This is a genomic window from Thermosphaera sp. (genome assembly GCA_038827615.1).
Taxonomy (GTDB): Archaea; Thermoproteota; Thermoprotei_A; order Sulfolobales; family Desulfurococcaceae; genus Thermosphaera.
Window position 1 is genome coordinate 395,333 of the sequence record JAWBNK010000001.1, and the last position, 230,686, is coordinate 626,018.

231 protein-coding genes and 1 tRNA gene (2 of these 232 cut by a window edge) are annotated in these 230,686 nt (G+C 42.4%); 118 read left to right on the forward strand and 114 right to left on the reverse strand.

Features of this window, described 5'->3' with window-relative positions; all coding sequences use genetic code 11:
* Window positions 1-74 carry the final stretch of a hypothetical protein gene (locus QXH45_02340; GenBank protein ID MEM2078079.1) on the forward strand. It extends 904 nt beyond the left edge of the window, so 74 of the gene's 978 nt are visible here — the last part of the coding sequence; its start codon lies off the left edge, out of view; it ends in the stop codon at window positions 72-74.
* Window positions 75-253: 179 nt separating this feature from the next.
* Entirely contained in the window at window positions 254-1,618 is a 1,365-nt protein-coding gene (locus QXH45_02345; GenBank protein ID MEM2078080.1) for an acetate--CoA ligase, read from the forward strand.
* A gap of 29 nt (window positions 1,619-1,647) precedes the next feature.
* On the opposite strand, the gene metG (QXH45_02350) is transcribed toward QXH45_02345, so the two are convergent.
* The gene (metG, locus tag QXH45_02350; GenBank protein ID MEM2078081.1) at window positions 1,648-1,977 is read right to left on the reverse strand and encodes a methionine--tRNA ligase subunit beta; all 330 of its coding nucleotides are present in this window, start codon (window positions 1,975-1,977) and stop codon (window positions 1,648-1,650) included.
* A 55-nt stretch (window positions 1,978-2,032) separates the two neighbouring features.
* Here metG (QXH45_02350) and QXH45_02355 point away from each other — a divergent pair, with 55 nt between their 5' ends.
* The gene (locus QXH45_02355) at window positions 2,033-3,175 is read left to right on the forward strand and encodes a THUMP domain-containing protein (GenBank protein MEM2078082.1); all 1,143 of its coding nucleotides are present in this window, start codon (window positions 2,033-2,035) and stop codon (window positions 3,173-3,175) included.
* A gap of 11 nt (window positions 3,176-3,186) precedes the next feature.
* On the opposite strand, the gene QXH45_02360 is transcribed toward QXH45_02355, so the two are convergent.
* Window positions 3,187-3,885: a hypothetical protein gene (locus QXH45_02360; protein ID MEM2078083.1), complete on the reverse strand. Its 699-nt coding sequence runs from the start codon at window positions 3,883-3,885 to the stop codon at window positions 3,187-3,189.
* Between the two features lie 58 nt (window positions 3,886-3,943).
* Here QXH45_02360 and QXH45_02365 point away from each other — a divergent pair, with 58 nt between their 5' ends.
* Window positions 3,944-4,768 carry a D-aminoacyl-tRNA deacylase gene (locus tag QXH45_02365; GenBank protein ID MEM2078084.1) on the forward strand — a complete coding sequence of 275 codons (825 nt, stop codon included), beginning with the start codon at window positions 3,944-3,946 and terminating at the stop codon, window positions 4,766-4,768.
* Window positions 4,769-4,772: 4 nt separating this feature from the next.
* Here the strand turns inward: QXH45_02365 and QXH45_02370 are convergent, their stop codons facing one another.
* The 5 genes from QXH45_02370 to QXH45_02390 all read right to left on the reverse strand — a co-directional run bounded on the left by QXH45_02370 (window position 4,773) and on the right by QXH45_02390 (window position 8,921).
* Window positions 4,773-5,825 (reverse strand): hypothetical protein, encoded by a 1,053-nt coding sequence (locus tag QXH45_02370; GenBank protein ID MEM2078085.1) that lies wholly within the window; start codon window positions 5,823-5,825, stop codon window positions 4,773-4,775.
* 127 nt (window positions 5,826-5,952) lie between these two features.
* Window positions 5,953-6,483 carry a YkgJ family cysteine cluster protein gene (locus QXH45_02375; protein MEM2078086.1) on the reverse strand — a complete coding sequence of 177 codons (531 nt, stop codon included), beginning with the start codon at window positions 6,481-6,483 and terminating at the stop codon, window positions 5,953-5,955.
* A 5-nt stretch (window positions 6,484-6,488) separates the two neighbouring features.
* Window positions 6,489-6,626: a hypothetical protein gene (locus QXH45_02380; protein ID MEM2078087.1), complete on the reverse strand. Its 138-nt coding sequence runs from the start codon at window positions 6,624-6,626 to the stop codon at window positions 6,489-6,491.
* A gap of 37 nt (window positions 6,627-6,663) precedes the next feature.
* Window positions 6,664-8,175, reverse strand: a complete 1,512-nt coding sequence (locus tag QXH45_02385) for an NAD(P)H-hydrate dehydratase (protein MEM2078088.1) — start codon at window positions 8,173-8,175, stop codon at window positions 6,664-6,666.
* Between the two features lie 77 nt (window positions 8,176-8,252).
* Entirely contained in the window at window positions 8,253-8,921 is a 669-nt protein-coding gene (locus tag QXH45_02390; GenBank protein ID MEM2078089.1) for a hypothetical protein, read from the reverse strand.
* Window positions 8,922-8,969: 48 nt separating this feature from the next.
* On the opposite strand from QXH45_02390, the gene QXH45_02395 reads away from it, so the two are divergent.
* The 4 genes from QXH45_02395 (at window position 8,970) to QXH45_02410 (ending at window position 13,092) form a co-directional block, all read left to right on the forward strand.
* Entirely contained in the window at window positions 8,970-10,172 is a 1,203-nt protein-coding gene (locus QXH45_02395) for a hypothetical protein (protein ID MEM2078090.1), read from the forward strand.
* Window positions 10,173-10,252: 80 nt separating this feature from the next.
* Window positions 10,253-11,212, forward strand: coding sequence for a MarR family transcriptional regulator (locus QXH45_02400; GenBank protein ID MEM2078091.1), 960 nt, complete (start codon window positions 10,253-10,255; stop codon window positions 11,210-11,212).
* Window positions 11,205-11,729, forward strand: coding sequence for a hypothetical protein (locus tag QXH45_02405; protein ID MEM2078092.1), 525 nt, complete (start codon window positions 11,205-11,207; stop codon window positions 11,727-11,729). Before QXH45_02400 ends, QXH45_02405 begins: the two co-directional genes overlap by 8 nt.
* 199 nt (window positions 11,730-11,928) lie before the next feature.
* On the forward strand, window positions 11,929-13,092 hold the full coding sequence (locus QXH45_02410) for a hypothetical protein (protein MEM2078093.1): 1,164 nt from the start codon (window positions 11,929-11,931) through the stop codon (window positions 13,090-13,092).
* Here the strand turns inward: QXH45_02410 and QXH45_02415 are convergent.
* On the reverse strand, window positions 12,997-14,199 hold the full coding sequence (locus tag QXH45_02415; protein MEM2078094.1) for a hypothetical protein: 1,203 nt from the start codon (window positions 14,197-14,199) through the stop codon (window positions 12,997-12,999). The two genes, QXH45_02410 and QXH45_02415, sit on opposite strands and share 96 nt — an antisense overlap.
* 60 nt (window positions 14,200-14,259) lie before the next feature.
* Here QXH45_02415 and QXH45_02420 point away from each other — a divergent pair, with 60 nt between their 5' ends.
* The 5 genes from QXH45_02420 to QXH45_02440 all read left to right on the forward strand — a co-directional run bounded on the left by QXH45_02420 (window position 14,260) and on the right by QXH45_02440 (window position 16,527).
* Complete coding sequence (locus QXH45_02420) at window positions 14,260-14,616, forward strand: GNAT family N-acetyltransferase (protein MEM2078095.1); 357 nt, start codon at window positions 14,260-14,262, stop codon at window positions 14,614-14,616.
* Between the two features lie 11 nt (window positions 14,617-14,627).
* Window positions 14,628-14,897, forward strand: a complete 270-nt coding sequence (locus QXH45_02425) for a MoaD family protein (protein MEM2078096.1) — start codon at window positions 14,628-14,630, stop codon at window positions 14,895-14,897.
* A gap of 38 nt (window positions 14,898-14,935) precedes the next feature.
* Window positions 14,936-15,035: transfer RNA gene (locus QXH45_02430), tRNA-Thr, on the forward strand.
* Between the two features lie 68 nt (window positions 15,036-15,103).
* The gene (locus tag QXH45_02435; protein ID MEM2078097.1) at window positions 15,104-15,913 is read left to right on the forward strand and encodes an aldo/keto reductase; all 810 of its coding nucleotides are present in this window, start codon (window positions 15,104-15,106) and stop codon (window positions 15,911-15,913) included.
* A gap of 56 nt (window positions 15,914-15,969) precedes the next feature.
* Window positions 15,970-16,527: an Lrp/AsnC family transcriptional regulator gene (locus QXH45_02440; protein MEM2078098.1), complete on the forward strand. Its 558-nt coding sequence runs from the start codon at window positions 15,970-15,972 to the stop codon at window positions 16,525-16,527.
* Window positions 16,528-16,769: 242 nt separating this feature from the next.
* On the opposite strand, the gene QXH45_02445 is transcribed toward QXH45_02440, so the two are convergent.
* From QXH45_02445 to aspS, 4 genes are read right to left on the reverse strand one after another with little or no spacing between them, the layout of a single operon-like run.
* The gene (locus QXH45_02445) at window positions 16,770-17,459 is read right to left on the reverse strand and encodes an adenylate kinase (GenBank protein ID MEM2078099.1); all 690 of its coding nucleotides are present in this window, start codon (window positions 17,457-17,459) and stop codon (window positions 16,770-16,772) included.
* 52 nt (window positions 17,460-17,511) lie between these two features.
* Entirely contained in the window at window positions 17,512-18,657 is a 1,146-nt protein-coding gene (locus QXH45_02450; protein MEM2078100.1) for a myo-inositol-1-phosphate synthase, read from the reverse strand.
* Between the two features lie 9 nt (window positions 18,658-18,666).
* Window positions 18,667-18,987 (reverse strand): PadR family transcriptional regulator, encoded by a 321-nt coding sequence (locus QXH45_02455; GenBank protein ID MEM2078101.1) that lies wholly within the window; start codon window positions 18,985-18,987, stop codon window positions 18,667-18,669.
* 46 nt (window positions 18,988-19,033) lie between these two features.
* Window positions 19,034-20,287, reverse strand: a complete 1,254-nt coding sequence (gene aspS / locus QXH45_02460; GenBank protein MEM2078102.1) for an aspartate--tRNA(Asn) ligase — start codon at window positions 20,285-20,287, stop codon at window positions 19,034-19,036.
* A gap of 542 nt (window positions 20,288-20,829) precedes the next feature.
* Between aspS and QXH45_02465 the strand changes: the two genes are divergently transcribed.
* From QXH45_02465 to QXH45_02480, 4 genes are all read left to right on the forward strand, one after another.
* Window positions 20,830-21,597, forward strand: a complete 768-nt coding sequence (locus QXH45_02465) for a hypothetical protein (GenBank protein MEM2078103.1) — start codon at window positions 20,830-20,832, stop codon at window positions 21,595-21,597.
* Between the two features lie 40 nt (window positions 21,598-21,637).
* Window positions 21,638-24,388 carry an ABC transporter substrate-binding protein gene (locus tag QXH45_02470; protein MEM2078104.1) on the forward strand — a complete coding sequence of 917 codons (2,751 nt, stop codon included), beginning with the start codon at window positions 21,638-21,640 and terminating at the stop codon, window positions 24,386-24,388.
* Between the two features lie 88 nt (window positions 24,389-24,476).
* Complete coding sequence (locus tag QXH45_02475; GenBank protein MEM2078105.1) at window positions 24,477-25,580, forward strand: ABC transporter permease; 1,104 nt, start codon at window positions 24,477-24,479, stop codon at window positions 25,578-25,580.
* An 11-nt stretch (window positions 25,581-25,591) separates the two neighbouring features.
* Entirely contained in the window at window positions 25,592-27,520 is a 1,929-nt protein-coding gene (locus tag QXH45_02480; protein ID MEM2078106.1) for an ABC transporter permease, read from the forward strand.
* Here QXH45_02480 and QXH45_02485 read toward each other — a convergent pair.
* Window positions 27,517-28,584 (reverse strand): radical SAM protein, encoded by a 1,068-nt coding sequence (locus QXH45_02485; GenBank protein MEM2078107.1) that lies wholly within the window; start codon window positions 28,582-28,584, stop codon window positions 27,517-27,519. The two genes, QXH45_02480 and QXH45_02485, sit on opposite strands and share 4 nt — an antisense overlap.
* An 87-nt stretch (window positions 28,585-28,671) precedes the next feature.
* Between QXH45_02485 and QXH45_02490 the strand changes: the two genes are divergently transcribed.
* The 5 genes from QXH45_02490 to QXH45_02510 are packed head-to-tail and all read left to right on the forward strand — an operon-like array spanning window position 28,672 to window position 33,122.
* Window positions 28,672-29,637: an ABC transporter ATP-binding protein gene (locus QXH45_02490; GenBank protein MEM2078108.1), complete on the forward strand. Its 966-nt coding sequence runs from the start codon at window positions 28,672-28,674 to the stop codon at window positions 29,635-29,637.
* A gap of 5 nt (window positions 29,638-29,642) precedes the next feature.
* Entirely contained in the window at window positions 29,643-30,761 is a 1,119-nt protein-coding gene (locus tag QXH45_02495; protein ID MEM2078109.1) for an ABC transporter ATP-binding protein, read from the forward strand.
* Between the two features lie 58 nt (window positions 30,762-30,819).
* The gene (locus tag QXH45_02500) at window positions 30,820-31,881 is read left to right on the forward strand and encodes a hydroxymethylglutaryl-CoA synthase (protein ID MEM2078110.1); all 1,062 of its coding nucleotides are present in this window, start codon (window positions 30,820-30,822) and stop codon (window positions 31,879-31,881) included.
* Window positions 31,882-31,888: 7 nt separating this feature from the next.
* Window positions 31,889-32,308 carry a Zn-ribbon domain-containing OB-fold protein gene (locus QXH45_02505; protein MEM2078111.1) on the forward strand — a complete coding sequence of 140 codons (420 nt, stop codon included), beginning with the start codon at window positions 31,889-31,891 and terminating at the stop codon, window positions 32,306-32,308.
* Entirely contained in the window at window positions 32,298-33,122 is an 825-nt protein-coding gene (locus tag QXH45_02510) for a hypothetical protein (protein ID MEM2078112.1), read from the forward strand. Before QXH45_02505 ends, QXH45_02510 begins: the two co-directional genes overlap by 11 nt.
* On the opposite strand, the gene QXH45_02515 is transcribed toward QXH45_02510, so the two are convergent.
* A complete protein-coding gene (locus QXH45_02515; GenBank protein MEM2078113.1) occupies window positions 33,065-34,660 on the reverse strand; it encodes a radical SAM protein in 1,596 nt (531 codons plus the stop codon). The genes QXH45_02510 and QXH45_02515 overlap by 58 nt on opposite strands.
* A 60-nt stretch (window positions 34,661-34,720) precedes the next feature.
* On the opposite strand from QXH45_02515, the gene QXH45_02520 reads away from it, so the two are divergent.
* Window positions 34,721-35,941 carry a PLP-dependent aminotransferase family protein gene (locus tag QXH45_02520; GenBank protein MEM2078114.1) on the forward strand — a complete coding sequence of 407 codons (1,221 nt, stop codon included), beginning with the start codon at window positions 34,721-34,723 and terminating at the stop codon, window positions 35,939-35,941.
* On the opposite strand, the gene QXH45_02525 is transcribed toward QXH45_02520, so the two are convergent.
* The gene (locus tag QXH45_02525) at window positions 35,915-36,814 is read right to left on the reverse strand and encodes a hypothetical protein (GenBank protein MEM2078115.1); all 900 of its coding nucleotides are present in this window, start codon (window positions 36,812-36,814) and stop codon (window positions 35,915-35,917) included. The two genes, QXH45_02520 and QXH45_02525, sit on opposite strands and share 27 nt — an antisense overlap.
* Window positions 36,815-36,898: 84 nt before the next feature.
* On the opposite strand from QXH45_02525, the gene QXH45_02530 reads away from it, so the two are divergent.
* Genes QXH45_02530 through QXH45_02545 form a run of 4 tightly spaced genes read left to right on the forward strand, consistent with a single transcriptional unit; the run spans window position 36,899 to window position 38,694 of the window.
* A complete protein-coding gene (locus QXH45_02530; GenBank protein ID MEM2078116.1) occupies window positions 36,899-37,276 on the forward strand; it encodes a helix-turn-helix transcriptional regulator in 378 nt (125 codons plus the stop codon).
* A 4-nt stretch (window positions 37,277-37,280) separates the two neighbouring features.
* Complete coding sequence (locus QXH45_02535; protein ID MEM2078117.1) at window positions 37,281-37,679, forward strand: hypothetical protein; 399 nt, start codon at window positions 37,281-37,283, stop codon at window positions 37,677-37,679.
* On the forward strand, window positions 37,669-37,935 hold the full coding sequence (locus QXH45_02540; GenBank protein MEM2078118.1) for a hypothetical protein: 267 nt from the start codon (window positions 37,669-37,671) through the stop codon (window positions 37,933-37,935). The genes QXH45_02535 and QXH45_02540 overlap by 11 nt, the downstream gene beginning before the upstream one ends.
* Window positions 37,936-38,694 carry a DUF2192 domain-containing protein gene (locus tag QXH45_02545; GenBank protein MEM2078119.1) on the forward strand — a complete coding sequence of 253 codons (759 nt, stop codon included), beginning with the start codon at window positions 37,936-37,938 and terminating at the stop codon, window positions 38,692-38,694.
* Here the strand turns inward: QXH45_02545 and QXH45_02550 are convergent.
* Window positions 38,660-41,332 (reverse strand): ATP-dependent helicase, encoded by a 2,673-nt coding sequence (locus QXH45_02550; protein MEM2078120.1) that lies wholly within the window; start codon window positions 41,330-41,332, stop codon window positions 38,660-38,662. The genes QXH45_02545 and QXH45_02550 overlap by 35 nt on opposite strands.
* Before the next feature lie 51 nt (window positions 41,333-41,383).
* Window positions 41,384-42,799 (reverse strand): glycosyltransferase family 2 protein, encoded by a 1,416-nt coding sequence (locus QXH45_02555; protein MEM2078121.1) that lies wholly within the window; start codon window positions 42,797-42,799, stop codon window positions 41,384-41,386.
* Between the two features lie 62 nt (window positions 42,800-42,861).
* On the opposite strand from QXH45_02555, the gene QXH45_02560 reads away from it, so the two are divergent.
* Together QXH45_02560 and QXH45_02565 are read left to right on the forward strand one after the other, a co-directional pair.
* Window positions 42,862-43,503, forward strand: a complete 642-nt coding sequence (locus QXH45_02560) for an MBL fold metallo-hydrolase (GenBank protein ID MEM2078122.1) — start codon at window positions 42,862-42,864, stop codon at window positions 43,501-43,503.
* A 249-nt stretch (window positions 43,504-43,752) separates the two neighbouring features.
* Window positions 43,753-44,640 (forward strand): PfkB family carbohydrate kinase, encoded by an 888-nt coding sequence (locus tag QXH45_02565; protein MEM2078123.1) that lies wholly within the window; start codon window positions 43,753-43,755, stop codon window positions 44,638-44,640.
* A 209-nt stretch (window positions 44,641-44,849) separates the two neighbouring features.
* On the opposite strand, the gene QXH45_02570 is transcribed toward QXH45_02565, so the two are convergent.
* The 6 genes from QXH45_02570 to QXH45_02595 all read right to left on the reverse strand — a co-directional run bounded on the left by QXH45_02570 (window position 44,850) and on the right by QXH45_02595 (window position 49,421).
* The gene (locus tag QXH45_02570) at window positions 44,850-45,248 is read right to left on the reverse strand and encodes a thioredoxin family protein (protein MEM2078124.1); all 399 of its coding nucleotides are present in this window, start codon (window positions 45,246-45,248) and stop codon (window positions 44,850-44,852) included.
* Between the two features lie 46 nt (window positions 45,249-45,294).
* Entirely contained in the window at window positions 45,295-46,677 is a 1,383-nt protein-coding gene (gene serS / locus QXH45_02575; protein ID MEM2078125.1) for a serine--tRNA ligase, read from the reverse strand.
* A 67-nt stretch (window positions 46,678-46,744) separates the two neighbouring features.
* The gene (locus QXH45_02580) at window positions 46,745-47,107 is read right to left on the reverse strand and encodes a metal-sulfur cluster assembly factor (protein ID MEM2078126.1); all 363 of its coding nucleotides are present in this window, start codon (window positions 47,105-47,107) and stop codon (window positions 46,745-46,747) included.
* Window positions 47,108-47,135: 28 nt separating this feature from the next.
* Window positions 47,136-47,456, reverse strand: coding sequence for a hypothetical protein (locus QXH45_02585; protein MEM2078127.1), 321 nt, complete (start codon window positions 47,454-47,456; stop codon window positions 47,136-47,138).
* Between the two features lie 19 nt (window positions 47,457-47,475).
* Complete coding sequence (locus QXH45_02590) at window positions 47,476-48,477, reverse strand: ribose 1,5-bisphosphate isomerase (protein ID MEM2078128.1); 1,002 nt, start codon at window positions 48,475-48,477, stop codon at window positions 47,476-47,478.
* Window positions 48,474-49,421, reverse strand: coding sequence for an initiation factor 2B (locus tag QXH45_02595; protein ID MEM2078129.1), 948 nt, complete (start codon window positions 49,419-49,421; stop codon window positions 48,474-48,476). Before QXH45_02595 ends, QXH45_02590 begins: the two co-directional genes overlap by 4 nt.
* Window positions 49,422-49,536: 115 nt before the next feature.
* Between QXH45_02595 and QXH45_02600 the strand changes: the two genes are divergently transcribed.
* The gene (locus QXH45_02600) at window positions 49,537-51,228 is read left to right on the forward strand and encodes a hypothetical protein (protein MEM2078130.1); all 1,692 of its coding nucleotides are present in this window, start codon (window positions 49,537-49,539) and stop codon (window positions 51,226-51,228) included.
* 466 nt (window positions 51,229-51,694) lie between these two features.
* Here the strand turns inward: QXH45_02600 and rpiA are convergent, their stop codons facing one another.
* From rpiA to QXH45_02615, 3 genes are all read right to left on the reverse strand, one after another.
* Window positions 51,695-52,414 carry a ribose 5-phosphate isomerase A gene (gene rpiA, locus QXH45_02605; GenBank protein MEM2078131.1) on the reverse strand — a complete coding sequence of 240 codons (720 nt, stop codon included), beginning with the start codon at window positions 52,412-52,414 and terminating at the stop codon, window positions 51,695-51,697.
* A complete protein-coding gene (locus QXH45_02610) occupies window positions 52,411-52,947 on the reverse strand; it encodes a macro domain-containing protein (GenBank protein ID MEM2078132.1) in 537 nt (178 codons plus the stop codon). Before QXH45_02610 ends, rpiA begins: the two co-directional genes overlap by 4 nt.
* A 62-nt stretch (window positions 52,948-53,009) precedes the next feature.
* Window positions 53,010-54,044 carry a transglutaminase-like domain-containing protein gene (locus tag QXH45_02615; protein ID MEM2078133.1) on the reverse strand — a complete coding sequence of 345 codons (1,035 nt, stop codon included), beginning with the start codon at window positions 54,042-54,044 and terminating at the stop codon, window positions 53,010-53,012.
* An 86-nt stretch (window positions 54,045-54,130) separates the two neighbouring features.
* On the opposite strand from QXH45_02615, the gene QXH45_02620 reads away from it, so the two are divergent.
* Window positions 54,131-54,979 (forward strand): M55 family metallopeptidase, encoded by an 849-nt coding sequence (locus QXH45_02620; protein ID MEM2078134.1) that lies wholly within the window; start codon window positions 54,131-54,133, stop codon window positions 54,977-54,979.
* Between the two features lie 11 nt (window positions 54,980-54,990).
* On the opposite strand, the gene QXH45_02625 is transcribed toward QXH45_02620, so the two are convergent.
* The 4 genes from QXH45_02625 to QXH45_02640 form a co-directional block, all read right to left on the reverse strand.
* On the reverse strand, window positions 54,991-55,542 hold the full coding sequence (locus QXH45_02625) for an HD domain-containing protein (protein ID MEM2078135.1): 552 nt from the start codon (window positions 55,540-55,542) through the stop codon (window positions 54,991-54,993).
* 50 nt (window positions 55,543-55,592) lie between these two features.
* Window positions 55,593-56,789 carry a pyridoxal phosphate-dependent aminotransferase gene (locus QXH45_02630; GenBank protein ID MEM2078136.1) on the reverse strand — a complete coding sequence of 399 codons (1,197 nt, stop codon included), beginning with the start codon at window positions 56,787-56,789 and terminating at the stop codon, window positions 55,593-55,595.
* 71 nt (window positions 56,790-56,860) lie between these two features.
* Window positions 56,861-58,204: a tRNA(Ile)(2)-agmatinylcytidine synthase gene (locus tag QXH45_02635; protein MEM2078137.1), complete on the reverse strand. Its 1,344-nt coding sequence runs from the start codon at window positions 58,202-58,204 to the stop codon at window positions 56,861-56,863.
* On the reverse strand, window positions 58,201-59,199 hold the full coding sequence (locus tag QXH45_02640) for a deoxyhypusine synthase (GenBank protein MEM2078138.1): 999 nt from the start codon (window positions 59,197-59,199) through the stop codon (window positions 58,201-58,203). Before QXH45_02640 ends, QXH45_02635 begins: the two co-directional genes overlap by 4 nt.
* A gap of 64 nt (window positions 59,200-59,263) precedes the next feature.
* Here QXH45_02640 and QXH45_02645 point away from each other — a divergent pair, with 64 nt between their 5' ends.
* The 3 genes from QXH45_02645 to QXH45_02655 all read left to right on the forward strand — a co-directional run bounded on the left by QXH45_02645 (window position 59,264) and on the right by QXH45_02655 (window position 61,981).
* On the forward strand, window positions 59,264-59,929 hold the full coding sequence (locus QXH45_02645) for a hypothetical protein (GenBank protein MEM2078139.1): 666 nt from the start codon (window positions 59,264-59,266) through the stop codon (window positions 59,927-59,929).
* A gap of 71 nt (window positions 59,930-60,000) precedes the next feature.
* On the forward strand, window positions 60,001-60,741 hold the full coding sequence (locus QXH45_02650; GenBank protein ID MEM2078140.1) for a DNA polymerase sliding clamp: 741 nt from the start codon (window positions 60,001-60,003) through the stop codon (window positions 60,739-60,741).
* Between the two features lie 100 nt (window positions 60,742-60,841).
* Entirely contained in the window at window positions 60,842-61,981 is a 1,140-nt protein-coding gene (locus QXH45_02655) for a PhoH family protein (protein ID MEM2078141.1), read from the forward strand.
* Between the two features lie 13 nt (window positions 61,982-61,994).
* Here QXH45_02655 and QXH45_02660 read toward each other — a convergent pair whose 3' ends face one another.
* The 4 genes from QXH45_02660 to rimI form a co-directional block, all read right to left on the reverse strand.
* Window positions 61,995-62,855 (reverse strand): class I SAM-dependent methyltransferase family protein, encoded by an 861-nt coding sequence (locus tag QXH45_02660; protein MEM2078142.1) that lies wholly within the window; start codon window positions 62,853-62,855, stop codon window positions 61,995-61,997.
* A complete protein-coding gene (locus QXH45_02665; protein ID MEM2078143.1) occupies window positions 62,842-63,516 on the reverse strand; it encodes an endonuclease III in 675 nt (224 codons plus the stop codon). The genes QXH45_02660 and QXH45_02665 overlap by 14 nt, the downstream gene beginning before the upstream one ends.
* Before the next feature lie 30 nt (window positions 63,517-63,546).
* Window positions 63,547-64,845, reverse strand: coding sequence for an asparagine--tRNA ligase (gene asnS / locus QXH45_02670; GenBank protein ID MEM2078144.1), 1,299 nt, complete (start codon window positions 64,843-64,845; stop codon window positions 63,547-63,549).
* A 231-nt stretch (window positions 64,846-65,076) separates the two neighbouring features.
* Complete coding sequence (gene rimI, locus QXH45_02675) at window positions 65,077-65,637, reverse strand: ribosomal protein S18-alanine N-acetyltransferase (GenBank protein ID MEM2078145.1); 561 nt, start codon at window positions 65,635-65,637, stop codon at window positions 65,077-65,079.
* 71 nt (window positions 65,638-65,708) lie between these two features.
* On the opposite strand from rimI, the gene coaBC reads away from it, so the two are divergent.
* Window positions 65,709-66,929 (forward strand): bifunctional phosphopantothenoylcysteine decarboxylase/phosphopantothenate--cysteine ligase CoaBC, encoded by a 1,221-nt coding sequence (coaBC, locus tag QXH45_02680; GenBank protein ID MEM2078146.1) that lies wholly within the window; start codon window positions 65,709-65,711, stop codon window positions 66,927-66,929.
* Here coaBC and QXH45_02685 read toward each other — a convergent pair.
* Genes QXH45_02685 through apgM form a run of 4 tightly spaced genes read right to left on the reverse strand, consistent with a single transcriptional unit; the run spans window position 66,920 to window position 70,757 of the window.
* Window positions 66,920-67,840 (reverse strand): hypothetical protein, encoded by a 921-nt coding sequence (locus tag QXH45_02685; protein ID MEM2078147.1) that lies wholly within the window; start codon window positions 67,838-67,840, stop codon window positions 66,920-66,922. The genes coaBC and QXH45_02685 overlap by 10 nt on opposite strands.
* A gap of 10 nt (window positions 67,841-67,850) precedes the next feature.
* Window positions 67,851-68,627 (reverse strand): 4-phosphopantoate--beta-alanine ligase, encoded by a 777-nt coding sequence (locus QXH45_02690; protein MEM2078148.1) that lies wholly within the window; start codon window positions 68,625-68,627, stop codon window positions 67,851-67,853.
* Entirely contained in the window at window positions 68,611-69,450 is an 840-nt protein-coding gene (locus QXH45_02695; GenBank protein ID MEM2078149.1) for a kinase, read from the reverse strand. Before QXH45_02695 ends, QXH45_02690 begins: the two co-directional genes overlap by 17 nt.
* Window positions 69,451-69,455: 5 nt before the next feature.
* Window positions 69,456-70,757, reverse strand: coding sequence for a 2,3-bisphosphoglycerate-independent phosphoglycerate mutase (gene apgM / locus QXH45_02700; GenBank protein MEM2078150.1), 1,302 nt, complete (start codon window positions 70,755-70,757; stop codon window positions 69,456-69,458).
* A gap of 79 nt (window positions 70,758-70,836) precedes the next feature.
* On the opposite strand from apgM, the gene QXH45_02705 reads away from it, so the two are divergent.
* Together QXH45_02705 and QXH45_02710 are read left to right on the forward strand one after the other, a co-directional pair.
* The gene (locus QXH45_02705) at window positions 70,837-71,574 is read left to right on the forward strand and encodes an ABC transporter ATP-binding protein (GenBank protein ID MEM2078151.1); all 738 of its coding nucleotides are present in this window, start codon (window positions 70,837-70,839) and stop codon (window positions 71,572-71,574) included.
* Entirely contained in the window at window positions 71,571-72,839 is a 1,269-nt protein-coding gene (locus tag QXH45_02710; protein ID MEM2078152.1) for an ABC transporter permease, read from the forward strand. The genes QXH45_02705 and QXH45_02710 overlap by 4 nt, the downstream gene beginning before the upstream one ends.
* A 1-nt stretch (window position 72,840) precedes the next feature.
* On the opposite strand, the gene panB is transcribed toward QXH45_02710, so the two are convergent.
* From panB to QXH45_02730, 4 genes are read right to left on the reverse strand one after another with little or no spacing between them, the layout of a single operon-like run.
* Window positions 72,841-73,650: a 3-methyl-2-oxobutanoate hydroxymethyltransferase gene (gene panB, locus QXH45_02715; protein ID MEM2078153.1), complete on the reverse strand. Its 810-nt coding sequence runs from the start codon at window positions 73,648-73,650 to the stop codon at window positions 72,841-72,843.
* Window positions 73,640-74,563 (reverse strand): 2-dehydropantoate 2-reductase, encoded by a 924-nt coding sequence (locus tag QXH45_02720; protein ID MEM2078154.1) that lies wholly within the window; start codon window positions 74,561-74,563, stop codon window positions 73,640-73,642. Before QXH45_02720 ends, panB begins: the two co-directional genes overlap by 11 nt.
* A gap of 5 nt (window positions 74,564-74,568) precedes the next feature.
* Window positions 74,569-75,435 carry a thiamine-phosphate synthase family protein gene (locus QXH45_02725; GenBank protein ID MEM2078155.1) on the reverse strand — a complete coding sequence of 289 codons (867 nt, stop codon included), beginning with the start codon at window positions 75,433-75,435 and terminating at the stop codon, window positions 74,569-74,571.
* The gene (locus QXH45_02730) at window positions 75,410-76,087 is read right to left on the reverse strand and encodes a hypothetical protein (protein MEM2078156.1); all 678 of its coding nucleotides are present in this window, start codon (window positions 76,085-76,087) and stop codon (window positions 75,410-75,412) included. The genes QXH45_02725 and QXH45_02730 overlap by 26 nt, the downstream gene beginning before the upstream one ends.
* Window positions 76,088-76,138: 51 nt before the next feature.
* Here QXH45_02730 and QXH45_02735 point away from each other — a divergent pair, with 51 nt between their 5' ends.
* The 9 genes from QXH45_02735 (at window position 76,139) to QXH45_02775 (ending at window position 88,225) form a co-directional block, all read left to right on the forward strand.
* Window positions 76,139-76,909, forward strand: coding sequence for an ABC transporter ATP-binding protein (locus QXH45_02735; protein MEM2078157.1), 771 nt, complete (start codon window positions 76,139-76,141; stop codon window positions 76,907-76,909).
* Window positions 76,909-78,186, forward strand: a complete 1,278-nt coding sequence (locus tag QXH45_02740) for an ABC transporter permease (GenBank protein MEM2078158.1) — start codon at window positions 76,909-76,911, stop codon at window positions 78,184-78,186. Before QXH45_02735 ends, QXH45_02740 begins: the two co-directional genes overlap by 1 nt.
* A gap of 66 nt (window positions 78,187-78,252) precedes the next feature.
* Window positions 78,253-78,762 (forward strand): MarR family transcriptional regulator, encoded by a 510-nt coding sequence (locus tag QXH45_02745; protein MEM2078159.1) that lies wholly within the window; start codon window positions 78,253-78,255, stop codon window positions 78,760-78,762.
* A gap of 6 nt (window positions 78,763-78,768) precedes the next feature.
* The gene (locus tag QXH45_02750; protein MEM2078160.1) at window positions 78,769-80,199 is read left to right on the forward strand and encodes an alpha-amylase; all 1,431 of its coding nucleotides are present in this window, start codon (window positions 78,769-78,771) and stop codon (window positions 80,197-80,199) included.
* 60 nt (window positions 80,200-80,259) lie between these two features.
* Window positions 80,260-81,792, forward strand: a complete 1,533-nt coding sequence (locus QXH45_02755; protein MEM2078161.1) for a glycoside hydrolase family 57 protein — start codon at window positions 80,260-80,262, stop codon at window positions 81,790-81,792.
* An 83-nt stretch (window positions 81,793-81,875) separates the two neighbouring features.
* Window positions 81,876-83,726, forward strand: coding sequence for an alpha-amylase/4-alpha-glucanotransferase domain-containing protein (locus tag QXH45_02760; GenBank protein ID MEM2078162.1), 1,851 nt, complete (start codon window positions 81,876-81,878; stop codon window positions 83,724-83,726).
* Window positions 83,727-83,737: 11 nt separating this feature from the next.
* The gene (locus QXH45_02765; protein ID MEM2078163.1) at window positions 83,738-85,252 is read left to right on the forward strand and encodes a glycosyltransferase; all 1,515 of its coding nucleotides are present in this window, start codon (window positions 83,738-83,740) and stop codon (window positions 85,250-85,252) included.
* 55 nt (window positions 85,253-85,307) lie between these two features.
* Window positions 85,308-87,194: a glycoside hydrolase family 57 protein gene (locus tag QXH45_02770; protein ID MEM2078164.1), complete on the forward strand. Its 1,887-nt coding sequence runs from the start codon at window positions 85,308-85,310 to the stop codon at window positions 87,192-87,194.
* A gap of 89 nt (window positions 87,195-87,283) precedes the next feature.
* A complete protein-coding gene (locus QXH45_02775; protein MEM2078165.1) occupies window positions 87,284-88,225 on the forward strand; it encodes a phosphohydrolase in 942 nt (313 codons plus the stop codon).
* Window positions 88,226-88,235: 10 nt separating this feature from the next.
* On the opposite strand, the gene QXH45_02780 is transcribed toward QXH45_02775, so the two are convergent.
* Complete coding sequence (locus QXH45_02780; protein MEM2078166.1) at window positions 88,236-88,925, reverse strand: hypothetical protein; 690 nt, start codon at window positions 88,923-88,925, stop codon at window positions 88,236-88,238.
* Window positions 88,926-89,005: 80 nt separating this feature from the next.
* Here QXH45_02780 and QXH45_02785 point away from each other — a divergent pair, with 80 nt between their 5' ends.
* On the forward strand, window positions 89,006-89,584 hold the full coding sequence (locus tag QXH45_02785) for a hypothetical protein (protein MEM2078167.1): 579 nt from the start codon (window positions 89,006-89,008) through the stop codon (window positions 89,582-89,584).
* On the opposite strand, the gene QXH45_02790 is transcribed toward QXH45_02785, so the two are convergent.
* From QXH45_02790 to hypE, 16 genes are read right to left on the reverse strand one after another with little or no spacing between them, the layout of a single operon-like run.
* Window positions 89,585-90,571 carry a complex I subunit 1 family protein gene (locus QXH45_02790; protein ID MEM2078168.1) on the reverse strand — a complete coding sequence of 329 codons (987 nt, stop codon included), beginning with the start codon at window positions 90,569-90,571 and terminating at the stop codon, window positions 89,585-89,587.
* Window positions 90,571-90,936: a sodium:proton antiporter gene (locus QXH45_02795; GenBank protein ID MEM2078169.1), complete on the reverse strand. Its 366-nt coding sequence runs from the start codon at window positions 90,934-90,936 to the stop codon at window positions 90,571-90,573. The genes QXH45_02790 and QXH45_02795 overlap by 1 nt, the downstream gene beginning before the upstream one ends.
* A complete protein-coding gene (locus tag QXH45_02800) occupies window positions 90,933-92,555 on the reverse strand; it encodes a proton-conducting transporter membrane subunit (protein ID MEM2078170.1) in 1,623 nt (540 codons plus the stop codon). The genes QXH45_02795 and QXH45_02800 overlap by 4 nt, the downstream gene beginning before the upstream one ends.
* Before the next feature lie 10 nt (window positions 92,556-92,565).
* On the reverse strand, window positions 92,566-93,069 hold the full coding sequence (locus QXH45_02805) for a Na+/H+ antiporter subunit E (GenBank protein MEM2078171.1): 504 nt from the start codon (window positions 93,067-93,069) through the stop codon (window positions 92,566-92,568).
* Window positions 93,070-93,075: 6 nt separating this feature from the next.
* Window positions 93,076-93,495, reverse strand: a complete 420-nt coding sequence (locus QXH45_02810) for a sodium:proton antiporter (GenBank protein ID MEM2078172.1) — start codon at window positions 93,493-93,495, stop codon at window positions 93,076-93,078.
* The gene (locus tag QXH45_02815) at window positions 93,492-94,280 is read right to left on the reverse strand and encodes a Na(+)/H(+) antiporter subunit B (GenBank protein ID MEM2078173.1); all 789 of its coding nucleotides are present in this window, start codon (window positions 94,278-94,280) and stop codon (window positions 93,492-93,494) included. Before QXH45_02815 ends, QXH45_02810 begins: the two co-directional genes overlap by 4 nt.
* Window positions 94,264-94,539, reverse strand: coding sequence for a hydrogenase subunit MbhD domain-containing protein (locus QXH45_02820; protein ID MEM2078174.1), 276 nt, complete (start codon window positions 94,537-94,539; stop codon window positions 94,264-94,266). The genes QXH45_02815 and QXH45_02820 overlap by 17 nt, the downstream gene beginning before the upstream one ends.
* Window positions 94,536-94,910, reverse strand: a complete 375-nt coding sequence (gene mnhG, locus QXH45_02825; GenBank protein ID MEM2078175.1) for a monovalent cation/H(+) antiporter subunit G — start codon at window positions 94,908-94,910, stop codon at window positions 94,536-94,538. Before mnhG ends, QXH45_02820 begins: the two co-directional genes overlap by 4 nt.
* A 2-nt stretch (window positions 94,911-94,912) precedes the next feature.
* Window positions 94,913-95,188 (reverse strand): MrpF/PhaF family protein, encoded by a 276-nt coding sequence (locus tag QXH45_02830; GenBank protein MEM2078176.1) that lies wholly within the window; start codon window positions 95,186-95,188, stop codon window positions 94,913-94,915.
* A 4-nt stretch (window positions 95,189-95,192) separates the two neighbouring features.
* Window positions 95,193-95,588, reverse strand: a complete 396-nt coding sequence (locus QXH45_02835; GenBank protein MEM2078177.1) for a 4Fe-4S binding protein — start codon at window positions 95,586-95,588, stop codon at window positions 95,193-95,195.
* The gene (locus tag QXH45_02840) at window positions 95,585-96,781 is read right to left on the reverse strand and encodes a nickel-dependent hydrogenase large subunit (GenBank protein ID MEM2078178.1); all 1,197 of its coding nucleotides are present in this window, start codon (window positions 96,779-96,781) and stop codon (window positions 95,585-95,587) included. Before QXH45_02840 ends, QXH45_02835 begins: the two co-directional genes overlap by 4 nt.
* A gap of 2 nt (window positions 96,782-96,783) precedes the next feature.
* Window positions 96,784-97,233: an NADH-quinone oxidoreductase subunit C gene (locus QXH45_02845; protein MEM2078179.1), complete on the reverse strand. Its 450-nt coding sequence runs from the start codon at window positions 97,231-97,233 to the stop codon at window positions 96,784-96,786.
* Complete coding sequence (locus QXH45_02850) at window positions 97,230-97,694, reverse strand: NADH-quinone oxidoreductase subunit B family protein (protein MEM2078180.1); 465 nt, start codon at window positions 97,692-97,694, stop codon at window positions 97,230-97,232. The genes QXH45_02845 and QXH45_02850 overlap by 4 nt, the downstream gene beginning before the upstream one ends.
* Before the next feature lie 59 nt (window positions 97,695-97,753).
* Window positions 97,754-100,060, reverse strand: coding sequence for a carbamoyltransferase HypF (gene hypF, locus QXH45_02855; GenBank protein MEM2078181.1), 2,307 nt, complete (start codon window positions 100,058-100,060; stop codon window positions 97,754-97,756).
* Window positions 100,061-100,069: 9 nt separating this feature from the next.
* Complete coding sequence (locus QXH45_02860) at window positions 100,070-100,315, reverse strand: HypC/HybG/HupF family hydrogenase formation chaperone (protein MEM2078182.1); 246 nt, start codon at window positions 100,313-100,315, stop codon at window positions 100,070-100,072.
* A 10-nt stretch (window positions 100,316-100,325) separates the two neighbouring features.
* Complete coding sequence (gene hypE, locus QXH45_02865) at window positions 100,326-101,360, reverse strand: hydrogenase expression/formation protein HypE (protein MEM2078183.1); 1,035 nt, start codon at window positions 101,358-101,360, stop codon at window positions 100,326-100,328.
* 111 nt (window positions 101,361-101,471) lie between these two features.
* Here hypE and QXH45_02870 point away from each other — a divergent pair, with 111 nt between their 5' ends.
* From QXH45_02870 to QXH45_02885, 4 genes are read left to right on the forward strand one after another with little or no spacing between them, the layout of a single operon-like run.
* A complete protein-coding gene (locus QXH45_02870; protein MEM2078184.1) occupies window positions 101,472-102,932 on the forward strand; it encodes an FAD-dependent oxidoreductase in 1,461 nt (486 codons plus the stop codon).
* A 2-nt stretch (window positions 102,933-102,934) separates the two neighbouring features.
* Window positions 102,935-103,420 carry a 4Fe-4S binding protein gene (locus QXH45_02875; protein ID MEM2078185.1) on the forward strand — a complete coding sequence of 162 codons (486 nt, stop codon included), beginning with the start codon at window positions 102,935-102,937 and terminating at the stop codon, window positions 103,418-103,420.
* Window positions 103,421-103,708, forward strand: a complete 288-nt coding sequence (locus tag QXH45_02880) for a (2Fe-2S)-binding protein (GenBank protein MEM2078186.1) — start codon at window positions 103,421-103,423, stop codon at window positions 103,706-103,708.
* Window positions 103,698-104,831: an FAD-binding oxidoreductase gene (locus QXH45_02885; GenBank protein MEM2078187.1), complete on the forward strand. Its 1,134-nt coding sequence runs from the start codon at window positions 103,698-103,700 to the stop codon at window positions 104,829-104,831. The genes QXH45_02880 and QXH45_02885 overlap by 11 nt, the downstream gene beginning before the upstream one ends.
* A gap of 2 nt (window positions 104,832-104,833) precedes the next feature.
* Here the strand turns inward: QXH45_02885 and QXH45_02890 are convergent, their stop codons facing one another.
* The 9 genes from QXH45_02890 to QXH45_02930 all read right to left on the reverse strand — a co-directional run bounded on the left by QXH45_02890 (window position 104,834) and on the right by QXH45_02930 (window position 111,679).
* On the reverse strand, window positions 104,834-105,292 hold the full coding sequence (locus QXH45_02890) for a molybdenum cofactor biosynthesis protein MoaE (GenBank protein ID MEM2078188.1): 459 nt from the start codon (window positions 105,290-105,292) through the stop codon (window positions 104,834-104,836).
* 1 nt (window position 105,293) lies between these two features.
* Window positions 105,294-105,527 (reverse strand): MoaD/ThiS family protein, encoded by a 234-nt coding sequence (locus tag QXH45_02895; GenBank protein MEM2078189.1) that lies wholly within the window; start codon window positions 105,525-105,527, stop codon window positions 105,294-105,296.
* Window positions 105,528-105,539: 12 nt separating this feature from the next.
* Window positions 105,540-105,974: a cyclic pyranopterin monophosphate synthase MoaC gene (moaC, locus tag QXH45_02900; GenBank protein ID MEM2078190.1), complete on the reverse strand. Its 435-nt coding sequence runs from the start codon at window positions 105,972-105,974 to the stop codon at window positions 105,540-105,542.
* Window positions 105,975-105,990: 16 nt separating this feature from the next.
* Window positions 105,991-106,923 (reverse strand): GTP 3',8-cyclase MoaA, encoded by a 933-nt coding sequence (gene moaA / locus QXH45_02905; GenBank protein ID MEM2078191.1) that lies wholly within the window; start codon window positions 106,921-106,923, stop codon window positions 105,991-105,993.
* Window positions 106,913-108,031 (reverse strand): ATP-binding cassette domain-containing protein, encoded by a 1,119-nt coding sequence (locus QXH45_02910; GenBank protein ID MEM2078192.1) that lies wholly within the window; start codon window positions 108,029-108,031, stop codon window positions 106,913-106,915. The genes moaA and QXH45_02910 overlap by 11 nt, the downstream gene beginning before the upstream one ends.
* 15 nt (window positions 108,032-108,046) lie before the next feature.
* On the reverse strand, window positions 108,047-108,808 hold the full coding sequence (locus QXH45_02915; GenBank protein MEM2078193.1) for an ABC transporter permease subunit: 762 nt from the start codon (window positions 108,806-108,808) through the stop codon (window positions 108,047-108,049).
* Window positions 108,801-109,676, reverse strand: a complete 876-nt coding sequence (locus QXH45_02920) for a substrate-binding domain-containing protein (protein MEM2078194.1) — start codon at window positions 109,674-109,676, stop codon at window positions 108,801-108,803. Before QXH45_02920 ends, QXH45_02915 begins: the two co-directional genes overlap by 8 nt.
* A 9-nt stretch (window positions 109,677-109,685) precedes the next feature.
* Window positions 109,686-110,684 (reverse strand): molybdopterin-binding protein, encoded by a 999-nt coding sequence (locus QXH45_02925; GenBank protein MEM2078195.1) that lies wholly within the window; start codon window positions 110,682-110,684, stop codon window positions 109,686-109,688.
* Window positions 110,685-110,776: 92 nt separating this feature from the next.
* Window positions 110,777-111,679, reverse strand: a complete 903-nt coding sequence (locus QXH45_02930) for a hypothetical protein (GenBank protein ID MEM2078196.1) — start codon at window positions 111,677-111,679, stop codon at window positions 110,777-110,779.
* Window positions 111,680-111,814: 135 nt separating this feature from the next.
* On the opposite strand from QXH45_02930, the gene QXH45_02935 reads away from it, so the two are divergent.
* On the forward strand, window positions 111,815-112,189 hold the full coding sequence (locus QXH45_02935) for a transcriptional regulator (protein ID MEM2078197.1): 375 nt from the start codon (window positions 111,815-111,817) through the stop codon (window positions 112,187-112,189).
* Here the strand turns inward: QXH45_02935 and QXH45_02940 are convergent.
* The gene (locus QXH45_02940) at window positions 112,182-112,553 is read right to left on the reverse strand and encodes an MGMT family protein (GenBank protein MEM2078198.1); all 372 of its coding nucleotides are present in this window, start codon (window positions 112,551-112,553) and stop codon (window positions 112,182-112,184) included. The two genes, QXH45_02935 and QXH45_02940, sit on opposite strands and share 8 nt — an antisense overlap.
* Before the next feature lie 53 nt (window positions 112,554-112,606).
* Here QXH45_02940 and QXH45_02945 point away from each other — a divergent pair, with 53 nt between their 5' ends.
* The 6 genes from QXH45_02945 (at window position 112,607) to QXH45_02970 (ending at window position 118,011) form a co-directional block, all read left to right on the forward strand.
* A complete protein-coding gene (locus QXH45_02945; protein MEM2078199.1) occupies window positions 112,607-113,089 on the forward strand; it encodes a molybdopterin-binding protein in 483 nt (160 codons plus the stop codon).
* Window positions 113,070-113,792 (forward strand): HAD family hydrolase, encoded by a 723-nt coding sequence (locus QXH45_02950; GenBank protein MEM2078200.1) that lies wholly within the window; start codon window positions 113,070-113,072, stop codon window positions 113,790-113,792. The genes QXH45_02945 and QXH45_02950 overlap by 20 nt, the downstream gene beginning before the upstream one ends.
* Window positions 113,793-113,802: 10 nt before the next feature.
* A complete protein-coding gene (locus tag QXH45_02955) occupies window positions 113,803-115,233 on the forward strand; it encodes an MATE family efflux transporter (GenBank protein ID MEM2078201.1) in 1,431 nt (476 codons plus the stop codon).
* Window positions 115,234-115,295: 62 nt separating this feature from the next.
* Window positions 115,296-116,486 carry a DUF1464 family protein gene (locus QXH45_02960; GenBank protein MEM2078202.1) on the forward strand — a complete coding sequence of 397 codons (1,191 nt, stop codon included), beginning with the start codon at window positions 115,296-115,298 and terminating at the stop codon, window positions 116,484-116,486.
* Complete coding sequence (locus QXH45_02965) at window positions 116,483-117,097, forward strand: DUF447 family protein (GenBank protein ID MEM2078203.1); 615 nt, start codon at window positions 116,483-116,485, stop codon at window positions 117,095-117,097. The genes QXH45_02960 and QXH45_02965 overlap by 4 nt, the downstream gene beginning before the upstream one ends.
* Window positions 117,082-118,011, forward strand: coding sequence for a GHMP kinase (locus QXH45_02970; GenBank protein ID MEM2078204.1), 930 nt, complete (start codon window positions 117,082-117,084; stop codon window positions 118,009-118,011). Before QXH45_02965 ends, QXH45_02970 begins: the two co-directional genes overlap by 16 nt.
* An 11-nt stretch (window positions 118,012-118,022) precedes the next feature.
* Here the strand turns inward: QXH45_02970 and QXH45_02975 are convergent, their stop codons facing one another.
* The 9 genes from QXH45_02975 to QXH45_03015 form a co-directional block, all read right to left on the reverse strand.
* Window positions 118,023-119,510, reverse strand: coding sequence for a gamma-glutamyltransferase (locus QXH45_02975; protein ID MEM2078205.1), 1,488 nt, complete (start codon window positions 119,508-119,510; stop codon window positions 118,023-118,025).
* A gap of 28 nt (window positions 119,511-119,538) precedes the next feature.
* Window positions 119,539-120,717 carry a CaiB/BaiF CoA-transferase family protein gene (locus tag QXH45_02980; GenBank protein MEM2078206.1) on the reverse strand — a complete coding sequence of 393 codons (1,179 nt, stop codon included), beginning with the start codon at window positions 120,715-120,717 and terminating at the stop codon, window positions 119,539-119,541.
* A 34-nt stretch (window positions 120,718-120,751) separates the two neighbouring features.
* Window positions 120,752-121,534: an RAD55 family ATPase gene (locus QXH45_02985; GenBank protein MEM2078207.1), complete on the reverse strand. Its 783-nt coding sequence runs from the start codon at window positions 121,532-121,534 to the stop codon at window positions 120,752-120,754.
* A gap of 89 nt (window positions 121,535-121,623) precedes the next feature.
* Complete coding sequence (locus QXH45_02990) at window positions 121,624-123,165, reverse strand: dihydropteroate synthase-like protein (protein MEM2078208.1); 1,542 nt, start codon at window positions 123,163-123,165, stop codon at window positions 121,624-121,626.
* A gap of 2 nt (window positions 123,166-123,167) precedes the next feature.
* Complete coding sequence (locus QXH45_02995) at window positions 123,168-123,884, reverse strand: flavoprotein (protein ID MEM2078209.1); 717 nt, start codon at window positions 123,882-123,884, stop codon at window positions 123,168-123,170.
* A 3-nt stretch (window positions 123,885-123,887) separates the two neighbouring features.
* Window positions 123,888-124,274, reverse strand: coding sequence for a dihydroneopterin aldolase family protein (locus QXH45_03000; protein ID MEM2078210.1), 387 nt, complete (start codon window positions 124,272-124,274; stop codon window positions 123,888-123,890).
* A complete protein-coding gene (locus QXH45_03005; GenBank protein MEM2078211.1) occupies window positions 124,264-125,004 on the reverse strand; it encodes a 6-hydroxymethylpterin diphosphokinase MptE-like protein in 741 nt (246 codons plus the stop codon). The genes QXH45_03000 and QXH45_03005 overlap by 11 nt, the downstream gene beginning before the upstream one ends.
* Entirely contained in the window at window positions 125,001-125,864 is an 864-nt protein-coding gene (locus QXH45_03010) for a GTP cyclohydrolase, FolE2/MptA family (GenBank protein MEM2078212.1), read from the reverse strand. Before QXH45_03010 ends, QXH45_03005 begins: the two co-directional genes overlap by 4 nt.
* Window positions 125,861-126,403, reverse strand: coding sequence for a hypothetical protein (locus tag QXH45_03015; GenBank protein ID MEM2078213.1), 543 nt, complete (start codon window positions 126,401-126,403; stop codon window positions 125,861-125,863). Before QXH45_03015 ends, QXH45_03010 begins: the two co-directional genes overlap by 4 nt.
* A 126-nt stretch (window positions 126,404-126,529) precedes the next feature.
* Here QXH45_03015 and QXH45_03020 point away from each other — a divergent pair, with 126 nt between their 5' ends.
* The 3 genes from QXH45_03020 to QXH45_03030 are packed head-to-tail and all read left to right on the forward strand — an operon-like array spanning window position 126,530 to window position 127,632.
* Complete coding sequence (locus QXH45_03020) at window positions 126,530-126,901, forward strand: class II SORL domain-containing protein (protein MEM2078214.1); 372 nt, start codon at window positions 126,530-126,532, stop codon at window positions 126,899-126,901.
* Window position 126,902: 1 nt separating this feature from the next.
* Window positions 126,903-127,202, forward strand: a complete 300-nt coding sequence (locus QXH45_03025; GenBank protein ID MEM2078215.1) for a hypothetical protein — start codon at window positions 126,903-126,905, stop codon at window positions 127,200-127,202.
* Complete coding sequence (locus QXH45_03030; GenBank protein ID MEM2078216.1) at window positions 127,192-127,632, forward strand: Lrp/AsnC family transcriptional regulator; 441 nt, start codon at window positions 127,192-127,194, stop codon at window positions 127,630-127,632. The genes QXH45_03025 and QXH45_03030 overlap by 11 nt, the downstream gene beginning before the upstream one ends.
* Window positions 127,633-128,480: 848 nt before the next feature.
* Here QXH45_03030 and QXH45_03035 read toward each other — a convergent pair.
* The 3 genes from QXH45_03035 to QXH45_03045 all read right to left on the reverse strand — a co-directional run bounded on the left by QXH45_03035 (window position 128,481) and on the right by QXH45_03045 (window position 131,367).
* Window positions 128,481-129,716: an FprA family A-type flavoprotein gene (locus QXH45_03035; GenBank protein MEM2078217.1), complete on the reverse strand. Its 1,236-nt coding sequence runs from the start codon at window positions 129,714-129,716 to the stop codon at window positions 128,481-128,483.
* A 58-nt stretch (window positions 129,717-129,774) separates the two neighbouring features.
* Window positions 129,775-130,476: a peroxiredoxin gene (locus QXH45_03040; GenBank protein ID MEM2078218.1), complete on the reverse strand. Its 702-nt coding sequence runs from the start codon at window positions 130,474-130,476 to the stop codon at window positions 129,775-129,777.
* 159 nt (window positions 130,477-130,635) lie between these two features.
* Window positions 130,636-131,367, reverse strand: a complete 732-nt coding sequence (locus QXH45_03045; GenBank protein MEM2078219.1) for a hemerythrin family protein — start codon at window positions 131,365-131,367, stop codon at window positions 130,636-130,638.
* Between the two features lie 192 nt (window positions 131,368-131,559).
* On the opposite strand from QXH45_03045, the gene QXH45_03050 reads away from it, so the two are divergent.
* From QXH45_03050 to QXH45_03075, 6 genes are all read left to right on the forward strand, one after another.
* Window positions 131,560-133,158 carry an HD domain-containing protein gene (locus QXH45_03050; protein ID MEM2078220.1) on the forward strand — a complete coding sequence of 533 codons (1,599 nt, stop codon included), beginning with the start codon at window positions 131,560-131,562 and terminating at the stop codon, window positions 133,156-133,158.
* A gap of 49 nt (window positions 133,159-133,207) precedes the next feature.
* A complete protein-coding gene (locus tag QXH45_03055; protein ID MEM2078221.1) occupies window positions 133,208-133,711 on the forward strand; it encodes a small multi-drug export protein in 504 nt (167 codons plus the stop codon).
* 70 nt (window positions 133,712-133,781) lie between these two features.
* Window positions 133,782-134,594: a class I fructose-bisphosphate aldolase gene (fba, locus tag QXH45_03060; GenBank protein ID MEM2078222.1), complete on the forward strand. Its 813-nt coding sequence runs from the start codon at window positions 133,782-133,784 to the stop codon at window positions 134,592-134,594.
* Between the two features lie 17 nt (window positions 134,595-134,611).
* Complete coding sequence (locus QXH45_03065; GenBank protein ID MEM2078223.1) at window positions 134,612-135,535, forward strand: carbohydrate kinase family protein; 924 nt, start codon at window positions 134,612-134,614, stop codon at window positions 135,533-135,535.
* Window positions 135,536-135,573: 38 nt separating this feature from the next.
* The gene (locus tag QXH45_03070) at window positions 135,574-136,842 is read left to right on the forward strand and encodes a threonine synthase (protein MEM2078224.1); all 1,269 of its coding nucleotides are present in this window, start codon (window positions 135,574-135,576) and stop codon (window positions 136,840-136,842) included.
* A gap of 73 nt (window positions 136,843-136,915) precedes the next feature.
* Window positions 136,916-137,560, forward strand: a complete 645-nt coding sequence (locus tag QXH45_03075) for a class I SAM-dependent methyltransferase (GenBank protein MEM2078225.1) — start codon at window positions 136,916-136,918, stop codon at window positions 137,558-137,560.
* 2 nt (window positions 137,561-137,562) lie between these two features.
* Here the strand turns inward: QXH45_03075 and QXH45_03080 are convergent, their stop codons facing one another.
* The 3 genes from QXH45_03080 to QXH45_03090 all read right to left on the reverse strand — a co-directional run bounded on the left by QXH45_03080 (window position 137,563) and on the right by QXH45_03090 (window position 141,944).
* Window positions 137,563-137,952, reverse strand: coding sequence for a cytidine deaminase (locus QXH45_03080; protein ID MEM2078226.1), 390 nt, complete (start codon window positions 137,950-137,952; stop codon window positions 137,563-137,565).
* Complete coding sequence (gene ileS / locus QXH45_03085; protein MEM2078227.1) at window positions 137,949-141,122, reverse strand: isoleucine--tRNA ligase; 3,174 nt, start codon at window positions 141,120-141,122, stop codon at window positions 137,949-137,951. The genes QXH45_03080 and ileS overlap by 4 nt, the downstream gene beginning before the upstream one ends.
* 63 nt (window positions 141,123-141,185) lie before the next feature.
* Window positions 141,186-141,944: a polyprenol monophosphomannose synthase gene (locus QXH45_03090; GenBank protein MEM2078228.1), complete on the reverse strand. Its 759-nt coding sequence runs from the start codon at window positions 141,942-141,944 to the stop codon at window positions 141,186-141,188.
* 124 nt (window positions 141,945-142,068) lie between these two features.
* Between QXH45_03090 and QXH45_03095 the strand changes: the two genes are divergently transcribed.
* From QXH45_03095 to QXH45_03110, 4 genes are all read left to right on the forward strand, one after another.
* On the forward strand, window positions 142,069-143,445 hold the full coding sequence (locus QXH45_03095; protein MEM2078229.1) for a BMP family ABC transporter substrate-binding protein: 1,377 nt from the start codon (window positions 142,069-142,071) through the stop codon (window positions 143,443-143,445).
* Between the two features lie 89 nt (window positions 143,446-143,534).
* Entirely contained in the window at window positions 143,535-145,040 is a 1,506-nt protein-coding gene (locus tag QXH45_03100) for an ATP-binding cassette domain-containing protein (protein ID MEM2078230.1), read from the forward strand.
* Between the two features lies 1 nt (window position 145,041).
* Entirely contained in the window at window positions 145,042-146,211 is a 1,170-nt protein-coding gene (locus QXH45_03105) for an ABC transporter permease (GenBank protein MEM2078231.1), read from the forward strand.
* On the forward strand, window positions 146,208-147,110 hold the full coding sequence (locus QXH45_03110) for a ribose ABC transporter permease (GenBank protein MEM2078232.1): 903 nt from the start codon (window positions 146,208-146,210) through the stop codon (window positions 147,108-147,110). Before QXH45_03105 ends, QXH45_03110 begins: the two co-directional genes overlap by 4 nt.
* 55 nt (window positions 147,111-147,165) lie before the next feature.
* On the opposite strand, the gene lysS is transcribed toward QXH45_03110, so the two are convergent.
* Complete coding sequence (lysS, locus tag QXH45_03115) at window positions 147,166-148,797, reverse strand: lysine--tRNA ligase (GenBank protein MEM2078233.1); 1,632 nt, start codon at window positions 148,795-148,797, stop codon at window positions 147,166-147,168.
* Window positions 148,798-149,019: 222 nt separating this feature from the next.
* Between lysS and QXH45_03120 the strand changes: the two genes are divergently transcribed.
* The 5 genes from QXH45_03120 to QXH45_03140 are packed head-to-tail and all read left to right on the forward strand — an operon-like array spanning window position 149,020 to window position 156,143.
* A complete protein-coding gene (locus QXH45_03120) occupies window positions 149,020-150,042 on the forward strand; it encodes an MFS transporter (protein MEM2078234.1) in 1,023 nt (340 codons plus the stop codon).
* A gap of 55 nt (window positions 150,043-150,097) precedes the next feature.
* On the forward strand, window positions 150,098-153,004 hold the full coding sequence (gene leuS, locus QXH45_03125) for a leucine--tRNA ligase (protein MEM2078235.1): 2,907 nt from the start codon (window positions 150,098-150,100) through the stop codon (window positions 153,002-153,004).
* A 51-nt stretch (window positions 153,005-153,055) separates the two neighbouring features.
* The gene (locus QXH45_03130; GenBank protein ID MEM2078236.1) at window positions 153,056-154,138 is read left to right on the forward strand and encodes a SufD family Fe-S cluster assembly protein; all 1,083 of its coding nucleotides are present in this window, start codon (window positions 153,056-153,058) and stop codon (window positions 154,136-154,138) included.
* Between the two features lie 37 nt (window positions 154,139-154,175).
* Complete coding sequence (locus QXH45_03135) at window positions 154,176-155,504, forward strand: dihydroorotase family protein (protein MEM2078237.1); 1,329 nt, start codon at window positions 154,176-154,178, stop codon at window positions 155,502-155,504.
* Window positions 155,505-155,519: 15 nt separating this feature from the next.
* Window positions 155,520-156,143: a MarC family protein gene (locus QXH45_03140; GenBank protein MEM2078238.1), complete on the forward strand. Its 624-nt coding sequence runs from the start codon at window positions 155,520-155,522 to the stop codon at window positions 156,141-156,143.
* Window positions 156,144-156,148: 5 nt separating this feature from the next.
* On the opposite strand, the gene QXH45_03145 is transcribed toward QXH45_03140, so the two are convergent.
* Window positions 156,149-156,940, reverse strand: a complete 792-nt coding sequence (locus tag QXH45_03145) for a cation transporter (protein MEM2078239.1) — start codon at window positions 156,938-156,940, stop codon at window positions 156,149-156,151.
* A 193-nt stretch (window positions 156,941-157,133) separates the two neighbouring features.
* Here QXH45_03145 and QXH45_03150 point away from each other — a divergent pair, with 193 nt between their 5' ends.
* From QXH45_03150 to QXH45_03175, 6 genes are all read left to right on the forward strand, one after another.
* Window positions 157,134-157,373, forward strand: coding sequence for a ferredoxin (locus QXH45_03150; protein MEM2078240.1), 240 nt, complete (start codon window positions 157,134-157,136; stop codon window positions 157,371-157,373).
* A gap of 37 nt (window positions 157,374-157,410) precedes the next feature.
* A complete protein-coding gene (locus QXH45_03155; protein MEM2078241.1) occupies window positions 157,411-158,661 on the forward strand; it encodes a M20 family metallopeptidase in 1,251 nt (416 codons plus the stop codon).
* A gap of 68 nt (window positions 158,662-158,729) precedes the next feature.
* Complete coding sequence (locus QXH45_03160; GenBank protein ID MEM2078242.1) at window positions 158,730-159,365, forward strand: hypothetical protein; 636 nt, start codon at window positions 158,730-158,732, stop codon at window positions 159,363-159,365.
* 18 nt (window positions 159,366-159,383) lie between these two features.
* Window positions 159,384-160,898, forward strand: coding sequence for a biotin carboxylase N-terminal domain-containing protein (locus tag QXH45_03165; GenBank protein MEM2078243.1), 1,515 nt, complete (start codon window positions 159,384-159,386; stop codon window positions 160,896-160,898).
* Between the two features lie 122 nt (window positions 160,899-161,020).
* Window positions 161,021-163,513 (forward strand): phosphoenolpyruvate synthase, encoded by a 2,493-nt coding sequence (gene ppsA, locus QXH45_03170; GenBank protein MEM2078244.1) that lies wholly within the window; start codon window positions 161,021-161,023, stop codon window positions 163,511-163,513.
* Between the two features lie 73 nt (window positions 163,514-163,586).
* Window positions 163,587-164,918: a cyclic 2,3-diphosphoglycerate synthase gene (locus tag QXH45_03175; GenBank protein ID MEM2078245.1), complete on the forward strand. Its 1,332-nt coding sequence runs from the start codon at window positions 163,587-163,589 to the stop codon at window positions 164,916-164,918.
* On the opposite strand, the gene QXH45_03180 is transcribed toward QXH45_03175, so the two are convergent.
* Window positions 164,915-166,495, reverse strand: coding sequence for a metallophosphoesterase (locus QXH45_03180; protein ID MEM2078246.1), 1,581 nt, complete (start codon window positions 166,493-166,495; stop codon window positions 164,915-164,917). The genes QXH45_03175 and QXH45_03180 overlap by 4 nt on opposite strands.
* An 88-nt stretch (window positions 166,496-166,583) precedes the next feature.
* Here QXH45_03180 and QXH45_03185 point away from each other — a divergent pair, with 88 nt between their 5' ends.
* On the forward strand, window positions 166,584-168,146 hold the full coding sequence (locus QXH45_03185) for a PINc/VapC family ATPase (GenBank protein MEM2078247.1): 1,563 nt from the start codon (window positions 166,584-166,586) through the stop codon (window positions 168,144-168,146).
* A 202-nt stretch (window positions 168,147-168,348) separates the two neighbouring features.
* Here QXH45_03185 and QXH45_03190 read toward each other — a convergent pair whose 3' ends face one another.
* The 8 genes from QXH45_03190 to hjc form a co-directional block, all read right to left on the reverse strand.
* Window positions 168,349-168,993 carry a class II aldolase/adducin family protein gene (locus QXH45_03190; protein MEM2078248.1) on the reverse strand — a complete coding sequence of 215 codons (645 nt, stop codon included), beginning with the start codon at window positions 168,991-168,993 and terminating at the stop codon, window positions 168,349-168,351.
* A 138-nt stretch (window positions 168,994-169,131) separates the two neighbouring features.
* The gene (locus QXH45_03195) at window positions 169,132-169,608 is read right to left on the reverse strand and encodes a ferritin-like domain-containing protein (GenBank protein ID MEM2078249.1); all 477 of its coding nucleotides are present in this window, start codon (window positions 169,606-169,608) and stop codon (window positions 169,132-169,134) included.
* Between the two features lie 623 nt (window positions 169,609-170,231).
* Window positions 170,232-171,473: a dicarboxylate/amino acid:cation symporter gene (locus tag QXH45_03200; GenBank protein ID MEM2078250.1), complete on the reverse strand. Its 1,242-nt coding sequence runs from the start codon at window positions 171,471-171,473 to the stop codon at window positions 170,232-170,234.
* Window positions 171,474-171,650: 177 nt separating this feature from the next.
* The gene (locus tag QXH45_03205; protein ID MEM2078251.1) at window positions 171,651-172,586 is read right to left on the reverse strand and encodes a trypsin-like peptidase domain-containing protein; all 936 of its coding nucleotides are present in this window, start codon (window positions 172,584-172,586) and stop codon (window positions 171,651-171,653) included.
* A gap of 122 nt (window positions 172,587-172,708) precedes the next feature.
* On the reverse strand, window positions 172,709-173,008 hold the full coding sequence (locus QXH45_03210) for an MTH1187 family thiamine-binding protein (protein ID MEM2078252.1): 300 nt from the start codon (window positions 173,006-173,008) through the stop codon (window positions 172,709-172,711).
* Window positions 173,009-173,056: 48 nt separating this feature from the next.
* A complete protein-coding gene (locus QXH45_03215) occupies window positions 173,057-173,893 on the reverse strand; it encodes an alpha/beta hydrolase (GenBank protein ID MEM2078253.1) in 837 nt (278 codons plus the stop codon).
* A gap of 396 nt (window positions 173,894-174,289) precedes the next feature.
* A complete protein-coding gene (locus QXH45_03220) occupies window positions 174,290-175,207 on the reverse strand; it encodes an NAD-dependent epimerase/dehydratase family protein (GenBank protein MEM2078254.1) in 918 nt (305 codons plus the stop codon).
* Window positions 175,208-175,372: 165 nt separating this feature from the next.
* Window positions 175,373-175,798, reverse strand: coding sequence for a Holliday junction resolvase Hjc (gene hjc / locus QXH45_03225; protein MEM2078255.1), 426 nt, complete (start codon window positions 175,796-175,798; stop codon window positions 175,373-175,375).
* Between the two features lie 73 nt (window positions 175,799-175,871).
* Here hjc and QXH45_03230 point away from each other — a divergent pair, with 73 nt between their 5' ends.
* The 5 genes from QXH45_03230 (at window position 175,872) to QXH45_03250 (ending at window position 185,325) form a co-directional block, all read left to right on the forward strand.
* The gene (locus QXH45_03230; protein MEM2078256.1) at window positions 175,872-178,106 is read left to right on the forward strand and encodes a metallophosphoesterase; all 2,235 of its coding nucleotides are present in this window, start codon (window positions 175,872-175,874) and stop codon (window positions 178,104-178,106) included.
* A gap of 65 nt (window positions 178,107-178,171) precedes the next feature.
* Window positions 178,172-180,112: a glucodextranase DOMON-like domain-containing protein gene (locus QXH45_03235; protein ID MEM2078257.1), complete on the forward strand. Its 1,941-nt coding sequence runs from the start codon at window positions 178,172-178,174 to the stop codon at window positions 180,110-180,112.
* An 86-nt stretch (window positions 180,113-180,198) separates the two neighbouring features.
* Window positions 180,199-181,908 (forward strand): ABC transporter substrate-binding protein, encoded by a 1,710-nt coding sequence (locus QXH45_03240; protein ID MEM2078258.1) that lies wholly within the window; start codon window positions 180,199-180,201, stop codon window positions 181,906-181,908.
* A 29-nt stretch (window positions 181,909-181,937) separates the two neighbouring features.
* Entirely contained in the window at window positions 181,938-184,229 is a 2,292-nt protein-coding gene (locus QXH45_03245) for an iron ABC transporter permease (GenBank protein ID MEM2078259.1), read from the forward strand.
* Window positions 184,230-184,239: 10 nt separating this feature from the next.
* A complete protein-coding gene (locus QXH45_03250; protein ID MEM2078260.1) occupies window positions 184,240-185,325 on the forward strand; it encodes an ABC transporter ATP-binding protein in 1,086 nt (361 codons plus the stop codon).
* A 10-nt stretch (window positions 185,326-185,335) separates the two neighbouring features.
* Here the strand turns inward: QXH45_03250 and QXH45_03255 are convergent, their stop codons facing one another.
* The 3 genes from QXH45_03255 to QXH45_03265 all read right to left on the reverse strand — a co-directional run bounded on the left by QXH45_03255 (window position 185,336) and on the right by QXH45_03265 (window position 187,030).
* Window positions 185,336-185,920 (reverse strand): YfcE family phosphodiesterase, encoded by a 585-nt coding sequence (locus tag QXH45_03255; GenBank protein ID MEM2078261.1) that lies wholly within the window; start codon window positions 185,918-185,920, stop codon window positions 185,336-185,338.
* A gap of 84 nt (window positions 185,921-186,004) precedes the next feature.
* A complete protein-coding gene (locus QXH45_03260; GenBank protein ID MEM2078262.1) occupies window positions 186,005-186,739 on the reverse strand; it encodes a serine/threonine protein kinase in 735 nt (244 codons plus the stop codon).
* Between the two features lie 6 nt (window positions 186,740-186,745).
* Complete coding sequence (locus QXH45_03265; GenBank protein ID MEM2078263.1) at window positions 186,746-187,030, reverse strand: DUF211 domain-containing protein; 285 nt, start codon at window positions 187,028-187,030, stop codon at window positions 186,746-186,748.
* Between the two features lie 294 nt (window positions 187,031-187,324).
* Between QXH45_03265 and QXH45_03270 the strand changes: the two genes are divergently transcribed.
* Window positions 187,325-187,627 carry a hypothetical protein gene (locus tag QXH45_03270; GenBank protein ID MEM2078264.1) on the forward strand — a complete coding sequence of 101 codons (303 nt, stop codon included), beginning with the start codon at window positions 187,325-187,327 and terminating at the stop codon, window positions 187,625-187,627.
* Here the strand turns inward: QXH45_03270 and QXH45_03275 are convergent.
* Window positions 187,624-188,001 carry a transcriptional regulator gene (locus QXH45_03275; protein MEM2078265.1) on the reverse strand — a complete coding sequence of 126 codons (378 nt, stop codon included), beginning with the start codon at window positions 187,999-188,001 and terminating at the stop codon, window positions 187,624-187,626. The genes QXH45_03270 and QXH45_03275 overlap by 4 nt on opposite strands.
* A gap of 245 nt (window positions 188,002-188,246) precedes the next feature.
* Here QXH45_03275 and QXH45_03280 point away from each other — a divergent pair, with 245 nt between their 5' ends.
* From QXH45_03280 to QXH45_03295, 4 genes are read left to right on the forward strand one after another with little or no spacing between them, the layout of a single operon-like run.
* Window positions 188,247-188,894 carry a DUF47 family protein gene (locus QXH45_03280; protein ID MEM2078266.1) on the forward strand — a complete coding sequence of 216 codons (648 nt, stop codon included), beginning with the start codon at window positions 188,247-188,249 and terminating at the stop codon, window positions 188,892-188,894.
* A gap of 11 nt (window positions 188,895-188,905) precedes the next feature.
* Window positions 188,906-189,523: a nucleotidyltransferase family protein gene (locus QXH45_03285; GenBank protein MEM2078267.1), complete on the forward strand. Its 618-nt coding sequence runs from the start codon at window positions 188,906-188,908 to the stop codon at window positions 189,521-189,523.
* 3 nt (window positions 189,524-189,526) lie between these two features.
* Window positions 189,527-190,639 (forward strand): hydrogenase formation protein HypD, encoded by a 1,113-nt coding sequence (hypD, locus tag QXH45_03290; GenBank protein MEM2078268.1) that lies wholly within the window; start codon window positions 189,527-189,529, stop codon window positions 190,637-190,639.
* A gap of 17 nt (window positions 190,640-190,656) precedes the next feature.
* Window positions 190,657-192,213, forward strand: a complete 1,557-nt coding sequence (locus tag QXH45_03295; protein MEM2078269.1) for a radical SAM protein — start codon at window positions 190,657-190,659, stop codon at window positions 192,211-192,213.
* Window positions 192,214-192,219: 6 nt separating this feature from the next.
* Here QXH45_03295 and QXH45_03300 read toward each other — a convergent pair whose 3' ends face one another.
* Window positions 192,220-193,986, reverse strand: coding sequence for a decarboxylase (locus tag QXH45_03300; protein ID MEM2078270.1), 1,767 nt, complete (start codon window positions 193,984-193,986; stop codon window positions 192,220-192,222).
* Window positions 193,987-194,090: 104 nt separating this feature from the next.
* Between QXH45_03300 and QXH45_03305 the strand changes: the two genes are divergently transcribed.
* A complete protein-coding gene (locus QXH45_03305) occupies window positions 194,091-194,813 on the forward strand; it encodes a DUF357 domain-containing protein (protein MEM2078271.1) in 723 nt (240 codons plus the stop codon).
* Here QXH45_03305 and QXH45_03310 read toward each other — a convergent pair.
* The gene (locus QXH45_03310) at window positions 194,786-195,517 is read right to left on the reverse strand and encodes a flavodoxin family protein (GenBank protein ID MEM2078272.1); all 732 of its coding nucleotides are present in this window, start codon (window positions 195,515-195,517) and stop codon (window positions 194,786-194,788) included. The two genes, QXH45_03305 and QXH45_03310, sit on opposite strands and share 28 nt — an antisense overlap.
* Window positions 195,518-195,683: 166 nt before the next feature.
* Here QXH45_03310 and twy1 point away from each other — a divergent pair, with 166 nt between their 5' ends.
* Complete coding sequence (gene twy1 / locus QXH45_03315) at window positions 195,684-196,772, forward strand: 4-demethylwyosine synthase TYW1 (GenBank protein ID MEM2078273.1); 1,089 nt, start codon at window positions 195,684-195,686, stop codon at window positions 196,770-196,772.
* On the opposite strand, the gene QXH45_03320 is transcribed toward twy1, so the two are convergent.
* Both QXH45_03320 and QXH45_03325 read right to left on the reverse strand, forming a co-directional pair.
* Window positions 196,751-197,530: a nuclease gene (locus QXH45_03320; protein MEM2078274.1), complete on the reverse strand. Its 780-nt coding sequence runs from the start codon at window positions 197,528-197,530 to the stop codon at window positions 196,751-196,753. The genes twy1 and QXH45_03320 overlap by 22 nt on opposite strands.
* Window positions 197,517-198,257 (reverse strand): hypothetical protein, encoded by a 741-nt coding sequence (locus QXH45_03325; GenBank protein MEM2078275.1) that lies wholly within the window; start codon window positions 198,255-198,257, stop codon window positions 197,517-197,519. The genes QXH45_03320 and QXH45_03325 overlap by 14 nt, the downstream gene beginning before the upstream one ends.
* A gap of 133 nt (window positions 198,258-198,390) precedes the next feature.
* Here QXH45_03325 and QXH45_03330 point away from each other — a divergent pair, with 133 nt between their 5' ends.
* Both QXH45_03330 and QXH45_03335 read left to right on the forward strand, forming a co-directional pair.
* Window positions 198,391-199,113, forward strand: a complete 723-nt coding sequence (locus tag QXH45_03330) for a thioredoxin family protein (GenBank protein MEM2078276.1) — start codon at window positions 198,391-198,393, stop codon at window positions 199,111-199,113.
* A gap of 15 nt (window positions 199,114-199,128) precedes the next feature.
* Window positions 199,129-199,503, forward strand: coding sequence for a metal-dependent transcriptional regulator (locus tag QXH45_03335; protein MEM2078277.1), 375 nt, complete (start codon window positions 199,129-199,131; stop codon window positions 199,501-199,503).
* On the opposite strand, the gene QXH45_03340 is transcribed toward QXH45_03335, so the two are convergent.
* Both QXH45_03340 and QXH45_03345 read right to left on the reverse strand, forming a co-directional pair.
* On the reverse strand, window positions 199,504-200,268 hold the full coding sequence (locus QXH45_03340; protein ID MEM2078278.1) for a hypothetical protein: 765 nt from the start codon (window positions 200,266-200,268) through the stop codon (window positions 199,504-199,506).
* Window positions 200,252-200,683 (reverse strand): CopG family ribbon-helix-helix protein, encoded by a 432-nt coding sequence (locus QXH45_03345; GenBank protein ID MEM2078279.1) that lies wholly within the window; start codon window positions 200,681-200,683, stop codon window positions 200,252-200,254. Before QXH45_03345 ends, QXH45_03340 begins: the two co-directional genes overlap by 17 nt.
* Window positions 200,684-200,877: 194 nt before the next feature.
* On the opposite strand from QXH45_03345, the gene QXH45_03350 reads away from it, so the two are divergent.
* The 7 genes from QXH45_03350 (at window position 200,878) to QXH45_03380 (ending at window position 207,696) form a co-directional block, all read left to right on the forward strand.
* Entirely contained in the window at window positions 200,878-201,135 is a 258-nt protein-coding gene (locus QXH45_03350; GenBank protein ID MEM2078280.1) for a hypothetical protein, read from the forward strand.
* A 72-nt stretch (window positions 201,136-201,207) separates the two neighbouring features.
* The gene (locus QXH45_03355; GenBank protein ID MEM2078281.1) at window positions 201,208-202,821 is read left to right on the forward strand and encodes a hypothetical protein; all 1,614 of its coding nucleotides are present in this window, start codon (window positions 201,208-201,210) and stop codon (window positions 202,819-202,821) included.
* Between the two features lie 93 nt (window positions 202,822-202,914).
* A complete protein-coding gene (locus QXH45_03360; protein ID MEM2078282.1) occupies window positions 202,915-203,271 on the forward strand; it encodes a MarR family transcriptional regulator in 357 nt (118 codons plus the stop codon).
* A gap of 3 nt (window positions 203,272-203,274) precedes the next feature.
* On the forward strand, window positions 203,275-203,631 hold the full coding sequence (locus QXH45_03365; GenBank protein ID MEM2078283.1) for a hypothetical protein: 357 nt from the start codon (window positions 203,275-203,277) through the stop codon (window positions 203,629-203,631).
* Window positions 203,621-205,138 carry a radical SAM protein gene (locus tag QXH45_03370; GenBank protein ID MEM2078284.1) on the forward strand — a complete coding sequence of 506 codons (1,518 nt, stop codon included), beginning with the start codon at window positions 203,621-203,623 and terminating at the stop codon, window positions 205,136-205,138. Before QXH45_03365 ends, QXH45_03370 begins: the two co-directional genes overlap by 11 nt.
* A 59-nt stretch (window positions 205,139-205,197) precedes the next feature.
* On the forward strand, window positions 205,198-206,709 hold the full coding sequence (gene metG / locus QXH45_03375; protein MEM2078285.1) for a methionine--tRNA ligase: 1,512 nt from the start codon (window positions 205,198-205,200) through the stop codon (window positions 206,707-206,709).
* A gap of 12 nt (window positions 206,710-206,721) precedes the next feature.
* Window positions 206,722-207,696: an ROK family protein gene (locus tag QXH45_03380; GenBank protein MEM2078286.1), complete on the forward strand. Its 975-nt coding sequence runs from the start codon at window positions 206,722-206,724 to the stop codon at window positions 207,694-207,696.
* Here QXH45_03380 and QXH45_03385 read toward each other — a convergent pair.
* A complete protein-coding gene (locus QXH45_03385; protein MEM2078287.1) occupies window positions 207,693-209,015 on the reverse strand; it encodes a hypothetical protein in 1,323 nt (440 codons plus the stop codon). The genes QXH45_03380 and QXH45_03385 overlap by 4 nt on opposite strands.
* Before the next feature lie 57 nt (window positions 209,016-209,072).
* Between QXH45_03385 and QXH45_03390 the strand changes: the two genes are divergently transcribed.
* From QXH45_03390 to QXH45_03410, 5 genes are all read left to right on the forward strand, one after another.
* On the forward strand, window positions 209,073-210,044 hold the full coding sequence (locus tag QXH45_03390; protein ID MEM2078288.1) for an isoaspartyl peptidase/L-asparaginase: 972 nt from the start codon (window positions 209,073-209,075) through the stop codon (window positions 210,042-210,044).
* A gap of 14 nt (window positions 210,045-210,058) precedes the next feature.
* Entirely contained in the window at window positions 210,059-210,628 is a 570-nt protein-coding gene (locus QXH45_03395; GenBank protein ID MEM2078289.1) for an HAD family hydrolase, read from the forward strand.
* Window positions 210,629-210,682: 54 nt separating this feature from the next.
* Window positions 210,683-211,240, forward strand: coding sequence for a chromate transporter (locus QXH45_03400; protein MEM2078290.1), 558 nt, complete (start codon window positions 210,683-210,685; stop codon window positions 211,238-211,240).
* Window positions 211,241-211,356: 116 nt separating this feature from the next.
* Window positions 211,357-212,796, forward strand: a complete 1,440-nt coding sequence (locus QXH45_03405; protein ID MEM2078291.1) for a TldD/PmbA family protein — start codon at window positions 211,357-211,359, stop codon at window positions 212,794-212,796.
* Window positions 212,796-214,127 (forward strand): TldD/PmbA family protein, encoded by a 1,332-nt coding sequence (locus QXH45_03410; GenBank protein MEM2078292.1) that lies wholly within the window; start codon window positions 212,796-212,798, stop codon window positions 214,125-214,127. The genes QXH45_03405 and QXH45_03410 overlap by 1 nt, the downstream gene beginning before the upstream one ends.
* On the opposite strand, the gene QXH45_03415 is transcribed toward QXH45_03410, so the two are convergent.
* Window positions 214,108-214,614, reverse strand: coding sequence for a magnesium-dependent phosphatase-1 (locus tag QXH45_03415; protein MEM2078293.1), 507 nt, complete (start codon window positions 214,612-214,614; stop codon window positions 214,108-214,110). The genes QXH45_03410 and QXH45_03415 overlap by 20 nt on opposite strands.
* Window positions 214,615-214,638: 24 nt before the next feature.
* Window positions 214,639-214,872: a hypothetical protein gene (locus QXH45_03420; GenBank protein ID MEM2078294.1), complete on the reverse strand. Its 234-nt coding sequence runs from the start codon at window positions 214,870-214,872 to the stop codon at window positions 214,639-214,641.
* A 188-nt stretch (window positions 214,873-215,060) separates the two neighbouring features.
* Between QXH45_03420 and QXH45_03425 the strand changes: the two genes are divergently transcribed.
* Together QXH45_03425 and QXH45_03430 are read left to right on the forward strand one after the other, a co-directional pair.
* Entirely contained in the window at window positions 215,061-215,486 is a 426-nt protein-coding gene (locus tag QXH45_03425) for an OsmC family protein (protein MEM2078295.1), read from the forward strand.
* Between the two features lie 45 nt (window positions 215,487-215,531).
* Window positions 215,532-216,239, forward strand: a complete 708-nt coding sequence (locus QXH45_03430) for a DUF2258 domain-containing protein (GenBank protein ID MEM2078296.1) — start codon at window positions 215,532-215,534, stop codon at window positions 216,237-216,239.
* A gap of 150 nt (window positions 216,240-216,389) precedes the next feature.
* Here the strand turns inward: QXH45_03430 and QXH45_03435 are convergent, their stop codons facing one another.
* Window positions 216,390-218,288 (reverse strand): DNA polymerase domain-containing protein, encoded by a 1,899-nt coding sequence (locus tag QXH45_03435; GenBank protein ID MEM2078297.1) that lies wholly within the window; start codon window positions 218,286-218,288, stop codon window positions 216,390-216,392.
* Between the two features lie 63 nt (window positions 218,289-218,351).
* On the reverse strand, window positions 218,352-218,582 hold the full coding sequence (locus tag QXH45_03440; GenBank protein MEM2078298.1) for a hypothetical protein: 231 nt from the start codon (window positions 218,580-218,582) through the stop codon (window positions 218,352-218,354).
* A gap of 136 nt (window positions 218,583-218,718) precedes the next feature.
* Between QXH45_03440 and QXH45_03445 the strand changes: the two genes are divergently transcribed.
* The 3 genes from QXH45_03445 to QXH45_03455 all read left to right on the forward strand — a co-directional run bounded on the left by QXH45_03445 (window position 218,719) and on the right by QXH45_03455 (window position 221,750).
* Window positions 218,719-219,369, forward strand: coding sequence for a hypothetical protein (locus tag QXH45_03445; protein ID MEM2078299.1), 651 nt, complete (start codon window positions 218,719-218,721; stop codon window positions 219,367-219,369).
* 93 nt (window positions 219,370-219,462) lie between these two features.
* The gene (locus tag QXH45_03450; GenBank protein ID MEM2078300.1) at window positions 219,463-220,563 is read left to right on the forward strand and encodes a glycosyltransferase family 2 protein; all 1,101 of its coding nucleotides are present in this window, start codon (window positions 219,463-219,465) and stop codon (window positions 220,561-220,563) included.
* Window positions 220,564-220,583: 20 nt separating this feature from the next.
* On the forward strand, window positions 220,584-221,750 hold the full coding sequence (locus QXH45_03455; protein MEM2078301.1) for an iron-containing alcohol dehydrogenase: 1,167 nt from the start codon (window positions 220,584-220,586) through the stop codon (window positions 221,748-221,750).
* Window positions 221,751-221,752: 2 nt separating this feature from the next.
* Here the strand turns inward: QXH45_03455 and QXH45_03460 are convergent, their stop codons facing one another.
* On the reverse strand, window positions 221,753-223,192 hold the full coding sequence (locus QXH45_03460) for a tRNA uridine(34) 5-carboxymethylaminomethyl modification radical SAM/GNAT enzyme Elp3 (GenBank protein MEM2078302.1): 1,440 nt from the start codon (window positions 223,190-223,192) through the stop codon (window positions 221,753-221,755).
* A gap of 82 nt (window positions 223,193-223,274) precedes the next feature.
* On the opposite strand from QXH45_03460, the gene QXH45_03465 reads away from it, so the two are divergent.
* Window positions 223,275-224,492, forward strand: coding sequence for a molybdopterin molybdotransferase MoeA (locus tag QXH45_03465; protein MEM2078303.1), 1,218 nt, complete (start codon window positions 223,275-223,277; stop codon window positions 224,490-224,492).
* Here QXH45_03465 and QXH45_03470 read toward each other — a convergent pair.
* Complete coding sequence (locus QXH45_03470; GenBank protein MEM2078304.1) at window positions 224,473-226,098, reverse strand: oligosaccharide flippase family protein; 1,626 nt, start codon at window positions 226,096-226,098, stop codon at window positions 224,473-224,475. The two genes, QXH45_03465 and QXH45_03470, sit on opposite strands and share 20 nt — an antisense overlap.
* A gap of 89 nt (window positions 226,099-226,187) precedes the next feature.
* Between QXH45_03470 and QXH45_03475 the strand changes: the two genes are divergently transcribed.
* From QXH45_03475 to QXH45_03485, 3 genes are all read left to right on the forward strand, one after another.
* Window positions 226,188-227,186, forward strand: coding sequence for a thiamine-phosphate kinase (locus QXH45_03475; GenBank protein MEM2078305.1), 999 nt, complete (start codon window positions 226,188-226,190; stop codon window positions 227,184-227,186).
* Entirely contained in the window at window positions 227,187-228,095 is a 909-nt protein-coding gene (locus QXH45_03480; GenBank protein ID MEM2078306.1) for a dual specificity protein phosphatase family protein, read from the forward strand.
* Window positions 228,096-228,169: 74 nt separating this feature from the next.
* Window positions 228,170-229,354 carry a hypothetical protein gene (locus QXH45_03485; protein MEM2078307.1) on the forward strand — a complete coding sequence of 395 codons (1,185 nt, stop codon included), beginning with the start codon at window positions 228,170-228,172 and terminating at the stop codon, window positions 229,352-229,354.
* A 9-nt stretch (window positions 229,355-229,363) separates the two neighbouring features.
* Here the strand turns inward: QXH45_03485 and QXH45_03490 are convergent, their stop codons facing one another.
* Together QXH45_03490 and QXH45_03495 are read right to left on the reverse strand one after the other, a co-directional pair.
* Complete coding sequence (locus tag QXH45_03490; protein ID MEM2078308.1) at window positions 229,364-229,999, reverse strand: mechanosensitive ion channel; 636 nt, start codon at window positions 229,997-229,999, stop codon at window positions 229,364-229,366.
* 159 nt (window positions 230,000-230,158) lie between these two features.
* Window positions 230,159-230,686, reverse strand: partial view of a VTT domain-containing protein gene (locus QXH45_03495; GenBank protein MEM2078309.1) — the 3' portion only. Its footprint extends 162 nt past the window's final position; 528 of the gene's 690 nt are visible here — the last part of the coding sequence; the start codon falls outside the window, past its right edge; its stop codon occupies window positions 230,159-230,161.

Below are 230,686 nucleotides of genomic sequence, written 5' to 3' on the forward strand. Positions count from 1 at the left end.
GTAGTAGCGTGACTGAGTCTTGCAGAATCTTGGTCGGAGGAGTTGAGGAGAAAGGATTCATTGAACCTGAATAACGATTTAATACCTTTGTTTCTTAATGGCTCCAAGGTTGTTTGGAGTGGCCGGCTTTGATCATTACATTATACTGATATTTAATGAATAAGTGGGCAGAAAGGTTTACACATGTTGATTTACCATGTGCAATAATTTATATATGAGGACATAAATACGACAGCATGGTGAGGTGCTTATCATGGTGAAAGCTCTCTTCGAGCCTAAGAGCATAGCGGTGGTCGGTGCGAGCAGGTCGCCCGGCAAGATCGGTCACGTTGTCCTCAAGAATATACTATACTATGGATATTCCGGGAAGATCTATCCAGTAAATCCCAATGCAGATGAGATCTTAGGTTTGAAGGCGTATCCCTCAATCTCAAGCATACCAGACGAGGTTGACGTGGCAGTAATAACCGTTCCTGCTCAGGAAGTTCCCCCGATCATTGAAGAGTGCGGTAGGAAAGGGGTTAAGGTAGCAGTCGTGATTACGGCAGGATTCTCGGAAGTTGGAAACGTTGAGATGGAGGAAAAAATGGTTGAAACAGCTCGAAAATATGGTATGAGGATTTTAGGTCCAAACATCTTCGGCTACGCATATACTCCATTGAATATCAACGCGACATTCGGGCCTCTGGAACTCTCGAGAGGAAATATTGCTTTTATAACTCAGAGCGGGGCTTTAGGGATAGCCTTAATGGGCTGGACGATAATGAACGAAATAGGATTGTCGGCTCTTGTAAGCATTGGAAACATGTCTGATTTAGACGTCATAGAGCTTTCAGAGTACTTAGCAGAAGATCCTAATACAAGAGTTATTACTATTTATCTTGAAGGATTGAAGCCTGGATACGGTAGGGAGTTTGTCGAGAGAATGTCAAAGGTTACAAGGAAGAAGCCTGTTATAGTGATAAAAGCGGGGAGGACTCAAAGAGGTGCTTCGGCTGCGGCCAGCCACACTGGAAGCCTAGCTGGAAGCGATTCTTTATATGAGGCCGCATTCAAACAAGCTGGAATAATTAGAACATACACTGTGGAGGACATGTTTGATGTTGCTCGCGCGTTCGCCTTACAACCATTGCCGAGAGGCGATCGAACGTTAATAATTACTAACGGAGGAGGTGTAGGAGTCCTAGCCACGGATGCTGCAGAGCTCAATAATGTCAGACTCATAGATCCTTCGCCAAGCTTGAAGGAGAAGCTAAAGGCCTCTATGCCTTGGTTCGGTAGCCCGAAGAATCCTGTAGATTTGACGGGGCAGGCAAATGCGGATAACTATCTACAAGCGCTTAGAACAGCGCTCGAGTCGGATGAAGTCGATAACATAGTCTTACTTTATTGTAGGACAGCCATATTGGATCCGAGGGAGCTGGCAAAGGCTATAATTCAATTCTACAAGGAATCAGGGGCCTCCAAGCCCATCGTCGCCGGATTCGTGGGCGGCGAAGATACTTATGAAGCAATAAGGTTGCTGAACCGTAATGGGATACCTGCTTACGCTGCACCGGAGAGGGCAGTGTATGCATTGTCGAGGATGATATGGTACGGTAAATACCTCAGTAAGTAATATAGATTATGATTGTTAAAAGAAAAATCCTACATTAACCTGCTTCCTGCTGGAACAGTTTTTTCAACGGTGGCTAAGACAGGTGGGTCTGTATCTGTTGCCAGAAGCATGCCCCTGCTCTCCAGCCCCATCATTTTCTTCGGCTTAAGGTTTGCTACTATGATTACGTTTTTTCCAATGAAGTATTCAGGGGCGTACCATTTCCCGAGTCCCGCTATGATTTGCCTCTCTCCGAGGGGTCCAAGATCGACAACCAACCTGATCAGCTTCTCGCTCCCTGGCACCCTCTCTGCGGTCTTCACTACCCCGACTCTCAACTCAACCCGTGAGAACTCGTCAATTCCAATCTCCTGGGTCATGGTATCACCTTAATACTTGGTTTGATTAATCATAAAACAAACGGGCATGGTATATATGTTTAACGCTATAATGATAAGGCCCGGAGAGTACATGGTTAGAGCTCATACTAGAAGTGCACACTTGTCCCGATTGAAAGAAAGCATTATCAGGGGGCTTAAGAGACATGGTCTAAGCGCACGGGTCAGAGTCGTCAGCAATGTAAGAGTAGTCTTAGAGGATCTTTCCTCACCGGTCGACGAGTTCGTAAAAGTTCTAAATTTCACTCCAGGAATTTCTTCGTTTAGTCCTGTTGTAAGAATTGGAGGCAACTTTTCTAATCTTGTCGAGACAATCGTTGACATAATAAAGGCTAATCATGCAAGGAGATTCAAGATTGAAGTCCAAGGAGATTTTCGCTCTAAGAAAGATTTTACGGCTCTATTATCAAAGGCCGTTGCAGACGCGTCGGGATGTATGATCGACTTGGCCGAGCCAGACTTAACTATTGGAGTGGACATACGAAAGACAGAGACATACGTCTTCACAAGAGTATACAAGGGGATTGGCGGGCTTCCATATGGAAGCCAAGGATGTGGAGTAGTGCTTTTCTCGGGAGGCGTGGATTCAGCAGTTGCGGCGCTACTAGCTTTGAAAAGAGGATTAGCTTTGATACCCGTATTTATCGACATGACGCCTTACTGGAGCGTGAAGGCTCGTGAGAGGGCGCTCGAGGGTTTGAGCCTACTGGCCTCTAAGACTCCTTGGGATGAGCTCAAGATTTACATTGTCAGAGACGCCTGGAAGTTGTTAAAGCTATTCAACATACCAGACAAGTATAGGTGTTTGGCGTGCAAGATCAACATGTATAGGATAGCAGGGTTGATCGCTGAAAAGGAAAATTGTAACTTTATAGTGACGGGCGAGTCCTTAGGGCAAGTGGCCAGTCAAACATCCAGTAATCTGAGAACCCTGGACTCTCTCGCGCCTGCGCCAGTTCTTAGGCCATTAATCTTTACTGATAAGGAAGAAATAATTGGCAAGGCTAGAGAGTTCGGCTTTTCATCCCTTTCACGAGAAGTGGGAGGGTGCAGTCTTAAGCCAAGCAACCCCGCAACCAGCTCTGATGAAAGCGTTGTCCTACTTCTACAAAAGTTCCTAATGGAGACGGAAAAGGAGGCATCGGCCATCGTGTCTGGGTCGGAAATCGTTTACATGTAATAGTTTCAACCTTAACGCCTTCCGCTAAGCTCGAGAAATAATTGCAAAGGGGGTTTGCTCGCAGCCATTAAGTTCAAGGCCTCAACGCTTCCCACTATATCAGGATCTTTCTCGATCGGCAAGACTTGTTTCAATGAATAATACAGTTCATTCAGCCTCTTCTTTCCCTCCATCAATATTTTATTAAACTCCTCTACGAGAAGAATCAACTTCTCATTGTTCACGACAACTTCGTCCTTTGTCTTCAATAATTGTGATACCCAAATGCCTGTCGCCAACTCAATTATGACTCCTTTGGTTTTACTGACGTGTAAAATTCCACTGTGCTTGTACCCCAATTCCCTTGCTGTTTTTAAAATTTTTAAACCAAGACCCGGCTCCAGTGTTGACAAATGGATTATAGGACCTGTCACGATGAACCAAAGCTTCCTCAATACTTTACCATGATATACTCTCAATACTTCATCAGGTGTTATTAGCGTGTGTTTTTTGAATAATATCTCTGTATCCCCTCGGCTCCATGGAAATTCGCCCTCTATTAACGTGATCCTACCGCTACAGCTGCTCATGCTGTAGATTTTAGAATCCAAGTTCAGCAATAAGAGTAGCGGAAGGAGATCTTTATCCAAGTAACCTATTTCCAAATCCTCTAGCATTCTGTTCCAAAAAGCTAATTTTCTCTTTCTCCACGTGACCGTGTTTATTTTCATGTTATTACCAATATTAATAAAACGTAATGGATTAATAACTGCATTCAGGTGTATATGAATGTATGGTCTAGTATACAGCGTTAACGATCCAGCAGGGCTCGGGATCGCGAGGATCTTGAAACAATATTTGTCGCTTGAAAAGGGGAGTGTTTGTAGAAATGCAGAGGAATGTTTTATTGGTTCAAACCTTGTGCTAGCGGGCTTTAAGGAAGACGTGATTTACTTCGATTTCTTGGATGAGAGAATGCCTAATGATGTCTCCATTTATATAGTTCTTTCAAGACACTCAAGCGAAGCAGGCGTTAAGAGCTACACTGTTCATCATACAGGTAATTTCGGCGATGAGGCTTTATACGGGGGGCGTCCCAGAGAACTGGGGGTTTCGTCCCCGAAGACCTCGTGGCTCCTCCTGAGACAGCTTTATAAAAACCGGGAGTTTTTCAAGCGGTTGGACTACGAGGTAAGCTACGAGGCGACACATCACGGGCCCACATCAGTGTCAAAACCAATAGTTTTCATCGAGATAGGAAGCACTGCGCAAGAATGGAACGAGATCCTAAACCATCAGGTTGTTGCATCATCCATAAAATCATTCCTTTTGGAAACCAACGCTCACGAATGTGAGCCCTACATAGGGGTTGGCGGCGGACATTACCCGAGAAAACATACCGAGATTGCTTTGAGGGATAAGATATGTTTTGGACACATAATACCCAAGTACGCGCTCCAATATTTATCATTGGAAATCCTGGATCAAATGATAGGGAGAAGTGATTGCGAGTTAAGAGGAGTTGTCGTGGAGAAGAAGGGGACACGGGCGGAGCATAGAGCTTTGGTAGAAGAATTTGGAAAGGCAAGGGGGTTAAAGCTCGTTTATGTTTAATCTCTCATTGGAACCTACTTGCAGTAATATTTAAGTCTTGGAACCACGTTTTAGTCAGCTTTCGCCATACAATTCTAAGCACGAACTGGTTTAATGCTTCCGGGGATTTCAAGAGTATTCTCTTGTGTAACTCGGAACCTGGAGGTAGTGTCTTGGTTTCTTTTTCAACATAGATTGTTTGGCCTTTGTGAAGGACTGTGTAAACTAAGCTGTCAGGAGAGGATTCGCCCGTATTTTTCAATGTGAACTCCAACTCTATTTTCTCATGATCTATCTTAACATTCTCAATTGTAGCTTCTAAAACAGGAGTTTTCATCACGCTTATATAACTAATTACGCTAGATAACAATACATATCTACTCTTCAAGCCTTTAGCGCCATCTTCAACAGCAAGGTATATCGATTCTTTTTCATTCGCTGTCAAATCGTATTCTTCGAAACTGTTGTGAAGGGAAAGGCGAATAGGTTTCTCGCCGACGAGAAGCACTGGTGTAACCTCTTTCGATGATGAGCCGTAAATTATCTTTATATTCGAGAAGCTCCGTGCATCAGCGTCTTTAATCTTGATTTTTTCACCTGGTTTGATCCTTGCTAGACCCGATCTATAGTTTAATTCGACCACACCATCCTCTGATTCGTAAATGGTCAATAGCATGATATTTTTAATCGAAAATGGGGAACCCCCTTCATGTTTTAATGTGATGTTAACCCAGTTTTTGCCCATGGACTCGTCCACATTTAGTATGCTTGTTATATCGAAAACGAATTTGAATAATCTAGTCGAGTCAACCTCTGCAGTGAACATCGGTTTGAACTCCTTTGTTACATTAATCCCATTGACTTTAACCTTCCAATCTATCTTATTATCAGGGGATTCAACTATCATCTCCAATATTCCTAGTTGAATTGGGGTAAAATTTCGGTTAGGAAGTCCTATCGGAATGGTTACCTTCTGAGCAGAACCCCCTCCCAAACTTATCTCTGAATTCCTGAAATCAATGTGTAGGTCTCCCCTGAACGATTTATTTATCATTATTGGTACTCCTTCTTCGCTCATCAAACTCCCCGTTTCAAAATTATTATTTGGGGTAAGGATATTAAATAAGGGATGAGGAAGCCCTGCCGCGAGAGATAGTAGATGATCAACAAGAACCCCTGGCTGACCACTACCCCTTCCACGTATTCTATAATTGAGACTCTTTACAGACAGTATCCACGACTTCCTCGAGCGCCCTTATGGGTTCATAGCCCTTTTCGAATATGAGATTAAATAACATGTTATAATGTTTTGAAACTTCTTCAGAGTATTTTCTTAAATCATCCCATGGAGGATTAACAGGTTCTCCCTTCCCCACTCCTGGACAAATGCTTGAAAGGTATACTTTATCCAGTATATTGGGGCCGTAAGGGATGAAGGGGAAAAGCCTACATCTCATTGGCCTGGCCGGATAGATACTGCATGAGGGAAGTCTATTGGTTTTAACTAAAAACGCGCATTTATTCCTATCGCCTCTCAAAAATGGTATTGGGATATGATCGGCTACGAGAGCATTTATGTATTTACCAACCAACTGCCGCCATTCGACATTCAGGTACTTAGCTATCCTACAAATATCGTAGGATGTTAATGTCACATTCGGTCCACTGTTACAGCAAACCCCGCTTCTCTGGCATTGAAAGAGCACTTTTTCTCCTTGTTTGACTTCCCTGCTCAACTCAACTACCCGCAGATGCCTTTAAGAGGGCATCTCGAACATTTAGAACCTGTAAGTTCGTAATATATTTCCTCTCCTTCATCATCGAGGATGATCCCAGGCACAAAGACCTCTTTTTTCTTCCCTTTATCTTCTTTGTTCAATATCCCATCCTCAATTATAACAATGTTTTAACGCTTTTTAACCATATACTTGTTTATGAATCTCGAGTGATTTATTCTTCACTAACGGGATAGTCTTTAGGATATTTGAGGCAGTGACGCTCTTATTGTTTCTAAGAAGGTAGTCACCTGCCAAACCATTCAAGTAAGCACCTATGCAAGCAGAGTGGAAGAGATTTTTCACCTGAGGTATTAGTCCGGCTACAAGCCCCGTTAACACGTCCCCAGTGCCTCCCACAGCCATGTATGGGTTACCGGTTTTATTGAAGCGTACGGTTTTCCCATCACTTATAATGTCTACTGGTGCTTTAAGCAATACGATAGCGTTGAGTTTCTCGGCTACATCCTTGACTGCCTTGGAATCAGATATAACATCATCGCCAACCGGTATCCCGGAAAGAGCTCTAAACTCTCCTCTGTGGGGTGTTAAAACAGCGTTTCCGTTGAAATCCGTAATGCCGAGCTTAATCACTTTCAGAGCATCAGCGTCAACAACCAGCGGGATCTTTAATTCTATGAGTTTCGGAATCAGGGCTTGCAAAGCCTCTAGAGTTTCATCCCTGCTCCCAAGCCCTGGTCCAATAGCTATGCTGTGTGGTTTCAACTCTTCAACGTATTTCACAATGGTGGGAAGAGAAGATGGGGTGAGGAATTCGCCATCGTACGATAAGGTTATTATATCCGGCGAGAAACTCGCTACAATGTTCCTTATCTCCCTTGGAACGATCAAGAATGACAGATCTACACCGGCTTCTAGAGAGGCTCGAGCCGTCAAGTAAGCTGCACCTACATATTTTGAGCTTCCGGCGATTATTACCACCCTGCCTGACGAACCCTTATGTGCTTCTCTGGGACGCTTGGGGATTCTATATAAAACATCACCAGGCCCAACGTACTCTTTTGCCTCTCTAGGAATTCCGATGTCTGCGATGATTACTTCTCCCGTATAATTCGGATTCCGGGTCAGGCCCGGCTTTAAGTCGTGGAAGGTGATAGTGAAGTTTGCCTTGAAAGCAACTCCGTGGACTTCGCCTGTGTCAGGATCGAGACCGGATGGAGTGTCCACGGCTACTTTTAGAGACGCATTGGCATTGTTAGCTTTTTCGATAATAGTTTTTACAGGATCGCGTAAAACACCTTTAACTCCAGTACCTAAAATCGCATCTATGATGACGTCCCCATCTTCTAGGACTTTCAACTCCTCGAAACCCCGAATCTTCACGCTTTCGATTTTCTTAATAATTTTGAAGTTGAGCAGGGTGTCTGGATGCTCGATCTCTGATGGGGGGAATGCCAGAAGAACCTCAACCGGGTAACCTTTCGATGATAAATATCGTGCCGCTACCAGCCCGTCCCCGCCGTTGCCTCCTTTACCAACCATCACTACTATGGAGGAACCTATCCTTCCTTTTAACTTTGAATCAACGAAGTCAGCCACTCTGCTTCCAGCGGCTTCCATCAACAAAGTTGTCGAAACTCCTAGAGCCGCAGAATTTGTTTCAAGGATCTTCATCTCTAGGGTCGTAATCATTACACCACCATATTTACTATTATGGTTAAATAATGTAAAATACGTGAGCATTCAAAAACGGTGAGGAGGGGTATTGGTTAAATTTTAACTACGTGTCTTAACGGAGTGTTCTCCGGGACAACTTTTAAAAGAGTTTCATCCATGATATTCTCGGTTGAAACGAAGAGTTCTCCCCTCGATGTTGAGATAACGCAAGAATTTCCTTCTAGTCGACCAATAGCCTTACATGATTCATGCATAAGCTGGGTAAGCCCTTCTCTGATTGAGAGCATGAAAGCGCTCCAATACTCTAATCCTGCGTCCTTCAACTCTGTATTTCTAGATGACCTGATGTAGAAGTGGAAGACATCAGTGTTCACGGGCTCCATATTCAGCAAGAGAATCTGATTGTCATACTTTAAAAACAAACTTAGCCCTCCGTAAATTATAGAGTAAGCAAGCACTTTATCGAGCGGATCGGCGTCACTGATTCCACCTCTTACTATCATGGAGCAGACCCTAAAGATTTCAGATGGTTTCATTTCTAAAGGGATATTATGGAAAGCAATCCAGCTTTCTCCCCTCCTTAGGAAGTTAACTCTGTAGTTTGCGAGGGGGAGAACGATGAAGCCGGGATTGTTCGCAACGCTGGTTTTTCCCATTAAAACTGGTGTTGGACAGCTATAAAGTTCATCGTAAATCCACAACCCACTCCACCGAGATGATCGTTTCAACGGGGCGGAACGATCTTCGATTGAAATTATCAATTAGCCCTTATTTAAAACAAACGATATAACAAGGGTTGGTGAAGATGCATGAAACGGGTTCAATCAATATCCGTGTTCGCATTAGTAATCGTATTAGCATCAATCATATCACCAGCAGTATCGCTTGCAGAGGAGATATCGAGCGGGGATGAAAAATATGTTGGGGACGTTGTCGTCGGCGGGGAGTATTACGGGCTGTACAAGATGGGAATCAGCTTTAGCGAAGCCTTAGACCTCGCCTACACTATTAGAAACCTGACTTACGAACTCCTTCAATGGGAGATGAGCAAAGGGATTCAAGCGGCCAATGTCAGTTTGATCAGAGGAGACGTCTTCCTAGCCAAGGCTTTAGAGCTAAGCCAGAACAATACTGAAAGAGCAACAGTGTTCGCCATCGTCGCGGCTATTCACTATAGTCACGCCCCGGCCTTCGCAAACCCGGTGCTTGCCAAGGTGATACCGCCTACGCTGGATGAGAATGGTAATATTACTGTAGCAACCGTTGAAGCAGTGCTTGGTGTAGCCGGTGAGTTAAAACAGCTGCTACTAGCGGAGATCGAAGAAGTGGAGAACTGGAACCTAACGTTGCCGGCTCTAGTAAGCTTCCACATCGAGAGAGGGGACAACCTGACCAATAAGGCGCAGGAATTAATTGAAACAGACATCACCGAGGCATTCAGACACGCTGTTGCCGGCTATAGAGCATACGTGAGGGCCTACGCAGTGCTAGTCAAGGGTGTTTTTGCTCAGAAAGTAAGGCTCGCCACAGCTGATGACGAAGACATTACTCCAAGGCTAATAGCCCCAAGGAGTCTTAGACTACAGCTCGACATCGCTACTCAGAGACTGCCGGCTGAAATCAGGGAGAGGGTTAGAGCCAAGATAGAGGCAGGAGAGATAAGGAACTTCAGGGAACTTGCCCAGTATTTGAGAGAGGAGGCTATTCAGTTAAGGATGAGGTATAGGAAGGCACAGGTCGATGCAGTGGCGAGAATCCTAACAGACTTTGCTATTAAACTAGAGCTTAGACACCCAATTGTAATGAGGGCTTGGAGGAACGCCAACAACATTACCAATATTACACAGTTATATCAATACTGCTACCAGCTAGTCGAGAGAATATCTAATGAGACTAATACCACTGGGCTTCAACTACTCTATATGAGTCTGTATCAGTTCCAGCTACAGCTTAGCTTAAACATTAGGGAAATGTTTGAAAATGAACTTGTGAGAGTGAAAATGGGATATTAGTTTTTTAAAAATCCCATCATTTCATATATCATTTTTGGTTGTGTTTTATGCGATTGTTTTTGAAAACTATCATCTTTACCGTGGTGCTCGTTTCCGTTTTCGGAAATTGTATTATAACTCACGGAGAAGTAAGCTATGGGATTTCTCTTACCTTAATTTATGATGTTACGCTAAACAGCGGCATCATGGAGTTAAAGCTCGAAATTCGGGATGCGGCGGCCCCAACTCTATTTGAAATACCATTATACTTTCTAGGGGAGGAAGCGACGTTCAGCGTGATAAACCTCTCGTACACTCCTCTTGAAGGATACGTCATATATGAATATAATGAATCAACAAGAATCTTGGAGATCATGGCGTCAAATATTTCAAGTTTTTCGGCGTGGATTCTCGTTGAAAACATGTTAGAGGAATACGCGCCTGGGGTGTACGGATTTTTCCTAGACTTGAATAATTTCTCCAACGCCGGGGCAACCAGCCTGAGCATGTATTTCTATGGGAATTACGACGTTATTGTCGAAAACCTGTCCGGCGGGTCTTACGGGGGCAATGTATTCTTTTCCAGCCCCTTCACTCTTCTCCAGATCGAGAGACCCGGGGCCTACTTTGTCTTACTCAAAGTTAAGCTCGAAGAAAACACCACAACCATGCCAATTCAGCAGCACGAGGGATTCTTCCCCATTCTGCTTCTCATAGCCACTTTGTTGGTAGGCGGGTCGGCAGGGGTGGTATTCGTTCTATGGCGGAGAAACTACAGTATTAGACTCGAAACAGTGTCCGCTCGAGACATATTGAGCGACGAGGTAGTGAGAGATATAATCCTAGCCCTGGGCAGGGCTGGTGAAAAAGGTCTTCAGCAATCAGAGCTGGTCAATATCACGGGTAGGCCGAAATCGAGCATTAGTAGGAGAATAAAAAGGCTTGAAGACGAAGGCCTAGTCGATGTTGTGAGGGCCGGTAAATACAATTACCTCAAGCTGACGGATAAGGGCTTTGAAACATATCGTAAAATAGCTTCCAGGGAGAAAAGAAATGAGTGAACCCGTTCCAGTCTATGCTAACGGTTTTTTCATTGTGCAAGAAGACGGCATATTCAATGAAATAATTCTTTACGAGTACTATGATCCCAGTCAATATTATGCTTCCATAGTTGAGAACGATGAGAGACTTGAAGAAGAGATAGAATTGCTCACTCGGAATATGCAATTCTACTTAGACTTAGAGAAGGTGATGGTTAACGGGGTGGAATCTCCCCCAGTGGTTTTGAATGTAAGTATCGGTTTCAGGGGTTCTTCTACTCGACCCTACGTTACGTTCTTAATATCTTTTAAAGGGAAATTAGTGAGAGGATTCAACACTTATGAAAACTACTATGATAAAGAGGTAGCAGAGTACGATTATGAAGTAGTATGGCTTTTCCCGGTTCGAGCAAGGGTTATTGAAGCCGACTTAGGGTTTCCCTATTTGGTTGAAGGAGGGGGAAGAGTTCTGAGATTTGGGGTTAGGAAAGGCTCTCAAATACGAGGCTATGAAAAGATTGTCTTCGAACTCGTTTAAAGTTACTGTTATAATCTCGTAGAGATATATCATGAATTCGGCGGGGTTGATGCGTGGGGACCTCCCATGAGGGAGGGTTCCTGAATAATGATGTGGGGCCAAAGCGCTGAACCCGCCTCATAGGTTAGAAGGGTGCAATGATGATTACGCCATCGGAAGAGCCTCGTGATTGGACTCGATCATGCTGAGGAGGATGAAATTGAATGGTGGCTCTCTCTACTGGAAATACCCTTTCCTGGTTGGTTTAGAGGACGTTTTAAATTCTCCATACACAGTCCTACCTGGTTTAATCGGATCTCCCGAGAGTCCGTTTTATGAAAAAATCCTTACATATTTCAAATCCATAATCGAGAATATGTCACTACCGAGTGATGACGTATATCAGGACTTTTATTCTGAAGTAATTGTGTTTTATTCTCTTGGCTTAATTTCCAGGGTGATCGATAGTACCCAATTGATGAACAGAGTTGCCGTGGCGTATTCTAAAAGAGCTGGCACGTTTCTTAGAACAGAGGAGGACGACACTTTAGTGGAGGTTGCACGGAGGATTGGAATCCGCGTTCAGAAACCCTTGCAGATTCAGCTAATACCTCGCGTAAAAGAGGATAGATCTGGAAGGAAACAATTAGAATTGGATCATTATTCGTATGGATTACCATTGTTAGACTTCGTTAAGCTCGTAGTAGGGAGGCTGGAACAGGATTCATCATATAACCTAGCTAGTCAAATCGTTCACGAAGGATTGGTGTTAATAGACCGTAGGAGGCTAGTGAGGCTTGTTGAAGAGGGATGTTATATCCACATACTCACCACTTATAAGAGCCTACCAACACTTTCCGATGACAAATTACGCGAGATCAAAAGATTGATCGAAGAATTGCAAAACATTTTTGAAACCGCTAAATGGTGGAGAAAAAGCATTATTCCCAGGCAAGCTTCAACTGAGGAGATTACAGTGGTAATCGAAGACGCGTTTCCCCCGTGTATTAAGAAAATCATGAATACTGTTAAGTCGGGCGGAAACCCTAGTCATGAGGAGAGATTCAATCTTGCGACATTCTTGCTAAATATAGGATATTCCCCCGATGACGTGATAGCGTTATTGAGGAGCACGGCCGATTTCAACGAGAAGATAGCAAGGTACCAAGTTGAGCATTTAGCCGGGATGAGAGGAAGTAAACGCAAATATAAACCCTATAATTGCGATAAAATGAAATCTGTTGGGATGTGTCCTATTTCAGGCTATTGTGAGGGTGGCAAACACCCGTTATCTGTTTACACCCATAATGCTAAGCTTCTGGAAAAATCTTCGAAGAAGGCGCATGAGATTGAGAGACCGCGATCTCCACCCGACTCTGAATAACTTGTCCACCGCTACATAGGCAAGGTATGATGCAACCCCGTTGAATACCAGCGTTGTAGCAATATAATCAATTGAAGGGGGAACGTATCTTGGGTTAACTCCCTTTTCCGGGAAACCCGGTTTAAAAACCTTTGAAAGGTTCTTGTTGAACGTGAATATAAGGTCAGAACACATAGAAGGAGCCTTGGAGTAGTAAATGGTTGACCCAATACTTAGATAAGTATTCATCTCGATGTTTAGGGATTCGATGTTTACTTCTTCAGGAGTATTGATTACTGCGAAGCATGTTTTTGGTTTACTAAACTTCACAAGCAACGTGTTGTTTCCTTCTATGGCGACATTTAGTATTTCTGAATCGCCTGTAAACGGGTGTATGATGACCAAACTTCCGCTTACACCAATGTCATCAACCAGGAAATCGTAGACATCGCGTGAAAGTATTCTTCTAAACACTCCTCTAGGATTCTCAAGGTAGACTACCGAGTGAAGAACAAGTGAATCGCCTCCATCGACTTGTATCTGTTCTTCGAAACTTACTAGAACCGGCACCCTGGTCAAAGGCTCAATGTAAAGATTCCAAATCTGATCACGGCTTTCGTTGAACATTATTATTTTCATTTGAAATACGTAATGAGCGGTGTCTACATCCATCCTAGTGAAACCTTGAAGGTTATATGTTGAGGGATACTTAGCTATATCGAAGGTCCCGTTTCTAAGCAGAAGCACATATGGCTCGCTGGAACAATCGGTCTCCATAAGGAATGGTGTTGAAGGGGGTTGAAATGATTGGTTTTCTGGTTGAATAGTAATTGAGATGGAGCTAACGTTTAAAATCGAAGAGCACGCGACCCGATTAAGACTTGGAAAATTGATCGAGAGATTAACAAAAACTTCGTATTCATACGTGACAGCAACGGATTCGATATTTTCCTCCCCGACCACCTCCTCCGCGCCTTTCCCATATCCCGTAATACTAGTGTATCCTTTGAAACTCAGCAAGAGAATCTCGTTTTTTGACTCCACATCTTCCTGAGCAGTTATATGAGCAACGTGGAAAACTATTAAGCAGATGAGTGCTAGGACTAGTCCGATTCTCATCGCGATCACTCATAAACATTTAGAATTATAACGGAAAAATGTTAATAAGTCTAAAAGAAGGTGGCACCCATGGAAGTTGAAATGGGACATACATCCACGGTAGTATTCGCCAAGATAAAAGGTAGTGAGGAGAAAGCTTTTTTAAGATACCAGATTGAGAACGGCTCGATGATTCTAGTTGAGACGTACACTCCGCCCGAATATCGGGGTCAGGGGATCGCAAGGCGTCTGGTCGAATATGCGGTTAATCTGGCGAAGGACAGGGGCCTAACGATCATTCCCGTGTGTAGCTATGCGGTATACTTCTTCATGAAGAATAAAGATTTCAGGGGGGTTCTGCATCCGCAATATCGAAATCTGACGGATGATGAGTGGAGTAAATTAATGGAAGAGGCACTTTCCCGGGAAAAATCAAAGCCACGGTAAGGTCTATCGAGATGCGGAGGATAAGAGTAAAATACCTTCTCTGGCTGGCGGAAAAGGCAGGGACAGCAGGCGAAGAATTGGTCTTGAATGATGGGAGTCTCAGAGAATTGTTGGAGCTGATTAAAAAAGTGCGTCCGGGTCTTTCGAAATACATGGAGGATATATTGAATGGGGTTTCCGAATTAATTCTTTTAGTAAATCATAATCCCCCAGCCAGCTTAGAGGTGCATCTCAAGGATGGTGATGAAGTAGTGATCATGCCACCAGTCTCCGGAGGGTAAGGTTAAAAATCTCCAAAGCATTTCTAAAGAAATATTGAGCCGCCGTAGCTCAGCCCGGTGGAGCGCCGGCCTTGTAAGCTTTTGTGTTAGGCCCGTCGAGAAAGCCGGTGGTCGCGGGTTCAAATCCCGCCGGCGGCTTATGAACGAATTCGTTTTGTAAAGAGTTTTATAGTGTTTCATAACATAATTTATTATGGTTACACCTCATGGCAAACCTGAGTGGTCGAAAATTTATAGGTTCAGATACCGTATCTCCTATCGGACTGGGCACCTATGGGATAAAAAACTATTCGAAAGCTTTTGAAGCATACATTTACGGATTGACCAACGGTATCGATAATTTGGATACAGCCGAAATGTATGATATGGGTAGAGCCGAGGAGTTTGTCGGAGAGTTACTAAAGAATGTCGGAAGAGAAGGCGTCTTTATTACAACTAAGATGCTTCCAAACAGGCTGGATGACAAGGAGAAAATTATTCGTGCAGCACAAGATAGTCTGAGGAGATTGGGAGTGAGCTACGCTGATCTATTTCTGATTCATTGGCCTAATGAGAGATTAACAATAACTACTCAAGTTCAGAATTTCGAAGTTCTAGTTGAAAAAGGATTGTCTAGGTATATAGGCGTGAGCAATTTCAATCTTGCACAGTTAAGGGAGGCTATATATGCAACCAGAAGGACTTCCATAGTGGCGGCTCAAGTCCACTATAGCGTGCTGAATAGAAGGGAGGTTGAAGAAGAGTTGCTACCTTTTGCTCAAGAGCACAAGCTCGCTATTCAAGCTTACACCCCGATCGAGAGGGGATCCGTTAAAGATAATCCATGTATCAAGACAGTGAGCGAGAAGATCGGGAGAACGCCGATTCAAGTTGCTTTGAATTATTTAATCCTTCAGCCAAATGTAATCGCTATACCTAAAGCTGAAAGAATCGAGCATGTGAAAGAGTTGCTGGGCACGCTGGGGTGGCGGATCCCGGAGCCACACTTTGATTATTTGAAGAGATGTCTCGGATGAAAAAGTATGTTCTTTTTATATGAATATAAGAGTCTCTTACCTTTCAATTCAATTAGATGGTGATAATCATATTGGATGATGTTGAATTACAACTGACTAAAATACTAATGAAAAATCCGAGAGTAAGCATATTGAGAATCTCAAATCTTCTTGGCTTGAACTATATCTCCTTGAGGGAAAGGCTTAGAAAGCTCCAGAGGAACGGTTTAATAGATTTTAAGCTTGCTGTATCACCACTACTAGTAGGCGATGTAGCAGGAGTAGTAAGGATTAAGAACAAGGACGTAAGCAAGGTTATAGAGAAAGCCTTGAAGTGCAATAGAGTGATATCTGCTATAATGTTGAATGGCGAAGAAGCATTACTAATAACTTACGGTAGGAGTAAAGACGACATCGCATTCTTAGTGTCCTATCTAACCTCTGAGACGAGCGACGTTGTTGAAGTAAACATCGATTATGGTAGAATTCCGCATGGAGAGAAAATAGCGTTAAAGAATCCTGAGCCGAGGTGTGCTCAGAGAAGTGAAGCTCCCATAAAGTGTAATGAATGCATCCCTGTACTGAGGGGAAGAAATAGAAACTCTAACCTTGGGGAAAACAATATTGCTGTCTAATATCTTCAAGGAATTTTAAAACTGCTTCTTCTCGTCCAGATCTTCTGATTTTTTTAATAGTTCTTCTTAGAGATGGGGTAGAATCTATGATGTTTTTCATTATTTTCTCAAAAAGTTTTCTTCCTTCGCTGTTGAGGAAATCATTGTGGAAAAATTCTATGTGATTAGCTAGAAAAAGATCAATAAGATTGCAGAGTGTTTTGATACTAGAAATACACTGTTTTTTTAAGATGGAGTCTTCATCACGCATACTGTAAATCTTCTCTGCATGGCTTTAACTTTAGGACTCCGTTTTCCCGCAGAACTTTCTCAAGCAATGGAACGACGAACGATATGCCGCCCTCACCGTTTATCTCGATAAGCTTCCTTCTCTCCTTGTAATAATCTAGTATCGGCGTGAATGTTTGATAAAACACCCTGTAGCGATTTCTAACGACCTCGGGCTCATCATCAGGCCTCCTAACCAGTTTTGAACCATCTACATCGCACAGCCCGTTGTTTTTCGGCTTCGGCTCGAAATATATGTTGTAAACTCTTCCGCACACTGGACATATAACCCTGCCGGACAATCTTCGCACAGCAACTTCCTCGGAGACCATGACGTGAATAACGGCATCAACCGGGATGACTTTTTCAAGCGCTATGGCCTGGTTTAAAGTTCTGGGGAAACCATCAAGGATGAACCCTTTCTCAACATCCTTCTCGCGAAGTCTATTCTTCACTATCTCGATCACGATCTCATCCGGCACCAGTTCTCCACGATCCATGTATTGTTTAGCGATCAGTCCGAGGTCGGTGCCCTTGCGAATTTCTTCTCTAAAAATATCTCCGGTGCTGATGTGAGGAATACAGTACTTGTCTCGTAGATACTGGGCATATGTCCCTTTTCCAGCTCCCGGGGCTCCTATCATGATTATCTTCAAAACGACCACCACTAGAGTACAATGTTCCTGGTTTTGATTTTAGGAATAAGATAGTTAAAAATCACATCCTAGGGTCTTTGACTCCGGCCCATTCAAGCAGTTTCATGTAGGCATGGTACTTTGAAACCGCTTTCGCACCGGGGGGACCCGGTCTCTTCATGTAGAAAGCATTCACCTCGTAAACCGTTCCATACAACTCCCTATCAAGAGAGATTTTTCCCAACCTGACCAAGTCCACTAACAGTCCCGCGAGAGCTGGAGAATCGTTTATCCTCATGATAATGTATAATTCATCTTTGAATTCCCCAAAGCTTAAGTATTCAATTATCATTGCTACGAACTTCTTATCGCCTAATGGCTCGAGATAACCCGTTGGTCGGATATAGTTTGGTGTTTCATATCCAAGAATATCCTCCACGATACTACTTTTCGTCTTCTTTTTCATTACGTTTCTCTCCGGTAGATTCAATGCTAGGAAGTCCGTGTTTCCCCCAATATTGAACTGGGCGATATCGAGAACGCGCCTGTTTCTCTCATATAAGTGCTCCAAGAGGTCGGCAGTTATGGGAGTTGCCCCTGTTGAACCATCGTCTCCGAAAACTACTCCTTTGTTCTCTCGATAAAAGCTTATGAATGCTGGGTCGTTTGCGATCGGGGAGGGAATAGCATTGATGAAAACCGCCGGCTTCACTTCTTTTGAGTACAGACCGACCGCGTACGCGTATGCCTGGGAAGCTGTGAGGTCTCCTTCCCTAACCCTTTTTTCAAGGCTTTCTACTCTCCCAATTGGTTCAACAGGCTCTGTTGTCATGACATTTATGAAAACATCTATCTTCAACGACTTCCACTCTTCGACTAAGTCGCGTATCGCCTCTAGTAGCTCCTTATCTTCCTCCCTACCCCTTGCCTTTATCGGCAAGCCCTTGAGACTGTTTAAGTGAATTCCTCTCCTTATCATTACGTCTCTAAGACTTCCCGGGATATTATTGCTCGGGTAATCCCTCAAGGCTATCTCGTATATTGACCTCCCTATTTTCGACTCGTCAACATCGTAGGATGCAACAATATCGATCTCAGAGTATTTGTATGGAAGCCAGTTCCTAAGTGGCACCCCGTGATCCGGAATCTCATTGCTCTTGAGTTTTTCTAACCCAACGGCGAAGTGTGTCGCAACAAGTCCCTGACCAATTATTGCGACTTTGATCATGATGTCACCTCAAATTTTAAGCTTTGAAACTATCTCCTCGAGAAAAACCACTCCTTGGCTGAAGGAATCTATACCCTTGCTCGTTGGCTCGTAGAAAGTCTCGTCTTTCACACTTCTCTTAGCAAGCAAGCCCTCTCTATGCATTCGATATACTACCGTGTAAACTGTTACCGCTGGAGGGTTGATTCCAAACCTCTCTCTAAGCCTAACTTTTACATCGTATGCTTTCAGCGGCTTTTTCTCATCTATTAAAATCTTTATAATGTAGAGCCACAGGTTCTCGATCGTCAGCTTTTTCTTGAGCCTTGAAAGAGCCTTTGAATCGCTCAACATATCACCAAATATTGCATATTTGTAGTGACAAATATAAAGGTTGTTAAGGGAGAAGCCTCGTGCGATCCCTCACGAACAGGATCGCCTCTCTCACATTATCCAGTTTGAGCATTTTCATCAGCAAACGTTCAACTCCTAGGCCGAATCCGCCATGTGGAGGAATACCATATTTGAACGCTTCTAGGTAGAATTCAAAGTCCTCCGGTTTTAACCCCTTAAGAGTCAGTGCTTCAATGAGCTTGTCGTATCGATGTTCTCTCTGACCGCCGCTAGCTATCTCCAACCCCTCATAATCGAGGTCAAACTTTCTAGTGTAAACCCCATCCTCCTCCCTCATGTAGTAAAACCCTGTCGCACTCCAAGGAAAACCTACTATGAAGTAAAGGGGATATCCTTTTTCCGACATTATCTCGCCCAACTTTTTTTCGGCGTGGTCTGGGAGGTCTTCGGCCTCCGAAACCTCTATCCCCTCGCTGACGAGGATGTCGACTACTTCTTTGAATTTTAATTTTTTAAATGGAGGAGTTATCCTATCTAGATTGACTCCCAGGGTATCCAGGTCTTGTTGATTATTCTTTACAACATAATTTACTATGTACGATACGAGGTTTTCAAGCGTTTCCATCACGTCTTCTACTCCGTGGATAAATCCCTGCTCAACGTCTATACCCCATGACTCGTTTAAATGTCGTGGAGTGTTGAACTTTTCAGCTCTAAAATAAGGAGTGATCTCGTATACTCGGGGATAAGCATTCATCAATATTTGCTTGTACAGCTGAGGGCTTTGACTCAGATATGCCTGATACTCGAAGTATTCGACCTTAAACAAAGTGGCCCCTCCTTCCGCCCCTGCTGCAACTATCTTAGGTGTTTGAATTTCGTGGAATTCATTCGACCTCAAATATTCCCGCGCAGCGTGAAGCACGGACTCCCTTATGTTGAAGATTGCTTTCTCCAGCGGATTCCTGAGGAGGAGCCACCGATACTTGATCCGAGTGTCTAGGAGCGAAGGTACTTTTCCGGATGTATCTACAGGAAGGGGAGCTACGGGTTTTGAATACACGGTTAGTTTCGAAGCAATATATTCGGTGCCTCTTTTACTTCTCTGCTCTGGAGCAACCTCTCCCTCAAAGCACATTGCCGCGCCCACTTCTAGCGTTTTTGCAATAGAGTAGAGTTCCGGCTCTCTTTCTTCTTTTAAAACCAACACATGGGGTTTTGTATTGGAGCTTGTGACTTCTAGTATGATTATCTTGCCGATATCCTTTTTTCTTAAAACCCAGCCGCATATTCGCATATCCTTCCCCGGCTCAGTTTAATTTAACAAACCCGAGATTTTTAAACAGCTATTATACCTAACCGACCCTCTACAATCAGTATTTAATAGGTGGAAGGTTTCAACATTCAGGGGATTTCAGCAGAGGCAATTACGAAAAGTGGTCCCAAATTGACGACATTTAAAGGCAATATCTTGAGGACCCTGTGCATTGAGAAATCGCATAAAAATTTCGCATATCAAACTTATTAAGTCGAAGATTAACATATATAAGTGGGCTAAATGCCTACACCCTGCTCACCAGACACCCGGTCTAGTTGGATCAGCTGAAAGGTCCGGCAAAACCGGGTGCCCAAGGGCAGGGTGGCGAGGGGCGTCTCGGGGCGAGTCTGGAGGGACGTCCGTAGGCAGGCCATGCAACTATTATTTTTATTCTCGGACTTCATTTCCTAATTGGTAAACAATAAATTAACCAGGGAGACTCAGACATGAAAAAGACTAAATCTTTTAAGCAATGCTTGGTGAGGTCGAAGAAAAACCTCACCCTATCCTTCGGGGCTATCATGATAGTTATTATCTTATTGTATAATATTCCTCCCATTCAAGTTGGTGATTATTCTATCACGATAAGCATATCTCCTTCGGATTATATCATAAGATTCAAAATTGTGAACATCACGGTTTTTACATCACCACCTAATGACAGCCTCAGCATTAAACTGATTATCAGAGGACTGCTCAACGCAACCATAGCTACTATTCCATTAATTTATGGGCAATTCTTCTACGATCTCAACCTTGTATATGAAGCTTCAGTAGCCAATTTCTCGTTTTCCCCTAATATCGATGTTATGTTGGATTTAGGGATTCCGGGATATCATCCAGCCATAACGACATACGCTTATCACACAAGAGAGGGTTATTGGGAGCTGAGATTTCAATCTCCAGGTTATCTCGACGCGTACGCCGAACTCTACCTTTTGCAAAAGGACCCAAGCATCAGCGTTCAAAATAATGGAGATTTAACAGGGCTGTTAATAATTACAGCGAAGTCTGATAATCACACCATAGTTAAGAGTGCTCAAGTTTCTCCTCGAGAAGAAATTAGACTGCTTTTAGAGGGCTACTACTTGAGAACCGATATGAATGCGAGGCTCTGCTACCTTAGAGCGGTTGTTTGCTTTAATTATAGTGAGAATCGCTTGTTTTTTGTATTAAGAGATAATTTATTATTGGTATTGACCCCGCTACTGTTGGCTGAAGTCATTCATCTGCTTCGCACTTGTAAAAGTGGAGGACGGGGCTCCGTTAAAAGAACTAAAAAGATTTAAATATTAATCACCAATAACAATATATCGGTTGGTGTAACCTATGAGGAAGTTAATATTAGCCTTAATAATCCCAATACTAGTAATATCAATGTTATATATTCCTACACCAGCTCAGGCGGAAGTTGTGAAAGGTCCGGCAAGCGACAAGGTTATAATGAAAAGAGTTCCAATCGACCAAGTACCTGATGCTATTAGAAACAAGGATATCGATTTATACATCTACAGTTTAAGACCAGCGCAAGCTGAGGCGTTGAAGGGTATTGAGGGAGTCGTCTTCTATCAAGCTCCATCGGGATTGATTGATATTATCTTGAACCCTGCTCCTGTCGCAGTAGAGGTTCTTCCTGGGACCCTGGATGCTATCGCGGCGGCGGCGAGAATAGGTGTACCCAAAGATGCTGTAGTTGGGTTGAAGACCAATGGAACACACACTTTCGTGTACTTAGGTGCTAAGCCAGGAGTGGGCGTTAACCCATTTGCATTCAAAGAAGTCAGATTCGCCATGAACTACCTGGTTGATAGAGAGACTGCGGCATTCACTATCTTGAAGGGTTATGCAGTACCCATGTACACGTTCCTAAGCCAGTTTGACCCTGACTACTCAATTATTGCTGATATTATCGCTATGAACGAGTTCAGATACGACCCATCGTATGCTGATCAATTAATTACTCAAGTTCTTCAGCGCGTTGGTGCTGCCAAGTCTGGAGGCAAATGGCTCTATGATGATCAACCAATTTCGTTGAAATTCATCATTCGTATTGAAGACGAGAGATACGACATAGGTAACATGATTGCAACCGATCTCGAATTACTAGGTTTTGACGTTCAAAGAATACCCATGAGATTTGCCGACGCAATTGCAACGTTGTATGGAACCGACCCGGCCGAGTTCCAGTGGCACATGTACACTGAGGGCTGGGGTAAGAGCGGCATTGACAAATACGATGCTGGAACGATAGCTCAATTCTGTGCCCCTTGGGTAGGTTATATGCCGGGGTGGCAGGAACCGACATTCTGGAACTATGAGCACCCCGAGATAGACGATATTACATTGAAGATCTACCAATCTCAATACAAGAGCAAGGCAGAGAGAGATGAGCTATATAGAAATGGTACTCGACTCTGCATTGAAGAGTCAATAAGAGTCTGGGTTGTTACACGACTTGATACATGGGTCGCATGGGACTATGTTAAAGGATTGACCAGAGATCTTGGAGCTGGATTGAGAGGTATATGGAACCTGCGTGAAGCCTACGTCGAGGGAAGGGCTGACAAGACGTTGAGAGTTGGACACCTATGGGTATGGACGTCCACCAGTGAGTGGAACATTTGGGGAGGATTTACTGATGTATACAGTGTAGACTGGGAGAGAGTCACGTATGATCCTTCTGTATGGAACCACCCGTTCAATGGTTTGCCAATACCGTTTAGGTCTAACTACGTAGTAATAACTGCAGGACCGGAGGGTAATATGACAGTTCCAACTACCGCGAAAATATTTGACGCCAATACGGACTCCTGGGTAAACGTACCTGAGGGAACCACGGCAGTCAGTAAAGTAGTCTTCGACTTGAGCAAATACCTCGACGCGAAATGGCACAACGGCATCCAGATCAAGATGGCTGATATAATTGGATACATAGCAATGATATATGACTTAGTGTATGATCCGTACTATAAGACTTTAGAGTCACGCATAGTCTCCAACACTCAGCCGTGGCTCGACACCGTCAAGGGATGGGAGTTCGACGCTGTTAATAAGAGAATGACGGTGTATGTTGATTACTGGCACTTCGACGAAAACTACATTGCAAGCTGGGCAACAGTGACTCCTATAAATCCATTGGAGATACACGTTGCAACTTTCGAGCTGGCGTTAGACAAGAGAAATGAGACAAACCTCGTTCTCTACAGAAGATCGGGATACCAGACCTTCAGCTTGGTATACCCGGACCATGTAACTCTCGTAAAGAACACTCTTCAAACCTACAGCAACAATGCAGCCGTCCTCGCCAAGGCCAACAAATATGCTGACGGATTATTAACAATGGATGAGTGGAACCAGAGGATCCAAGCAGATCTGAACTGGATTAACACTTACAACTTAGCATGGATCAGCAACGGACCATTCATGCTGACGAAGATGGACACGGTGGCCAACGAGGGAGAGATGACTGCATATAGAGACCCAACATATCCGTTTAAGCCAGGAGACTGGTATTTCGGATCACCAACGCCTTCGGCAGTTAGATCTGTCTCAATAGTATCAGACATACCTAACAAGATAATACCCGGTAGAAGTACCATTGTAAACATCGAGGTATCCGGTATTCCACCATTATATGTCAAGTATATGTTGAGGGATCCATCTGGCCAAATATTAGCATTCGCAGATGCGGCCAAGATAGACGACTTCAACTTCAGAATCACTTTAGAACCCGAGTTGACCGCTGAATTACAATACGGTACAAAGTATACTCTACAGTTGATTGTGACTTCAGACGTTGTAGCGACTCCTGAAATAGCTAAGATACCCTTGGATGTGGCAACCTATGCTGAAGTGTTGAATCTCCAGCAAGAAGCCTTCCAGCGGGCAATTAGCCAGTTAGAGGCTAGGATTCAAGGATTAAGCAACAAGATCGATGCGTTGCCCAAGCCTGCGTTACCAGAGGATGTTGCGGCGTTAAAGAACACTGTCGACTCACTGAGTACGGTAGTATATGCGACCCTAGGATTGGTCGTTGTAACTCTAATCGTGTCCATAATACCCTTGATTAAGAAGAAATAACAATTTTAAACACACTTTTTTTCCACGAAAAATTTTTATTTTCCTTCTTTATAAGGGTTAAAGGTAAATAATTAACCGGTGAAAGGTTGTGCCTGGAGCAGGTTACGTTATTGCTAGACGTGGTTTAATACTACTGTTTTCATACGTAATGATCATAATTGTTGTAGCCGCTGTGATGGAGGCTACAGGGTATACGCAAAGGATATATGAATCAATAGTGAGAGAGTCTGTACAGGCAGAAATTCAAGCACTGGTTAGAGCAGGGCGGCAACTATCCCCTACTGAGTTGGAACAGTTGAGAAAGGACTTGGAGGTTTATTACAGTAAAATGTATGGTTTGATCGATGAAGAAGGAAATCCTATACCGCCTTATGTTCGAATGTGGATTCTCGTGAAAAATGCATTAACATTCAACCTGGGTAAGGCAACTAAGGAAAGCGTTGCCCAGCTTGCCAGCAGGCTCCCTCCGGTGCCTGTTAACGAATTAATAGCGACCGTCCTTCCAAGAACGGTGGTAATGATTACGGTGGCAGATATTATAATGGCAGCTATTGCCTTAAGCCTTGCACCAAGAATCGCTTATAGGCACGGCGGATTACTTGATAGAGCCATAATCTCATACTTTGCCATATTCAATGCGATACCCTTATGGTGGCTTGCCATGATATTAATTTTAATACTTGGTTATCAATTGAGAATATTCCCAACCAATATGAGGCCAGTTTCAACATATATGATGACTTTTTGGAATGACCCTGTGAATAACTTTGTGCAGATCGCATACTACGCTGCATTGCCGATAATAACTATAGTCGTTGCAGGCTTGGGCGGATGGTTATACAGCGTGAGAGCCATGGTATTAAGGATCGTCAGAGAGGATTATGTAGTAGTGGCAAAGGCTAAGGGACTCCCAGAGCGTGACATAGCCAGAAAATACATACTCAGAGTAGCAATATCTCCTGTGCTAACATCGGTGATCTTGTCACTAGCGTATTCCTTGGGAGGATACATTATAACTGAATCAGTATTCGATTGGCCAGGCATGGGCTCCCTGTACTATGCAGCGCTAACCACTGGTGACACGCCGACGGTCATAGGATTGTTCGTAGTAACTGTAGGAGTTTACGTAATTGCCAGATTTATCTTGGAAATCTTATATATCGTTCTTGACCCACGTGTTAGGGCGAGATAGAGGTGGTTTAAATGGCAGGGAAGAAGGAACTCACACTAGCTGACAAGATATCTCTTAAGTTAATCAGGCCTATGAAGAATGTGATCAAGGATTTGCTGAGATATTGGACTGGTAGGGTAGGTCTTGTGATATTGTTGGCATTGATAGGCATATCTATTTATGCTATGGTGGCCCTCCCGCAGGGCTTTGTAGCAAGATGGGAGAGCGCTTCGTACTGGGATGAAAATCCTCAATGGGCGCCTCCAACCTGGGTATCAGCTTTTGGGTTCCCCGTTGCGGAAGGTTCTATAATTTCCAAGACAATGCCTGATGAGCCATTGAGTGTAGAAGGAGGTAGATTTATTGTAAGATATGTTGGTGTCTACAAGTTGGAACAGCCGGCATTCCCTCAGGACCTGGTATTGAAACTCACGGGATTGAAGATAGCAAATATATCAGGAACTATTTACGTTCCACACGTCTATTTATACATAAAGAGGCCTGACGGATCATTAATAGATATGTTCGAATCAGATATAGTTGTTGGAGGCAATGAGACCATAGGATTCGTAGCTACTAGGGATACAAAGCCAGATATCTACGATTTATGGAGGATATCCAGTTCACTGGTCTCATATTACAACTTTTCGATTCCAGTAGATATTGTAGGAAACAATGTCACTCTTCAGAGGATCGGGGAGTCAATCATTATTAGCCGCTTGAGAGATGAAGTCAGATTAAAAAGGTCCGCACTCGTCTTTGGGGTTCCATCAATAACCGTTACCAAGAGAGATCAAACCCCAATGGTTCAAAGCATATCGGCCTCTCTGGAGACATTAATATCTCAAATAGAAATCGATAATGACCAAGTAGCTATGGTAAAAGAGAGATTAATAGAAAGCAAGAACTCCCTTGATTCTTTGTTGGAAGGAGACAAGACATTAACAGAGTATCTCGCAACACTGGAGAGAGTGAGCGCTAATTTAACTCAGACATGGAAAATCGCTTTTGCAGACCTCCTATTAGATTCAAAACAGTTAAGTGATTTAGAGAGCATTATTCGATCAATAAATAGATATATTGAGCAATTATACACTACGGACGCGTTTTATGAAATTAAGATAACGTCGACACCGCTAACTGGAAGATACGAGTTTAACGTTATTATAACATACACGGCGAAGGAGGAGTTAAGGGATGTAGTATCGATACCTGCAAGTGAGGTTAGAATTATCGTAAAAGGAAACGCGTATGGAATGTTAGGAACCGATGACCTAGGGAGAGACCTATACCAGGTGTTAATATATGGAACACCAATAGCTTTAGCCATAGGATTAACTACGGCGATTATCACGACATTTCTCGGAGTATTTGCGGGAATAACCAGCGGATACTACGGGGGTTTCATAGATGAGGTAATCCAGAGATTGGCGGATATCATAGGGAACATACCAACATTACCAATACTGATTATCTTGGCTCAGATTGCACAGACCCAGTATGCTGCTTATGGAACAGAAGTTAGGGCTTTAATGACCATTCTAACCATCATAGGTGTGCTTATAGTGTTTGGATGGGGCGGTCTAGCAATAACGGTGCGAGCTATGACACTCTCGATAAAGGAGGAGCCATACATTGATGCTGCAAAGGCATTGGGCGCGAGTAATTCGAGGATAATATTTAAGCATATATTCCCGCAGGTTGCCATGTATGCTAGCGCCTCTCTAGTAGCGAGCGTACCAGGAGCCATATTGAGTGAGGCGGGCTTAAGCGTACTAGGCATCAGGCATGGTTGGCCAACCTGGGGTGCTATACTATCCAGAGCTAGAGACACTGGTAGATACGACATATGGTGGTGGATTTTACCGCCCGGAATTATGTTGTCATTAACGTCGCTAGCTTTCATACTGCTCGGATTGGCCGTTGAGAAAATTGTGGAACCAAGGCTAAGGACCCTTTAAATCTTCTCAACTATTTTTCCAACATATATTCCGTCCTTGTCTTCTATTATTTTAACCGCGTATCTTGCTCCAACTTTTATATAAACGTTTTTCCCAGGAATCATAGTAATCAAACGTTTATGCCTTCCCAAGGTTATACCAATTAATTCTCCCTTTAGCCAACCTTTCGCTATAGTTTCAGCTCCCACGATATCTCCTTTTTTGTAAACAATCGGGATTTTATTATCGTAGACCATGCCCCATTCTTTCATGGTCCACTTGACTCGTATTCCAGTTCTTCTTTCTAGACTCTCAAGCCAGTTGAAAAACTGTGCCCAAGACACCGGTTTAATACGCAGTCTGTTTCTCCCGTATTTATGCTCGTTAAATTTTTGAACAGTGACGGGAGGCCACTTTTTACCAGCTCCTATATTCAAAGCCCACTCTAGTATTTTCTCGATCTCTTCGTCATTCCATCCTGGAAGCCAGAGGGGGGTAACATGAAGGTCGATGCTTGTTTCTTTTGTTATATATTCTGCTAATTTTGCAACTCTCAGCGGATTGTATGATTGTAGCCCATAAAGGATTCTCGCTTTTTCAATGCTAAATGTATCGAAGCTTAGGTTAACTCGATCCAATCCGGAATCCCACAGCTTATTGATAGTCTTTTCAGATAAAGGAGCACCGTGGGTTTCTAAAGCCACGCTCTTAACTTTTGGGTGGTTTTTTAAAGATTTCACAAGGTCATAGATAAATGGATAAGTCAATCCTTCACCCACTGTATCTATTAATACTTCGATAGGAGCAGTCTTGACGGAAGCAACTTCATTAAGGGACTTTAATATAACTTCTGGGTCAGCGATGAATTCAGCCCCCCTATAACTAGAGTATAGACCTGCATCAACGCTACAAAACGCGCAATTCATGGGGCAGATTGTAGTTGGCCGAACTTGAATCACATTAGTACCTCTATCGATCACTCCGAAGGCTATGTGGCCTAGTCCTGGGAGTCCTGGCGGCAGGTAGTAAACCGGTTTGGACCCAAATTTTCCTATCTCTTGCAGAAACCCCATATCCCTGTTCACGGGAATAATTCTTTTTAGAAAAATATTTAAAACCGACGCGCTTTTTATTATAATGTGCTCCCTGATTAATATAGAGGTGCCTTGTGTTTGCCAGAGAAACTATTAGAGGCGAGAGGTTTAAAGACGTATTTTTACACGGCTAAGGGTGTAGTCAGAGCTGTAGACAATGTTTCTTTCGAGCTCTACAAGGGTGAGACGCTAGGGATTGCTGGAGAATCTGGATGCGGGAAAAGCACCCTTGCCTATTCTTTGATGAGGCTTGTTCCACCGCCAGGCAAGCTGGTCAGCGGAGAGATCATTTTCCAGGGCAAGGATGTGACGAAATTAAGTGAAGAAGAATTTAGAAAGCAGGTGCGATGGAAGGGTATTTCAATGGTTTTCCAAGGAGCGATGAACGCGTTGAATCCTGTGTATAGTGTAGGAGACCAGCTAGCGGAGGTCTTAATGCTCCATCAAAACTATACGAAAAAGGAAGCTTTGGAGATGGCCCAGAAGCTTTTGAAAATGGTTGGGATAGACCCCAGCAGAATAAAGAGTTATCCTCACGAGCTAAGTGGTGGCATGAAGCAGAGAGTAGTAATCGCGATGGCATTAGCATTAATGCCGCCCCTCGTGATAGCAGATGAGCCGACCACAGCTCTGGATGTGGTGGTTCAAGCTCAGATTATGAATCTCCTAAAACAGCTTCGGAAAGATCTCGGTATTTCAATTATCCTTATCTCCCACGACCTAAGTTTGATAGCGGAGATTGCGGATAAAATAGCAATAATGTACGGGGGCAAGATAGTTGAGTACGGATCTTCGGAACAGGTCTACAATAATCCTCAACATCCATATACGAAAGGGTTATTGAGTAGTATTCCAAGGCTTCATGGTGAGATAAGAGATTTAACGTGGATTCCAGGAGTACCACCCGACCTGTCAAATCCGCCACCGGGCTGTAGGTTCGAGCCGAGATGTCCTTATGCTCATTCACGATGTAAGGAAGAACCCCCAATTGTGGAGGTGGAGCCTGGCCACAAGGTTGCATGCTGGTTATACGTGAAGGGGTGATTTGAATGAGTGGGGAGTCCATTTATCAACCAGAGGTAACCAATGATACTATATTGTTTGCCAGGAATCTCAAGATGTACTTCCCTGTTAGAAGAACATTCATAGACGTGTTGAAAGGGGCCCCTAAAGCCGTTTTAAAGGCGGTCGACGGGATCTCGTTTGACATAAAATCTGGTGAGATATTTGCTTTAGCTGGCGAGTCGGGATGTGGTAAAACAACGACCGGAAAGATGATCATTAGACTACACACCCCTACAGATGGGGTAATAGGCTACAAGCTTTCTAAAGAAATCATGGAGGAGTTGGGAAGCATTGCTAACGCGACAAGGATAACAAAATACGGTCACGTCAATATCGGAGCAATACCTTTAAGGAGTTACAAACCGATTAGGAAGGAAATTCAAATGATTTGGCAAGACCCCTACGGTAGCTTAAACCCGAGGAGAACAATATACGAGATTCTCGAAGAACCTCTAGCCATACACGATATTGGAATGAGCAAAGAAGACAGGTATGATGTGATCGCTAGAGCACTAGAAGCTGTTAAGCTTACCCCTCCAGACGAGTTCATGTATAGATATCCTCACATGTTATCCGGCGGTCAGAGACAGAGAATTGTGATAGCAAGAGCCCTTATCCTGAACCCAAAGTTCTTAGTTGCCGACGAACCTGTGTCAATGCTAGACGTTTCCATCAGAGCTGAAATATTACAGTTAATGATGGAGTTGAAGAATAAGCTAGGGTTAACGTACTTATTTATAACTCACGATTTAGCGGTTGCGAGATATATATCGAATAGGATTGCAGTGATGTATTTAGGAAAGATCGTAGAACTCGGTGATGCCCGCAGGGTCATCGAAAACCCGTTACATCCATACACCCAAGCGCTCGTCGAGGCTATACCGGAGGCGGATCCATCTCGGAGATTAAGAATACGCGAGATTCCCATCAAAGGAGAAGTTCCTTCTCCAATAAATGTTCCTCCTGGGTGTAGATTCCATCCAAGATGTGTAGCTCTTGACAAAAACCCGCATCTTAAGGAGTTATGCACGAAGCAAGAACCACCTCTTATTGAAGTAGAGAATAAGCACTATGTTGCGTGTTGGCTGTATGCAAAGCAGTAGGAAAAGATAAGGATTTTATTCCAAAACAATCGTTAACCTATCATAAGGTGTAATCTTTATGCTTCCAGAGGAAAAAACCGGTATCATCGGATGGGGATCCTACATACCTCGATGGCGACTTCCTCTCTCCGAGATAGTAAGGGTTTGGGGTTTTAATCCCAAAGAGCCGGAGGAGTTAAACGTTAGTGAGAAGAGCGTTGCAGGAGGAGATGAGGATTCCATTACGATGGGATGGGAGGCTGCTCGGAACGCATTAAAGAGGGCTGGCATCAATCCTCGTGAAATAGGGGCAGTATGGTTTGGAACGGAGAGCAAGCCCTACGCTGTCAAGCCCTCTGCTACAATAATCGCAGAGGCGCTCGGAATTACTCCGGACACCATGGCTACTGATTGGGAATTTGCATGCAGGGCTGCTAGCGAAGCCCTACGAGTGAGCATCGGTGTTGTTGCTTCCGGGATGATCAAATATGCATTGATCATAGGTTCTGACACAGCTCAAGCCAATCCAGGAGATGTTCTCGAATTTACAGCCTCCTCTGCTGCAACGGCCTTAATTGTGGGGCCTAAAGATGGTGCGGCCGCAGTTTTCGAGGCAAGCTATACTTACGTAACGGATACTCCCGATTTCTGGAGAAGAGCACACGCGCATTACCCACTTCACGGCGAGGCGTTTACGGGTGAACCCGCGTATTTCCACCACATAGTTAACTCGGTCAAGGGGTTGTTCGCGAAAACAGGTTTGAAACCTGAAGACTTCGATTATGCAGTATTTCACCAGCCCAATGGTACTTTTCCATTAAGAGTCGGACGTATGCTGGGATTCCCCAAGGAGAAGATAGTTCCAGGGCTAGTTACACCATATATTGGGAATAGTTACAATTCATCCGCTCTGATTGGATTGTCGAAGGTTTTGGACAACGCTAAACCCGGTCAAAGAATCCTATTGGCACCTTTTGGGAGCGGAGCTGGTAGTGATGCCTTCAGCATTCTCGTGACGGAAGAAGTATTGACGCGTCGTGAAAAAGCACCAACTGTTGAGGACTATCTAAAGAGAAAACATATTGTTGATTATGCTTTTTATGCGAAGAACAGAAGGTTAATTGACAGGATAAAAGGGTGAAGAACTTATGAAGATAACTATCCCCCCGACATGGAGAACGCGTCTTGACAGGTATAGATTAAGGGCCACGCTTTGCAAAGACTGTGGAAGAACAGGATACCCTCCATCTGAGTTATGTAGATTCTGTGGTTCCAAGAACATTGAGTTAGTAGAACTGATAAACGAGAATGCGCGTTTGATAACGTGGACAATTATATACAGTGCCATGGATGGATTTGAAGAGGCTAGGCCAACCATTTTAGGCATACTCGAGACTGAGAAGCACAAGGCTCGGATTCTCGCCCCCCTCACCGATATCCTACCGGAGGAACTTAAGAGTGGTCTAGAGATGGAACCTGTTCTGAGAAGAATTAGTGAAGATGGTGAGAGTGGCTTGATAAACTATGGCATTGCCTATAGACCGGTGTTGAAGAAAATTGATGTATGACATACCATCAATTATGAAAGAGATCATAAAGTCGCCGAAGCCATTTGAGAAAATCGATGAGCTGGACATTAATGAAAATCTGAAGGCTTTTCTCCGAAGAAAGATCCTAGAGGATGTTTATGGAATTTCACTCCCCTCTATATCCTCCACTATTACGGATTTTGCGGAAAATAAAGAGTATTTCTTACTGAAACCTTTAGGTTCGGTCGAAAAGCCCGTTGGGTACTTAGGAAGAGTAAAGATAAAGACAAGTGATGGAATCATTGAACCCCACTTACTCGTAACATGGATATTGGGAAAATACATGGGTGAGATTCACAGTGCCGTGAAAGCTCTTGAAGCGCAAGAAATCATTGCAACATCTCGCGAAGAGCCTATTGGATCACCTGAAGTGGCGTTTTTGAAAGAAGTATTTCCAGGGCTGAAGAAGACCAGGGTGGATTTGGAGTTATTTATAGACTCAAAAGGTTTAAACAAAGATATTGCAACGTCCATGCCACGTGTAAACTATCTTCTGAAAATTTACAATGAAATTTTTTTATCCGAGATATATTCGTTACTTGAAATTCCAGCCATCTTGGCATCATCTAGCCGTATAGAACACACAGACATTTTTCCCGGTCGGGACTCTTTCCTTCAAATTCAGCTAACCATCATCATCTATTTCATTCAGCCTCACCGAAATCTTTTCACGGATGAAATACTTAACTTGCTTCAAGTAAAGAAACCAAGGGACTTGCCATTAATAATCAGCGCTTACTCTTTATTAGCCTTTCTCTCTCTACTAATAAAGGAGAGAATAATTCTTGCTTGAGTCCTGGTAACGGTTTCCGCCTGCCCGGGAAGCCTTATGAAGCCCCAGGGGAGTTCTTCATCTATCCCATATCCAACGAAGACCCTTTTTAAACTAGTCTTATAATTCTTATAATTCTTCAATATTTTTTTGAAACTGGACAAGCCACCCCCACTCTCGGCCCATGAAACGATTAAATCTCCCAACGGCTGCTCGGATAGTGCGAGAAAAACCTGGACGGTAGCCCAATCAATGTCATAAAGCCTACCCTCTATTGATCCTCTTAGATTTTCCATATAGATTTTGAGAATACTCCTCAACTTCTCAGAAGATAGAATTCCAAGGTGTTGAAACGGAGTATGGGGTTTAGCTATCAGTGGATTCAAAGATATAACTATCTTTCTACGCCTTTTCTTAGCTTCTTTGAATATGGATTTGATACATTCGATATTTTCTCTAACTAGGTCAAGCGAATCCCACGGAGCCCCGTATATAAGGTAGATTTTCAAATTGAATCCTCTATCCAAGATTGAAGTGATTTTTTCCTGGAACCATTCGCATGGTTTGATATATTTGAAGAACAACTTCTGACTGAGAAAAGCAAAGGATTCTGGGGCTATCGTTAGAGTGTTCTGCCCAAGATTTTTCAATATATCGAGTAAGTCCTGATTCACCTGGTTGAGTCTGATCGATGGTAGTGTAGCAATCAATTGATTTTCCTCAAGGAATTCAAGAAATCTCACATGATCCCTTATAATTGGAAAAGATAATGAGTACATTACTACACGTTTTTCATAAGGATTTATTTCAAGATGCTTCTCGATCAAGTCCTTTAAGGTTGATAAACTTCTTTCCCTATACGGCGACATCACTCTCGACTCCATGCAGAAGGAACAAAAGAATTGACAACCCCTATTTACTTCAAGCTTGAAACCTTTTCCAAAAACGGGTTCAACATCAGTGTTGACGATTTGCCTTACAGGGTAAAAAGCCCTATTCAAGTCCTCCGGAAAAGCCTTGAAAACCTCTTTATCGCTGATGCCTGGAACATAAACGAAATCAAACTTGCTCAATTCCTCTAAAAAGACTTTTTTATTATCTTTGAATTCAAGCCATTTTTCAACGATTTTAAAAATAGTGGTTTCTACCTCGCCTATTATGAAAGCATCTATAATATCTGAGTATGGTATGGGGTTTTCCATTACAACTGGCCCGCCGGCTATTACTGGTATTGAACGGGTTTGTCTAAAAGGGCTTAAACCACCCGCTTTCAGAAGTCTTACCAAGTTAACAATATCTGGTTCATAGTGAATTGATGTAACAACTAGATCGAAATCCTTTAATGGAGATCTCGTTTCCAAAGAACGCGGGGGCTCCTCAGCTCCTCTCAATCGTTTACTGCAGAATCTTTCCACGTAGATCTCTTGTTTAGCGTTCAAATAAAAATATATTAAGTCAACAACTAAACTTGAATGCATGATTTCATATAAACTTGGGTAAACATAGGCTATTCTTGAGGCAACTTTTAAAGGATTTTTATATATTATATTGAGTTCCATTTTCAACTACCTAAAAGTTTATATTCTATTTACTGATATATATCCACCGGGGAAGCGGCTTTGCTTGATTATACGAAATATTATAGTGAACTAGCTAAAAAAATTAAAGCATCAGAGATAAGAGAATTGCTTGCCTTAATTCGCGAGAGAAAAGACATAGTTAGCTTTGCCGGAGGCATTCCAGACCCAGCAACATTTCCGAAAGAGAAACTGGCTGAAATATCGAAATATGTTATTGAAACATACGGGGATAGCGCGCTTCAGTATAGTGAAACAAAAGGTATCATTGAAGTCAGGGAAACCTTGAGCGACTTCGTATGGAGATACAGGTATATCAGTGCAGATGCCGAGGACATCATCATAACCACTGGAAGCCAATCCGCTCTAGATATCATTGCAAGGGCACTGATCGACCCTGGTGACACAATCATAACGGAGAACCCTACTTATCTTGCCGCCCTTGGAGCTTTTAAAAACTCTGGTGCAAAAATCGTGGGCATCCCCATAGATGAGAAGGGAATTAAAACCGATTCATTAGAAAAGAAACTCAAAGAACTAGCCGAGAGAAGAGAGAGAGTGAAATTCATTTATGTTATACCAGTGGGCCAGAACCCTGCTGGCACTACCATGGATAAAGATAGAAAGAAACACTTGCTCGAAATAGCCTCTAAATATGATTTATTGATTGTAGAAGACGATCCGTATAGCTATATAATATTCGAGCCGAACGTGGAGGTTTCCTCTCTGAAAAGTATGGATAGTGAGGGTAGAGTAATATACATGAGCACGGTCAGCAAGATATTGGCTCCGGGATTAAGGATTGGATGGATAATAGCAAATCACGAACTAATTCGCAAATTTGAATTAATCAAACAGTATGTGGATTTACACTCTCCCACTTTAAACCAATATATAGTCGCTGAGGCCGTTAAAAGAGGAATTATAATAGAAACTGTGAACAAAGCGGTCCCACGCTACCGGAGGAAAAGGGACGTCATGGTAAAGGCGATCGATGATGAAATGGGCGAACTTGTCCAATACTATAAGCCGGTGGGAGGCTTGTTCGTGTTCACATATGTTAAAACCGACAAATTTTACTCTGACGTACTGCTTGAAAAAGCCTTAATGCAGTACAAAGTAGCATATGTTCCCGGGGGAAGTTTTCACCCTGATGGTACGGGTAGAAATAGTATGAGACTGAACTTCAGCTATCCGAGTGAAGAACAGATAGAAGAGGGTATTTCAAGACTGGCCTCATTCATTAAGGAGAGTTTGAAGTAGTTTAGAGTATTTGACGATAACGCCCAGTCCGCGAGGCGGGAAAAGCCCTCTAGTTTTTTCAACATCATCCACTTCAACAGTTCTAACGTAGTTTCTGATTAACTGCACTGCTTTGCCAACATCAACCGGATGCATTGTTTGAAACTTATTTACTCTTTCTATTATCACTCTATCCTTTAGCGGAAGCTTTAGCAGAGATGTAAAGGAGAACGGGGAAATTACTATGTGCTCTGGGTTAGTCTTATCTACAATGTTTGAGGTTAGAATAGGATTGTATGTTGTAATAACTAGTGTATTCATCCTGCTGGGTACTTCGCTTATTGATTTTAATACTTTGAAATTAAATCTATGAATGTCTCTTGAATCGCCTTCACATATAAAGTCTGGTTCGAAGCCTTTCTCCCTAGAGTATAATCCCACAAATAACGAAAGTAGCTCACATCCAAGAATAAGAGGTGTTTCGCGTATTTTTTCAGCGATCTCTAATGCGTGGTGGATCAAAGGAGTCATTACGTAATATGGTCCCGGCCTCTCCACCACACTATGAATATAGTTAGAGGGGATAACTGCGTAATTAGATAACAATCCGTCCCGTTCTAAACCCAGAAACTTCTCAGCATTGAATGGAGATATTACAACTAATTTACCGATAATGCTTGAGTCTCCGTTATAAGCTTCTATGACCTTGGCAATTCCCATAGAACCCGGTATTATGGGAGTGCTTAAGGGAATGGAACCACTTGTTAATAATTTCTCGATAAAACCCAGATAGACTTCGAGAGGCTTAACCAGAATAAACCCTGGGTTCAAAACTATTGCAGGGCGCTCAATCAAATTCAAAGTACCATCGAAAACTATTGCTCTCTGTTTCAATCGTGGCTCACCATGCTTCTTAATGCTGATTTAACATATAAATAGTCCAGAAGAGCAATATAGTTTTTGTTCGAGGGTTGCTGATTGACTAGGTATATCGATGTTGATGATTTCAATATGGAGAATGATGCGCCAGGGATTCCTGTACACTGGCTCAGCAAAGATGCAAGATTCAGGATAATTGAAACTCTAATATCTACAAGGAGTTTAACAGATCTCGCCAAAGAATTAGGTGTAACATCTACTGCGATAAGGAAATATATGAAGAGAGAGACCCATCCTAGTGATGAAGTGATTTTAAAAGCACTGAGTATACTGGCCCCGTACGAGGAAGAGAAAGTATATAGTATAATCATTAGCGATCTGGTTTCCGCTTTACGCTTGCTTTACAAGATGCTCGATGAAAAATATAGGGAAAAAGTAAGGAAACTGATCGAAGAAGTAATATTAGAACAACGGTGATTTCTTGGCAACCGAGTTATTTATGGCGTCTGGGAGAGTGGTAAGTTCTTACCAACTTCTTCTGGAGTACTATAAGCTGTGCAAAGAGTACACTGGTCAACAATGTGACCCTATACCATCAACTGATGATTTAAAGGAGTTGGAAGCACTTCTCAAATCCGGCGATGAGTTAACCCTCTCGGATATTATGGATTACTTTGAGAAAAAATATGTTGGAAAGATATCCGAAATACCTGCTAGAGATGCTTGTCGAATCTATTTCAAAATCGAGGTCTCCCAGGAGTATTGTAAAAGAGAGATAGCACGATTAGTCTCTGGGTGGTTAATTGAGATAGCGGAGAATCTAGGCATGCTTCGGTTAAAACCCTTATGGAAGAATATTGGGGATTTTGTTGAAAAGTGAAGTTTTATCACGAATCGTGTCGAGAATCAATCAGATGCTTAATGATTATTACGGAAGAGTAAGTTCGACGATTGTGAAAATAGGGGATAAGAACGTCGTAATTGTTATTAAAATGGAAAAAAATATTTCGAATATTAGGAATGTTAAAATCAAGATTAGTTTGGATGGATCTAAAGTGAGAGTTTACTCTGGGGTAACGAGCTTGGATTTGAAGCTTAAGAGGTTTTTGAAGAGAGAGCTGGGAAAGGTGGGTTAAGTGAGGGAGAGAACTCCTTATAAGAAAAGAATTCAAGTGGCCGTAAACATTTTAAGCGAAGTAATCAAACGAGGGAGGGAGATAACTAGGAGTGAGGCGATAGAATTGTTGAGGAAAACGTATGAAAAACAAGGGCTTCAACCGATAAGGGGCAAGGCGTTTCCACCAGATATTTATGATAAAGAGCTAGCCACGATATATGTCGTTGGAAAGTATGGTCTAAACCTTCATGAAGAATATTCGGATCTTTTCGAGAGGATATTTTATCTTGAAGAGGCTTACGAGAGAGCTATAGACTATATCTTAAAGAATGATTATGAAGTAGCCCGGAAGATTTTAAAAGAGAACTCAATAACGGGAGTGATTGATAGTAATACTATAGCTCGCATGTTAAGAGTCCCCCTTACGAAATTCATTCTGGGATTCTTGAACGAGGAGGAATTTGCAAAAATACTCCACAAGACGAGGGAAGCTGTTCCCGAGGAGGAATCAACAGTTTACAAATATGTCAAATTCTTTATTGCGTTCAAATTAGCAGAGATGATCTTTAAAGGAGAGGTGAAATCGAAGGAATACAAGGAAGCTCTGAAGAAAGCGTTAGCGATCAGGATAGGATTTCCTAAGGCCACTCCTGGCGATGAGTATGTTAAATTTATTGCCGAATCCGTATTTGAGTTGAAAGAAGAAGAGCTTGAGAATCTATTGAGAAAGGCTGAAAAACCCTCTAAGACTCCTGGCGAAGAGAAGCAGTATCCTTAAAATTATTACTTACACTAGACCTTAATTTCTCGACGACTTTCTCGTGAAGCCTCATCAGCATTTTTCTAAAGTCTTCCATTAAAACCACATCACTGTAACCATGGACTACTATATTGTGTGCAAAGGGTGAGGGGACGTCGAAAGGCCCTATTAAGTTCACCTCTATCTCGTTGGACTTGATCTTCTTTAGTATGTCGACAGCCTCATCTAGATGCATGTAATCCATCAATATTTCCCTATATGTTTCCTTCAGGACAGGGAAATTCTCGATCTCCTCGACTGCCTTAAGCAATTCTTCAGCATTTACCTGTAGCTTTGTGAGGCTCTTCTCGGAATCCCTATACCTTCTTAGGAGCATGAAACTTCTTAAAGCAACGTGTCTAAACCTTCTTTTGATTAATTCTGTTTTCCTGACGATCGAGATTAGGATATCGAACAAGCTGGTCTGATCTGCAGGTATGTTTATCAACACTTCTCTCCAGTCCAGATATGGGTGACCGGGAAGTGTTAGCATGAACCCTGTATCTGTTACTGTAAGCTTGATGTTTACTCTCAGCGCTTTTCCAATGTAGTAGGCGTAGATTCTCGATAATGCGTCGTTAGCTTTCCTGCCGAACATTGAGTGTACAATAACGTTTCTCCTGTCTGACTCATCGTAGATCTCAATAAGGATGTTCTTGTCTGAAGGAACTGGTGCTTTAGTGTAGAGCTTTTGCATCTTAATGTAGTCGTATATGGTTTCAGCGGCCTTCCTTGTTAAATGATAGTGTTTCATAATGTATTCTACAACTTTCTCCTTGCCAAGTGCATCTATTAGTTCGGAGACCTGTCGCCTGAACTTGCCAACTTCAATGGCTGAGTCATATGCCAAAGGAAGCATTTCGCTAAACCAGCTTGGAACAGTCGGCCTTTGCCCATCTGCCGGGCGAACTTTCACTTTGAATCCTTTACTTTCAAGGTATTCGTATACTCTTCCTCCGAGAACGAATAGGTCGCCGGGTACCAAATACTCTACAAAAGCCTCCTCCAAGTCCCCCACATATTTTCCGTCAGTTGTGAAAACGTGTGCTTTGGACTCATCCGGAATCACCCCCAAGTTTTGATAGTATATCATCCGCGAAGTCTTCTTGCGTCCGAACACACCTTCTTTCTCATCAAACCATATCTTTGAGTAAACTCTTTGATACTCGTAGAAATCTCCCAATTCTCCGGCCAGATATTTCACAACACTTATAAAATCGTTGTAATCCAAGGTATGGAAGCTATACGAACGCTTGACAAGCTTGAAAGCATCCTCAATTCTCCACTTGTTTTCCAGTGAGAGGCCAACAATGTGTTGTGCTAACACATCGAGCGGGTTTTTAGGAATCCTTATTCTATCTATTTTTCTCTCTAAGGCCAACTTAGCCAACACCGTACACTCGACCAGGTCATCCCTGTCAACGACGATCAATCTTCCCTTGCTGACTTCTCGAATATGGTGACCAGCCCTCCCCACTCTCTGTAGAAGTCTCGTAACACTTTTAGGGCTGCTCAGTAGCACTACGACATCAATATAACCGATATCAATTCCTAGTTCTAACGAGGTTGAGCTTACAACAGCCTTCAATCTACCATTTTTCAATTTATTCTCAATGTCTAGCCTTACGTCTCTGCTTAGACTACTGTGATGTGCCTCGACATCATCTATGTCAATTACCTTGTTGTTCTCCATGGTCTTCTTTAGTTTGAACACAACTCTTTCTGTAGCGCTTCTCGTGTTTGTGAATACAAGTGTTGTTTTATGTTTTCTTATTGTCCTAATCAATTCTTTGTAAATTGCCTCGTTCAATTCTTCCGCGCTTGCATGAATCAAATCCTTTACAGGCACCACTACCCTTATATCGATCTTCTTGTCGAATCTTGCATCTATTATGGTACACTCTCTAGGATTTTCATCGTCTTTGTACCCTACGAGAAATAATGCAACTTCTTCTAACGGGGATATAGTTGCGCTGAGCCCTATTCTCTGAATTTTTTCTCCAACGAGATTTTCAAGCCGCTCAACGCTCAATGATAGATGACTGCCTCTCTTGCTTGATGCAAGCTCGTGTATTTCATCAATTACTATTGTCCTTACGTTTTTCAATTTTTCCCTGAATCTGGGAGCGTTTAAAGCTATCGCTAGGCTTTCGGGAGTGGTAATCAGAATATGCGGAGGATTCTTCAGCATCTTCTGCTTCTCTGAAGGATGAGTATCGCTAGTCCTCACGCCTATTTTTATCTCGGGAAGCTTAATTCCGTAGTTTTCGGCCTTATCTATTATACCCTGGACCGGATCAATTAAATTTTTCTTCATATCGTTATTCAAAGCTCTCAGCGGACTCACGTAAATGACCAGGACCCCTTCTGGCAATCTCCCTTCGGATAAATAGATTCTGTATAGGTTGTCAATGATGCCGAGAAAAACAGCTAGGGTTTTACCTGTGCCGGTGGGGCTGGAGACTAATATGTTGCCCCCCTTTTTTACGAGTGGAATGGTCTTACGTTGAACCGGTGTGAAGTCTCCATAACTCTCTTTAAACCAATCGGCGATGAAAGGGAGTAGCATTTGAAATACTTCTTTGCTTGTGAAATCTTCGCTTAAAACTCTAATCAAGCCTCTACCCACGGGGATAGATGGTGAAAACACTTTTTAATTCTCAACACCCTACTTTCTAAAGACGTCGTTGGGCCATCTAAAGGTTACATATAGAAAGCCTAGAGATTGCATCAACACCCATATACCTGTAAGAGTCAATTCCTTCGCGAAAAGAATGATACTCAACGCTAGGAATAGTAGTCCAGTTAAGAATTCAGTAGGAACTCTGCGAGTAAAGGCTAAATATTCAAAGCGGCCCTTCGGTGTTCTCTTATACGTTATCTTTACGCGGGCAAACGCTTGAATCATGCTCCAGGAGAGGTGAGGAGTTAAAGCAGTCACGATAGCAGCGTTCCGGCCAAGATTTACGATCGTTTTCCACGAGTTTCTAACAATATCTCTGATTTCATGATAGAGAATGGCCGCGTATACGGATTCTGCAGTCAACCACAGAATCAAAATGTAGTAGTGTCTCCCTAAGTACTCAGTACCTGATAAAATTGATATTAGCGCTAACATCCCTGTTCCCAAAAAAGCCAGCATTGCTGGGAGGTATTGGAGAAGAAACATTGAAGCCTCGATCTTACCGATAACCCTCTGTGGTGATTTGACTATTTCCTTAAATCTTGAAATGAATACATCGGTTGCCCCGTAGGCCCAACGAGCCTGTTGGATTCTAAGACCCTTGTAAGTATTGGGTACCTCAACATAAGCTTTACATCCGTCTAAATACATGATCCTGAATCTTCTGCTCATCAGCCTGCACCCTATCTCCATATCGTCTTGTATTCTCGCAGGATCCCAGCCCTTCACTTCTTTCTTTAGAATCTCCGAGTTGAAAACAGTCCCCGTCCCAAGTGGAAAAACGCTCAACCCCAGCACGCTTCTCCCCTTAAACAAGATTTCAACCATCGTCTTCATTGCTAGGCCAACGGCCTGAGCAAGTCTCTCTGTGATATCTATAGGTTCCCATCGCCCCACGACACCTGCTACTCTGGGGTCTTTCAACATTATACCAATTCCCTTCCCTATGAGGCATTTCTCAGGACGACAATCAACGTCTAGGGGGAACACGAAGTCTCCTTTAGAAGCATATAAGCCAACATTTAATGCGCCGGACTTGTATCCAATGGGCTTAGCCCTCCATACGAACCACACGTTATATCCCATGTTCCTCCAATTTGAGACCTTCTCGAGTAATTTGTTTTTAGTCTCCTCCTCATCATCAGATACAATTATGATTTCATAATTAGGAAGACCCAGCTTGCTCACATAGTCGAGGAGACCTTCAACATACTCTAGTGGTTCGTTCCTCACAGGAGTAATGAAGCTAACAGTTCTGTTGTAAACCTCTCCTATGTATTCTTGGGCTGACTTGTACTTTCTCGATAAAGCGTAGAAAAATGCGTGTGATAAGAAAAATAAGGTCTGGGGAACAAATACGATGAAAACACCTATGAAACCAATCACGTCATAGATGTTCATAATCATCTCCAAGTTAAAAACGATATATAAGATTGAAAATATAACTCTAGATTGTGAGATGAATGAAGATTACTTGGCATGGTCATGCGTGCGTCTCTGTAGAAACACCCAATAAGTATACTCTAGTATTCGACCCTCATGACGGTGGAAGCATTGGCTTGAAAAAACCCAACGTGAAAGCCAACTTAGTCCTAGTTACACATAACCATTTTGATCACAATGCGGTTGAAGTAGTCAGCGAAAAAGATACCAGAGTATTCAAAGAATTTATCGGTCAGGCAGTAATAGATGATTTAATTATCTACGGGTTCGAATCATTTCATGATAAAGTAGCCGGTAAAAGAAGGGGGATTAACACAGTCTACATGGTTGAATTGCGGAACAAACGCATTGTTCACATGGGCGATATAGGGGATAAGCCGCCCGCGGAGCTTTTATCGAAGCTTCATGGTGCCGACATTTTAATGATCCCGGTAGGCGGGTTTTATACTATTGAGCCTAGCGAAGCATGGGAAATAATAGAAGCCGTTGAGCCTAGAAACGTGCTCCCTATCCATTATTGGATTAAAGGATTAAATCTGCCGATTAGACCAGTTGAAGATTTTCTAAAATACGTTAAAAAATACGATGTAAAGAAACTGGAGACAAATTCCTTCAATCTTGAGGATTTCGATAATTCGGTGATCTTGCCGAAATTACAATGAATCATGTTAAACGGGGTTGAAGAATAATGGCGTATACATGGGAGCCCAGATGGGAGCCCATGAGATTTGAAAGTAATGGAATAATTATAACGACATGTAGGGACAAAGTCACAGGTCTCATAGCTTGCCCGATTTGTTTAAATGCAGACGCGACATGTAACTCGAAAAATACACACCACTCCGATACTAGAGGAGAGTTATCGTTTTTCTTCTCGATTGATGATCTCATCGAGCATATACGGGTGTTTCATGGAAGAGGCCTGGCGGCGAAAATTGAGGAGATACGAAAACGAATGGGTGAGAAGACGACTGACTGAGAGATTCTGCTTGTATGGGAACCCTACTCTTGATTTAATCAACGATCAGCTGAAAAAGCGTTGGCAATATGGAGGAGGGGTTTTTTACTCCAGTCTACCATTATTGATGCGTGGATTTGAGGTTGAAATCTATTCTATAGTATCGCATCCAATTATAGACCATCCAGTTTACAAATATGTTAAACCACTCCAGTACTCAAGCGATTATAACATATTCTATCTTATGTATGATTCGAGAGGGTCTAGGTATTTTAAGGTTATTAGAACAGCTCCTCAATTGTATGATCACTGTATTCATGAAGAAGATTGTATTGCCATAGTTAACCCCGTTCTTCAAGAAATATCTGTAAATTTGGTTAAAAGACTTGCAGTTAAATCATCGATTCTGGCGGGAGATATTCAGGGTTTCATACGAATGAAGCAAGGAGATTCCATAGTATTGAAACCCGGACCGTTATTAATTGAAGTATTAAAGGAAATTGAGATTCTTCACATGGATGTTGATGAGGCAAGAGCGTTGATCAACAATTTCTCATTTAATGAAATAATAGAGAAATTGACAAAATTTTCGCGTGGAAAAGCACTAGTAATAACTAATGGTCCGGGAGACGTCACCATAATCTCTGATGGAAAGGTGTTAAAAATACCACATAAAGGAAAAGTTGTTAAAGATGCAACCGGCGCGGGAGACTTTTTCCTCGGAACTCTTGTAGCGTATTTTACAAAGTTGAACAATGTAACAGAGTCGGCATACAAAAGTATTGAGGAAACAGAGGTATGGCTTGAAAAAAGGCTTCATCGCCACCCACTGCCCGGTTGAAAATACTGTCTAAAGTTGTGCTAAAGTTTTGATATTATTTATTGTATACTCACTCAGTGAGATGGCTAAAAATCCTGTATACCAAATATCAATTCAAATACATGCTGGTATGTTGCGTATTTTTCGCATCCCACGGCAGTGGGTGGCTCTGCAATATAAAATTTGTTTTTCATCCCTTATAAATCTTCAAAAGCAAAACTAGTGAATCCTCATGAGGATGCAAAGGCTACCTCTCTAAAACCCCCATCAAAATACCTTGCTGTTTCGATCTCGATTTCCTCGCTCTTAATCGCAGGCATTCCAATCCTTTCGCGAATAGCTGATATTATCTCCGCTCTGTCGGGAGCTTTTCCGATGAACCGTATTTTTCCATTTATTATGATTTTTGGAAGATCCATGACCTCAGCCTCTAGGGGATCGGTGAACCATACGTGATGGGGAATGACATCAACCCATATATGCTCGTCTAATAATTCCTCCGCTACTGATAGAAGTGTTTTAAGGGCCTTATCGCTTTCTTCGCTAAAGTCGAGATAGATTTCCACGATGACTTTTGCTACCTCCGGGAACTCTTGCTCCATGAAAGCACCCGTAGAATAATCACCCATGATCAATTTTTTAAACCACAGGGTGAATAGGAGACAAAAACCGGTTTTAGCTGGCTTTTTCTTTTTTAACAGGATGTATATAGTCTTTCGGGGCCGCCCTAAATATTTCCAAATACTTTCTCAAGGCCTTGGGTATGTAGACGGTTCCATCTTCAAGCTGATGGTTTTCAAGAATAGCCGTAATCGCTCTCGTACTTGCTATGGCTGTACTGTTCAATGTGTGAACATACTCTTTAACCATTCCTTTTCTCCTAATCAGCCTCGTCTTAAGCCTATATGACTGCCAATCCGTCGTATTGCTACAGCTGACCATCTCTCTAAACAGGCCCTGGGCCGGCATCCAGGTCTCGAGGTCGTATTTTTTCGCAGCAGGAGCTCCCAGGTCTCCGCTTGCTATATTAACTACCCTAAATGGAAGCTCCAACCCTTTAAACAATTCTTCAGCGTTTCCTATTAACTCCTCCATCAATTCCCAGCTCTCTTCGGGCTTGGCATACACGTATTGCTCCACCTTATGGAATTGGTGAACTCGGAATATTCCCTTTAAATCCCTGCTACCAGCTCCTGCCTCCTTTCTGAAGCATGGACTTACTCCTGCGTACTTTAAGGGGAGCGACTCCTCCTCTAAGTCTTCATTGTAATGGAGTGCGGCTAGCGAGTGTTCGGCCGTTGCAATCAAGTACAAGTCCTCATTCTCAATCTTATAGATAGCATCTCTAAATGTTGAGAGGTCGATAACCCCCGACATAACATCGTGGCGTAGCATATATGGGGGAAGGACGAGTGTGAATCCTTTACTCGTTAAATAGTCTATGGCGTACATCAGAAGAGCCATGTCTAGAAACACTAGGTCGTTGAAAAGATAATAGAACCGGCTTCCAGCAACCTCCCCAGCCTTCACAGTATCTCCAAGCTTTAACACATTCTCCAACATGTCAGCATGTCCAACGGGCTTCCAGTCGATTATCTCGAAATCCACTTTGAAACCATATTTTTCGGTTTGCTCCTTGAACTGGTCGATAAAGCCCCTCCAAACTTTGGGTCTACCCCAGAACCTAATTGGTTCGTTGAATGTGTCGTCAGGACCTATCGGCACGGTTTCATGGACGATGTTTGGTAACCGCCATAAAACCTCTTCCCTGCGAGTTTCAAGCTCTTTTAGCTTGGCTTCTAAGATCTCTAATTGAGATAGAAGATTCTTCGCCTCTTTCAACAACTCCTCTTTCCTCTCGGGAGGGGCTTTAGATATCTCCCTACTTATTACATTGTGTTGGTGTCTTACTTCTTGTACCTCAGTTAGAAGCTTTCTCCACTCCATGTCTAGCCTATAGGCTTCGTCAACGATGGATGGTTCCATGTATCGCTTTTTCACGTGATTTTTTAACTCATCCGGGTTTTCACGGAGCAGTGTCAGTATACTCCACGACAATCATACCACCTATCTTTCACTATTTCATAGAATGCTTCCTCAAATATAAAAAAGAGTGCCTCTTACTCTACTCTTGTCTAGGATTAATAGACGCTTCATATTGTTCTACGATATCGTAACCAAACCTCTCCTTGAACATTTCCCGCCCCTTTGGAGTCATTCTCAAAGGCGTCCAAGGTGGGTCGTAGACTATGTTGATGTCGGCATCGAGATTTAAAGCCTCTTTCAACTGATCTATAACCATTAGCGGCAGAGTCGAGGCTAAAGGACAAAACATCGTTGTTAAACTCATGTCTATTTTTACCCTTTTCTCATCAACTATTTCGATATTATATATCAAACCCAGATTGTATACATCTATCCCGATCTCGGGGTCTACAATACTCTCTAGTACTCTCACTATTTTCTCTCTTAGATCAGTGTTCGACAAGGTTCACCCCATTAACAAAGTTATTGGATTAATCTTTTTTAAATAGTCTTCTCCAAAATCTCCTCTTCTCCTTTCCGGCTTCATTGAGACCCATTGCTTTTCTAATATACGTCCTTGACAATTCTTCATAAGGTGAGTCAACTACTTGTTTGGCGATCCTATGTAAGATGATTAGTTCTTCGTGTGTGGCATAGTCTAATGGAATCCCCTTGTTTCCGTTTTTCTCCCATTCCTTGTATAATCTTTCCATTATATTTTCCACTTCTTGATTAGAGTAAAAAGCTTCTTTTACTACGGGGATAGTGGAGTCGTCGATCAAATTTATTATCTCACTTTTTAACTTGTTCATTTCCTCTTGCATAAACCCCCTACTCCGAGATATCTTCAAATCTAATCTTTGTCAATCCCCCTTGTTTAATCTTATCTAAGGCCCACCCCATCCTCTCCATTAATACCAGGATAGCCGCTTGAGGTGGAATTACACCTATCTCTGTTATGATCGCATCAATATACTCTGGGGGCGTCACATCGAATGATGGATTTAACACCCTAATCTTTGAATGTAATCTATACCATGACTCGGGGACGACCTCCGTTGCCTCTCTAAACTCGATTGGAACGGGTTCACCGATTAACGTGGTCGGGGAAAACTTGTACGTCTCGGCTACGACATAAACTCTAACTCTAGCCTCCTTTGCGGCTAGGGCTACTTGGCTTGTCCCTATTTTATTCACGACTGCACCATTGCTTGCTACAGTGTCGGCTCCAATAATTACGTGGTCTATTTCGTGCATGATGTATCTTACGGCGCTGTCGGGGATTTGAACGACGGGAACACCGTTTTCCAACAATTGTCTCGCGGTTATTCTTCCCTGATAGAAGGGGCGTGTCTCAGTACTATATACTTTCACTACCCTCCCCATTTTATATGCCTCTGTGATCGCGCTAACTGCCACGGAACTGTGGCAGTGTGTTAAAACTACTGAACCTTCTTTGATCCTTTTTGCCGCTGCCTCGCTTATTAGTTTAACAGCGTTTATGCTCTCCTCGATGAACCTTTCAGCTGTTGATACTACCGCTTTGACAGCTTCATCTAGCGTGTTCGGATTAGACTTGTAAAGCCCGTTGAGGACATACATCACAGCGTTGGGGAGGCTGACAGCAGTCGGGCGGGTCGCTAGGAGAATGTCAGCTATTCTTCCTATATATTTTTTAAACAACGTGATGTTTTCCTCACCATTATATTCTAAGGCAGCTATTTTAAGCGCTTCTGCGGCAGATCTGGCGATTTTCCCTGCCCCCCTTATTTGCATTGTTTTGATTCCATTGGCTATTTCAAGCACCCTTGGCGGAACCGAGTCTCCGGTCAAAGATTGTACACCTCCTTCAATCTTTTTACTAGTTTAGATAAAGGCGTGATGCTCGGCGGGTATGACCCGTATACTTCTCTCAATAAGATAGGTATGGCTTGAGGTGAAAATATGCCATACTCGGTTGCCACAGCATCCACATACTCGGGAGGGGTTACGTCGTATATAGGAGCTCTTGCAACGTAGTTCTCGGGAAGGGTTCTGCGAACTTCTTCGCTCATCAGTAGCTCCCAGCCACCTTCTGGCAACTTGATCATTTCGCCGTAAATGGATTCAAAGCTAAATTTGATTAACGGGGCGATCACGTAAACCCTCACCCTTGCCTCCTTAGCCACTAGTGCCATTAAGCTGGAACCAGCCTTACTCACAGTTGCCCCATTGGCTGCAACTGCCTCAGCTCCAAGGAAGACTTTGTCAATATTTTTCATGAAATACCTAATTGCCGAATCAACGATTATATTGACCGAAAAGCCTAGGGTTTCGAGAAACTCAGCTAGTAAAATTCCTTCAAGCCCAGGCCTTGATTCTGGAACATACACTTCTACATCAATATTTTCTTCTTTAAGTCTTGTGAAAAATCTTCTAATAGCCAAACTGTTGCTATTCGTCATCAACTTATCTCCTTTAGAAACTCTTTTACACGCTACCTCTGAGGCAGCCCACAGAGCTTTATCGTAACTTGTTTTCAATTCGTTTATTGTTGAGGCGATCCCGTTTAGCCCATTTGCGAGAAACGACTCAATGATGTTTCTCAATACATTTAATATGCCAGCTGAAGCTGGCCTATCAGTAGTTATCCTCTCATAAGTTTCCAAGATTTTTTTAGCGAATAATTTTTCTTCTTGAGAGAGAGCGGTTTTATATAGGTCGTCAAGCGTGGAGAACAATATCTCGGAGCCGGTGGGTCGAGGCTTAAACCCATGTGTAATAAGCTCGTTAATCAAGTATCCTACTCACCACAATTTATGTTGAAAACAACATCATACTACTTAAAAATATCATCGAGAATTATATACTTTTAAACTCAGCCCGAAATAACTTTTTTAACAAGGTGAGATTATGTCTAGGGATTCATGGAAAACCGCCATCATTTTGATCACATTGTACGTTTTGTCTGCTCCTATTATAACGGATTCCACACCAAGCAGTGAGATTCTTGTTATTATATCGCCTGGAATTAGTTGGGAAGAAGCATCTTATCTCGCGAACAAATTAAACATAAGTGATTATGGGCTGTCAAAACTCCATCCATTACCCCCATATGATTACGATTTATTCTTATATCAGTTATTCACGCACAACAAACAATATTATGATGTGATTCCAATAAACGAGGTATTTGCTTCAATGAAGGGGGAAGTCATATCGTGGTATAATAGTGTTAATCAGAGTCAGCTGCTTGATTTATGGGGCAATGTAAGCCTTTTAAACGTCTTAATAGTAGACCCCGTTAAACATCCATATGCCTTTAATCCGGCCTATGATTCTTTAAATAGAACGATACCTCCCTGCATATTCACCGTGGAGATAAACGGGACACTCGAATGGGAGATTTTGAACACGACTCTTACTTTCACACTTCAGGATGATTTACTGAGAATATTCCTTAACTCGTATAATGTGACACTGAACATCAATGTGACTACTAAGGTCTCTTCCGAGGCAAGAGTTGCTGTCAATGATAACAGTGTTTTGAAGAATGGAACTTACTATATTAAGTTTTACCTCGTAGACATAAATCAGACGAGTGCAACAGTCTTCTTCCCTGGTACAATATCCTCTCTTGGCTGGCAATCTCCAGGGTTGGGAGAGTTCACCGGCACTCTCCCATTTTGGTTCTTGTACCGTGAGGAAATAATGTCTCAACTAACCCCTGACGACGCAGTGAAATGGTGGATCAACGAGTCTGTGCTGGCTTTCGAAAAAACAGTTACCACAGCCCTATCAAGGTCTAGCGCGAAGGTCCATATCTTATACTATCCTTACTACCGTTTCATTAACAATATCGACAGTCGCGTCAACAAGAGTGAAGCCGCCAAATTGATCAGCGATTCGTTGAGCCGTATTATATCGCAATACTTATCAGGAAAACCCGGTTCAACTGTAGTGTTGGTGAACCCCTTCCAGCTGATAGGGGAACCTATGGATAACTTCCCGGGCAACAGGATAACAAGAGGATTTTTAAATGTAACAGGAAGGATCAACGATCTCTACACATTTCTCTCTCAAGAGCCGTACCTCAATTTCACGTTAATTAATCTTAATCATGAAACATATTTAGAGATCGCCACTCCGTGGGTAGAAGGGGTCGGCGATGGACTCATATTTTTCACTCCTCGAAGCACTGTCAACCTGGCAAACGGTGCTGGTTTAGACACATCTGATATTATAGAATATATTTTCATGTTATCGCAGGGCTTCAACCCCAGCATCGGCACATTGACCAACTTGATAAGCATCAAGGAGAAAACCATTGACGAGATGAATGCAACAATAACCGAGTTACAACTTCGAATCAATGAGTTAAATGCAACATTGACGAATCTTCAGTCTCGGCTAGGCGAGTGTCAATCCATTAATGCCGGTTTATCAACAAGGATCCTTTCAATAGAAGACGAGCTTAAAAAGGCTGAAGAACTCAGAAACGAAGCTTACACCTTTATAACGGTAGGGTACATTGGATTGGTAATAATATCCGTTGGCCTAGCTCTCCTATCATCTAGGATCATTTCTTCAAGGCAAAAATCCTAGTATTAAAGAAAAAATCTTTTCCCCAATCATTTCATACACTCTGAGCAAAATGATCATTATTGAGACCATGACGAAGATAAGGTTTGCGAGAAAACTATTGCTTTTACATAGGCCAGCCGAGAAAACCCTTTTGCTAAATGGATAAAAAAGTGCCACGCCCTTTAATGTGAGAATATCAAGAAACAAATGGGACATATATCCTATAAGGAAAGCCCATAAGAGCGTGATCCTGCTCACAGGCAGGGTGAATCTAATGTAGTTTAGTGAGAGCCACATCAATGTTGCGAGAACTAGTGCCGACAAAAAATTATGCAGAAGCTTTCTATGGGATTTTTTTAAATCGAAATCGGGTATGTAAGACCCTATGACGCTCGGTAATATGGTGTAAAAACATAGGGAAGGATTATGACATAAGATAAGCCCTATCGATGCACCGACAAATAAATGTGTTACCCTCTTCACGGACTCAACCCGGTTCAGTCTTCTTAACAATCAACGACTCTTTATCGTATCCTATAACCACATAATCAACGAGATACGAGGGAAATATCCCCGTGTCAACTACCCCATGAATGAGCTTAAGTTTTTCATGGATTTTCGCGGGGTTTTCCAAGGGCTTTGAGAACTTCAAGTCAATTATGAAATTCCCATTGTCTGTAACAACAGGTCCATCTTTCGAATTATCGAACCTTAAGAGGACTTCAGCTTCTTCTAGTAATCTCAGAGATTTCACGACGTCTGGCAGAGCGAGTTGAATTACTTCAATTGGAACAGGTTTCAAGTAGAGATAGGGTTTGCCTGTGTACTTGGAGTGATCAACCACGTAAATCCTTTCCGAAGCCCGAAGGGCTAGTGTTTTCTCTCTTAGAAACGCTCCTCCTCTACCCTTGATAAGGTCTAATTTACTGCTTACTTCATCGGCGCCGTCCACATAAACGTCTATGGATTCCGCGTAACTAATATCTAAAATGCTTTTAACCCCTTTACTTCTCAAGTAAATCCCCGTGTCGAAGGATGATGTAACGAGACTCTTAGTGCTGAGGAAATCTAAACACGCTTCTATGAAGTATTTTATCGTAGATCCCGTTCCGATACCTATTATCCTAGCATCGCTAAAGGCGGTTCTCACAAGGTTGCAGGCATCCACTGCTGCCCTCTTTTTACTAGACTCCGGGGCCGAGCTCATTTCGTCACCTTCATGCTTTGTTTTCTTTCAAGAAATTTCTCCACAATCTCTACTACTTTACCGTATTCTATAGGAGTCTTGACATAAATTGTGATCTCCAAGTATTCCCCGGCGAACTTTTCTATGCCATTCAGCATTGCCAGAACAGAATCTTCTATCGACAACCCACCGGTCCCTGCCCCCATTAAAGGAAAAGACACACTCTTTAACCCGTATTTAACTGCAACATTTAAGGCGGCTTGAACAGCTTTTACAACGTATAGGGTGTTTGATCTGTCTCCAGGATTTACAACCGTTGGGGCATGTATAACTTTTGCGGCCTTCAATCTATACCCGCTTGTTACGATTGCCTCACCGATAGAGATTGGAGCTTTAGAGGTTGCCTCTTCCTCGATTTCAGGGCCGGCTTTTTTCTTGATCGCTAAAGCGACTCCCCCTCCCATGATACCCAACGTGTTAGCGGGGTTAACGATAGCGTCTCCAACGAAATCTGTTATATCACCTATCGTTATACAAATGATTGATCTATCCATCTGAAAACACTTCATTAGCGACGCCACGGTAAAATTATCTGTGAGCTGATATAAATTTACGCTCATCTAGTTACGCTTTTAATATAGTTAACGAGTTGAACTAGTGAAGAGCTTCCATAGTAGATATTAAATCCCACTACCCTGTACTCCGTGGGATGAGCACCGTTCGAAGTCCAATAATAAACCCACTGGCTGAGAAGGAAGTACAAGTCACTACCGTCTATGAATTCCTGATTGGGAGGGACTGTTAAATCCACATAGGCGTAACCACTGCTTATGAGCCAATCCTTTATCTCCGGTCTAATGGTCAGGGGAGGAATTTTCGCCTCGTACGTGTAATTTATTTTCGATATTTTCAAGCTTAGATATGATTTCAAGCCGTTATACCAGTTTCCAGCAGTATCAATTAAATACCATTTCCCAGATATATAGGTTAAGACAGCGACATGTCCTACGCTGTCTCCAACCCACTGCACCAAATACGTCCTAGTGTGACCTGTCTTAACCAATATAGAAAATACTAAAAGCGACAAGTCCTCGCAATCCCCTCCAAGGTCAACCAAGGTCTCATTAGGCATTTTCCAATACTCTTTGACAACGACCGGGTCTGGTTGATAATACGTGATCAGGGATACATAGATGGGGATCGCCATGGGAACGCCATACCTATTTACGTATTCATCCAAGGGGAGATCCTCGGGAACACTGCTGACGGCTCTTTGTAGGAAGAGATTTCTATCTTGTTGTGTGAGTTTTTCGAGATAATCTATCCCTTGTGGTGAAGACAACGAATTCCTATACCATGAGAGCATATTAGATAGATAAATAATCTTCTCTAAGAGAATAGGGATACTGCTTATGTTGCCCTTAAGCCATGATTCGTACAGGGACAAAGTCTCGTTAAAGGAGCGCTCTACGGATGTCAAATTTTGAAGAAGAGCGTCTCTCTCAGCTTTCAAGTTTTCATATTTTGAATTCAAATCTTTGTAATTCTCCTCAAGTCGATGGTATGATTCGTTTAGTAAAAAGTAATTAAAGGACATGAGAATAAAGCCTATTGAAAACGTTACTATCAATACTTTTTCAACCCATTTCACCCCATTTCACCTTTCTTCATACTAATGTTTCAAAAATTAAATATTGAGATGCACATAAATTACGAATATAATCGGGTTTGATGATTATGAAGGCATTTATCTCTATTGATGTTGAGGGATTACCCGGTGTATCCTCTACAACCATGCTCAACCCTTGGAACTCGCAATATGAAAGAACAGTAAGGATAATTACGAAAATCGTGAACGTTCTAATCGAACAGCTTTCGAGAAACGGGTTCAACGATATCGTAGTCGCGGATAGTCACGGCTTAATGACTAACATAGACTACTTGGATGTTCATGGCCAGGCTAAAATCCTTCAAGGATATCCTAGACCCTATAGCATGGTCACTCCCCTGGACTCAACTTATGATGCATCGCTTTTCATAGGTTATCACTCAGCGGCTGGGACAACTCACGGGATACTTGACCACACGATGAGTGGGAGAACTTTTTCAGAGATAAGGATTAACGGGGCAAGAGCAAGCGAGTTCCTCATTAATGGTATATATTCAGCCGAAAACAATGTCCCCGTGATCTTGGTAGCAGGAGACGAGTATCTCAAAAGTGAAGTAGAAAACTACTCCCCCGGAACAGTTTTCATCGGGTTCAAAAAAGGGGTATCGAGGTACTCTGCTATCATGCCAACGCTAGAGGTAATTCTCCACGACCTTAGAGAAAAAGTTAATGAGGCAACAAATAGGTTGAAGGAAAGACGCGTAGGTTTAATAAGGTTTGAAAAACCCTATAAAGTGGAGGTAGTCTTCCGCGACTCTTTAATTGCAGATATTACTGAGCAATATGAAAAGTTTCAAAGAATTGACGCTTACACAATAGGTTTCACGGCCAATAGTGCGAAAGAGTTGCTTGGATTAATAGAGCTATTAGCAATTATTGGCTACGGAGTAGATTCTTTGAAAAGCAATATCAAATGATTTTTAACGAATTAATTCTCCATTATTTCCCTGACGCATTCGTTCAGCCTATTTCTCAACGCAGGATCGTTCACGGACGAAATTAAGTGTTTTACCTGATTCATCATGTTTTCAACAATCTCCTTGACCTCGAAGTAACCCTGGGACTCAAGCCTCCTACCTTCGATAATTGTCGCCAAGGAATCTGATATCTTCACAACAATGGACTCCAACGTTTTCTTCTCTTCGAATTCCCTGTAAACACCAATGTATCTACTCATGCCAAGCATTTCCAAGCTTTTTTCATCGAGCCTTCTAAAGTAGGAGGGGTCCTCCTCTTTTACATACCTAACGATATCTCCGGTGACTGTTTCTGGAAGGTCGTGCAGTAATCCCATTATTAATACCTTAGCAATGTCAAGGTTGTAACCAGACTCGAGAAGTTTTTCAGTGATCTTTAAAGATACAAGCATGACTAATACGATGTGGTCTGAAATAGTTTCTGCAATGGAAGGTGGGACTCCTCTCAACACCCACCCTGTCCTAGGTATGTGTCTTATATTGGAAATACTGGATATCTTCAAAAAACCACCCAACATGTTATTGACTATTATTTGAACATAAAAGTAGTTCGTTAAACATGTGTTTCAATCCACTCAGCCATGAGCTTGATACCCTTTTCAAGGTCCTGCTCGTTCATTGTGACGAACGTTATTCTCAAATGCCCTTTACCCGAAGGACCAAATATTGACCCGGGCAACGTGATTACGGATTTCTCGTCAGCTATTTTCATAGCGAATCTGAAATCATCCAAATTCAACTTCTCAAGATAGGCGGTAATGTCTGGGAACAAGTACATGCTAGCGACCGGTTTTTGAACCCTAGCTTCAGGCAAATATTTGACCAATGCACTGTATGCAACATCCCGCCTCCTCATATAAACGGGAAGCACGTTCCTCAGGTATTCTTCCTTGAAGCCCATCTCCAAGTAATAGTAGGCAAGCCATTGACTCGGAACCGGGGCGACTATTCCCAACGCTCCTTTCAACTTGACAAGCTCTTTCACCACTTCTCTAGAAGTGTATATGTAGCCTAGTCTTCCGCCCGGAATCGCTATGTCCTTACTGAATGATCCCACGACTACCAAGTTATCGAGTGGAAGATATTTTTCAAGCCATACATGCTTACCTTCATAAACAATGTGCTTGTAGGCGACATCGTATATTACCCATATCTTTTTTTCGACAGCTATTTCGGAAACAGTTTTTGCAACCTCTTCATTGATGATGCGAGAAGTAGGGTTGTCGGGGCTAGCAAACAGAATAGCTTTTGTCTTGCTAGTTATTTTTTCCTTAATACACTCTGGGTCGGGGCTAAAGCCTTTTTCATATGACTGGGGGCATGATTGTACTTTTAGACCTGCGAATTTCGCTAGGTCCCAGTAAACGCTGTAGCATGGTTCGAGTAAAAGGATCTCATCTCCTGGATCAGTTGTTGTAAAAATCGAGAGGACAAGCCCATCCGCGCCGCCTGAAACTATTAATATTTCATCAGGTGAAACTTCAACGCCCCCGTATTTTCGGAGGTCGTTTGATAATGCTTGCCTTAGTTCAAAAAGACCCTGAGTGGGAATATATCTGAAGTGTTTAAAGGGGTCCTCCTTTAATTTCTCAATGAAGAACTCTAGGGCTTTTTTGTCGGGTGGAAGTCCCGGTTGACCAGCCGTGTAATTGTAGACTTTCAATCCTTTACGGGCCAGTTCATCGGCTTTCGCTATGAGAAGCCTTTGCGGGTTTTGCTCTAGGTTTTTAACTCTCGCGGATACATTCATACATATCTCCTCGTATATATTCAATATATACCAATAAATATTCGAAGTATAAAACGATTAGAGCAGAATCGTTAACCCACAAAAAACGATCCTATAGGATGAGGTATAAATCTATTCTTTTCCTTCCCCATTCTTTCTAACGGCTTCATCATGTGCTTGAAAGCACTATATGGTGGTTGATACCATCCCTCGCTTAATCCTCTTTCGACGATTATTATCTTTCTGAAAGAATCTTTAGACCTGAAGCCACACTTCTCGCATTTAAAACCCTTACCTCTCCCTGCACTCTTCAACCGTTTTCCACACCTTGGGCAGGTAGGGTTTTGAAATAAGAATTTTGGTTTGAGACTGACAACTCGGAGCTTTTCTAGGTTTAATGTAGAACCATGTGAAGTGGATGGAGGTCTCACACAGCCCTGAGCTTCTACAACGTCCCCTGGCTCTAGAAGTTCAACTATCTCTCTAAACCACTTGGTAGGCTCGTAGGCGGCTACGTCAATACAGCAGTCACTATCGCATAGTTTGAAAAATACGTGTCCCCCGATCAATCTAACAGGTTTCGAGGAGACTTCGCCGCGCACTCTTACGCACATATAAGGTCGAACGTAACAGATGCTAGCAACCGAGCGAATATGAGCATCCGTGTGCTGATTAGTTCTAAATATTGCTGCGAAATCTGCTTCCTCGCATAACTTCAACATTCTAAAAGCCTCTGTTAAGATTGATGGCGATTCTCCCCTAATCCCTAATAAGACTGGGTCAAACCCTCCAGGAAGGATGAGAACTCGGTTCTCACGGGGATCGTAGTTTAGAATAGTTTCTCCCTTGTAAACCTTATCCATCAATATGATACTTTCCTTGTCAACACATCGATCTTTTTCCAGATTTTCGCTCTTCCTATAAGCCAATAGCTCGTAGGTATAATCTTCATGCTCCATAGTGTTTCCAATGGCGCCGAGGGCTCCTACAACGCCTCGATTGCCATGGAAACACTTTATAATATGTTCTGATCCCTCCAAAGACTTTAGGGCAAGGTCTACTGGAACAATATCGTGGAGGGCCTTCTTGGCGACTCTAACTACGTTGTGATTGACCTGTCCTTTCACGACGATGAAGCAGGGTTGATGTTTAGGATTCTTATATTGTTTAATGTAATCAATCATGATTTCTTCGATAATTTCACTTGTTTCAGATAATCCCATATTCGATATGAACCTGAGGGCGACAGCTCCATTTCCACGAGTTTTCCATGGGACTCCAGGGTTCAATCTAACAAGATTTGGGTAATCAATGAAAACGTTTCCCAGTTCAATTAACTTTTTCGCAATTATAAGTGAGAGATGAGTGGTGCAACCTCCGAAAGGAGAGTCAACATCGTCGATTCCTACATGAAGAATATTTTCCCAATCCGTCATCTTTCCCCAGCTGAAATCTTTTCCTTCTTCAATAAACACTTTGAGCCTGCGATTATTAAAGGCAATATTATTGTTGCATCACCGTAAACAGTGATGGTTTTTCCAAGTGGTTTTATTTTACCCCAGCTTACAGCTTCCCGTGGGTGGGCTCCACTAAGACTTCCATCGTATTCCACTGCCGTCGTAACATAGATGGCGTAGTCGAGGCCTTCCCTGAACTGTGCCCACCATATTGTATGATGTTTGCTTATTCCTCCGCCAACGATCAACGCTCCAAGTTTTTGACTCGAAAACACTAGTTCGGCGAGCTTCTTTTCATCCTCTAGCAAATCTACCTCTAGCCCAATTGTTGATTGGTTGAAAACTATTTGGGAACCGAACGCGCCATCGTAGAAACCTGGAACGAAAACTGGAGTCTTGGCCTCATACGCGGCTCTTAGAATGCTGTTTTCATCATTGATGCGTCTTCCAGCCTCCCATAGAAGTTCGTAGCCGCTCCAACGCCTTCTATCTTTTACGAGTTCTTCGAACAACCTCCTAGAAAACCTCTCCACAGTTAAGCCATAATTCTCTACTGGAATTAAGATGTTTCCCAGCCGGTGGATTTCGACCGCCTTTAAAAAAGCATCATCAAAACCCCAGTCTCCTTTATAATAAACACCACCCGTGCCCCTAGCTATATCGTGGTCTATCATCCCGCACGTGGTAATGACCGCGTTAAAATATCCCTCTCGCAATAATTGCGCTAAAACCCCCCTTAAGCCCGTCGCAACCAAGTTCCCTGTGAAAGACAATATTTTGAAAACGTCTTTATCGAGAAACATGTCTGATAGTATTCTAGCAGCCTTAGACAAGTGGCCCGCCATGAAACCATGGGCTTGCTCGAAGTAGGTTAATAAATCGCACACTGACTCATCTCCTTTGATAGTGTAGTCCTTCACTCTATCTGTTAAAATACGCTTCCTAGCGTCTTCAATGAAACTCGACTCGCTCAAGCAGTTCCACCCAATTCATTTAAAGGATTACTCAATAATAACAATTTTTAAGGAAGATGCTTAAATGCTTGAACAGAACTTAATAACGGCGCTGTTAAAGCATAGAAGGCTCCTCATTGACGAACTCTCGACCCTGACAGGGTTAGACCGTGAAATACTTATGGAAAGACTCGCTGATATAGGCGAATCTGTAAAAATCGTGGGCGAGGAAGTCTTTGTGAGAGATGTTCTAGGGTTGGTGGAGCACGCTCTTGACGCTGGTTTGGAGATAGGTAAGCTTAGCCGACTAGTTAGCTGGAGAGATTTCGAGAATATTGCTTCCGAGATATTGTCAATTCATGGATATGAGACGCTAAACAACCTAGTGGCAAGCACGCCATTTAGGTTTCAAATAGATGTTTTCGCGATTGACACTCCTACTGGAAGAGGATTAGTCGTTGATTGCAAACATTGGGCAACGTCATCACCAAGTAGGTTGGCCGAGGCGGCAAGAAATCATTATGTGAGAACGTTAAAGCTCGCGCAATCGATCAACAGTCTTTCTTTGAAATACCCGATTATTAAAAACACGAGGTATCTCCTACCTATAGTTATAACTCTGACGACGCCGAGTCTTCGTTCCTTCCAAAACGTCCTAATAGTGAGTATAAGGGAATTGAACCGGTTTCTTCAGGAAATCTTCTATGTCATTGAGGAATTCAAGATAAAACCAGTATCGGTGTTAAAATAATTGCTTCTCGCTAAGAAATAAATATGGTTGCAACATTAATTAAAATAGTGCTTACTCATATGGGTGGGTTTATGATTAAAGTAGTCATACCTGAGGCGAAGATTTTCAAAGAATTATTCGAATCAATAGGAAAATTGGTGGATGAAGTATCCCTCAATATCACTAGAGATGAGATATTCTTAAAAGCCATGGATATCTCGGAAGTTGCTCTAATAGAGGTTCATTTTCCTAAAGAAATGTTTTTAGAATTTGTCGTTGATGAGGAGAGATCCCTAGGGTTTTCGACTTCGAGTATTCAGAAAGTATTGAAACACGTCAAGAAAGGCGAGAACCTCATATTAGAGTCGGATGGAGAGTACGTCAGTTTTCACATAGAAGGCCTTGTCAGGAGGGAGTATAAGTTTAGAAACCTGGATGTCCCAGTGCCTGATATACCGCCAGCTCGGCTTGATACTAGAGTCAAGGCTCAAATAATAGCGAGTATAGTTAATAATGCTATTCAGGATGTAGAGGTGGTTGGAAGCTCTATCGAGCTTGAAGCTACATCTTCCAACGAGCTCGTCTTCAGAGGATATGGAACGGGTGTTAATGAAACAAGGTTGAAGCCCGGTTCTACCGGACTAATATTCTTGGAGATAATTGAGCCTTCCAAATCTCAGTATGATGTTTCATATCTGAGAAACATAATACAGTTGTGTAAGGTTTCAGACACGGTCACGCTGGGTTTTTCAACGGATTCTCCCCTCTTAATGGAGTTCATGATTGGAGGGACCGGGAAAGTAAGATATATTATGGCCCCGGCTTCAAAATAAACTGCTTTATTGAGGCAATTACACGTATTGGAGATAAATGGAGTTTAAATCACCATAAATTTATTGAAAAGAAAGAGTATTCGTAGATAGGTGATAATGGATGGAGCGTTCATTGCTGAACATGATAAAACCGCAATCACGAGGGCAAGTCAACCTACTTGAAGCCTTGAGAAACCAAAAATATGAGATTGTGGGGATTTTCGGACCAACAGGAACTGGTAAAAGCTTATTCAGTATTCTATATGGAGTTGAAAGCGTTCTAAACGAGAGATACAAGAGATTCATAATTGCCCGTCCGTTAATCGATGTTACATCCGGAAAAGAGATAACTCCTGCAGACATAGGGGAGCTCTATTATGAGTTGGCATTATCTTATCTTAGAGATATATTATATGGATATGTCGATTGGAAATCTATCGAAGATTTAATTAAGAATTACAGAATAGTTTTGGCAGATTCCCATTATCTGAGGGGAAGAACTTTCGACGACTCCCTTATCTTTCTTGATGATTCACAGAGCATTTCTTTGGAGAGCGCGATTGAAGTCATAACGAGGATTGGGAATAGAAGTAGGCTGATAATAGCTGGAGACCCCATATTTCAAAGGCCTACGGAGAGTAAAAACTCTATTCTACTTCTCAGAGAATTATTACTTAATGAGGATTCTGCAAAGGTGATTGATCTAGGATTAAGGGACATTGTCCGTCCTGGTGCCAAGAAGGGTATTAAACTATTATTGGAATCGAAAATGCGTTCGAGGAAGCTTAATGAAACGGAGAAGCAAATCGTTGATGTGGCACGAGTCCATGCCCCTGATGCAGATTTAATAACTGTTGTTGACCTTATCGACTTAAAGAAGAAATTAGATATTTCTTCAGAGAACACACCGGACTCGTTAATAATAGTTAAAGAAGGGCATCTAGGGAGAATAATAGGGAAAAAAGGAGAGAGAATAGAAGCTATTGAAAAAGATGTGGGCTTGAAGATCAGAGCGACACAATTATCGTTAGACCTTCTCCCGTTAATAAAGGCTGTGCATCCCGTGGGTTGGATTATCAAACACATTGTTGAAGCAGATTTTGCCGGCCCCTTCATGATTGTAAAGATCGATGAGGAAGCCTATGGGGCTTTCGTGGGTCAGAGAGGAGTGTATGCGAGATTTATTGACGGGGTTTTAAACAGATTGATCGGCGCCTCTGTTAGGGTCTACGAGGCTAAGTCTCAAGAATCTAGGAAGTAAGCCCTTTCCTGGTTTAAATTATATTGACGTCTAAGACGACTTGAAATGTCCTCGGACCCACATTTCTCACAACTCTTGAGTTTTGAATAATATATTTTCTAACGTTGAGTTGATCAAGCTTTTCGTTGACAATCCTTGATGACTCGGTCAACGGGTTCATCCCCCTTGTCGTCTTAACGTGAAGGTAGATGTGAACCCATCCCCTACCGTTTCTCAAAGCGGTAAGTGAGTACTTCAAGTACTCTAATGCCAGCTCCGGGTAAGGCATTATAACTCTATCGGCAGTATTTCTTAGAGATTTCTCAATGATTTCTCCAGCATCTCCCAAGAGGGGGATAACTATTTCCTCAACCTTATTGATCCTTATGTTTTCAACCATGTATTCGAAAGCGTACGGATTTATGTCTATGCTGTAGACTTTTTCAGGTTTCGAGTATTTTGCAATTATGATGCTGAACAACCCAGCTCCCGCGAACATGTTGACCACTACTTCCCCTTTGCCCACGAGCTTAGCGATCCTCTTGTGCTCGTAGTTCAGTGTGGGAGATACATATACTTTGTTAATGTCGACTTTAAACTGGCACCCATGCTCTCTATAAATGGTTTCACTACGATGTTCTCCCGCTAAGTGAACGTGTTTCCTCAGTCGATAGTGGCCTTCGATCCCAGGTATCCCGGCCCAAACGGTCTTTACGAAAGGAAATCTGGATAGAATTGCTTCCGCAAGAGGCCTGAGCTCCAAGGGTTGTATGTCCAGAGGGCATCTTATGACTGCGATGTCGCCTATGAACTCAACTCTCTTCCAGATCTTTGAGGCTTTTTCCGCACCGTAGAGCTCCACTGCTAATTCCTTTAATATCTTACCTCGACCCATGGGAGACAACCCTCCTACCGAGCTGGCAATACTCGAGCAGGGGGCAATTGATGCATTGTGGTTTAACCGCTCTGCAGACTCTTCTCCCATGTGTTATCAAGAGAAGATGTAGTGTTAGATAATTCTGAGGAGAGGTATTGGTCGCCCAAAACCTAGATATTTCTACATATCTTCCACCTTCAACGTAACCAAGTCTTTTCGTGACTCTTCTTATGTGAGTGTCTACAGGGAAAACCGGCTTCCCAAAGAACATTAAAAGAGTTACATCCGCGGTCTTATCGCCAATTCCCGGAAACTCAAGAAGTATTTTACGCGAACTATCCGTATCGCTCTTACTGATCAGTTCAATCAAATTTTTTTCGAAGCCTTCATTCGAGAATATCCTGGCTAGCTCAAGTATGACTTGGCTACGGATCCTATGCATCCCAGCCGGCTTAATCCACTCCGAGACCCTCTCTGCTCCAGCCTCGATAATTCCATGTGGAGTAATTCTCCCCAGTTTTTCTCTGAGGTTTTCAAAAGCTTTCATCGCATTCCTATCCGACGTGTTCTGGCTAAGAATTACTCCTATTAAAAACTCGAATAACGAAGTCCTATTTACGCGGAAAATTGTAAATTCATTTTCATCTATTTTGTACTCTTCATCCAATATCCGTTTCATGACGTCTCCGATCTTCAATTTAAAACCTCGCTATGGATATATCCTACCTCTAAACCTAGGGAAAGGCATGGTTTCCCTGATATGGTCTAGTCCTGTAATCCACATCAATATTCTCTCTATCCCTAGGCCGAATCCGCTGTGCGGAACACTTCCGTACTTCCTTAAATCAAGGTACCATTTGTAGTCCTCTGGGTTGTATCCCTGTTCTATTAATCTTTTGACGAGAGTGTCGTAGTCATCTTCGCGTTGCCCGCCTCCTATAATTTCTCCATACCCCTCAGGGGCCAGTAAGTCAAAACCTAACACTACATTAGGGTTGGAGGGGTCGAGCTTCATATAGAAGCTTTTAATATGTCTCGGAAAATGGGTCAGAAAGAAGGGTGCTTCGAAATCCATAGTAAGAATCTTCTCTTCGTCTGCGCCGAGGTCGTCACCCCATTTCACATTGATACCCTTCTTCTGGAGTATTTCTATTGCTTCATCGTACTTGATTCTTGGGTATGGCGTGCTTAGCGCGTATTTAAGTTTACTTGCATCTCTTCCAAGCTGTTCAAGCTCGCTTTTCCTTTCTTCAAGAACTTTTGAGACTATATGAGAGACGAGTTCTTCGGCCACCTTCATCATATCATTCATGTCATACCAAGCGGCCTCCGGCTCCAGGTGCCAATACTCTGCTAGATGACGTCTAGTCCTGGATTTCTCGGCCCTGAAGCTAGGTGTCAGGCTATACACTTTCTCCAAAGTATAAATCAATACTTCAAGGTACAGCTGAGCACTCTGGCTGAGAAATGCTGTTCGTTCGAAATACTGAACTGGGAAAAGGGTTGCTCCGCCCTCACACGCCGATGCGGTGAGAATGGGGGGTGTTACTTCCCACCAACCATTCTTGTTAAAATATTCTCTTCCAGCCCTTAGTATTGTATGTTTGATTTTATAGAGTGAAGCGTACTTTGGACTACGGATCCATAAATGTCTCATATCCAAAAGGTATTCTAGACCTTCACCACCCTTTATTGGAAAATCCTTACTTTCTCCTACGATCTGAAACGAGTTTGCATGGAGTTCAAGACCCCCAGGCGCCTTGGGTTCTTCGCGAACGATTCCACACGTGATGACGCTTGCTTCAAGTCCTATGTTCTTCAAGTAATTAACGAGCTCTTCTCCGAACCTAGAGGCATCGACTACCACTTGAATGACGCCTGTCGAGTCTCTAACTCTTATGAAGGCTTTTCCTCCCACCACGCTTCTGCGGTATATCCATCCTCTTATACATATCTGGCTATCGGTCAGTCTCTGAGCGAAGATTGAATCTATGGGAGTGAACTCCAACATCACGCACCATTGTCCTGTCTAGAATATGATTAAGAAGTGGTTATTTAAGATGTCTATGCTTCAATTGCGAGAGAGGTTTGGTTCTGATATAGGTTTTAAACATGGGATGCGATTACCTCGGAGAGGATTAAGCAACTCCGCGGGTTAGGAGTCCGTGCAGTAATTTCGCGGAATAGTGATATGAAGCGATATGAACAGATATAGAACCTAGAACAGTTAGACCAGGGTCTATGGCAGTGAGCGTGCCATGATATATGCATCTTCTCCATCTAAATAGTATTGCTTTTCAACTCGAATCTTAACGTATCCTATCTTCTCATATAACCTTATGGCTGGCATGTTGCTTACTCTTACCTCTAAATAGGTCTCAGAGCACCCGTAGTTCTCATAAAGGCTTTTTAACGCGTAAGCCATTAGCCCAAGACCTAGGGCTCTTCCACGGTGTTCTTCAAGCACTGCGATGCTGACAATATGGCCACTCTTAACTAAGAGGGTTTTGAAAAATCCTGGCTTGTACTCCACACGGCTCATAATGTACCCAACTATCTCGCCTGAGGGGGATTCAGCAACGAAGAATGATTTGTCATATGACTTAAGCAGTTCTTCGAAAAAAGCCTTAGGGTAGTTTTCCGGTAAGGATTCGCGATTTATGCGTATGACAGAGTCTATATCATCCATCTTAGCTAGCCTGATTACATATCCGGGTGACCTAGTTGACAGGGCGTGCAAGGCTTCCTCATAGATCTTGGATATATGAGGCGAAGGTGGTTTTTCCTTTTTGAAAAGCATTATATCACCGCGCGCAACTACGATATTATAATTAGATCTTTTAATAAAATATTATCGTATGGGAGTTAACCATGCTTAAAGAGGAGATTGGTAAGAAAGAATATGGTGCATTAATTGGAAAGCACATAGCTTTAGGAGTTACAGGTTCAGTAGCTGCTTACAAGTCTGTTGACTTGGCGAGAAGGCTTATAAGGATGGGAGCTGAAATCAAACCCATCCTAACCAGGTTCGCCACGAGGCTTATAGGGCCTGATTTACTATGGTGGGCAACTGGATCTAAACCACTGTTTGAAATGACTGGCGAGACGGAGCACATAGATGTGGCGAAATGGTCTGATGCATTAGTGATTGCCCCGGCGACACTGAACACTATGAGTAAGATTGCACACGGAATACTTGACGAGTTGCTCTCTCTGACTGCAACCACCATGATGGGGGATGGTAAGAAAGTATTGTTCGTTCCGACAATGAATTTAAGATTGTTCAACTCTCCCCAATACGATAAGGCGAGAAAGTTGTTGGAAGAATATGGGGCGATCATTTTGCCACCGTTTATCGAGGAAGACAAGGCTAAGTTTCCCCCGATGGATGACCTTGCACACTGTATTGATGCCGTAGTGAACAGAGGCCTGGATTTGAAAGGAAAGCGAGTGCTCGTTACCGCTGGACCAACTAGGGAGTATATTGACCCTGTTCGCGTAATAACTAATTCAAGCAGCGGTCTCATGGGGATTCTAATAGCTCGCGAAGCGACTTGTAGAGGGGCGGAAGTGGATTTAATTCTCGGACCCACGCACTTATCACCTCCTTACATGGCTCACACCATTAGGGTTGAAACGACTATTGAAATGGCAAATGCCGTTGAGAAACTGACAACAGATAAAAGGTATGATGCAGGAATCTTTGCAGCTGCTCCTGCAGATTTTACTCCGAAGACTGCATTCGATATAAAAATCTCAACCAGAAGTACAAGCACTCTACTACTAGAACTTGCTCCTACGAGAAAGGTCTTGAAGTCAATTATACATAGGCCCGGCAAGATGATAGGTTACGCTGCCGAGACCGCTTCCAGCCAAGCTGAACTAGTGGACAAGGGAAGGGTTAAGCTGGATGATTACAAGCTCGACTTGGTAGTAGCCAATAACATATTATCCGAGAAGGCGGGGTTCTCAAAGCCCCTCTTAGATGTTTGCTACGTATGGGGTAATGGTTTTAGATGTGTAGGCGAAACTTTTAAGGAACTCGTGGCAAGGTTTGTCATAGACTATATCAGCGAGGGAAACTATTCTTGAAATAAAGTGTTTTTTACTATCTCAGGTATTGATCCGAAAACCTCGTGGACCCTGTCAGCATAGCTTTCTTCTATTATATGGAAGAAATCATCGAGTTTTCTCTCTGCATCATTGATTAGTAGATCTCTCAGGGGGCGGGGGTCGTAATAATCAACTCCATTTAATAGTGAAGTAGAAAAGTACCACAAAGTTTTCCTAACCTTCCTCCCTCTAATTGGGGAGGTGCTGAAGCCCTTACACGTAAATCCCGAGTGTATTACGAAAATCCTATCGATACTCAGATCTAGTGGCATATTGGGGTATCTAGTTGCTAAGTCTATATACTCGTATCCGTGCTTAGTCGAGCCATCGGGAACCATTTTTATATCGTAAAGCTCTTTTATCCTTGGGTCGTAAACCAACACTGTTGTTCCGCTGACAACTTTGAGGGGACGAGAAATTCTTATTAAAGTATTCTCTGTTGATAGTACTCTTGCTCCGAGATAGTACGCTAGGGCACTTACAGAGCTTTTACCCGAATGAGGGTATCCTAGGAATAATATGACTTTTCCATTACTTTCCACAGCGACCGAGTCAGTTATCAAAATACTGTCATGTTTAATGGATGCGTAAGCGAACACCTGAAGCAGGAAGAATACGGGGGATTCGTTGACATATGGAGCGGGATAATCACCCTCCACAATAAATATTGATGGAAGTCCTATTGAGGATAAGTTTTTCGTTAATAAGGTAAAGCCGGTTGGCTTATACAACCAGTATATAATTACATCAGATTGACATTCGTTTATCACATGAAACTTTGGCAGATATCTCCTGCTGAAAGAATCTTCAAGGGCTTTGATGAACTTATCTGGATACTGAGTAAATATCTGGATTTCTGCATCTCCCGTTTTAAGACAGAGGGGTTTCATTTGGCCCTCCTCAGAACTTTATTTGTAAACCTTTTGAAGCGAGCTCAGAGAGTCTTGATGTGATGAATTTTAATGCTTCTCGCAGAACTTCGTCATTATTGTATGTCTCGATCACGGTTTTTAGAAATTCTTCATCCCTATTCTTGAATTCTATCACCTTCCTAGTTATTTGTGGAACAGCCCTGACCACGTTGTCAACTATCGTTATATCGGCAGTCCTCGCAGTTCTCGATAGAGGGTTTAAATCTATAGTTATAACTTTCTTCCCGATTCTTTTGAGAGCTTCTGTACGATCCCCGTCCTCTAATGGAACTAGTACGACGTCAGCTATCAAGATACCCCGGGGGCTCACTCTCCTCCTTTCACTGAAGAGTTCAGGTATTACTGCAGAGGCATCATCTCCCACTCCAAGGACTTCCCTGGCTCCGTTAGCCTCCAGAAGCCTCTTAATGGCTTCTTCCCTCTCCCTCGATCTATAAAATAGATTTACTTCGATGCGGGCACCAGAGACCTCTGCTAGCTTGACTATTTGATCAGGTACTAGGGCTGCTACATTTCCGTTAACAGATATGACAGGGTATTTTGCGAGCAATAATGCGGCGGCAGCGGCTTCAATAGCTTTGAGCGCGAAGGACTGGGTCTTTTCTCCTATTAAATAGTCGAAGCATTCACCTCTTCCATGAGCAATTAACCCCTCAGGAGCAACTACTCCGTTTCTGAAGCCTTCAACAAGCTTTTCTCTCACTAACAAGCTTTCTCGTCTAGGGTGATTAGGCGGTATGTTCAATGTCGACACCCTGCTTTGAAATCTCGCACTCATATACTGATAATTTCTTATTAGATAAAATATCAACTATTTCGCTCACACTATCTTTTTCCACCCATATAATTAATGCTGATTTTTTAAGGTAGAATCCAACAACACCAGAATGATTGTATAGCTCGCTTGGTACTGCAGAGTAATCAAAAATTCTCATAGTGAATTCTCTAGCCGCGTGAAAAAACTCCACCAAATCCTCAGTATTCTCCACCCTCCTAAGTAGGAGCAACCCTCTCTGGTAGTGTTCTAACGGAGTTCTCTTAAGCATGTCGACAGTTGACTCTGTCCGTGGTAAGCTCGCCACCACAAGTTTAACAGGGTGTCTCAACGGGATTCTTAAAGCTGAACCAATTCCAGGGGGTCCGGGTGCCGTGCGGATTACGAAGCCGCCGTAATATTGTGAAATAACATCCCCTAAGCCTGTTCCATGTATTACTTCTAGTTCGTGGGCCTTTTGAAACGCCCTAATAGATGGCTTCCCTGATTGAAAAGCGTTTGCGAGTGACTGAGAGATCAAAAGTGATGAAGATGTTGCGAACCCTGTGCCAAGGATGAACGGAGTTTCTACTCTTACTCCGGCCTTAGTTTGAAAGTAATTGCATATAACTTCAGCCTGCTCTTTCATCACTTCTTGACCGTTTAGGAGAATTGTGCATTCATCTTCAACTACTAGTGCCCTGCTTGTAATGGATATGTTTAGCCCGGCCCCTATGCTGCCGCTTTTTAACGGGTGTTGAGCCCTCACCGGGATCCATAAACCCGAAATATGATGCGGGATCTTTATGATCAAAAATCTCACTCCTTTAGTTGCTCTACCACCATTGGTAAGAGCATCCATCCATGATCCAAGACTCCAATGCTTCCTTTTGCGCACTCCTTCTCAGTAAACTTGGTTACGCCATCTGGCTCTATTCCCGGAGCATAAAACGCGACAGGAACCGGGTCATCTGTGTGAGATCGAACCAGTGGTGGCGTCGCGTGGTCAGCTGTCACTATGAGTGCTACTTGTCCAAACACTTTGTCCAACAATGGGCGAACATAAAACTTGTCTATCTCCTCCACTTTATTCTTTTTCAACTCTAAATCCCCGTCATGACCCGGCTCATCAGGACCCTTCAAATGCACATATACTATGTCTGAGATTCTTAATGCTTCAAGGGTTTTCTCCACTCTTATCCTGTAATCGCGCTCAGGATCTCCCGTTGGAGGATCCATAATCAGAGTTTCTGCTCCGAAGGCTCTTCCAATACCTATTTCAACCGGCATTTCAGCGAGGACAGTGAACTTACTTTGATATTTAATGCCTAATGGAGTGGCTCTGGGGAAGCGTCCTCCAGCATCCCTGATGAGTAAAACATTAGCGGGCGGAAGACCACGTTGCACCCTAGCCTTGTTCACTGGGTGTCTATCCAGTATCTCTATTGTTTTCTTGACGAACATGTTTGCCAGTTCAGCTGTTATCTTAGCTTCTTCCGAATTGTCTAATGGAGTGATTTCCCTCAAATAGGGCTTAAAAGATTGGACGGCAACGCTCACTAATCCATGTCTAGAGTATGCTGGGTCATTGTTTTCAACCATAGGCGAGAGCTTGTGCTTCTTGCTCCCTATAATCACTACTGCTCTGTGACCGATGGTTGCAACAACCCTGGCATATCCTTCATATTTTTCCAAAGACATATTGTCTAGATCCTTCGCAAGAAGCCGTGCCTCCTCGCTTGAAAGACTTCTTCCAACTCTTCTATCCATGATTTTTAAAGTTGAGGGATTTATTGTGGCGAAATTGGCTCGAAATGCTATCTCATATCCCTCCTTAATACTTAACCCCGCTCCTAGGGCTTCCAAAGGCCCTCTACCGGTGTAAACCTCGTGAGGGTCGTAGCCGAGGAGTGATATAACGGCTTCATCGCTCTCAGGGGCAATCCCCTTTCCAACCGTGTACATGAGACCGCATTTAGAATTCCTAGCAATTAAGTCCAATCCCGGTTTTTCAGCTATCTCTAAAGTCGTAGTAGGGTCAGATACTCGATCCCCAACACCGTCAAGTACGAGATATATCAGTTTATGCTTGAGCATCTTTAATACCACCCAGGGTATCATATGAGACTCCATGGTTAAAATATGTGTCCTTTGTTAACTATATTAAGATGAACGGAAATTATTTGAATGCGTGTTGAAAATGCCTCAGAGTGCCGTGTTAGCGACTAATTTGACGAAAATATATGGTAAGAAAACCGTGGGAGTTAAATCGTTGAGCCTAGAGATCAAGGATGGAGAAATATATGGCCTAATAGGTCCTAATGGAAGCGGTAAAACGACTACTCTACGGATAATAGCTACACTACTAAAACCTTCGGATGGCGAGGTTTTTGTTTACGGGGTGAGCGTGAATAAAAACCCACTAGAAGCAAGAAAACTCTTAAACTATCTTCCCGAGGAGGCTGGAGCTTATAGGGATTTAACAGGGCTCGATTTCATTAGATTCATGCTCTCAGTCCGTTTCTCGGGTCGGAGACTCGAGGAAGCCGTGAGTGAAGCTATCGATATAGCCGACTTGGGGAATGACTTGAAAAAACCTATTCGAGGCTACAGTAAAGGTATGAAGAGGATGGTTGCATTAAGCACCGTGCTAGCCTCTCGCCCTAAGCTTTTAATCCTTGATGAGCCTACGAGCGGCTTGGATGTTGAAAGGAGCATCTATGTTAGAAATATGATCAAGAGGTATAATAAAGAATATGGTATAACCGTTTTGATAAGTAGCCACAACATGCTGGAGGTGGAATACTTGTGTAATAAGGTTGGGATCTTGTACAAGGGAGTGCTTCTGGCCGAGGGTAGTGTAAGCGACCTCAAGGCTAAGACTGGGGCTCAAAACCTAGAGGAAGTGTTTCTAAAGATTAAGGGGAGAGGCGCATGAGTTTAAGACCATTAGTCATTAGAGAGGTAAAAGCATTCGTTAAAAATCCAGCATTTATCTTCAGTCTCATACTTATTTTTATCTTCTATGGTGTGTTGGGACAGCTCATATCTGCTGGTGTTCAAACCGCTGTTCAGGAAACAGTGAAAGTGCAAGTAGGCCTTGTTCAACTTGATGAAAGCGAGTTCGCTAAGAAAGTAGTGGAGATTGCTAATCACACAATGGGAGGAAGATTGCAATTAGTCCCCAGTGTGGAATATGGACTATCAAGATACGACTTAGTTGTCGTTTTACCATCAGACTTCACGGTGAGAGCTCTCAGCTTGAATGAATCACTTCATATTGAGACGTATGTAAAAGTAGATACGGTTTCACCCGTCGTTAGTGGAGCTAAAACCAATTTGGCTTACCAGGTTAGCGACTTTATCAGTAAGTCGGCAACGTATGTGATTGCATTAGAACGAAACATTGATCCCTCTCTTATCAATAAGGCTGTCTCCGTTAATTCAACAGTTCAAGTTTATGGTAAAACCATGAGAATGGAGGAATATTCGGCTTTTTCAACAATAACAGGATTCCTACCACTGGTTATTGCTGTAATAATAGGAGTTAATTCGATGTATGCCTCTCAGTTCACGGCTGTCGAGAAGGTAGAGAAAGCCTTTGAAATGTTGTTGGCCCAACCGATCCCGAGGCGAAACGTGGTTTTCGCTAAAATAATCGGCTCCATAATAGCTTCTCTATTAATGGGTCTTGCATACTTCGCCGGAATATTACTTCTACTCTCGGGTTCGCTGAGCACTCCACAGGGCGTCGATCAAGGAGCAGTAAACCTCGCAGAATTCGTCTATACCAAGATCGGGGTCGATCCACTGATAATATCAATAGCTTCTATAGTGTTAGGATTGATTTACTCAGGTGCGATAGGAGTTACTCTCGGCTCGATAGTTTCTGATGAAAGGATTGCGGGGGCAATTACTACACCTATAATGTTCGTCTTCATAGGAGTCGGCTATGCACTAATATTCATAGGATTACCAGTGAATCTGACCACAGGCATCATTGCAGGTATAACAATTGCCCCCCTTCCAGTGGTAGCAATTGTTTCCAGTATGCTAGGAGACTACACAACTCTTACGGTGTCCTTAATATCCGCTGTCATTTCAACAATTATCGTCATGAGCCTAGCCATATATATCTTCAATAGGGATATCGTGGTACTAGGTTTACGAATTGGAAAATTAAGGATGAAGGAAAAATCATAACCTAAAGGTCTTTTTTCTCTATAAAGTAGTGCTCTGGGCCAGGAAACTTACCTGTTTTAACCTCTTCTACATAAGTTTTGACTGCAGATGAAATAGCTTCTCTCAATCTAGCATATTGTTTAGAGAATGGAGGGGGATTTTCAGTTAAGCCCAAAACGTCATGAAACACTAATACCTGTCCATCACACCATGGGCCACTTCCGATACAAATGGTAGGTATGCTTAGTTCCTCGGTTATTTCCTTTGCGACGTCTGCAGAGGTAAATTCAATTACTATGGAAAACGCCCCTGTTTTTTCTAAGACCCTAGCATCTTCTATTATTCTTTCTCTTTCTTTATCAGTAATTCCTCTTTTCCTGTAGCCTCCTATTAGCATAGATCTTTGAGGATTTAGACCTATATGTCCCATGACCGGGATCCCCGCCCTTACCAAGGCTCTTACGGTCTCCTCGTACTCGAACCCTCCTTCAAGTTTAACAGCCTCTGCTCCAATCTTCATCAACAAGCCAGCGTTCCTAACGGCATCTTCAATGCTAGTTTCGTAACTTAAAAAAGGCATGTCAGCTACAATGAGCGCGCGAGGCTGTGCTCTAACGACGCTAGACAGGTGGAGCACCATCATCTCCATAGTTACAGGTATAGTTGATGAGAACCCATGTGAAACCATCCCAACACTATCTCCTACTAAAATCATGTCAACCCCTGCGGCATCAACCAGTTTCGCAGATAAATAGTCGTAAGCAGTAATCATTGCTATTTTTTCATGATTTTTCATTTTGAGAATCGTTTTAACAGTTACTTTATTCGCCATTTTCCTCCCCCTCTAACAAATGAATTAAACGTGTAATAAAGAAATTCAAGCTTCCTCGCCCCAACTCTCTTGCTAAAAATCCGTTGATATAATCTATCTCGGTTCGTTTCTTTCTCAATATATCTTGGAGCATGCTTGATTTATTCTCCCTTGTTAATTCGACATTCCTGATGATATAGCTCACTAATCCCTCTTTTTCAAACGAAAACCCATACTTCTTGGCTACTTGAATGAATTCTTCAATAAGCTGATCAACAAGTTCCCTAGCGTCTTCATCTAAAATAATCTTGTTCCTCTTCCGTGTTAGAGCAGTGATCGGGTTCACAATACTATTTAATGCTAGCTTGAGCCATCTATAGTAATCTATGTTAGAAGTGATTCTAAAATCACACCCGCCTCTTATAAATACCGTTTGTAACTCTTTTAGCTCATAGCATATCCTTCCGGGGCAACCAGTTATTATGGTTTTTCCCCCAGAATACGTTATGGATGAGGGCGAGTCACGTTCGGAACCAATGAATGCGACTCCAACAGCTACTTTAACATTAGCGAGTTTCTCGGCAACCAATTCGTAGCTTCCAATTCCATTTTGAAGCATTATGATCACGGTATCTCCGTGAGATAGTTTTTTCATCAAATCGATTGTAGCTTCGACATCGTAGGCTTTAACCGAGTTAATGATGAAGTCGCACTCGTCAACAGGGTTTGATGAGATACGAGGTTGTATTGGAACCAAGTAAACTTCTCTCTGGTGCGGGATGCGAATGAGGATACCACGTGTATCTAGGATTGACTTGACACTCGTCTCTGACCTATAGTAGACGGGAATGTTGAATAATCCTCCTTTATATAGAAAGTAAGCAAGCACTCCTCCAATGCTTCCTCCTCCAACAATACATACGTTCCTCGGCATTTCCATCACTGCAGTAGCAAATCAATGATATTTTCTAATTCATTAAAATCCGCTGTGAACAAGTAGATAACAGGCTCAAGCCCCGTTCCTCCTCTGTCAGCAATTACATCTGGTTTCTTCAAGGCCGCATTCTCCATGGCTACCCAGAAAGAATCCAGATTGCTATGAGGACCTGTTTCTTCAACACGCAGGTTAAAGGTCTCGAGCCTCGATAATATTGCTCGATCGTATTTTACGTTAAACCCGATCTTCTTTGAACTGTTGTATTTTGAAATGATTAGTAAGAGCCTTGAAAGGTGGCGGCTACCACCGTAGAAAGGTTCTCCAGTTACTACTATACCCGTCAAAGTCTTCGTGATCCTCCCTGTTAAACCTATAACACCAGCTTCCGAGCTCGGGGGCTCCGGTGCATATACGAGATTACTACCTACCTCGGGCAATAATTTGGCCAATCCCGGTTTCGAGACATACCGCGATAGAATAATTTTGTAAATTTCTACATGAGGATCTTTGAGTAGACCTCTAGCGCAGTCTTCACGTAGTTCTTGATATTCCCTGCACGCGATAATTGCAGCCATGTGTGCGGTAAACCCGTGCGAAGTGATCACGAACCTTGAGTACTGATTGTTTACCGCAATTTCAGCCAAGATTTTACAGTAGTGGAGAACAATACTTTGATCTAGCCCATGCTTTTCTAATTTACTTAAATAATCTTCAAGAGGTTTTTTCAACAATTTGTGAACGAGTGGTTGAGTTATGTTCAAAATGCTCGCTATCCTATGCTGACTTAGCCCCCTTGATTTTAACTCATGCGCGAGTATCCCTCTTATATTAGGAAGTATGATCTCACTGACTATGTCCTCTATAATCATTTTTCGCAACGTCCTCCCGATACATCCCGTATGTGACTTTGGATCCTGCGGCGCGTTCCCTCTCAATTCTTCTAGATATTTTATCGGCTAGTGAGAATATTTCTTTTATAAAGCTGATCTCGTTTTCAAAAAAGTCTTCGTAGTTATACATTTCTTCGACAAGTTTTACTAATTGTTCTATTTCGTTAAACACGAGGGCCCGGAACTTAGTCTTATCAGCTGGAGTCAAGTTGGGCTTAACGATTAGCCTTTGAAGCGTAGAGTAGATCTCTTCGGGCTCAAGAGATCTGTATTTTATAGCGATTAATCTAATTTTTGGGTCTTCAAAGGTGTTTGAAGAATCACTCGAAAATAGGGCTTGTTCAACCGAATCGATATCCTTAAAACGCCACCATGTTTGATTGCTTGAGGAGTAGGTTTTTTCAATAATACCATATTCTTTCTCGAGCATTCTTACTAAATTTACGGGATTGTATGAAAAACCAAGGGTATTTAGTCTCAAAATCAAGTGTTTGAAACTAAAATCTCCTAGCTTGTGGTCGATATTAGGGTCCTTGGCGATAGAAAGAGCTGTCTTTAGAACTATATGCCCTTTCTCACCATATTTCTGTAAAAACGAGAGAACATTCTCCCTTAAGTTATTCGTAAACAATCAAAACCCCTATAATAATAAAAGAGGTCCAGGTTTTAAAATAATTTATCATTGATCATAATCAACATAGGACAGTATGTTACGAGGGGGTTATTGACGAGGAAGATACTTGAAGTACAGGACATTAGGAAAACATATGAAGGCCACGTTAAGGCTGTTGATGGAATATCTTTTAATGTCTACGAGGGCGAGATATATGGATTAATAGGTCCGAATGGGGCTGGGAAAACCACTTCGCTGAGAATCATAGCTGGCCTAATAAAACCTGACTCGGGCAGAGTTCTAGTGGAAGGTGTGAACATTCATGAAGGTCGTAAAGTAAGTGAAAAGCTCATAGGTTACCTTCCAGAAGAAGCCAACACGTATCCATTGCTAACAGGATATGAACATTTGAAGATCTATGGTGGGCTTTACAATGCCAGTGATGAAGACTTGCGGTTTGGGATGGAGGTAACTGGTCTCGGGGACAAACTCTTTCTCAAGACCGGTAAGTACAGCCATGGGATGAAAAGGAGGCTTTTACTAGGTGCTGTTTTAATGACGAGGCCAAGACTCGCGATTCTCGACGAGCCGACGAGCGGGCTTGACGTGCATGCAAGCGTGATGGTTAGGAAAACAATAAAAGATTATGTGAAAAGAACGGGTGCTTCGGCAATAGTGAGTAGTCACAATATGTTGGAGATAGAATACTTGTGCGATAGGGTTGGTCTCATTTTCAAAGGGCGAATAATCGAGGAAGGACCCCCACGCGACTTGATCAGAAAATATAGTGCTCATAATTTAGAAGAGGTATTTGTCCACGTTGTCAAAGGTGTGGAGTGATGGTACAATATCGTAGATTGAGAATCCTACTAGAGAAGGAGTTTAAAGACTTGTTGAGAGATAAGAAGGCTTTAATGACAACTATTCTACTTCCTTTGATATCACTACCCTCCATAGGGATTATGACATTACTACTTGTTTCTCAGCAACCACTGTTAGTGGCGTTAGTAGACGAAGATAAATCAATTCATTATAACACTGAACTGTTCGTTTCAATGTCGTCGGAATGGGTTGTTGGGAATCTTACGATTGCGTTGAACTCACGCGGTTATAGAGTATTAATAATAGAAAATAGATTGAAAGCGCTAGAAGACCCAAGCATCGATTTAATCGTAGTAATTCCCAAGGATTTTTCAAGAAACTCAACTAGCATGGATTCAATCGGGAGAATAGAAATCTTGAGAAGAGCTAATGTACAGTCAGCGATAAATGCGGAGAACGTCGTGAGGGGAACCGTGTACGCTATAGCTGTAAACCTCTCTCACGCAAAGATCTCAGGGCTTTATGAGAGGGCAGGATTGGATCCGAGCCTGTTTAAGCCTGAGTCATTTAGAGAGCCCATAACTACTGGTCCTACGACTCTTTTATCTCCACGAGGAGAGAGAGTAGGGATTGAAGCAGAGTTGAAAACATATCTTGCGCGCTTATTGGTTATGGCTTTTGCGTTTGTAGTCACCCCTGCTTCAACATACGTTATAGATGGAATAATTGGCGAGAGACAAAGGAAGACTCTTGAGTTGCTGTTAGCATCTCCGGCTACTCTTATTGAAATTCTTCTTTCCAAAATAAGTGTTGCCACGGTTCTTGGTCTTATAGCCTCTATGGCAGATATTACAGCATTGGTAGCCTACATAGCTATTTTAATGATGATCCTGGGTGGACAACTTTTCACGATCCTGGATGTAGGTCTCCTCATATTGCATTCTATTACCTCTTTCTTCACTATACTTGCAACTGTCGCGATAGCTGTACCCTTCATCACGAGAACTAGGGGGATTAGGAGTGCTGGAAACATAGCTGGATTGATTACCAGCATTGCTATAATATTCTTTTTCATAGGGTTTTTCGTAGATTTTCCCAAACTTGACCCCACAGTATTGAATATTCTTCAAATTATTCCTTACACTCAAGCTATACTTACGGTGCAAAACTATATTTATGGGAGACCGGGAGATTCGGTGTTTAGTTTGTTTATACTGGCGATTTTTTCATTAATAATTTTGATCGTTGCAGTAAAAACAGTGAATAAGGAAAAAATACTGCTAACTCAAGATTGAGAGATGGGGAATTAGTAAGTATATTTATATAGAAAAAGTAATATATAATTACTCAGGTTAAAGAATATGAAAGTTAAGAAAGCTTACAAACTTTTAATGTTGGCTGATGAAGATAATACGATAGATGTCAGTAAGGCGTGCAGGATTTTTAACGCCAGCCCCAGTACTGTTCGCAAGTATTTACACCAGTTGATTTCTGAGGGATTCGTGGAGAAAACAGTGGATGGAAGATTTGTTTTAAGTAAACTCGGCATTTCCATAAGGAACTTTGCTAGTGCTGATTCAAGTAGGGATAGAATACCTAATTACGTAATTACCGATGTTGAAACCGGTCAACCAATACCCCTGTCCTTTAAAAGTTATGAGCAACTCTTGAGTATAATCAATTATGAATTGGCTCCTAAACAGGTCCTTGAGGAACACTTGAAAAAATACATGATAGAGTGGATTCGCAACTCAATGAAGGATGAGCTTCTTGCCGAAAAAATAGCTAAAGGGGAGATACGAACTGTTGACGACTTGAAAAAATACTTAGAATTTATATTAACACTTATTGAATCGTTAAGAAGTGGGTAGAGATGTTTGAACCACGAATTAGACGCTATTAAAGAAGTCCTAGAAACTGAGTACCTACCTAAGGCAAGATGGTGGCCGTGGAAGAACTCTAAGAAACATTTAGATATCAAAGTATTCTCTAAAGCCAATTCATTGATCTTTCTTATTTTCAAAGTAGACGGGTTGGTTTTCCAGCTCCCCTTGATCTCTCTTAGACGAGGTGGGGAGTTTATCGATGATAGGAGTTTTTGCATTAATAACGAGTGTTTCCTTGAAGCAGAATATCATCCTGGCTATATTGAGGCTTTCGAAAGAATAGAGGGAGCCAGGCTTCAAGTGTTGGCAAGGCCACCAGGCAAAATCCTGAGAGCGTCGCCTGTCACGCTGGAGTCAACAAACGTTGTGTCCTTATTGATAGATGAAAAGGGAGGAAAATATGTGTTGAAAAGTTATAGACTCTTGCCCGAGACAAATATGGAGGCCCTGATGATAAAGGCCTTGGTTAAGAATAAATTTAAGCACATTCCGAACGTATATTTAATCCTTGAACATAAAGGTCTTGTATCGGGCATTCTGATGGAGTATGTTGAAGGAGTAGGAGACGGAGGATATCCGTTCTATAGGCATCTTATAAACTACCTAAAGGGTTCTTCTAGAGTAAACGAAATACTGGGTTTGTCAGCAAGTTTGGGAGTGATCATCGGAGAAATGCATAAAGCATTAAACATTGGGCATGAGAACTCCTTTTATGGTTTGGAGGAGATTGGCAGCGAAGATACGGAGATTTGGATGAAAAGGATGAACAGGTACTATGAAGAAACCACGAGGAGATTGGATGAATCAGTTGGACGTTTAGAATCTTCAAGAAGAATCTCGCTTGAAAAATGGAGAGGCATATTCGAGAAACATGGGCAGAGGATTCTCGATGAAGTGAGCTCCTTTTTAAAAGCATACGAGGGTCTTGAAAAAGGAAGAATACATCAAGACTTACATTTAGCTCAAATGATTTTTGTCCCATCGCGTAACGATTTTATTATAACTGATTTCGAGGGCGAACCAGGGCGTGCTCCAGAAGAGAGACTAATGAAGGAACCATTGCTCCGCGACCTTGCCACCATGATTAGAAGTTATCACTACTTGGCCCATGCGGGAGTCATGAATCACTTTGCAATAGGAATCGACCAAGCAAGCGACATTATGGTTGGAAATGATCCAACGTTAGAATGGAGGATGAGAAACGTCATGGCGATGGTGAACGCTTACCTGGCTAGCACAGCAGGTAGCAACTTATTGAAGAGTTTGAGAGCCCACGGTGTTAAAAAAGTACATACCTACTTGTACCCATGGATAGTTGAACGCGCTTTATATGAAGCTTACTATGAATCCATGTATCGTATAGAATGGTTCTCGATCCCCGTCGCCGGTTTATTGGACCCCCTACTCAAATATTTAAAGTAGATAATTAAATTGAGGGGAAACTCATTACTTAACTCGGTGAGGTCTTTGACAAGTGTTACCTTGTTGTTTGAGGTTCATCAGCCATATAGGCTTGATAGAAGGATGCATGAGAAAATCATTGAGAAGGCGCTGAAAGGCGATTTAGACTCTAAAGAGATTGAGGAGGCGATCTTTGACAACTCATTGAACAAGTATGTTATGGAAAGAGCGGCTCGCAGGTGCTATTTGCCGGCTACAAAAATCATTCTTGAGAACATAAAACGCTACTCTGATTTCTCGAGACCTTTCAAAGTCTCCTTCAGCATTAGTGGAGTTTTTCTCGAGCAAGCGTTGAAATGGGCTCCCGATGTTGTCGATGTTCTACGAGAAGCTGTCTCCACTGGAATGGTTGAATTGTTGGAACAAACATACTATCATAGTATAGCAGCCTTCCTCCCTAATTATGGATATGACGAGTTAAGGAGCCAAGTGCTTCAGCATAGAAAGATCATTAAGGAACTCTTCGATTACGACCCTATCACCATTGAAAACACGGAGTTCACCTTTAATAACGATTTAGCCTGCTTTTTCAACGGCTTAGGTTATAAGGCAGTAGTGACTGAGGGCGTCGATAGAATACTGGGATGGAGAAGCCCCAATTATGTCTACAAGGCATGGGGTTGTGAGGCGAGGGTTTTAACTAGGAATTACAGGTTAAGCGATGATGTTGGGTTTAGATTCAGTGATAAAAAATGGGATCAATACCCCTTAACAGCGGATAAGTACGCATCATGGTTGGCCTTAACTCCCGGTGATGTGATTTTAATCGCAGTAGACTACGAAACATTTGGGGAGCATCACTGGCCTGAGTCAGGAATACACGAGTTCCTTAGATGGCTCCCAGGGGAAATCTTAAAGTACGGTCATCTCGACTTTTCTACCCCACGAGAAGTTATTGAGAAGTATCAGCCGAGAGACGTATACGACGTTCCACCGTGGTCTACAATAAGTTGGGCCGATGAGAGAGACGTAAGTGCTTGGATCGGGAATACCATGCAACAGGAGGCGGTCAGAGCCGTTGCGGACCTTTATCCATATGTTCAGGCAATCCGCGATCCTGAAATAATCGAATTGTGGAGAAAGTTAACAATAAGTGATCACTTTTATTATATGGCTACTAAGTTTGGAACCGTAGAGGAAGTGCATGCTTACTTTTCACCATTCAAAAATGCTAGCATAGCGTATGGGTTGTTCATGGAGGCCATTGGAATCATGTCAAAATTCATCTTTGACAAAATAAAGGAGGACCCTGCGAAAGTAGCTTCGAGGCTGACCGCACCCCTAGATAAAGCCTTCTACTTCACTGCCCCAAGCGGTGTTTATATAGGATTGCATGCAAGATCCCTGAGGGAACTATACTATCGATTGAACGAAGCTCCTATCGAATCCTCAATTTATCATTTAAAGAATGGCCATATCTCACAGTGGATTAAAAACGTCCTATTGATGGAAGAATTATCGCATAGAATTGATGAACTCTGTAAAGAGCACATTGAACCTGTGAAACTGGTTGAGGAAGTGAAAAAAGAGATAAAGCAGTTCTTGGAGGATTGATCTGAGTGACTCCTGTTAACTTTATATTTGCACTACACTTTCACCAGCCCACAGGACAATTGGAACATATAAATAAGAGGATAATGGAGAATAGTTACAAATTGTTGCTTGAGATTTTCAAAGAATATAGCAGTTTCAAATTTACCGTTCATATTAGTGGGCCACTCCTCAACTATATGATGGACTATTATCCCGATTATCTGAACGAGTTATTGAAATTACATGATTATGGAACCATTGAATTCATGGCGGGGAGTATAGGGGAAGCCATACTACCGATCCTGCCAATGGAGGATAGAATTGAACAGTTGAAGTTCTACCTGGATGTTTTCGAAAAACTGGCCGGGTTCAGGCCAAAGGGCTTATGGTTGCCAGAGAGGGTGTGGGAACCAAGTCTGCCCTATGTAACTGCAGTAAACAATATAGAATATGTGTTAATAGATGACTCAACACTCGTTAAAACGGGGCTGAGTTCTAACTACTCTAATTATGCTTGGCTTACAGAGGAAGGAGGGTTCCCCCTCAAAGTATTCTTCATAGACGCCGGCCTGCGAAATATATTGCCTTGGGAAGACCCTAAGAAGGTATTGGAATACATGCGTAGCAAAATGGGCGATGAACCCAAAGTCCTCCTGTGGGGAAGCGATGCCGAGAAATTCGGAGAGTGGATGGATCCGGGTTGGAGTAGAGAATGGCTCACAAGATTCCTCGAAGCATTGAGAAGCAACAGTGACATAATCAGGATGGTGCAACCGTCTGAATATTTGGATTCTTACGGCGTTAAAGGGTTGTTGTATTTGAACTCAGGAAGCTATGATAAAATGTTAGAGTGGAGTGGGGGATTCTTCAGGAATTTCCTAATAAAATATAAGGAGAGTAATAATATGCATAAAAAAATACTCTATGTCAAGAAGAAAATGAGAAACGCTATACTCTCAAGAGACATCACTCTCAAATACTATTTGGCTCAGTGTAATGATGCATTCTGGCATGGATTGTTTGGAGGAATCTACTTATCACATTTGAGACAGGCTATATATGAGAACCTTATTTACGTTGAAAGAGAAATCGAAAGAGTCTCAAACTATTTCGAGAAAGATGATTCAATTTATAAACTATACGACTTTGATTACGATGGGAGAAAAGAACTATTAATAGAGACGCCTCTTCAAAACCTATACGTCAAGCCCGACGACGGCGGGGTCCTGTTCGAATACGACGTCAAGGTGATGGGGCTCGAGCATAATCTCCAGGATACTATGAGCAGGTATCCTGAACCATATTTGAACATCCCATGGTTTAACCCGGACTGGTATAGACGAGTCAGCTGGAGAGTCCATCTGTGGAGTCATGACACTGGAATTTACGAATGGATCAATAATTCGCCATTTAAGGATATGAGCGACTTAGCCCTTTCGCGAAGCTATGTTTCCCTATCCCAGGATGACCCCAGAGAAGTTATTCTCAGGAGCATAGGAGGTTATTACGTGTTGGGAGGTCTTTCGAGCAAATTGCTTCTAGAGAAACGCGTTAGGCTTGACAGGTTGGGGCATAAAGTTTCATACAAAATTGTAAACATGGGTCCTGGCGACGTTAAAGCAAGATTGGGGTTAGAATACCATGTCTCCCCCAAGATCGACAGAAAAGGCATGCAAAAGCCGGTTTACTTCATTAAGGGAGAAGAGAGAGATATAATGCAGTCCTTTATCGGAAGAGGTAATAGTATATCGTTAAAGTCTCCAATATATTCGCCGATCATTTTGAAGACATCCAGAGATGTTGACTTATGGGTTTCCCCTCTCAACATGTACGCAAGGACCGAGAAAGGAGTAATGGAGACTAATCAGGGCTTGGCGATAATGTTCAGCGAAGTTATCGAGCTGAAGAAGGACGAAGAATACTCGCTTGATATTGAGTGGAATATCGGTGATTGAGAGGATCTAAAATGAAAAATATATGGATGTTGTCTTTTGAATCATTCCTAGTTAGGAAGGTAGGAGGGTTAGCTGAAGTTCCACCGAGGCTTGCTGAGGCCATAACTCGGAAAGGTTATTCAGCAGTAGTTGTCACACCAGGACATGGAATAACCGCCCCTGCGAGTTCGAAAGAACTCTTTTCAGCTAAAATAGATGGTGAAACCTTCAAAATAGTCAGACTCGACGTTAAACCAGAACACTTGATAGCGTTGGGTGGAGTTTTAAATGATCCAAATGTATATTCGGGATCTAATCTCTTAAAGAAGTCAGTCGTTTTCGGGATATTGGTGGCAAGTTACATAAAGTATCTTGTCGAACAAGATTATGAAAGTATTCCCATTGTAGTTCACGGCAACGATTGGCACAGTTTCCCAGCACTACTACTCGTTAACTCCTTTAGGACGGAGAGGAATTTAAATATTAAATTGGTGTATCAACTACACTTGTTCTCCAAGTTAAAAATCGGCTTGGACTTCCTTCAACATAACCTTGGACTCTCCCCTGAGACACTTGTGACTGGAGTAGATGGAGTCCAAGCTGTTAAACACTATTACGATAGATCTAAAGGATGGATCGAGAAGTTCGTTTTCCTCACAGTGGACAAATACGTAACGGTAAGTAAAGGCTATGTCAAAGATGTGGAAAGAAACCTTGGCTTAGACGTTGCTGGAAAAATAGACTTCATTCCTAATGCTCTTGTCTGGACCACTAAAGAGGTTTTCGAAACAGTGAAGAGGCAATATGATATTGAAAACCCTCTTGATCCAAAGAATAGAAAGAAGGTGAGGAGAAGGATCCTTACTGAAGAGTTGAAAAATGTTGAGGGGATCATTACTGAGCCGAATGTCGAATCATATGTGAGGAACATAGTAGATAAGTATGAATTGTCCACACCGAAACCTTTCAAATCCGATGGAGAATTGTTATTCCTTTCCGGCAGGCTTGCTGGACAAAAAGGGCTTGAAGATTTCCTGGACGTATTAGAAGAGGTAGTGATCGCTGAACCAAACGTAAGGATACTAATGGCCTATATTCCAATCGAGGGGAGTGCATCATTACTTGAAAAGCTTGGGGAATACTCTCTATTGTTCGATGATCATTTGAGAGTTATCATAGGGAAAATACCTATTGAAAAATACCTTTCAATATATTTTGCCGCAGACGCGTACATCGCTCCAAGCAGGTACGAGCCCTTTGGCCTTGTCGCTGTTGAGGCCCTAGCTGCGGGGACACCTGTCGTTGCTTCACGCACTGGAGGATTAAAGGATATTGTAATCGATATTCGAAAAGATTTTTTCAACGGGGTGGGAATACTGTTTAATCCCAGGGATAAACACGCCCTCTTAAATGCCGTTTTGGAACTTCTTGAAAGAATGCGCGATCCTACTTTCGAGAAACAAATAAGGAGCAACTGTGTGAAGAGGGCTGAAGAGTTTTCATGGGACAAGTCCGCGGAAAAAGCTCTGAACACATATTTCTCTTAAACATTTATTACAGTTAAGGGGCTAATTTAGATCAATCTCTGCATAGGGTTTTGCTATGAACTCGCTGATACCCATTAGAAATCTTGATGGGTTGGAGGGATATCTAGTTCTTAATAGACCAGTTTTCAAAGTAGGGGAGGAAGCCAGAATACACGCCATCCTTAGATCACTTAATGGAGAAAAGGCGGCACGTTATTCTATTACTAGAAATGGTGAAGTAATTGCCGAAGGAAACATAATGGTGACGAGCGGGAAGGATGAAATAGTAGTTATCTCCGTGGGAGTTGAGGAGAAACCTGGTGAGTACGACTTGACTTTAAAGGTAAATGATGCACCTATGGACTTGTTGAAGTACATCGTTATTGAACACGTGCCTCGTGCAACCTTTTTGTCATTTGTTTGGCACAATCACCAAGCACCCAATTATCTACCCGACAAAGTTTACCACTCTCCTTGGGCATTCATTCATGTTTACGGGGAGCAATTGAAACCATATGGAAGAGGACCGTATCATTACCACACAGAAATGCTAGTAAAACATACGGATTACAGGGCAACTTATAATTTAAGTCCAAGTTTACTGTATCAATGGTATCAAGCAATTGAAGAAGGTGTTGTCTTTCTCTCAGGGGAAAAAATTAATAAGGATGATGAAAGAGCCCAGCTAATTCGTGAAACCCTCAATAGATATAAAGCAGCTCTTAAAAGCGCGCAAATAGACGTCTTATCCAGTATATATGCCCACACTATAGCGGGGTATGTTTCGAGCGTATTTAACGCCCCTGAAATCATCAGTGAGGAGCTCAAATACGGAATGGAGATAACACGTAGGGTAATGGAGGGTTATCAACCGCTGGGTGTTTGGACACCTGAAATGTCTTTTTCAATGGATTTAGTTGACATATATTACGATGCAGGAGTAGAATATACTATACTCGACGACAAATGTCACTTACTACCCGCAGAGGGCGAGAAGAACTCTAAGTATGAGCCTTATTTAGTATTAAATTCTTCCTCTGGTAAACACATTACAGTGTTCTTCAGGGATCAAGAATTAAGTGATCTCATCGGGTTCAAAAACGAATTTGAAAGCGCAATACATGCATGGAGGAACGCGTATGAAACTTCACTCATAATTTCCAGAAAAATACTTACCGAAAAACCTAGAGTCCTAACGCTGGCTCTTGACGGTGAAAACTGGATGATCTTCGCCAAAAACCCGCCGTTCACTGCGCACTTTTTTGATAAATTGCTAATCTACCTGGAGTCATTATACGACCTGGGAGTTTTGAGAATGACCTCCCTTCGCGACGTATATGAAAACGTTCCTGTTAGGCGTATTCTGACCAAAATCCCCTCGACGACTTGGTTATGCACTTATAGGAAATGGAGAGGGCAGATTAAGGATCAAGAATCCTATTGGGTTAAGGTAAAAGAAATCTACTTAAGAATTAAATCGTATGAGGATGCAATACGTGGAAGAGATGAATCCAGTAACCTTGCTAGGTGGGCTTTGTGGCACGCATTAGACAGTGATTATTGGTGGGCTGAGTTCTGGCTTCCAAAAGTCATTGAGAGTTGGCTGAGCGAGGCCTCACGGATAATTACTAGCAGATTTTCCCAAGTAAGAATCAGGCAGATACTTGTTCCGCAGGAGATATTTAAGGATGAAGAGTTTGAAGCGATCATTGAAGTAGAGAACAACTTGGAGAAGACTCTCTCCTTAGAGCTGGCTGTTCTTCCTTGTGATGATGGATACTATTGTGGGAGCAAAGAAATCATCGTCAAACCAAAGGGTATTTCGCCGTTTCCAGCAAGAGTAAAGCTATCTCGTGTCGGTAAACAACCACTAGTTGCCCTCTTGACAAAGGGCGAAGTAATCATTCATAATAAAGCGGTTGAAATTGAAGTAAAACCATCTCTTCCTCCCAACCCTTCATAACGAGGGTATATCGTGACAAAACATTTATATTGATTTCTTCAAGAATATTTTAATGTTTTAAATAGTTTTGTCTATAAGGTGTTAGCCGTTTGAGGAGTGGTAAAAGGAGAGGGATTATAACACACTGGGATTTGGACGGGATAGCGTCAGCTGTGATCTTAAGCAGGGTATTGAATCCGGAAAAGAATGTGCTCTCCTCTGTAAATAGTGTTATCAAATACATTGGAGAACTCATCGATCAAGGTTTTAGCGAAATCTGGATAGCAGATCTAAATCCTCCTAGTTTACAGAAAGACGATGTAGGTTTGACTCTGGAAAAGGCTCGGAGACGTGGGGTTCGATTATATTGGTTTGATCATCATCAATGGGCAGACGAGATGTTAAAACTCTTTAATGAATACGATGACGTATTGTTTTTCTTAAACGAGCCTATGCTTGTAGCCTCCGAACTCGTAGCTAACTATCTTGGAGTAAGTAGTAATGAATACTTTAGAAAACTAGTGAGTCTTGCATATGATGATGATTTTTTCGAGAACAAGTATGAGATTACGCGAATTTATCGTAGGGTCTTGAAGTGGGATGGGTGGGATATTAGATATAAGGTTTTGTACGATTTAATAAGGGGAGAGCTAGAGCCCAGGTGGCTCTTAGAATACTATGTAAATGAAGTCAAAAATGTATATGAAAACTTGATTCGAGAAGCCATTGGTAGAATGGAAATAGTTGAAAAGAACAACGTAAAAATAATCGTCTTTCCAGACGTGGATCCTAGGGTTCATCCCGGAGAGTTAATCGAAGTTGTTAGAAGCAGGAATTTCTTTGCACACGTCTATGTAGTGAGATATCCGCGAGGGGTTAGTCTTAGAAGCGATTATATCGATGTGTCTCAGATTGCAGCGATATACGGCGGAGGAGGACATGCGAAAGTCGCTGGAATACCTGGAGGGGTGAGACTTGACAATATATTGAAAACCATTATGGAGTCTGTTGAGAAACAATTAGGTAGCGAACGTCCCTTATATATCGGCTGACTATTTTAGATTAACTTGTTAAACTCAAATACAATCCCACTATGATTGCTAACAACCCGCCAATAATTTTGAAAATCTTTTCATGTCGAAGTAGAGTTGAGAAGACGATTTTAATTCTTGTGACTCCTACTATTCCAAATGTTAAAGCCACTAAAGGAGATATGAAAACTAAGACGTAGAAGGCTGTTAGGGGAAGCCACAAGGATATTTCATACCTAGTAGTCAGGATGACGTAAACAACGTATAAACCAGCGCTACACGGGAGGATCGTAAGGGACGCTAGTAAACCCAACAGGATCAAATAAGGTCCAGTGAGGGAGCGAGTTATTTTAAGTGTTCTTACCAATCTACACTCAAGCCTATCATCCCTACACACTTCTTCGCTAAGAACTTTCTTTGAAAACAAAATAGTGTATCCTATCATTGCACCTCCATACGCGATCAGGATAAGTCCCATATGCCATCTTTCAACTAGAATGAGCGAGGTAAGCGATCTCAATAGTAGCCCTAAAAGAAGGTATCCGAAATAAACGCTTGTGAGAAAGAAGCCAGCATTTTTCAAAATCCTTCTTAAATCCGTTAGCGAAGTAGATAGCATTATACTCACGTAGAGAGCATAGAAGCAGGGGTCAATGGAATCCAACAGTGCTGATGTAGCTACCCAAACAATGAGCGAAGGGAGATTATCCTCTACCAGCATCGATTCCTACCATGAACATGTAAATGACATGAAGTATTTATATTGCTTATTTTTACTTTTAAAAACTTAAGGGGGTTTATTTGGCTAAGAGGATCGGTAACAAGAAATCATCTAAGAGAAAGGGAACACCCGGTTTCGTCATTACCTTAATAGTGATAGGGATATTTGTTATAATAGGCTCAGTAGCTTACTTCTTATTAACACGCATGGGATCAAACGAGGTTTCTTATCAAATACCCCAGGTCGGGGAAAACCAGATCGGAGTTTTCTTGTCGGGAAGATATGTTCAGAGTATTAATAGTACAGACAAGCTTCAAAGAGTGATTGAAGAGATCAATACGACATACGATATTAGTAGTATAAGAATAATAATGTTTGGTTCACTGACGTGTCCTCACTGTAAGGCGATGGATGCATTTTTCAGCGAGAATTACTCAGGGATTTACAGAGTGATATGGATTACGGGTGGTAGCAACTCAAGTTTAAACTGGTTTGTTGAAATAGCATCCGAAGAGGTTCAACAGGGGATACCGGAGCAATACGCAGGAGCGGTTCCACATACTCTGATTCTCGATAATTCGAGCAGGTTGAGAGCGATAGTTATAGGGGAGATCACGGATAAAGGATTTTGGGATTTATTACTGGAAAAAATGGGATGATTACAGTATAATATGTAATGTTGCTAATATGCCTGCAACTATGGACGGTGCTAATCCGTATTTTAATATGGAAACTAATGCTTGCTCGATCCTAAATCTCCCGAAAACGTTTTTCACATATGTTGCTATTGTTATTACAGCGAGATATTTGACAATTAACATCACAATTCCTTCAATGCTCGAGTGTGAGAAGGGTGCAGGTCCGCCCAGGATCAGGTACACTATCGCTAAGCCGGAGACCGCGCTATCCAGATCGTGAAGGAGTGATGATAATGCTAGCAGGGGCCCTGAAAACTCTGTCTCGAAACCTGCTATAAGCTCTTGCTCTGCTTCAGGTATGTTGAAGGGAGGCATCATCAGTTTGGCCTGGGTTGCCGTTATCACTGAAATTAATACGAGAATCATTATTGGTAGCGTAAGCGGATTAGTCCATAACTGGAAAACTCTCATGGATACAACAGTCATCATTAGAGGCGTATCTGTTTCCCATGAGGCTAGGAAGGTGGGGATTAATAGACTAGTGAAAAATGCGGGCTCGCTAACAGTTAAGATAGATAGGAGCCTCGACACACCGATGCTTGTGTAAGGTCCCGGCATGGAGAGGGCAGCTATGATGATCATTATTATGGGCCAAATGCTTGCCATATAGAAGAATATTAAGAAATCGTATGGGCTTCCGAGCCCGAAAATATTTAACGGTAATAGCAGTAAGGATGCTACGAGAGACGATATTCCGAGAAGCAAGGAGATCTCTGCAGCTCTCACCATGCTATACCTCGTTTTCACGATCTCCTTGACTCTCAGTAATTTGATGAAATCGTAGACAGGCTGAAGGATCCCAACAGGCCCCACGTACTTAGGACCCATTCTTCTCTGCATTCTTGCACTTATTTTTCTAATATAGTACTGTGTAAAGAACGATAGTGCTAGGGCAAATAATATCCCTGGGAACACCAATATGCTGAACAATAGGCTTAGAAGGTTCATTATACTTGCACCCCCGTCACGTATAATATAATCATCAATATTGCGAGTAAGAATAACAATCCAAGCCATGATGAGATAAAGTCGAACCAGTCATGCAGACTCCCCGTCTGAATTCTATTCAAAATAATGCTGTATGTGTTCTTTGCAAACTTTCTAATGAACCCCCAATACAAGTGTCCTATGCTGGGAGAGACCTCTTTAACCACTTCTTCAGGCTCGCCTGACAAGTATATATGCGTCTCCCTTACCGACTTAGACTTCAACGAGTTGTAAAAAACATAGAGTATTGTAAAAGCTATTCCCATCGAAGCGAAGACCATGATTGTTGTTATTAAGGGATCATAGAGGCTGTATGGATGGTTCATGGATTTACACCTCCCAGCTTTAAGATCGCATGAAAAGTTTCATGGATATAATTAACGACCCCTTCCCTTGAAATAGACATTAGTCTAGGTTCGGATACTAATCCCAATAATAAAACCACGGCCGCTCCCAATATAACTAGGGACGCGGATAAGATTAGCATTAACAGTTCAACCCTTCTAGTAGAAACATCTCCTTCTCTTTGATTACCAGTAGCGAAGATCACTGAGTAAAGAGCCTTCAGGTATCCGGGGATTGAAAGGGCTGAAACACCGATTAAAATGATGTTCCCTAACGCCCAGCCCGCTTCAGAATATGCTTGATACATCAGCAATTTCGAGAAGAAACCAATGAAGGGCACCAGTCCTATCAGATTTAGGAATCCTATTGTGAAGGCAGTTGATGCCAATGGATGTTTTCTGCCAACACCCCTCATATCGTCCATGTTTCTAGTCCCGGCTGAATCTATAAAGATTCCGCTAGTCATGAAGAGAAGGGCTTTTGAAACCCCATGAGATATTATATGCAATACCACTGCTGCGATGCTCAGCTCGACTACTCTTGAATTATTTGAGAAAGCTGGAGTGGCTATCACCATAAAAATAAGGCCCATGTGGCTTATGGTACTGTATGCCAGCAGCCTTTTGATATCCTTTTGAATCATCATCATTAATGCTCCAATGAGGGCACCTACGACTCCCAGGACGAACAGGGCTATTAGAACCAAATTCCTATATTCGCCAAGCAGGCTTCCCTCGCCGAATATTGTGTACAAGAATCTTATAGTAGCGTAGACTCCAATATTCACTACTAATCCTGATAGGGCTGCTGAAACGGGAGTTGGGGCTTCAGGATGCGCGTCTGGAAGCCAGAAGTGGTTGGGGAAGAGGGCGGCCTTATAGGTGAATACCCAGAGGGACATTGAAACGGCTATTAATGCCGCGATCTTGTATACCTCCACGTTCCCTGTAACAGGCAATACTGGGGTGCAAGACGGAGCTCTCGATAGACATGATAGAACACCCATGTTTAGGGAACCGTATGTTGCGTAAATGACGATGAGAGCTGTGAAGTATATTGTTGTAGCCACAGCCCCAATTAAAGCGTACTTTGCCGACGCTTCAACGGCCTCTGCCCTCTCCTTATGATATGCTACTAGCCCGTAAGCCGATATCCCAAGCACTTCGAGCATAACGAATAAGTTGAAAGCATCGCCGGTGTAGAGACATCCCAGCATGCCTGCGAGCAAGCCTATTAATAGTACGTGATACCATACTGGTTCATCGAGATGTTTACTATACCATAGTGAGTACAACGCTATTGCTAAGAAAACCCACGAAGTCATTAAACCGATTATCCCGTTCAAACCATCGACTGCATAGCTTATTCCAAAGTGTGGAGGCCAGCCACCAAAGCCGTATACTATCGGCCTCTGGTTTTTAACTACCCAGTAGTATATCACCGAGCTACTGAAAGATGCCCAAGCTCCGGCCACCACGCTTAGAAGTCCAATGATGCTTTTATTCTTCGTTAATTTGTCTAGGAGGGGTGTGGCGAACGCTATCACAGCGAGAACTGGGACGAGTAGACCAGTCAAGTTGAATGCAAGCGCATCCATCATTTTCTCACCCTTATTCGAAAATTATTTTTGCATATTTCTCAAACACGGATGAGATCATTTGTCTAGCTTTGTGAGGCTCGATGCTTTTTGCATCAATCCAGTGAACATAGAAGACCTTTTCCTCGAGATTCACATCTACAACAACTGTACCTGGAGTATTCGTGATCGAGTTTGCTATCCCTGTTATAGCGTATTCTGTTGAAACCTCAAATGGAACCTTGACAATCGCAGGGTTAACAGGCGTTCTTGGGTGTAGAATACGTTTAATAACGTCTATGTGCGCCCTTGTCTCATCTACGATAAGGTAACGTATTGCGTAAAATACTGTAAAAATCCATCGTTTGGGGTTTAACGTTTTCCTCGGATTTTTAATAGTTATATTTGAAAACAGATATCCTGTTATAACTCCTACCCCAGCCCCAGTGACAATGTCGTATGTTGAAATGCTTCCGGAGAATAAAATGTATATTGTGAAGCATAAGAGAGCGATTAAAAGTGTATTGAGAATCTTCATCACACTTCACCCCTTTAACTTCCTAATCCTTCTCATGTCGAGTGTTCCATAATGCAGGTAGAGCTGATGACCCAGAAATATGAGGAAAACCGTCACGGCAAGCCCTATGACAACCGCGGTTAGTACTAAGGCTTGGGGGAGGGGGTCAACAGCCCTGGCTAGGAATTGGGATAGGACTCCAGGCGACACTTCTGTGGTTGGTAAGACTGGGGGTCTCGGATTAATTGTCCCGTCATTCAGCCAGCGGCGGTATCCAATGTATATTGCGAAAGTGTTGGCTGTGTCGGACAATATTGTTAAGCAGATCACTTTTTTAATGTAGTGTGGTTTATAGAATATGCCATATAATGCTAATGCAGTGTTCAGTAAAAGCGAGAATATAACTATTGAGAGCAAGTAAGTATTTAGAAACTCCGGGTTAATCATTTTTCCTCGCCCTCGCTTCTAGAGGGATAAGTCAATAACAAGAATGCGATAGTGAATCCAGCCGCCACCGCGATCATTTCAAAAAAGTTGAAAAACCAAAGCGATCCGCTGATAAGGAAACCATTTAACGTAGCAGGAAACGTGACAGGCGAGGTAGGCTTAGCCATGTTTTGAAATACATAGGCAGATTCACCTAATACTAACCCAGTTAGAAATGCGGCTAATGCGGTTACACCAATCCCAACCAAGCCTATGCTTCTAAGCATAAGCATGTTTTCTTTCGTGACTCTCCTGTTCAATAGGTAATAGATAGAGAAGACAATGATGATGAGTAGTGGAATGACAGCTATCGTTGCTCCACCTTGGAAGCCTCCCCCAGGGGTTAGGTGGCCGTGAAGACCGATGGATGCTCCAACAGCAATTATCATAGGCGCTGTTATCTTTGTCACGGATTTAACAATAACGGATAATCCTCCCTCTTTTCCCGGGTTGGCTTTCAATGATATTCCGCGAGCTAGAGAAATCCCCGCTATTAACGCTAGATAGAACACCGCGGTCTCGAAAAGCGTGTCCAATCCTCTGTAATCCCATACGATTGCTGTTACAGCTTCAGGTGAATTTGCTGTGAGATTTTGCATCCACGGATTCAACGTTGTTGATAGATAGAAAATTGCCAGAGGCCTGACCTCCATTCCGGGAATAAAGTACTCAGATGCTAGTGTAAGTAAAAGACTGAAACCGAGAACTACGAATATGATGAGTAAGATCTTAAACAGACTCCTCATCTTGCTCCACCCTCTCAGTTTTACTTATTAAGAGGATTAGCACTCCGGGTATAAGACCCACTGCGACCGGAAGATAAACGAGGACTATATCAGGCGCCATCAGTAAGAAGTAAAGAAGCGCATAAAAAGTACTTTGAATTGCGCTATAGATTACAGCTTTAATCAGATCCTTTTCGATTACAGCGTAGTAAACGGATACAGTTGAACCTATTCCAGCAAGCGCCATAAACAAGTAAATAAGGGTTTCAGCCGAGATCAAATCTTATCACCACACAATTCCGGGTCTAACTCATCGTGAATACATGGAGACACTTTAACTATCCTAGATCTATGCACTGCACGAGCTAACGCATGGGATCCGGCGGGTGCAAGTAGCAAAATGATTAATGAGGTAACTAGGCCCGCTCCGCCCATTAAATATCTGTAAGAACCCAATTCATCGTACACAAACGCGATTAGCGAGGCCCCGATAATGGGAAACACCGCTCCCCATATCGTGCCGACTGTAGTGGCATGGAGGCGTAGATAGAAGTTTTTAAATCGATGCATGCCTATTGAAGCTATTAGGTCGCTTAATCCTCCTAAACCTATTAAGGCTAAGCCTAAATAGATGATAATATCCTTTAGCATGGCTATTCACCCATCTCCCTCTTTTCAAGGTATTTTGCTATGTAAATGTCAAGCGAGTAGATCCATAATGCTAATGGAATTGCGGTTACGATTAGTATTGGTTCCCTGAAGAACAACCCGAGTATAACAAGCAGGGCTGCTAAGTCATAAGTCAATGAATCTATAGCCAATATTTGGTCTCCAATAGTGGGGCCTTTGACCGCCCTTATCAAGTATAAAACGATAGACGTTAAGAAGAGTGGTAAGAAAATTAAGATAGTGGTTTGAACTAGATCCATATCATCACCCCTTCTTACTTAACGTGGATAAGGAGAGCATAGAAGAGTCTTGTTTAGCGGCATCTGAAAGCCTGTATTCATTACTCACTACATAAGCATTGAAGGGGCACACTGTGATGCATCGGTAACAGAAAACACACCTTCCGTAGAAAATTACAGGATATATCTTCCTGGGGTTCGTTTTTGGAGGCTCATACTCCGGGGGTATGGGTGTCATTTTGATTGTATCTGCTGGGCATTCAATGCTACACAGGGAGCATCCTGTACACTTGGACAAATCGGCATAATGTCTCCCTCTAAAATCCGGCTCTATAACAGTGGGTTCATATGGATATTGGATTGTTGCTGGTTTAGATAGCACGTTGGTGAGTGTGAGCTTTAAAAGCTTGGGCCTTCTCATCTAAATCCCCTTGACAGATCTTTAATGGGGATTTTGTATAAAGCATTCTTCTCGAGATCGATAATTACAGCTCTCTCCATACACGATATGCAAGGATCTAGAGAAGTCAAAATAACGGGTAAATCTGCTATTGAATAGCCCACGTACATAAAGCCCGTGTTTATAATGTTGTTGAAGCTTGGAGTTCTGATTTTTACCCTGTATGGATTAGGAGATTTACCATCGCTCATCACGTAATAGGTTAGCTCGCCTCGCTGAGCCTCTACTCTAGTATAAGCTTCACCAAACGGGAATTTTCTCGGAAGCTTTTTCTCATCCGGAACAGGGTTAGCGTCGCTGGGAAGATTATCCAACACATACCTAGCTATATTGATGGATTCTAATGCCTCATCCCATCGAACCATCATTCTCGCCCATGAGTCTCCCTCGGTCCTCGTTATTACGTTGAAAGGTATCTCGCTATAGGCATCGTATTTATCGCTAGCACGTGAATCTATTTTGACGCCAGAAGCCCGTGCGACGGGTCCGACGATGGAGTGTTTTAAGACCTCTTCTCTCGAGACTTTGCCAACATCTATTAGTCTCTTTAGAATGCTAGAGTCCTCTTCGAAAACGCGCTTGTAGAATCTCAACCTTTCCTCGGTTTTAGCTAAGATCTCTTTAATCTTCTCCTTTTTAACCTCATCTATGTCTCTCCTGACTCCTCCAACCATAACGTAATCGGATAACACTCTATTTCCGGTAAGGATTTCTTTTGCCTTCATGATTCTTTCACGGTCCAGCATAATATTCATGAACAGGTTGTCGAATCCAATGTTCTCAGCCATAACGGCGTTGATTAACATGTGACTATGTAAACGCTCAAGCTCCATGGCAAGAACCCTTAGATACTTCGCTCTATTACTGATTTCCATACCAAGGATGCTCTCCAGCGCCCTTACATAGCAATCCGCATGGACGAGATTACATATCCCGCAAACTCTGGCAACAATAAAGATGTCGCGGTAAAACGAATTCTTTTCGCAAAGTTTCTCTATCCCTCTGTGATTATAACCAGTGTTAATTTCAACCTTAACGATTTCCTCGCCGTCGGCGTAAGCTTTGAGTAAAACTGGTTCGTGAAGAGCTGGGTGCTGGGGCCCGACTGGCAACTCAAGCGCCAAGGGAATTTCTACTACCTTGGTCACTCCCATGCTCATACACCGCTATCTTTTCTCAATGGGTATTTATCCGCCTCAACTATCTCATGGGGCACAAAGAATCCTCTTCTCAAAAAAGAGTTTCCTTTGAAAACAACCCCTAAAAGATCATAAGTCTCGCATTCTCCCGAGAGCGCACCAGGAAACATATCTATGAGCGAGTCTATCGTGGGATCATCTCTTGGGAGAAAAGTTCTAAAAACTATAGTTTCTTCCTTCGGTAAAAAGACAACGTAGTAATCCAACCTTATTTTTCCTTCATCCTTCAAATCTGTTCCGATAATGGTTGAGATGTAGAAAGATGAGGGGCCCAGATTTTCGATGAGTTTCTCAAATATTCTTCTCAAATCTTCACGCTTGAAAACATAAACCTTCCGATCTGGTTTCACAATCTGCGTTTCCAAAATATATTCAGAAATAAAATGGAGGTCTCCGGGAGCATTCATTTATTCTCGACCTCGGCCTCAAGCTTCTTTAAAAGTTTAACTATTCCATCTAAGATAGCCTCGGGTCTTGGGGGGCATCCAGGGATGTACATAGACACGGGGACAGCCTTGTCCGCTCCTCCCTCCACGCTATAGGACTTATAGAAAACTCCTCCATCGACAGCGCAGGCACCGACGGCTACGACGAACTTGGGACTCGGCATCTGGTCATAAAGTCTTTTCAATCTTTCTCCCGACTTCTTCGTTACTGCTCCGGTGACCACTAGAATATCTCCATGTCTTATACTGGGGGCTAATTTAACCCCAAATCTCTCGGGGTCGTAGAGAGGTGTTATTGAGGCTAATACCTCTATGTCACATCCGTTGCATGCTCCAGTGTTGAAGTGAACTAACCATGGCGAGTATCTGATGACTTTGCAACGCCCCTGGCAAGCTTGCTGGGTCTTAGACAGTTGAACCACCTGCTTCTTGATTGAAATAAATCCAGAGTTAACGTTAAAAAATACTGCGTTAGGAAATCCTAATATTGTTGAGAGAGCATGGCAGCAATGACTTGTCCGAAAGACAATCCTCCGTCTCCTGGAGGGATTCTACGCGGTATATGAACAGTTAAACCCTCGAGAGCTAGGCGATCTTTCAGGCCTTGATATATGTAATCATTGACGATAGCACCGCCACTAGCCACTATAACGTCAACGCCCCGTTTGACTGCTGACATTAAGACGAGCTCGCCCACGTAATATCCATATGAGTAGAGGAAACTTTTGGCGAGAATGGACTTATTCAACGAGTCCTTGGCTTCAATTATGGTGTCAACAAGATTATCATAGTCGAAAACATACAGTTCGCTCGTTTGTGTAATGCGACCAGGCTCTAAAAGTATAGGCGGCTCTCTGCTAAGGTGAGCAACAGACTCTAGTTTTATTGCTGGCTCACCATCATACGTTCTCTCCTCAGCTATACCGAGAATGTTTGAGACGAGATCTAGAATTCTTCCAGTACTAGTGGCTTTTACGAATTTACCTTTAGTTACTGATTCATGTATCATTCTATGTTCGATAAGTTCTTCCCTACTTTTGAGATTCAAGAGCCTTAGGATTTCTTCGAAAGACCAACCTCTTCTCGTGAAGTATAGTGTGATTAATCTTCGAGTTTTTCTCGCATCTACATCACTCGTTATAGGCACCCAGTTTATAGTCCCTACTCTTTCGTATCCCCCCTTGAAAGTATCGAACACTATTACCTCTCCACCCCAGATAGACTCGTCATCCCCCCACCCTAATCCATCCAACGCTACTCCAGCTATCCGACCTTCCAAACCATTATCAAATGCGGCCCCAAGGAGATGGGCATAGTGGTGCTGTACTTCAACCCATTCGCACCCGTGTCTTTGAGCGAATTCCACCCCGATTCTGCGCGAGAAATAGCCTTTGTGTTTATCCACAACAACTCTGAGATTTCTATAGCCTAAACCGTAAGCATCTAGGAAGAAGCCAATGTATTCACTTAATTCTGCGAGATTATCTGGAGAATCGAGATCCCCAATATACTGTGAGATAACTACTTTATCATCAAACCCTATTGCGAAGGTGTTCGATAGATCTCCTCCAAAGGCTAGAATTTTGCTTTCAAAACTTCTCCCTATTCTGATCCATTTTGGAGCATATCCTCTGCTCCTCCTTAGAAATAAATAGTGTTCGCCAGTCTTTCTGAGAACGCTATCGTCGACGCGGTTAACGATCTCTCTATTGTGGACCAGATAAAAGTCAACTATAGGTTTAAGCTTGTTCTTTGCACACTCATCTGAGATACACATTGGAGAACCAGAGGAGTTGCCGCTGGTCATTATTGCAAATTTATCCTTAGTATTCATTAGAAGTAAGTAGTGAAGGGGTGTGTAAGCACGGAAAACGCCCTCGTGGCTTAAACCAGGCGACACATATCTTGAGACAGGTGTTTCATCCTTCTTAGGAAGGATGAGAATGGGTGCTTGTGGGGAATTCAGCAAGGACTCGTCTTCTTTCGTAATTTTCACTAAGAGTTTTAAAACGGATGTATCGAGACCCATTATAGCGAATGGTTTGTATGGCCTGTTCTTCCTTTTTCTCAGCTTTAAAACCACGTCATCATTGGAGGCTGAAGCCGCTATGTGATAACCTCCGATGCCTTTGATAGCAACAATCCATCCCTCGTCAATCAATTTGGCGGCCTCAGATATTGGGTCTTTTGTCTCAATGGTTCGAAAATCTCTATCCATCAGAAATACTTTGGGACCATCCATGGGACAGCTGATTCCCTGAGCATGATATCTTCTTACATTTTCCGGGTCCCTGTACTCCTTAAGACATCGATCGCATAATGGGAATTTGCTCATACTTGTGTTTTCACGATCATATGGAACCTTATACATCATGGAGAATCTAGGCCCGCACCATGCGCACGAGTTGAAAGGATACATGTATCTAGGGTTTGACGGATCTAAAATCTCAGCTAAGCAGTCCTGACACATTGCAAAATCCGGCGGAATCATCGAACCCAACGCCTTATCAGATCCGCTTTTTTCTATGCGAAAGCCGGTAAACCCCAGGGGCTCAGTAAATTCTATAAATAACTCCTCTATTTCTGCAGGCGGCGGCCTCTCATTAATGAGGGCAGCAATAAACTCGTATATTAACAACTCATCGCCCTCTAAGAATATCTCAACCTCAGATCCTCCTATGTTTTTAACATAACCGTTTAGCCCCAGCCCTCTCACAACTCTATCAACGAATGGTCTAAACCCGACTCCCTGTACAACACCGACGACGAGTAATCTTGTAGCTATCAACTCATTCCCTCACAACTCTAGTTCGCCGCCCAGACCAGAAATAGATTCAATTAGTTTGACTAGTTCATAGTATTCTTCCCTGTTGATTTTACTAATAATTACTCCAGCATGTACGATAACATAATCCCCGGGCGAGATACTCTCGTCGGTTGCGATTAATACTTCTTTTACAACCCCTCCAACTCTAACTTTCGCGGTTGGAGGTGTAGAGGTATCGCTGACTTGAACGACTTCTCCTGGAACTCCAAGGCACATGATTGACACCTCAGCAGATTCTGGGAAGGTTTAGTGCGTCACCTTTAATGATCCTTTTTCCACCAATCTCTGTGACACCTATTACTCTACCATTGAGCGCCTCACTCTCAGGTGGAGCAACCTCCCCTATTATTGAAGGATTCTCCCCATTTGCCCTCAGCATCTCCAATACTTCATTGCTTACATCCTTGCTCACGCTAAGTACAGCGACCCCCTCGGATGCGACAGTCAATGGGTCAATCCCCAGCATCTCAAGGAATGTTTTAACTTCGTCTCTCAATGGAAGCTTGGATTCATCTATTATTATTGAGAAAGGCTTACCCTTTATCCATTCATTTAATATTGATGAAAGACCTCCCCTTGTTGGATCCCTTGCAGCATGAACATAACCACGGTATTTCTCAATTACGGGAAGCACCGTTTTGACAAGGGGTTTTGAATCGCTTCTCAAAGTGTAATTTTCATTATCCATCCCTAGCTGTGCCGCCAAAATCGCGGCACCGTGCTCTGCTATATTGTTGGTTACTATGATGACATCCCCAATTCTTACATCATCTACGATGGGGGGCTCTTGAGTAACCCCTACTCCGTAGCCAGATATCACCAGTTTGTCGAGCGTTCCCCTCGGCATTACTTTGAAATCTCCCCCGATCAACGCAACATTGTTTTCTCTAAGGATTTTTACCATGGATTCAATGATTATTTCCAAGTCCTTTATCGGAAAACCCTCCTCAACGATAATGTTGTCCATGAAGGCTACCGGTCTGCTACCCATCATCACTAGATCATTCAATACGCCTGATGCCGCCAGCTCCCCGATATTTCCTCCCGGGTAAAACAAGGGTTTCACGGTGTACGAGTCGCTAGAAAAAACCACGTAGATTTCTCCGACTTTAATGAAGGAGCCATCGTCCAATATATCCAGTCCATGTCCACCAAGTGTTTTACGAAGAATATCTGGAACTTTTCTAACCACTATTTTTTCAATGAACTCTATAGATTCTAAGCCTCCTGCACCTTGAGATAAAGTTATGTAGGTCTCCATCTCCATCCCAACAACGCTTTATAACCTTGTTATAAAGATATCAATTATATACTTAAATATAGTTTATTTATCCATACGGAGAGTCTAAAAACGAGGAATAGAGGGGTATCCATGGAAGACTACAGAATCGTTGAACATCCCATAATAGATTTCAAGCGGGGAAGGAGAATCCATTTCACATACAACAATAAAGTTATTGAAGCATATGAAGGGGAAAGCATTTTAGCGGGACTCTATGCTGCAGGGATTAGGGTTTTTGCAAAAGCCCCTGTAGGAGGAAATCCCAGAGGAGCCTTCTGCATGATAGGGAAGTGTTCCAGCTGTCTGTCGAAACTAAATGGTCTTCCCAACACGAGAATATGCATAGAACCGGTTAGAGATGGTATTAACGTTGAGTTTCAAGATGGAGTCCCAGATAAGCCGCCTGAATCCGTAGGTAATGATGTTTATGAGGAGGAAAGAGACGTTGACGTTTTAATTATCGGCGCCGGCCCAGCAGGACTCAAAGCGGCTGAGATATTGGGATCACACGGTATGAGTGTGTTGGTTGTCACAGATCATTTCAAAGCGGGTGGGCAATTGATAAAGCAAACTCACAAGTTCTTCGGAGACACTACTTATTATGGAGGCATTAGAGGTTTTAGAATCGCAGAGAGACTGGTTACAAACCTTAGGGAGATGAGTAATGTGGAGATTTCGGTAAGAACTTTCGTCTACGGATTCTTTGGGGAAGGATATTTTGGGGCAGAGAAAATTGGCGAGAAACACTACAATCTACTTGTGAAACCTAAGTACGTTATAGTAGCTTCAGGGGCTACCGAGAGAAACCTATTGTTTGAGAACAACGATCTTCCAGGCATCATGGGAGCTGGAGGGGCTCAAACACTAATGAACGAATATGGGGTAAGACCAGGTCGAGACGCCCTTGTCATAGGAAGCGGAAACGTTGGTCTAATAGTAGCCTATCAACTACTTCAGGCAGGGGTCAGAGTCCATGGTATAGCGGAAGTAATGAAAGAGATTGGAGGTTGGTTTGTTCATGCTGCTAAGGTCAGAAGACATGGAATCCCCATCTATACTGGACACACCATCACAAGGGCAATAGGCAAAGATACCGTGGAAAAGGCCGTAATAAGCGAGGTAGATGAAAGGTTTCAACCAGTAAAAGGCACTGAAAAAGAATTTAACGTAGATCTTGTCCTCTTAGCCGTTGGACTTCAACCTAATTACTCACTTTTAAGTCAAATGGGAGCAGTGATGAAATATATTCCCGAGGCTGGAGGGTTGATTCCCTTGAGGACAAAGTACATGGAAACAAGCATAAGGAATGTGTTTGTTGCAGGAGATTTATCGGGTATTGAAGAGGCCACGACTGCCTTTATAGAGGGCGAAATAGCAGCTTACACGATCCTTGAGAGAGAAGGGTTCAGTGACGTATTGGATAGAAGGGAAAAAATAGTAAACTACTTATGGAATGAGTACAGAATGTCCCCAGTTGTAAAGCGGTCCAGGGAGGCTAAACTCAAGGCAACGGTTAGCGAGGCGGAAATGGAGGAACTCAGGAGGAGATAGATATGGATTTCAAGAAAACAGGTGTTATATCTCTGGATGAATTGAAAAAATACGGACTAATTCCAACAAGCGAAAGATTAAGGAAAGGTCCAGTGGCTATTATTGAGTGTCCGGAGCAAATACCATGTAATATATGCGTATCTGCGTGCCCTTTTCATGCGATATCTATGGAGAAGGTGTACGAGATACCAAAACTCGATGAAAACAAGTGTATTGGGTGTGGAGTTTGCGTCGCAAAATGCCCTGGACTCGCTATCTTCGTCGTAGACTTAAGTAAAGAAGATAAAGCATATATCACGATGCCATATGAAATGCTTCCGAAGCCTGTTAAAGGAGCTAGAGTCAAATTGCTGAATAGAGAGGGAGTTATCGTTGGCGAGGGCATTATCACGAAGGCATGGGAGTACGATAGAACATGGGTTGTTACTGTTGAAGTTGACAAAGACTTATGGTTTGATGTTAGAGCCATCAAGGTTGGGGGAGAATAGATGTCTGAGCCCGATCCTTCGAAGATAATAGTATGCAGATGCGAAAACGTTAGTCTTCAACAAATCCTTCAAGCGATCGAGGAAGGAAACGATAATATAGAATTGTTGAAGAGAAGACTGCGAATAGGGATGGGACCTTGTCAGGGCTCAACTTGTCTGCTAATGGTAGCTAGAATAGTAATGCAGAAAACTGGGAAATCTTTTGAGGAAGTGTTCTTCCCCAGCAACCGTCCTCCAATCCATCCTATAAAGTTGAAAACTTTCCTGGGTGATCCACGTGAAGGCTGATGTTGTAATAATTGGAGCTGGTGTAACAGGCGTTTTAACCGCTGCAGGCCTGATGGAGCGTGGCGTTAGAGACATAGTTATAGTGGAGAAATCATACCCGGGATCCGGCGGTAGCTTTAGATGTGCAACAGGGATTAGAGCAAGCTTTACAAGCATTGAACACGTTGAGGTCATGAAGAGAGCTATAGAGCTCTGGCCCCAGATCTCCGTCAAGCACAATATTCAATATTCTCGGGATGGATACTTATGGGTTTTAACGAGGGAGAAAGATGTAGAGTTTTTCAGGAAAGTGGTAGATTTTCACAACTCTCGGGGAGTTCCAACTAAACTCTTAGACCCGAGTGAGGTTAAAGAGCTGGTTCCATTGATGAGAGTTGATAAGGTGTTAGCAGCAGTGCACGATCCTTTAGCCGGAAAAGCTAACTGCTTTGAGGCGGTCTTAAACCCGCTCAGGGAGCTACGAAGAAATGGTGTGAAAATTTTACAACAAACCAGAGCTCAGAGAATTATCGTGGAAAACAACGTCGTTAAAGGAGTTGAGACAAATAGGGGATCAATAATGTCGGAACAAGTTCTAGTGGCGGCGGGCGGGGATTCTCGAGAATTATTACAGACGGCAGGTGTTGACCTTCCCATAAAGAATTTACCAAAACATGTGATGGTTACTGAGACTTTCAAGAAAATGATCAAACCATTGATTATCGATTGGGCGACATCATCTTACATTCTACAACTATTGCATGGAAATTTCTACCTAGGAGCGGACATTCCAGAGACTTACGACTCTCCAGGCTATAATAGACTCGAATTCTTGAAGAAAGCTTCTAAGGTTTGGACTGAGTACTTTCCATGGTTAAAAGAAGTCTACGTTCTAAGATACTGGACAGGCTACTACGATATGACTCCTGATCATCATCCAATAATTGGCCCAATCAGAGAAATCAACGGGTTATACGTTGCTGCAGGTTTCAGCGGACACGGATTTATGATGGCTCCCGCTGTTGCAGAAGCTCTTGCGGATTATATGACTGGAAAGAAGCCTATGATAAAAGAGTTTGAAGCTCTTAACTACGAAAGGTTTAGAAGAGGAGAGCTTATCAAGGAGATAGCGGTTTTTGGATAAAACTACTTTTTAGGTATCCTGGTCGAGTCTCCAATGATCCAGTATTCTCCATCCAATCTACGCTCAAGCTTGAAGACTGGAACTTCGTGTTTTACTCTCTCCAGAGCTTCGGTGAGAGCTGGGAGTATCTTCTTCCGAGTATCCCCCGAAACAGCTATGGTAAGCGTTATTTCTCCAGGCTTTAAAACGCCGACTCTATGTAAAATGATTATTCCGTTGATACCATATTTCTCAGCAACTTGAGATGCGATTTCGTGTAATTTCTTATCAGCTAGCTCCTTAATGACTTCATATTCAAGTTCGAGAACGTGTTTTTCATCAACGACGCCCTTGACTATTCCTATGAACAGACCTATTCCGCCTACACGTCTCCCATTATTGTGTTCAATTAACTCTTGAAGAATAGAATCCAAGCTGATCGTGCGGTCTTTTTCCAACACTCCTGTTTTAATGTAGACCATATCAACCCCCTGAGAAAGGCGGCGCCAAATCTACAATATCCTTGTCTTTTAAAACATGCTCTAAACCAGCTCTCTCGTGGTTAACTAGAATGATGGGTGTTACCCCTCTGTACTCCAATCCTTTTAGAAGTCTCATTAGGAGGTCTCTAATGGTTGCCCCCTCCTCAACCTCTACCAATAACTCCTTGCCCAAGATTTCTTGGAATAAGGAGTGTGCTCGAACTAATACCTTCATGAATGAACACTCTCAACCTTTCTCGCTTTTTATTTTCGAGACAACTTTAATATCGGTTATCATGGTCTCTGGGTATTGTCCTTCACTATCCTTCTCGTACTTCTTTACCATATCCCATATGTTTAGTAGCGCTACGGCAACGCCCATGAGTGCTTCCATCTCTACTCCAGTTTTCGCTGTCGTTTTAACGGTAACATAGACCCTTACCCCTTCATCTTCCACGGACAACCTGGTCTCAACACCTGTTATTGGTATGTTATGAGTTAATGGCAACAGATCCGGGGTTTTCTTAACTCCTAAAAGCGATGCGATCGACGATGCGTCTATGACATTTCCTTTCTCCACTCTCCCACTCCTTATTAGTTCTATAGTCTCCCTCCTCAATTTTATGAACCCAGTAGCAGTGGCCTCCCTGTACACATCAGACTTACGAGTTACGTCCACCATATGAACCATAAATTCTTCACCTAATTTGAAACTTGAAATATGGCTCCCTAAGTGCAACAGCTTGCTTAAACTTCTCTATTAATCCATTTTCATCCTTGCTTTTTAATTCTCTACTAATATCTACATAAGGTTCTTCGACAAAAATACAAGTTTTAATCCACCCTTCCGGCGTGACCCTTATTCTAGTGCATTTCGAACAAAGGGAGGGATTTTCAAAACCCTTTATCACGGTAACTTTAATACCGGAGGGCATAGTAAATATCGGTCTACTTTGAAACTCGGATATAGAAACATTAGAAGAAATCTGCTTAAGTTTTTCAACGATCGACTCTATATTAACCTTCTGTTCCATATAAACTTTTGGAGGGGTTCCCAGCGGAATCAACTCGATTACGTTTATATCTAATCCTTTCCTCGAGGCATAATCTAGAACATCGTTGAATTCATTAACATTTATTTTCATGGCTAGAAAATTAAGCTTTACCCTTATACCATTCTCCACAGCTAAATCTATACCCTCTAAGATTCTTCTGACGGGAAAATGGGTTCTTGTGATCCTTCTATATATTTCATCGTTGAGCGAGTGTAGGCTGACGTTAACTCTTTCCAAACCAGCGTTTGCGAGTTTTGGTGCCAAATCTGCGAGAAAGTATCCGTTTGTTGTAATAGAAATATTTTCAATGGATTTTTTGATCTCCTCTATTATTTCGATGATATCTTTTCGAATTAAGGGCTCCCCGCCTGTTATCTTGAAATCAACGATGCCTAATTTTCTGGAAACTTTAGCCAAGAACCCATAGTCCTCTGGGTTCAAGATCTCGGTTCTTTTAAGACCAGATAGACCCTCTCTGTGGCAGAAAATACAATTGTAGTTGCATCGAGCCGTCACTACTAGTCGTACACTATTTACTTTTCTATTAAATCTATCAACGAGATAATTAGAATCCATTAGAGCCCCCTTTTCTAATCAAAACCAATAGCTCCTTGGGAATCACTATTCCCACACATCTGGCTTGATGTCCATTCAATCTCTTCCACTCATCTTGACTCACATCGACCCTAACATATGAACCAGAGATGTCTAAGATAAGCGACACCTGAAATATTTTCTCTACGAAGTCAATAATATATCCTTCCAGCCGGTTCACTTCTGGTTCATCTCTACATTTAGGTACTAGGGTTAATCCAGTGCTCGGGAAGACTAGGTTAACAACGTCTCCTTTACCGAATTTATCATTTGTACGAGAGGAAGTGATTAGGTAGGATAAACCTCCTAACACTACTTGATACATACCCGGTCCCCTAACTTCATGAATTAACCCGGGAACGATGTTGAATCCCAGACTCCGGGCTAAGTATTCATTTTTTGAAATCTCATCAACTTCCAGCGAAGAGATGTAGGATAGGTTTCTGCTTCCCAGGACCAGTAGTTTACCCCTAAACCAAAAGGCTTCTTCAATACTGTGTGTGGCAATTATTGTTTTTATCCTGTACATCTCAAGTAGTTTTTTCAATTCTTGGTGAAGCAGAGGCCTGCTGACAGGGTCGATGGAAGAGAATGGTTCATCGAGTAAGAGGAGCCGGGGGTCAGAGACAAGGGCCCTGGCTAGTGCTACTTTTTGTTTTAACCCACTGCTTAAAACCGGGGGTTTTAAATCAGCATATTCTGTCAGGCTCATAGTCTCCAGAACCTTATTTACTCTGATGAGTTTTTCAGCGGTAGATATCGGCTTTTTTGCCAGAGCCAGCAGTATATTCTCCCTCACAGTTAAGTGGTCGAACAAGGCGTAGTCTGAGGGAACGTAGCCGACACCCCTCAGGTGCGGAGGAACGCTGACTGAAGGTTTTTTATCAGTGCGATTAGATTCGAATAAAATATTGCCGTCTAAGACTATTCTTCCGTGAAGCGGAGTTAACAAGCCGGCAACGGCTTTTAAGAGCGTAGTCTTTCCCGAAGCATTAGGACCCATTAACACTCCTGTTTCTCCATCTTGGATTTCAAACGTTATGTCCTCCAAGATGATGTTGGAACCATGTGCTACTGTTAATTTTTCCACAAGTAGGATGGTTCATCACCTTTCAAGCATGTTCATAAACATGAGGAGTGCGAAAGCCAGCATCACATAACCGGCGAGTACATACGCCAGGAGTGCGAGATCTCCGTATTGGTTCACCAGAAATAATGCGATGGGGAGTGTAACCGTGCGACCCCTTATACCTCCTCCAAGAACTAGTGAAGCGCCGAAATCCCCAAAGGCGCGAGCGAAGATTAGCATTGCTCCAGCTATTACTTGGGGTTTTAATAGGGGGATGAATATTTTGTATAGTCCTTCAATTCTACCAAAGCCCAATGTCCTGGATACTTCCAGTAGGGAGGCTGGAATCGTTCTAAATAGGGAAGTATAGTATATGAGAGCTAATGGAAAACTTAGAAAAACTTGAGCCAGCACTATTCCTTTGGGATCGTTGATGAAATTGAATGAATCATTAAGGAGCTTCCCTACGGGATTCTTAACTAAAAATATTAGTAAAATCAATCCAGTAGCGGAGGGGGATAAAATGTATGGTATAGCAAACAGCGAGCTTATCACGTGTTTACCTCGAAACCATTTCTGCGAAAGAAAATATGAAACCGGTAATGTTAAAGCTATAACTATAGTCGTGGATACGAGAGATGTAACGAGCGATAGCCATATGGAGTTGAAAACTTCCTGAAGTAATTCTTTATTGGTGATCGAAGATATTAATGCCAGGTAAAACACAGTCACAATCACGTTGATATAAAGAGCCAGCAACACAACCAAGATTACTACGGCAGTCTTGTACTCACCCATATTTTACACCTAGAATGCAAATGCTGGGCAGGGTCCAGCCAACATTATCGTACGGGGTTATTAATTGTAAGTCTTCTAGACTTGTGATGTATCCATAACGTCTTAACTCACCATTCTTTTTAGCGTATTCGAGAATACTTTTAACGACATGCTCCGCAACCTCGCTATTGTTGCTCGTCTTTAAAACCCCTATGAGCTGACACTCTATTCCCGGAATTTCATCCTTGTCAAGCCAGACAATATCCAGCTCGTTAGGATTCCAATAGTATATAAAGTGCCAACTAATTCCAACAGGAAGGAGCCCGAGTGAGACTTGTCTTGCAAGCTCGTTTATATCCGAGAAAATGACAATTCTATCCTTGACTCTCTCATATATTTCGTTTTGCTTAAGCACTTCGACAGCTATTCTACCAGCCGGAGATACGTCAGGATTCGCTATGCCTATGGGAACATTTTTTTCGGCTAAATCTTTGAGCGAATGAATCCCAGCAGGATTTCCCTTGGGAACGATCATTGCAGGAATCGAATACGATAATAAGAATATTTTTTCCCTATGAATAAATCCTTCTTCCACCAGTTTTTCCATATACATTGAGTCAGCCGATCCGAACACGTCTCCTCTTTGATCCAGTTTTAACCTATTCACCAATGCTCCAGTCGGCTGTACAATCGTTAATATCCGGTATGTTTCAGAGTTTTCATTGAAATAAAGTATAGCTTTTTCCAGCGGTCGGTAGACCGCAGGAGGGGTTAGGAAAATCAACTCAATTTTTTCCCTCGGCTGGTTTAATATAGATCCGTAAACTATAAACAAGGTGATAATGGAGATGGCGGCTATTCCTAGTAAGAAATATGTTCTTCCCTTCATGCGTCTCCCTCATTTTTTATTCAACTTTCCTAGGAAGTATGAAGATAACCCTCCTTCTCCGAGTTCCGCTATGAAGTCTCTCGTGGGTTCAACATTGCTGACGATCCAGGGCAATATAACATCTAGAACATTGTAATCGGGGAAATAGATCATTCCGCTGGAGACGCCCAATATTGCTTTGCCCTCACGGTAAGCCAGCATTGACATAGTCGTAGGTTTAATTGGTATCCCGTAGAACACGATTTTATCAGCTATTTTCCTTATCGCCTCGGGAGTCTTATCTGTTGGGTCTACACTCATGCCACCTGAGACTACCACTGCATCGCTCACTTTTAAAGCTTCGATAATTGTATCAGCAATCTCGTTTTCATCATCACGACTCTGCGCGTAATATACTTTCGAGCAACCATACTCTTTTATTTTTCTCTCTATTATTGGGCCGGCTAAGTCCTCTTTTAACCCGTCAACTATTTCATTACCAGTTACTACTATTCCAATCTTCTTAATCCTTGATGGATGCAAACTTATCAATGGATAGTCTTTTTTAAATTCGTCAATAAACTCATTAAACAAACTGGTAGGTATTGTTAATGGAACCATGTCGACTACTCCAATAACATCTCCTACTCGGGCAAAAGCTCCGTTTCTGACGGTGATCAATACGAAGATTCCTGAGAGGTTCAGCTTTTTAAGACCTTCCCTGTTGACGAGGACCAGACCGTCTTCTCGTGCAATGAGAAAAGCTTTTCCCTCGGATCTTGGCAAAACCTCAATGTGATCACTTACTACAACTTTTCCCAGTGCTACAACTGCCTCATCCTCCCAAACACCACTATCTTTTCCTTCCTCAACATACACGTAGTAATGCCCATGCTTCTTCAGAAGCTCAACGTGCTTATCCTCTATGATTTCTCCCCTTCTTATAATAGCACCCTTAAACTCTGGTGTGATCGCTGATAGGTCGAGAGCTGTTCTGTACCCAACGGCTTCATCTACTTTTTTCTTCATTTTAAAGCCCTATAAATGTGAATTAATGTATTGACATTTAAAATTAGTCATAGTAGAAAGTAAAACGATTTTATTGACCGTGAAAACAACCGTTAGACGGGCTCTTTAACTCCCCACAGCCTGACTTGCATTTCGGCGTCGTACATTAACACTACTATTTTTTCTAAATCTTTCCCGTTCCCTCTATACTCGACTCCCTCAATTCTTCCTTTGAACCCTGTTATGACTCCTTGAGGCGTCACAAATAAGTACATATCGATTTTTCCATCCAATGATTTTAGAGTCAATATTGCTAGATTGTAGGCTCTCATCTTCGCCAAGTTGGATTCTATTATTTCCCTAATACTGTGCACGCTCCACACTGGTTTCAGCGATGTTGAAGCTATCAAGTCGGATTTAAGTAGCAACATTGCTAGAGAAAACTCATCATAGAGTTTTTGAACATCGATTTTGACCTCTCGAGTTTGGAGCGATTCCTTGGGAGTTTCAGCAACGACTTGTTTTCCCTCAATCTTAGGTGATGGAAGCCGTTGCGGCTTTTCACTCGACGAAAGAGTTTTCTCAACCGGAGTCGGTTTTGGAGCTTTAACTATGTAGTCCCTTAGTGAATCAAGTATTGGAATGAAGAATTTATCACATACGTCTCTCGTGGAGCCTTTGCATTCAATTTTAATATTTGTGTGAACCGCGTAGAATATTTCAAGAATTTTAACCGTCATAGTGAAATCTAAATCCTCTGACAAGCCCTCTATAATGATGGTATCCTCCCCGACTTTTCTCGCATCAATCTTCATTGATATTTTCTTGCTCGAAACGATAGAGGGTTTGTAAACCCACGAGATCTCAACGTTATTTATCTCTCCTGAAGTTTTCGGTATCCTTAAAAACTCGAATAGCGCTCCAAGGTTTAGTAAAGATGCTTCGATTTCACGTTTAGAAACGGGAAGTATTAGCAATTTCTCATATTCTTTTTTAAACTGTTTTGACTGTGACAAAGTAGCACCCTCCCTGTTATAATCATTAAACAGATCAAAATAAATATACATAAAAAGGATCGGGCCGTTACTAACTTTGCGCTCCAATAACAATGTTTATTAGCTTTTTTGACGCTAAAACACCCTGGTGGTGTTTTGAAGTCTTTCTGCGAGATATACAATAGAAAGATACTTCCAGCTGTTAGAATGTACTTAAGTAGAAAATTGGTTTTAGAATACAATCTTAGCCAATTGGATGCGGCAAAGATCCTGGGGTTGAAACAGTCGTTGGTGAATTATGCAGTCACAGGAAGGCGAAAAAGCAAGTATTTAGATGTAATTATTAGTTTCCACGATTTCAAGGAGTATTTGGACAATTTGGCTCTGGAAATGTCGAATAAGAACTATGTGAAACCATACGCGTGTGAACTCTGTCGGTACCTATTGAAGACGAACCTAGCAGACGAGCTCCTCAAAGCTATTGAAGAAAATCCAAGCTATGTCTACAAGGATTCACAATCCTTCATATAGTCAACCATCTTAGATCGTAGAAATTTAATGAACTCACTTTACGGGCCCCTTTGGCTAGAGCTTTTTCAATAACCAGAATTTTCTTCTTGACGTCGCGTCCGCCGAATGAGTATCCACCAATATCGCCTGTCTTATGAACAACTCTATGGCACGGAATAATGAGAGGAGCTGGATTATGCTTTACGCAGTTCGCCACGGTCCGAGGATGAATTTTGAGCAAATCTGCCACGGCCTTGTAGGATACCACTTTACCCAATGGCACAAAGCTGATTATAATCAAAACTGCTTCGCAAATCTCGGGGGACCTTGCCTCGCGTATCCCAACCTTGCCTTTAGACACTTCAATAATGATCACGTATCTCACTATTACAGCTTTATATTTTCACTAAGAAATATTTTTCAAACTAGGTTTAAACCATGAAACCGTCAATTGAGGTTATCGTAGTCAGTGATAGAGTTCATGAAGGACAGATGGAAGATGTTAGTGGAAAAACGGCTAAGAAAATGATAGAGGACAGAGGATTGAGCGTGGACGCAATTCATGTCATACCCAATTCTTACCGTGAGTTGATCAGGATTCTTCGGGAATCCAAATCCAGAGTACTCATATTTATAGGGGGAACAGGCCCTGGTCCGAGAGACTTAACCGTTGATGTCGTATCAAGCCTTGCTTGGAGACACATCCCCGGCTTCGGCGAATTGTTCCGAACCAAATCATTTGAAGTTAAAGGTTATAGGGGGATCCTCTCGAGGTCTGAACTCTTCATACTTCACGACGGGAAGGTGGTTGCCTGCCTTCCTGGTTCCCCTGAAGCCGTTGAGCTCGGGGTTAACATTCTGCTTAGTATCATTCAACATTTACTAGAGGAGGTGGATAGATATGAAGGCAGTCATGGGTGAAAAAATCTGTAGCATATCGTTTGACGTATGGGGTACCCTCATAGATTTAAACTCGTTTTTGAAGCAAATGGCTGGCTATGCGAAGGAGTCGATAAAAAGATCTGAAATAGATCTTTATAAAAAAATACTTGAGGCCTATGAAGCATCTAAGAACATTCGGAGACGAGATCCCCAAATAAATCCATTAGAACTTTTGGAGAAATCCCGAGAATTAATGGCTAAGGCTCTTGATACCTCGCCAGAACAAGTCGACCTCTTAATAAGTGATACTATTTCTAAATCTAATGTGAATTCATGGGTTTATGACGATGTTTTGCCGTCTCTTGGAAACCTTAAGGCAATGGGTCTCAAGCTTGGAGTTATAGGCAACGTATTATTTTGGTCCAGTGATATTACGAGGAAATTGCTAGATAGAGTCGGCTTATCAGGGTTCTTCGATGTTTTCACATTCGCAGACAAGACTGGGTTTTCTAAGCCGGATAGAGAAATTTTTCTAGAATACTCTATGGCGATCGGATGCGAGCCTGAGAGAATTCTACACATTGGGGACAATCTAGTTGAGGATGTAGGAGGGCCTTTATCGGCAGGATTCTACGCGGTATTGATAAGAAGGGGGCATGGTAAAACTATAGTCGTTAGTGATTTGCGCGTAGCGGTAATTAGAGACATGCGCGAGCTCGTAGAAGTGATTAGCTACTTGTGAGGAAATCCTTATGGAGTCGCTAGGTAAGTATAGAGAGAACATTTTGAATGGGCCTATTGGGAGAACATTACTCTGGCTTGGATTACCCCTAATGCTGGTCCAGCTGGTGAATATCTCGTACAATCTAGTCGACTCCTTTTGGCTCAGCAGGTACAATGAAATAGCTCTCGCTGTTCCGCGACAGGTCTGGCCGACTTTCATGTTTCTAAATTCGATCATACATGGGTTAATGACTGCAAATCTCGCAATAATCAGCCAGCTAATAGGGGGCAGGAGGTACGATGAAGCACACAAGACCGTTTCACAATTCATAACTGTTGCATTAGTCCTCAATATCGGTCTAGCGATAGCTTACTTCTATTCTAGACCATACATCTTTAAACATCTTGTTCAAACCCCTCTAGCCCTCTACGATGACGTTCTTGGATACTCAGGTGTAATATCCCTAGACATAATTCTCTCGGCTCTAACACTATCATACTCGACTATTCTTCAATCAATAGGCGATACAAGGACACCTGCATACGTGAATCTAGTTGCAGCCTTCACCAATTTCATCCTAGATCCTCCATTTATAATAGGCCTCAGCATTAATGAATCCCTCGTAATACCCCCTATGGGTGCTGTTGGAGCCGCTGTCGCCACAGTGCTTTCTAGGTTTGCGGGACTGGCCGCGCTGATACTATTCCTGAGAAGGCGATACCCGTACCTGGCTCCCCGCCTCACTAGAAGATTAGATAAGAACTGGGTTTTGATGAGCCTTAAAATCGGGGCACCCGTGACTTTGATGATGTCATCCAACTCGCTGGCATTCATGTTTCAAAACGCATTGATCAATCAATACGGTGAATTCGTAGCGGCGGCAGCCGCCATAGGATTCTTACTGATGGATTTAGCAGACGCGTTTCTATGGGGCTTCACCAGTAGCGTAGCGGTGATGATCGGCCAATCACTTGGGGCCAACTTAACAAACAGGGCAAAGAGAGTGGCGAGGATCGCATCACTTTACATATCCGTGTCAACTGGAATAGCCGCCTTGATAGTATACGTGTTTAGAAATTACTTTATAGGTATATTTGCTCAAAACTCTATCGTATACGAGGAAGCTCAAAGATTCGTGGCCTTATTCCTTCCCAGCCTGCCGTTCTTCACGCTATTCTTTATAGGAATGTCTGTCGGTAGAGGGGCTGGAAAAACGCTGATTCCCACAATAATAGGGATGGTACGGCTCTGGGGGATTAGACTCGCTCTCGGCTATTTTCTCTCCTTCACGATGGGATTGGGCACTATGGGGATATGGATCTCAATGGCAATTAGTAACTACCTCTCCGGGATTGCCATGTATTTATGGGTTCACAACGGATCTTGGGCTATTTCACTATTCGCTAGCCAAGAGAAGATAGGCAAGATGGGTATAGGTAACAGGGTAATGAATAAGTGAGTAAAAATTTAACATGTAATTCCATAAAACAATCTCGTAGAAAGCTTTTCGAGGTGTTTACGATGAGGATTGTTGGAATAGATCCGGGAACCAAATCAATGGACCTATGTCTCCTAGAAAACGGTAAAGTAGCAAGTGAAGCAACAGTTGAGACGAAAACAGTAGCCGAGGACCCCAACGTACTCATAAATATTATAAATGATATGATGCCCCTAGACGGAATAGTGGTGCCTTCGGGCTATGGAGTCGAAGTAATGGATTTAAGCAGTATTCCTCATGACGTGTTAGAGGATTGGTATTATACTTTCGTGCTAGCGACCACCAGGGAGAATATAGAGGAAGGTGTTCGAAAAGGAGTCGTAGGTGCTAACATTTATTATGCAATGGTTAAAATCATAAAGAGATTGTACGATTATGATGTTAGAAAACTCCTTATTCCAGGAGTAATAAATCTTCAAAGCGTTCCCCTGCATAGAAAGTTAAACAAGATTGATATGGGAACGGCCGACAAACTAGCTGTTACGGTTTTAGGAATACATGAGGTTGCTTTAGAATACGGTATCCCCTACGACCGAGTCAACTATATCCATGTGGAGCTTGGGTTCGGATACAACGCCGTTATAGGAGTGGAGAGAGGTAAAATAGTAGATGGAATCGGAGGATCATTCATGCCCGGACCAGGGTTTTTAACAGCGGGAGCATTGGACTTGGAAGTTGCTCAAGCACTAGGGTTGATTGAGAAGAAAGAGGTTTTTACAACAGGGTGCGCTTATCTTGCTCGTGTAATGACTCCCGAAGAACTGGTTGAGAGAGCTGAGAATGATTGGCGAGCTAAGATTTGCCTTGAGGCATTCATCGAGGGCATCGTCAAAGCAGTCTATTCAGTTAAAAGTAATGTGAGAAATCCATTAACTATATTGGTTTCAGGAAGAGTTGCAAAAATACCTCAAATCAGAACTGTGATTGAAGAGCACCTTGCAGACGTAGGAAGGGTCAGGGTTATGAAGGGTTTACAAGGGGCAAGGATTGTTAAGGAAACAGCACAAGGGTATGCCGTCGTTGGGGACGGGTTAATGAACGGACTTTACTCCGATCTAGTGAAGCACGTTGAGATCGACCGTGCTGTTGGAAGCGCTTTGGATTACGTGTTGCTTTCTGTCTTCAAGGATAGTAGGTTGGGGAGGAAATTTGCCGAGTTGAGAGAGGTTGGTTTTAAGAGCGAAGCTTTTAACAAAGCATGGTGGGGGATGTGAACCTTCGAGAAGGAGTTTGGTATGAATCGATATTCAGCGCCTTCATAACATCAAACCCCTATTTCACTCCTTTAGGTTTCCGTGTCAGCCAGAGGACAATAGAGCTGAAAATTTATCGAACAACGAAGGTGTCACTACTCATAGACTTGCTTGATAAAGCAGCTTTGAATGTGGTCGATGACCCATATTTATATTATTTGGCGACTTTCAAAGAAGAAACAGGTGGAATCCCTCAAAGCGAGATCAGTTTCTTGAATGGAATTCCAGTCCTGAAAAAAGCCTACGGGTATATCTTAATGAAGAAAAGAGGATTGGTGAAACACGAAAATACCTATCATGCGAGCTTTGAGATAGAGGAGATCGTCGAAAATCCCCTTATTCCAGAGATCTTGGAACCCTATTCGAGATGCAGGGTGTTTCTAATAGAAATGATCATTTATGCTTCGAAGATAAAGGCCATGCGTGAAACTCTTGATAGTGATCTGCTTAACAAACTTAAGAGACAGGTGGAGGATTCCTATAAAATAGTTGAGAAAACCTGTTTTAATGAAAAAGACTTGAAACTAGCTAATGAATTAAAGGAGATGGTGGCTCGGTGGTTGAAGAGATAATAATATCTGCGCCGGCACGTCTGCATCTAGGCATGATCAATCCGTTCAACAGGGATTTGAGACTGTACACAAGCGTGGGTCTTGCGATAGATCATCCGAGGACAACAGTGGTAGTCAGAAGAAACCGAGAGTTATCCATAAACGGACCTAGGAGTTTCGAGATAAGGGAGAGAATATACCCTTTAGTGAAAAAATATAATCTACAGGAAGGTGCCGTTGAAGTAATAGAGTCTATTCCTAAACATGTAGGGTTGGGTTCGACCACTCAGCTTTTATTATCAGTTGCCAAAGGGCTTTTAATAGCTAATGAGGTCGAGTTTGATATTGAAGAAGTATCATCAATGTTAAGGGTTGGCGAAATATCGGGTGTTGGGAAGTATGCTTTCCAATATGGTGGTTTTATAGTTGACTCAGGTGTGAAGAATAAGAGTTTTCCTAAACTTTACATGAGGCTTGATTTTCCCGAGGAGTGGGGGTTTATCGTAGTAGTTCCGAATGGTGTGGGACTCACTGACGATGAAGAGAAGAGGGTTTTCAGTCAAGCGTTCCCTGTTCCAGTCTCACTGATCCACGAGGCCTCGTTTCATCTATTCGTAGAAATGATACCATCACTGAAGGAAAAAGACCATGTAGGGTTTGCTGAGGGGCTTGAAAAATTTCAGCTAACTGTTGGTAAAATGTTTAGCGAATACCAGGGAGGGGTTTTTTCTACCTACTCAGAACGAGCAGTTCATACATTGAAGAAACTCGGTATTCGAGGTGTGGGGCAGTCTTCATGGGGACCGGCAGTGTACGGATTCCTGCCGAGCATTGACGAAGTTGATTATATTAGACAGAGAATATTGGATCAATTAAACGCCCGGGTCTATGTTGTTCGACCAGATAACAAAGGGGCTGTAGTAGAATACAAGTAAATAGGGCTAGGTTATAATGCCATGGCTGTTCCCTCGCTCCTCGGATCATTCCCTAGAACTATGTTCTCCAACGTTATAACTCCTACGTGGACATGTCCAGGGGAGCTGTATGGTTGAATAATGTTAACCGGGATATTACTTGAGACTGGCGGCTTTAAAGGCTGCTCCGCTACGACTTGTTGATGACCATAAGGTATAGTATATAGGAATCTTGGAGAGTCCAAGGCACCTGGAATACTCATGTGGTAAACGAATATATTCTCGTAAACTCTCAGATGAAGTTGTGGTCTGTAGTCTCCCCCTACACATCCGATAACGTATTTCTCTTTATCCGTTGAAACTCCCAGCACCGATAAAGTGTGAAGGGGAAGCTTCTTCGGGGCAGGACTGTTAGGCAAGCCCTTTGATTTCGCGAAGCCTATTCCCCTGTTCTGAACGGGAAACCCTCCTGCCACAAGTCCAGAGCCGAAGGGATGGAATAAGCTTTGGATAAAACCGATGGTTGCTTCCCCGTCGGACACGATGAAGAATGTGGTATCGCCATCACCGACTGCCTCATTAGGACTTCTATGATCCTGGGGTAGCCTAGAATAATGAACGTAATCGTAGGGATTTATTGTAAGATAGTCTGGGTCCCCGAGATAGTTGTCTCTGAACATATAGGATACTTCTATTGGATGCGACCATGCCAGGATTCTGGAGGGATCGTTAAAATCATACTTATCCAATCCGAGCTCATGTAATGCTGAGATCAAATTTAAAGTGACAATACCCTGCGAGTTAGGTGGGAGCTCGAATAACTGTTTTCCATCAAGCTCAAGCTTTAAAGGGTCCACTCTCCAACCTTCATGCTCCATGAAGTCCTCCAGCCCCAAGTCAACACCCTGTTCTTGGAGTTCGGCCACCAGTTCTTCCGCGATCCTTCCATAATAAAACTCATCCCACCCTCTTGTTGCTATCATTCTAAGCGTTCGAGCGGCATCCTTGTTGGTGACGAGAGATCCGACTTGAATATTGCTGAAATATTTCGACCACTTGTAAGGAGACAACTTATCGTGATAAGATTTTGAAGAATGAGCTAAAAACCAGCCAGCTCGAAAACCATTGTAGGCGATCGAAATTGCCCGTCTTAACAACACGGATAGCGGCAGAGTTCCATATTCCTCGTTGATCATCCCCCATAAATAGACAAGCCCCGGGATTGTGACGGTTAAGGGACCCACCTCGGCCTTCACTTCTAGATACTTGTCGGGATCGAACCCTGAGGGGGATCTTCCAGAGGATGCGTACGCGATTACTTCATCATTGACAAATCCTAATAAGAATCCATCCCCTCCGGGGCCTCCCATTTGAGGTTGAACAATCGATAGAACACTGCTTACGGCTATGGCGGCATCGAAGGCGTTACCACCCTCCTCGAGGATTTCTATACCTGCTTTTACAGCAAGATAGTGATCTGCAGTTACCCCTTTCTTACCGAGAGCGATTTTAACTGGCACAGTAAAACTCCTCCACCTAGACGTGTGCTCACGGGTAAAAAACTACTCCATTTTCCTTTAATTTTTTGATTTCGTCCTCCGAGTATCCGAGTTCCCTTAATACTTGCTTAGTGTCTTCACCTAGTACTGGAGGTGCTTTAACGCTTACAGGCCTTTCTCCATTAACGTAGCCGGGGGATGTTAGTTGAGGTATACTTCCTAATTTAGCGTGTTTGACTTGGAAAACCATACCTTGGCTGCTAACGTAGGGATCTTTGAAAACCTCATCTAACTCGTACACTGGTGCAGCGGGTACTCCGGCTTCTTCCAGTTTTTTGATCCAATAGTCCCTAGTGTTTGTTGAGAAAATCTCTTGGAGAAGGTGAATTAATAAATCTCTATTTGCAACTCGATCTGGATTCGTTCTAAAGCGTGGATCACTTGTCAACTCCTCGTGTCCGATGGCTTTGCAGAAGTTTATCCATAATCTATCATTGGCTGCCGCAACAATGAACCATTTACCTTCACTGTCCTGAAAAGCCTGATATGGTACCATAGAGGGGTGTGCATGACCCATTCTCCTCGGCTTTCTTCCAGTAGTCAGATACATCATGGGGACATAGCACATCGAGAAAATGGCGGTGTCATACATTGGTATCTCTAGCTTTACTGGCCTAACGTTGCTGTAAAGACTTGCGAGTATGTAGTTGACTGCTACTAAGCCGGTTATTACATCAAATAGAGCGAAACTCACCCTGACAGGCGGAGCTCCTTCCTCACCGGTGGTAGTCATCAATGCCGACATTGCTTGAATAATTAGATCATAAGCAGGTTTTTGCTCATAGATGCTGTCCTTTTTAAACCCCTTGATGCTAGCGTATATGAGATTCGGATTTAATTTCACGAGCGTCTCGTAATCTACACCTAGTTTCTCGGCAACCCCAGGTCTAAAGTTTTCTATGACTACGTGCACCTTCTTGACGAGTTCATAAATTATTTTCAATCCCTCGGGATCTTTCAAATTTACAACAACACTCTTCTTTCCTCTGTTAATAGAGAGATAATAGGAGCTCTCCCCATTAACGAATGGAGCCCAAGTCCTCGTTTCATCTCCGGTCGGAGACTCTATCTTGATGACCTCTGCACCGAGGTCAGCTAACACCATTGTTGCGAAAGGACCTGCAAGGGTGTGACTTAAATCGAGGATTTTAAGCCCCTTAAGCAGCATTACGATTCACCAATAGATTGATAATTCATTGAAGTTAAAATTTATTTTTTGAAGATTTCAAAACCACAGGTTTAACCCCTTCTTTGTCAATGGTGAAAAGCGTCCATACAGCCTTGTGTGGAACTCCTTTCATCTTTCTGACTAGTATTTGTCTTAAGGAAATTTCAAGCTCTCCGAGTTCCCTCTCCTTTAGGCTTCCTAACTCGATTATTCCATCGACGAGATGTTCAATGTTGAGGAGATATGATAAGAAATCTTCAGTTGAGGTATGAAGCGATGCTATCGTCGCAACACCCCGGTGTTTGGCTATGTTTGCTCGAATAGTTTTGACAAATTCAATGATCCTAGTAGGATCGAGAGTTATCATGATTTCATTTAAACTATCTATTATCAGCACTCCTGTATTGTTCATTTTAAATGAGTCGACATTCTTTATGAGGGAGTAAACCACGCTCTCTATGTCGTTGGGATTGACCTCATCGATCACCATTGGGTGCGCCCTGCCCTTCTTACCTTTTATCAGGTAACTGAACCCGTCTATAATGCCAAACCTTTGTTCCCTGAATGCGGTTTCGACGTCGGTATTATAGGATTTCAATTGCTCTACTATCGTTGCTGGGTCGTCGTCAAGAGTCAAGTATAAGAGAGGCTCGCCCTCGGTGATCACCGATTTAGCAATATTTGCCAGCAAGACGCTTTTTCCTGCCCCTCCTTCTCCAGCTATAATTATGAGGGAGTTTCTCTTAACCCCTTCTGGTAGAACGTAGAGTAAAATATCTACATTAAATACGATCTTATTGCTTGACAAAATTATCACACAATACAAAATGTTACATAGCCCTCTAATAAATCAGACGTGTTTTCTGAAACTCAAGGATGACGTATATTTGCAGAGTTTATCAAGAATCAAATTGGCTCTCGATCCGGGAATAAATCTGAATCTTGAACGTAATCCTTCCCTAGCTTCAACGCGATCTCCGCCTTACACAGTTCTCTACCCAGATAATAGAAGTGTTCAGGCTTCGTTGCCAACTTTCTCTGCAAGATTTCACCAATAATCAGCGATGGGTCGTCTCCAATAATCGATATACTTGGAACCATAGATCCATGGTAGTAATGTTCTACAATTATGGACTTGCCCGCGTGATCCACGTAGATCTTGAAATACCCAGCGGGGTCGGCCGTGTGGGGGACACGTTTGCTGGCTACAGCAGCATTTTGAACGTCTTTGGGTCTAACACCTCTACGCCTCTTATCTTTGCAGACGAGTAGATTGAGCGTGAAATCTTTTGGGTACCGCCCCTTCTCTCTCGCAAGAAGCGCCATCTCTATCGCTGTCTTGAACTCCCTTATAGAATTAGTTGTCTTAACGCTTGCTTCGGTTAAAAGGAATAATTCTACACCTATCTCAACACCTATTGTTGCTAGAACAGCGTTTACTCCAATACTGTCTGCATCGATGAGTTCTACATAATTACTGACCCCCATTAGCATGGGGACGTCGGGAAAATGCTTCTTTACTTGGATGTACGCGTATACGGATTCTACGAACCCCTTCATCGGGGGGTAGAGGACAGGATCTAGAAGGATCTTCTTATGCCCTTGCCTCAGACCTTCCTCTAGACCTTTCTTTAAACTGATCACTTTCTCATCAGCGGAGATTGCATTGTGGTCTGGGATTATTACTATGGCTGTTTTCTCAAACGACTGTTTGAATAATGATTTTTGAAGAAACTCGGGGGTGAAACTGAGAAGAATGTCGAATTCCCCATCTTGTAAGGAAGCTATCTCTTCTTGGCGTGGGAAGTCTACCCCAAGTGGAACGTCTAGCTTCTTTCTTATCGATTTTGAGACATCTAGTAACTGTTCGAGGGTCAATCGACTGGTCCCAAGCACAATGATATCAGCTCCTTCAGACAAGTACCTCTTAATATTAAAGAGGACATCTTCAACGTTGTCGTGTTCGTTTAAGAATATTTCACCCGCTATTAACGGAAATCTGCTCGTCAGGGGTTTACCGCCTATGCGGGTTTGAGAGTTCTCGGCCTCTTTTCTCAGCCTGTCAAGTATCTCCTTCTCGCTCATCCTTTTATTTTCTGAAACCAGTTCATCAAGCGGATTTAGAGTAGATAGCTCTCCTCCATTCATTAAGTATTCGATCATAAATGGGATATCGTCGGCATATAGACAACCCTTGTAAACCGGTTTTCCAAGCCTTTTACTCACTTCTGCTAAATCCCCTTTAGTCATTCCGGGGACAATGATGATGTCCGACCAGTCGACATGCTCCTTGTAGCGGGGGAGTTCTCGCAAGAGGTATTCGCTGGTCATCATCGCGGCAACGGGTATCGGTAGCTCGAGAACCTTCATGTCAACCTGAGTAATGTTTTTAACACTCTTGTGTATAAGGGGAGCGGCAACTCTTCCAGTAACTAAGAGTATCTTCAATATTAAACACTCTCAAGAAGTTTCAATATCTCACGGGGATGTTTTATTATTTTGACACCAGGCATCTCTTTCAAATTATCCAGGATCATCTTGTAGTATGCATTGGGCTTTAATGTTATTTCGACGTCGAATTTTATTGCATCAAAGGGACAGTGGTCGAGACACTTGTAACATTTTTTGCATTTAAATGGTTCAACCCTTACTATCCAGTAATCGTCCCTCATTAGGGCTCCAGTTGGGCAGGCATTTGCTGCCACACATTGACTACACTGGGAGCATTTCCTACGATCGACTTTTAAAGGAATCCTGCTTGATGTTTCAAAATAATCAACGGGGAGAATAAACAATTCTATATTGTTTTTCAAAGCGTGGGAGGCTAAATTAGTCACTAAAGAGTCCGATATCCCGTAAATGATTTTGCTCGAAGTATTCAAAGTAGCAGGCGAGATAACCGCAAATCTATAAATATCTGAATAGAGCCTTCCCGTAGAGGGAAAACCAGGGGCTTCTCTGGACTCAAGCACCAGCCCTGTTGGGTATGGCCCCTTTAAATTATCTGCGAGTCTGGCGGTAAGACCATAGTAGTCGAGTAAAGCCTCCCCGGCTTTAGAACAATACACTGTTACAGGGATCTTCAAGTGAAGTAATTCTAGGATGGTTTCAACTGATTCCTCTAAAAAAGGTCCTGCGCCCGTTATACCCCAAGCAACAGCACCCATCAATTATCTTTCCTCTTTAATTTCTTCAATGTATGCGAGGTTATAATCTAACTCTGGGACGTATCTAAGTGATGCCTTGACGACGGCCTTGCCGTACTTTACGACCACATTTACGACCATGTTTCTTGTTTTTAAAGTTGAGTAATTGTAGGGTGAATCAGAGTTCTTGAAATCAATGTTGATTACCACCTTGGCATCCTGCTTAAAAGGCTGTGCTTTAATTGCGTTTTCAATAACTTTTTCGAGAGCCTTAGCATCTTCGGGTGTTTTCACCGGGATACCTGTGAATTGGTGTACAACCATTCCTAGAGCTATTCCGGCTTCAAAAGCCGCCCTTTCCCGATCGCTAACTTCTCTATGGAAGTATTTTCTCGCCGGGTCATAACTCATGAATGCCACCTCCCACATGTAGGAACTGAACTCCTCTTTCTTGAAGGCTCTTCAGTAATAATCTCGCAATTTCCAACTTCCTCTTTTTAACTCTCTTATTGAAAGGAACCAGTTTCCCGGGGCATGAGTGCGGCTCTCCCATTAAATCGAAACCAGCTAAGTAGTTTCTATTAATGCCCAGTGCTAGTGCAACGAAAACTCCTCGATCACCATCTGTGAAGCCTCCGAAATTATAAACATGAGGTCTTGGTTCAACTTGAGTTGAACCTAATAAACGTCCTTTGAACATTGGAACGAATCTTGTAATCCTATCAACATTATCTCCGTGTGCATGTATAATTGTTACTGCGCCATTAAGGGAAGCTCGGAGAATATCAGCAATCAAGCCATCGAGATCTGAGACGATAATATTGGGGATTATGTTATGTTTTAGAAGGATCGTAGTAGCGCCATCAGCAGCTATAAGGAGTTTTCCACTTAGCTCTCCCTTCTCAACGAGATGTTCAATATCTTGCACTAGACTCTCTCCACAACCGAACACTATCGCCTCCTTAACTCCAACGAACATCGTTTTAAGCTCTGCATATTCCATGACGTAAGGATGCGAGCTTAATACGTTGCTTAATAGATCAGTAGCTTCTTGATCCGCCTTGAAGTTTAAGCTCAGATTCTTCATTATAATGTTTTCATATATCTCCATCCACCAGGATTTCTCTACGAGCCAACTCATTTATCTTCACCATAAATGTGCTCAAATTCTTTAACATGTCCTCCTACTCGGCTGACTACTCGGTATTGGTGGATGGTTTCAAAAGACACTACTTCGACAAATACCGTGTCATTTGGATTGAGGATTTTACCGTGTTTTTTAAAAAACATTGTTAAAACTTTTCTCGCAGCATCCTCAGTGAACCTCGGCTCAGAGAATATTTTGTTCACGAAAATTGCTTCCTCCTTCCTAGATAAGAGATTTATTGGCATGTTCACCGTGTTTATCAACAAGTCGAGGAGAGTGAGCGGAGATATGAGTTGCATACTGGATTCAACTCTTAATGATACTCTAGCTTTCTGCATGTGGGTTGCCTGAGTATTAAATAAGAAATTTGAGACCTTGAGGGCACAAGGGCATGCTAAAACATCCTCGACCTCAGCATAGCTTACCCACCTAATAACTCCCTGAGTCTTCTTATAAATTACACTGCATCCTAAAATCGCGTGATTAAGACCCTTATTGCTTTCGAAAAAATATTCTCCATGAATTTCTATTATTGCTTTTTCAGCGTAATCATTCGATTCAAAGATTTTCACAGCTAAGTCCAGTATCCCATCAAACCCTTTTTCTTGAATCAGATTATAATTTTCCCATATTACTCTATATAATCGTGACAAATGCGCACCACGCAACTCCTTGGGTAGGTCGACATAAACATTAAAAACGGGGATTAGAAACCCATTTCCAATTCGCAAAGGGGGGAGCTTGATATCGGAGATTCCCACACTATCGATCGGTATAGGGTATTGGGGTTTTTCGATATGAACATCTGGTAGTTCATTGCTTCTCATCGAGTATGTCACTTCCGCTTGTTTCATAATTTAACGGGACTTTTTACTTCTCTTGTAGCCTTCTCGAGAAATAACTGAATCGCGTCTGTCAATTGGTCCATTCTTTTGACGCCCTCGATCTTTTCTTGCCGAACTATCCTTCCATTATCGGAGTAAAGTAGCAGAGTTGTTGGTGATGCATGAATTTCATATTTGAGAAAGCTTCCGCTAGCTATCTCAGAGTCGCACTCTCTTGCAAACCAATCACATAATACTATGACGTAATGACTCTTAGGGAATGTTGGGCCAATCAGTTTAACAAATGGATACCAGTAAGAGTCGTATGCTCTGCACGCGGGGCATTTGGCATTATCGAAGTAAATTACGTACAATCCATCCTCCCATGGATTGAAAAAGTCTCCATTAATGTACTTCAATACCCATTTTGCTTTCATCGGGTCAAACACGTAGATTCCATTGGGGGCCTCCGGACCAACAGCGTCGACCTCCAGCCCTATCTCAGGCTTGTATTTCTTCTCCGGTCTTTCCAACAGCTTCTTAAGCAACTCTATAATCTCATCGTTCATGGTAATCACTCATATTATATTTATCAATATTATAAGGAATTTATGTTTTAATGATATCCTTTGAACCTCTTGAAAAAATAAACTTATTAGATAGTTTTATTATTTTCTAAATTGGTGAGACTAAAAATGGGGTTAAAAGAACTCATCTATGAGCCGGGAACCGCAAAAGGGGAGGCCTTAGCAAAGGTTGAGTCGCACACTCCTAAAATAGATGCACCCGAAGTCGTAAAGGCTGGAGAAGTATTCAAGGTTAAGGTATGGGTTGGGCCCCATCCAAATACAGTGGAGCATAGTATACGATGGATAGAGCTGTATTTTGAAGAGCAAGGAAGGCCTTTCAATCCCGTACTGATAGGTCGGTATGAGTTTACACCTGTGTATAGTGAACCGATCGTCGAGACTTATATCAAGCTGTCTAAATCAGGAAAACTGATAGCATTAGAATATTGCAATCTACATGGATTGTGGGAGTCAAGCAAAGAGATACGAGTGGAATAACGTGACCTCCAAATACGAGCTAAGAGGTAAGATTTTTTCCTCAATACTTAATTATAACAGGATGAGAAGCCCGGAAGCAACAGCATCGCTTCTCGAATTTGATGAAGATAATCAATCATTTAAGGTCGAGTTTTCCGGACCGTTTTGCCTATCATGCGGAGTAAAGGATTGGATCGAGGATCTGGCTTATATCCTTAAAGAGGAAGGAATTGATGCAGAATTGAAAGACTATATTGAGAAGGATGAGTTTAAAATTGAGGCCACATTTAAAGTTACGGTGGTGAAAGACGATGGACATTGACGAGATAGATATGCTTATTATCAAGGAGCTGTCTGAGAACGCTAGGAAAACCTACAGTGAGATAGCTGACAAGTTGAATTTAAGCGATGTAGCGATAATAAAGAGAGTAAGAAAACTTGAAACTGAGGGAGTCATTCGAAAATACGCCCTAGTAGTTGATGCTGGAAAGATAGGCTTTAAAAAGATCTCGTTTACTGGTATCAACGTTAAGCCAGAAAGACTTTTCGAAGTTGTTAGAATATTGAAGGAGAAAGATTACATTAAATACTTAGCTATAACCTCAGGAGACCACGAGTTATTAGCGGTAATCTGGGCAAGAGATAGCGAAGAATTGCAGAGAATTCACATGGAGATTAGTAGCATTGAGGGAGTGATAAATATATATCCTGCTATATTAACGGATATTGTCAAAGCGGAGCAGTATGTTTAGTCTTCAATTTTAGCCTTAAAATTGTTAGAGCCTGAGTTATTACGCCTAAGTCTTATCCTATCCTATTCACATGCTAGGGATTAATACTTTTATGATTGTCATGTTTGATTTTCTCATTTTCTCCTCATGCTTGAAAAAGGGAGAGAGCACTAGCTAATAATCAGTCACTGCTTTAAAGCGTTTCAACAGCTACAAAACCGATTATGATTCGAGAGTTTCACGTTTCGCTTTTTATTTTAACTCGACTAGGAATTGTTTTCAGGGCCTAGAATCCTAATTAATCCTTTTAAGAGTAAAATTATCGATCGTTGCCGTGATGAAGGGGCACCGTCTTCAACGCTGTTTTCTGGAAGGACTAAAAATTCTATCCACCTAAAACCCTCACCGGAAAGTCATGTGCTCTATTAATCAGGTTATAAGTACTATAATACTCCCTATAATAAATAGGGAAGTCGTCAGGCTGGAATCATGTCCTCCTTTGTTCAGGCCATCCCCATATATTTCATCTATCAAGACTCTAAATGTATAAGGTAGCAAATACATGGCAATGCATTCGTTAGAGTCATTAACCGAGGGCTCCTAATCTCCTCTAAGAGCTTTTTGCTACGGGTCATACAAACCCTAGAAATGATCATAATTTTCTCCTGCTGAACCTTTTAGACACGCTAGGGGGTTGTAATTGTCGTGGGCCTCGCTGTTACCTTATTTCTCACCGTGCATTTATTTCTTTAATCAGATAGTGTTAGACAATATGCTTTCCTGACTACCGTCTCTAACTGTTTCAAGTTGAATCCGTCCTCGTCAAACTTATTTTCATTCATCACTTAGTTGGGGTCTTCAGGATTCATTTAAGCCGAAAAAAGTTTGTCAATTTTCTCTTCTATACTTCTTCTAACTAGCAAGTGCTGGCCAGCTCTAAACTCTAATACGTCAACATAAGGATAGTTCTTTCCTAAGAATAATTCTTTGAGCTCAGAACCCGCTTTTCCACCCCAGCCGTATAAACCTATTATCAATAGTTTTTTGTTTACCGGTGTTTTCTCTATTATCAACTCGCTGACGAGTCTGGCGATTGGGAAGGCTCTTGCCTCATAAGTTGAAGTGGCTATTATTATGTTTTGTGCTTGGTAGGCGTCCGCTATTACATCGCTGAGATCGCTGTGAAAAGTATCTGTGAATTCACGAACATTATAGTCCACTTTTCTCTCCTGTAGTATTTTCTCAATAATTTCTACGACATCCCTTACGAAGCCGTACATACTGGTATATACTAATAAGGTCTTGCCGGGTATCCCCTTGCCCGCGCCAAGCAATTTGTAAATATTAAGCAATCTAGCGATGTCGGCATCCCTATAGAGAGGGCCATGCGATGGTAGAAGCATACTAATGGTCAGACCCGTTTGTTCAATCTTCTCAACATTCTTCACCACCCAATCCCTGAAGTGTCCAATTATGTTAGCAAAATATTTGACAAGATATCCGTCAAACCTCTTCTTTTCATCACTATTCAATTCATCATAGAATAGTGCATTGGGAATTCCGTAAGAGCCAAAAGCATCGCATGTGAAAAGGAACTGTTTCTCAACTACATATGTCATAATAGTTTCAGGCCAGTGGAGCCATGGTGTGTGCAGGAATTTCAAGGAATACTCTCCTACTCTGAACACCTCCCCGTCTTTTACAGGTCTGAAGTTTGGGGCGACCTGATAAAATGACTCAATCATGGCTCGCGTAAGCTGTTGTCCAAGCAACGTTATGTTAGGGTTCATTTTCAATAAATGCGGTATTGAGCCGCTGTGGTCGGGCTCCATATGGTGTACTACCAAGTATTTAACATCTCTTGGATCATAATGCTTAATTATCTGCTCTGTAAACAATTCTCCCACAGAACGTTTCCAAGTATCAAAGACCACAATTCCATCGTTGGTCTCGAGAATATACGAGTTATATGTAACACCCTCAGGGATACTCCATAGTCCCTCGAAATACTTGGTTTCAACATCTCTATACTGGAGTAAGTACAAGTTATCGTCTATTCTCGAATAATTAATATTCATAACCCATCCCTGTTTATCATCAATCAAACCTGTAGAATAAATGATTTACTCTTTAAGGAGACGTGTCAATGATTGTTTAAAAAAATTAGGGTTTGGAAGCTCTTTCAAGCCACTTTCTAACTTCCTCTATCTCCTCCTGTGGAACTTTGCCCTCCTCGTAGCAGAACCACCAATCAAAACACTTAAACTTCATTGGCCTTTCTTTCGCGTCCATCACATTATTGGCAGGTGGGACTATAAGGGCATCCTTTATGAGTTCATTGTTAGGCCATAAATGCGGAACCGCCCTCTTGTATTTATCGTTTAATTGAAGGGCTTTCACAAGTCGTAAGATTTCGTCGATATTTCTACCAGCTTCCTGCGGATAGTATAGGATAGCTCTTATTATTCCTTCGCCGTCGACGACTATCACGGCCCTGACAGTGTGAGTCGCGCTTTGAACGTGTAGAAAACCAAGTTTTCTACCAACCTCTCCATTAGGATCAGCTATTATCGGAAACGGTATTTCGACTCCGAGTTTTTCTTTAATCCATTCAATCCATTTGATGTGAGAGAAGACGCTGTCAACACTATGTCCCAGCAGTTCAGTATTTAGTCTTTTAAAATCTTCATATCTCTTAGCGAATCCAACAAATTCTGTTGTACATACCGGAGTGAAGTCGGCTGGGTGGCTAAATATTACAAGGTATTTTCCCTTGTAATCGTCTGGAAGTTTTCTCTTGCCGTGAGTCGTAACGACCTCCATCTCGGGGAATTTCTCACCTATCAATGGTATTTGTCCTACCATTTTCTCACCAATTTTTCTTAATTCTCATTTAGGTTTTTAAACTTTATTGTTTTGATAATTGACAAATATATATTTTTTTCGAAAAATAATGTAAATTTATGAATATCGTAGATAATTTGATGAGGATTTTCAGGATGTGACCGAGTGAAGGTGTAATGATTATTGTTTTGCCATGTAGAGTGCTAGTGCTTTGTCAAACGTGATCAAGTGATGCAGGTATGCGTATATTAATCCTAAACTCTCTCTCAGGGATTCTAGAACCCCTATCTCATGGCTTCTCAATAGGAGCTGATTTAATATCTTTCTAAAATCTTCATGTTCTTTAACATGTTTTTTCATTCCTTGATACTTGCTTTTCCTCATTAGCTCTTCTTCAAAACTGAAGTGGTTGTTAATTTTATTTATGAGAGCTTCTAAGAATTCAATAGAATTGTTTGGATCTTTCATCAACTTTTTGATGAAGTCATTCCACATATTCAATAGTTCTTTATGCTGGGAGTCAATTGGTTCATATCCAGTATTCATCTCATCCTTCCATTGAAGAGAGGGAAGTATCAATTTATATAGGGATATCAGGGATTCATGTAGGCTCGAACAAAAAACCTCTGGTATAATAACATTGTTTGACTCTAAGGGTTCACATCCAGCTTTTATAAGGCGCCCCTCCTCGAAGAGAAGAAGACATTTCGCTTTCAAAAAATCGTTCCTTATTTCAATATAGAAGTAGTCATCTTTTGACGATGTAGCAACCACTTTTAACACATGCTCTAGGTCTCCTTTAACCCTATCTACTATCATTACCTCCGATATGTCTAGCAGTGTGTTTATCTCCTGTATTCCCGATTTAACGCCTAGATTGATCGCCTTCAAGCAGTTTTCATAAATGCTCATATATCCCACTTTTGTATTGTGGAGTTAATTTTAAATTAATGTGTATTTAAATTTTGTTATTTCAATTAGGACATAGATTTATATACTTGTTTTAAATACTAATATCAATGATCATTAATCAACGATGGGTCTATAGGATTGATTGAAGCATATATTCCAATATACGTGCGTGTCACTGATGGTGAGTTAGAAGTGGAGTCTCCAACATCGCCCTTTATCCCCTTCAACGGTCAAATCAAGGACGCCATTTATGGTTACATAGACTATGTGAAAGGATTTGAAGACAAGGTTATTGATTCGTGGCCTCTACAGAGATTAAGATACATATATCAGTTGCAGGCCGCTCACTTCATTTATCCAAGCGCGACTCACACCAGATTTGCCCACAGCATTGGTGTAATGCATTCTTCGTTTAGGTACATCTCTCATCTTCTTAAGACCTCGTATCATCTACCGCTAGATAGCGTGTTCAGATCGGAATTAGTTCAATATCAAAGGGAAATCATATTTGCATCCCGACTGCTCGGCCTGATGCATGATTTAGGGCACGGCCCTTTCAGTCACGCCTTCGATAAATACGTGTACAAGAACAGGGAGTTTGTTGGATATCGAATAGGCAACCATGAAGTTATCAGTTATCTTATCTATAGGGATTTCTTACGAGATAAAATACTTGGTTATGCAAGAGAATATGAAAAAACACTTGGTATTAACCCTGAAAAATTGATTTCACTGCTTGATGATGGAATGAAGCCTCCTCGAGGGATGAAAGAATTCACAGATCTCATTAATCGTTCGTTGTTAAAAGACTTCGACTTCTATGACCCTATATCAGTTGGAGGGGTCAGCAGCATAGTCAGACTTGTCGTGAGAGACTATGCCTACACCAGCGATATTATGGACTACTTGAAAAGAGACAGTTTTTTCACAGGAGTTCCTGTCGGAGAGATTAATGATGATTGGATCATTCGGAACACTTATTTACTAGAAAAAGGAGATTCGATCATCCCCGGGGTCTCCAGGAAATCATTAGATGAGATAGCGAGGCTTTTCGATGCGAGAATAATAATGTATAAAAACGTATACTTACACCCAGCTAATGTTGCCTTCATTGAAACGATCGGCTACCTGATGAGTTGTGTTAAAACACGAATAGTTGAGGTTATTGAAAACATGTTAAGTAGTCCTGAAAACCTCGTGAAGTACTCGCTCCTGACTGATCACTCCCTTTATGCCATGCTGAACTCATTAGTGTTTCAAGACGCCTCTTACTACGAGTGTGAAGATAAGGTGTTTGCAAGAAAGGCAGCTGAAAGCATATTCATTCATAGAAAACCTGTTTGGAAGATGATAGGGCGATTCTCATACAATCTCAACCACGCCAAACACTTATTCGGAGAGCGATTCGGCGATGCTATTCAAAGACATTTGAAAGATAAGATTTCGGATGAGATCTCCAATCAGTTGAGGTCAAAAGGCATCGACAGGGGTGACTTGATTGTTATAATAGACAAGATCGACATCTACCCATCGGCTGGATCAGAAATTCTCAACAAAATACATGTAGTTGAGATAAGGGATAACAAAGTTCTTGATGCAGAAGAGCTGAGCTATGATAGATTTGCCGAGCAGTACGGATTAATACCGACCGCGCTTTTCACAATTTATATTGCAAGAGAGAAATATAATGACTTGTCTGGAGACGACTTAAAGAAGGCCCAAAGTAGTGCACAGGAGATTATAAACGAGGCTCTCTACGGTGGTGGAAGAGAAGCACCAGAGACGAGTTAATCAATATTTTAAATTGAACAAAGCTGTCTTGTTAGATTAGGTAACTGATATGGCAGACGCTATATTGACCCACCTGTTAATAAGCGTTCTCCTCGGCTTCCTCCCTATCAGCGAAGTAAGAGGCGCTATCCCATACGCGCTCGTAGTGGGTGATGGAAACATGCATATCATGGGAATATATATATTAGGAGGTGTGTTGGCGAACCTTTCAATAGCGCCAATAGCATTGAACATCTTGGCGCTTGTCGAGAGGATTATCATGAGCAATAGATTTCCTCGGAGGATAAGACGGATTTATTTTAAGATTGTCGAGACAGCCATGAAAAAGGCTCAGCGAATGGAAAAAGTAACTTTCATCTCGTTGATATTGTTTGTAGGAATCCCGCTCCCTGTTACGGGAGCTTGGACCGGTAGCTTAATAGCGTTTCTCCTTAGAATGGATAAAAAGAAGGCAATACTAGGGATCAGCTTAGGAGTAGTAATAGCTTCATTCATAGTTTTCATCGTCTCTTATCTCGGGATTTCCATCCTGAAAGCCTTGTTCATTATCTAAAAGCAGCATACGAATTATTTAACGGATTTATAGGACCTAAGTCATTATATTCTCTCAAGGTGGTAATGGAATGGCTTTTCAAAGCGTTGGAAAAACGATTAGGCTAAAGAGAATACTTCCGGACGGGAAGTCTGTTGTCTTCGCGTTTGACCATGGAATTGAGCACGGTCCAAGCGATTTCACACCTGAGACGCTGGATCCTAGACCTCTTATACGTAAAATAGTCGATTCCGGTGTAGATGCTATAATGTTAACCCCAGGGCTTGCCTATATCACTCGCGACTCATGGATCGGTAAGACAAGCCTTATCGTCAAGATAACTGGAAAAACGAATCTACGTCCAGAGGATCAAAAAATGATTCAGAGTATCATTGGTTCTGTGGAAGAGGCTGTAGCGTTGGGCGCTGACGCAATAGCGGCTACAATATACTGGGGGTCTCAATATGAAGACTCGATGGTTTCCCAATGGTCCTTGATAAAAGAAGAGTCTGAAAGCTACGGGTATCCTTGTCTACAGCTTGCGTATCCTAGGGGCCCTACTATCAAAAACATGTATGATGTTGAAGTAGTCAAGTACGGAGTAAGGGCGGCGATTGAGGTTGGTGCAGATTTAATCAAGACCTATTATACGGGGAGCCTAGACACATTTAAGGATGTTGTGAAGGCAGCCTCGGGAATCCCCGTATTGATGAGTGGTGGAGCGCCAAGGAGAAGTTTCTTAGAATTCCTAAGAGATGTCGAGAACGTGATGAAAGCAGGCGCAAACGGCGTTGTTGTAGGCAGGAATGTCTTCATGCATGAGAAGCCTGAGGCGGCTATTAAGGCAGTGATGAAAATAGTCCATGAAGGTTTCAGTGCCGAAGAGGCCTTCAAGATCATCTGAACCCTGGTGAAAAGTGGTTGTCGGATAGCCTAGATGTAGTCACCGTGGGACATGCCCTTGTAGACATTAGAATACTTGTGGACAGTTTCCCGGGTATAGATCAGGAGAGCAAAGTACTGGAGCAGTCATGGGGGAGCGGGGGCTCGGCAGTTAACGTAGCAATTGGAGTCAGAAGATTGGGGTTGAAATCCGGAATACTTGCTAAAGTTGGATTCGACAGCTTTGGACGAATAGTTGTGGACGATCTCCTTAAGGAGGGGGTCGACATAAGTGGTTTAAGGATAAGCCTTGGCCAGACCGGCTTCACCATTGTGGCGATCAATCGAAAAGGCGAAATAACCATGTATGGATTCAAGGGTGCTGCCGAATCCCTTGAACCCTCGGACCTCAGCGAGTACGCCATATCCAGAGCAAGGTGGGTTCATATAGCTAGTCTCAGGCTTGACACGACAATTGAGGCGCTGCGGATGGCCGAAAAATATGGATTAAAAACCTCATGGGACCCGGGCAGGGTTCTCGCGGCCCAAGGCTTGGACAAGTTGAAGCCGGTTGTATCTAGAGTGAACATTGTATTCGTTAACGAGAAAGAAGCTAGACTTTTAACGGGTTTAGAAGACTATAAAGAGGCTGCACGAGCTATAGCCTCCGAGGGGGTTGAAACTGTCATAATTAAAAGGGGGGCAAAGGGGGTTTATGCTTATGGAAAAGAAATTGATGAAGATATATCAGCATATAAGGTGGAAAACGTTCTCGATACAACAGGGGCGGGAGACGCTTTCGCATCGGGTTTCATCACAGGGGTTTTGAGAGGGTATAGTTTAAGGAAATCCCTTCAGTACGGAAATGCTGTGGCAGCGTTGAAAATAGCTAGCTTAGGCTCTCACTGTGTTCCAACACATGATGAAGTTGTCAGGTTTATTTGGGAGAAGGAAGGAATTTAAACCCTTCCCACATTTTTCTAAACAGAGAGGATCATTCCATGTTTATCAAGGTTCTAAGATGTAGTAGGTGTGGGCGGGAGTATCTTCTAGAATCTAAACCTGTTCTCTGCGAAAATGATGACCTAGGTAGATTGGACATAGTTTATGATTATGAAAAAATTAGAGATATCTTAGACGTTGAGGGGCTTACAAAAAGGCCTTTCAACATGTGGAGATATTTTGAGTTCCTACCGGTTCCAGGGGAAGAATACGTAGTTTCCTTGGGGGAAGGCGGTACACCACTTCTGAAGGCTTCGAGGCTCGGAGAGGCCCTAGGATTGAAAAACCTTTATATAAAAGACGAGACAAGAAATCCCACTGGAAGCTTCAAAGATCGAGCTATGAGCGTTTCCATCTCCATGGCTAAGTTTTTCGGATTCAAAAAAGCAGTGATCGCGAGTAGTGGAAACGCCGCGGCATCGTTAGCGGCATACGGGGCTAAGGCAGGGATAGACATCTACGCGTTCGTCCCGGATTTCGCAGGCTATGGAAAAATTGCACAACTATTATATTATGGGGCGAAAGTTTTCAAAGTCAAGTGGACAGAGGCAGAAGATCCAACAGTTAAAATGATGAAGCTACTTGTCGAAAAATACGGATTCTACCCCAGTCCGAGCTTTGGTGTTTACAACCCTTATCAAATCGAGGGGCCGAAGACAATATCAATGGAAATTATTGAACAGTTGCGATGGGAGGTTCCAGATCAGGTTTTCATACCGACTGGCGCAGGTAGCTTGCTAACGGGGGTCTACAACGGCTTCAGAGATTTTAACCTAGTGGGTCTTACGGCAGAATATCCCAAGATGGTGGCCGTGCAACCAGAGGGAAACCACCCTCTAGTTAGAGCTTGGTTGGAAAGGCAAGACCCATTCAATATTAGACCATGGGAGAGACCGCCTGAAACCATAGCCACAGGGCTCGAGGACACGCTTCCATGGGACGGTGACGCTGCTCTTAAGGCTATTTACAATACAAAGGGCTATGGCGTCGTAGTTTCAGATGATGAAATAGTAAGAGCAATGAAATTGCTCGCTAGCCTGGAGGGCATATTCGCTGAACCTAGTGGGGCAGCTGGATTAGCGGGCTTGATAAAAGCTCTAGATGAGGGGAGAGTTGATCGTGACGAGACCATCGTTGTATTGGTGACCGGTCATGGGTTGAAAGACCCTGATATCATTAGAAAGACAGCTGGAGATGCTCCATCAATAAACCCAACCATTGAAGATCTTGAAGAAGCTTCGAGAAAATATTATGGATTAAAACTATAATTTTTCATGCCATAGGATTATCGGGACGGCTTACAGTTTTTACCGCGTGAGACACAAATTTTGGGAATTGGGCATGGTGTTTGTTGACTGTTGGAATATCTGCAACGAAGCTTTGAAACACACGATCTCGTATTTCAAGAATATTCCAAGGTATAGACAGTGGGGATGGAGAAACCTGCCCCTAGAACAATATCTGAAGGGAGACGTTCTAGATATTGGCGCTGGCCGAGCTTATTATCATGTAGGAGGGAGATCAATTCAAGGAAGAGTGATCCTCGTAGATCCAATTTACGAGAACGTAGAAGGGATTTTCAAGACTATGATTAATTTCATAACAATTAATGGAGATGGGCTATCCTTACCTGTTCGGGATGGTTCAATCGATACTGTTTTATCTCTTGCAACTATCCATCACATACCTACCAAGGAGTGTAGGAGGACCTTTCTGAAAGAGATTTACCGAAGTCTGCGACTTGATGGTGTATTGATACTCACTGCATGGTCTCCTCAGCGCATACCCGTGGGGGAGGAGGTTTGTGATGGAATATTAATTTCATCGAGATTTGGATCGAGATTTTACCATTTCTATTCTAAGGAAGAGTTGATCGAGGATCTTGAATCAATCGGCTTTCGTGTTTTAAGGCTTGAAAACTTTGTTGAAAACCCCTTAAAGCCCAGTTTGACGAGAAACCTTCTAGCAGTTGCTCACAAGGGGTAAGCCTAGAGTTTGAAAGGGCTTGGGAATATGCTGGACAACCTTGTTTCGATCTTTTTGCGAGATGTTACACTATAGAGGATTAGTTCGACATCCGGATTAAACTCTGCCATGAATTGTCTGCAGGCCCCACATGGGGGAATTGGGTCCTGCAAATCCGTCACGACTGCAATCTTAATCGGTTTAGTTTCCCCATCACTCACCATTTGGACTAATGCAGCCCGTTCTGCACAAATTGTTAACCCATAGCTCGAGTTTTCAACGTTCACACCTGTGTAAATCTTACCGTTGGACCCTAGCACGGCCGCTGCCACGTGAATCTTGCTGTAAGGCGCATAGCTGTTCTTCAAGATTGAAGTTGCTTTTGATATAAGGGTTTTATTAATATTGCTCATACTGGCATCACTCCAATATAGTAAGTCTCTCCATCGATATCCCATTCTTTGACATCCCCCATAAAGCCTTTTATAAGAGCTGGTTCAGAGCTAATTATTATTTCACACGCCCTGGTCTCGTTTGCTATGTAATTTGCTCTGGATTTTACAGCGTTTTCTCTCTCAGTTGGTGTTATTATTACTACTTTAATCTTGGCGTCAAGAGGGAGATTCAGCATTTTCCTCATAACTTGTATTCTTCTTACCAAGTCCCTTGCTAATCCTTCTGCGACTTCTTCTTCGCTGAGACGAGTATCCAATCCAATACTCCCCCATTCAGTGTCGACTACAGAGTAACCTTCAATGTAGTAGGGTATTATTCTCACACAAGACGAGTCGATAGTTATTTGTTCTCCTTGTATTATTGCTTCATGAGCGCGTCCATTAAGTACGTCTCGAGCTATTTCTTCCTGATGATGCAGAATGTAATCAACTACCTGTTTAGTCTTCTGCTTGAACCTAGGACCGATGACACTGTATACTGGCTCTACCTTGTATCTTGTAACCTCCTGCAGCATGGATACGGGTTTGGCATCAACTCCTTTAGTATTGGTGATTAGTTTAATCAATTCGCTATTTTCGGCAACGGTTTCAATTATTTTTAAATCGTTTGAGTAAACAGTTAGTTTTTTAACAGGTTGTCTTAGCTTCAACCCCGCTTTCATCCTAGCTGTAGCAGCCGTTTCAAAGATTTTCTTGATAATATTCATAGTCTCTTCAGATTTGGTATCTATGAATGTTTCATCCGCTTTTGGCCACTCGAGTAAATGAATACTCTCTTCCTTCCAGACTTGTTTAAACATTGACTGATAAATATACTCGGTTATGAAGGGCACAAAGGGGGCAAGCATTCTCGCTAGTTTTTCGAGAACATAATATAAAACTGTATATGCTGCCAACTTGTCTCTCGTGTTCTCTTCTACCCAGACTCTAGACCTTATCAATCTTATATACCAGTGGCTTAAGTCTTCAATAGCAAACTCGCGGAGAAGCCTAACAGCAGCGTGGACTTCGTATTCCTCAAGGTGGCTTGTTACTTCTTTTATTAACGTGTTGACTCTGCTGAGAATCCATTTGTCCTCGAATCTCAACGCATCTAAGTACTGTTTAATATCATTCTGTTCTGGATTGTATTTGTCAAGATCCATGTATGTTTTAGCGAAGACGTAAATATTCCATATGATCGATAGGTCTCTGGCGACTTCCTCAATGCTTCTCCATGAAAACCTGGCATCCTCCCATGTTGTGTTCGAGAGGAGCCAGAGTCTTAGCGGGTCTCGCCCAACTTTTTCGATTGCCTCGTTGGTTCCAACATAGTTTCCCAAACTCTTGTGCATTTCTCTTCCTTGCTCATCTAACATGAAGCCGTGAACCAGCACGTTTCTATAAGGTGCCTCATCAAACCCGAGTATCCCTGCCCTAAGGAGGGAGAAGAACCATCCTCGAGTTTGATCGTGGCCCTCTATGATGAGATCTAGCCTAACATCTCCAAGATCCTCCTTACCTGGATGTCCTTTTGCTGCATAGAAGCATACACCACTGTCGAACCATACATCCATAACATCTGGTACTCTCTTCATTTCCCTTCCACACTTTGGACACTTTAAAGTGACTTCATCAATCCATGGCTTGTGAAGCTCCTTGGGACGGTGTCCTCCTAAGGCAAATATTTCGTCAATACTTCCAATCACTACTTTGTGACCGTTGGGACAAATCCATATAGGGAGAGGAGTTCCCCAATACCTTTGTCTCGATATCACCCAGTCCTGTAGGTTCACTATCATTCCATTGATCCTATCAAGGGCCCACTCTGGTATCCAATTTACTTTTTTGACTTCTTCAAGGAGCTTATCTTTTAACTTTGATACTTTGATTACCCATTGTTGAGTAGCCCTTAGGAAGACAGGGGTTTTACATCTCCAGCAGACTGGGTACTTATGTCTTATTGACTTCTTGCTCAGGATGGCGTTCTTTTTCTCTAAATCCTCTATGATTACTGTATTAGCCTCTCGGACGTAGAGCCCTGCATATTTTCCGGCCTCAGATGTAAACTTTCCCTCATCGTCAACGGGGCTTGCAATCAGGCTTACTCCATTCCTCATGGCTACAATGTAGTCTTCGAAACCGTGGCCCGGTGCCGAGTGAACGAGACCTGTTCCTTCGTACATGGTAACAAACTCGGGAGCCGGCAGAACAGTGTGGTATTTCTCAAGCTCAGTTTGAATAGGAACAACATCCTTCAACGGATGAGTGTATTTAACTCCCAGAAGATCCTTCCCCTTTATTCTCGCGACTACTTCATATTTTTCGATACCTGTATCTTCTAGAAAAGCCTGCAACCTAGCCTCAGCTAAAATCAAATTTTCATCTCCAACCTTTATTTTAACATAATCAGCATCAGGATGTATCATTACAAAAGTGTTCGAGGGAATAGTCCATGGAGTAGTCGTCCAGATAACGAGGAATGTTTTCTCCTCACCTACTACGGGGAATTTTACGTAAATGCTTGGGTCCTCAAGTTCCTTGTACTCGATCTCGTATTCTGCAAGCGTTGTAGAACATCTAGGACACCAGTGGACAATCCTAGCCTCTCTGTCAAGTAATCCTTTTTCATCCGCCTTCTTGACAAGCCACCACGAGGCTTCGATGTATTCGTCTCGTAATGTTAGATAGGGATTTTCCCAATCCATGAAAACTCCGAGATCGATAAACCATTTTGTCATGGCTTGGGCATTGGTTAGAGCCAAATTCTTGCATTCATTTATGAATCTGTCGACCCCGATCTTTTCCTCTATCTCTCTTTTGACCCTTAAGCCTAGTTTTTGTTCAACCTTAACTTCTATCGGCAATCCATGACAGTCATAACCAGGTTGGTCATAGACTCGGAAACCCTGCATTCGCCTAAATCTCAATATAGAATCCTTTAGAGACTTATTCCATGCAGTACCAATATGTGGTATTTCACCTGACGGGTATGGTGGTCCATCAATAAAATTGAACAGTTTCACTTTGTTGGAATTTTTCGCTTTTAGGATTTTGTAAATAGACTTCTCATTCCAGAAATTTAAAACAGATTCCTCTACTTTTTGAAACTGGTATCTCCCTTCTAGTTGCCAGCCATCACTACTCACTAACCATCACCGTTAAAACACTATCCATCATAAGGGGCATTCAAGCTTTAAAATATGTATTGCTTAAATAAAAGCTAATACTATGTAAACGAGAATTGCAAGCGATATAGCGACAAGAAATATCATACCCAAGGGGTTTAACTTGAAGATTAGTCTTGCAAAATAGAGTATAGTTTTCGAATCGAGCTTGGAGGTTCCTTTACTTCTTGATTTAAACTCATAAGGTTCTTCACAAATCACAGCTTTATTCGCAAAAGTTAAGATTTCAACTAGCGCTTTATACCCTCGCGGTTCAACCGGTTTCCATTGTTCAACTATTTTTTTCTTCACTAGGAAGAAGCCGCTTACGGGATCCTTGATTCCGCGGGCTTGTTTGATGAGGAGTCGAGATAGAAGGATGGCTCCAATCGAAGTGATTCTCCTGATCAATGGAAAGCCTATTACCTTGCCTCCTTCAACATATCTCGAAGCAATTACAATATCGCAATCACGCGCCCTTTTTAGGAGGTGCAGGATAGTAGATGGGGGATGTTGTAAATCAGCATCCATAACGATTATGACGTCTCCCTCCGCATGTAATATCCCTGTATGAATCGCCGAGGTCAAGCCCATTTTTCCTGGACGAGTAATAAGTTTAATTGGATATTTGGCTGACAGTTTTTTAGCAACTTCCCCAGTTCCATCGGTGCTATTATCATCGACTACAATTATCTCGAAGGAGCCGATGTTTGCGAGTACTTTCGCAATCTCAGGGATAAGAATCGAAATGTTCTCTGCCTCATTGTAGGTGGGAAGTATTACCGAAACCCTGTCACTCGCCAAATTAAGCACCGTTAAAACCGATGAGGGCAGGAACTTATAAGATTATGTCGATTAAGCCTGATACTGATCATATAAAAACATTTATATTTTTGTGGGCAGTAAAAATATACTTAATGGTGAGCATATGAAAACTAGTATCCTTATAGCGGTCTTCATTGTATTAATAATAATATCGGGGGCAATAGGTTACATCGCGGGCCAACAGACAGGAGCACCCGTCCAACAATATACTCCCCCAGAGAAAGTTAAGGCAGCGTTCATATACGTCGGACCCGTCGGAGACGCTGGCTGGACTTACATGCATGATATTGGAAGAAAATATGTGCAAACATTATTCAGCGATTGGTTGGAGACTACGTACGTTGAGAGCGTGACTCCCGATAAAATTGTCTCAACCGTGGACGACCTTGTATCTAAAGGATACAATGTCATCTTCACCACATCATTCGACTTCATGGATGCCACTATAGAGGCTGCTAAAAAACATCCAAACGTCTTGTTCTTCCATTGCTCTGGTTATAGGAGAGCCCCTAACGTTGGGACCTATTTCGCGGACCTGTATGAAGTATATTATCTTAATGGGCTAATGGCAGGCGCTCTCACTCAAACAGGGCAAATCGGATATGTAGCCGCGTACCTAATCCCGGAGGTTGTGAGACACATCAACGCGTTCGCGATTGGAGCGAGAGAAGTTGGCGATGCCCTTGGAAAGAATATCACGGTTCACGTGATTGAAATAGGTAGCTGGTATGATCCAACAAAGGCCAGACAAGCATCGGATACGTTGAAGACTCAGTTCAACGTCGATGTTTTAGCCTTCACAGAGGACTCGAGTGCTGTGATAGAATATGGAGAACAAAACGGTGTTCATGTTTTCAGTCACTACGGTCCAATGCTCAAGTTCGGTCCCACTTACACGGTCAGCGGCCAGTTGGTGAGATGGGAGGTTATATACGCTGATATTCTCGTGAAGGTCAAGGCCGGAGTGCTCACTCCTTATAACTTAGATAAAGTTGATTACTGGTATCTTCTCAGCTCCGGAGCAGTCGACTTAGGCGCCGACATCGGTGATGATGGTAGGCCAGTAATGATTAATCCACGCTACGAGCCAATACTGAAGAATATAATGGTAACCGACAAGCTGACTGGTGAACGCATCAGCGTTTATGACTTGGTGATGAGAAGATACTGGCAGATGAGAGGAGCATTCGCAGTCATACCATTACAATTCTCCTCAGAGACCCATAAGTATGAGAATGTAATCTCCATCAATATAAACTGGGGCGGTCAGATAGGGGTCAAACCATATCCGATAGCTTCTGAATTCGATCCATTCACAGGACCATTAACTGGATATTGTCTCATGAGCGAGCCTTTATCTACATGGTGTAGTGGAAAGACTCCTGGATCAACAGTGAACATTCCATCTGGCGTGAGACTTGGTCACGAAGACTTGTGGAACATGGATTACTTCATGAGTTATGTCGTCAAACATGGATAGGCGTCATCCCACACCAACATATTTTTTATATCTATCCTCCTATATTCTTCATGCAAATCCGGTGAATAAATACGAGAGGGTAATCGATAGTGGATTCTGAGAAAATAGAGTTACTAATGAAAAATATAACTAAAACATTCCCAGGAGGAGTTATAGCATTAAGGGATGTATCAGTAAGGTTGACGGGAGGCGAATTCACCGCTCTTGTTGGCGAAAACGGAGCTGGCAAATCGACCCTGATGAAAATCCTATATGGAATATATACTTATGATAAGGGTGAAATCCTACTAAATGGAAAACCTCTTTTAATTAGAAAACCATCTGACGCTATTAGAAATGGAATAATCATGGTCTCGCAGAGCCCGCAACTCATAGATAGGTTGACAGTGGCGGAGAATCTAACTCTAGGTTTAGAGGGAGTTAGACTACTCTCTGGGTTTTCTAATGCTGTAAAGCTGGTTAGGGAGTATAGTGAGAAGATAGGAGTAAAGATTAAACCCGAGGATAGGGTATGGTCCTTAACATATACCCAGAAGCAACTAGTTGAAATCGTGAGGGCTTTAATCCTAGGGGCTAAAATATTGATCCTGGATGAAGCTTTAACATATCTACCAATAGAAGAGCGCAAAAGGTTCTACACGTTTCTACAAGAGTTCAAACAGAAGGGAGGTACTGTTGTCGTTATCACGCACAAGATCCCGGAGGCGCTTGAGGTAGCTGATAGAATAATTGTGTTGAGGAAAGGATCAGTCTCAGGTGAGTTGACCCGGGAAAACGCGACTTTAGACAAGGTTAGAGAACTAATGTTTGCTGAAGCGGCTAAGGAGATATCATACGATCGTCTCCCAACCTCGGTAATTGGAGAAAAAATCGTTATCGAAGCGAAAGACGTGTGGGTTGAAGGGGATTACGGTGTTCCCGTAGTTAAAGGAGTTTCGATAAGAGTTAGAGAGGGCGAGGTCGCTGGTATTGCGGGAGTGGTGGGAAACGGTCAAAGAGAGTTCCTAGAGGCAATAGTAGGGCTTAGAAAAATCTCTAAAGGAAAAATCTTTGTCGAAGGAGTAGAGACTACGAATAATGAGATGGGAAAGACGAGGAGCATGGGAATAGGTTTCATCCCTGACCTTCCATTAAGGTTTGGAATATCACAAGACAACAGCATTCTCGAGAACATAGCTGCTCTTTTTGAAGGGAAAAACCTCCTTGTAGACTGGGAGAGAGTGAGAAGCTTGACGCGTGAAATAATTAAAACCTTCAACGTGCTGACCCCTAGCGAGGAGGCCCCAGTAAAAATCCTTTCAGGAGGAAATCTAATGAAGGTTATCGTGGGGAGGGAATTAAATTATAGTAGGAAAGCCCTTATCGCCTACAATCCCACAAGGGCGCTTGACGAGATTACGGCCGTCCAGGTTAGGAGGATCATTAAGAATAAGAGTATTAGAGAAAAGATCGCAGTCTTGTTTGCGAGTGAAGACCTTGACGAAGTCTATCAGCTAAGTGATACTATCTACGTCATGAATAGTGGGAAACTCCACGGTCCCTTCGACCCTGAAAAGACCCCGAGGGAAGACATTGAAAAACTAATGGTGATGTAAAATGATCAGACTCATAGTTTTGAAAAGAACTAAGCCATTAAGATACAGCAGGTTAACGACGGTTACCATTTCACTACTAGCTGGCATCCTGCTGTATACTTTAATCCTAGGTGTTATCGGAATCAACCCGTTTTTAACATTATCGATAATCTCTTCATCCTTTGTGTCTAGCGGGGTGATCAAGGACTTCATTGTGCTGACAATCCTGGGCTATGCTCTTCTTATTGCATTCAAAGGAGCCCTGTGGAACATAGGAGCGGAGGGGCAATTCTACATGGGCACAATTCCAGTTATATACCTCACAACCATCCTGTTTTACACGCGCGAACCAGTGAGTATAGCTCAGTCTATAGGCGTAATAATGTGTTCGATTCTTCTAGCTATAATATTCGGTGCATTGTGGGGAGGCTTAGCTGGAATCATCAAAGCATACACGGGAGTCGACGAGGTACCCGTGACACTTATAATGAACTATATAGCGTACTACTTGGTTAACATCCTGATTCTAGGGCCGTTCCAAGGAAAGTACGTATACGGATACAAGCGGACTGACTTGATCCCTGAGCCTTATCAACTCAGTATAAAGGTTCAATTAACCTTTACTGGAAACCCAGTTATCGATGCTGCATTATCTTTCATCAGAGAGCTCATGATCTATGGGTGGTGGCTGTTAGCGTTGCTTATTGTAATAATGGCAGTATGGTGGTTCTTCAATAAGACTTCGCTTGGGTTAAAAGTCAAAATCCTTGGGTCAAACCCAGAGTACCTTGTAACCACTGGTTCGAGTGTAAAGAAGTTGACAATAATAACTTTTGCCATCTCAGGTGGTTTGGTTGGACTAATGGCTGGACTTTATGTGCTTGGATATTTACTGAGACTCGAATACCCGATAGAGGGACAAACAGCCGGGTATGGGTACTTAGCAATCCTGGTAGCTTGGCTATCTCTGCTCGATATAGCTCTCGTACCCGTCTCCGCATACATTATCGCGAGCTTAACAAACGCTGGGTTGACTCAAAGCGCTATTCCCGAGGTAAAGCAGGCACTTCAGCAAGCAGGTTTCGCAGGGGCGGAGATGTCTTTTAGATGGATTATGGTTGGCTCAATACTGCTAACCTACTCAGTGTTGAGATTTCTATCGGATTATGAGATTAGGGTGATTAGAAGATGAACGGATTAGAGAGCCTCATTGGTTTAATTGAAGGAATAGGAGCCGCATTCATCACTTTCTATCTTGTAGCCCTAGGCCACAGCATATTTGAAAAAGCCGGATTGCTCGACCTTGCAATAGATGGAGTATTCTTCATGTCCACGGGGGCAGCGGTTCTAGGTGCAGTGGCGTTCGGCAATCCCGTAATAGGTAGTATCGTGGCTATGTTGATAGCATCCATGTTCGGCCTCTTAATGGCTTATTTGTTAACTTCTCTCCCAATAAGTCATGGAGCCGTGGGATTATCCCTCCAGTTCCTTGGTTACGGTTTGGGTATCGTGTTGGGGTATCCGTTGAGGCAAACAATCGGCGCACTGTATGCTTATTGCTATACAGATGAAGTTTTGATAGAGTTGATCATTGTGACTATAGTTATAGGTGTCGTAGCCCACTTGTTGATCGAGAAAACGAAGATAGGTGCTGCAATAAGGGCTGTAGGCGAGAGTCCGCATGCCGCATCATCTCTAGGCGTTAATATCTTATTCACGAGGCTTGTAGCAGGAGCTATGGGCTTCGCCTTGATGGGACTGGGCGCATCCTTCTTCCCGCTCCTATGGCAAAAGTACTGGGATATTAAGGTGTATACCCTCGGATACGGCTGGCTCTCTTTCACTATCGCTCTCGCGGCCGGTAGGCATCCTATATTCCTGATACCAATGGCTTTGTTGTTCGGAGGACTAGTGGAGTATAGCGTAACTATCCAAACACTATTCAAGTTACCTCCAGATGTGGCGAAACTGATTCCATTCGTAGGAGCATTAGGAGCGATGTTAACCTACAGCTTTACGAGATTGAGAAGAATATTTGCCTCTCCACAGAGTCTGGGCAAGGTATATTACAGAGAGGAGAAAACCGTATAAGTTTTTTTATTTCTCTTTTCCTTCCTTCATAATTTCTTGTATTAATGGAAGGCTTCTATTCGAAAACACGTAGATATAAGAGTGTGGTCTCCTTGCCCAAGAGAGAAATTAATGGAGCAGCCCTCGGACCACTATCTTTCCCAATGAATAGTTTGTAGAAGATTTTATAGTATTCTCCGACCTCTTGGGGAGTTAACCCTTGAGTTGCATTCATCATAACATTCTTAATGTTTTCCTCAGTCCATTCTTTTAGAGTCTTCAACCCTTCTGAAAGTTTCTTGAAAACGGAGAGGAATTTCACGGGAATATTTAACTCCTCAACTCCTGAAGGGGGTTGGACAAGGCTGAACACCATATTCTCGGGTCCGTATTTTTTAACCCACACTGATGCTTTCGACATTGTTTCTATGACTCTCCTTATTCCGAAAATACTTGGGTTCATGGGCAGATGACCACTTAGCTGGAGCCTTTTCACTACTTCGCTTGACCATTTTTCTCTCGGGAGTATTTGAGAAAGTATGGCGAGATGTGTATAAGGAACTTGTTCAGGAGGGGTCTCGGGGGGGTTAGACCCTGGGTAGCTTAGCTCGTAACTTCTTTTCAACAAAATCTCTTCTTCCTTGTCCTTTCCACTTTCAATTCCATAGTAGATCCTTTCTGCCTTAAAGTATTGTGAGTAGTACTGAGGTATTTCATGCAAGCTGACGCTATATTTTTTCATAGGAGGCGTCTTCAAAACTATGAACCTGTAAATGTGGGGGTGAGCTACTTCGATCCAGTCTTTTGGCGTAAAGCCGAGAAAATCACTGCTTCCCATGTCTACTTCGCTGCCGTCGGGCTTCCTGAGCGCCACCCACTCGTAAGGCAAGCCAAATGGAGGGTTGATCTTATACACATTGACGGCTAAGTCGACACAGCTGTCCCTGCTTCCGCCTGGCATCGCATGATCTTTCCCATAAGGCTCGAAATCAACTCCAAGCCCACTCCATACCGCAACCCACTCTATCCGCCACATTAATTTGCCATTTGTGAGGCTGGTTTTGCCTTTAAAGCCGCAGTGTTTGCATTCGTATTCAACGGCGTCGTCTATTATGTTAACTGCTTCCGTAGTGTCTATTCTGCCGCAATTCTCACATACAGGTTCTATGGGGATCCAAGAATCCTGATATGGTTTTCTTCCACGATACTTATTCACAATTCTCCTAATTTCTTCTTTTTTAGCTATTGTTTCCTTTATGAAAGAGAGAAGAAGTTTTTGATACATCTCAGTAGTTGTTATTATTTCGATTTCTCCGTCCGTGAACTCTTTTATGAATGGCCCAAAATCGTCCCAGAAATGTTCTACCCAATTAGAGTGGCATCCTTTAGGGTCAGGAACCCTTATCAATGGCCATCCTTTGTACTTCTCCGCCTCTTTGGGATCGGGGAAGGCATTTAATTGGGCTTGTTTAGCCTTCCAAGCGTCCTGGGTGTAGAGAGTTAAATATTGTTTGATCTTCAATCCTCTCGAGGACAGTATTCTCCTCAAGGTCTCAGTTATTATTACCTCGCCTCTCAACCTCCCAACGTGCTGAAGACCAGATACTGATAATCCACCGTTGAACACGTAAGTATCCTTTCCACGTTTTATTAGATCTTCTTGGACTTGGTCAGCAAGTTCATCGATCCAATGTTTCTTAATACTCATAACGACTCCTCTTTTCGTGAGTTATTATTTTACGAGTATTTATTTACCCTTACCCCTCTTTAATAACGCGTGAGGGTTGGAATGAGAAGAGCTCTCATAGTGTTTATGTTGTTGGGTTTGGTATCCCTTTTTGCGGACATCACATATGAGGGGGCAACATCAATCAGAGGAGGATATCTATACCTCATAGGAGCCACAGCAGTAGTAGCAGGCTTTGTTAGAGTGAGCGAGATAGTAAATTATTTCACTCGCTTTTTGAGCGGCCTATTAGGCGATTACTTCAAAAGCTCGAAAACCTTGTGGGGTCTTGTCATCATTGGATATGCTATAAATGTGGTGGCTATCCCACTTTTAGCGTTTGCTAGGAGATGGGAAGAAGTTCTGGCATTAGTTATTCTTGAGAGGATGGGAAAAGGTTTGAGAGCCCCAGCTAGAGATGTAATTTTATCAGAGGTTTCCGAAGAGATGGGAAAAGGGCTCGGCTTCGGGATTCATGAGTTTCTCGATCAGTTTGGAGCCTTTTCTGGTCCGCTGATAGCTTCAATCATATTGTTGAAAACCGGAGGAGACTACGGCTCAGCGTTTATAGCTCTAGGATTTCCAGGACTCGTCGCCGTTGGCTTTGCGATATCGTCAATGATCCTCTATCCAAATCTAAAGACGTTTAACCTTTCCAAAAGAAGTGTTGGAATAAGAGGGCTTGGCAAAACCTTCTATATTTATTTGGCTGGCTTAATGATCATGTCAGTAGGTTTTCTCAGTTGGGACTTATTCACATTTTCAATTAAATCTGAAGGAATAGTGGGGGACGAAATAATACCTCTGTTCTACACAGTAGCAATGCTTATAGATGGATTGGTTGCAATCCCCATAGGCATTCTTTACGATAAAATAGGAGTTTCAAGCATTATATCTGCACCGGTAGCATTGATAGTCTCAACACTATTCCTATCTCCCCGTGCAGAGCTCCTTTTTGTATATTCCGCTATATGGGGTTTTGTAATGGGAGTGTTCGAGACAAATGTTAGAGTAGCCGTTTCAGATATAGTAAACCCGGTACAAAGGTCCCTTGCTTACGGAGTCTTCGGCTTGTTTTATGGGTTCTCACTAATGATAGGCGGTCTTATCCAGGGAGCTGTCTATTCATGGGGATTTACTTATCTTAAGGCCCTTATAGTGGTCTCTGAAACCATATCAATTGTAATATTCTCATATCTCGCTTATTCTCTTCTTCGCAAACAATAAACTTAGATTAATTAATTTAAGCACTATGTTATTATTAAGACTTAGGTGTTTGTGCTTGATAACTGGCAATAAAAGGGAATTCATCGAGTGGTTAAGAAACATTGAAACGAAATGGCAGAAGAAATGGAAGGAAATGAGGATTTTTGAGCCAAAAGTGGAAAAAGAAAAGCCCAAGTACTTCTTGACAGTCCCTTACCCCTATACTAATGGACCTCTTCATATAGGTCATGGGAGGACGTATACTGTTGGAGACATTATTGCAAGGTATAAGAGGCTCATCGGGTTCAACGTGCTCTTTCCCATGGCCTTTCACATTACTGGGACACCGATAATCGCTATCTCCGAAAAAATTGCTAAGAACGATGCTAAAACGCTAGATATGTATCGGACATATATTTCTTACTACATAGATGATAAAGAAGAGGTAGAAAAGATTCTTGAATCATTCAAGGATCCCTTGTCGCTCGCAACCTTTTTCGCTGAGAAGGTTCAATCTGATTTTGAAGCCTTGGGATACAGTATAGATTGGCGTAGAAAATTCCACACTGGAGAGCCAATATACAATGCTTTTGTAACATGGCAGTACGAGAAATTGAGAGAGCTAGGCGTGGTTGGAAAAGGAGAACACGTGGTAACATATTGTCTCCTACACAGGCAGCCTGAAGGGGAGGACGATATTCAAGATGCGGATGTTAATCCTGTCGAGATACTAGAGTACACTGGGATTAAATTTAAGATAATTGATAGTGATGCATACCTGCTTGCTTCAACCCTTAGACCTGAAACGCTTTTAGGAGCAACTAATCTGTGGATTAATCCTGAAGCCGACTATGCATTGTTGAGTTTTAACGGTGAAAAAATCATTGTCTCTAAAAAAGCTTTCGTTAAGCTAACACACCAGCATCCTGAAAAGGATATTCAAATAGTTGAAGTATTCAAAGGAAGAGAGCTTATTGGAAAACGAGTATTATCTCCGCTCGGTAATGAGCTAATTATTCTACCAGCAGGCTTTGTTGACCCTGAGAACGCTACAGGAGTCGTTTACTCCGAACCTAGTGATGCTCCATACGATTATGTGGCATTAATGGAGTTAAAGACGAATAAAGAGTTGATCCTTCGGTACGAATTAAACCCGGATGTTATTAACGCATTGAATCCAATACGTATCATCGAAGTTCCAGGTATTAATGATCACCATGCAAAAATAGTCGTAGAGAAGTACGGAATCCAGACCCAATTTGATGAGAAACTTGAAGATGCCACTAGAGAAGTCTATAGGGAGCAGTTCTATAATGGAAGGTTGATCGTTGACAATCCAGAGTTCAAAGGCTTGAGCGTTCCTGAAGCAAGAGATAAGATGAAATCCAAACTGCTAATGGAGGGCAAAGCGATTATTGTGCATGAGCTGAATCGGAAAGCATATTGTCGGAGCGGAGGGGAGATAATAGTAGCTAAGATAAAAGACCAATGGTTCATCGATTACAGCGTTCCATGGTGGAAGGAGAGGACGAAAATACTTTTGGAAAAGAAACTCCAGATAGTGCCACCCAAATATCGTAAAGCCTTCCAAGATGTTATCGAATGGATAGAAAAAAGACCGTGTGCAAGAAAAAGAGGACTAGGGACGAAACTTCCATGGGATAATGAATGGATAATAGAGAGTTTAAGCGACTCAACCATCTATATGGCCTTTTACACCATTGTTCATAAAATAAGAGAGCACAGGATTCCGCCGGAAAAGCTAACAGCGGACCTTTTCGATTATATATTTCTCGGAAGGGGAGATGTAAATGACGTGAGCAATAAAACTGGGATACCATCTGAGATAATTGATGAAATGAGAAAAGAGTTTGAATACTGGTATCCAGTTGATCACAGGCATACTGGGATTCCTCACATTAGCAATCATTTAACCTTCTACCTCTTTCACCACACCGCCATTTTTCCAGAGGAGAAGTGGCCTAGAATGATTTCACTGAACGAGACGGTTATAAGAGAAGGAGCAAAAATGTCGAAGAGTAAAGGGAACGTCATTCCATTAAGAGATATTGCTAAGATGTATTCAGCGGACTTATTTAGATTTTACATTGCGGGAGCCTCGAGCCTCGACAGCATCTTGGATTGGAGAGAGAAAGAGATAGAGTTAGTATTGGACAGCCTCTACAAGTTTGCTAACCTCGTAGACTCCCTAAAAAACATCGAGGGTTTTATTCCCAATGACTACTATGGCAGATGGTTTACTAGTAAATTCAGGAAAATCTTAACAGATTCAAGGAAAGCCATGGATTCTCTTGAGATAAGAGACTATTTACAAATCGCATTTTATAGAACTATGAATCTCATTGAACAATATCGAGACTTGGTTGGAGAAGAATATTTGAAGGCTGTAAAATACGTTGTTCCCGATTGGCTTAAGATCCTAAGCCCTGTAATACCCCACTTGGCTGAAGAATTAAATGAAAGGCTTGGTTCCGATGAACTAATAAGCACGTCGAAGTGGCCCTCTGAAGAAAAATATCCAGTTGAAGAGGAGTTAGAGGGGCTTGTTGATTCGCTGTTTTCCTTGATTAACGATGTCAAGAAAATAGTTGAGGTTATGAAAAAACCAGCCTCGAGAGCTGTGATAGTCGTAGCACCCGAATGGAAAAGGGAGGCTATTCGTTTATATCTAGAGAAGAAGAGCATTAAGACTCTCATTGATGAGTTGAAGGGAAAATACAATTTGCGAAATAGAGAATTGGAGATCGTTGAAACCATTCAGTATTTCCAGAAAAACCCTAATGAAGTAATCGTCAAAACTACGAGTAGGAACGAGTTCGACATTCTGAAAAGTGCTATTCCATTTATTGAGAGGAAGACGGGGTTAAAAGTAGAAGTACTATGGGAAGATGAAGCAAGGGCTCGTGGAATACCCAAGAGCGAGAAATCTCAGCCTTTAAAACCAGCCATATACATAGAATAGCGCGTAGATTTTTCCTATAAATTTTGAAACAATATAAGCTGGATGGGCATAATGGCTGAAAGAAACAATCTGGGGAATTTTACATTAAAGACTGGTCTCCCTTTTCCCGATGAAGTTTCGAGCATAGTTTTCAATGAAAAATTGTTCATGACATCTTATTTGAAAACTTTAGCTGGAAAGGGGATAATAATAGAAGAGGTGAAAAAAGCCTATCTGAAGCCGGAGTATAGAGATGACATTGATGAAGTCTTCTCTGCGAATAAAATGAATAGCGAGATTTTGAAAATTGAAAATCTAACTGGATTGTTCGTAAAGGTGCCTACTGGGCTAGTACTGGATTCTCCACTGTATTATTGCTTTATCTTGGGTTCGCGCGGATTCTATCAGAAGGTCTTAAACGTTATAAAAATAGAGGACAATGCTAGAGTTACTTTAGCGAAAGGATGTGCTGCCATCGTTGATGAAGGAGTTCACTCAGCATTAACGTTAATCAGTATTGGTGAAAAAAGCGACGTTACAAGCATAATGATTCATAATTGGAGGATCAACGTAAAAGTCGGGGCTAAAACTAAAGTGGATGTTGGCATAGGCTCGGTATTCAGGGAATACTACGTCAAACTAACTCCGGTGAACACTATAAGCTTGACAAGCGAGATAGACGCCCAGGCGTATTCCCGGGTTGAAGTGTACTCTTCGACTGTGGGACACAAAAACTCTCGCATAAATCATAACACTGTTGTCAGGTTGAAGGGGGAGGCCTCTTCAAGTGTAGTAAACGTTAAGAGCGTTGCTCACGATGGAGCGTTTGTGAAGCATAACATTATTTTAGAGGCTTTAGCCGATAGTACTAAAGGTCATGTGGAGTGTAGTGGCTTGCTCTTAGGTAATGCTATTTTCGAGACAATTCCTGCATTGAAGTCAACATCTATGAATTCCGAGCTCACGCATGAGGCGAGCTTGGGGAGAATTAAAAGCGACGAGATTTTCTATTTGCTTACGAGAGGTTTAAACGAGGAGGAAGCCGTGAGGCTTGTGGTTATAGGGTTTTTATCACAGCTTTACAGCGGTCTTCCAAAGCAATTAAGAGAATATTTGGTATCAATAACTCGAATGTTTGTTTCAAAAACTCTTTAACAGTAAAACCATATAATCAATTATAGAGGAGTCGAGCTTGACTCAATCATTCTTAATAAAAAACGTTAAAATACCGGTTGGAGGAGAACTTGTTGAAGGATCTATTTTAATTGAAAACAAGTATATCACAGCGATATCTAAGAAAGACTTTCAAGCCGACTTCGTCTTGGATGGTAAAGGGTTTCTCGCTATCCCTGGAGGCATAGATATACATGCTCACGTGTACGATCCCGAGAAGCCTGACCATGAGGATTGGACCACAGGAAGTCTCGCAGCAGTTTACGGCGGTATAACTACTATAGTGGATATGCCATTAAGAGTTTTTGTTGACAATATTTCAAGAGCTATGGAGAAGATAGAATCGGCCAAGAGGCATTCTTATGTGAACTTTGGAATAACAGGTGGATTTCTAAATGACCGGAATTATGACTCGATAGATGAACTACTTAAAATAGGTATAAGGACATTCAAAATATTCACTTGTCGCCCCTTCACAACAACCGAACAATCTCTCGCTAGAATTTTCAAGAAGGCTTCTACCAAGAATGTAGTTCTAATAGCACATGCTGAGGATGAGGGCATATTGACTATTCGTGAGGAGGAGTACAAATCACAAAACGATATAGAGGCGTATCATTTGAGTAGAGACGGCTTAGCCGAGGCAGCCGCAATCATGAAACTAGGATATTACTCTCTTGAAACAGGGGCGTCCTTGCACATAGCACATCTTTCAAGCAAGGAGGGCGTGGAGTCATTAGAATTCTTGAGGAAAAGAAATGCAAAAATCACGTCTGAAACATGTCCCCATTATTTATTTTTCACTCGGGAAGACAGCAAGAAATACGGAACATTTCTGAAAATGGCTCCAACGTTAAAGACTAGTGTAGACCGGGAGGTTTTGTGGAAAGCCCTCTCTGAGGGCATTATTGACGTGTATGCAAGCGACAATGCTCCTTCACCTAGAGAGTTGAAGGAAACCGACGTGTGGTCTGCATGGGGTGGAATCCCTAACCTCGAGATTATGGGGCCCTTTTTGTTCACCTACGGGGTCCTCCAGAGAAGAATAAGTCTTCACAGATTCATAACAGTTTTTTCGAGGAATCCGGCGAAGCTTCTCAACGTGTACCCTACGCTTGGGGAACTAGCTGTTGGTAGTGTTGCCGACATCGTAGTCCTAAATACTAGAGAACCCAGAACGATCTCGTCTAGAAATCACCACCATAAGGTGGATTGGACGCCTTGGGAGGGAACTACCCTTTATGGACACTCATATCACGCTGTAGTAAGTGGGGAACTAGTGCTAGAGGAGGGTGAGCTAGTGGGAAGGCCCGGTGATAAATTATATATCGGCTTTATCAATAGATGAGAGAAGGGTTGAAATATGACGGACATGGTGATAATATTTATCTCTTATTTTACTCAACTCCTCGCTATAATGAACCCATTCTCGGCAATCCCTACTTTTATATCCCTGACCGAGGGTTTATCGCATGTTGATAGGGTAAACATCGTGAAGAAGGCGTACTTGGCTGGATTAACAATATTGATTTCTTTCACTCTAATAGGTAAGTACATCCTTGAAGCGTTTAACGTTTCACTACCAGGCTTGAGAGTAGGCGGTGGGATAATATTGATGACAATAGCTTTGGATATGCTTGGAGAGATGCCTAGGACCAAGCAAGTGAATCCTGGTGATATTGCAGTTGTGCCGATCGCCACTCCTCTCATAATTGGACCCGGCACGATTACCACGGTGTTGCTATTGACTTCGACCGATTCATCCCCAATCAACATCTTATTGGTTTTTGTTTCAGGATTGGTGGCTTGCACTGCTACTTTCGCGATACTTTTGGTAAGTGATAGACTCGTCAAGTATTTGAAGGTTTCGACAGTGAAGGCTATTGGCAGATTCATGGCGTTAATTATCGCTGGCGTAGCCGTTGAGATGATTGCCTTGGGTGTTTCTCAATACTTCCGTGAACTCTCCTTGTGTCATTGCCCATAACCGTGTTAAGAATCAATTTTCCCCTCGACGCAGAGGTCTATTCCGTAATTGTTTTTCAAAATAGCCTTGAATTTAGCAACATCTTCACTCCTAGGGTTGCCCCTCAATAGTAAGTCTCCGTGAAACTTCGCTTGAGAAACTTTTCGTAGCCTCAGACTTTCAATCTTAAATCCATGTTTACCAGCCTCATTAACGATAGTCTCATAAACCTCCAATGGGGGAGCCGAGTCGACCATTATTTCGATCAAATCTCCTCCAGCGCGAAAAAGTTCATAGAATATGAACCCGGTGAGTGCAATAGCCCCAACGTAGTCTATCATATATGAGTACACCGCGCCCCCTAGGGTAGACACAATTCCAACTCCAGACTCTATGAACTCACTGGCAGTGAACTCCCCGTACGTCCTGAAACCAGCTGACATTCGCCTAGATAATAGCACTGGTGGAGCATACGCAACTATAGATGCCACTGCAAGATAGAATGCCTCGAGGCCGACTCTGTACTCCCTTGTAGATGCTAGTCTAGAAATGGATATTCCTGCTACGAACGAGTAGGACAACATAGTAATCAATACACCCACATACTCAAACCTCTCATGTCCGAAGTGGTGATCTGAGTCTGGTGGCATGACAGTCCTTCTCCTCAAAGCCAAGACTGCGAATAACGCGAGTAGGTTTGCAAAGCTCGTCAAAGCGTCAACAAATAGCGCATTGCTTCCGAAGATCAATCCCCCTGTTACTTTCAGAAAGCCCCCGGCGATACTACCAGCAATTATTAATGCGAGTTTTCTATTCATTTTAACACCCTTTCGTGATAAAAGTATTAAAGAAGAGAGACTTTTAATAATCCATGATTCACCCGTGATGAGCCACGGCGTGATGACTAGGGGATGATATAGTCCCGCATATCTGACAACAAAGTTTCCGTGGAGCTTACGGCGTTATGTTTTTTATTTACCTTAGAATTCAAAATATCTTGTGGTGAAACCTATGGCTCAATATAGGGTGAAGATAGAACCACGCGAAAATTGTATATCCGACATGGTGTGTGTCTCTATTTGTCCAGACGTCTTCGAAATGAATCCCGACGACAACAAGTCTCAAATAGTGGAGAAATATAGAAGCGATGGAAATATTGCGGTGGGAGTCATACCCGAGGACTTGGCCACCTGTGCACAGGACGCTGCGAATGCGTGCCCCGTGCAAATAATCATGGTGGAAAAGGTCTAAATCTTTTTTTAAAAACATCATCGTTTTACATTAAGCATTGGACAGGTTGGTGATGTTTTTCATGGAAGATGTCTTTAAACAGGTCCTAGACATCTCTAGGACAATTCTGATCAATAGCGTGAAATACCCAACGGTGTTAGGAGAGTATTATGAGGATTTGATAGATTATTATGCTGAAGAGTTATCCAAATACGGGATACACGTTACGATCCACAGGGTTCCGGATGAATACTCGAAAAATGCTCTGTCAAAACAATTCAACCCAGATAAGCCTAGGTACATCCTGATGGCCAGAATAGGGAAGGGAAAGAGAGTCTTACAATTTAATGGTCACTACGACGTTGTGTCTCCGGGAGAGGGCTGGACTACTGATCCATTCAATCCTGTCGTGATAAACGGCAAGGTTTACGGTCGTGGAACAACGGACATGAAAGCGGGTATAGCGGCGTTTTTATCTGCTATGATTTACTATGCGATTAAGGGAGAGGAGCCTGATGTCATTGTTGAGGGTGCGGTGGTTCCAGATGAGGAGATAGGAGGCGCGACCGGAACTGGGTATTTGGTCAATGAATTATCAAGCCGTCCCGATTTCGCCGTGATTGCTGAGCCCTCTGGGATTGATAACATCTACATTGGTCACCGGGGCAACGTATGGGGGATGCTGAGAATCCATGGAAAACAAGCACACGGCTCAACTCCATGGCTCGGAGATAATGCATTTGAAAAAATGATTGTTTTCGCAGATTATTTTATAAGAAATTATAAACCACTGCTTGAAACCAGGACGAGTAAGTTTAAATACGAAGATCCTCGCGCTGCACATCCATCAGTGACGCTAGGGGGACGGCTTGAGGCTCCCGGTTCAATTAATATCGTTCCAGGTCAAGTGGGATTCAGCATTGATAGAAGGTTAATCATCGAGGAAAATTCAGACGACGTGATAAGAGAGTTAAAGGAATTCGTGGAAAGTGCTTCGAGGAATCTTAATATAGATGTTCAATTTGAAGTAGTAGAACGTTCAAACCCGGTTTACGTAGACGAGAATCATCCCTATTTAACAATGCTCTCTAAAGCGATTAAAGAAACACTAAATGTCGAGCCCTCCAAAAGCATTTGTGTGGGGGGACTGGACTTAAAGTACTATCTAGCTAAAGGAATTCCTGCTGTTGCATATGGTCCAGGAGAAGTATCGATGGCTCATAAGGCTAACGAATACGTTTCACTTCAAAACCTCTATGATATTATAAAAGTCTACATTAAACTTATTGATCTTTTTTCTGATATCTAACCCGCAATACTTGTGAGGTATTCAAGTTGAAATTTTTTCAGGAATTCAAGAATTATTACACAATTAAGATGAGCTCAGTATTCAAAGCTATTTTATTTCTTGAAGACTTCAAGGAGGAGGCTGAATGCGATCGTTTATACGCTGAATTTATCGGTAGTAAACTAGTTGTGAACCCTGAAAAATGTAACTCAGAAGTGTTCGAGGCTTTGAATCATTATTCCAATCAATATGAAATACAAGCTGAAACTGGTAGAGTATTCGGTGAAATAGAAAGATTTTATTGGAAGATCGTCGAGCTCTATGCGGAGGGTCTTAGGCCTGTTTTGAGAAAAGAGCTCTTTAAATCCCCTGGGTCGAAAATAGAGTATTTTCTCTTGGTAAGTCCCCTAGGAGATGGGGTTTTACTTGAAGGAGAGATGGGAAAAGTAAAAATACCTTGGATAGAGTCTTTTTTCACTGCTCACACTCATCCTGAAGAGACTCTTACTCCGAGTTTCACTGACTTAGAAACTATTGTTAAATCTCTAACTCTTCGAAGTGTTGGACACTCAATAGAAGGGTATTCTCGAGGGATGGTTATTTTTAGGATAAAGCCGCTTACAGTTGAACAACTTTTTTACCTCAAAAATGTTAAAAGAGGTGATCTATTATCTTTTATTGAAAGACTCAATCGTGTCGATTCAATAAGGATTACGTATCTTTGATCGATGGAGCGGTTCCATATGCCGTTTCGAATATTTATTGCAAATAGGGGAGAGATAGCCATAAGGATCGCGAAGACCGCTTGGGAGCACGGCTTTATCCCTATCGGTATATACACGAAAGAGGATGAGCATTCTCTTCATAGGAGATATTTGAAAGACGATAGGGAAGTCTCCAGCTATCTCGACATAGAGGAGGTGGTTGATGCTGCAGTTGAGTTAGGCTCTGACGCAGTGCATCCCGGGTATGGATTTCTAAGCGAAAACCCAGAGTTTGCAAGAGAGGTTATAAGACGTAATATTTTATTTATAGGTCCATCACCCACTGCTATGGAGCTCTCGGGGGATAAATTGAAGGCTAAAGAGGTTGCAAAAAAGATTGGGATTCCAACCTTGCCATGGATCATTGTTAAAGATGAAAAGGACATTGAGGAATTCGCACGAGAGCACGGCTATCCAGTTTTATTAAAAGCGGTGGGTGGCGGAGGTGGTAAAGGCATTAGACTTGTACGTGAGGGAGATGACCTAGGAAAAGCTATTGAGGCAGCTTCTAAAGAGGCTATGAAAGCTTTTAACGACCCCAGGGTTTATGCTGAGCCATTTCTACAGAATGTCAAGCATATCGAAGTTCAGATCATTGGCGATGGTGAGAACATAGTTCATCTTTATGAAAGAGAGTGTAGTGTTCAGAGACGTTTCCAGAAGATAATTGAAGAGGCCCCAAGCCCCTTCTTAAATGGGGAGGAAAGGAACGTTATCACCAGCCATGCGGTAGAGTTGGGGAAAGCCATAAAATACAGTAATGCTGGAACGGTTGAAATGTTATTTGACGTCTCAACTAGGAGGCATTATTTCATGGAGATTAATGCAAGGCTCCAAGTCGAACATCCGGTAACGGAGATGATAACGGGGCTTGATATTGTGTTAAAACAAATAGAGGTAACCATGTACAAGGTCCTGGACTTGAAGCAACACAACATCTCATTTCGAGGACATGCAATTGAAGCTAGAATATACGCGGAGAATCCTGTTTTCGAGGAACCGGCAGTGGGCGTTGTTAAGAACTACAAAGAGCCTTCAGGACCTGGAATCCGGGTTGATTCATCCATTGAAGCTGGTTCGAAAGTGACAACTGATTTCGATCCAATGATAGCAAAGATAATTGCTTGGGGTCCTGACAGGAGGATGGCGTTGCTAAGGCTTGAAAGAGGGCTAAAAGAGTTCGTAATAGACGGATTGATCACTAATATTCCTCTATTAAGAGAAATCATTAGGCACGAAGCCTTTGTCAAAGGTGTTTATACTACAAAATTCTATTATGAAAATATTGAAAACTTCCGGAGGGAGATATCAAAGAAAATCCGAAGCGAGGCACTAATTATTACAGGGCTTACGGAATTTGCTGGTAAGGATGTGACTAAGTGGCTAGAGACTTCAAAGAAGCATTTGCAAGCCCATGAAGAGAGCATAGTTAATTTGAAAAGAAAGGCCTGGTATTACTACATATCGACTAGAGATAAACTTAGAAGGAAATGATGGCGGTCCTCTTAAAGTGTTCAATTAGTATGCACGAATATATTCGAATATTTACGTAATTTTTATTAATCCTCATCGTTATTTTCTCACATGAATTAAGATTAAGATAGAGATGATATCCGATGAGCGATAAATCAACTCGATTCGTTCTATGGCTAGACGAAGTAAGAAAAGAAGACGTTCCTCTTGTAGGAGGAAAAAATGCTAACCTTGGAGAGATGATAGCTGCCGGAATACCGGTTCCCCCAGGTTATGCCGTAACAGCCTATGCTTTCAAGTATTTTCTCGATAAGACAGGTCTAGGAGAGAAGATATACTCTATGCTTAGGCAACTAGATGTTAACAATACTAAGGCTCTAGAAGAAACCACGTCGAAGATTCGTGAAATGATAATGAATGAACCCATGCCGAAGGAGGTTGAGGAAGAAATAAAGAAGGCTCACAGGAGGCTTGCGGAGAGGCTGAACATGCCGGTCGAGGCTGTTAGAGTTGCTGTAAGAAGCAGCGCAACCGCGGAAGACATGCCCGAGGCGAGCTTCGCCGGACAACAAGATACCTATTTGAACGTATATGGCGAGGACAAAGTAGTTTACTACGTTAAGAGATGCTGGGCAAGCTTGTTCACGGCTAGGGCAACATTCTATCGTGTCGCACAAGGGATTCCCCACGAAAGGACCTTGATGAGCGTTACTGTGCAGAAAATGGTCAACAGCAGAGCAGCCGGAGTCATGTTTACTCTCCATCCGGTAACCGGCGACGAGAAAGTAGCCGTGATCGAAGGGAGCTGGGGATTAGGTGAGTCAGTCGTAGGTGGTAAGGTAACCCCGGATGAGTGGGTTGTAAACAAGGACACAATGGAAATAATCGAAGAAAAGATCAATAAGAAAATATTCATGATAACATTTGACCCTGCAAAAGGAAAGAACGTTCACCTCAAATGGGATGATAAGTTAGGGAAGTGGGTGGCTGAAGAAGGAGAGACTGAGGCTCCACTTGCAAAGATAGCTCATCCAGACAAGCCTGCGTTGGATAAGAAAGAAGTGTTAAAGCTAGCTGAACTAGCCAAGTTGATTCAGAAACACTACAATAGACACATGGACATAGAATGGGCCGTGGACAGCGATCTACCCTTCCCGCAGAATGTCTTTATTGTTCAAGCCCGTCCAGAAACCGTTTGGAGCTTAAAGAAGGCTAAGGAGGAGAAGAAAGTCGAAGTCAAGGGCAAAACGGTGAAGCTGGGTGAAGCGAAAGTACTTATTAGGGGATTACCGGCAAGCCCCGGCGTTGGAGCGGGAGTAGCCAAAGTCATCCTTGACCCCAAGAGCAAGGAGGCAATGGAGTTCAAGGAAGGTGAAGTCTTAATTACTAAAATGACTGACCCTGACTGGGTTCCCTTGATGAAAAAAGCCGCAGCCATCGTTACTGATGAAGGAGGCATGACGAGTCATGCCGCAATCGTCAGCAGGGAACTCGGTATCCCATGTATCGTGGGCACAGGAGGAGCCACTCAAGCGATACCCAGCGGCATAGACGTAACCGTGGATGGCGGGAGAGGAGTAGTGTATGAAGGCATAGTGGAAGAGCTGGTTAAGCCCAAGGCAGAAGTTGCTCCTCAGGTATCAGGTGTTGCAGCTGTAGGGATAAGTTCCGAGCAACTTCTACCACTCTACCCAGTAACAGCTACAAAGATTTACATGAACTTGGGTGAACCAGACGCGATAGAAAAGTATAAGGATCTTCCATTCGACGGTATTGGATTAATGAGGATTGAATTCATTATCACCGACTGGGTCCAATACCACCCATTGTACTTAATTGAGATTGGTAAGCCTGAAGAATTCGTGAACAAGCTTGCAGAGGGAATAGCGAAGGTTGCCCAAGTCATATATCCGAGGCCAGTTGTTGTCAGATTCAGCGACTTCAAGACGAATGAATACAGGGGACTAAAGGGCGGAGAGAAGTACGAGCCAGACGAGAGAAACCCGATGATTGGGTGGAGAGGCGTTAGCAGATATATTCATCCAAAGTATGAGCCTGGATTTAGGCTCGAAGTTAGAGCTATTAAGAAGGTTAGAGAAGAATTCGGGTTAACTAATGTCTGGGTGATGTTCCCGTTTGTGAGGACGACTTGGGAGCTTGAGAGAGCAATTGCAATAATGGAGGACGAGGGATTAAAGAGGAGCAAGGACTTCAAGGTTTGGGCAATGGCTGAAGTGCCCAGCATAGCATTACTTGCAGACAAGTTTGCAGAATACGTTGATGGATTCAGTATTGGTAGCAACGACCTCACACAGTTGGTTCTTGGAGCAGACAGAGACAGCAATATCCTCGCAGAGATGGGATACTTTGACGAGAGAGACCCCGCCGTTCTTGAGGCCATAAGAATGATCATTGAAAAGGCACACAGCAAGGGAGCGACAGTCAGTATATGCGGGCAAGCCCCGAGTGTATACCCAGAAATTGTCGAATTCCTAGTGGAAGCTGGAATAGACAGCATGAGCGTTAACCCTGACGCAGTCATATCGACAAGGAGATTAGTGGCGAGCATTGAAAGAAAAATCCTGCTAAAGCGCCTTGAAAACGTGATGAATAAGCTTAACCAATTCCAATACTAATTTTTTTAAAAAACATTAGATTTCGAAACATATTTTTAATGGAGTCCTTAATCAATAATTACTGGTGTTAGGCATGCCGAGAAAAATAGTGATCTTAGGTGCTAGTGGAAGAGACTTCCACAATTTTAACACGTTCTATAGAGATAACCCAGACTATGAGGTCGTGGCTTTTCTCCAAACCCAAATTCCAGGAATAAGTGGGAGAAGATATCCACCAAGTCTCGCTGGACCCCGATATCCAGATGGAATACCCATCTTGAGCATGAATTATTTAGAGAATATTTCAAAGACCCATGGAGTTGAAGAGGCAGTTCTCTCTTTCAGCGATTTGACTTATGAGGAACTAGGTGGAATTGTTTCCAGAGTGGTGGGTGCAGGATTATCGTTCAAGATTCTGGGACCAATGGATACGATGCTGGAAAGCATTAAGCCAGTCATCGCTGTTACGGGGGTAAAAACTGGTGCTGGCAAAAGCATGGTTTCTAGAGAGTTCGCTCTTGAAATGAGAAAGAGAGGTCTCAAGGTAGGCGTAGTTAGACACCCGATGCCGTATGGTGATTTAGAAAAGTCTGCCGTTCAAGTTTTTCACGATTTCAGCGACCTGGACAAGTATGAGGCGACGATAGAGGAGAGAGAAGAGTATGAGCATTACTTGAAAATAGGTTTTTCCGTGTACGCGGGTGTTGATTACGGGAAGATACTGAGGATTATGGAGATGGAGAATGATATAATACTTTGGGATGGAGGAAATAACGACTGGCCCTTCTATAAGCCGGACTTCATGGTCACGGTTGCTGATGCCATGAGACCCGGGATAGAAGTATCATCATTTCCAGGGGAAATCAATTTGAGAATGGCTGATGGAGTAATAATTAATAAAGCGGACCAGGCTAAACCCGGGGCAATTTTGAAAATAAAGGAAAACATATCTTCAAGGAACAAGGATGCTCTTATAAGTGTTGCGGAGAGCGAAGTAGTTGTCGACAAGCCCGACTTGATATCTGGAAAGAAAGTACTCGTGGTTGAAGACTCTCCAACAGTCACGCATGGCGGTGCTAGGTATGCGGCAGGCTACGTCGCAGCAGTGAAATATGGTGGCGAACCAGTCGATCCCAGGCCATTCGCTACAAACTTCTTCAAGAAAATGTTCGAGGAATACCCGCACATGGGACCGGTTCTTCCAAGCACTGGATACAGGCCAGATCAATTGAAAGAGTTGGAGGAAACGATAAATAAGGCTCCGGTGGACACGGTCGTCTTGGGGACTCCTTCAGATATCACCAGGTTGATTAGGATAAATAAACCGGTTGTTAGGGTAGAATTTAGGTTGAAAATAATTGAAGGACCTGACGTAAAAGACTATGTCGAAATGTTCTTAGAGAAGGCATCTAAGAAGATAGTTTAGTGTTTTTTCAAAATCGCTAACACGCCAACTCCTATGCCAACGATGACTAGTCCCATTATAAGTAACAACTCTGTTTTAAGTCCTTCGTTCACTTTTGAAGGTGGCGTGTGATACTCAATGGTTGTCTGAGTGGGTGTGTAAGTTGTGGGCTCACTGGTCGTACTTGTTGTAGTGGTCAAGGTTGTTATCGACGTTGTAGTTGTTTCAGAATTAAAGGTGGTAGTGACAGTGGTTGTTGTAGTTGGGGACGTTGTCTCAATACTTGTTGTCGTAGTCGTAGACGTTGCAGTTGCACTTGTGGTAGTCGTAGTCTGAGAAGTAGCCGACGTAGTGGTTTTCGTTGTTGTAGTGGTTGTAGTTGTGGTAGGGGTTGGAGATGTTAAAGATATGGGTTCGTATAAGGATATCTCTCCCTCGATCCCGTAATGAGCTAATGCTAGATTGTCGCTTGGATAAAGCACTGTTGCATTATATGGGTCACCGGTCGTAAAGTAGACGTAGAAATCAGTAGCGTTGGTTTCAACTCGGTAATTATCGGTAGGGTTAATGTTGAACATGATGGTGGAATTAGGAGGCAGCCTGGCTACTATGTAAACGTCTACGCCTCCTACTGTGTACCTTATTCTTATAGGTAGTTCAACGGGATTTCCATAAACGTCTAATTTACTATTAACCACAATGTATGCCGTTGCGTTGAAGATCGAAACTTCTAGTGCCCCATTCTCTATCATTACGGGGGCGAACTCGTAGGTCTGATTCGGATACAGTATTAACCACATATACTGGTACTTGGAAACACACACAGCTCCTTCCTGGCAGTTTGAAGCACTGTATAATGGTGCTCCAGCACCGCCGGAAATTATCCAGTCTGTTTCATTGAATCGGTAGTAAGCCCAACCGTGCCAGTGAGCTTGGATGACAAGAGGTGGCCAACCGTGGATGCTCGCCCACTGGTGTATGGAGGCGTTCTTATCTGCTTGAATATTATGATTTACTAAGGGGTAGACCGGCCTATGCATCAACAGGATTATTTTACGCCCATTCAAGTCGGCTACTGCCTGGTCAAGCTGGTTGTTCCAAGAATAGATATCGCTCTCAGTGTCGAGCAGAGCTAATCTCCAACCTGGAATGGCGTCTATTATTGAATACTCGGGTCCAATATATTGTCTCCAATAGTTTCTACAGAGAGTTGGATTGTACACTAGTTCGTGGTTCCCTAGTAGGAACCAAAGGTTTTCCAATCTCGTCGAATTCATTATTTCATAAAAAACTGCATACTGAGACTCGTACCCATATCCAACATGATCCCCCAATCCTATTGTAGCTAAGAGGTTCAACGCGTCCATCTCGCCGACAAAGTAGTAGAATATGGGCGGAGGATAAGCCGAGTAAACATTACTGTTCCTATTATCTCCGAAGATCAACATCGGATACCATGGTAAATTTTGAGGAATTGGCTTCTCCCTTTGTTGCATGAGAGGAATGGGTGGAGCAGACTCCACTCTCTGTAGCAAGAAAGTGGTTGCGATGAAAGCCACCCCTATGAGCAAGAATATGATTGTAGTTTCAATCTTCAATACTTTTCACCCGCTAGGAATGGTATCAATAAGATAGCTTAAAAAGTGACGGTAAACCTTAACGTATTCTGAAGATACGGTGTTCGGTTTGAGTTTCAAACTAGTAGAGGAGAAGGTATATATCCCAGACTACTCGGGGATTGTCCAAGGTATCCTGGTTAGAATGATTGAGGAAGGAAAAATCATTGGGAAAATTCTAGTTCACAAGGGTTTGATCACAATTTTCGAACATCTAGCTTCTCAAGGAAAGGCCGTGGGTATGACTGGCTTAGAGGAGGTAAGGAGACTGAGAAGCCTCTATGAAAAAGGTCTAATCACCCTTGAATTCGTTGGAGAACGACCAAGGTTTGGTTTATCCGAAGAAGAGTGGGTGAGCGAGGTAAATTACAGCATAAGGGAGCTTGCTAGGAGTCTTGGGGCGGTTTTAGTCACTGGAGATCCCATACACTACAGAATTTCCCAAGCTTACGGACTCGAAGTATTGTATGTTGCTCCTAGAGAAAAGATTAAGCTAGAATTTGAGAAGTATTTCGACGAGGACACTATGAGTGTTCACTTGAAAGAAGGGGTCGAACCTTTAGCGAAAAAAGGTAAACCCGGGGAGTGGATTTATTCTATTTTGTCAAAAACTCCGCTTTCGAAGGAAGATATTGAGAAAATGGCTAATGAGATTATTGAGGAGTCTAGGAGGAGGAGTGACGCGTTCATAGAAATTGATAGAGTTGGCTCGACGATCATACAGCTTGGAGAGTATAGGATTGTTATAACGAGACCTCCTTTGAGCGATGGATGGGAGATCACTGCTGTAAAGCCTGTTAAGAAGTTGAAGCTTGAAGACTATAATTTACCAGCGGAACTTGTCAAGAGACTTGGGGAGAGGGCCGAAGGAATACTAATAGCTGGAGCACCAGGCATGGGTAAGACTACTTTTGCACAAGCCTTAGCCGAGTACTACATGAGACAGGGCAAGGTAGTAAAAACCGTCGAATCTCCTAGAGACATGATCCTGCCGCCCAATATAACACAATACAGTAAAAACTACGCTAACATGGGCGAACTTCACGATATTTTGTTATTGTCGAGACCGGACTACACTGTTTTCGATGAGATGAGATATGACGAGGATTTCAAGCTGTTCGCAGACCTGAGGCTTGCGGGAATAGGAATGATAGGAGTGGTTCACGCGACAACCCCGATAGATGCGGTTCAAAGGTTTATTGGAAGAGTCGAACTGGGCATGATACCTTCCATAATCGATACAGTGATCTTCATTAAGAATGGAGTAGTTGATAAGGTTTATGATGTAAAAATGACGGTGAAGCTTCCAACAGGGTTGAAGGAAGCCGAGTTATCCAGACCAGTGATTGAAGTTAGAGATTTCCTCACCGGAGAACTCGAGTACGAGATTTACACCTTCGGAGAACAAACCGTTGTAGTTCCAGTCAAAAAGCTGAGAGGAAAACCAAGTCTAATGGATAACATTATTGAAAACGTGAAGAAAACTCTCCCGGAGGCCGAAGTAACGATAGAAGATAATTCCATTATAGTAATAATCAGTAGGAACTTGTTAAAGACGTACAATAAGAGAGTGAAAAAACTTAGGAGGCTCGAGGAGAAATACAACATTCCTATCAAAATCCGAATAGTCTGAAACCAAAAACATTGATCCATTGAACTTCCTCATAAACCTTCTTATTGTAATATTTTGACGTTAAATTCTAATATAGAACTAAATCTCAAAGCAACCATATTGAGAATACTTGCTAAATAGGGATTTCTTCTGCTTATTAAAAGGGGAAAGTTTTTAAAAGCCATGCAAGTCTCCAATAGTAAGTTTTGAGTTCAAAAACGCTTTACTTTGATTCGTAAATCCTTCTAAGGAATATCGCTCTCTGAGACTCTACTACATCATCGGGTAAAACGTTGACGCGTCCCATGATTTTAGCCAATATATAAATCTGTGAAACACGTTCAACGAGTGTTAACACCTCTAAGGCCTGCTCCAAGGTTTTTCCACAAGCTACTACACCATGATTAGCAAGCAAGACTGCGCTCCTATCTCTTAAAGCCTCAACAACATTCTTAGCCAACCTTTCGCTTCCGAATGGAGCATACTCGGCAACTCTGACATCCCCTCCGGTGTACATGATCATTTCTTCGATAATCGGTGGTAAAGACTCTCTTGAAACGGCTAAAACACTAGAATACAATCCGTGGGCGTGCACAACAGCGCCCACATGTTTAAACTCTTTATAAATTGCTAAATGCATGGGCATTTCAACCGTAGGGAAAAGTGTTCCCTCCAATATCTCACCATTCGGGGAAACGACGAGAATATCCTCCACCTTCATTCTCGATTTTACAACTCCGCTCGGAGTAATAAGAATCTTATCATCACTTACTTTAACGCTGATATTCCCTGACCTCCCGTGATTAAGGCTCTTTTCCTCCATATATTTCATTGCTTCAACGATCTTTGATTTAACATCTTCGTACAAGAAAACACCGTTATAAAATATATTACGAAATGTTTAAAGCTTTTTACTAGAAACTCGCGAGACAGATAAACACTGTGAAATTATAGTTATTATGTGAAAAGTTTACGGGATTCTCATTTTCAAATAAATCAAATAGATTTACCCTCCTGGGGTCCCGTGCCATGGGCTTTCTTTCCAGATCGAGTCCCATAATACCTCTTCGCTAAGCAATTCCTTTTTTGCTAGCTTTTCTTTAATCATAGTTAATAACTGGTGATGGGTTATTTCATCCTTATATATTGCTTCAAGAATCAACTTGCATCTCGAGTCTGAGGCTTGTTCAATTAGTTCCTGGGTTTGTCTTATCATATCGGCCTCAGTCTTGATGTGGTGTTCTATTGATTCCGAAATCTCTCTATACTCTTCTTCAGTAAGGAATGGTGGTTCAGTTTTAATAAGCTTTACTAGGGACTCATACATTCGAGAATGTTTAAGAGAGTCGAGAGCTACTGCTGTAAACAATGCCGCTAAAACAGGGTGTCGGAACTTCTCGACAGTTCTCAATAACATCTCCGAATATTCCTTTTCCCTTAGGTTCATTTTTTCTAGCCTTTGGCTTAAATTAAGATTATTCATCGAATACACCGTTTTATTGTATTTACTAAAGAGTTAAAATATTTTCATGAAAAGCTACTTCTTTTTAAAAATCCAACTGTTGGTGAGAAACGATGTTGTTATTCGTTTAAAGCACTCGACTTCATTGAGAGTTTTCATTATCGTGGGTGTAAACTCTTAATGGAATCTTTTAAGACATGGAGATTTTCAGGTAACAATAAAGGTCAAGGTCTAGAGTAATCTAGGATACAATCTGGCATCTTTACGATTCATTAATCCTTCTAAGCGCGGTAGAGACGAATAAGAATGTTTCTTCCCGTAATGCCGTGAACTAGGAATTCTACATTCATTAGTTACTATTATCTTATCTATCAATACTGAAAGGAAAGTAGTAGGATTTGTCACGCCATCCTTTGATTTACTTAACCTTCATGAAAAATGACCTGAAATATTGAAAATACTTGAAAACAATTATTAAGTTTTTAAAATGAGCCTTTTACATAATTATGTATTAGTCAAATAGATTGGAAGGGATAATCATGAGCCAACCACAACAACCTAAGAAGGAGGAAAAGAAAGAAGAGAAAAAGAAGAAAAAGTGATGATTAAATCACATTTACTTTTTTATTTTTTTTTCAGTGCGATTATTCTCTCCACTTATCTTCATTGAAATCCTTAGTGATATATTTTGAGACTATAGTGGCTCCCAACGGGTCACCAATCACGTTTAGCATGGTTTCAAATGGATCTACCGCTGGGTGTACTCCAACCATCCACCCTGCGGCTTCAACCGGAATACCCAGAGCGGTCGCTGTTGCAACAGCAACTATCGCTGCACCCCCCGGTACTCCTGCTGCCGCGGTTGCACCGAGGAGGCCTAAGACAACAAGAGTTAGAACTTCTCCAAATCCTAAGGGGATTCCAAGTGCTTGAAGAGCGAATAAAGTGAATAACGTAATAGTCGCGCATGCTCCTTGCATGTTGATTGTGGCTGCCACGGGAAGTATCAGGGTCGCAACTTCTCTTGACACTCCTGCTTCGGTAGCTGAGTTTATTGTAACGGGTAGCGTTGCATTACTACTGGCCGTTGAAAAAGCCGTGATCATTGCTGGATAATACTTCTTCCAAAACCGTAGTGGGTTTAGCCTAGCGACTAAAATCATGATGAGAGGCTGGACTACCAATAGAACGATTAAGCCGCTAACGTAAAAAGCTAATACCAATTTCGCGAATGCTCCTACAGCTATGACTCCTACGATGGCTGCAACATTTGCCATTAATGCAAACACACCTATGGGTCCATACCACAATATAAAGTCTAACAGCTTGTAGACCACCGAAAGGAGGGATTCGAACAGTCTTGTCAAGAACTCTTTAACTTGTGGGTTAGTTCGTCCAATCATACCAACTGCGATGCCAATAAGGATCGCCGTGAATATTATTTGAAGCATTCGCAAATTGAGAAACATGTCAACGAAATTCGAAGGAATGATGTTCCTCAAGTAATCAACAATCGTTAAGGATACCGGGTTAACGTTTCCGCTACCTGGTAATTGCACTCCTTCGCCGGGCTTCAGCATTATTCCTATTGCATATGCTGTGCCAACAGATGCCAGTCCCGTAACCAACCAATATGGAAGGAATCCAAGGAATATCTTACCTAGTTTCAGGAGATCTCTCATGCTCATAGTAGCCCAAGCTATACATAAAAACACTAGCGGTCCAACAATAAACTTTAGTAAGGAGACATAAATGTCTCCCAGGAATGCTATGTTTTTAATGGGTTCTCCAACCGTGACCCCTACTATAAGACCTAAGACGGCTCCTACGAGCAACAATAATGGCCGTTTCCCAAGCTTAATCTGGAATACAAGCTCGTTACTCATTATTCATCACCTTCTAGTATATAGACGTATGTATCATAACGATAGATAAAGTTAAAAACGTTTCTTTTATTTTCGCTTAGGCGAGAATAAGAGGTATAGGATGGAGATATGTGTAAATGCCCTGATGATATGAAGCTTTACTACTCTTGGTCTTATTGAACAAAAACGTTGAAAATTTTAGTCGGAAGCCTGAGTCAGTATCTCAACGTCGACTAGGTGCTTGCTTGAACCTCTTTGGACTAGAAGAGTAACATATCCTTGTTCAATGCTCTCCTCCACGATTTCACGCAAATCGCTTGTTTTCCCAACGCGTTTCCCATTTGCTTCTAGTATGACATCTCCCTCCCTAACTCCTTCCATATATGCTGGAGTGCCAGGTATGCTCTTCACGACGAGCAAGCCTTCTTTAACTGGCAACCTGTAAAGAGAGGCAATGGTGGGATTTAAAGGAGCGACGTAAACCCCAATCCACGCTCTTACCGGTCTTCCATACTTCTCTATCATGGCAATAAACCTCTTTACCGTGTTAATAGGTATTGCAAACCCCAGGCCCTGAGCGAAAGGAATTATCGCCGTTGTCACTCCGACTGCCTCGCCCTCTAGATTGATAAGCGGTCCCCCGCTATTACCAGGATTTATAGCTGCATCAGTTTGAATCAAGTCCTCGAGAATTATGTTCTCGCCGACTATTGTCCTGCCCAACGCGCTGACAACACCCATCGTGACTGTATGCTGAAACATTCCTAAAGGCGAGCCAATGGCGAAAACTATCTCGCCTACCCTCAACTTACCCGAATCCCCCATTTTCAAGGGGGAGACGTGCTCATCTGTTCCTAGGAGAGCTAAATCCTTGGCAGTGTCGACAGCAAGTACCTCGGCTCTTGTTACATAGCCGTCTATAAAGCTTATGGTTACTCTGGCCGCGTTTTTAACTACATGAGCGTTAGTAACCACGTACTTCCGTGAGAATACGAAACCAGATCCGAACCCCTTCACTGGTTCAAAGCCAAACACGCTTAACGGGTGCTCTATGAGAGTTGAAACCGTAACTACAGAAGGCTTGACGTTTTCAACTATTTGAGCTATCTCATTGCTGAGGGATTTTAAGCTCATTATAAACCCTGACCGTATTTATCGCATAGGTAGTTTATTAAATCTATCTAGACTCTCTAGTTCAGAGTATTTAAAGAACTAGCTGATATGTAGGTAGATTGATCAAAAAGGCTCGAAAATAATCATGAATTGACGACTCGTTTGACTTTATAGTCCAAGCTGATTTCCTTGTCGAATCGAAGGTCTAGCGAAATATCAATGGCGACCCTATTCACGCCCTCGCCCTTCAATATGTTGATAATCTCTCCCGTAATTTCTGCTAATTTATCTAAGCTTTCAATTTCGAAAGCGGTACTAAAGGGGGTTACAACGTAATTAATCCCATGATTTCTTAAAACTTCAACGGCCTTTTTTACATGGTCGCCTATGCTGGACGAGCATGTTCCTATCGGAATCACTCGTATGTTAGCAAGTATTCTCATATAATCTCACTATGGTAAGTACAAAATAACTCAGTTTTTTTCATGCCTTTAAATTTTATCGCTTGAGAGGTTTTGAATCCATTTGAGAATATCCTCTAAGATTTTCTCCCCTCCGGGTTCGAGAAACAAGTTGTGACCAAAGTTGGAATATATAAGGAGTTTCTTATAGGGAGATTTTATTTTCTCAAAAGCCTTCTTAGAAGCTTCGACCGGGATAACGTTATCTTTCTCGCCGTGAATAATCAAGACGGGTACCGATGTGTTTTCTGTGTTCCTCCAAAATAGCGAAGCAGCTGTAATCATCTCGTTGATTAGTTTGGCCGTAACCGCGGATAGAATTAAATGAGGGTCCTTTATTTTTTCGAAAGTTTCCTGTTTCTGGGGGTTATGATCACGTAATTTCAGCTTGTAGCGCGGACTTATTTTTGACAACATCTTAAGAACTATCCTGTGAGAAGTTTTTAGCGGTATTTCCAGAGCAGGCGCCAGCGCTATTACTGCGTCCACGTCGTCTTTCGCGAAAATGCTGGCAAGGAGAACTATTAATCCTCCCATGCTGTGGCCCCAATAAATTATTTTCTTTCCACCTATCCTCCATTTGATGTAGTCCGCGAATTTTTCGAGATCTGATACATAGTCAAGGAACGAGTTTACATAGCCCTTATCGTCCACGCTAGCCGTTCTTCCATGACCCCTCTGATCATGCATGCAGAAAGCAATGCCGCTTTTAGCAAAGACCTCTCCAACTGGGAGGTAGACTCCACTGTGAGCTGTCAAACCATGCGAACCTATAATTAATATGTCAAATTTCGAATCTGGCAGTAGGCAACGATAGAAAACTCTTGATCCTGTCCCTAGCAGTACGAAATCCTCAATTTCGTTCATCAACCCACCTACAGAATATACATAAATAATAATGCTCAAATCCAATTATAACACCAATGTTTAATGCAACCGTAACCTCTGATTTGACGATTAAATTGCCGCTGGCTACGTAAACCTTTAACAGACCCGCTTGTTTTTGCAGAATATCTAGCTTTCATTAAAATGAGATAGGGGCATGGGATTCTAGAGGACCATGATGTTGGTGAAAGGCTTGGTGCAACCCGTATCAACTGGAAGGAGTACTGGTTTGGGAACCTCAGGTGGTGAATTTGGAGGTGGACAGATTAAGCATCATATCTTATGAGCTAAGAATGCGGGATTCATAGATCTCTCATTTTATTCAAAAAATTGACTACGCGCAAAAGTCATGTTATACTATTTTAAAGGGGTGAAAGATTATGTGCTCGAAGACCTGTATTCCTCGATCAGCAATTTAATACCTTCTTCAATGTGGATAGCGGGTTCGAAAGAGATCATGTGTTTCAATTTAGAAATATCTGCCACGCTATGTAATATGTCCCCCTTTCTCCTAGGTTTATGTATAACGACCAGATCCTTACCAATAATCCTAGATATAACGCCTGTGAGGTCAAGAATGCTAATCGGTTGACCAGTGCCAACATTATAAATCTCGTTTGAAAAGACATCTTGAGAAATCATTTTTTCAACGATTCTAGCGACATCGAATACGTGGATGAAATCCCTTGTTTGAGTACCGTCCCCATAAACAATAAAAGGCTCTCCTCGAATCGCATTCAAAACGAATCTTGAGACAACTCCAGCGTGCTCCATTCTCTGGCCGGGCCCATACACATTGAATAAACGTAGGATAGAGTATTTCAGTCCGTACAGCCTTCCATACATTCTTATAATTTGCTCCCCCATATACTTACTTAAACCGTACGGTGATTTAGGATCAATAGGGTCCGCTTCAGTAATAGGTATTTTAACGGGATCCCCGTAAACCGCCGCCGAGCTCAGGTATATCAGTTTAACCCCTTTTTTCGAGCACTCTAACCCTACTTTGCTAGTTCCCATCGTATTGACGTCGAAATATTTGTGCGGTTCTCTAACACTCTCTTCGACGTCAACATAAGCTGCCGCATGAACCACCACATCAATATCGCTATAATTTTCATAAAATCTTACATCTGCCTTAATTATCGGGATGTTTTTCTCCTTCAGCCTCTCTAAACCCATTGGACTTGCCCTTTCAAGAGTGTCCAGTACTAGTACCTCGTATCCTTTGTTGATCAGGTAAAGTGAAATATTATGTCCGATGAATCCTGCACCACCAGTTACTAAAATCCTCATGGTTATTACCCTGATAGTACTACGATTTTCTGATCTCTTTGATGTCTCAAACGCTTCTTAGGTTACTATTCAGCGATTATTAAAACGTTTCCATTCCAGCATACTGTGGCTTAGTCGTCAAATGTTATCTATGGTCTCATGATTCTTGTTCACGGGATGAATAATTTAAAAGAAGTCCTTTAGACTTTTCACACCTTTAACTAAAGAAATCAAGTCCTCGAGTTTAAGAGCCTTAGCAATCATGTCTTTTGTTATCTTAAACGGTCTTTCTTGTAAATTTTCAATCCTCACAAACCTCCACTCTCCTGTCCCCACTATTTTAATCGCAATGAAAGCCTCTCCACCCGCTCGCCGCTTAAATTCCAAAAGTTTTTCAACCTGTTCTGGTCTGACGTAAATTGACCTTTCCTTTCTAATAGTTTTTGCTTCAATAGCTACGACTTTCCCCTGATACACGGCGACTATATCGGGGTATAGAATCCTCCTCGCTTTTGAACCGCTAGCAGGAGCTCGAACGACAGCTAGACCATATGACCACAACTTGTAAACCAAGTCTCTCTCGTGTGAAAACCCTCTTCTCCGATTGCTCACGCTAACGCACTCCCTTCTCTTACATATATTATTTAAATCATCTCTATGATAAAATCATATTTGGTGAATAAAGTTGAGAAGAAAAATAATCTTCATGATCGCGCTGGCAAGTATTATTCTTATAACAACAGCGAATATTCCAGCGGCTACTGCGCAAGCAAATGAGGTCCTCCCCGGCCTTATTTATGATGTAGGCGAAAACTTGTTTAATGAAATAGGGCCCGCCCTTCCAGCCATCTCGCCTCCTGGAGCGAGCATTACTTTATCACTGACCTCTAGTTTCCAGGGACTGCAGATCTCAGGAGCCTATATGACTACAGCTAAGTCGGTCGGAGATACTACAGTATTCTTGAACTACACGTTAATTGTTGAGAATTTGGGCAACGGCCAAGTCATAATTAGCATACCGCCTAATGTCGATGAAGGCTTATACGACCTTATAGTCATATCGAATTCTTCTAGGTACAACATTAAGAGAAGTCTATGGATCATGTCAAATTGGTCGAACACTTTGAGGATTGCTGTTATGACGGATATCCACTTCCTCACGGGTTCACCCGACACTATGACTGGTGACATAAATAGGGTGTCAGCTTTTACCCTTGCAAACCTATTAAATCCCGACCTGATTTTCTGGCTTGGCGATATTGCTGATACGGCAGCCCCTTACGAATACCTTGCAGCACAATCATATAGGTACTATCTCCTATATCGATATCCAGTGATCGGTATTCCAGGAAATCATGATGCACCGGAAGCGAATTACAAGAAGTACCTGGGTCCTACATATTGGTATAGAATACTTGGAAACAATCTTCTTGTCATTGGACTCTTCTCGGCTGAGGGAGGAACGCCGACTTGGGAGCAGATAGTCTTCCTAGAGGAAGTGTTAGCCAATTACTCCAGTATCCCCTTTAAAGCGATACTGGTACACCATCCAATGTTCTATTATCAAGGCGAATTGTATACCTGGTACAATGACACTGAAACACTAAAACCCTATTCACCCGGAGTTAACACCCCTGTTAGTAGTTATTGGAGCAACAACATGACAGCCTTCAGGTACGTGTTGAAACTCATTGAGGATTACAACGTTACATTTGTTCTCTCAGGGCATGTTCACAGGGATTTCTTTACAAAATACAACAGCATAAGAACTAATACCACAACCTATTTCATGACCTTCACGACAACCGCCCATGGAAGCGCCAGCTATTGTGGAATAGGATACTTCGAATTCAATCTATTAACCGGTGAAATCTCCTTCCCCATAACTCCACCTACATTCATAGGGTTCAGAAACTCGACGAGCCCTCTGGCCCTAAATAGTATTCCAGTCGGACTGTATCCGCCAACCAATAATCTAGGATGGTCTAATAGGACGTATCTTCCCGTGAATATTGTGCAATCTAATAATTCATACATTATATCATTCTACAACAATCTCAGCTGGCTAAACTTGACTGGGAAAATAATGTGGCTACTACCTTGGAACGGCACTATGGTGGGATACATAATAAATCCTGAAAACACGGCTGGAATCAATTCAGTATTAAAAGACGGGATCCTTTATGTAACAATCAGCGTCGATTTAAGATTTGAAAGGGCCATAGAGATATACTTATATAATGCCCTCGACCTCAGTCCACCAGATATACTAGTTAAAACGTACTCGCCTAGACCCCCCTACTTGAACAGGTCTTTCACTCTCTACCTTGGTGGAATAGATCAAGGATGGGGAATAAAGTCTGCTTCATTCATGTTGATAGATGGTTCTAACACTACTATGTTAAAATACACTCAATCGCCTTCCTCATATACTCAAAAAATGAACGATGTAACGTTTACATTGCAATTCACCGTTTCTTCGACAACAACCAAATCAGTACTATTGAATGCGTCCATAGCCGATTACTCCGGACGTGTCAGGATAAAAATCTTTAATATAACGTTCATACCTTATGGAGCCCAGCCTCCCGCTACACCCATAACAGTAGTCTCCGATACTATTATTGAACCAGTTACAGAAACTCCTTCCCCCACTACGACATCGCCTCCCATGGAGACAACGACTACTACAACACTGCCTTACACAGAAACGATGACTACTACAACCACCACTGCCACGACAACTCAAACAACTACAACTCCCCAGACAGAGACGACTACAACCCCCACAACAATCCCAACCACTACCCTAGAGACAACGATGGAGGTGGAGACTAATCAATCCTTGCTCATTGGTGCATTAATCGTGGGAATAATAATTATAGCCAGCGTTATTTATGTTTTCTTCCTTAGGAAATAATTTTTTCTAAAAATTTAAGTTTATATATCATGGAATAGTTAAGATAAGATGAAAGGTGAAACCTTATGAAGAAGTTAATTCTAGTATTAATAGTCTCGCTGTTATTCGTCTCACTAGCACCTCTAACCTCCATTGCTATTGTAAAACCGGGTCAAACAGTAACCGTTGGCGTTGACTTGGCGCATGGAGAAAGCAATAAATATTTAGACTATATCATGGGTAACATCACTTTCGTCAACTGGAAGATAATTAACACATCTTTTACCACTGAAATACTTGCAGATGTCGATATACTCCTCATTGGACAGCCTACAGCAAGCTTGTCCCCCGAAGAACTCGACGCACTACTTGCATGGCTGGAGAAAGGAGACAAAGTATTGTATGTGGCTGGGGATAGTGACTACGGGGGCGGAATTAACTCAATATCTGCAGTTAATGGATTACTAGAGTATATTGGTGCAAAATTGAGGCTGGAGGAAGGAGCCGTATATTCTACAACGCCATGTAGGAATTACACATACAAGGGCGTTGATTCGCCGGTATGCTGTGGAGCTTATTATCGTATGAACGCTTTCGTGGAGCCAGACGATGTGCCTGAGTTGTTCACGAGCATTTTGGATGAGGGAATACAATACCCGATACTTATGCACGGTCCGAACGCAGTGATATGGATGGATGAACTAGGAAACTACCGCGACCCGATTAACGAGACCTTCCCAGGATTAATACGGATTGCGTGGTACCGCTTATCCTACATAGGTGACAATCAACCACCAAGCCCGAGAGTCTACGATCCATTAATATATGGAACCGGAGACTGGAGTTTCGTAGCCTATGCTGCAGAGTATCACCGTGAAAAGAACAACTTGATAGTTGTAGCTGGCGAATCCCTTTACGGAGACTATGAGCCAGCGTGGGCGTCTTTGTATTACGGAGTTCAACTGGACGGGCCGAAATTTGTTACCAACCTCATACGATGGTTCATTAAAATATTGGAAACCTATGACCCATTGATGGAAACAATAGCGGTATTCTCGGACCCCGTGGGGGACGACAAGGGAGCTGGAACCTTACTATATCCGACTAACCCAATATTCGTTCAAGGCATATACGATCTAGTAAAATTCGGAGTACATGCAGACTCCAACTACTTATACTTTAGAGCTACGGTTAAAAACCTCGGTGGTAATCCATGGAGCGGGCCCAATGGATTCAGCTTGCAAAATCTACAAATCTACATAAAGACAACCTCCAGCGACCTACCCACATCCAACGCATCAATAGGCTTGAATGTAAACATATGGCACGGTTGGCATTACGCGGTAGTAGCCATACCCGGATGGGGCAGCACCCCGTACCCAGATGGAGAAGTATCAGCCCTATTTGATGGTAATATGCAGAGGGTTGCGGATGAATACAACAATCCAGACTTGTTTGACGTGTACGTTAGCGATTATGAACCGAACACTATTGAAGTAAAGATAGCCAAGTCCGTATTTCCAGACCCTGAGAGAGTTAGAGAATGGGTGGTCTTCGTCGCTCTCGCAAGTTATGATGGTTACGGTGAGGGTAAGGTTAGAGGAGTACAAGCTGGCGATCCCGCTGAATGGGTTCTAGGAGGTGGCGATCCCTTAGCGATTCTTGCCGGAGTACAACCTAAAGTCATAGATGTTTTAGCCCCCACACCAGAAGCACAATATAGTATGCTAGGGAGTTACGATACTGGTGCAAGAACATTAGCTAAAGTAAGCGGATTCAAGATAATAGGATTGTTAGAACCCACTATGACGGGAGTTGAGACAGTGACGGAAACTGTGACTAATGTTCAAACCGAGACGGTTACTATTACCACCACGACCACTCAAACCCAAGAGGTAGTGACAACGAGAACAGAAACAAGCGTCATCACCGAAAGCGTTGTGGACTATACTCTCACCGGCATCGTTGCAGGCGTCCTGGTTATCATTATAGTACTCATGGGCTTCATGATGCTTAGGAAAAAGTAACTTTTTTAAAACCTTTTTTTACCGAAAATCTTTTTATCGTATAATGTTTATTACTACGTAAAAACATTCTAATGGATGGTGATAAAGTGAGCGGAAAAATCCCTGGGTTTGTAGGGATATTAATATTAACTCTCACGATTCTTTCAACACAACTGACCATTGTTAGTAGTGAGTGGCCATGGGGGCAGGCAAGCGAACCATATCCATGGCTTGACTATCTGAAAGGTTTGACCACTGAAAGAGGCATCGTGTTGAGAGTAATCACACGTCATGAGCAATCAATCTTATCGCTCACTAAGTCACAGTTCCTGAGTAGCAGAGTAGCCCAAGAACTTGGTATAAGTGATATACAGTTCCTTTATGTTGCTGCCGAATCGTGGCCTGATTATATTGAAAGGGCAAAAAGCTTGGGAACACCGATCGACGTGGCATGGGGAGGAGGGCCAACCCTCTTCAACAACATGTATACTATGGGTTATCTTCAAAGCATTAATTACACAATACATCCATCTCACTATGCCATACTGTACGAATTATCAAAGATACCATCAAGAATAGCGGGTGCCGAGTCTTACATAGTTGACTCGGAAGGAAACATAGTGTGGATAGGGGCAAGCGTAAGTAGCTTTGGTTTTACGGTAAACAAGGATGTCCTAAACCGGTATCAAGTACCTATACCGAGAAAATGGGCCGATCTTGCATCTCCAGAATACGCGAAATTCCTTCCTGACGCTCACATCATAGGGACTGCAGATCCGACGATGAGTACCAGCAATACTAGAATTTTCGAAATCATACTACAAGCTAAGGGATGGGAAGAGGGGTGGAAAATCTTAACTCTTCTAGCGGCTAACGCTATAATATACTCAGGGAGTGGCGACGTAAGAGATGCTGTAATCAGAGGAGAGATCGGTGTAGGGACAACTATAGACTTTTACGGATATATGGCCATGAACACTAATCCATCGTGTGAATACGTTATCCCTGCTAATGAGTCCATCGTTAACGCAGATCCCATAGCTTTACTTAAAGACTCGAGATATCCTGTTCATGCAGCCGCGTTTGTAGCTTGGGTTCTCAGCGAATATGGTGGTCAACAAATATGGTTAGATAATGATATAAACAGACTGCCGATAAATCCCAATGTTTTCAACACTCCGGCAGGTCAACAGAGGCAAGACCTATACCAAGCCCTTCAGAACATACAGCAGGCGGGTGGCATAATTTTCAATGAAACCCTCTCTGCTAAATGGGTTGATTCTGTAGTTAACTATTTCAAAGCCACTCTCGTTAACGCTCACGGAGATCTTACGCCTGTTTGGGGTCAGATAGCCAGTGCCTATTTGCAAGGAAGGATTTCAAAGGAATGGTTTGATTACCTAGTATGGTACATATCCAAGCCCCTGGAGTTCACTGACCCATTAACTAACAATACCGTTACTTTCACCGTAGACTACGCAATAGCAATAAATCCGTATATGTCTCAAGCAGCCATTCAAGGAACTCTTAGGAGAATGTGGGAGGACCTTGCAAGACAGAGGTATCGAGAAGCTTTAGACCTACTCCAGCAGGCATTGAGTGGTGCGCCTGTACCTACGACAACTACGCCAACGACTACCCCTTCCCCAACGGAAACAACTCCAACTACGATAATTGAGACTACTACGACAACTACGCCAACGACTCCAGCAACTCAGCAACAAGCAGGGGAAGGTTTCTCAGTACCGGTAAGTCTAGTGATTTTAGTGGTTGTTATCGGATTAGTAATAGTCTACTTCTTCCTTAAGAAGAGATAAAATTTAATTATCTTTTTTAAAATCCATTATTGGTAAGGTTGATATTGATGAGAGGAGCAAGACTATTAGATGTCTTTATATGGGGGCTTATCCTAGGAGTGGTTTACATAACACTCCCCGACTTAAACCTCCCTCAAACAGACCGTTTCATTGTAGAAACGGCTTTATGGGTAATAGCTTTCGCTCTCGGCCCTTTATTTCTTCATCAGGGATTCGATTTCAGAAGAATTAAATTCAGTTCCTCCCTAAGTTTTCTATCTGTGGCAGGTTTCCTCTACATTTTCTTCATACTTGTATTATCGATTTCGGGCATTCCCTCCGCGCTCGCTTTAGGGATAACCCCATTCGTTTCTCTTTCCTTTTCCGGGTTCATTTACGAGAGATTGAAAAGGAGAATTATATCGATCGAGATAAGAAGGGAGAGGTCTTATGGCGTAACCAGAAGGATTAAATCAACGATTGCTCAACTTGATAGGACGATGTGGGTTTTCCTATTGTTCGGATTTACTTATTTGACGTTATTCCTACTGGTGCCCATATTATCCGTTTTAATTTATGCATTCACACCACCTGTTGGTGGCGAGTGGTGGAGCAATTTTGAAACGATTCTGAGAGGGCATTTAAGGCCCCAGTACCCAACTTTAACTTATGTTAATTTAAACCCCTTAGATCAAAACCCTGTCAGAGTTATTGAGCCCTTGAAGCTTGTAATATTGAAAGGAGTAGACTATGGATCATTAATCAATAGCCTTCTTGTTTCTGCCATAGTCACCATAATCGCAACCATCCTAGGTACAATAGTAGCATTCGTCCTCGCTAGATATGATTTCAAAGGGAAAATGTTTCTGAGAATCCTTGCGATGGTCCCATTATTTGTAACCCCATTCGTGAACGCCTACGTGATCAGGTTATTATGGGGGGAAGGTGGCCCTATATCTCAACTTTACCGGGCAATAACGGGGTATACGTTGAGGGTCGAAGGATTGGCCGGAGTCATCATTTCGCAGATTATGACTTTCTATCCAATAGTATATTTGAACGCCTACGCTAGCTTCATTAATGTAGATCCTTCAACCGAAGAACAGGCTGAAAACCTTGGTGCTAAAGGTTTAAAACTCTTTTTGAATGTAACTCTTCCATTGGCTCTTCCAGGTATAGTCGCGGGATCAATTATCGTCTTCATCTTTAGTCTTGAAGACCTAGCTGCACCAATAGTTTTCAACTACAAGAATTTGATAAGTTACCAAATTTATGATGGCATAGTTAATGCAAGAGGGGCGGTCTCACCGGAGAAAGCTGCTTTGGGATTGATTCTACTCTTCATATCCCTCACCGGTTTCGTAGCAATAAGGAATTACGTGGGTATGAGGACGTACGCAATGATTAGTAGGGGAGGGAGATGGCAAAAGAGAGAACATAAGCTGGGAGTCCTCGGAAAACTTGCAGTATATCTAGGCGTCTTTCCACTAGTTCTGTATACTGCTTTTCCTCAAATCGGCGTGGTTCTCATGTCGCTTAATATTCTACAGCCTTACACTAGAGTGGAGCAGGGTCAGGTTCAGGGACTCGTTATCCAAATTCCGTCTTCCATGTATGATTTGACAATCTACATGAGCAGGGCGTTAACCGATCCTAACATATTGAATTATCTAAAGAACACTTTTCTTTACGCATCAGTATCTGTGGTTATTGCCGTGATACTGGCTGTAAGCGTTGGGTACAGTGTGAGCAGACTTAAAATAAAATGGTTGAGCAACTTACTAGACTCGTTGGCGACAGCACCACTGGCGATTCCCGGATTGGTCGTAGCCCTAGGCTATTACATTCTATTCTCGCATCTGGGAGAGTTAAACCCAGCATTGCTCGGTTTCCTTCACCCCGCTAACCCAGGGTTCCAGGCATGGATTGTATTCATAATAGCGTTCAGCGTGCGCAGGCTTCCGTACGTCGTGAGATCGGTGTTTGCAGGTTTCCAGCAGGTCCATGAAAACCTCGAAGAAGCTGCCATGAATCTTGGGGCATCAAGAATGAAAGTTGTATTTGGAGTCATATTTCCATTTATAATTGGATACGTTATGAGCGGCGCGCTACTAGGCTTTATCTACATGTCTACCGAGGTAAGCACAAGTATAACCTTTGGCGGAATAAACGAAGCTCAAGCTCCCCTCACATACTATATGAGGCAGTATTACAGTGGCGGAGCTGGCATTGGACCCCAAGTAACTGCCGCCATGGGCACTATCCTCATATTCCTTCAACTCATTGCGGTTTTAATAGTTGTATATGTATTTAAGCAAAAATACGCATTCATAGGTGCTTAAGGGGAGAGGTTTGACCAGGGTTCGACTCGAAAAAATAACCAAAACCTACGCAAACGTCATCGCGGTTGACGATCTCTCACTGACTATTGAGAAAGGGGAACTATTCACTTTCTTGGGTCCTAGTGGATGCGGTAAAACAACTACGTTAAGGATTATCGCAGGATTTGAGATACCAGATTCTGGAAGATTATACTTTGACGACGAAGACGTCACTTTTCAGAAACCATACAAAAGAAACACAGCTATGGTTTTTCAAAACTATGCCTTATGGCCCCACATGACAGTATTCGAAAACGTTGCTTATGGATTGAAAATTAAGAAGAAACAACTGGGACTTTCAGACGATGATATAAAGAAAATGGTGTTAGAGGCGCTAGAGCTCGTAAAGTTAGCGGGATTAGAGGATAGATACCCGCTTCAACTAAGTGGGGGACAGCAACAGAGGGTTGCTCTTGCCAGGGCATTAGTGGTGAAGCCTCGGGTACTCCTTCTTGACGAGCCCTTAAGTAACCTGGATGCTAAACTTCGAATAGAGATGAGGGAGGAGATAAAGAGGATTCAAAAGAAACTTGGGATTACAACTATATACGTTACACATGATCAATTGGAGGCATTGAGCATTAGTGATAGAATTGGAATAATGAATAAGGGACGCTTAGTCCAGGTTGGGTCGCCTCAAGAATTGTATTTCAAGCCCAAGAACGTCTTTGTGGCTGATTTCCTAGGGAGAAGCAGTATTTACTATGGAGAACTGATATCTAAGAATAAAGAATACGTCTCGGTAAGGCTTGAGGGCACCGACATAATAATAGAGGGAACCACGCCGTTCGAGGGCCTGCCTAACAAGGTTGCAGTTGTAATCCGCCCGGAGGTGATTAGGCTCGCTACATCCGAGTCATTGGGCCGTGAGAATATTGTTAAAGGAGTTGTTGATTTCGCTATGTTTATGGGCGAGAAGATTGAAAGTCGTGTGAAACTAGGAGAGCTATCGCTTCTCGTTTACTTCCCGAATACAATGTCCATTAGAGTAGGGGAAGAGGTACTCCTTCAGATACCTCGGGAACACGCTATTGTAGTACCTCCTGTCTACGAGTGAGTCATCAATCCTATTTCTCCATGGGATAAACGAACCATCTATCCTTCTTTTCCAGCACGTAAGTAGTGTGCTTGAGAACATCCTGTGAAACGTATATGATGCTTGCTCTAAGGACGTTCTTCTCGATATCCATAACTATTAATGATGGAGGGCCTGACTCTAGCTCACCACTCCACGCGCCTGTCGCTGAACCAGGATTTATTAATAGAACTTTCCCCGTCACATCGGTCCTAATGAAGGATAAGTGAGTATGACCTGAAGCAAGTAAATCTACTCCTAATCCTAATCCTATTCTCGCTAATCCATCGATATTTCCTCTCGGATATATTCCATGTCCGTGGTACACACCAAGAGTGACTTCTTCTATGACTATTTTCTCGTGTAATGGAAGGGGAAGATAATCCATGTTTCCTCTGACTAATACTACTCTCTCTCCTAGGTTTTCAACCCATGATCTAACCTCGGGAGAAGTTAGATCACCCGTAAATATGACGTAATCCCAGTATTCTCTTTCGATGAGATTGGAGAGATTTTGCGGAACTCTGCGAGCTCTGTCTGGTATATGAGTGTCACCGAGGACCAAAACCCTGTTCAACATACCACCATCAGCTGGGTATGTTTAAATCACCGATCTGTCCGGGAGTAACTCATCATCGATTATGTTATTAATCTTGTATCTCTAATAATATTTTATGTGGGCTTCTTTCCAGCTATTTAGAAATGCTTTGTTAAAGGGATATGGAATTAATATTAAGGTTATTGTTTTGAGACTTGGCTTTTCTAAAGCATCTATTATTTCACTGAGTCTAATCGCGCCCCCGGATGCGTAACCCTCAGCTAGCGCTTTGAAAATTTTTTTCAGATCCTTTCCACCATTCATGATCTGTTCTAATCCAAAGAAGACGATCGTTGATCCTAAGACAATCAAATCCCAAACATAATGTTGAATATTATCTGTTCTTATAGCTTGCTCCGAGTCTATTAAATAAATGGAGTCTCTGGATAAAATAAAATTCGAGATCTTACTGTCTCCTAGAGCCCACCCTTCTCCATGAAGCTGATTAAGGTGTGCTCCAAGCTTTAGAAATTCATCTTCATTATTAATTTTGGGGAAGGGTAATCCATCAACGTATTCCCTGACCATTGAAAGGTTTAAGAAGTCGACAAGGTATAAAACTGGTTTTTTAAAGCTCTTGGATCCATCTTTATAGAAACATACTTCCCTCTCTAGTCTCTTGAAAGGTTGAAATGCAAACGGATATATGTTAATTGAGAGATTTGAGGCGTTAATCAACAGCCATTTTAAAATTCCTGTCTCTTTTTTATATTTTTTTACCACAAGTTTCTTGCCCTGGACCTCATGGATTTCTATTTGACTCGAGAATTCGTCGAGATATTCTAATATGCTTAGCAAACCTCCTCACTCGAAAAGATACGAAGGAGGTTCTATTATTCTTGTTCCTGCGGAGACTTGATCGACACTATGAATAACGCCGCCATGTTTCTCTAAAACCTCCCTAATTTCCTCGAAACTTATGTTTTTCCCTTCTACGACGATTAATATATTTTGTGTGTCAACATCGACTTCTTTAACCGTTATATTTACCGCTTCAACCCCTTCTACCTTGCTTAGATGGAGTGACAATTCAATAATAGACTCGCCACGTACCGGATACAACACATCAAGTATTAGCCTACGTAACACCTTGCACACCCCTTATAATCATTGTGGAACGAAAGTTATTAAACATGATTTGCCCAGGGGAGTCCCTCCTGCTCATTCTCCCTCAAGCGAGGGCGTTGCAGGAGGCATATCATAGTATTACTTAGGTTTAACAGGTATATAAGCTAAGAATTTGAGAAAATTAAAAATAATTTTTTTGTATATTGAAGAAATTATTCATTGTTGCTTATAAATTTTATCCAAGTGGATAAAATGTGGGAAAGAAGAGGTTATTTATTAGCTTTGAGAGAGAAAATTGAATAAAGGGGTTGATCAATGTCCGTTGATGTTGCCGATAAGATCCTGAAATACCCATCATCTCGAACATTTATTGTAGAGATACCGTTGAAATCGAAAAAAAGGGTAGTATCGCTGAGAATCGACGAGGACGCTCTTGCAATAATCGATAAATTCGTTGCCAAGAAAGGAGTAGGTTCGCGAACACTACTGATAAGTAAGTTGATTGAAGCGCTCGCAGAGGGATTGAAAGAAAACCCAGAGAATATTGATAAAGTAGCCTTATCGATAAGGAGTCGAAGCGGAAAAGACTTTACTGCCTATATTTCCTTGAATTCCTAGGCCTTTCCCAATCTTATCATTTCTACAATTATCCTAGCTATGTCGGCTGGAATGCTTATTTGATGAGCTACTTGTTCAATATTAAACTCGTAGCCAAATTTCTCCACGTAACGTTTCAAAGCAGATACAGGTTCTAGATAGAAAATTCTTCTTCCTTCCCTCTCTTTCCCTATAATGCCTATTTTATTTAGTTGAGCCAAATACCTAGATTCGATAGTTCTCGGCCTTTTTGTATACCTTGCTACATCATCAGCTGTGGCCCTCTTCAATGTTATTACGGCTTCTAGGCTCCGCATTAACGTTGGTGTTAGAAAAATGTTCTTTTTTATTAGAAATCGAATGTCATATATGCTGCAATATTCGATTTCACTCATTGCGATCCCCCTTCTACATTTATTAATTGATTAAACTATATTATAAATTTGCTTGCTGATAAATTATCTGAAACAGTGATAATGAACATGCATTCACTAAAAGTTACTTCAAAACAGAGAATTATCCCAATACTATGTAAACTACTGAGCATTTATGATAAATATAAACGGATTTTTAAGTAGTATTGCCTCAAAGTTATAATTGAGCATTACGATTAATATTAGAAAAGGTGCTTGGCTTGACTGTGTTAAGTAAGTTCATTGAAGAAGTCTTTGAGAAGGTGAAAACTCATTCAAAAGATGTATTGAATGGAGTTGAGGCTTTAGATAAGTTGTTGAAAGCTTTGATTAATAACGAGTTAAAGACCGCCGAGGAAAAATTTAATGAAATAATGATGATTGAGAAACATGCAGATGATGTTAAAAGGGAAGTGATAGAAGAGCTTCATAGTAGCTTTCTCCATCCGGACGATCGCGAAGATATACTGAGATTGATTCTTGAACTCGACAAGGTCTTAGGATTTGCTAAATCGGCTGCTAAAAGATTGATGATATTACGCCACGTGGGTATTAGCATCCCGTCAGAATACCATAACTTGTTGGATGAAATAATGCTTCACACCATTAAGGCGAGTCAAGATCTAGTTGCTATGATCGAACACATTACTAAAGATCCTTCGAAAGCACTAGAGTATTCAATAGTGATTGAAAAACATGAAGAAAGTGTTGACGAACTTCGTTTTAAACTTATGGAAAAGTTATATAGTAACTGTGCAAAAAACATGGCTCCCCTATGCTTATTTCTACCTGAAATAGTTGACGATTTAGAGGAAATAACTGATAGGGCTGAAGACGTTGGAGACATTTATAAGCTGTTTATCATAGGAAAATAACAGTGTTAATTATGCTACCCTGTATAATCACAGCGGCCGGGCTTAGCAAAAGATTCGAAGGTAACAAGCTACTTTTTAAATACGACAAACTCCCTCTCATAATTCAAACAATCAATAACGCAGTCTTAGCAAAGTCGATCGATAAAATAATCGTAGTTACAGGTTACATGAGAAGCGAAATCGAAGACGTAATCAGAAAAACAATACACGATGAAAGATTAATTTTTGTACACAACCCGGAATACGACAAAGGAATGAGTAGTAGCATTAAGACCGGATTATCCTACCTCATGGAGACTTCCTACAACCCGGAAGCCGTGATGATAAATCCAGGCGACTCAGCCTGGATCCCATCCTACGTTTATGATTACTTGGTCTACTACTTTGAGAAGAATCGATCTCTCATAACGGTAGCAGGTTATCGAGGGAAAAAAGGGCATCCGATATTGTTCTCAAAACTTTTATTAAAAGAACTTCTTAAAATAGATGAATCCTCCAAAGGATTAAAAAAGATACTAGAAAAATATTCCTTAGACATCAGCATAGTTGAAACTTTTTATCCTGGTGTACTTTTGGATTTCGATGAGTATCTTGATTACATGAGAGTGAAGAATACACTAATGAGGTGATGAGTGCTGAATCCAGGAATGGAATTAAGAAGCAAGCAGTATGCTTCGACCCTGGCCTCTTTAATCAATGATAAGGCTCGGGAAATATCCAAAATGATGGGGCGTTCTTTGAAAATCATGAATTTCTGCGGTACACATGAATGGACGATCACCCATTATGGGATAAGAAGCCTGCTGACTCGAGATATCGAATTAATACCGGGACCTGGATGTCCAGTATGCATTACGCCAGGCTACTACGTGGACGTGCTTGTTAATTTAAGCTTCAATGGTTACACTATCTTGACATATGGGGATGCGTTCAAACTACCCGGGAGCAGGGGCCTAAGACCGAGGAGTCTTTTCCACGCTGCTAGTATTGGAGGTGACGTTAAGGTAGTTTACAGTTTCAATGACGCTATTAGGATCGCCCAAGGAAGCCCCTCTAAAAAATTCATATTTTTCGCTGTAGGTTTTGAAACCACCATGCCATCGACGGCTATTCCCCTTTTCTATGATCGAGTCCCCAACAACCTCCTTTTACTAATAGCCTACAGGTATACGCCGCCGATAGTAAAGCATATGTTAGCGAATCATAGGGAAATACAGATCGATGGAATAATAGCACCTGGACACGTTTCAGCAGTAATAGGTTCAGACTCGTGGATTTTTGTACCTAGGGATTTCAGAATACCGATAGTTGTATCTGGATTTGAGCCCGTTGACGTATTAACATCTATATACTTAATCCTCAAAATGATCGAGAAAAACCAGCCTGAACTGGTTAACGAGTACTCTAGAGTCGTGAAACCATCGGGCAACGAAAATGTAAAAAAGATCATGAATCACGTATTCTCGGCAGTTAAAAGCTACTGGAGAGGAATAGGCGAGATCCCTGAGAGCGGTGCAAAATTGTCTGACGAGTATGCCGAATTTGATGTTTTCAACCATCTTGGAATAGAGGAAAAAATCGCCGAGGACAAGCTACCTGGCTGTTTATGTGATAGAGTTGTCCTCGGAGCGTCGAAACCCTCTGACTGTCCATTATTCCTGAAGGGATGTACTCCTCAATCACCTTATGGTCCTTGCATGGTGAGTAATGAAGGAGCGTGCAGGATTTGGGCTGAAAGCGTATAGGTGGGTGGAGCGAGGAATTGTTAAATAAAATTATTATTTTCGATGGATACACGGATGAGCCCGCGGGGTTAGGAGTTCCCCCTTACATAAATGTTTACCCCAGATTAATTGCAGGAGCTATCCTATCCGTTAGAAAAGACGTAAAGGTATATTATTGGACGGCAGACAGTTATCGCGAAAACGTCGAACAATTTTTCAAACAAGCGCGCGAGAGCGATCTAATAGTTTTCATAGCTGGTATGGAAGTGCCCGGGAAATACATCGGAGGGAAACCATTATCCCTGAACGAGCTTGAACATATTTCGATTAGATTGAAGGATAAGGATCTAATACTCACAGGACCCGTTGCCAAATTCGGCTTTGGTACGGGAGGAGGGACGGTTGCCCAACCAACACGGATTATGAGAAAATATTTCAGGGAGGTCGTAAGCGGAGATGTTGAAATATATTTCAACGAACTCTTTAAGTATGGGTTTGAAAAAGCCGATCCAAGGAAAATGAGGGAAGATTACTCCATAGCTGACGAGGCCCTCGTGAAAGGCGCAGAAATTGTTAAACAACATCCCAACTACTCTTTTAATCTAATTGCTGAAATAGAGACCTATCGAGGATGTCCAAGATGGGTTACGGGAGGCTGTAGTTTCTGTATCGAGCCTAGGTACGGGAGTCCCATTATGAGAACCCCCGAGGCAATCGCAAGAGAAGTAGAAAGACTATATTCTCTAGGTGTGAAGCATATTAGGCTGGGTAAGCAACCAGATATTCTGGTCTACGGCTCTAACCAGATGGGAAGAGAAGAATTCCCTGAGCCTAATCCAGAGGTCTTAGAGAAACTTTTCCGTGGAATAAGGAACAAAGCACCCGGTTTGAGAACAATTCACATTGACAATGTTAACCCTGGAACTATTGCAAGACACCAAGAAAAATCGATACAAGCGTTAAAAGTTATCATTAACTACCACACTCCTGGAGATGTAGCGGCTCTCGGAATAGAGAGCTTTGACGAAAGAGTGATAAAACTTAATAATTTAAAAGTCTACCCTGAAGATGCGCTAACAGCCCTTAGAATTATTAACATAGTTGGGAGAGTACGAGGTTGGAACGGTCTTCCTCATCTCCTTCCAGGAATCAATTTACTATATGGATTGCTAGGGGAGACTCGTGATACTTACAGAATTAACGAAGATTATCTCAAGACAATACTTCAAGAAGGAATCCTTGTTAGAAGAGTAAACGTGAGAAAGGTAAGCGTCTTGGAAAACACGCCACTGTGGTTGAGGAAAAATCAAGTATTCAGTATTTTAAAAAAGCATCACCATATTTACAAAACCCATAGACTATGGGTTATGAGTTCTTTCGACAAAATCATGCTTAAGAAGGTGGTTCCACCCGGCACTCTCCTTCCTTATCTATACGTGGAGAAAACAGGTAAGAGCATCTCTATAGCTAGATTCCCTGGAAGTTACCCTATAGCTGTTAAATTCAAAGAGAGGCTTCCCAAACACACGCTTGTTTCGGGAATTGTGAAAAAATATTCTTCGAAAAGCGTTTTGGCCTCTCAGGTTACCATCTAATGCGCTCTAGAGATAGCTTTTTTTACCGTGTTTCAGGACTCTTACGATGGGCTTGCCAGCACCATTTAAGTCTATGACTATCTCGGGTGCTCCATATATTAAATTGTGCTTCATGGCGAGCGGATCCTGATACGCTCCTGTATCGAGGAAGGCTATGTAATAGTCCTCCTCCTTACTCGGAAGATGCAGTGGAATCCCGCCCAGCTTCAGATATCTCCTTGGAACATGATTTATCCTGAAGTCCATCCTGTTAAACCATTCATCTACAGGTGTCTCAGCTTCTACATAGCTGATGAACTCTCTTATCTCACCCATACTGTCACACGTTAGATCGCCTATCACAGCCAACACGTCAGGTTTCTCATTGAGTCGTTGAACCGGTGTGATTTGGAAATACTGATTGACGAGCACTGAGTCGGGGATATCGGCAAATAGAGAGATGTTTACTATAAACCTTTTCGAAGGTGAAGTTAGTATCTTATACAAGAAAGGATCATTAATCACTCTTTCAATAAGGCTTGGTTCCAAGCGGAGCATTTCAATTAATTTCACAATTATGTTTTCTCTGTAATGCGTGATAATATCTTCAACTTTTTCTCTCTCAAAAAGTGACAGAGTCTTAGTTTTAACTTTAGTTTGCAAGTCCCTGGTTAATTGAAGAACCTTCTTAACGTCTTCAAGAGAAGATATATTCGTTAATTCCACGCTATCATTTGAAACATCGAAGGGCTTGTATTCGGTTGAGTATGGTCTGACGTCAACGACCTTGGCTACGACTATTCTATGAGCTGCAACAATATACCTTCCGCCCTCGAAAACGAGCGTCGGGTGAGGATGAACATCCTTAAACTTTTTAATCAGCATGTTAATATAGTCAACAATCGTGTAGTTCGGGGATTCAGGAGTTCCTTTTTTGTGATCGTGATACGGGTATGCCATTCCTCCCCCGGTGTCTATTATTGATATGTTGTGGAATCCGATGGATTTTAAATCGTTAAATAGGGTTCGCGCCTCCTCAATGATGTTAGCAATATGCTTTAATTCATATATTTGAGAACCGCCATGAACGTGAATCAAAACAGATCTCTCAGACAGCCATGCATATTCTTTGGCTAATTTCAAGAGAGTGTTAACAGTTAATCCGAATTTCCCATCAACCCCTGCAGAATGAGCCCATTTCCCGCCTCCTCTGTGGAATGGTTTAATTCTAATCCCAATATCTAAGTCTCTAAACTTTGAGAGAACCTGGAGGTCGTGCTCGCCTTCAACATCAACAATAACGTTCCATCCCGCTTTTTTAAACTCAAGCAGAAATTCCGCAATGTTTTCGGATACTACTCCATCATAAACTAGAAACCTGCTTCCCTTACTCAAGTACCTTGATATTAATTTAAGCTCACCGAGCGAGCCAGCATTAAAACCCCAATTAAATTCTTCACCATATCTCCAGATTGCATCAACCACCATGGGAGTCGGATTAACCTTCATAGGAAAGATAGGTTGAAACCTCCCAGTGTATCCGTGAACTTGGGCTAAAGTCTTAAACGTTTCAAAAACCTTTTTCATAGAGATTTTTATAGCTGGGAGGAACCGGAAATATGCTACTTCGAAACCGTGTCTCTTCATCAAATCTTTTATGCTTAGAGTGTGTTCTCCAATCCTGAAAACCAATGAACCAGTATCATCCACTGTCAAGAATTCCCCACGGATAGAATGCTCGATCCCATACAGCTTTTTAGCAATGTCAATGTTCCAACCTAGCGGAGTTGACATCTCTGTAATTTCTCCCTCGGCGAATCCTAATGGAATCTAATATGTAATGGGTTTTTAAACTAGACTCCCGCTATTCCTTTTACCTGTGGAATGGTGATGTTTTCGTGGAGAAGGATTTTTACCATGAGAAAATCAAGGCCTACATATTCAATTTAGAACAAGCCTTGAATTCCCTAGAAAAGACCGTCATAAGCGATAAGAGAGCTTGCGAATTAATCAACTTAGCGAAATCTTATCTCTCCGACTCAAAATACTACCTGGATAAAGGGGATCATTTCACGTCTCTTGCATGTATAGGTTATGCTGAGGGTTTACTTGATTCTTTGAGATTCATGGGGTTAATCTCAATTGCTTGGAAGCCTCTCACCGAGATCTACAAAAGAAAACGCGTTTTAGTAGCTGGAAGTTTCGAGTTTCTACATCCAGGACACTTACACTTGCTAAGAAAGGCGTGGGAGATCGGAAGAGTCACCGTCATAGTTTCTCGAGATATTAATTTCGAGAAATTTAAGAAGAGAAGACCGATTCTTTCGGAGAACGATAGGAAAGAAGTGCTTCAAGCGGTTAAATATGTTGATAGCGTTGTGTTAGGGGATGAAGATGATTTTCTCAAACCAATTCTCGAGTCAAAACCGGATGTTATCTTGCTAGGCCCTGACCAATGGATCACGCCGGACGAGCTGAAGAAAAGACTACGTGAAAGAGGGCTCGAGAATGTGGAGGTCTACAAGCTGGAAGAAAGAGTGGGAACATGGAGTTCTTCCCAAATCTCCAGCGACTTAAAGAAGATCATCTGTGATCAGAAAGAAGAAGATCTTGACAACTGATCTTCAAGCCATTGAATCCTTTCCATTTTGTCCTTCTTTAGTGAATCAACGTATTTTCTCACTACATCCACGAGCTCTGCTATATTCACCCTAGGTTCGTACCCCACATGCTCACTGTTCTTCAAGATCTTTGCCGTCTTTGCTACGATCAGACCCACGTTGTACGCGTCACGAAGAGCCTGTTCATCTTTAGTAACATCTTCGAGATGAGAGTAAGCCATCGACCATGGGACAATGTGAGCCCCCATGCTGTTTAGCGTTATTGTCAAGTAAGAGATAGCCATCATTACCCCGCTATCCAATCCTGTTGCGATAAATCCAACTACTTTGCCTTCTAGAAGGCTTCTCCCCTTATGAAATATCATGTGCTCCATGCTTGTTAATCTATCTATGAAGTTTTTCAACACACCGCTCGGCGCATACCAATAGACTGGGGTTGAAATTATTAATCCGTCGGAATCCAATATCCTTTTAGCGATCTCGTTGAAATCATCATTTATTATGCATGGAAATACGCAGTATTTGTTCCCATCCGAGACGCATCCTATACAAGGCCTTATGTCTTTTTCATACAAGTTGATATATTCTGGAATGCCGCCTCCATCGCTTACTCCCTTAGCCGCCACAAAGGTTAGTTGATTTGAAGAACCATATATTCTGGGAGATGCGTTCAACATCAGTATTTTCGGTCTTGAAGTCTCCATAAAATCACCAATTTAAAAGAAGAGTGCTGTGTGGCGGTATTAAAACTATTCCTTCAGCAACGCCAACCGTCTTCACGAATCTGACACGGGTTCGCTCATCATCTAAAGTTGGATAATGTCTTATTAGGGATTAAAAATTAGTTATATTTGGATTCACGTGATCGAAATGACATTAAACTTCAACGAGATAAGGAAAAAACGGGAAGCCTTCTGGGATAGTAGCCCCGTTTATAAGGCGATCTATAACAAGCTTGTGAAGCAAGGCTATCATTTAATAGGGACTGTTGGCGCGGTCAAAAGATGTCACTGGACCAAAGAAGCTGTAACGAGAAAGAGGTTCTGCTACAAATGCTTATGGTATGGAATAGAGAGCCATAGATGCATTCAAATGACTCCGGTTGTAGCATGGTGCTGGAATAGATGTCTGCATTGCTGGAGAATACAGCCGGAGGATATTGGAATGCCCTGGGATGATACCCGGCCTCCCGTAGTGGATGATCCCGAGGTATTGGTTGAAGAGAGCATTAGAGTGCACAAGGAGATCATGGCAGGCTACAAGGGAAATCCCCACGCCGATCCAGCTATGGTGGAGGAGGCGCTAAACCCTAAGCACGCTGCCATCAGCTTGACCGGTGAGCCCCTCTTATATCCTCGATTATCTGAACTCATCGAGGAATATCATAAGCGAGGACTTACCACCTTTCTCGTTACACATGGTACTAGACCTGATGTGTTAAAGTCATTAACGGTTGAACCATCTCAACTCTACATAAGCATTGAGTCTTGGAACAAGGAGTCTTATGAACAATTCAATAGACCTCTTGTTCCTAGAGCCTGGGAGCTGTTCCAGGAGACATTAGAATTGATCCCCTCATTCAGGGCGCCAACAGTTTTCAGAATAACGTTGGTCAAGGGATACAATGATAGCGAAAAAGCTCTAGAAGGCTTTTCCAAGATTGTTGAGAAGGCTCAACCAACTTACATAGAGTTGAAAGCGTACATGTTCTTGGGAGGAAGTAGGGGACGTTTACAACATTTTAACATGCCAATTCACGAGGAGGTCCGTAAAACTGCGGAGATTCTAGCGAGCAAGACTGGGTACAAAATATTAAGCGAAAGCGTTCCCAGTAGAATCGTCCTGCTTAGCAGAGTGGACAAACCAATAAGACACGGAAAAGGTTGTCCAGACGGTGTTGAGCATCCGGAGAAATACGCTCCTGCATTGACCCGAGATTACGAGGAAATCGAAGACTGAAATATTTTCCTACACGCTTCTTTAGTAAAGATATCTTCTATCATCTCAGCCCGTTCGACGATTCCTATCTTGGTCCCGTCAAGAGTGAAGACGATTGCTAAAATCCTCTCTCGATCTAATAGCAGGTTTTTGCAAACCCTCTTATGCCCGTCTACCACATAGTAGGAGCCCCTGTAATTGTAGACAAGTATTGGCTCATCAACAATCGCTTGAACCCCTGCCATTGCATCCACAAGCCTCTGGGTGGGTTTGAGTTCTGTTAATTTTATATCTTCAAACCACAAGTGAGCAATGAGATCATGAACCTCTTCGAGAAAATGTATTGTGTTAACCATATGCCTCCAAACCATAAGTTCCCGAGGAGTGTCCGCGGGATTAATAAACTTCACCTTGTGTAGCGATGTTGAAAAACCAGGTATGTAAGCGGGCGTATTTATCAAGAATGCTTTTACGGGTTGTCGAAGCCACAGGGAGACTAAGGCCCTGTGATGACCGTCAATAATATATTTCGTTGCATTTTTTCCCACAACAACCACAATTGGCGCTGAATACTTTTCAAATAAAGTTTTCTTTAGAACAAGCCCAAGCTTGTCCGATTCAATATGCGTCTGTGTTGTTTTTAACTCTAACGGATCTACGATAAACTCTCCCATTACAACAGGGGTGTAACCCCGCTCCCTGAGTATTGAAGCTATTTCCAGAGTTCGTCGTTCTATGTCCCTTCTATCGGATAATCTCAATCTTTCACTTCTCGACAAGCCTCAGCTCCCTGCCAGCGTAAAGTATCACTAGTGCCTCCCTTCTCATCTCCTCCAGCAATATTTTTTCAGCATCCGATAGTTTTTCTATATCGCTCGTTTTCAATGGGAATTTTTTCTTAAATTCTTCGAAAAAGGCTTTATCGACAATGAGCCTTCCGACCCTAATTAATCTGCCCTCATAAAGCATTCTTTCAAATAAGTTTCCCAATAGATTCTGTGCATCGCTATATGTCATTACTGGGGAAGATAATGGCTTGCTTTCTCTCTTCATCTCGCCCAGCCCTGACAGGGCTTTCTTCACTTCTTCGATTTCCTTCTCCAGTCTAAGCAATCTCTTCTCTAATGCCTCCACCCTAGAGGTTAAATCGTAGGTGAACATTTTCCTCTCAACAGGGGTTTCGACCTTCTCCGTACCACTAGGGGTCTCGGAAACTTCTAACTCCTTATGGTTTTTAACCGGCTCAACATCACTATTCTTTCTCTGATCCCGATCTTGAGACAAACTTTTTGATGAAATATAGTTGAGAAGCCCCTGGCCTTTTTGAGTTAAGATATATCCTTTCCCCGACTTCTCTACATAATTGTCGTTTTTTAATCTATACAATATCTTCCTCACTATTAACTGTGGCAAACCCGTTGACTTAGATACGTCTTTGATGCTGGCACCCGGATATGTTGAAAGGTACTCCAAAATAATGTGGGTATATGTTTTCTTACTGTTCACTATTTTTCCCATGATGTATTTTTGTGGAAAAACTTATATATGAATATCATACCTTCTCACCAGCTATCAACATGTAGATTTAAAAAGCAAGAACGCGTTAATTTATGTTAGATAAACCTAACAGGTGCTTAAAATGTGCGCATTATTCGATCCGGATACGGAGGCCGAGTTAAAAAACATATTTTTCAAATGGCCAAGAGGGTTGAAAGACGTCCTTATAATAGATGAAGATAAGCACGGCGAGCATCACTCGCATGAAAATCCATTAGACCACTGCCACACTTGTGGAGAAGCAGTAACCTTAGCCCAAGAATTGAGCAGAATAAGTGAAGGAAAGCTAGGGTTCATAGTGATGAGAAAGCATGAGGCAGCAGACCTTAAACCCCGGTATCTCCCTACATTCATCTATGATACGCCATCGAGGAACATAAGGTACTACGGACTTCCCAGCGGCCAGGAGTTTGCTCCATTCATATACGCTCATGAATATATTGCGACTAAGACTTTGAAGCTGCCCGAAGAAGTCCTCGAAGAGTTGGATTCCATAGAGACACCTCTCCACATCAAAGTCTTCGTAACCCCGGAATGCCCCTATTGCTCAATAGTAGTAGACTTCGTAAATCAGGCAGGTATCAGAAACCCTAATCTATTGGTTGAAACCATAGAAGCTATGGAGAACCCGCTTGAAGCGGACTATTATGGCGTTCAATATGTTCCATATGTAGCGATCACGAGGATCGAGGATTACAGCAAGTATGGAGCAAAACCTCTAGAAGTAATACCGGGTTATCTCCCACCAGAGGAAGCCGTGAAGATCATTTCAAGAGCTGCTAGAAAGGCTAGGAGGGTCTCCTGAAGGGGAGTAAATATAATGGAGATTTCAATAAGAGAAGAAGAATACCTCGAGATTATATATGAGCTACAGGAATGTGGAAAACTAAAGGTGCGGGAAATAGCTAGAAGACTGGGCGTGAAGCCAAGTAGCGTTGTAGAGTTTTTGAGAAAGCTTAGAGATAGAGGGCTAATAGAATATGAGAAGGGTGGAAAAATCTCGCTCACGAGCAAGGGGTTGGAAATAGCGAAAGGCCTAGAATCCAAGCACAAGCTTCTATATTCATTTCTTGTATCTCTTGGAGTTCCGAAAGAAATAGCCTTCAGAGATGCGTGTAAAATGGAACACTACCTGCACCCTGAAACCTTATCAAAGATCAAGGAGTTCCTAGTTAAATGCGAGACTGCGCCGTAACTACTTAGTTTTTTCCTCAAGAGTTTTTTCAGCTTCTACTACCAGTTTAACAGGATCTCCTCCCATCAGGCAAAACCACTTGTCACCATTAAACTCCAACTGGGTTAGATTTTCCTGAAAGGGCTTCTCGAAACATAAGAGTGATGTAACCCCATTTTTAAACGGAGATCCTGGGGACTTGTTTAACCTGATAATAGTTCGAAATTGCTTATCGAAATAGAGAACTATTTCATAGAGCAATTTTTCTTCTTCGATGCAAGCAACTAAAACGTTACCCTGAATAAACTTCGAGAATGTGGAGTGGGTCGTCAGCCGCTCAACGGAACTGAAGAGACGGTCTAGACACTTAAACAATCTCAACCGTTTCCAGAGGGTATTTGATAAGTTAGCCATTTGATATTCGTACATTTCTCCAATGAATCTGATTGAATCGTTGATTGACATACCCTTCAACAAAGAAGCTGCAAGCAAGCCCACGAAGAGTCTATCATCAATTTTTTCCCTTGTTATGAAACCCGTCATAGCATCAGATAATAGACCCGTGTAATATGAACCGTTAAAAAACCTATTCACTACAACATGGCCTCCCTCTCCCACCATGTATTCTTGACCCATGGCTTTTATAATCCATAAGTCTCCAATCCGGTATATCTCTCCTGTTGAAGACTCACAGTTGGAAATCATAGGTTGTAAGCCTAATATTAACACCCCGTGAGAAACATATATTAAATCTTCCAATCCTAGCCCTTTAATGCAAATGCTCATTTTCACTCACCTCCTTCTTAACCCTGTGGATGAATGGATGGCAAACCTGTACTCCATGGAGACTTCTTATTTTCTTTACCAGACCACTTACCTCTTTGCCACGTCCTTTAACAATTATGTTGAGTAAGCAAGTTTTTTCGTCTACGTGTACATGGATTGTTGAAGATATGAGATCAATAAAATCGTGCTGAATGTTTGTGAGCTCTCGATCAATATTCTTCTTAGTGTGATCATAAATCACTAAAACGGTTCCAATGAATTCATCATCAGTAACCGGTTGAATAGAACCGAGGTAATACCTCAAGGCTTCTTGAATAATGTTGCTTAAGCTACGGTAATTCATTTCTTTCATTGATTTCGCGACTTCTTCGTAGAGATCCATAGGGAGGTATATACCGATTTTAACTCCCTTCATGACAGATCCTCATACTATGATAGATATTATAAAGCACTTCCCCATATTTATCCATAGGGATGACCGCAGCCCTCCTAAAAGAATTGAAAGATGTTTGATTCACGGACCGGGGGACCGAAAATATTTCTCCAGTAATACTCTCTAAACTGGTTTATAAGAAATACCCAGGGGATTAGCCCATGGTGGATTGATTGATGGATGTTCAAGAAAGAATAGTATCAAGAGCCGCTGATTTAACTAATCTCTTAATGCTAAGATATATCAGCATGTTAGAGGACTTGAAGGTTTATGAAGCAGAAGTTGAACACTCTGACATGCCCCCTGAAGATAAAGAGGCGACTTTATCGATGATTAATTTCTTGAAGAACGTGGTGGTGAAGGAGATCTACTCTTTAGCCGCAGAGGGACTATACTCCGGTGCTCAGAACAAGCAAGATATAAGTACTTTTTAATTGTCAAGAACTCAATCTTTTTATTAATGTCTTCAAAATATCATGATCCTTAGTATCAAAGAGGTGTACAATTTGGAGTCTTTTGTAGACATTTTACTGAAAGGAGAGATAGATCCTCTAAAAACTATGTTAATACCGGTTGACTCATATCCATCGGTTGTTTCCACAGTGATAAACAGAGTTCAAGAGGAGCTGGATATAAATGATTTCATAATAGTCACTAGAAGAGAAACAGCCGAAATAGTGAAAAACGTAATGGGAAATGTCTCATCAACTGTAAACATTTATTTCGACAATATACTATTCAAAAGTCTATTAAAAGATAACGTATTTGAGAACCTATTCATCATTGGAAATCTAATCAAGGGTATAAGGGATAGACTTAGCAGAATTTATATAGATATATCGGCATCATCGGGTCCCTTAGTTGCAGGACTTATGGGAGAAAAAAATCAATTGAATCTCGATGTTGTCTTTACTCATGTTGACATTATTCCGCTACCTGCAATTCCCTCATATCCTTATAGTCCCAGGTGGATTCACAAGGTGTATGTCCACGATAAATTCGATTTTTCGACAAAGGACGTGGTGAATCGTGATGGGGGAATAACGACTGAGTACCTGGAGTGGCAGGGCAGTAAACACATCTTCATGGAGATCTCGAGGATTCTTAATAAGATAACTAATAGCGGTTTAGTGGAGGCATTCTATGATGGTCAAAGACACTCTTTTGACGAAGTAGATAAGATCAACATATACGCGTCTTTGCCTGGAGGAGGGGAAAAGAGGCTACTAATATCAATGGATATTAAGACTGGCCCTTCCGATGAAACAGTAACTATGATGTACGATAGTTGGAAGGTTCTTTCAAACTTGATCCACGAGCAAAACAGCGATATAGATAAGACGCTATTAGACCGCGTATTGATGCAAATTCAAAGATACACTGGGTCTGTTGATTTAGTTGTTAAAGAGATTAAATCCTCCGAAAAAGAGTTTTCAAACTACAGGGGTTGGAAAATCCACAGCTTCTTAATCGATATAGTTAGAAGAACAAAGAAACCCATAGCCCTACTACCCGACACTAACATGTATTATCAGGGATTCCATATTACACTGCTTAAAGCAAGCATCAAAAACGGCCACCCATGGTCGTCTATCGATGGCTTAAGAATTTACACACCTATTTGCGCGGAGGCGGAAATAAATGGAAAGGTAGCTGAATCTGCCGGTGAGACAAAGGGCCTTTCGCTATACTCATACATCATGGCTCTACTTGCTAATCGCGCGATCGATGAAGTTAAAAGATACTATGGAAGCTTCCAAATCCCTGCAGTAAGCCCGCCCTGCGAGGCCTCTATAGCTGTGGTGGCTCAGAACATTCTCGAGGAAAAAGCCATTCTTATGACAGCCGATAGGAAGGCTTACAATGCTTGGCAAACAATAAATGTCTGTAGAGACAGAGTTTTATGCGTTTACGTTGGCCACCAACAGAAAACTTTGAACATAGATGGAATGTTCTCAAAATATTATGCCAGCATTGTGTTGGCTAACTTATTGTATGTAGCAAGCTTATTTGCAAATATCGATATTGTTTCATCAAAGGATAAAATCCGTATGAGCCTGGAAAACTTAAAGGGCAGTAATGCACCGGTCATAAAAATTTCTAGAATATTTACTCACTGAAATCCTCTTTTTCAAACATTGACTATTCGAATAGATTATGTTTGAAAAATTCTTAAATTACCGAACATTCGTAATTATATATAGGGATCATGCATGAAGATTTGGATAAAGCTTATGACTGCTTTGGGGTTTCCACCGGTTGCAGGGGTTGTACTTGCCGCGCTCATTACAAGTAAAACCCCGTTGAATTTAACTGAGCTCTCAAGGAGAACAGGTTATGCAAAGAGTCATTTGTCTCAAACATTAAAGCTGATGCACGCCCGTAACGTCGTTGAATCCTATGTTGAGAAGAAAAAGAAATATTATGTGTTGAACATGAAGGGATTGCTAAAGGAGCTTGAACAACACATTGATAATATTCTGGATTCTCTTCACCATCTCTCAAATAATACCAACGAAATAGAGTTTGCAGAGTTTTATGAAAAATTATCCAGAAAATTCAAGGTGTAGTTTATGATCGAGGGAAAGATTTTAATCATTATTCAACCCCGCGGGGACGGGTTGAAAATTTACAATACACTGTGGAAAATAAGCCAAAGAGAGAATGTCAAGCGTTTGAACATTTGCTTACTAGCCGATTCCGGAAACACTGGAGGTGAACTGGAGAAGATCCGGGTGATTACATCGTACAATCATTTGCTGACGTTGAATATCTACCTATGCAAGGAAGCCGATATCTTAGAGATCATGAAGAACGGGAAGGTCTACATAGTTTATTTCAAAGAAGACGAGGACAAAGTGAAACGCGTCATCCAGTCGCTAGTGCATCAGGGTATGTCGATAGAGGAGGTGGTTCTAGATGAATTATGAGATCATTCTAACAACTGACAGAACTATGATGAGTAATCACCATGGAAAGGAGTTCTTGGGCTTCATTACAACTGGTCCACCCATCGCAATGCCGGAGGCCCTGTGGATGTTCATATCTTCGCCGAAGGTTAAGGTGGATAGAGATGGACGCCCGCGTGAAGCACCGTATGGGATGAGAAAGATCGAAGCCATTCTTCAAGACCACGGGTTCAATGCAGCAATAATCGACCCAGATCACTTGAAAAAACATTTGAAGTCGATGAAGCTGTTGATGCTGAGCCATCACGATTATTTCGGGTATGGACCACCCAGTAGCGAGTGGTGGAGTCTAACCGGTAAAGAACCGTTGAACCGTAGAAGCTTTGAAAAACTAATGAACAAGCCGGAGATTAAACATGCAAAATCAAAAGGAGTTACTATCTTTGCAGGAGGGCCCGCAGCATGGCAATGGCTGTATGAAACGAAGAAAATATTTGAATGGGGTGTTGATACCATTGTTGATGGCGAGGCAGAAAGGATTATCGTTAGACTAGTTGAAAAAGCCTTAAACAACGAGCCCTTGCCAAAATACGTGTACGTAGGAGTTGATGATACTCCATCAACGGAAGAAATACCCGTTATAAAGGCTGCCAGCGTAAACGGACTGGTCGAGATAATGAGAGGATGCCCCAGAGGATGTAAATTCTGCAGCGTAACTCTTAAACCATTACGGTATATCCCGCTTGAAAAAATCCTAGCAGAAGTGAAAACGAATCTATCATATGGGATAAGAAGCACGATCCTGCACAGCGAGGATGTTCTTCTATACCATGCTGATGGCGTCAAGCCCCGTCCCGACCCAATAATCAAACTTCATAGCGAAGTATTGAAGCTAATAGGGGAAAAAGGCTCTCTCGCCTGGTCCCATGTCAGCCTCTCGGCTTTAAAATACGCCGAGGAAAATTACAGACTAATCACAAAATTAATGAATGAATACATCCTGAACGGGCACCGTAGGTTTTTAGGTGTGGAGGTTGGCATAGAAACCGGATCCCCGAGGCTTGCTCGCGAGATTATGCGGGCCAAATCTCTCCCATATCAATTAGAAGAGTGGCCAAACATTGTGGAAGATGCTTTTAAGATAATGCATGAGAATTCGATAATACCAGCCGCCACGATCATTCTTGGTATGCCAGGAGAAACAAGCGATGATGTGATTAAAACGATTGAACTTCTGGATAGACTCAGGGGTTATAGGAGCATCATTGTTCCCATGTTCTTCGTCCCGATGGGTTCAATGAAGGAAAGAAGGTGGTTTATAAAGGATAATCTTAAGAAAGAACACGTTGATGCCCTCATCAGGATGTACGAGCATACTGTCTTCTGGGCTGAGGACATTATAAACAATTACTATCTCAAGAACCCTGCGTCCTACCCAGTGCGATTCTTGCTAAAATATTTCATCAGGTATGTTAAGAAACAAGTAAACAAATATATCAAAATCATTGAAGAGAATATAAGACAGTAGTTATTTTAAAGAATCATCAGTATAAGATAAGAACAAAACATTAAAACACGGGGAAAATAATGAACACGTTTTACATTACAACACCCATATATTATCCGAACGGTCCCCCGCACATAGGACATGCTTATACAACTGTATACGCTGACGTTTTAGCCAGATTTGCTAGATTGATTGAGAAAGACGTGTTTTTCCTTACCGGAAACGATGAACACGGGTTGAAAATTCAAAGATACGCTGAAAAAGTTGGAAAAACGCCAAAAGAAGTGGTTGATGAGATGGCGGTTGTGTATAGGGATTACTGGCTAAAGCTTAACATCTCATACGACTACTTCATCCGGACTACTGATACAGTCCACGAGAGGGTTGTATCAGAGTGTTTCCAAAAACTTTACAAAAAAGGATATGTTTACAAGGATAAATATGGTGGATTATATTGCGTGGAGTGTGAAAAATACTATACGCCTGGAGAATACCTGGAGATTGAAGGTAAGCCTTATTGCCCGATTCATAATAAGCCTTTAGAGTTCTTAGAAGAGGAGACCTATTACTTCAAGCTCAGCGATTTTAAGGATTATTTACTCCACGTATTAAAGAACAATGAAATAGTTTACCCGCCCGAGTACTCGGTGGAAGTTGCATCGCGAATCGAGAGAGAGGGGCTAAGAGACCTCTCAATAGCTAGACCCGTCGAGAGAGTTTCCTGGGGGATTAGGGTTCCATTCGACCCTAACTACGTTATATATGTCTGGTTTGACGCCCTCCTCAATTATATAACGGGATCAGGATACCTGCAGGAACCCGCAAGGTTTGAAAAGTATTGGGGTAGCGTTCACCACGTGGTGGGAAAGGACATTCTATGGTTTCACACAGCAGTGTGGTTTTCTATTTTGAAGGCGTTGGACCTACCATTGCCTCGCAGAGTGCTCGTTCACGCCTTCCTCGTAAATAAAGGCTTGAAGATAGGGAAAAGTGCTGGAAATGTTATTTCCATAGACGACCTACTCGTGAGATATAATGGATCAGATGGTGTGAGATATGTACTCTCTCGCGTATTCAATATGAACAAAGACAGCGAGGTATCGTTTGAACTAATGGACTCCATATACAATGACGAACTGGCCGACACCTATGGAAACCTTGTCAGAAGGGTCGGAGCCTTAGCCTTGAAAAAGTTGAGGGGCAAGATTTATCGTAGAGAAATAGATAAGAAACTATCGGAGTTAATTACCGTTAAAATAAGCAATTACCTGGAGAAGATGGAAGCATACGACGTCTCAGGTGCCATTGTTCAAATAATGGATCTACTGAGAGAGGGCAACGCCTACGTCAATGAAGTGAAACCCTGGGAAAAAGAAGACCCAAGCAAGGAACTTTATGGTCTATTAGAATTAATTCGAGCATCAACGATAGCATTAAGTCCTTTCATTCCCAACTCGGCAGTAAAAGTCGCCGAAAACTTCGGGTTTAAAATTGAAAACCCTGCAAAGCTACAACTAGGTAGCCTTGAAAGATACAGCATTAGGGATGCCCCAATACTATTTAAAAAAGTGCTACCGCAACAAGCAACATAGGATTGGAAACCTATGGAGACAGGACTTTACATAGCCGTAGATCTAGGGGCCTCTAAAACTAGAATCGCACTGTGTTCGAGGGACTCTATTATCGAGAAAATAGTCGAACCCACACCTAGGAGCGGCGATGAGAATACAATAGCAGAGTTTATTTGGAAAAAAGTCAATCATCGCTTCGAAACCTATCTGAACAAAGTTAAAGCCATAGGAGTAGCCACAATAGGCCCTCTGAACATTGAAAAAGGAAGAGTCGTAAACACTCCCAACCTCCCTTTTAAGGAAATAAATCTCTTGGAGCCTCTAACAGAATTCTCGGGACGCCAAGTATTCGTTGCAAACGATGCAGTTGCTGCTGCCTGGGGCGAAAAACACTATGGTTTAGGGAGGGGTTTTAAAAATATAATATATTTAACACTGAGCACGGGTGTTGGAGCGGGTGTTATCGTGGATGATCATTTATTGATCGGTAAGAACGGTAACGCTCATGAAATCGGTCATATTATTGTTGATTTCGACTCTGAGCTTGAATGCGGATGTGGCGGAAAAGGGCACTGGGAGGCCTACGCAGGCGGCAAAAACCTTCCTAGAGTTGCATTATGGGTTTCCTCAAAATACAAAATCAGATCCACCCTTTATGAATATTTAACTAAAAACCCTGAAGCCTCTGCTAAGGAAATATTTCAATATTATAAGGAGGGAGACCCGCTAGCCATTCATGTTGTGAACTTATTTGTAAAAGCATCGAGGGCAGGTATCGCATCTATTATTAATTCATACGATCCTGAGATTCTAATTCTCGGAGGAGGGATTATCTTGAATAATAGAGACATTTTAATAGAAAAACTCTTAGATAACCTCCACGCTGACCTTGTCACAGCAATGCCCATTGTGAAAATCACTGGGTTTGGAGATGATGTCGGATTATATGGAGCGCTGGCGCTTGCAACTCACCCACCAGAGGAGCTCTTAAAGGTTCAACATCTCTAGCCTAAAATTTTTATTGATAGAGCCTCTACTACAGCCGCCAAGCCGAGTGTCAACAGTCCCACGATGATAAGCCTTAAGGCCCTAGACGTTTTTAACTCGAAAGCTGAAGTCACGAAAAAAGAATATGCAAGTAGCTCTAAAATAGCGTGCGGCATGATGTAAATTAGAAGCGGGGTGTAATCGCCGATGGCTAACCTCTCCGGTATAATTGCCCCTATCAATACCCCCGCATTGCCAACGCCCATAGTCATCGGAATTGTTCCAATGAAGGGGACAATAGATGCCAAGGCTATTCCTGCATTGTTGAAAAATATTCTCATTGAAAGCTCATGAATTGTTGCATTCCTAAGGGTTTCCGCACTCTCCATAAACCCTTCGAAAATGGCTCCATATATCCTGTAGCCGAGTATACCTATAAATGTTGAAAAAATTATCAAAAAGTAAATTATCAGGAAGTTCATTAATAAGAGCCGTCTGCGGCTGAGGGACCTTAACCTGTAGTTCAAAAAACTCCATAAGAGCCCCACCCCGTAGTACATTATGAAAATAGATGGAATACCCAGGTAACCAAGAACCCCATGCATGGCTCCAAAAACAATTAATGTCCCCAGGAAAAACGCTATTGGCCTCGAAACCTCCACTCGGGTCTGCTCGGTTTTAGGTGTTGAGGGCGGATTCGGGTGAGAAGAATGTATCAATTCAATATGTGCATTGAAACTTTTAACAACCCTAAAGGATTGATAGATTAAATACATTCCCAGCGTGAAGAACGTCAAAGCAACATCGATTAACAATCGCTCACCATAGTAATAAGGGGAGACCCTTTGTTTCAATAAGACCTCTTCCTCGTCTATCATGTGGTCTCTCAGAGTCTTCTCAACGAGGCTCAAAATCACTGGATACGCAAGTCCCATTGTCATAAGGGATAAGATAAGCCCTGTAGCCGGGGAAGGAAGTTTGTTCTTCGAAAGCCTATTTTTTAAATAATATAACCCCGCTACAAAGGAGTTGCCTCCTACAAAATAATATGTGGCGACTCCACTGATGTATAAATGATTAAGCACCCTATCGAGAAGAATATAAGAGCTTATGCCCGAAGCAAGCATTGCCCCTATCATAAATGAGGAAACAGAAGACGCAGTAATCAAACCAATATTGAGGGACGTTATCTCGAGAATACTCATCAATGCCGTAAGCAAGAATCCTGTTATAAAAATGCCCGGGAAAAGGTGAACATAAACATTAATTGGTTCGAAGGTAAACGTCTTGACCAGCGCCTCTAAATCTCCTCCTGTCTGCTGGGGAACATTTTCGGACATTATCTCACCTACTTTTAAAGTAAAGATAGTTTAATATTAAAGCTTGGTGAAGCATAGATGGTTAGAGCCCTAATCCTTCACGGGGGAGCTGGGTCTTGGAGAGACTCAAGGATACGTGAGAAAGCAATTGAAGCGGTCAGGCATTGTGTAGAAATGGGTTGGGAGAGATTAAAAAACACTAATAATAGCTTAGAAGCAGTCGTCTCCTCGGTTTCCTGCATGGAGGACTCGGGCTACCTCAACGCCGGCGTGGGGTCGGTCCTAGATCTCAACGGAGGTAGGAGTCTTGATGCTGGGATAATGAGTTCCACGGGTATTTTAGGAGCAGTTGCAGGGGTTAAGAAAATCAGGAACCCTGTTAAATTAGCATTATTCATCGCTCAGGAGACACCGCATGTCTTAATGGTTGGGGATGATGCAGATAAATATGGCTTGCTTAAAAACCTTCCTCTCCTGCCACCCCCACCCCTTCATGTCTATGAAAGATACCTGGAGGGTTTGAAGAAAATCCTAGCAAATGAAGCGAAAACCGAATATGGTTTTCAAATAATAAGGTTTCTAGAGAAAAATCTCTCCTTTAAGGATTCGCTCATTAAGGTCGTCGGAGATACCGTTGGGGCTGTGGCCATAGACGATAATAATGTCCTCTCGGCAGCGACAAGCACGGGAGGCGTCTCTTTTAAACTACCGGGAAGAGTCGGGGATTCCCCAATACCGGGAGCAGGCTTCTATGCGTCTAACAACATCGCATGTAGCGCCACCGGCATCGGGGAATATATCATCAGGTCGATGCCGTGTTTGCTCGCCGACCTCTACTATCCTAATTACAACGATCCATGGAAAACTGCAGAGCATGTGTTGAGAAGAGCAACTGAACTGGTTGGAAAGGATACAATGGGTTTCATCATGGTAGATCGCAATGGCAGGATAGCATATGCTTACAATACTGAGGCCATGTTAGTTGGATATGTTAACGAGGCCAATGAGATAGTGATAGAAACAGAGCCCTCTCTGCCTTTTAGAATCTGACATGGTGCTTGGTTTTGAAATATACTCTAATTTTCGATGTCGATGGTACCATCATCCCTTTGTTGGTTGACTTTGATTCTCTACGAGAAAAGATAAAGAGGTTCTTGGGTGTTAAAGAAGAATTAAAGCCGCTTGGCCTCTCGCTGGAGAAACTCCAGCTCGACTCTGCGCTAAAAGCTCGAGCTTGGGAACTAATTGAAGAAGAAGAAATAGACTCGATTGAGAGGTTGAGAGAGGAGGATTACAAGGGAAATGTTGACCTGATCTGTGATCTTCACAACTCTGGATTTAGCATAGTACTGGTGACAAATAGATCCCAGCGTAGCTTAGAGCTATTACTAAGGAAAACGGGGTTAAACAGGTGTGTTGACTTAACAATTACCAGGGAGTTCAGCCTCGATAGACGGAGGCAGCTGGAGAGTGCGCTCAAAACTGTAAATGGGATTTGCCTAGGGTTCTTCGGTGACACCATATACGATGAGACAGCGGCGCGAGAACTTGGGCTACGTTTTAGAAGAGTGAATTCGTATAAGGATTTGTCAGTGCATGTTAGGGAAATTCTCAATACTTACGGCAATTCATAAAGTTCATTTAAATACAGATTCTCGCCTTATCAAATTAAACGGGGAGAATTAGTCATGGTTACGTTGTTGGAGCTGTTCTTGGAATTCCTTAAAATAGGTGCTATAATGTTTGGAGGAGGCTATGGTGGAATATCATTAATGTACAAGGAACTCGTAGAGTTGAAAGGGTGGATTCGAGAACAAGAGTTTGTCGAGATTCTAGGAGTTGCAGAGAGCACGCCGGGTCCCATAGCAATCAACTCTGCAACATGGATCGGGTTTAAACTGGGCGGTATACCTGGCTCCATACTGGCAACATTGGGTGTTGTTACAGTCCCCTATCTTGTGATAATATCTATCGTTCTAGCTCTCCATCCATATATGGACCATGAAATTATCAGAACAGCTTTCAGAGGTATAAACGCGGCTGTGGTGGCATTGATTCTCTACGCGCTTATAAATGTTGCTAGAGCTACTTTGATCGACAAGACCTCGGGGTTTGTAGATTATGTTTCCCTAGGCATATTCTTGCTTGCGTTTGTGATCCTGTATTTCCTTAGGCAACACCCAATAGTCTCTATAGTGGTTTCAGCAACTATTAGCTTAGTTTTAAAATTTCTACTAGGTATATAGAAGGTCTTCGTTTCTTTCTTTATGTTAAGAAATAAATTTTCTCAAGGTGCTTGTGAGCTACTCATCAATGCGTTTTTATACTTTGTTAAATCATATATATAGAGCGGAGAGCTAGAATGTTGGATGAATCTCTTCTACACGCCAGCATAGAATATGCTAAAAGTCTAGGAGCAGAATATGCTGAAACAAGGTATCAAAAAGATTATGGATTTCAATTGAGTATGCGCAACGGGAAAATCTTAGGTGCAGGATCCTACAGGAAAGTAGGAGTGGGGATTAGGGTATTAATAGGCGGATCATTGGGATTCGCCGCAACAAACATATTGGATAGAGAAAACATTCTACAGGCTGTTGAGAGGGCTGTTTCAAGGGCTAAGTCCTCGAGCGTTTTACGTAGGAAACCAATAAAGTTTTCTCAAGAGAGAGTTGGTAGGGCTACTTACGAGGTAGTTACCAAGAAGGACCCAAATCAGATTCAGTTGGAGAGTATTATCGAAATGGGGGCATCGTTATATAGTACTTTACTTGAAGTGATTAATAAAGTGAAAATCCCAGTGTCAACCTTCAGTTTTGAAACACATCTTCAAGAAAAATTCATAGCTACAAGTGAAGGAGCGCTCGTTCGATCAATGATACCCAGAATATATCTTGACTCTAACAACGTTTTGTACCACCCGGAAAAGGGTACATTGCAACGAATGATCAGTTTTGCCGCATCCGGAGGGCTAGAGCTGATAGACGAGTGGAATCCTGTTGAGAAAATCATAGATGAGGTGAAAAGGCTTGAAAACGTACTAGTGAATGGAAAAGCCCCTCCTAAAGAAAAGGTAGATGTAGTCGTAGGTTCCGAGATAGTGGGTCTTCTGGTCCACGAGTCGGCCGGCCACCCAATGGAGGCTGATAGAATATTAGGGAGGGAAGCCGCCCAGGCAGGAGAATCTTACGTCAAACCTGAATTCATCGGTAGTTTCAGAGTTGGAAACGAGTATGCCACCGTTATCGAGGATCCAACTATCCCAGGAAGTAATGGTTTCTACTTATATGATGATGAAGGAGTCCCAGCTAGAGCTAGATACTTATATAGAGAAGGGTTAGTCAATGAGCCACTACATAATAGGCACACGGCCTACTTGTTCGGCACGAACAGTAACGGGGCGGCTAGGGCTATGGATTTCGCATCAGAACCCATTATTAGAATGAGCAATACGTACCTTAAACCAGGAGACATGGAGTTCGATGAACTAATAGAGGATATCGAGCTTGGTGTTTACATGAAATCCTATATGGAGTGGAACATTGACGACGTTAGATGGAATCAGAGATACGTTGGATTGGAGGCCTACATTATCAGGAATGGTGAGCTCGCGGAACCTGTGAGAGACCCAATCTTAGAGATAACTACTCAAGGATTTTATAGCAATATAGTGGCTGTTGACAAAAATCTAGCATTTTATCCGGGAACCTGCGGCAAGGGAGAGCCTTCTCAAGGCGTACCCGTGTGGTTTGGCGGTCCAAATGTTAGATTGAAGAAAATCGTGCTTGGGGTGAGGGCCTAGTGAGCTTTGACCTTGATTTGGCAAGGAAAATCGTTGAAAGACTAAGTAGTAAATTCGACGAAGTGGCCGTGAGCATAACTACTCGGGACGAGGTAATGGTTAAACTCTGGAATACTGAACCTTCGATTATTCAGAGTTGGAAGGTCAGCGAGATAGCACTTAGACTTGCGAAAAACAAAAGACTATTCCTTCTCGAATTCACCACCAGGGATCCTGAATCATTGATGAAGGATGTTGAAGAACTTCCGAAAATGACGGAGAGAATGGATGAAGCTGAGATTTATGCACCACTCCCGGAACCGTCGAAGGTTAAGTTGGTAGAAGGAGGAGTTGACCCAAAGGTATTGGACGCAATGAATGACCCCGGAAAAATAGCAGGTAAGATGATAGATTCTTCTCTCTCACACAAAGTGGACAGGGTTGCTGGAACAATAACTCTTAAACACGAGACGAGAACTGTCGCAACGAGCAAGGGGTTCGAGGCGTTCGAACCAAGGACCAGCGTGGAAGCTTACTTAAGAGCTTTCAAAAACGAATTTAGCGGGCATTGGGCATACGGAGGAACCAGGCTCGAGGAATCACGACTTCTCGAAGTGGGCGATAAAGCGGGATATCTCGCCACTATATCCACCAATAGGATCAACTTAACACCAGGTAAATACACGGTGATCTTATCCCCCCTTGTCGTAGGAAACCTAGTTAACTACCTAACCTTTATGGCTTCAGCAATGGCAGTAATCCTTGGATTCTCAATGTTCCTGAAGTATAAGCCAGGGGATAAAATCGGAGCCGATACGATAACACTTATGGACAAGCCTAGGGATTCAACGCTACCCGGGTTCGCATCGTTTGACGATGAAGGTGTTGAAACCTATGATAAACCGATCATCGAAGCCGGAAGACTAAGAAGCCTACTCCACAACACTGCCACTGCGAGCAAAACCGGTGGAAAATCCACAGGTAACGCAGGGTGGATGTTTCCCCATCCATGGAACCTTGAATTAGCGCCCGGAAGCCTGAGCGAGAAAAGCTTATTTGAGGACGTGAAACAAGGAGTCTTCTTCTCTAACAACTGGTATACGAGGTATCAAAACTATACAGAGGGCACGTTTTCAACCGTGTCTAGGGATGCAACACTCTACATTGAAAACGGAGAGATCGTGGGCCAAGTCGGGAGAGTTAGATTGTCGACATCATTCCCCATCCTTATGAACAACACTGTTGACTGCACTAAGGAAAGATACGACATAATGTGGTGGGAAGTTAGACATCCTTCGAGAATTCCATACTTAGTCGCTAAAGATATAATGGTTACCCGTCCAGAACTATAATTCCCTTATCTTCAATACATTTTTTAATCCTCAAGAACGCTTCTGAAATGTTTGAGAAATCTCTATGGGCCCTTATGAAGCACGCCTCGGGCAGTACTTTCAACATGTCGTCAAGGTGTATCTCCCGATCATCGATATAGACCACTTTAAAAGCATCACATCCAAAGGCCTGCATGAAATGCCTCAGGGCTTTTAACGCCAGGATATCCTTTCTCGGATGGTCCTCAATTGCGTGGTAATGAAATGAGTCACGAAGCCTGAACGCGCTTAAAGCCTGAAGAGCTATTTCTGGGTTGTTCCAGCTGAGGGTAGACAGTATAAATCCGTTTTCCGCGGCCCTCCTCATGATCTCCATCATTAATTCGTAAACCCTCACTCTTACTCCTTTCGAGTCGACTATTGTAAGATCATCGATTTTTTGAAAAGGAGGATGAAGTTGCGAGATATCCTCATGATCCCACAGCGTTCCATCCAGATCTAAAAACAATACATCACAAATTCTTCTGAAACCTCATCCCCTCTGTTGCTCCCTCTTCACGAACTTAAGTTTGAAGACATTGTCTTGTGACTCAATCAATTCAACTTGATATCCCTTCTTATCCGCTATAAGTTTTGCGAAGTCGAGAGGGATCACGTCCTTTCGAGCTATTACTACGAATTCCTCGACATTTTCGTTCATTATACCGATCAGTCTTGACACGGGATTGTCGCTACAGCTTGAAGACTTCGTTAAATCTATCTCCATTTGTGACTCCCATCTTATTATTAGAGTAATGGGATTTATTAGTTATATGTAAGGAGGTGTGAAGAGATCCTTCATAAAACTCAATAGGATTGTCCTGCATAAAAACCTGTTACTATCTACTTTGACCTCCACAATCAATGGTAAGGTTTAATAACAATGTTATTGATAATAAATCTTGGAGGATAACATTGAAGGCACAAATACCTAAAATCGTCGTATCAGCCTCGTTTCTTCAGCCTAATGCTAACATCGTGGTTAGGGCGAGAGACGTTAAAGCAGAGGTTAGCGAATTACCAGAGTACGGTGGACTGGGCAATGCGCTAACACCTCTTGAATACATGTTGGCTTCACTTGCATCTTGCGAAGCATTCATGTTCGGCATGATATCTAGTATGCTGGGGACAAATCGCCCTCGCGTGGAAATCACGGTGGAAGGCGAGTTCGAGATGGGGATCGGACTTAAATCAGTAAAAATCGTATATCACGTGAAGGGGGTTGACGAAGCAGAAGCGGCAGAGTTACTACGACGAGTTAGGTCTACCTGCCCAGTGTACAATACTCTGGCCAAAGCTTGTGACAAGATAGAGGAGACACTTATTGTTGATACAGATTAATAAAGTTTATATAAGTATATAAAGACATTTTTAAAAGGGGGCGATTTGCCTAAAATAAGCACAGGACTAGTTCCTGCTGCTATTTACGCAACAAAGACGCGTAGGGCTGTATACAGGCTTTTGCAATCCTATATAAAAAAGGATAAAGAGTGGGGTAAAGTTATAAATGACGAGATAGGTAAGCTGAATAGAGCATTATTCCACTTATTCACGGTTGACTTGAAAATAAATAAGACCGACGTTATCAGGCTTAGGATCGAGTTCGACGTAGATGAAGAATCCAGGAAAATTATATGGAAATGGGATACCCTTGAGCTCGAGGTGTACAGGAAGCTACCTTCAGAGGAAGTCAAGAAGTATCTAGACCACTTTATATCCAAGGTCCAAGAACTCATGGTGAAACCTATTAACTATTCCATCGAGAAAGTGGCCACAACCCCAGATGGAGATGAAGTGTATGTCGTTAGACTTGATCACGAGGAGGTAGGAGCCGCGCTGATCCTAGTCGTTGATGAAAACACTTTTGTCATGAAGAAGGCTGGGATTCTCCACCCTGTCTCCGTTATTTACGAGAAAACGAAAGTTTTGTTGGATGGTAGATCGATTGAGCAGGCCCTACAGGACGAATTTTCTGGAGCTGTTAGGAAGGGAGTTCAGGTAGAGTTCTCAGAAGTATTGAAAACCATTAATATGATCAGGGAGAAAGCATCCTTAAAACCGATTGAGAAGCCCGAGGACCTTGAGGAATTGTAATTTATCACACATCTTTTTTAATTTTCCGAACCATGTGGTTTAAATACCATCACCCAACATAATATTATGTAGGTGTATCGTATGCCGTGTAAGAAGAAGGCGTCGGAAAAGAAGAAGGAAGAGAAGAAGCAGTAATTTTCGAAGCTGTCCTCAGACTAGGTTAACGTCGACGAAGGATGGGAGTTCTTTTTTCGCCTTTTCTAACAGCTTAATGTATTTGTAAATATCAATCATTTTTGAGTATCTTTCACTAAAAGATCTTAGAGCCCCAGAGACGTAGATCAGCCTGTAGGGAGGTTTCCCCTCTAGAGCATACTGCGGCGGATTAATATAACCTCCTCTATCAGGTGAGCGCGTTATTAGTAGATCACGTATCTCGAAGTCCCCGTGTCTAAGCTTTTCAATGTAGCCGTTGATGACCGCGTAGGCCTTGTAAAGCCTTTCAACCATTTCATCAGGGTTAACCGCTTTCGACAGCTCCCTTAATGCTTCATACTGGGCCTTCTTGACTAAGACGGGTGTATCTCTCCTCACTAACAATATCCCTTTAACCTTTACAGTATTGTTTGAGAGTAATCCGTAGTATTTATTGGCGACCCCCCTCGATCCTGAAACGTCTCGAGGTATGTAGAGCCATACATAGTGAGCCTCTACCTTCGCTCTAAAACCTGTTGAATCCTCTATAATTTCTTTAATGACTCTGCACTCATCCTCTGACCTGACTCCCTCGATGAAAATACTGTCCACTATGGCGTGTACGACTCTGTATCCATATCTCTCCGTGATCAATCTAGCCTGTCTCATCACTTCTCTGCTACTACTAGTGACGACTTCGTGAGCCATTACCGACCCGAATAAGCTGTTCCTATAACCCAAGTAACCGAAGCTGGCAACTAGGATCCATTTCACAGCGCTCTTCCTATACTCGTATAAGCTTTTCCCGGTCTTCTTGGCCAACTCATCGTAAACCTCTTTCAACTCGATTAGCTTCTTAATGCTCCCGGGTACAATGCCTTCTTCATCCATGCACACGGTGTGGGGAGTCCAGTCAAATTTGCTTTTCCCAGCACAGAAGGGATTATCCACTGTTTCACCGGAGATGTTATATTTCACTATGATGTTCGGATAGAGGCTCTTAAAATCTACTTGGCAAACCCTCCAGTAAAGACCGGGTTTAGGCTGGTATACCACACCTCCCCTGTCGTACACGATTAGCTCTCTAATGGTTCTCCACGGCTCCTTCCTCCCGTAAGTCTTATCGACAAGCAATCTTCTCTCCCTGGACAGTAACGCCTCAATGGTTGTGAGAATCCTACCGATGCTAATAGTCCTCATTAAGCTCAGTGGAGTATAACTCAGCCTGCTCCACTCGAAGTACTCGGAGGGGTGGAATCCTCCCCCAGTAATCCATCTATATACTTTGGCGTTGAGTCTGGAATCGACTTCCATGAGATTCGCGTAAATGGAATCATCTGAAAAAACCAAGTGGAAATTGTTGGAGATGATGAAATCAGCCACGTCTTCCGGCCTCCAAAAGAAAAACCTCTCCCCGCGGGTTTCAGCTACATAGTATCCGTGCTCGCTGGTTAACACGGCATAGTCGATTAATGGATCTTTATCCGCCGGGTTCATCTCGCTCGTTATCGGAACTTCTTTCTCGAAGCCAGCAACGCGTGTTAAGGGACGGATTCCTGCTCTATAGAGTGATTCCACCAGGGGATGGGGATAGTTGTTCACTGTTCTTAAACCCCTCAGCATGCTGATGCTCTGCAGTTTTTTCAATAGCCTATAACTCTTGGTCTTGAATACTACGACATCTACAGTGCTAGCATAGTATGGTGGAGCTCTATATTTTTCGATCCAAGCCTCTGAGACTCCATCTAGATCCGCAATCTCTTTCGCTACCAGGGATGGTTTATCAGTAAGAATATAGCCGTAGAAGTCGAGAAGAACCTCCTTTTCCCGAATGGTACGGCTTTTTTCATCATATAAGGATATCACTGTCTTATCGTTTGCCAGTGAAACGTCTAAAACCCACGTCTCACTCACTAATCAACCCTTAAGTGGGTTGCGAGTTTCTAGCGGAGGGTTAAGCGAAACTAATGGTTGACCTCAATCACTCCCGCAGTCTTCCCTTCCTAATTTCCTAATGAAGTGAATGAGTAAAACCTCGAGAGGGTCTGCAACGCCGGTGTGCATGCACAGGGAAATTGTTGACTCAATATCCTCGAGCAGGCAATTCATAAATTCTTTCTCCTTTGACGGGAGCATCTCGGAAATCTTCCTCAGTCTCTCAACGTATTCGCTGACGCTGGACCATAGAGAAGGCGTCGTACGCCCCATATTGGAGCACCTTATCCCTTTAAAAATCTTTCTGACAGATGTTTTAACCCCCGGGTCTCGTGGAGAAGCAATCCTCACTTAATACTTTCGGAGTGCTCTCCACCGTTTACTCTCCATTAAATTATTGGAGGGTGGTATGAAAGTAACAGGGGTCAAACCATTAGATGAGCTGGTAAGCCCCGTAGAAAGACACTGGATAGTGGAATTCTACGGTGACCCCTCCGTGCTAGCGTTGTTGATTCACTACACTATAGTTTCGCAGAGCAGTTCAAACAATGTCTACCTAGTCAATAACATAGAGTTCGGCGGGTTGGATACGGCACTGCTAGTGAGGCTCTGCAGGATTTTCAACTGCATAATGGATAATATAATGGTTTCAAGGTCTTTCAGGCTGAACGATACAGTCAGAGTACTGGAGGATCTCACCGCTGTTAAAGACTCCGTAGTAGTGCTCGCGTTTCCATACAACTACCTCCCGAAAGATCCTTCAAAATATAGTGATGCAACAAGGATAACGGGACTCTTATCGAAACTTTCGTCATCAAACCAGGTAATAGTGTTCAATACCGTTTCAAAATACGGCTACTTCATGCCCGAGGGGGGTAGCATGCACCACCACACCGTGAAGATCATAGTGAGGATCACTCGGAGGAGCGGGAGAATAGTTTCACAAATCCTCAAGCACCCGGTTAAACATTGGGATGCGAGAATTTTCTCGGAGAAAATCCTTGAAACAGGGGTCTCAGCTAATAGTTCAAAAACCCTTTTAGCATGGATTAAGTACTGAGCTCTTTTCTAGGTTATAGTTTTAAATTTTAATGCTATTATTATAATTGTCAATAACCTCTCCGAGAATCAATGATTAAGAGATGACTCTAAAGTGGGGCAGGATTTACTTAGCGATGTGATTACTGGGCTCTGGCTAGCATACATGACTATCGTCATAGCTGGCGGAGTCGGCTACCTTCTTTATAGGCCTGGGAAAAGCCTGTTTAAAACAAGCAATTATGAAATAGTCGTCGTATCAAAAGCTGACGAGAAGGTCAAAAATAGTCTCCTAGAAGTAGTCAAATACCATTTGAAAAAGTATGGAAAACTCACCGTCGTAATAGATGAAGGAGCCCCCTTGACTAACACGTTAAAATCCATTAAAGCTTTAAATCTCGTGATCGTTCCATCATCCTACAGGAGAGATCTAATCGGGAAAGGGAGGGCTTTAAGCTATTTCATCGAAAACCATGTCGAGAATGATAAATGGTATGTATTCATAGATGATGATAATTTGATACTAGACGATAATTTCCTCTACGAGATCCCCTATTATGAGGAAAAAGGATATGTTGCTGGAAATGGCTTATTGCTTCCCAGACCGGGGAGAAGTAAAATTGCATATGTCATGGATTGGGTAAGGTATATTGATGATCTAACCTTGTACAGGTTCTTCACGGGACTTCTCTCTCGACCTCTCCTCGGGCTACATGGAGAACTATTGATAGTGAAGGGGGGCGTGCTCAAGGAAATCGGTTTCACGTTCAGATCGATCACCGAGGACTTCCGGTTCGCCACAGAACTGATAAAGAAGGGATACAAGACCTGGCAGTCCAGTACAAGAGTCTCTATCAAAAGCCCTCACAGTATCAAGGATCTCATGAAGCAGAGAGGACGCTGGTTCAAAGGAATGCTCTCAGATATTCGGCATAGTCCTTTTCCTATGAATATCATTGTTGGCTTTAGATCAATCATATGGAGCTTCAATTTCGCGTCAACCATCCTTATAGGACCCCTCCTAGCCTACATGGGTTTACTATGGATACTTATCCCGGGAAGTATTTACTATTTGACTTCTTACACCTATGGAGTCTACAGGTCTGGAAAGCTCCATATGTTGTTGCTCATACCTGTCTTCGGCTTTATAGAGGCCTCTTCAAGAGTTTACGGATTAATTAGCGTTAATGATTTCGTGGTTATAGATAAAAACTAATTTTCAATTATTTCTTAATGGTGGCCCCCTTGATCTCCCCCCTAAAGAAATTCAGGCTCAGATACGGCGAGACAAGGCTGTCGTTCGGCAACGGGGCTGTCGAAGACCTCGCAGATTGGATTAAAACGGCAAAAAAGGTAGGCCTCGTCACGAGCAAGAGTGCGGCCGAAAAGTCCGGAGCTCTGAAGGATGTATTGAATATCCTATCTAAGCATGGAACTGACTACACGGTATTCGCTAACGTCTCTCCAAACCCCACCTCCTCTATGGTCCTTTCGTGCGCCGAGTCTTTCAGGTCTGAAAAAGTGGAGGCAATTATAGCTATTGGAGGGGGAAGCGTGATCGATGTTGCGAAAGCAGTCTCGTTAATCGTGAGGAACAAGCTACTTCCAGAACAACTACTAGAGGGGGTTAAGCCCCCTGAAGTCCTACCATTGGTTGCCATAAACTTAACTCATGGAACAGGTAGCGAAATAGACAGGTATGCCGTTTTAACCTTCGAGGAAACAATGGAGAAGAGAGGTTTTACGGCAAGGTACGTGGACCTAGCAATTGACGAACCCAAATACACTCTGTCTTTGCCAAGGGATCAAACCCTTTATACTTCACTAGATGCCTTCTACCATGCATATGAAGCCGCGACATCTAAGTATGCCAACTCGTTCGTCCTAACTCTTGCCGTCGAGGCTTCAAAAATCATTGCTGAAAACCTTCCCAACCTCCTCAACAACCTCGACTCGCTTGAATTGAGAGCCAGGCTACTTTACTCGTCCATGCTAGCTGGGATTAGCATTGACATCGCAATGACGCATTTGAATCACGCCTTAGAACACTCTTTTAGCGGGGTAAACCCGAAACTGCCACATGGAGAGGGTCTAGCAATCCTTGGCCCGAGAGTTATCTACCATGTTCACAAACACGTTCCCGAGGAGTCGGCATTGGTATTGAGAAGCATAGATCCCATGATAAGACCAATTTCCGATGATGCTGAGAGGGCTTACAGGGCATTAAGGGAGTTCCAGTCAAGCTTAGGTTTGAATAAAAGGTTAAGTGACTATGGGTTTGGAAAAGACGACATAAAATTCATCATCGAGCGCACGTTAAAGATGTTAAAGGAAAGATACAAGGGGATGCCTCTAGAGGCGGACGAAGGCGTTATTAGGGATATCATCACGGACGCGTTATGACTTCACCCAAGATACTTCCACATGTAAGGGCTCTCTGGAGGTCTAAAATACCCCATTCTTCTATAGTATTCCCGAGCCCCAACACCACTAATTATCAGCACTTTCTTAGCACCATACTCTCTCACGGCTATCTCTTCAGCATACGAGAGCAACTTCCTTCCCCAGCCCATGTGCTGCCACCATGCACCCTTATCGCCCACCGGCGTTTCCGGCCCATACACGTGAAGCTCCCTGATTATTAAAGTATTAGAATCTACCTCCCATCTGTGAGCCCTCTCACTAGGCACTCTCATCCTTAGGAACCCTATGAGAATATTTGTCTCTAAATCTTCAACGCTCAAGTATTCCTCGATCCCTCCCGAAGCTTCGTAAGTAAGCCTTTTAATTACGGTTCTCGAGGGGTCCGGTAGCCTTCCGAATTTATACGATTGAAGGCCGACCTCGCGAAACCTTATCTCGTTGATCTTAATATTTTTCTCCAAAGCTCTCTTCTCCACCAATTCTCTCAAATTGGCCTTCCTCGTTCCATCCACCACTTCATTGGCGGGTATATCCCTCCTAATTCTCATTACTCTCACATATTCAGGAATATACTTGTACGCCTCGCTAACGAGTTCGACTACTTCATCATCATTATATGGTTTGTAAAGCCCTTTGCTCCACCACTCGTGGAGTACGGTTCCTTCGATCACTTCAGTCGGATATATTTTGAGCATGTCGGGTCTTAAATCAGGGTCTTCGAACAAGGTCTTGAACATTTCAATGTCTCTATCAAAATTACTGCCCGGTAAGCCCAGCATTACGTGATAACATACCTTAAATCCTGAATCCTTAAGAATCCTCGTCGCCTCCACGGATTCCCTCACATTGTGTCCTCTATTCACCTTATCTAAAACGTCGTCATAGATGCTCTGCACGCCCAGCTCGACCTTGGTGGCACCATACGATAGCATCTCATCGGCATGCTTCTCTCTACCGTAGTCCGGCCTGGTCTCTATGGTTAACCCCACGACCCTGTGGGGCGATGTTTCATTTCTCAGCATGGCTTCCTCTAAGTTTATCTTCCAAGGAGGCGTTTTAACCGGATACCTATTAAAGGCTTCATAGATGCTCGTTACAAACCATCTCTTGTATGATTCTGGAAGCGAGAGAAAAGTTCCACCCATTATTATGACCTCTATCTTGCTGGGTTTATGACCCATAGCCTCATACTGTTTAAGCCTTTCAAACACCTGGTAAAACGGGTGAAACCTGTTTCTACGGGCCCTTCTGACAGCGGGCTCGTTGCCGAAGTAGCTCTTAGGTGCATTGTACCCTATTCCACCGGGGCAGTAGTAGCATCCGCCAGGGCACGGTAAAGGATGAGTCATTACTGCAACCACGGTGATACCGCTAAGCATTCTTGATGGCTTTCTCACGGTCAACAATGGATTATCAACCATTCCGCTAATCCCGTGATCTGATGGATATCTATTAGGATTTTAATATTTCCGACAATGATATTAGTTTGAAAGGATGTGGTGAATGAAGACTCTCAAAGAACTGATCGAGGTAGAAAAAGCTGTTGAAATCTTGACAGATAAGCTCAAAACGATTCAATATGAAGAAGAAAATCTTCCTTTATGGATGGCCCTGGGTCGAATTTTAAACGAAGACGTTGTGGCACTACATGATCTACCAGACGTCGATAGGAGCGCAGTAGATGGTTTCGCAGTTATTGCTGAGGATACTTATCACGCCACTCACTACAATCCTGTCGAGTTGAAGTTGGTGAAGCAACTTGAGAAGGGAAAATGCATCGAAAGGGGAGAAGCCTTCGAAGTACACACAGGTTGGTCAATACCATGCGGAGCGAACTCCGTGGTCATGAAAGAAGACGTGATTGCCGGCGAGAAAACCATACACGTTCTTAAACCAGCATCTGTTGGAGGGAATGTTTCAAGGAGGGGCGAAGACTATGCAAAAGGGTCTGTGATAGCTAGGAGGGGGACTATTCTCGGACCATTCCACCTCGCAATACTCTCCAGCAATGGAATAGGCAGCGTTAAAGTCCTGAGGAAGATCAAAGTCGGCATCATAGCAACTGGAGACGAGATCATCAGACCAGGGTTTAAAAGAAGAGAGGGAGCATACTTCGACTCCTCAGGTATCCTAATACAAATGTTACTCGCGAATGACGGTTTTTACGATGTAAAATACTACGGTGTTTTCCCCGACGATGTTAAGCTTGTCAATGAAGTCTTAAACGAAGCAACACTAGTCAATGATATAGTTCTAACCGTTGGAGGGACTGGTGTCAGCAACAGTGATGTAACAGTCGAAGCCGCTGAGGATTTAGGAGAGATACTCTTCCGTGGAGTCAGAATGCGCCCCGGGAGGCCGACTAGCGCATCCCTTGTGAACGGTAGGCTCGTGCTACATTTATCTGGATATCCTGTCGCGGCTTGGACTGGCTACGAAATGCTCTTGAGGAGGGCTGTTGCACAGGCGCTAGGCTTAGTGAATTACGATAGAAAATTCACATACGCTAGGTTAAGTAAGAGGTTGCCCAACCAAGTCGGATACCACACTATTATTAGAGCCCGTTTGAACGAAGTGAACGGGGAGATTTTGGCAGAGCCTTACATGATTCGAGGTAGCGGGGTTTTAACCTCCTTAGTTTTCTCTCAAGGTTTCATCGAAATACCATCCTACGTTGAAGGCTTCGAAAAGGGTAATGTGGTCAAGGTTTTTCTCTTCTAGAATCCGAGATGACCCTATAGTAAATTGATTTGTAAATTTTGATTAATGATGGGGCAATAACGCTTACGATTTTAACACGAATGAGCATTTTCTCTATAAAGGCAACGTCTATCTCATCTAAACTCCTTAATAAGGCCATTATAATAGCGTAAAGAAGTAAAAGTAGGAGTATAGACGAGATCAGTGAGAACATGTTCAACACGAAAACTTGAGTAATTCTGAATCGGAGGATTTCTAAAAGTTTTTCGAGAAGAACAATGTTGAAAGCTAGAACTATTAAGTTCGCGACGATGGATGCGAGTATTGTTTTCGCAACTTTTGAAAAAATTAGGGTAATCTGGTACTTTAATCTAGCATAAACGAGGAAAAATACATGGGAAAAGACCTGATACAAACCAACTGTTAATGCTATTCCGTTTATCCCCATTAATTTTGAGGAAGCCTCTAACATGATTACCCCAACGACGAATGTCGCGAGACCGTTGATCGTTATAATCCTCTTGTCGTTAATAACTTGAAAGTATGCAGATAATATCATCCCATAATTATAAGTAATGAGGGGGAGGGCCATTAGCGTGAAGAATAGGGGCGCTAGACCATATTTTGCTCCGTAGACGATCCCCAATATCTTGTCTGAGAAGAAAAGGGCAAAGATAGAAAGTGGAAGGAGGGTTGAATTGAAGATCACAGCCAACCTCTCAACCGATTTTGCATGCGCATTATTTACCGAGACTTGGTAGGAGAGATATGGCAGAAGAGGTGTCGCTAGTGAAGCATAAATAGATAGTAAGGCCCCAATAAAGGCGGAACTTGCGTTAAAGTTTCCCACTATATAATTGCCTAGCTCGCCTAACCCGGCAGTCATGTAAGCGAGTTTTATTGAAATCATTCTCCCAAGAACTCCCATCAGAAAGCTTGGGATAAACATTGAGAAGGCGAATCTAACGTAGTCGCCGTATGCGAGATAGCATCGCCCTGGACTCTTATAAAACGGCTTAATAATTACCATGCTAATCGTCGCTATCACTATGTAACTTAATACGTATGATATGATTACCCCCTCTATTAAAAAGCCAAGCGATATTAATACGACCGCAGACGCTAGTTTAATGAGGCTTTGAGAAACTTGTAGAATAGCTCTTTTCCTGGCATCCCCTATTGCCGCGAGGAGTGAGATCGTCATTCCCGATAAAGCTGAGGGAAGAGGAGTTAGAGCTGTCATCATCACATACTTTTCAATCTCGTTCCTCTGCGTCATCAAGGTGCTCAACTCGCCAGGGATGAGTAAGAGGATCATTGTCAAGACCGCGTTGACAAATACTAATACTTTAGACGTAAGTAGAAGCGATTCACGAAGAGTGCACGAATCTCCTCTGGAATGGCTTATCGAAGAATACCTGAACAAGGCTGCGTTAAAACCCAGGTCTGAGAACATTAAGAGGAATGAGAGGGGGATGAGAGATAAGTTGTAAAGACCATATAATTCGGGGCCAAGGGCCCTTGAAACATACATCATTGTCGCAACCTGAAGTAATATCTGCAGGAGGGTTGCCACACCGTAGACGAAGGCCTGAACTGAGATGCTTTCTATACCCTCATCGCTCATTATTCAACCCTACTTGTTCCATGAGAGAACTGATTAGTTAATAATTAATGGTTCTAGTATTAAAATAATGTAGTTAAAAGGGTTGCTAGATGATACCTCAATCGCTTAGGGATATCGGGGAGAGAAACGTTATTGAAGAGATGATTAAAATAATTGGGAGTAGGATCGAGTCCGGCGAGATCCTCACGTATCCTGATGATGCTAAGGACGTGTTACCCAGAGGACCTAGGATAATCGTAAGTATAGATGGATACGGAATATTCAAGCTTAGATTACCCTGGCGAGACCTTAGAGATGTGGGATGGTGTGCCATCACTGGTTCTGTAAGTGATGTAATAGTGAAAGGCGCGTTCCCCGAGTTCGTGTTATTAGCGCTGGGGCTCCCCCCAGACCTCTCAACCTCCGAATTGAGGGAGTTAAGCGAGGGGATCAAGGACGGTCTCGAACATTACGGCGTTAGGTTGATAGGCGGAGACACAAATGTTTCGGATGATCCATGGATCGCTGTAGCGACAATAGGCTTCACCCCCGCAAAGAAGCCGCCTTCTAGGAACGGCTTGAGGAACGGTGATGTTCTAATAGTTACAGGATTCTACGGTGCAATGGGGCTTGTAGCAGAAAAAGGATTAGAGGAATCCAAGAAGCGTGAATGGGTTGTCGAGGTTACCAGACGCCCCACGGCGTTTAAAAGCCTTGCATCAGTAGTCTCTTCGAACTATAGATGGATAACCGCATCCATGGATGTTAGCGACGGATTAGGATATACTCTCCTATCTCTTGCCAAGGCGAGCGGGGTAAAGATAGCTCTTAACTCGCTCCCACTCTACTATCCTCAACTAAGGGATGAGTGTGGTATGGATGAAGACTGCATTCTCAAACTGGTCATGACTGGTGGAGAAGAATATGGAGCCGTCTTAGGGGTTAAACCCGAGGGCTTATACCATGTGGAGAAGGACCTCAAATACTACCAGATTCCTTATCGAATAGTGGGGAGAGTTGAGTCCGGCGACCCTATTGTTTTATTTAAGGATAAGCCAGTCTCCTTCATGGAATGGGATCAATTCCAAGGGTGGAGGTCTACCGCTTAAATGTTTAAGTGGATTATAGAGAATAAACTTGCACAGGGCCCTATCCCCTCTCCCAGCGAACTTGAAAGCTTGAAAAAGGTTTTCACTACTATTATAATTTTAACAATGCCACATGAAAATCCGCTGGGAGGAAAGTACATAGAACTTATCGAGGGCCACGGATTCAAAACGATTCATATTCCAACTCGGGAATCTTTTCCACCCCAGCTTTTCGAATTAATGAAAACCGTTTTACGCATTGAGGAAGAAATTAATAGTGAAGGAAAAATCCTCGTCAGCTGTAAAGGGGGGTTGGGTAGAAGCGGGACTGTAACCGCTGCTTTCCTAGTTTACAGTGGATTAGAAGTTTATCAAGCGATTAAGGAGGTAAGGCGGAAAATACCGGGTTCGCTAGAAAACAAAGGGCAAGTATCAATGGTAGAGGCCTTCTCCACTCTGGTCAAAATTACCACAGCTAGCTTTCTCAAGAACTACAGCAGTCTAATTGGAAAAATAGAGGATCGTGTCGAAATAGCTCACGCGTCTAAAACAGTGCAGTTCACGCTTGAATTACTAAATAATTTAACCATTAAAGGGATAAATACTCGTGAGGTCGTTCTAGGGTCCCTTACTCATTTTCACAACCAGACATATCGTAGAATGATTATTGAACAACTTGGTTTAAGCATTGATCAAAGTCTACTAGAAAATCCATTGGTAGAGTTCTCGCATGAGTTGGATGGTTTAATGGATGGAAGAGTTGTGATAACACAATACGACAGTCACCCGGGATTAGTGGAAATAACTCTGCTCTGTGATCAAGACTGTGGATCAATAGTCGAGAAGGCAGTCTCGTCCCGCCACTTGCTTGTAGACCTCATAGAAAAAGAAGTCAGGATTAATTGGGGATACTATTTAGACTATGTTTGAGACACTCGTTCCTTAAAAATAAAAAACACTGTCTATAAGGGTTATAGGGGATCTAACTGTACATTCCCGCGTTATTGATATCAGTACTGAACCTGGTAGATCTGCTAGTGAACATCGTAGCTGTAAGAATACTAGGCATGAATATCATAGAAGTCAGCATCCTTAATTTTATTTGGACCCTTGTATTTGTTTTCTTCATAAAAATCGCTAACCAATTAGGAGATAAAGGGGTTGCAAGGCTTCAAATAATTTTGGGCTTCATTGGAATCGCTGCTTGCGAGATTGCTTTCCTGGGGGCTTTATCCTTTAGGAATCGACTTTTCATATATTTATCCTATAGCGCTCATGCGATAGCATATTCTTACGTAAGGATGGGGGTTAACGCATTTGTATTCGAAAATTTTACGAGCAGTGAATGGGGCTGGATGTTTAGAAAATTATCTAGTAGTGCCCTCCTCATAGATTCGACTTCCTTTATCACGATATCAATTATCGGAGTAAGGTCTTTGCTAGACCATTTTTCTCTTTTCATAGCTTTCACTGTCACAGCCTTCTTTTTAGGAATACTCGTGATCAAAGAGCCCAGTTTAAAGATCGAGAGAATTCTCAGCCGGATCGAGAGAGACGTATCTAATGTAGTGACCTCGGTTCACGGATATCTAAGCCTAACTTCTTTCGAAAACATCAATGGCAGTGTTCTCTATTCATATAGGACTTTTTTGAACGCCCCACCAATTTCATTGAAGCTGATATTGATTGGATTGTTCGGGTTCAAAGTAGGAAATGAATTCTTATTTACCCCCCTTCCATACCACTTCATTAGAACTCTCGGCTTTAGTCTTGACCAGGTTGTGAAGGTTTATGGTATTGGAAAGCTGGTCGCTTTCATTCTTTACTACTTATTCCAGAATGATGTGACGAAGAAAAATGTTTTCCTCACATCGATTTTCTTGAGGATTATCACCGTTTACATTATTCTAGTTAGCGGTCTCAACGACCTTTACATCGCCTTCGGATTAGGATTTCTCTACCTCTCAAACAGCGTCATCGACAGTAACATCTACCTCCTTTACGTCGAGGTTACTGGAGGTTATGGCACCGGGACTTATTCATTAATAGGCGAGACATCGAGTCTTATTGGGGTGATCACATCGGGGTACATGTACTCTACGCTTGGACTGTGGTATTTGTTAGCAATAGTATCAATTCTATCAATGCCTAAAATAGTAATGGCTCTTAAAAAAACGGATAAGATTTAGAAATAGGATTTACTGCTCAGCACGCTTTCTTACAACAATCTTTTGACCTATGATCATAGTGCTCGGAACTAGAACTGTTAGCCCATCCTTCCTCTCCACGACAGTGAAGAGGGTTGAAATATCCCGAACGACTACCTCGCTCTCTCCCGCAACATCAACGATGTCGTTGATCTTGAATGGTCTCGCAAGAAGGATGAACAAACCTGCAATAGCCTGTCCTAGTACTTGCTGGGTTGCGAAGCCGATGACTAAACCTATGAAGCCGCCGAGGGCAACACCTGCAGCCCCGCCTGCTACACCTCCAGCGATCCCTGCGATTAGGGCTCCAAGGCCTAATATCCTGATTAAGCTTCTAATAGCGGCGCCTGTCGAGGCACCGTATTTCGGTGTCACCATGGAGTAAAACATTGAAGCAACGGCATTGACTATCATCCAGCCCATGATGAATAGAATTATGATGTACACGTACACGGAATAGTCTTTGAGGGCGAGGAATCCTTCATACCCCACCGTCTTTGCAAGAATTTCCATTCCACTAGTGAATATCCACTGAACGAGTGCTAGCACTATGACCGTAATTATAATGTAGACAATTACTTTTCCCAATGCTTTTCCAAGACTGTCAGTTTGATTCAATGTTTTCACCAGTCTCAACATATATTTAACTTAGTATTTAATCTTACAATATATAAGAATAGGAATTATATGGGTCAGAGCCCGCTTATGATTCTCTATTCATCGCGTGAACTCTTTTCCCGGGTTCCTCTTCATCCCATTTAATTATAAATAAGAAGACGTTAAAAATCATCTACGCTTCTTCAAATATCTTAAGGGAAAAGAGTGGAAACTTATAACTCCCTTGATCAGGGCCTCAATAAAATATTTAAATGCGAAAATGAACCCTGCCTTTCTCGCTAAGCCACCGAGTTTTATCCAATCAATTGAGCCTGCAACGTAAGTTATCATCAGAGTCAGGTAAGCATAAACAACGATGATGAGCCATAGGGGAGCCTCGAAAGACTCCGTTAGGAGAACAGAAATACCTCTGCCATACAGTGCCGCGAGCGATGTCACTATGAATTTTCCAATTAACAATCCAATCATATATTTCACTATGTCATATTTAGCGTAGCCTAGTGGGAGGATAATGACGTCATCCGGGAGCGGTAAAGCCGTGAAAAGAATGAGGGTGAGAAATAGGGCATTGCTGTGTTCCGACGCAAGAAAGTCGAGGTTTCTCCTTATCCTTGATTGAGCGCCGATTTTCGTAAACCCCCTCCCTATAAAGTAGACCACGAGCTTTCCCATTGAAGCCCCGAGAGAGGATAAGAA

What these genes read in the sequence shown, in the direction of transcription:
- QXH45_02385 (MEM2078088.1), bottom strand. Translation starts at nt 8,175, where the DNA reads ATGATTACGACCCTAGAGATGAAGATCCTTGAAACAAATTCTGCGGCT.
- QXH45_02980 (MEM2078206.1), bottom strand. Translation starts at nt 120,717, where the DNA reads ATGCTGCTTAAGGGGCTTAAAATCCTCGATTTAAGTCACACCCTTGCA.
- QXH45_02860 (MEM2078182.1), bottom strand. Translation starts at nt 100,315, where the DNA reads ATGTGCCTTGGAGTTCCAGGAGAAGTCGTTCAAGTCAGCGATACCTCT.
- QXH45_03070 (MEM2078224.1), top strand. Translation starts at nt 135,574, where the DNA reads ATGTTTATCAAGGTTCTAAGATGTAGTAGGTGTGGGCGGGAGTATCTT.
- QXH45_03470 (MEM2078304.1), bottom strand. Translation starts at nt 226,098, where the DNA reads ATGAGCGATGAGGGTATAGAAAGCATCTCAGTTCAGGCCTTCGTCTAC.
- QXH45_03310 (MEM2078272.1), bottom strand. Translation starts at nt 195,517, where the DNA reads ATGGAGACTTCAAGACCGAAAATACTGATGTTGAACGCATCTCCCAGA.
- QXH45_03445 (MEM2078299.1), top strand. Translation starts at nt 218,719, where the DNA reads ATGAAAGTAACAGGGGTCAAACCATTAGATGAGCTGGTAAGCCCCGTA.
- QXH45_03015 (MEM2078213.1), bottom strand. Translation starts at nt 126,403, where the DNA reads ATGAACGATGAGATTATAGAGTTGCTTAAGAAGCTGTTGGAAAGACCG.
- QXH45_03200 (MEM2078250.1), bottom strand. Translation starts at nt 171,473, where the DNA reads ATGAGTAACGAGCTTGTATTCCAGATTAAGCTTGGGAAACGGCCATTA.
- QXH45_02635 (MEM2078137.1), bottom strand. Translation starts at nt 58,204, where the DNA reads ATGACGGATTGGGAAAATATTCTTCATGTAGGAATCGACGATGTTGAC.
- QXH45_03345 (MEM2078279.1), bottom strand. Translation starts at nt 200,683, where the DNA reads ATGAAGGGAGTTAAAATCGGTATATACCTCCCTATGGATCTCTACGAA.
- QXH45_02630 (MEM2078136.1), bottom strand. Translation starts at nt 56,789, where the DNA reads ATGAATGTATCCGCGAGAGTTAAAAACCTAGAGCAAAACCCGCAAAGG.
- QXH45_02960 (MEM2078202.1), top strand. Translation starts at nt 115,296, where the DNA reads ATGAGGATTGTTGGAATAGATCCGGGAACCAAATCAATGGACCTATGT.
- QXH45_03475 (MEM2078305.1), top strand. Translation starts at nt 226,188, where the DNA reads ATGATACCTCAATCGCTTAGGGATATCGGGGAGAGAAACGTTATTGAA.
- moaC (MEM2078190.1), bottom strand. Translation starts at nt 105,974, where the DNA reads ATGGTGGACGTAACTCGTAAGTCTGATGTGTACAGGGAGGCCACTGCT.
- QXH45_02790 (MEM2078168.1), bottom strand. Translation starts at nt 90,571, where the DNA reads ATGAACCTTCTAAGCCTATTGTTCAGCATATTGGTGTTCCCAGGGATA.
- QXH45_03175 (MEM2078245.1), top strand. Translation starts at nt 163,587, where the DNA reads ATGCCGAGAAAAATAGTGATCTTAGGTGCTAGTGGAAGAGACTTCCAC.
- QXH45_03045 (MEM2078219.1), bottom strand. Translation starts at nt 131,367, where the DNA reads ATGAGCATTTATGAAAACTGCTTGAAGGCGATCAATCTAGGCGTTAAA.
- QXH45_02745 (MEM2078159.1), top strand. Translation starts at nt 78,253, where the DNA reads ATGAAAGTTAAGAAAGCTTACAAACTTTTAATGTTGGCTGATGAAGAT.
- QXH45_02465 (MEM2078103.1), top strand. Translation starts at nt 20,830, where the DNA reads ATGATAGTTATTATCTTATTGTATAATATTCCTCCCATTCAAGTTGGT.
- QXH45_02725 (MEM2078155.1), bottom strand. Translation starts at nt 75,435, where the DNA reads ATGATTATAGAGGACATAGTCAGTGAGATCATACTTCCTAATATAAGA.
- QXH45_03220 (MEM2078254.1), bottom strand. Translation starts at nt 175,207, where the DNA reads ATGAGGATTTTAGTAACTGGTGGTGCAGGATTCATCGGACATAATATT.
- QXH45_02795 (MEM2078169.1), bottom strand. Translation starts at nt 90,936, where the DNA reads ATGAACCATCCATACAGCCTCTATGATCCCTTAATAACAACAATCATG.
- QXH45_03235 (MEM2078257.1), top strand. Translation starts at nt 178,172, where the DNA reads ATGAAGAAGTTAATTCTAGTATTAATAGTCTCGCTGTTATTCGTCTCA.
- QXH45_03390 (MEM2078288.1), top strand. Translation starts at nt 209,073, where the DNA reads ATGGTTAGAGCCCTAATCCTTCACGGGGGAGCTGGGTCTTGGAGAGAC.
- QXH45_02890 (MEM2078188.1), bottom strand. Translation starts at nt 105,292, where the DNA reads ATGGTCTACATTAAAACAGGAGTGTTGGAAAAAGACCGCACGATCAGC.
- QXH45_02570 (MEM2078124.1), bottom strand. Translation starts at nt 45,248, where the DNA reads ATGGGTGATTATTCTACGGGTGCTTTCATGGAGCAAGAGTTCCCGGAG.
- QXH45_02740 (MEM2078158.1), top strand. Translation starts at nt 76,909, where the DNA reads ATGGTACAATATCGTAGATTGAGAATCCTACTAGAGAAGGAGTTTAAA.
- aspS (MEM2078102.1), bottom strand. Translation starts at nt 20,287, where the DNA reads ATGCGAATATGCGGCTGGGTTTTAAGAAAAAAGGATATCGGCAAGATA.
- panB (MEM2078153.1), bottom strand. Translation starts at nt 73,650, where the DNA reads ATGGCGAATAAAGTAACTGTTAAAACGATTCTCAAAATGAAAAATCAT.
- QXH45_03270 (MEM2078264.1), top strand. Translation starts at nt 187,325, where the DNA reads ATGTCCGTTGATGTTGCCGATAAGATCCTGAAATACCCATCATCTCGA.
- QXH45_02770 (MEM2078164.1), top strand. Translation starts at nt 85,308, where the DNA reads ATGAACTCGCTGATACCCATTAGAAATCTTGATGGGTTGGAGGGATAT.
- QXH45_02870 (MEM2078184.1), top strand. Translation starts at nt 101,472, where the DNA reads ATGGAAGACTACAGAATCGTTGAACATCCCATAATAGATTTCAAGCGG.
- QXH45_03370 (MEM2078284.1), top strand. Translation starts at nt 203,621, where the DNA reads ATGAATTATGAGATCATTCTAACAACTGACAGAACTATGATGAGTAAT.
- QXH45_03360 (MEM2078282.1), top strand. Translation starts at nt 202,915, where the DNA reads ATGAAGATTTGGATAAAGCTTATGACTGCTTTGGGGTTTCCACCGGTT.
- QXH45_02875 (MEM2078185.1), top strand. Translation starts at nt 102,935, where the DNA reads ATGGATTTCAAGAAAACAGGTGTTATATCTCTGGATGAATTGAAAAAA.
- QXH45_02440 (MEM2078098.1), top strand. Translation starts at nt 15,970, where the DNA reads ATGGTGATAATCATATTGGATGATGTTGAATTACAACTGACTAAAATA.
- QXH45_02450 (MEM2078100.1), bottom strand. Translation starts at nt 18,657, where the DNA reads ATGATCAAAGTCGCAATAATTGGTCAGGGACTTGTTGCGACACACTTC.
- QXH45_03365 (MEM2078283.1), top strand. Translation starts at nt 203,275, where the DNA reads ATGATCGAGGGAAAGATTTTAATCATTATTCAACCCCGCGGGGACGGG.
- QXH45_03380 (MEM2078286.1), top strand. Translation starts at nt 206,722, where the DNA reads ATGGAGACAGGACTTTACATAGCCGTAGATCTAGGGGCCTCTAAAACT.
- QXH45_02650 (MEM2078140.1), top strand. Translation starts at nt 60,001, where the DNA reads ATGATTAAAGTAGTCATACCTGAGGCGAAGATTTTCAAAGAATTATTC.
- QXH45_03460 (MEM2078302.1), bottom strand. Translation starts at nt 223,192, where the DNA reads ATGGTTGATAATCCATTGTTGACCGTGAGAAAGCCATCAAGAATGCTT.
- fba (MEM2078222.1), top strand. Translation starts at nt 133,782, where the DNA reads ATGGCTTTTCAAAGCGTTGGAAAAACGATTAGGCTAAAGAGAATACTT.
- QXH45_02505 (MEM2078111.1), top strand. Translation starts at nt 31,889, where the DNA reads ATGAAGATAACTATCCCCCCGACATGGAGAACGCGTCTTGACAGGTAT.
- QXH45_02470 (MEM2078104.1), top strand. Translation starts at nt 21,638, where the DNA reads ATGAGGAAGTTAATATTAGCCTTAATAATCCCAATACTAGTAATATCA.
- QXH45_03030 (MEM2078216.1), top strand. Translation starts at nt 127,192, where the DNA reads ATGGACATTGACGAGATAGATATGCTTATTATCAAGGAGCTGTCTGAG.
- coaBC (MEM2078146.1), top strand. Translation starts at nt 65,709, where the DNA reads ATGCTTAAAGAGGAGATTGGTAAGAAAGAATATGGTGCATTAATTGGA.
- QXH45_03350 (MEM2078280.1), top strand. Translation starts at nt 200,878, where the DNA reads ATGGATGTTCAAGAAAGAATAGTATCAAGAGCCGCTGATTTAACTAAT.
- QXH45_02710 (MEM2078152.1), top strand. Translation starts at nt 71,571, where the DNA reads ATGAGTTTAAGACCATTAGTCATTAGAGAGGTAAAAGCATTCGTTAAA.
- QXH45_02925 (MEM2078195.1), bottom strand. Translation starts at nt 110,684, where the DNA reads ATGAAGAAAAAAGTAGATGAAGCCGTTGGGTACAGAACAGCTCTCGAC.
- QXH45_03385 (MEM2078287.1), bottom strand. Translation starts at nt 209,015, where the DNA reads ATGTCCGAAAATGTTCCCCAGCAGACAGGAGGAGATTTAGAGGCGCTG.
- QXH45_02655 (MEM2078141.1), top strand. Translation starts at nt 60,842, where the DNA reads ATGGAGCGTTCATTGCTGAACATGATAAAACCGCAATCACGAGGGCAA.
- QXH45_03075 (MEM2078225.1), top strand. Translation starts at nt 136,916, where the DNA reads ATGGTGTTTGTTGACTGTTGGAATATCTGCAACGAAGCTTTGAAACAC.
- QXH45_03195 (MEM2078249.1), bottom strand. Translation starts at nt 169,608, where the DNA reads ATGAATAATCTTAATTTAAGCCAAAGGCTAGAAAAAATGAACCTAAGG.
- QXH45_03040 (MEM2078218.1), bottom strand. Translation starts at nt 130,476, where the DNA reads ATGGTAGGACAAATACCATTGATAGGTGAGAAATTCCCCGAGATGGAG.
- QXH45_02660 (MEM2078142.1), bottom strand. Translation starts at nt 62,855, where the DNA reads ATGGGTCGAGGTAAGATATTAAAGGAATTAGCAGTGGAGCTCTACGGT.
- hypE (MEM2078183.1), bottom strand. Translation starts at nt 101,360, where the DNA reads ATGGAGACCTACATAACTTTATCTCAAGGTGCAGGAGGCTTAGAATCT.
- QXH45_03110 (MEM2078232.1), top strand. Translation starts at nt 146,208, where the DNA reads ATGAACGGATTAGAGAGCCTCATTGGTTTAATTGAAGGAATAGGAGCC.
- QXH45_02495 (MEM2078109.1), top strand. Translation starts at nt 29,643, where the DNA reads ATGAGTGGGGAGTCCATTTATCAACCAGAGGTAACCAATGATACTATA.
- QXH45_03150 (MEM2078240.1), top strand. Translation starts at nt 157,134, where the DNA reads ATGGCTCAATATAGGGTGAAGATAGAACCACGCGAAAATTGTATATCC.
- QXH45_02610 (MEM2078132.1), bottom strand. Translation starts at nt 52,947, where the DNA reads ATGGATAGATCAATCATTTGTATAACGATAGGTGATATAACAGATTTC.
- QXH45_03130 (MEM2078236.1), top strand. Translation starts at nt 153,056, where the DNA reads ATGGCTGAAAGAAACAATCTGGGGAATTTTACATTAAAGACTGGTCTC.
- QXH45_02405 (MEM2078092.1), top strand. Translation starts at nt 11,205, where the DNA reads ATGAGTGAACCCGTTCCAGTCTATGCTAACGGTTTTTTCATTGTGCAA.
- mnhG (MEM2078175.1), bottom strand. Translation starts at nt 94,910, where the DNA reads ATGCTAAAGGATATTATCATCTATTTAGGCTTAGCCTTAATAGGTTTA.
- QXH45_02720 (MEM2078154.1), bottom strand. Translation starts at nt 74,563, where the DNA reads ATGCCGAGGAACGTATGTATTGTTGGAGGAGGAAGCATTGGAGGAGTG.
- QXH45_02895 (MEM2078189.1), bottom strand. Translation starts at nt 105,527, where the DNA reads ATGAAGGTATTAGTTCGAGCACACTCCTTATTCCAAGAAATCTTGGGC.
- QXH45_03400 (MEM2078290.1), top strand. Translation starts at nt 210,683, where the DNA reads ATGGTTACGTTGTTGGAGCTGTTCTTGGAATTCCTTAAAATAGGTGCT.
- QXH45_02435 (MEM2078097.1), top strand. Translation starts at nt 15,104, where the DNA reads ATGGCAAACCTGAGTGGTCGAAAATTTATAGGTTCAGATACCGTATCT.
- QXH45_02780 (MEM2078166.1), bottom strand. Translation starts at nt 88,925, where the DNA reads ATGCTGGTAGAGGATAATCTCCCTTCGCTCATTGTTTGGGTAGCTACA.
- QXH45_03005 (MEM2078211.1), bottom strand. Translation starts at nt 125,004, where the DNA reads ATGAGTTGGCTCGTAGAGAAATCCTGGTGGATGGAGATATATGAAAAC.
- QXH45_03275 (MEM2078265.1), bottom strand. Translation starts at nt 188,001, where the DNA reads ATGAGTGAAATCGAATATTGCAGCATATATGACATTCGATTTCTAATA.
- QXH45_03165 (MEM2078243.1), top strand. Translation starts at nt 159,384, where the DNA reads ATGCCGTTTCGAATATTTATTGCAAATAGGGGAGAGATAGCCATAAGG.
- QXH45_03205 (MEM2078251.1), bottom strand. Translation starts at nt 172,586, where the DNA reads ATGAGCTTAAAATCCCTCAGCAATGAGATAGCTCAAATAGTTGAAAAC.
- QXH45_02555 (MEM2078121.1), bottom strand. Translation starts at nt 42,799, where the DNA reads ATGAACATCTATGACGTGATTGGTTTCATAGGTGTTTTCATCGTATTT.
- QXH45_03440 (MEM2078298.1), bottom strand. Translation starts at nt 218,582, where the DNA reads ATGGGGCGTACGACGCCTTCTCTATGGTCCAGCGTCAGCGAATACGTT.
- QXH45_02705 (MEM2078151.1), top strand. Translation starts at nt 70,837, where the DNA reads ATGCCTCAGAGTGCCGTGTTAGCGACTAATTTGACGAAAATATATGGT.
- apgM (MEM2078150.1), bottom strand. Translation starts at nt 70,757, where the DNA reads ATGATACCCTGGGTGGTATTAAAGATGCTCAAGCATAAACTGATATAT.
- QXH45_02685 (MEM2078147.1), bottom strand. Translation starts at nt 67,840, where the DNA reads ATGAAACCCCTCTGTCTTAAAACGGGAGATGCAGAAATCCAGATATTT.
- QXH45_02805 (MEM2078171.1), bottom strand. Translation starts at nt 93,069, where the DNA reads ATGAAGATTCTCAATACACTTTTAATCGCTCTCTTATGCTTCACAATA.
- metG (MEM2078285.1), top strand. Translation starts at nt 205,198, where the DNA reads ATGAACACGTTTTACATTACAACACCCATATATTATCCGAACGGTCCC.
- QXH45_02600 (MEM2078130.1), top strand. Translation starts at nt 49,537, where the DNA reads ATGTCTAGGGATTCATGGAAAACCGCCATCATTTTGATCACATTGTAC.
- QXH45_03105 (MEM2078231.1), top strand. Translation starts at nt 145,042, where the DNA reads ATGATCAGACTCATAGTTTTGAAAAGAACTAAGCCATTAAGATACAGC.
- QXH45_03010 (MEM2078212.1), bottom strand. Translation starts at nt 125,864, where the DNA reads ATGAAACAAGCGGAAGTGACATACTCGATGAGAAGCAATGAACTACCA.
- QXH45_02845 (MEM2078179.1), bottom strand. Translation starts at nt 97,233, where the DNA reads ATGAATGCTCCCGGAGACCTCCATTTTATTTCTGAATATATTTTGGAA.
- QXH45_02880 (MEM2078186.1), top strand. Translation starts at nt 103,421, where the DNA reads ATGTCTGAGCCCGATCCTTCGAAGATAATAGTATGCAGATGCGAAAAC.
- metG (MEM2078081.1), bottom strand. Translation starts at nt 1,977, where the DNA reads ATGACCCAGGAGATTGGAATTGACGAGTTCTCACGGGTTGAGTTGAGA.
- QXH45_03340 (MEM2078278.1), bottom strand. Translation starts at nt 200,268, where the DNA reads ATGAGCATTTGCATTAAAGGGCTAGGATTGGAAGATTTAATATATGTT.
- QXH45_03335 (MEM2078277.1), top strand. Translation starts at nt 199,129, where the DNA reads ATGGAGATTTCAATAAGAGAAGAAGAATACCTCGAGATTATATATGAG.
- QXH45_03285 (MEM2078267.1), top strand. Translation starts at nt 188,906, where the DNA reads ATGCTACCCTGTATAATCACAGCGGCCGGGCTTAGCAAAAGATTCGAA.
- QXH45_03145 (MEM2078239.1), bottom strand. Translation starts at nt 156,940, where the DNA reads ATGAATAGAAAACTCGCATTAATAATTGCTGGTAGTATCGCCGGGGGC.
- QXH45_02810 (MEM2078172.1), bottom strand. Translation starts at nt 93,495, where the DNA reads ATGATTAACCCGGAGTTTCTAAATACTTACTTGCTCTCAATAGTTATA.
- QXH45_02395 (MEM2078090.1), top strand. Translation starts at nt 8,970, where the DNA reads ATGAAACGGGTTCAATCAATATCCGTGTTCGCATTAGTAATCGTATTA.
- QXH45_03480 (MEM2078306.1), top strand. Translation starts at nt 227,187, where the DNA reads ATGTTTAAGTGGATTATAGAGAATAAACTTGCACAGGGCCCTATCCCC.
- lysS (MEM2078233.1), bottom strand. Translation starts at nt 148,797, where the DNA reads ATGAGTATTAAGAAACATTGGATCGATGAACTTGCTGACCAAGTCCAA.
- QXH45_02760 (MEM2078162.1), top strand. Translation starts at nt 81,876, where the DNA reads ATGGAGAATAGTTACAAATTGTTGCTTGAGATTTTCAAAGAATATAGC.
- QXH45_02950 (MEM2078200.1), top strand. Translation starts at nt 113,070, where the DNA reads ATGAAGGCAGTCATGGGTGAAAAAATCTGTAGCATATCGTTTGACGTA.
- QXH45_03000 (MEM2078210.1), bottom strand. Translation starts at nt 124,274, where the DNA reads ATGAGTTATGACCCGGCGAGAAAATACTTCCATAGAGAAGTTAGCGAT.
- QXH45_03300 (MEM2078270.1), bottom strand. Translation starts at nt 193,986, where the DNA reads ATGTCAACTCCGCTAGGTTGGAACATTGACATTGCTAAAAAGCTGTAT.
- QXH45_02365 (MEM2078084.1), top strand. Translation starts at nt 3,944, where the DNA reads ATGTATGGTCTAGTATACAGCGTTAACGATCCAGCAGGGCTCGGGATC.
- QXH45_02800 (MEM2078170.1), bottom strand. Translation starts at nt 92,555, where the DNA reads ATGATGGATGCGCTTGCATTCAACTTGACTGGTCTACTCGTCCCAGTT.
- QXH45_02835 (MEM2078177.1), bottom strand. Translation starts at nt 95,588, where the DNA reads ATGAGAAGGCCCAAGCTTTTAAAGCTCACACTCACCAACGTGCTATCT.
- moaA (MEM2078191.1), bottom strand. Translation starts at nt 106,923, where the DNA reads ATGGATTCTAATTATCTCGTTGATAGATTTAATAGAAAAGTAAATAGT.
- QXH45_02645 (MEM2078139.1), top strand. Translation starts at nt 59,264, where the DNA reads ATGCTTGAACAGAACTTAATAACGGCGCTGTTAAAGCATAGAAGGCTC.
- QXH45_03210 (MEM2078252.1), bottom strand. Translation starts at nt 173,008, where the DNA reads ATGAGAATACTTGCTAACATACGAGTGATTCCGATAGGAACATGCTCG.
- QXH45_02360 (MEM2078083.1), bottom strand. Translation starts at nt 3,885, where the DNA reads ATGAAAATAAACACGGTCACGTGGAGAAAGAGAAAATTAGCTTTTTGG.
- twy1 (MEM2078273.1), top strand. Translation starts at nt 195,684, where the DNA reads ATGACATTAAACTTCAACGAGATAAGGAAAAAACGGGAAGCCTTCTGG.
- QXH45_02920 (MEM2078194.1), bottom strand. Translation starts at nt 109,676, where the DNA reads ATGAAGGGAAGAACATATTTCTTACTAGGAATAGCCGCCATCTCCATT.
- QXH45_02620 (MEM2078134.1), top strand. Translation starts at nt 54,131, where the DNA reads ATGAAGGCATTTATCTCTATTGATGTTGAGGGATTACCCGGTGTATCC.
- QXH45_02500 (MEM2078110.1), top strand. Translation starts at nt 30,820, where the DNA reads ATGCTTCCAGAGGAAAAAACCGGTATCATCGGATGGGGATCCTACATA.
- QXH45_03020 (MEM2078214.1), top strand. Translation starts at nt 126,530, where the DNA reads ATGGGGTTAAAAGAACTCATCTATGAGCCGGGAACCGCAAAAGGGGAG.
- QXH45_02425 (MEM2078096.1), top strand. Translation starts at nt 14,628, where the DNA reads ATGCGGAGGATAAGAGTAAAATACCTTCTCTGGCTGGCGGAAAAGGCA.
- QXH45_02765 (MEM2078163.1), top strand. Translation starts at nt 83,738, where the DNA reads ATGAAAAATATATGGATGTTGTCTTTTGAATCATTCCTAGTTAGGAAG.
- QXH45_02840 (MEM2078178.1), bottom strand. Translation starts at nt 96,781, where the DNA reads ATGGGAGTGACCAAGGTAGTAGAAATTCCCTTGGCGCTTGAGTTGCCA.
- rimI (MEM2078145.1), bottom strand. Translation starts at nt 65,637, where the DNA reads ATGCTTTTCAAAAAGGAAAAACCACCTTCGCCTCATATATCCAAGATC.
- QXH45_02665 (MEM2078143.1), bottom strand. Translation starts at nt 63,516, where the DNA reads ATGAAACGGATATTGGATGAAGAGTACAAAATAGATGAAAATGAATTT.
- QXH45_02565 (MEM2078123.1), top strand. Translation starts at nt 43,753, where the DNA reads ATGGAAGAGGCCTGGCGGCGAAAATTGAGGAGATACGAAAACGAATGG.
- QXH45_02915 (MEM2078193.1), bottom strand. Translation starts at nt 108,808, where the DNA reads ATGGGTGAGTACAAGACTGCCGTAGTAATCTTGGTTGTGTTGCTGGCT.
- QXH45_03160 (MEM2078242.1), top strand. Translation starts at nt 158,730, where the DNA reads ATGAGCTCAGTATTCAAAGCTATTTTATTTCTTGAAGACTTCAAGGAG.
- QXH45_02355 (MEM2078082.1), top strand. Translation starts at nt 2,033, where the DNA reads ATGTTTAACGCTATAATGATAAGGCCCGGAGAGTACATGGTTAGAGCT.
- QXH45_03095 (MEM2078229.1), top strand. Translation starts at nt 142,069, where the DNA reads ATGAAAACTAGTATCCTTATAGCGGTCTTCATTGTATTAATAATAATA.
- ppsA (MEM2078244.1), top strand. Translation starts at nt 161,021, where the DNA reads ATGAGCGATAAATCAACTCGATTCGTTCTATGGCTAGACGAAGTAAGA.
- QXH45_02830 (MEM2078176.1), bottom strand. Translation starts at nt 95,188, where the DNA reads ATGGATCTAGTTCAAACCACTATCTTAATTTTCTTACCACTCTTCTTA.
- QXH45_02560 (MEM2078122.1), top strand. Translation starts at nt 42,862, where the DNA reads ATGAAGATTACTTGGCATGGTCATGCGTGCGTCTCTGTAGAAACACCC.
- QXH45_02995 (MEM2078209.1), bottom strand. Translation starts at nt 123,884, where the DNA reads ATGGGTGCTGTTGCTTGGGGTATAACGGGCGCAGGACCTTTTTTAGAG.
- QXH45_03330 (MEM2078276.1), top strand. Translation starts at nt 198,391, where the DNA reads ATGTGCGCATTATTCGATCCGGATACGGAGGCCGAGTTAAAAAACATA.
- QXH45_02585 (MEM2078127.1), bottom strand. Translation starts at nt 47,456, where the DNA reads ATGAACAAGTTAAAAAGTGAGATAATAAATTTGATCGACGACTCCACT.
- QXH45_03080 (MEM2078226.1), bottom strand. Translation starts at nt 137,952, where the DNA reads ATGAGCAATATTAATAAAACCCTTATATCAAAAGCAACTTCAATCTTG.
- QXH45_02815 (MEM2078173.1), bottom strand. Translation starts at nt 94,280, where the DNA reads ATGAGGAGTCTGTTTAAGATCTTACTCATCATATTCGTAGTTCTCGGT.
- QXH45_02370 (MEM2078085.1), bottom strand. Translation starts at nt 5,825, where the DNA reads ATGAGCGAAGAAGGAGTACCAATAATGATAAATAAATCGTTCAGGGGA.
- QXH45_03420 (MEM2078294.1), bottom strand. Translation starts at nt 214,872, where the DNA reads ATGGAGATAGATTTAACGAAGTCTTCAAGCTGTAGCGACAATCCCGTG.
- QXH45_02955 (MEM2078201.1), top strand. Translation starts at nt 113,803, where the DNA reads ATGGAGTCGCTAGGTAAGTATAGAGAGAACATTTTGAATGGGCCTATT.
- QXH45_03140 (MEM2078238.1), top strand. Translation starts at nt 155,520, where the DNA reads ATGACGGACATGGTGATAATATTTATCTCTTATTTTACTCAACTCCTC.
- QXH45_03405 (MEM2078291.1), top strand. Translation starts at nt 211,357, where the DNA reads ATGTTGGATGAATCTCTTCTACACGCCAGCATAGAATATGCTAAAAGT.
- QXH45_03215 (MEM2078253.1), bottom strand. Translation starts at nt 173,893, where the DNA reads ATGAACGAAATTGAGGATTTCGTACTGCTAGGGACAGGATCAAGAGTT.
- QXH45_03465 (MEM2078303.1), top strand. Translation starts at nt 223,275, where the DNA reads ATGAAGACTCTCAAAGAACTGATCGAGGTAGAAAAAGCTGTTGAAATC.
- QXH45_02945 (MEM2078199.1), top strand. Translation starts at nt 112,607, where the DNA reads ATGAAACCGTCAATTGAGGTTATCGTAGTCAGTGATAGAGTTCATGAA.
- QXH45_02420 (MEM2078095.1), top strand. Translation starts at nt 14,260, where the DNA reads ATGGAAGTTGAAATGGGACATACATCCACGGTAGTATTCGCCAAGATA.
- rpiA (MEM2078131.1), bottom strand. Translation starts at nt 52,414, where the DNA reads ATGAGCTCGGCCCCGGAGTCTAGTAAAAAGAGGGCAGCAGTGGATGCC.
- QXH45_02515 (MEM2078113.1), bottom strand. Translation starts at nt 34,660, where the DNA reads ATGGAACTCAATATAATATATAAAAATCCTTTAAAAGTTGCCTCAAGA.
- QXH45_02345 (MEM2078080.1), top strand. Translation starts at nt 254, where the DNA reads ATGGTGAAAGCTCTCTTCGAGCCTAAGAGCATAGCGGTGGTCGGTGCG.
- QXH45_03055 (MEM2078221.1), top strand. Translation starts at nt 133,208, where the DNA reads ATGGCAGACGCTATATTGACCCACCTGTTAATAAGCGTTCTCCTCGGC.
- QXH45_02480 (MEM2078106.1), top strand. Translation starts at nt 25,592, where the DNA reads ATGGCAGGGAAGAAGGAACTCACACTAGCTGACAAGATATCTCTTAAG.